This is a genomic window from Agromyces aurantiacus, from assembly GCF_016907355.1.
Taxonomy (GTDB): domain Bacteria; phylum Actinomycetota; class Actinomycetes; order Actinomycetales; family Microbacteriaceae; genus Agromyces; species Agromyces aurantiacus.
In genome coordinates, this window is sequence record NZ_JAFBBW010000001.1 from 1,185,353 (window position 1) to 1,401,066 (window position 215,714).

General features: G+C 72.5%; 235 protein-coding genes (2 of these 235 running past the window's edge). 120 read left to right on the plus strand and 115 right to left on the minus strand.

All coding sequences use genetic code 11. From position 1 onward, the window contains the following. Window positions 1-293, minus strand: the 5' portion of a protein-coding gene (locus JOD46_RS05575; RefSeq protein ID WP_239562594.1) for a cupin domain-containing protein. Its footprint begins 103 nt before the window's first position; 293 of the gene's 396 nt are visible here — the first part of the coding sequence; its start codon is at window positions 291-293; its stop codon lies off the left edge, out of view. A gap of 74 nt (window positions 294-367) precedes the next feature. Between JOD46_RS05575 and JOD46_RS05580 the strand changes: the two genes are divergently transcribed. After that, on the plus strand, window positions 368-1,357 hold the full coding sequence (locus tag JOD46_RS05580) for an ArsR/SmtB family transcription factor (protein WP_204392311.1): 990 nt from the start codon (window positions 368-370) through the stop codon (window positions 1,355-1,357). 7 nt (window positions 1,358-1,364) lie between these two features. Here JOD46_RS05580 and JOD46_RS05585 read toward each other — a convergent pair whose 3' ends face one another. Then, the gene (locus JOD46_RS05585; protein ID WP_204392313.1) at window positions 1,365-1,748 is read right to left on the minus strand and encodes a YciI family protein; all 384 of its coding nucleotides are present in this window, start codon (window positions 1,746-1,748) and stop codon (window positions 1,365-1,367) included. 123 nt (window positions 1,749-1,871) lie between these two features. Here JOD46_RS05585 and JOD46_RS05590 point away from each other — a divergent pair, with 123 nt between their 5' ends. Genes JOD46_RS05590 through JOD46_RS05605 form a run of 4 tightly spaced genes read left to right on the plus strand, consistent with a single transcriptional unit; the run spans window position 1,872 to window position 4,949 of the window. Continuing rightward, window positions 1,872-2,471, plus strand: coding sequence for a carboxymuconolactone decarboxylase family protein (locus JOD46_RS05590; protein ID WP_204392315.1), 600 nt, complete (start codon window positions 1,872-1,874; stop codon window positions 2,469-2,471). A gap of 10 nt (window positions 2,472-2,481) precedes the next feature. Continuing rightward, a complete protein-coding gene (locus JOD46_RS05595) occupies window positions 2,482-3,357 on the plus strand; it encodes an RNA polymerase sigma-70 factor (protein ID WP_204392317.1) in 876 nt (291 codons plus the stop codon). 51 nt (window positions 3,358-3,408) lie between these two features. After that, complete coding sequence (locus JOD46_RS05600) at window positions 3,409-3,888, plus strand: recombinase family protein (RefSeq protein WP_204392319.1); 480 nt, start codon at window positions 3,409-3,411, stop codon at window positions 3,886-3,888. Beyond that, the gene (locus tag JOD46_RS05605) at window positions 3,885-4,949 is read left to right on the plus strand and encodes a winged helix DNA-binding domain-containing protein (RefSeq protein WP_204392321.1); all 1,065 of its coding nucleotides are present in this window, start codon (window positions 3,885-3,887) and stop codon (window positions 4,947-4,949) included. Before JOD46_RS05600 ends, JOD46_RS05605 begins: the two co-directional genes overlap by 4 nt. Here the strand turns inward: JOD46_RS05605 and JOD46_RS05610 are convergent. Continuing rightward, window positions 4,946-6,931, minus strand: coding sequence for an acyl-CoA dehydrogenase family protein (locus JOD46_RS05610; protein WP_204392323.1), 1,986 nt, complete (start codon window positions 6,929-6,931; stop codon window positions 4,946-4,948). The genes JOD46_RS05605 and JOD46_RS05610 overlap by 4 nt on opposite strands. Before the next feature lie 98 nt (window positions 6,932-7,029). Here JOD46_RS05610 and JOD46_RS05615 point away from each other — a divergent pair, with 98 nt between their 5' ends. After that, window positions 7,030-7,830: an IclR family transcriptional regulator gene (locus JOD46_RS05615; RefSeq protein ID WP_204392325.1), complete on the plus strand. Its 801-nt coding sequence runs from the start codon at window positions 7,030-7,032 to the stop codon at window positions 7,828-7,830. Window positions 7,831-7,840: 10 nt separating this feature from the next. Here JOD46_RS05615 and JOD46_RS05620 read toward each other — a convergent pair whose 3' ends face one another. From JOD46_RS05620 to JOD46_RS05630, 3 genes are read right to left on the minus strand one after another with little or no spacing between them, the layout of a single operon-like run. Next, window positions 7,841-8,596 (minus strand): IclR family transcriptional regulator domain-containing protein, encoded by a 756-nt coding sequence (locus JOD46_RS05620; RefSeq protein ID WP_204392327.1) that lies wholly within the window; start codon window positions 8,594-8,596, stop codon window positions 7,841-7,843. Between the two features lie 36 nt (window positions 8,597-8,632). Next, complete coding sequence (gene alr / locus JOD46_RS05625) at window positions 8,633-9,766, minus strand: alanine racemase (RefSeq protein WP_204392329.1); 1,134 nt, start codon at window positions 9,764-9,766, stop codon at window positions 8,633-8,635. 4 nt (window positions 9,767-9,770) lie between these two features. Further along, complete coding sequence (locus JOD46_RS05630) at window positions 9,771-11,288, minus strand: amino acid permease (protein WP_204392331.1); 1,518 nt, start codon at window positions 11,286-11,288, stop codon at window positions 9,771-9,773. A 285-nt stretch (window positions 11,289-11,573) separates the two neighbouring features. Here JOD46_RS05630 and JOD46_RS05635 point away from each other — a divergent pair, with 285 nt between their 5' ends. Genes JOD46_RS05635 through JOD46_RS05645 form a run of 3 tightly spaced genes read left to right on the plus strand, consistent with a single transcriptional unit; the run spans window position 11,574 to window position 15,419 of the window. Then, window positions 11,574-12,635: a homoserine dehydrogenase gene (locus JOD46_RS05635; protein ID WP_204392333.1), complete on the plus strand. Its 1,062-nt coding sequence runs from the start codon at window positions 11,574-11,576 to the stop codon at window positions 12,633-12,635. Further along, on the plus strand, window positions 12,628-14,043 hold the full coding sequence (locus JOD46_RS05640; protein WP_204392335.1) for an aldehyde dehydrogenase family protein: 1,416 nt from the start codon (window positions 12,628-12,630) through the stop codon (window positions 14,041-14,043). The genes JOD46_RS05635 and JOD46_RS05640 overlap by 8 nt, the downstream gene beginning before the upstream one ends. Then, window positions 14,040-15,419 (plus strand): aspartate ammonia-lyase, encoded by a 1,380-nt coding sequence (locus JOD46_RS05645; RefSeq protein ID WP_204392337.1) that lies wholly within the window; start codon window positions 14,040-14,042, stop codon window positions 15,417-15,419. The genes JOD46_RS05640 and JOD46_RS05645 overlap by 4 nt, the downstream gene beginning before the upstream one ends. 19 nt (window positions 15,420-15,438) lie before the next feature. On the opposite strand, the gene JOD46_RS05650 is transcribed toward JOD46_RS05645, so the two are convergent. Further along, window positions 15,439-15,894, minus strand: coding sequence for an Lrp/AsnC family transcriptional regulator (locus JOD46_RS05650; protein ID WP_204392339.1), 456 nt, complete (start codon window positions 15,892-15,894; stop codon window positions 15,439-15,441). Between the two features lie 90 nt (window positions 15,895-15,984). Here JOD46_RS05650 and JOD46_RS05655 point away from each other — a divergent pair, with 90 nt between their 5' ends. Beyond that, complete coding sequence (locus JOD46_RS05655; protein ID WP_204392341.1) at window positions 15,985-17,253, plus strand: trans-sulfuration enzyme family protein; 1,269 nt, start codon at window positions 15,985-15,987, stop codon at window positions 17,251-17,253. A 16-nt stretch (window positions 17,254-17,269) separates the two neighbouring features. Here the strand turns inward: JOD46_RS05655 and JOD46_RS05660 are convergent, their stop codons facing one another. After that, entirely contained in the window at window positions 17,270-18,097 is an 828-nt protein-coding gene (locus JOD46_RS05660) for an NmrA family NAD(P)-binding protein (protein ID WP_239562596.1), read from the minus strand. Window positions 18,098-18,242: 145 nt separating this feature from the next. Between JOD46_RS05660 and JOD46_RS05665 the strand changes: the two genes are divergently transcribed. The 4 genes from JOD46_RS05665 (at window position 18,243) to JOD46_RS05680 (ending at window position 20,627) form a co-directional block, all read left to right on the plus strand. Beyond that, window positions 18,243-19,235, plus strand: coding sequence for an AraC family transcriptional regulator (locus JOD46_RS05665; protein WP_204392343.1), 993 nt, complete (start codon window positions 18,243-18,245; stop codon window positions 19,233-19,235). A 9-nt stretch (window positions 19,236-19,244) separates the two neighbouring features. Then, window positions 19,245-19,814 (plus strand): GNAT family N-acetyltransferase, encoded by a 570-nt coding sequence (locus JOD46_RS05670; protein ID WP_204392346.1) that lies wholly within the window; start codon window positions 19,245-19,247, stop codon window positions 19,812-19,814. A gap of 94 nt (window positions 19,815-19,908) precedes the next feature. Next, on the plus strand, window positions 19,909-20,331 hold the full coding sequence (locus JOD46_RS05675) for a hypothetical protein (protein WP_204392348.1): 423 nt from the start codon (window positions 19,909-19,911) through the stop codon (window positions 20,329-20,331). 38 nt (window positions 20,332-20,369) lie between these two features. Further along, entirely contained in the window at window positions 20,370-20,627 is a 258-nt protein-coding gene (locus JOD46_RS05680) for a zinc-ribbon domain-containing protein (RefSeq protein ID WP_204392350.1), read from the plus strand. 46 nt (window positions 20,628-20,673) lie between these two features. Here JOD46_RS05680 and JOD46_RS05685 read toward each other — a convergent pair whose 3' ends face one another. Further along, complete coding sequence (locus JOD46_RS05685; RefSeq protein WP_204392352.1) at window positions 20,674-21,126, minus strand: Lrp/AsnC family transcriptional regulator; 453 nt, start codon at window positions 21,124-21,126, stop codon at window positions 20,674-20,676. 102 nt (window positions 21,127-21,228) lie between these two features. Between JOD46_RS05685 and JOD46_RS05690 the strand changes: the two genes are divergently transcribed. The 3 genes from JOD46_RS05690 (at window position 21,229) to JOD46_RS05700 (ending at window position 23,585) form a co-directional block, all read left to right on the plus strand. Then, window positions 21,229-21,906 carry a LysE family translocator gene (locus JOD46_RS05690; protein ID WP_307834921.1) on the plus strand — a complete coding sequence of 226 codons (678 nt, stop codon included), beginning with the start codon at window positions 21,229-21,231 and terminating at the stop codon, window positions 21,904-21,906. A gap of 71 nt (window positions 21,907-21,977) precedes the next feature. Further along, complete coding sequence (locus JOD46_RS05695; protein ID WP_204392354.1) at window positions 21,978-23,081, plus strand: hypothetical protein; 1,104 nt, start codon at window positions 21,978-21,980, stop codon at window positions 23,079-23,081. 54 nt (window positions 23,082-23,135) lie between these two features. Next, complete coding sequence (locus JOD46_RS05700; protein ID WP_204392356.1) at window positions 23,136-23,585, plus strand: nuclear transport factor 2 family protein; 450 nt, start codon at window positions 23,136-23,138, stop codon at window positions 23,583-23,585. 30 nt (window positions 23,586-23,615) lie between these two features. Here the strand turns inward: JOD46_RS05700 and JOD46_RS05705 are convergent, their stop codons facing one another. Then, on the minus strand, window positions 23,616-24,026 hold the full coding sequence (locus tag JOD46_RS05705; RefSeq protein ID WP_204392358.1) for a hypothetical protein: 411 nt from the start codon (window positions 24,024-24,026) through the stop codon (window positions 23,616-23,618). A gap of 141 nt (window positions 24,027-24,167) precedes the next feature. Between JOD46_RS05705 and JOD46_RS05710 the strand changes: the two genes are divergently transcribed. Further along, window positions 24,168-24,989 carry an SDR family NAD(P)-dependent oxidoreductase gene (locus tag JOD46_RS05710; protein ID WP_239562598.1) on the plus strand — a complete coding sequence of 274 codons (822 nt, stop codon included), beginning with the start codon at window positions 24,168-24,170 and terminating at the stop codon, window positions 24,987-24,989. 64 nt (window positions 24,990-25,053) lie between these two features. On the opposite strand, the gene JOD46_RS05715 is transcribed toward JOD46_RS05710, so the two are convergent. From JOD46_RS05715 to JOD46_RS05725, 3 genes are read right to left on the minus strand one after another with little or no spacing between them, the layout of a single operon-like run. Beyond that, window positions 25,054-26,301, minus strand: coding sequence for an RNA polymerase sigma factor (locus JOD46_RS05715; RefSeq protein WP_204392360.1), 1,248 nt, complete (start codon window positions 26,299-26,301; stop codon window positions 25,054-25,056). Then, window positions 26,298-26,681 (minus strand): YciI family protein, encoded by a 384-nt coding sequence (locus JOD46_RS05720; protein WP_307834922.1) that lies wholly within the window; start codon window positions 26,679-26,681, stop codon window positions 26,298-26,300. The genes JOD46_RS05715 and JOD46_RS05720 overlap by 4 nt, the downstream gene beginning before the upstream one ends. 10 nt (window positions 26,682-26,691) lie before the next feature. Further along, window positions 26,692-27,267, minus strand: a complete 576-nt coding sequence (locus JOD46_RS05725; RefSeq protein WP_204392362.1) for a dihydrofolate reductase family protein — start codon at window positions 27,265-27,267, stop codon at window positions 26,692-26,694. A 384-nt stretch (window positions 27,268-27,651) separates the two neighbouring features. Between JOD46_RS05725 and JOD46_RS05730 the strand changes: the two genes are divergently transcribed. The 3 genes from JOD46_RS05730 (at window position 27,652) to JOD46_RS05740 (ending at window position 30,608) form a co-directional block, all read left to right on the plus strand. Continuing rightward, window positions 27,652-28,281 carry an MEDS domain-containing protein gene (locus tag JOD46_RS05730; protein ID WP_204392364.1) on the plus strand — a complete coding sequence of 210 codons (630 nt, stop codon included), beginning with the start codon at window positions 27,652-27,654 and terminating at the stop codon, window positions 28,279-28,281. A 53-nt stretch (window positions 28,282-28,334) separates the two neighbouring features. Beyond that, entirely contained in the window at window positions 28,335-29,213 is an 879-nt protein-coding gene (locus JOD46_RS05735) for a helix-turn-helix transcriptional regulator (protein WP_307834923.1), read from the plus strand. A gap of 174 nt (window positions 29,214-29,387) precedes the next feature. Beyond that, the gene (locus tag JOD46_RS05740) at window positions 29,388-30,608 is read left to right on the plus strand and encodes an epoxide hydrolase family protein (RefSeq protein WP_204392366.1); all 1,221 of its coding nucleotides are present in this window, start codon (window positions 29,388-29,390) and stop codon (window positions 30,606-30,608) included. A 48-nt stretch (window positions 30,609-30,656) separates the two neighbouring features. On the opposite strand, the gene JOD46_RS05745 is transcribed toward JOD46_RS05740, so the two are convergent. Beyond that, a complete protein-coding gene (locus JOD46_RS05745; protein ID WP_204392368.1) occupies window positions 30,657-30,803 on the minus strand; it encodes a hypothetical protein in 147 nt (48 codons plus the stop codon). Between JOD46_RS05745 and JOD46_RS05750 the strand changes: the two genes are divergently transcribed. Genes JOD46_RS05750 through JOD46_RS05760 form a run of 3 tightly spaced genes read left to right on the plus strand, consistent with a single transcriptional unit; the run spans window position 30,802 to window position 33,981 of the window. After that, the gene (locus JOD46_RS05750) at window positions 30,802-31,872 is read left to right on the plus strand and encodes a redoxin domain-containing protein (RefSeq protein WP_204392370.1); all 1,071 of its coding nucleotides are present in this window, start codon (window positions 30,802-30,804) and stop codon (window positions 31,870-31,872) included. The genes JOD46_RS05745 and JOD46_RS05750 overlap by 2 nt on opposite strands. 19 nt (window positions 31,873-31,891) lie before the next feature. Beyond that, window positions 31,892-33,622 carry a cation:proton antiporter gene (locus JOD46_RS05755; protein WP_204392372.1) on the plus strand — a complete coding sequence of 577 codons (1,731 nt, stop codon included), beginning with the start codon at window positions 31,892-31,894 and terminating at the stop codon, window positions 33,620-33,622. Next, window positions 33,619-33,981 carry a hypothetical protein gene (locus JOD46_RS05760; protein WP_204392374.1) on the plus strand — a complete coding sequence of 121 codons (363 nt, stop codon included), beginning with the start codon at window positions 33,619-33,621 and terminating at the stop codon, window positions 33,979-33,981. Before JOD46_RS05755 ends, JOD46_RS05760 begins: the two co-directional genes overlap by 4 nt. Window positions 33,982-33,998: 17 nt before the next feature. Here JOD46_RS05760 and JOD46_RS05765 read toward each other — a convergent pair whose 3' ends face one another. Both JOD46_RS05765 and JOD46_RS05770 read right to left on the minus strand, forming a co-directional pair. Beyond that, window positions 33,999-34,364: a sigma-70 family RNA polymerase sigma factor family protein gene (locus tag JOD46_RS05765; protein ID WP_204392376.1), complete on the minus strand. Its 366-nt coding sequence runs from the start codon at window positions 34,362-34,364 to the stop codon at window positions 33,999-34,001. Beyond that, window positions 34,354-35,232, minus strand: coding sequence for an RNA polymerase sigma-70 factor (locus JOD46_RS05770; protein WP_204392378.1), 879 nt, complete (start codon window positions 35,230-35,232; stop codon window positions 34,354-34,356). Before JOD46_RS05770 ends, JOD46_RS05765 begins: the two co-directional genes overlap by 11 nt. A 294-nt stretch (window positions 35,233-35,526) precedes the next feature. Between JOD46_RS05770 and JOD46_RS05775 the strand changes: the two genes are divergently transcribed. Beyond that, on the plus strand, window positions 35,527-35,889 hold the full coding sequence (locus JOD46_RS05775; RefSeq protein ID WP_204392380.1) for a GNAT family N-acetyltransferase: 363 nt from the start codon (window positions 35,527-35,529) through the stop codon (window positions 35,887-35,889). Window positions 35,890-35,905: 16 nt separating this feature from the next. Here JOD46_RS05775 and JOD46_RS05780 read toward each other — a convergent pair whose 3' ends face one another. Next, window positions 35,906-36,262, minus strand: coding sequence for an iron chaperone (locus JOD46_RS05780; protein ID WP_204392382.1), 357 nt, complete (start codon window positions 36,260-36,262; stop codon window positions 35,906-35,908). Window positions 36,263-36,327: 65 nt separating this feature from the next. Here JOD46_RS05780 and JOD46_RS05785 point away from each other — a divergent pair, with 65 nt between their 5' ends. Next, complete coding sequence (locus JOD46_RS05785; protein ID WP_204392383.1) at window positions 36,328-36,678, plus strand: metallopeptidase family protein; 351 nt, start codon at window positions 36,328-36,330, stop codon at window positions 36,676-36,678. A 79-nt stretch (window positions 36,679-36,757) separates the two neighbouring features. Continuing rightward, complete coding sequence (locus JOD46_RS05790) at window positions 36,758-37,645, plus strand: alpha/beta fold hydrolase (protein WP_204392385.1); 888 nt, start codon at window positions 36,758-36,760, stop codon at window positions 37,643-37,645. Window positions 37,646-37,660: 15 nt separating this feature from the next. On the opposite strand, the gene JOD46_RS05795 is transcribed toward JOD46_RS05790, so the two are convergent. The 11 genes from JOD46_RS05795 to JOD46_RS05845 all read right to left on the minus strand — a co-directional run bounded on the left by JOD46_RS05795 (window position 37,661) and on the right by JOD46_RS05845 (window position 43,762). After that, window positions 37,661-38,014, minus strand: a complete 354-nt coding sequence (locus JOD46_RS05795) for a Fe-S protein (RefSeq protein WP_204392388.1) — start codon at window positions 38,012-38,014, stop codon at window positions 37,661-37,663. 55 nt (window positions 38,015-38,069) lie between these two features. Further along, window positions 38,070-38,510 carry a VOC family protein gene (locus JOD46_RS05800; RefSeq protein ID WP_307834924.1) on the minus strand — a complete coding sequence of 147 codons (441 nt, stop codon included), beginning with the start codon at window positions 38,508-38,510 and terminating at the stop codon, window positions 38,070-38,072. Between the two features lie 22 nt (window positions 38,511-38,532). Then, a complete protein-coding gene (locus JOD46_RS05805; protein ID WP_204392390.1) occupies window positions 38,533-39,108 on the minus strand; it encodes a dienelactone hydrolase family protein in 576 nt (191 codons plus the stop codon). 145 nt (window positions 39,109-39,253) lie between these two features. Further along, a complete protein-coding gene (locus JOD46_RS05810; RefSeq protein WP_204392392.1) occupies window positions 39,254-40,018 on the minus strand; it encodes an ABC transporter permease in 765 nt (254 codons plus the stop codon). Next, window positions 40,015-40,815 (minus strand): ABC transporter ATP-binding protein, encoded by an 801-nt coding sequence (locus JOD46_RS05815; protein ID WP_204392394.1) that lies wholly within the window; start codon window positions 40,813-40,815, stop codon window positions 40,015-40,017. Before JOD46_RS05815 ends, JOD46_RS05810 begins: the two co-directional genes overlap by 4 nt. Next, window positions 40,812-41,180, minus strand: coding sequence for a DUF1048 domain-containing protein (locus tag JOD46_RS05820; RefSeq protein WP_204392396.1), 369 nt, complete (start codon window positions 41,178-41,180; stop codon window positions 40,812-40,814). Before JOD46_RS05820 ends, JOD46_RS05815 begins: the two co-directional genes overlap by 4 nt. A 30-nt stretch (window positions 41,181-41,210) precedes the next feature. After that, window positions 41,211-41,558, minus strand: coding sequence for a PadR family transcriptional regulator (locus JOD46_RS05825; protein WP_204392398.1), 348 nt, complete (start codon window positions 41,556-41,558; stop codon window positions 41,211-41,213). 194 nt (window positions 41,559-41,752) lie between these two features. After that, the gene (locus JOD46_RS05830; protein ID WP_204392400.1) at window positions 41,753-42,124 is read right to left on the minus strand and encodes a hypothetical protein; all 372 of its coding nucleotides are present in this window, start codon (window positions 42,122-42,124) and stop codon (window positions 41,753-41,755) included. 152 nt (window positions 42,125-42,276) lie between these two features. Continuing rightward, window positions 42,277-42,786: a hypothetical protein gene (locus JOD46_RS05835; protein ID WP_204392402.1), complete on the minus strand. Its 510-nt coding sequence runs from the start codon at window positions 42,784-42,786 to the stop codon at window positions 42,277-42,279. Window positions 42,787-42,983: 197 nt separating this feature from the next. Beyond that, window positions 42,984-43,418 carry a MerR family transcriptional regulator gene (locus tag JOD46_RS05840; protein ID WP_204392404.1) on the minus strand — a complete coding sequence of 145 codons (435 nt, stop codon included), beginning with the start codon at window positions 43,416-43,418 and terminating at the stop codon, window positions 42,984-42,986. Then, on the minus strand, window positions 43,415-43,762 hold the full coding sequence (locus tag JOD46_RS05845) for a hypothetical protein (protein ID WP_204392406.1): 348 nt from the start codon (window positions 43,760-43,762) through the stop codon (window positions 43,415-43,417). The genes JOD46_RS05840 and JOD46_RS05845 overlap by 4 nt, the downstream gene beginning before the upstream one ends. A gap of 112 nt (window positions 43,763-43,874) precedes the next feature. On the opposite strand from JOD46_RS05845, the gene JOD46_RS05850 reads away from it, so the two are divergent. Further along, window positions 43,875-44,936, plus strand: a complete 1,062-nt coding sequence (locus JOD46_RS05850; protein ID WP_204392408.1) for an aminoglycoside phosphotransferase family protein — start codon at window positions 43,875-43,877, stop codon at window positions 44,934-44,936. 48 nt (window positions 44,937-44,984) lie between these two features. On the opposite strand, the gene JOD46_RS05855 is transcribed toward JOD46_RS05850, so the two are convergent. Beyond that, window positions 44,985-45,818, minus strand: coding sequence for an alpha/beta fold hydrolase (locus JOD46_RS05855; protein WP_204392410.1), 834 nt, complete (start codon window positions 45,816-45,818; stop codon window positions 44,985-44,987). A gap of 145 nt (window positions 45,819-45,963) precedes the next feature. Here JOD46_RS05855 and JOD46_RS05860 point away from each other — a divergent pair, with 145 nt between their 5' ends. Further along, entirely contained in the window at window positions 45,964-46,503 is a 540-nt protein-coding gene (locus JOD46_RS05860; RefSeq protein ID WP_204392412.1) for a CGNR zinc finger domain-containing protein, read from the plus strand. Window positions 46,504-46,591: 88 nt separating this feature from the next. Here JOD46_RS05860 and JOD46_RS05865 read toward each other — a convergent pair whose 3' ends face one another. The 9 genes from JOD46_RS05865 to JOD46_RS05905 form a co-directional block, all read right to left on the minus strand. Then, window positions 46,592-46,957 carry a cupin domain-containing protein gene (locus JOD46_RS05865; protein ID WP_204392414.1) on the minus strand — a complete coding sequence of 122 codons (366 nt, stop codon included), beginning with the start codon at window positions 46,955-46,957 and terminating at the stop codon, window positions 46,592-46,594. Further along, on the minus strand, window positions 46,957-47,223 hold the full coding sequence (locus JOD46_RS05870) for a hypothetical protein (protein ID WP_204392416.1): 267 nt from the start codon (window positions 47,221-47,223) through the stop codon (window positions 46,957-46,959). The genes JOD46_RS05865 and JOD46_RS05870 overlap by 1 nt, the downstream gene beginning before the upstream one ends. A gap of 31 nt (window positions 47,224-47,254) precedes the next feature. Continuing rightward, complete coding sequence (locus JOD46_RS05875) at window positions 47,255-47,728, minus strand: hypothetical protein (RefSeq protein WP_204392418.1); 474 nt, start codon at window positions 47,726-47,728, stop codon at window positions 47,255-47,257. A gap of 72 nt (window positions 47,729-47,800) precedes the next feature. Next, window positions 47,801-50,077, minus strand: a complete 2,277-nt coding sequence (locus JOD46_RS05880; protein WP_204396340.1) for an exo-beta-d-1,3/1,6-glucosidase — start codon at window positions 50,075-50,077, stop codon at window positions 47,801-47,803. Between the two features lie 23 nt (window positions 50,078-50,100). Then, the gene (locus JOD46_RS05885) at window positions 50,101-51,156 is read right to left on the minus strand and encodes an ABC transporter permease (protein WP_204392420.1); all 1,056 of its coding nucleotides are present in this window, start codon (window positions 51,154-51,156) and stop codon (window positions 50,101-50,103) included. 3 nt (window positions 51,157-51,159) lie between these two features. After that, complete coding sequence (locus JOD46_RS05890) at window positions 51,160-52,296, minus strand: ABC transporter permease (protein WP_204392422.1); 1,137 nt, start codon at window positions 52,294-52,296, stop codon at window positions 51,160-51,162. Then, complete coding sequence (locus tag JOD46_RS05895) at window positions 52,293-53,114, minus strand: ABC transporter ATP-binding protein (RefSeq protein ID WP_204392424.1); 822 nt, start codon at window positions 53,112-53,114, stop codon at window positions 52,293-52,295. Before JOD46_RS05895 ends, JOD46_RS05890 begins: the two co-directional genes overlap by 4 nt. Further along, window positions 53,111-53,935: an ABC transporter ATP-binding protein gene (locus JOD46_RS05900; RefSeq protein WP_204392426.1), complete on the minus strand. Its 825-nt coding sequence runs from the start codon at window positions 53,933-53,935 to the stop codon at window positions 53,111-53,113. The genes JOD46_RS05895 and JOD46_RS05900 overlap by 4 nt, the downstream gene beginning before the upstream one ends. A 77-nt stretch (window positions 53,936-54,012) precedes the next feature. Further along, window positions 54,013-55,665 carry an ABC transporter substrate-binding protein gene (locus JOD46_RS05905; protein ID WP_204392428.1) on the minus strand — a complete coding sequence of 551 codons (1,653 nt, stop codon included), beginning with the start codon at window positions 55,663-55,665 and terminating at the stop codon, window positions 54,013-54,015. Window positions 55,666-55,843: 178 nt separating this feature from the next. On the opposite strand from JOD46_RS05905, the gene JOD46_RS05910 reads away from it, so the two are divergent. Next, window positions 55,844-56,488 (plus strand): TetR/AcrR family transcriptional regulator, encoded by a 645-nt coding sequence (locus tag JOD46_RS05910; protein ID WP_204392430.1) that lies wholly within the window; start codon window positions 55,844-55,846, stop codon window positions 56,486-56,488. Window positions 56,489-56,527: 39 nt separating this feature from the next. Here JOD46_RS05910 and JOD46_RS05915 read toward each other — a convergent pair whose 3' ends face one another. The 3 genes from JOD46_RS05915 to JOD46_RS05925 are packed head-to-tail and all read right to left on the minus strand — an operon-like array spanning window position 56,528 to window position 58,599. Next, window positions 56,528-57,115 carry a hypothetical protein gene (locus JOD46_RS05915; RefSeq protein WP_204392432.1) on the minus strand — a complete coding sequence of 196 codons (588 nt, stop codon included), beginning with the start codon at window positions 57,113-57,115 and terminating at the stop codon, window positions 56,528-56,530. A gap of 35 nt (window positions 57,116-57,150) precedes the next feature. Beyond that, window positions 57,151-57,825 (minus strand): hypothetical protein, encoded by a 675-nt coding sequence (locus JOD46_RS05920; protein WP_204392434.1) that lies wholly within the window; start codon window positions 57,823-57,825, stop codon window positions 57,151-57,153. A 24-nt stretch (window positions 57,826-57,849) separates the two neighbouring features. Further along, the gene (locus JOD46_RS05925; protein ID WP_204392435.1) at window positions 57,850-58,599 is read right to left on the minus strand and encodes a hypothetical protein; all 750 of its coding nucleotides are present in this window, start codon (window positions 58,597-58,599) and stop codon (window positions 57,850-57,852) included. A gap of 224 nt (window positions 58,600-58,823) precedes the next feature. Here JOD46_RS05925 and JOD46_RS05930 point away from each other — a divergent pair, with 224 nt between their 5' ends. Then, window positions 58,824-59,192 (plus strand): nuclear transport factor 2 family protein, encoded by a 369-nt coding sequence (locus JOD46_RS05930; protein WP_204392437.1) that lies wholly within the window; start codon window positions 58,824-58,826, stop codon window positions 59,190-59,192. On the opposite strand, the gene JOD46_RS05935 is transcribed toward JOD46_RS05930, so the two are convergent. After that, entirely contained in the window at window positions 59,184-59,588 is a 405-nt protein-coding gene (locus JOD46_RS05935; RefSeq protein WP_204392439.1) for a hypothetical protein, read from the minus strand. The genes JOD46_RS05930 and JOD46_RS05935 overlap by 9 nt on opposite strands. An 8-nt stretch (window positions 59,589-59,596) precedes the next feature. After that, window positions 59,597-60,052: an OsmC family protein gene (locus JOD46_RS05940; protein WP_204392442.1), complete on the minus strand. Its 456-nt coding sequence runs from the start codon at window positions 60,050-60,052 to the stop codon at window positions 59,597-59,599. Window positions 60,053-60,116: 64 nt separating this feature from the next. Here JOD46_RS05940 and JOD46_RS05945 point away from each other — a divergent pair, with 64 nt between their 5' ends. Then, window positions 60,117-60,806 carry an ArsR/SmtB family transcription factor gene (locus JOD46_RS05945; RefSeq protein WP_204392444.1) on the plus strand — a complete coding sequence of 230 codons (690 nt, stop codon included), beginning with the start codon at window positions 60,117-60,119 and terminating at the stop codon, window positions 60,804-60,806. A 60-nt stretch (window positions 60,807-60,866) separates the two neighbouring features. On the opposite strand, the gene JOD46_RS05950 is transcribed toward JOD46_RS05945, so the two are convergent. Then, window positions 60,867-62,552 (minus strand): ABC1 kinase family protein, encoded by a 1,686-nt coding sequence (locus JOD46_RS05950; RefSeq protein ID WP_204392446.1) that lies wholly within the window; start codon window positions 62,550-62,552, stop codon window positions 60,867-60,869. Between the two features lie 37 nt (window positions 62,553-62,589). After that, the gene (locus JOD46_RS05955; RefSeq protein ID WP_204392448.1) at window positions 62,590-63,183 is read right to left on the minus strand and encodes a PadR family transcriptional regulator; all 594 of its coding nucleotides are present in this window, start codon (window positions 63,181-63,183) and stop codon (window positions 62,590-62,592) included. A 123-nt stretch (window positions 63,184-63,306) separates the two neighbouring features. Here JOD46_RS05955 and JOD46_RS05960 point away from each other — a divergent pair, with 123 nt between their 5' ends. The 8 genes from JOD46_RS05960 (at window position 63,307) to JOD46_RS05995 (ending at window position 72,778) form a co-directional block, all read left to right on the plus strand. Further along, entirely contained in the window at window positions 63,307-64,308 is a 1,002-nt protein-coding gene (locus JOD46_RS05960) for an alpha/beta hydrolase (protein WP_204392450.1), read from the plus strand. 75 nt (window positions 64,309-64,383) lie between these two features. Further along, a complete protein-coding gene (locus JOD46_RS18890) occupies window positions 64,384-67,170 on the plus strand; it encodes a helix-turn-helix transcriptional regulator (RefSeq protein ID WP_307834925.1) in 2,787 nt (928 codons plus the stop codon). 123 nt (window positions 67,171-67,293) lie between these two features. Then, a complete protein-coding gene (locus JOD46_RS05970; protein ID WP_204392452.1) occupies window positions 67,294-68,118 on the plus strand; it encodes an alpha/beta fold hydrolase in 825 nt (274 codons plus the stop codon). 43 nt (window positions 68,119-68,161) lie between these two features. Next, entirely contained in the window at window positions 68,162-69,004 is an 843-nt protein-coding gene (locus tag JOD46_RS05975) for an alpha/beta hydrolase (RefSeq protein ID WP_204392454.1), read from the plus strand. Between the two features lie 11 nt (window positions 69,005-69,015). Further along, complete coding sequence (locus JOD46_RS05980) at window positions 69,016-69,357, plus strand: MBL fold metallo-hydrolase (RefSeq protein WP_204392456.1); 342 nt, start codon at window positions 69,016-69,018, stop codon at window positions 69,355-69,357. Window positions 69,358-69,369: 12 nt separating this feature from the next. Beyond that, a complete protein-coding gene (locus tag JOD46_RS05985) occupies window positions 69,370-70,647 on the plus strand; it encodes a sensor histidine kinase (protein WP_204392458.1) in 1,278 nt (425 codons plus the stop codon). Beyond that, window positions 70,644-71,315 carry a response regulator gene (locus tag JOD46_RS05990; protein WP_204392460.1) on the plus strand — a complete coding sequence of 224 codons (672 nt, stop codon included), beginning with the start codon at window positions 70,644-70,646 and terminating at the stop codon, window positions 71,313-71,315. The genes JOD46_RS05985 and JOD46_RS05990 overlap by 4 nt, the downstream gene beginning before the upstream one ends. Before the next feature lie 125 nt (window positions 71,316-71,440). After that, on the plus strand, window positions 71,441-72,778 hold the full coding sequence (locus JOD46_RS05995) for an acyltransferase family protein (protein ID WP_204392462.1): 1,338 nt from the start codon (window positions 71,441-71,443) through the stop codon (window positions 72,776-72,778). An 87-nt stretch (window positions 72,779-72,865) separates the two neighbouring features. On the opposite strand, the gene JOD46_RS06000 is transcribed toward JOD46_RS05995, so the two are convergent. Continuing rightward, window positions 72,866-73,699: an alpha/beta fold hydrolase gene (locus JOD46_RS06000; protein ID WP_204392464.1), complete on the minus strand. Its 834-nt coding sequence runs from the start codon at window positions 73,697-73,699 to the stop codon at window positions 72,866-72,868. A gap of 171 nt (window positions 73,700-73,870) precedes the next feature. Beyond that, the gene (locus JOD46_RS06005) at window positions 73,871-75,298 is read right to left on the minus strand and encodes an HNH endonuclease signature motif containing protein (RefSeq protein ID WP_204392466.1); all 1,428 of its coding nucleotides are present in this window, start codon (window positions 75,296-75,298) and stop codon (window positions 73,871-73,873) included. A 235-nt stretch (window positions 75,299-75,533) separates the two neighbouring features. Between JOD46_RS06005 and JOD46_RS06010 the strand changes: the two genes are divergently transcribed. Next, on the plus strand, window positions 75,534-76,820 hold the full coding sequence (locus tag JOD46_RS06010; protein ID WP_204392468.1) for a serine hydrolase domain-containing protein: 1,287 nt from the start codon (window positions 75,534-75,536) through the stop codon (window positions 76,818-76,820). Window positions 76,821-76,863: 43 nt separating this feature from the next. Here JOD46_RS06010 and JOD46_RS06015 read toward each other — a convergent pair whose 3' ends face one another. After that, window positions 76,864-77,871 (minus strand): EamA family transporter, encoded by a 1,008-nt coding sequence (locus tag JOD46_RS06015; protein ID WP_204392470.1) that lies wholly within the window; start codon window positions 77,869-77,871, stop codon window positions 76,864-76,866. A 72-nt stretch (window positions 77,872-77,943) separates the two neighbouring features. On the opposite strand from JOD46_RS06015, the gene JOD46_RS06020 reads away from it, so the two are divergent. Continuing rightward, the gene (locus JOD46_RS06020) at window positions 77,944-78,885 is read left to right on the plus strand and encodes a LysR family transcriptional regulator (protein ID WP_204392472.1); all 942 of its coding nucleotides are present in this window, start codon (window positions 77,944-77,946) and stop codon (window positions 78,883-78,885) included. A gap of 36 nt (window positions 78,886-78,921) precedes the next feature. Here the strand turns inward: JOD46_RS06020 and JOD46_RS06025 are convergent, their stop codons facing one another. The 4 genes from JOD46_RS06025 to JOD46_RS06040 all read right to left on the minus strand — a co-directional run bounded on the left by JOD46_RS06025 (window position 78,922) and on the right by JOD46_RS06040 (window position 81,277). Then, window positions 78,922-79,644 (minus strand): hypothetical protein, encoded by a 723-nt coding sequence (locus tag JOD46_RS06025; RefSeq protein ID WP_204392475.1) that lies wholly within the window; start codon window positions 79,642-79,644, stop codon window positions 78,922-78,924. Continuing rightward, window positions 79,641-80,375 carry a hypothetical protein gene (locus tag JOD46_RS06030; RefSeq protein ID WP_204392477.1) on the minus strand — a complete coding sequence of 245 codons (735 nt, stop codon included), beginning with the start codon at window positions 80,373-80,375 and terminating at the stop codon, window positions 79,641-79,643. The genes JOD46_RS06025 and JOD46_RS06030 overlap by 4 nt, the downstream gene beginning before the upstream one ends. Continuing rightward, entirely contained in the window at window positions 80,372-80,719 is a 348-nt protein-coding gene (locus tag JOD46_RS06035; protein ID WP_204392479.1) for a PadR family transcriptional regulator, read from the minus strand. Before JOD46_RS06035 ends, JOD46_RS06030 begins: the two co-directional genes overlap by 4 nt. A gap of 87 nt (window positions 80,720-80,806) precedes the next feature. Next, on the minus strand, window positions 80,807-81,277 hold the full coding sequence (locus tag JOD46_RS06040; protein WP_204392481.1) for an SRPBCC family protein: 471 nt from the start codon (window positions 81,275-81,277) through the stop codon (window positions 80,807-80,809). A gap of 70 nt (window positions 81,278-81,347) precedes the next feature. On the opposite strand from JOD46_RS06040, the gene JOD46_RS06045 reads away from it, so the two are divergent. The 8 genes from JOD46_RS06045 (at window position 81,348) to JOD46_RS06080 (ending at window position 87,792) form a co-directional block, all read left to right on the plus strand. Beyond that, the gene (locus tag JOD46_RS06045; RefSeq protein WP_204392483.1) at window positions 81,348-81,926 is read left to right on the plus strand and encodes a helix-turn-helix domain-containing protein; all 579 of its coding nucleotides are present in this window, start codon (window positions 81,348-81,350) and stop codon (window positions 81,924-81,926) included. Continuing rightward, a complete protein-coding gene (locus JOD46_RS06050; RefSeq protein WP_204392485.1) occupies window positions 81,926-82,510 on the plus strand; it encodes a DUF6036 family nucleotidyltransferase in 585 nt (194 codons plus the stop codon). Before JOD46_RS06045 ends, JOD46_RS06050 begins: the two co-directional genes overlap by 1 nt. An 88-nt stretch (window positions 82,511-82,598) precedes the next feature. Next, window positions 82,599-83,423: a helix-turn-helix transcriptional regulator gene (locus JOD46_RS06055; protein ID WP_204392487.1), complete on the plus strand. Its 825-nt coding sequence runs from the start codon at window positions 82,599-82,601 to the stop codon at window positions 83,421-83,423. A gap of 118 nt (window positions 83,424-83,541) precedes the next feature. Continuing rightward, entirely contained in the window at window positions 83,542-83,844 is a 303-nt protein-coding gene (locus JOD46_RS06060) for a hypothetical protein (RefSeq protein WP_204392489.1), read from the plus strand. A gap of 161 nt (window positions 83,845-84,005) precedes the next feature. After that, window positions 84,006-84,878 (plus strand): NAD(P)H-binding protein, encoded by an 873-nt coding sequence (locus JOD46_RS06065; RefSeq protein ID WP_204392491.1) that lies wholly within the window; start codon window positions 84,006-84,008, stop codon window positions 84,876-84,878. Between the two features lie 139 nt (window positions 84,879-85,017). After that, window positions 85,018-86,220: an MFS transporter gene (locus JOD46_RS06070; protein WP_204392493.1), complete on the plus strand. Its 1,203-nt coding sequence runs from the start codon at window positions 85,018-85,020 to the stop codon at window positions 86,218-86,220. Between the two features lie 89 nt (window positions 86,221-86,309). Further along, entirely contained in the window at window positions 86,310-86,783 is a 474-nt protein-coding gene (locus tag JOD46_RS06075; protein ID WP_239562600.1) for an SRPBCC domain-containing protein, read from the plus strand. A 31-nt stretch (window positions 86,784-86,814) separates the two neighbouring features. Next, window positions 86,815-87,792 (plus strand): NAD(P)/FAD-dependent oxidoreductase, encoded by a 978-nt coding sequence (locus JOD46_RS06080; protein WP_204392497.1) that lies wholly within the window; start codon window positions 86,815-86,817, stop codon window positions 87,790-87,792. Between the two features lie 169 nt (window positions 87,793-87,961). Here JOD46_RS06080 and JOD46_RS06085 read toward each other — a convergent pair whose 3' ends face one another. The 3 genes from JOD46_RS06085 to JOD46_RS06095 form a co-directional block, all read right to left on the minus strand. Continuing rightward, entirely contained in the window at window positions 87,962-89,401 is a 1,440-nt protein-coding gene (locus JOD46_RS06085; protein WP_204392499.1) for an HNH endonuclease signature motif containing protein, read from the minus strand. Between the two features lie 153 nt (window positions 89,402-89,554). Next, complete coding sequence (locus JOD46_RS06090) at window positions 89,555-90,361, minus strand: SDR family NAD(P)-dependent oxidoreductase (RefSeq protein WP_204392501.1); 807 nt, start codon at window positions 90,359-90,361, stop codon at window positions 89,555-89,557. 1 nt (window position 90,362) lies between these two features. Next, entirely contained in the window at window positions 90,363-91,160 is a 798-nt protein-coding gene (locus JOD46_RS06095) for an alpha/beta hydrolase (protein WP_204392503.1), read from the minus strand. A 139-nt stretch (window positions 91,161-91,299) separates the two neighbouring features. Between JOD46_RS06095 and JOD46_RS18785 the strand changes: the two genes are divergently transcribed. The 3 genes from JOD46_RS18785 (at window position 91,300) to JOD46_RS18500 (ending at window position 92,984) form a co-directional block, all read left to right on the plus strand. Beyond that, window positions 91,300-92,238: a LysR family transcriptional regulator gene (locus tag JOD46_RS18785; RefSeq protein WP_204392505.1), complete on the plus strand. Its 939-nt coding sequence runs from the start codon at window positions 91,300-91,302 to the stop codon at window positions 92,236-92,238. 147 nt (window positions 92,239-92,385) lie between these two features. Beyond that, window positions 92,386-92,589 (plus strand): DNA-binding protein, encoded by a 204-nt coding sequence (locus tag JOD46_RS06105; protein WP_204392507.1) that lies wholly within the window; start codon window positions 92,386-92,388, stop codon window positions 92,587-92,589. Then, on the plus strand, window positions 92,586-92,984 hold the full coding sequence (locus JOD46_RS18500) for a type II toxin-antitoxin system death-on-curing family toxin (protein ID WP_204392509.1): 399 nt from the start codon (window positions 92,586-92,588) through the stop codon (window positions 92,982-92,984). Before JOD46_RS06105 ends, JOD46_RS18500 begins: the two co-directional genes overlap by 4 nt. A gap of 36 nt (window positions 92,985-93,020) precedes the next feature. Here JOD46_RS18500 and JOD46_RS06115 read toward each other — a convergent pair whose 3' ends face one another. Genes JOD46_RS06115 through JOD46_RS06120 form a run of 3 tightly spaced genes read right to left on the minus strand, consistent with a single transcriptional unit; the run spans window position 93,021 to window position 94,526 of the window. Further along, complete coding sequence (locus tag JOD46_RS06115; RefSeq protein ID WP_307834927.1) at window positions 93,021-93,800, minus strand: HipA domain-containing protein; 780 nt, start codon at window positions 93,798-93,800, stop codon at window positions 93,021-93,023. Next, window positions 93,689-94,258 carry a HipA N-terminal domain-containing protein gene (locus tag JOD46_RS18895; protein WP_307834928.1) on the minus strand — a complete coding sequence of 190 codons (570 nt, stop codon included), beginning with the start codon at window positions 94,256-94,258 and terminating at the stop codon, window positions 93,689-93,691. The genes JOD46_RS06115 and JOD46_RS18895 overlap by 112 nt, the downstream gene beginning before the upstream one ends. After that, complete coding sequence (locus JOD46_RS06120; protein WP_307834929.1) at window positions 94,251-94,526, minus strand: helix-turn-helix domain-containing protein; 276 nt, start codon at window positions 94,524-94,526, stop codon at window positions 94,251-94,253. Before JOD46_RS06120 ends, JOD46_RS18895 begins: the two co-directional genes overlap by 8 nt. A gap of 175 nt (window positions 94,527-94,701) precedes the next feature. Between JOD46_RS06120 and JOD46_RS06125 the strand changes: the two genes are divergently transcribed. Beyond that, window positions 94,702-96,294 carry an ABC-F family ATP-binding cassette domain-containing protein gene (locus tag JOD46_RS06125; protein ID WP_204392511.1) on the plus strand — a complete coding sequence of 531 codons (1,593 nt, stop codon included), beginning with the start codon at window positions 94,702-94,704 and terminating at the stop codon, window positions 96,292-96,294. Between the two features lie 122 nt (window positions 96,295-96,416). Here JOD46_RS06125 and JOD46_RS06130 read toward each other — a convergent pair whose 3' ends face one another. From JOD46_RS06130 to JOD46_RS06140, 3 genes are all read right to left on the minus strand, one after another. After that, a complete protein-coding gene (locus JOD46_RS06130; protein WP_204392513.1) occupies window positions 96,417-96,968 on the minus strand; it encodes a hypothetical protein in 552 nt (183 codons plus the stop codon). Between the two features lie 861 nt (window positions 96,969-97,829). Continuing rightward, complete coding sequence (locus JOD46_RS06135; RefSeq protein ID WP_204392515.1) at window positions 97,830-98,432, minus strand: hypothetical protein; 603 nt, start codon at window positions 98,430-98,432, stop codon at window positions 97,830-97,832. Continuing rightward, window positions 98,432-99,472 carry a ParA family protein gene (locus JOD46_RS06140; protein WP_204392517.1) on the minus strand — a complete coding sequence of 347 codons (1,041 nt, stop codon included), beginning with the start codon at window positions 99,470-99,472 and terminating at the stop codon, window positions 98,432-98,434. The genes JOD46_RS06135 and JOD46_RS06140 overlap by 1 nt, the downstream gene beginning before the upstream one ends. A 299-nt stretch (window positions 99,473-99,771) precedes the next feature. Here JOD46_RS06140 and JOD46_RS06145 point away from each other — a divergent pair, with 299 nt between their 5' ends. Together JOD46_RS06145 and JOD46_RS06150 are read left to right on the plus strand one after the other, a co-directional pair. Continuing rightward, on the plus strand, window positions 99,772-100,587 hold the full coding sequence (locus JOD46_RS06145; RefSeq protein WP_204392519.1) for a hypothetical protein: 816 nt from the start codon (window positions 99,772-99,774) through the stop codon (window positions 100,585-100,587). Window positions 100,588-100,787: 200 nt separating this feature from the next. Further along, window positions 100,788-103,412 (plus strand): ATP-dependent Clp protease ATP-binding subunit, encoded by a 2,625-nt coding sequence (locus tag JOD46_RS06150; RefSeq protein ID WP_204392521.1) that lies wholly within the window; start codon window positions 100,788-100,790, stop codon window positions 103,410-103,412. Window positions 103,413-103,593: 181 nt separating this feature from the next. Here JOD46_RS06150 and JOD46_RS06155 read toward each other — a convergent pair whose 3' ends face one another. Together JOD46_RS06155 and JOD46_RS06160 are read right to left on the minus strand one after the other, a co-directional pair. Next, window positions 103,594-104,244, minus strand: a complete 651-nt coding sequence (locus JOD46_RS06155) for a DUF6518 family protein (protein WP_204392523.1) — start codon at window positions 104,242-104,244, stop codon at window positions 103,594-103,596. Window positions 104,245-104,381: 137 nt separating this feature from the next. Then, window positions 104,382-105,668 carry a matrixin family metalloprotease gene (locus JOD46_RS06160; protein WP_204392525.1) on the minus strand — a complete coding sequence of 429 codons (1,287 nt, stop codon included), beginning with the start codon at window positions 105,666-105,668 and terminating at the stop codon, window positions 104,382-104,384. Between the two features lie 521 nt (window positions 105,669-106,189). On the opposite strand from JOD46_RS06160, the gene JOD46_RS06165 reads away from it, so the two are divergent. Further along, window positions 106,190-107,041 carry a hypothetical protein gene (locus JOD46_RS06165; protein WP_204392527.1) on the plus strand — a complete coding sequence of 284 codons (852 nt, stop codon included), beginning with the start codon at window positions 106,190-106,192 and terminating at the stop codon, window positions 107,039-107,041. Window positions 107,042-107,046: 5 nt separating this feature from the next. Here the strand turns inward: JOD46_RS06165 and JOD46_RS06170 are convergent, their stop codons facing one another. From JOD46_RS06170 to JOD46_RS06200, 7 genes are all read right to left on the minus strand, one after another. Beyond that, on the minus strand, window positions 107,047-107,310 hold the full coding sequence (locus JOD46_RS06170) for a DUF4190 domain-containing protein (RefSeq protein ID WP_204392529.1): 264 nt from the start codon (window positions 107,308-107,310) through the stop codon (window positions 107,047-107,049). A gap of 67 nt (window positions 107,311-107,377) precedes the next feature. Next, window positions 107,378-107,755 carry a hypothetical protein gene (locus JOD46_RS06175; RefSeq protein ID WP_239562608.1) on the minus strand — a complete coding sequence of 126 codons (378 nt, stop codon included), beginning with the start codon at window positions 107,753-107,755 and terminating at the stop codon, window positions 107,378-107,380. Window positions 107,756-108,262: 507 nt separating this feature from the next. After that, entirely contained in the window at window positions 108,263-108,805 is a 543-nt protein-coding gene (locus tag JOD46_RS06180; protein WP_204392531.1) for a flavodoxin domain-containing protein, read from the minus strand. Window positions 108,806-108,878: 73 nt separating this feature from the next. Further along, window positions 108,879-109,565 carry a class I SAM-dependent methyltransferase gene (locus JOD46_RS06185; protein WP_204392533.1) on the minus strand — a complete coding sequence of 229 codons (687 nt, stop codon included), beginning with the start codon at window positions 109,563-109,565 and terminating at the stop codon, window positions 108,879-108,881. Between the two features lie 62 nt (window positions 109,566-109,627). Next, window positions 109,628-110,842 carry a glycosyltransferase gene (locus JOD46_RS06190; RefSeq protein ID WP_204392535.1) on the minus strand — a complete coding sequence of 405 codons (1,215 nt, stop codon included), beginning with the start codon at window positions 110,840-110,842 and terminating at the stop codon, window positions 109,628-109,630. Continuing rightward, window positions 110,839-111,447: a TetR/AcrR family transcriptional regulator gene (locus JOD46_RS06195; RefSeq protein WP_204392538.1), complete on the minus strand. Its 609-nt coding sequence runs from the start codon at window positions 111,445-111,447 to the stop codon at window positions 110,839-110,841. The genes JOD46_RS06190 and JOD46_RS06195 overlap by 4 nt, the downstream gene beginning before the upstream one ends. A 48-nt stretch (window positions 111,448-111,495) precedes the next feature. Beyond that, window positions 111,496-112,125, minus strand: coding sequence for a hypothetical protein (locus JOD46_RS06200; protein ID WP_204392540.1), 630 nt, complete (start codon window positions 112,123-112,125; stop codon window positions 111,496-111,498). Window positions 112,126-112,241: 116 nt separating this feature from the next. Here JOD46_RS06200 and JOD46_RS06205 point away from each other — a divergent pair, with 116 nt between their 5' ends. The 3 genes from JOD46_RS06205 to JOD46_RS06215 all read left to right on the plus strand — a co-directional run bounded on the left by JOD46_RS06205 (window position 112,242) and on the right by JOD46_RS06215 (window position 115,362). After that, window positions 112,242-112,865 (plus strand): TetR/AcrR family transcriptional regulator, encoded by a 624-nt coding sequence (locus JOD46_RS06205; protein WP_204392542.1) that lies wholly within the window; start codon window positions 112,242-112,244, stop codon window positions 112,863-112,865. A 605-nt stretch (window positions 112,866-113,470) separates the two neighbouring features. After that, window positions 113,471-114,160, plus strand: a complete 690-nt coding sequence (locus tag JOD46_RS06210) for a hypothetical protein (protein WP_204392544.1) — start codon at window positions 113,471-113,473, stop codon at window positions 114,158-114,160. A 572-nt stretch (window positions 114,161-114,732) separates the two neighbouring features. Then, window positions 114,733-115,362 (plus strand): VOC family protein, encoded by a 630-nt coding sequence (locus tag JOD46_RS06215; RefSeq protein ID WP_239562610.1) that lies wholly within the window; start codon window positions 114,733-114,735, stop codon window positions 115,360-115,362. Window positions 115,363-115,395: 33 nt separating this feature from the next. Here JOD46_RS06215 and JOD46_RS06220 read toward each other — a convergent pair whose 3' ends face one another. The 4 genes from JOD46_RS06220 to JOD46_RS06235 form a co-directional block, all read right to left on the minus strand. After that, window positions 115,396-116,112 (minus strand): response regulator transcription factor, encoded by a 717-nt coding sequence (locus JOD46_RS06220; RefSeq protein ID WP_204392546.1) that lies wholly within the window; start codon window positions 116,110-116,112, stop codon window positions 115,396-115,398. Then, window positions 116,109-117,467 (minus strand): sensor histidine kinase, encoded by a 1,359-nt coding sequence (locus JOD46_RS06225; protein WP_204392548.1) that lies wholly within the window; start codon window positions 117,465-117,467, stop codon window positions 116,109-116,111. The genes JOD46_RS06220 and JOD46_RS06225 overlap by 4 nt, the downstream gene beginning before the upstream one ends. A 4-nt stretch (window positions 117,468-117,471) precedes the next feature. Next, a complete protein-coding gene (locus JOD46_RS06230) occupies window positions 117,472-118,170 on the minus strand; it encodes a DUF2306 domain-containing protein (protein WP_204392549.1) in 699 nt (232 codons plus the stop codon). 106 nt (window positions 118,171-118,276) lie between these two features. Beyond that, window positions 118,277-118,672, minus strand: coding sequence for a YybH family protein (locus tag JOD46_RS06235; protein WP_204392551.1), 396 nt, complete (start codon window positions 118,670-118,672; stop codon window positions 118,277-118,279). 103 nt (window positions 118,673-118,775) lie between these two features. Here JOD46_RS06235 and JOD46_RS06240 point away from each other — a divergent pair, with 103 nt between their 5' ends. From JOD46_RS06240 to JOD46_RS06270, 7 genes are all read left to right on the plus strand, one after another. After that, window positions 118,776-119,630, plus strand: a complete 855-nt coding sequence (locus JOD46_RS06240) for a DNA-formamidopyrimidine glycosylase family protein (RefSeq protein ID WP_204392553.1) — start codon at window positions 118,776-118,778, stop codon at window positions 119,628-119,630. Window positions 119,631-119,654: 24 nt separating this feature from the next. After that, on the plus strand, window positions 119,655-120,074 hold the full coding sequence (locus JOD46_RS06245) for a hypothetical protein (protein WP_204392555.1): 420 nt from the start codon (window positions 119,655-119,657) through the stop codon (window positions 120,072-120,074). Between the two features lie 90 nt (window positions 120,075-120,164). After that, a complete protein-coding gene (locus tag JOD46_RS06250) occupies window positions 120,165-121,511 on the plus strand; it encodes a serine hydrolase domain-containing protein (protein WP_204392557.1) in 1,347 nt (448 codons plus the stop codon). A gap of 55 nt (window positions 121,512-121,566) precedes the next feature. Next, the gene (locus tag JOD46_RS06255) at window positions 121,567-122,190 is read left to right on the plus strand and encodes a GyrI-like domain-containing protein (protein WP_204392559.1); all 624 of its coding nucleotides are present in this window, start codon (window positions 121,567-121,569) and stop codon (window positions 122,188-122,190) included. Between the two features lie 47 nt (window positions 122,191-122,237). Next, window positions 122,238-122,729 (plus strand): GNAT family N-acetyltransferase, encoded by a 492-nt coding sequence (locus JOD46_RS06260; protein ID WP_307834930.1) that lies wholly within the window; start codon window positions 122,238-122,240, stop codon window positions 122,727-122,729. A 77-nt stretch (window positions 122,730-122,806) separates the two neighbouring features. Next, window positions 122,807-123,724 (plus strand): oxygenase MpaB family protein, encoded by a 918-nt coding sequence (locus tag JOD46_RS06265; protein WP_204392560.1) that lies wholly within the window; start codon window positions 122,807-122,809, stop codon window positions 123,722-123,724. A 68-nt stretch (window positions 123,725-123,792) separates the two neighbouring features. After that, window positions 123,793-124,638 (plus strand): bestrophin-like domain, encoded by an 846-nt coding sequence (locus tag JOD46_RS06270; protein WP_204392562.1) that lies wholly within the window; start codon window positions 123,793-123,795, stop codon window positions 124,636-124,638. 9 nt (window positions 124,639-124,647) lie between these two features. On the opposite strand, the gene JOD46_RS06275 is transcribed toward JOD46_RS06270, so the two are convergent. Beyond that, window positions 124,648-125,559 (minus strand): hypothetical protein, encoded by a 912-nt coding sequence (locus tag JOD46_RS06275; RefSeq protein ID WP_204392564.1) that lies wholly within the window; start codon window positions 125,557-125,559, stop codon window positions 124,648-124,650. 156 nt (window positions 125,560-125,715) lie between these two features. Then, complete coding sequence (locus tag JOD46_RS06280) at window positions 125,716-127,143, minus strand: MFS transporter (RefSeq protein WP_204392566.1); 1,428 nt, start codon at window positions 127,141-127,143, stop codon at window positions 125,716-125,718. Window positions 127,144-127,264: 121 nt separating this feature from the next. On the opposite strand from JOD46_RS06280, the gene JOD46_RS06285 reads away from it, so the two are divergent. Beyond that, window positions 127,265-127,834 (plus strand): TetR/AcrR family transcriptional regulator, encoded by a 570-nt coding sequence (locus JOD46_RS06285; RefSeq protein ID WP_204392568.1) that lies wholly within the window; start codon window positions 127,265-127,267, stop codon window positions 127,832-127,834. A gap of 69 nt (window positions 127,835-127,903) precedes the next feature. Here the strand turns inward: JOD46_RS06285 and JOD46_RS06290 are convergent, their stop codons facing one another. After that, window positions 127,904-128,788 (minus strand): LysR family transcriptional regulator, encoded by an 885-nt coding sequence (locus JOD46_RS06290; protein WP_239562614.1) that lies wholly within the window; start codon window positions 128,786-128,788, stop codon window positions 127,904-127,906. Between the two features lie 131 nt (window positions 128,789-128,919). On the opposite strand from JOD46_RS06290, the gene JOD46_RS06295 reads away from it, so the two are divergent. After that, window positions 128,920-129,795, plus strand: a complete 876-nt coding sequence (locus JOD46_RS06295) for an aldo/keto reductase (RefSeq protein ID WP_204392570.1) — start codon at window positions 128,920-128,922, stop codon at window positions 129,793-129,795. Beyond that, entirely contained in the window at window positions 129,792-130,724 is a 933-nt protein-coding gene (locus tag JOD46_RS06300) for an aldo/keto reductase (RefSeq protein ID WP_204392572.1), read from the plus strand. The genes JOD46_RS06295 and JOD46_RS06300 overlap by 4 nt, the downstream gene beginning before the upstream one ends. A gap of 65 nt (window positions 130,725-130,789) precedes the next feature. Here the strand turns inward: JOD46_RS06300 and JOD46_RS06305 are convergent, their stop codons facing one another. Then, the gene (locus JOD46_RS06305) at window positions 130,790-132,094 is read right to left on the minus strand and encodes a glycosyltransferase (RefSeq protein WP_204392574.1); all 1,305 of its coding nucleotides are present in this window, start codon (window positions 132,092-132,094) and stop codon (window positions 130,790-130,792) included. A 79-nt stretch (window positions 132,095-132,173) separates the two neighbouring features. Here JOD46_RS06305 and JOD46_RS06310 point away from each other — a divergent pair, with 79 nt between their 5' ends. The 6 genes from JOD46_RS06310 (at window position 132,174) to JOD46_RS06335 (ending at window position 139,317) form a co-directional block, all read left to right on the plus strand. Further along, window positions 132,174-132,821, plus strand: a complete 648-nt coding sequence (locus tag JOD46_RS06310) for a TetR/AcrR family transcriptional regulator (RefSeq protein WP_204392576.1) — start codon at window positions 132,174-132,176, stop codon at window positions 132,819-132,821. Window positions 132,822-132,924: 103 nt separating this feature from the next. Then, window positions 132,925-133,521: a hypothetical protein gene (locus JOD46_RS06315; protein ID WP_204392578.1), complete on the plus strand. Its 597-nt coding sequence runs from the start codon at window positions 132,925-132,927 to the stop codon at window positions 133,519-133,521. A 25-nt stretch (window positions 133,522-133,546) separates the two neighbouring features. Then, window positions 133,547-135,538 (plus strand): sensor histidine kinase, encoded by a 1,992-nt coding sequence (locus JOD46_RS06320; RefSeq protein ID WP_204392580.1) that lies wholly within the window; start codon window positions 133,547-133,549, stop codon window positions 135,536-135,538. Continuing rightward, window positions 135,535-137,646, plus strand: a complete 2,112-nt coding sequence (locus tag JOD46_RS06325) for a sensor histidine kinase (protein WP_204392581.1) — start codon at window positions 135,535-135,537, stop codon at window positions 137,644-137,646. The genes JOD46_RS06320 and JOD46_RS06325 overlap by 4 nt, the downstream gene beginning before the upstream one ends. 95 nt (window positions 137,647-137,741) lie before the next feature. Then, window positions 137,742-138,413: a response regulator transcription factor gene (locus tag JOD46_RS06330; protein ID WP_204392583.1), complete on the plus strand. Its 672-nt coding sequence runs from the start codon at window positions 137,742-137,744 to the stop codon at window positions 138,411-138,413. A 169-nt stretch (window positions 138,414-138,582) separates the two neighbouring features. Beyond that, window positions 138,583-139,317 carry a hypothetical protein gene (locus JOD46_RS06335; RefSeq protein ID WP_204392585.1) on the plus strand — a complete coding sequence of 245 codons (735 nt, stop codon included), beginning with the start codon at window positions 138,583-138,585 and terminating at the stop codon, window positions 139,315-139,317. Window positions 139,318-139,369: 52 nt separating this feature from the next. Here the strand turns inward: JOD46_RS06335 and JOD46_RS06340 are convergent, their stop codons facing one another. The 4 genes from JOD46_RS06340 to sigJ all read right to left on the minus strand — a co-directional run bounded on the left by JOD46_RS06340 (window position 139,370) and on the right by sigJ (window position 142,545). After that, the gene (locus JOD46_RS06340; protein WP_307834931.1) at window positions 139,370-140,329 is read right to left on the minus strand and encodes an NAD(P)/FAD-dependent oxidoreductase; all 960 of its coding nucleotides are present in this window, start codon (window positions 140,327-140,329) and stop codon (window positions 139,370-139,372) included. Beyond that, complete coding sequence (locus JOD46_RS06345; protein ID WP_204392587.1) at window positions 140,326-141,096, minus strand: VOC family protein; 771 nt, start codon at window positions 141,094-141,096, stop codon at window positions 140,326-140,328. The genes JOD46_RS06340 and JOD46_RS06345 overlap by 4 nt, the downstream gene beginning before the upstream one ends. 131 nt (window positions 141,097-141,227) lie before the next feature. Continuing rightward, the gene (locus JOD46_RS06350) at window positions 141,228-141,572 is read right to left on the minus strand and encodes a hypothetical protein (RefSeq protein ID WP_204392589.1); all 345 of its coding nucleotides are present in this window, start codon (window positions 141,570-141,572) and stop codon (window positions 141,228-141,230) included. Window positions 141,573-141,621: 49 nt separating this feature from the next. After that, on the minus strand, window positions 141,622-142,545 hold the full coding sequence (sigJ, locus tag JOD46_RS06355; protein ID WP_204392591.1) for an RNA polymerase sigma factor SigJ: 924 nt from the start codon (window positions 142,543-142,545) through the stop codon (window positions 141,622-141,624). A gap of 71 nt (window positions 142,546-142,616) precedes the next feature. On the opposite strand from sigJ, the gene JOD46_RS06360 reads away from it, so the two are divergent. Together JOD46_RS06360 and JOD46_RS06365 are read left to right on the plus strand one after the other, a co-directional pair. Next, the gene (locus JOD46_RS06360) at window positions 142,617-143,084 is read left to right on the plus strand and encodes a hypothetical protein (RefSeq protein ID WP_204392593.1); all 468 of its coding nucleotides are present in this window, start codon (window positions 142,617-142,619) and stop codon (window positions 143,082-143,084) included. Then, the gene (locus JOD46_RS06365) at window positions 143,081-143,845 is read left to right on the plus strand and encodes an SDR family oxidoreductase (RefSeq protein ID WP_204392595.1); all 765 of its coding nucleotides are present in this window, start codon (window positions 143,081-143,083) and stop codon (window positions 143,843-143,845) included. Before JOD46_RS06360 ends, JOD46_RS06365 begins: the two co-directional genes overlap by 4 nt. A 53-nt stretch (window positions 143,846-143,898) precedes the next feature. Here JOD46_RS06365 and JOD46_RS06370 read toward each other — a convergent pair whose 3' ends face one another. The 6 genes from JOD46_RS06370 to JOD46_RS18900 all read right to left on the minus strand — a co-directional run bounded on the left by JOD46_RS06370 (window position 143,899) and on the right by JOD46_RS18900 (window position 148,661). After that, window positions 143,899-144,780, minus strand: coding sequence for a 3-methyladenine DNA glycosylase (locus tag JOD46_RS06370; protein WP_307834932.1), 882 nt, complete (start codon window positions 144,778-144,780; stop codon window positions 143,899-143,901). 59 nt (window positions 144,781-144,839) lie between these two features. Further along, the gene (locus tag JOD46_RS06375) at window positions 144,840-145,277 is read right to left on the minus strand and encodes a GNAT family N-acetyltransferase (RefSeq protein WP_204392597.1); all 438 of its coding nucleotides are present in this window, start codon (window positions 145,275-145,277) and stop codon (window positions 144,840-144,842) included. A 154-nt stretch (window positions 145,278-145,431) separates the two neighbouring features. Next, window positions 145,432-146,454 (minus strand): 1-aminocyclopropane-1-carboxylate deaminase, encoded by a 1,023-nt coding sequence (locus JOD46_RS06380; protein ID WP_204392599.1) that lies wholly within the window; start codon window positions 146,452-146,454, stop codon window positions 145,432-145,434. Continuing rightward, complete coding sequence (locus JOD46_RS06385) at window positions 146,421-147,149, minus strand: GntR family transcriptional regulator (protein ID WP_204392601.1); 729 nt, start codon at window positions 147,147-147,149, stop codon at window positions 146,421-146,423. Before JOD46_RS06385 ends, JOD46_RS06380 begins: the two co-directional genes overlap by 34 nt. A gap of 107 nt (window positions 147,150-147,256) precedes the next feature. Continuing rightward, window positions 147,257-147,982 (minus strand): hemerythrin domain-containing protein, encoded by a 726-nt coding sequence (locus JOD46_RS06390; protein ID WP_204392603.1) that lies wholly within the window; start codon window positions 147,980-147,982, stop codon window positions 147,257-147,259. A 181-nt stretch (window positions 147,983-148,163) separates the two neighbouring features. Next, window positions 148,164-148,661, minus strand: coding sequence for a DUF3806 domain-containing protein (locus tag JOD46_RS18900; RefSeq protein ID WP_204392605.1), 498 nt, complete (start codon window positions 148,659-148,661; stop codon window positions 148,164-148,166). A gap of 128 nt (window positions 148,662-148,789) precedes the next feature. Between JOD46_RS18900 and JOD46_RS06400 the strand changes: the two genes are divergently transcribed. Continuing rightward, window positions 148,790-149,233: a VOC family protein gene (locus tag JOD46_RS06400; RefSeq protein WP_204392607.1), complete on the plus strand. Its 444-nt coding sequence runs from the start codon at window positions 148,790-148,792 to the stop codon at window positions 149,231-149,233. Window positions 149,234-149,272: 39 nt separating this feature from the next. On the opposite strand, the gene JOD46_RS06405 is transcribed toward JOD46_RS06400, so the two are convergent. After that, complete coding sequence (locus JOD46_RS06405; RefSeq protein WP_204392609.1) at window positions 149,273-150,052, minus strand: hypothetical protein; 780 nt, start codon at window positions 150,050-150,052, stop codon at window positions 149,273-149,275. Window positions 150,053-150,263: 211 nt separating this feature from the next. Between JOD46_RS06405 and JOD46_RS06410 the strand changes: the two genes are divergently transcribed. The 4 genes from JOD46_RS06410 (at window position 150,264) to JOD46_RS06425 (ending at window position 153,678) form a co-directional block, all read left to right on the plus strand. Continuing rightward, window positions 150,264-151,160 (plus strand): intradiol ring-cleavage dioxygenase, encoded by an 897-nt coding sequence (locus tag JOD46_RS06410; protein WP_204392611.1) that lies wholly within the window; start codon window positions 150,264-150,266, stop codon window positions 151,158-151,160. Between the two features lie 114 nt (window positions 151,161-151,274). After that, window positions 151,275-151,559 carry a hypothetical protein gene (locus JOD46_RS06415; RefSeq protein WP_204392613.1) on the plus strand — a complete coding sequence of 95 codons (285 nt, stop codon included), beginning with the start codon at window positions 151,275-151,277 and terminating at the stop codon, window positions 151,557-151,559. Window positions 151,560-151,676: 117 nt separating this feature from the next. Beyond that, window positions 151,677-153,230, plus strand: a complete 1,554-nt coding sequence (locus JOD46_RS06420) for an ATP-dependent DNA ligase (protein WP_204392615.1) — start codon at window positions 151,677-151,679, stop codon at window positions 153,228-153,230. Continuing rightward, window positions 153,220-153,678, plus strand: coding sequence for a VOC family protein (locus tag JOD46_RS06425; protein ID WP_204392616.1), 459 nt, complete (start codon window positions 153,220-153,222; stop codon window positions 153,676-153,678). Before JOD46_RS06420 ends, JOD46_RS06425 begins: the two co-directional genes overlap by 11 nt. A 111-nt stretch (window positions 153,679-153,789) precedes the next feature. Here the strand turns inward: JOD46_RS06425 and JOD46_RS06430 are convergent, their stop codons facing one another. The 4 genes from JOD46_RS06430 to JOD46_RS06445 all read right to left on the minus strand — a co-directional run bounded on the left by JOD46_RS06430 (window position 153,790) and on the right by JOD46_RS06445 (window position 158,587). After that, complete coding sequence (locus JOD46_RS06430) at window positions 153,790-154,398, minus strand: dihydrofolate reductase family protein (protein WP_204392618.1); 609 nt, start codon at window positions 154,396-154,398, stop codon at window positions 153,790-153,792. A 406-nt stretch (window positions 154,399-154,804) separates the two neighbouring features. Further along, window positions 154,805-155,533 (minus strand): hypothetical protein, encoded by a 729-nt coding sequence (locus tag JOD46_RS06435; RefSeq protein WP_204392620.1) that lies wholly within the window; start codon window positions 155,531-155,533, stop codon window positions 154,805-154,807. Window positions 155,534-155,838: 305 nt separating this feature from the next. Then, the gene (locus tag JOD46_RS06440) at window positions 155,839-156,498 is read right to left on the minus strand and encodes a response regulator transcription factor (protein ID WP_204392622.1); all 660 of its coding nucleotides are present in this window, start codon (window positions 156,496-156,498) and stop codon (window positions 155,839-155,841) included. Then, window positions 156,491-158,587 carry a sensor histidine kinase gene (locus JOD46_RS06445; RefSeq protein WP_204392624.1) on the minus strand — a complete coding sequence of 699 codons (2,097 nt, stop codon included), beginning with the start codon at window positions 158,585-158,587 and terminating at the stop codon, window positions 156,491-156,493. Before JOD46_RS06445 ends, JOD46_RS06440 begins: the two co-directional genes overlap by 8 nt. 162 nt (window positions 158,588-158,749) lie before the next feature. Between JOD46_RS06445 and JOD46_RS06450 the strand changes: the two genes are divergently transcribed. Continuing rightward, window positions 158,750-159,529 (plus strand): hypothetical protein, encoded by a 780-nt coding sequence (locus JOD46_RS06450; RefSeq protein WP_204392626.1) that lies wholly within the window; start codon window positions 158,750-158,752, stop codon window positions 159,527-159,529. Window positions 159,530-159,541: 12 nt separating this feature from the next. Here the strand turns inward: JOD46_RS06450 and JOD46_RS06455 are convergent, their stop codons facing one another. The 3 genes from JOD46_RS06455 to JOD46_RS06465 all read right to left on the minus strand — a co-directional run bounded on the left by JOD46_RS06455 (window position 159,542) and on the right by JOD46_RS06465 (window position 163,053). Further along, window positions 159,542-161,785 (minus strand): LuxR C-terminal-related transcriptional regulator, encoded by a 2,244-nt coding sequence (locus JOD46_RS06455; RefSeq protein WP_307834933.1) that lies wholly within the window; start codon window positions 161,783-161,785, stop codon window positions 159,542-159,544. A gap of 83 nt (window positions 161,786-161,868) precedes the next feature. Then, window positions 161,869-162,114 carry a hypothetical protein gene (locus JOD46_RS06460; protein ID WP_204392630.1) on the minus strand — a complete coding sequence of 82 codons (246 nt, stop codon included), beginning with the start codon at window positions 162,112-162,114 and terminating at the stop codon, window positions 161,869-161,871. A gap of 84 nt (window positions 162,115-162,198) precedes the next feature. Continuing rightward, on the minus strand, window positions 162,199-163,053 hold the full coding sequence (locus JOD46_RS06465; protein ID WP_204392632.1) for a class I SAM-dependent methyltransferase: 855 nt from the start codon (window positions 163,051-163,053) through the stop codon (window positions 162,199-162,201). Window positions 163,054-163,235: 182 nt separating this feature from the next. Between JOD46_RS06465 and JOD46_RS06470 the strand changes: the two genes are divergently transcribed. Together JOD46_RS06470 and JOD46_RS06475 are read left to right on the plus strand one after the other, a co-directional pair. Further along, the gene (locus tag JOD46_RS06470; RefSeq protein ID WP_204392634.1) at window positions 163,236-163,868 is read left to right on the plus strand and encodes a histidine phosphatase family protein; all 633 of its coding nucleotides are present in this window, start codon (window positions 163,236-163,238) and stop codon (window positions 163,866-163,868) included. Between the two features lie 56 nt (window positions 163,869-163,924). Then, window positions 163,925-164,476, plus strand: coding sequence for a hypothetical protein (locus JOD46_RS06475; RefSeq protein ID WP_204392635.1), 552 nt, complete (start codon window positions 163,925-163,927; stop codon window positions 164,474-164,476). A 25-nt stretch (window positions 164,477-164,501) separates the two neighbouring features. On the opposite strand, the gene JOD46_RS06480 is transcribed toward JOD46_RS06475, so the two are convergent. Both JOD46_RS06480 and JOD46_RS06485 read right to left on the minus strand, forming a co-directional pair. Then, a complete protein-coding gene (locus JOD46_RS06480) occupies window positions 164,502-165,746 on the minus strand; it encodes an endonuclease/exonuclease/phosphatase family protein (RefSeq protein ID WP_307834934.1) in 1,245 nt (414 codons plus the stop codon). A 96-nt stretch (window positions 165,747-165,842) separates the two neighbouring features. Then, entirely contained in the window at window positions 165,843-166,811 is a 969-nt protein-coding gene (locus tag JOD46_RS06485; protein WP_204392637.1) for a helix-turn-helix transcriptional regulator, read from the minus strand. A gap of 62 nt (window positions 166,812-166,873) precedes the next feature. On the opposite strand from JOD46_RS06485, the gene JOD46_RS06490 reads away from it, so the two are divergent. Then, a complete protein-coding gene (locus JOD46_RS06490; RefSeq protein WP_204392639.1) occupies window positions 166,874-168,025 on the plus strand; it encodes an epoxide hydrolase family protein in 1,152 nt (383 codons plus the stop codon). A gap of 46 nt (window positions 168,026-168,071) precedes the next feature. Here the strand turns inward: JOD46_RS06490 and JOD46_RS06495 are convergent, their stop codons facing one another. Further along, window positions 168,072-169,154 carry a phage tail sheath family protein gene (locus JOD46_RS06495; protein WP_204392641.1) on the minus strand — a complete coding sequence of 361 codons (1,083 nt, stop codon included), beginning with the start codon at window positions 169,152-169,154 and terminating at the stop codon, window positions 168,072-168,074. Window positions 169,155-169,166: 12 nt separating this feature from the next. Beyond that, a complete protein-coding gene (locus tag JOD46_RS06500) occupies window positions 169,167-170,411 on the minus strand; it encodes an ROK family protein (protein ID WP_204392642.1) in 1,245 nt (414 codons plus the stop codon). Between the two features lie 122 nt (window positions 170,412-170,533). Between JOD46_RS06500 and JOD46_RS06505 the strand changes: the two genes are divergently transcribed. Genes JOD46_RS06505 through JOD46_RS06530 form a run of 6 tightly spaced genes read left to right on the plus strand, consistent with a single transcriptional unit; the run spans window position 170,534 to window position 176,790 of the window. Continuing rightward, on the plus strand, window positions 170,534-171,835 hold the full coding sequence (locus JOD46_RS06505; RefSeq protein WP_307834935.1) for an ABC transporter substrate-binding protein: 1,302 nt from the start codon (window positions 170,534-170,536) through the stop codon (window positions 171,833-171,835). 25 nt (window positions 171,836-171,860) lie between these two features. Then, entirely contained in the window at window positions 171,861-172,826 is a 966-nt protein-coding gene (locus tag JOD46_RS06510) for a carbohydrate ABC transporter permease (protein ID WP_204392644.1), read from the plus strand. Beyond that, window positions 172,826-173,752 carry a carbohydrate ABC transporter permease gene (locus tag JOD46_RS06515; protein ID WP_204392646.1) on the plus strand — a complete coding sequence of 309 codons (927 nt, stop codon included), beginning with the start codon at window positions 172,826-172,828 and terminating at the stop codon, window positions 173,750-173,752. Before JOD46_RS06510 ends, JOD46_RS06515 begins: the two co-directional genes overlap by 1 nt. Beyond that, window positions 173,752-175,416 carry a glycoside hydrolase family 13 protein gene (locus JOD46_RS06520; protein WP_204392648.1) on the plus strand — a complete coding sequence of 555 codons (1,665 nt, stop codon included), beginning with the start codon at window positions 173,752-173,754 and terminating at the stop codon, window positions 175,414-175,416. The genes JOD46_RS06515 and JOD46_RS06520 overlap by 1 nt, the downstream gene beginning before the upstream one ends. 31 nt (window positions 175,417-175,447) lie before the next feature. Then, the gene (locus JOD46_RS06525) at window positions 175,448-176,053 is read left to right on the plus strand and encodes a class I SAM-dependent methyltransferase (RefSeq protein WP_204392650.1); all 606 of its coding nucleotides are present in this window, start codon (window positions 175,448-175,450) and stop codon (window positions 176,051-176,053) included. Beyond that, window positions 176,050-176,790 carry an NAD-dependent deacylase gene (locus JOD46_RS06530; RefSeq protein ID WP_307834936.1) on the plus strand — a complete coding sequence of 247 codons (741 nt, stop codon included), beginning with the start codon at window positions 176,050-176,052 and terminating at the stop codon, window positions 176,788-176,790. Before JOD46_RS06525 ends, JOD46_RS06530 begins: the two co-directional genes overlap by 4 nt. 55 nt (window positions 176,791-176,845) lie before the next feature. On the opposite strand, the gene JOD46_RS06535 is transcribed toward JOD46_RS06530, so the two are convergent. Further along, window positions 176,846-177,604, minus strand: a complete 759-nt coding sequence (locus tag JOD46_RS06535; protein ID WP_307834937.1) for an EI24 domain-containing protein — start codon at window positions 177,602-177,604, stop codon at window positions 176,846-176,848. A 151-nt stretch (window positions 177,605-177,755) separates the two neighbouring features. Between JOD46_RS06535 and JOD46_RS06540 the strand changes: the two genes are divergently transcribed. The 4 genes from JOD46_RS06540 to JOD46_RS06555 all read left to right on the plus strand — a co-directional run bounded on the left by JOD46_RS06540 (window position 177,756) and on the right by JOD46_RS06555 (window position 180,049). Then, window positions 177,756-178,697, plus strand: a complete 942-nt coding sequence (locus tag JOD46_RS06540) for a cytochrome b/b6 domain-containing protein (protein ID WP_204392652.1) — start codon at window positions 177,756-177,758, stop codon at window positions 178,695-178,697. A gap of 9 nt (window positions 178,698-178,706) precedes the next feature. Further along, entirely contained in the window at window positions 178,707-178,901 is a 195-nt protein-coding gene (locus JOD46_RS06545; protein ID WP_204392654.1) for a hypothetical protein, read from the plus strand. A gap of 26 nt (window positions 178,902-178,927) precedes the next feature. After that, a complete protein-coding gene (locus JOD46_RS06550) occupies window positions 178,928-179,575 on the plus strand; it encodes a TetR/AcrR family transcriptional regulator (RefSeq protein ID WP_204392656.1) in 648 nt (215 codons plus the stop codon). A gap of 78 nt (window positions 179,576-179,653) precedes the next feature. After that, window positions 179,654-180,049 carry a rhodanese-like domain-containing protein gene (locus JOD46_RS06555; RefSeq protein ID WP_204392658.1) on the plus strand — a complete coding sequence of 132 codons (396 nt, stop codon included), beginning with the start codon at window positions 179,654-179,656 and terminating at the stop codon, window positions 180,047-180,049. A 4-nt stretch (window positions 180,050-180,053) separates the two neighbouring features. Here the strand turns inward: JOD46_RS06555 and JOD46_RS06560 are convergent, their stop codons facing one another. From JOD46_RS06560 to speB, 5 genes are all read right to left on the minus strand, one after another. Next, window positions 180,054-181,115 carry a PHP domain-containing protein gene (locus JOD46_RS06560; RefSeq protein ID WP_204392660.1) on the minus strand — a complete coding sequence of 354 codons (1,062 nt, stop codon included), beginning with the start codon at window positions 181,113-181,115 and terminating at the stop codon, window positions 180,054-180,056. A 78-nt stretch (window positions 181,116-181,193) separates the two neighbouring features. Beyond that, complete coding sequence (locus JOD46_RS06565) at window positions 181,194-181,835, minus strand: cyclase family protein (RefSeq protein WP_307834938.1); 642 nt, start codon at window positions 181,833-181,835, stop codon at window positions 181,194-181,196. Continuing rightward, window positions 181,832-183,232, minus strand: a complete 1,401-nt coding sequence (locus JOD46_RS06570; protein ID WP_204392662.1) for a purine-cytosine permease family protein — start codon at window positions 183,230-183,232, stop codon at window positions 181,832-181,834. Before JOD46_RS06570 ends, JOD46_RS06565 begins: the two co-directional genes overlap by 4 nt. 30 nt (window positions 183,233-183,262) lie before the next feature. Beyond that, window positions 183,263-183,679, minus strand: coding sequence for a YybH family protein (locus tag JOD46_RS06575; RefSeq protein ID WP_204392664.1), 417 nt, complete (start codon window positions 183,677-183,679; stop codon window positions 183,263-183,265). Window positions 183,680-183,745: 66 nt separating this feature from the next. After that, the gene (speB, locus tag JOD46_RS06580; protein WP_204392666.1) at window positions 183,746-184,717 is read right to left on the minus strand and encodes an agmatinase; all 972 of its coding nucleotides are present in this window, start codon (window positions 184,715-184,717) and stop codon (window positions 183,746-183,748) included. A gap of 81 nt (window positions 184,718-184,798) precedes the next feature. Here speB and JOD46_RS06585 point away from each other — a divergent pair, with 81 nt between their 5' ends. The 4 genes from JOD46_RS06585 to JOD46_RS06600 are packed head-to-tail and all read left to right on the plus strand — an operon-like array spanning window position 184,799 to window position 187,815. Continuing rightward, the gene (locus tag JOD46_RS06585) at window positions 184,799-185,383 is read left to right on the plus strand and encodes a helix-turn-helix domain-containing protein (protein ID WP_204392668.1); all 585 of its coding nucleotides are present in this window, start codon (window positions 184,799-184,801) and stop codon (window positions 185,381-185,383) included. 55 nt (window positions 185,384-185,438) lie between these two features. Beyond that, a complete protein-coding gene (locus tag JOD46_RS06590; RefSeq protein ID WP_204392669.1) occupies window positions 185,439-186,668 on the plus strand; it encodes an AI-2E family transporter in 1,230 nt (409 codons plus the stop codon). Continuing rightward, a complete protein-coding gene (locus JOD46_RS06595) occupies window positions 186,668-187,009 on the plus strand; it encodes a hypothetical protein (protein ID WP_204392671.1) in 342 nt (113 codons plus the stop codon). Before JOD46_RS06590 ends, JOD46_RS06595 begins: the two co-directional genes overlap by 1 nt. A gap of 5 nt (window positions 187,010-187,014) precedes the next feature. Next, complete coding sequence (locus tag JOD46_RS06600; protein WP_204392673.1) at window positions 187,015-187,815, plus strand: nitroreductase family protein; 801 nt, start codon at window positions 187,015-187,017, stop codon at window positions 187,813-187,815. A gap of 8 nt (window positions 187,816-187,823) precedes the next feature. Here the strand turns inward: JOD46_RS06600 and JOD46_RS06605 are convergent, their stop codons facing one another. Beyond that, window positions 187,824-188,291: an NUDIX hydrolase gene (locus JOD46_RS06605; RefSeq protein ID WP_204392675.1), complete on the minus strand. Its 468-nt coding sequence runs from the start codon at window positions 188,289-188,291 to the stop codon at window positions 187,824-187,826. A 278-nt stretch (window positions 188,292-188,569) separates the two neighbouring features. Between JOD46_RS06605 and JOD46_RS06610 the strand changes: the two genes are divergently transcribed. Continuing rightward, window positions 188,570-189,214: an SDR family oxidoreductase gene (locus JOD46_RS06610; protein ID WP_204392677.1), complete on the plus strand. Its 645-nt coding sequence runs from the start codon at window positions 188,570-188,572 to the stop codon at window positions 189,212-189,214. Here JOD46_RS06610 and JOD46_RS06615 read toward each other — a convergent pair whose 3' ends face one another. Continuing rightward, window positions 189,215-190,189, minus strand: coding sequence for a phytanoyl-CoA dioxygenase family protein (locus tag JOD46_RS06615; protein WP_204392679.1), 975 nt, complete (start codon window positions 190,187-190,189; stop codon window positions 189,215-189,217). It lies immediately after the preceding gene. Between the two features lie 93 nt (window positions 190,190-190,282). Here JOD46_RS06615 and JOD46_RS06620 point away from each other — a divergent pair, with 93 nt between their 5' ends. Then, complete coding sequence (locus tag JOD46_RS06620; protein ID WP_204392681.1) at window positions 190,283-191,116, plus strand: helix-turn-helix domain-containing protein; 834 nt, start codon at window positions 190,283-190,285, stop codon at window positions 191,114-191,116. A 33-nt stretch (window positions 191,117-191,149) separates the two neighbouring features. Here the strand turns inward: JOD46_RS06620 and JOD46_RS06625 are convergent, their stop codons facing one another. Continuing rightward, window positions 191,150-192,172 carry a LacI family DNA-binding transcriptional regulator gene (locus JOD46_RS06625; protein WP_204392683.1) on the minus strand — a complete coding sequence of 341 codons (1,023 nt, stop codon included), beginning with the start codon at window positions 192,170-192,172 and terminating at the stop codon, window positions 191,150-191,152. Between the two features lie 120 nt (window positions 192,173-192,292). Here JOD46_RS06625 and JOD46_RS06630 point away from each other — a divergent pair, with 120 nt between their 5' ends. From JOD46_RS06630 to JOD46_RS06660, 7 genes are all read left to right on the plus strand, one after another. Beyond that, complete coding sequence (locus JOD46_RS06630) at window positions 192,293-194,383, plus strand: beta-galactosidase (RefSeq protein WP_204392685.1); 2,091 nt, start codon at window positions 192,293-192,295, stop codon at window positions 194,381-194,383. Next, window positions 194,380-195,330 carry a carbohydrate ABC transporter permease gene (locus JOD46_RS06635; protein ID WP_204392687.1) on the plus strand — a complete coding sequence of 317 codons (951 nt, stop codon included), beginning with the start codon at window positions 194,380-194,382 and terminating at the stop codon, window positions 195,328-195,330. The genes JOD46_RS06630 and JOD46_RS06635 overlap by 4 nt, the downstream gene beginning before the upstream one ends. Beyond that, window positions 195,327-196,265, plus strand: coding sequence for a carbohydrate ABC transporter permease (locus tag JOD46_RS06640; protein WP_204392689.1), 939 nt, complete (start codon window positions 195,327-195,329; stop codon window positions 196,263-196,265). The genes JOD46_RS06635 and JOD46_RS06640 overlap by 4 nt, the downstream gene beginning before the upstream one ends. A 52-nt stretch (window positions 196,266-196,317) precedes the next feature. After that, complete coding sequence (locus tag JOD46_RS06645) at window positions 196,318-197,652, plus strand: ABC transporter substrate-binding protein (protein ID WP_204392691.1); 1,335 nt, start codon at window positions 196,318-196,320, stop codon at window positions 197,650-197,652. Window positions 197,653-197,742: 90 nt separating this feature from the next. Beyond that, a complete protein-coding gene (locus JOD46_RS06650; RefSeq protein WP_204392693.1) occupies window positions 197,743-198,807 on the plus strand; it encodes a GNAT family N-acetyltransferase in 1,065 nt (354 codons plus the stop codon). 37 nt (window positions 198,808-198,844) lie between these two features. Then, window positions 198,845-199,606, plus strand: a complete 762-nt coding sequence (locus tag JOD46_RS06655) for a hypothetical protein (RefSeq protein WP_204392695.1) — start codon at window positions 198,845-198,847, stop codon at window positions 199,604-199,606. Window positions 199,607-199,727: 121 nt separating this feature from the next. After that, on the plus strand, window positions 199,728-200,024 hold the full coding sequence (locus JOD46_RS06660; RefSeq protein ID WP_204396367.1) for a DUF1540 domain-containing protein: 297 nt from the start codon (window positions 199,728-199,730) through the stop codon (window positions 200,022-200,024). 4 nt (window positions 200,025-200,028) lie between these two features. Here JOD46_RS06660 and JOD46_RS06665 read toward each other — a convergent pair whose 3' ends face one another. Beyond that, complete coding sequence (locus JOD46_RS06665; protein WP_204392697.1) at window positions 200,029-200,547, minus strand: GNAT family N-acetyltransferase; 519 nt, start codon at window positions 200,545-200,547, stop codon at window positions 200,029-200,031. 170 nt (window positions 200,548-200,717) lie between these two features. Here JOD46_RS06665 and JOD46_RS06670 point away from each other — a divergent pair, with 170 nt between their 5' ends. Beyond that, window positions 200,718-201,131, plus strand: a complete 414-nt coding sequence (locus tag JOD46_RS06670; RefSeq protein ID WP_204392698.1) for a helix-turn-helix domain-containing protein — start codon at window positions 200,718-200,720, stop codon at window positions 201,129-201,131. Window positions 201,132-201,206: 75 nt separating this feature from the next. Here the strand turns inward: JOD46_RS06670 and JOD46_RS06675 are convergent, their stop codons facing one another. Together JOD46_RS06675 and JOD46_RS06680 are read right to left on the minus strand one after the other, a co-directional pair. Continuing rightward, a complete protein-coding gene (locus tag JOD46_RS06675; RefSeq protein ID WP_204392700.1) occupies window positions 201,207-201,821 on the minus strand; it encodes a ClpP family protease in 615 nt (204 codons plus the stop codon). Further along, window positions 201,818-202,441, minus strand: a complete 624-nt coding sequence (locus JOD46_RS06680; RefSeq protein ID WP_204392702.1) for a ClpP family protease — start codon at window positions 202,439-202,441, stop codon at window positions 201,818-201,820. Before JOD46_RS06680 ends, JOD46_RS06675 begins: the two co-directional genes overlap by 4 nt. A gap of 160 nt (window positions 202,442-202,601) precedes the next feature. Between JOD46_RS06680 and JOD46_RS06685 the strand changes: the two genes are divergently transcribed. After that, entirely contained in the window at window positions 202,602-206,426 is a 3,825-nt protein-coding gene (locus JOD46_RS06685; protein ID WP_204392704.1) for an adenylate/guanylate cyclase domain-containing protein, read from the plus strand. A 16-nt stretch (window positions 206,427-206,442) separates the two neighbouring features. Here the strand turns inward: JOD46_RS06685 and JOD46_RS06690 are convergent, their stop codons facing one another. Together JOD46_RS06690 and JOD46_RS06695 are read right to left on the minus strand one after the other, a co-directional pair. Next, window positions 206,443-207,666 carry a hypothetical protein gene (locus tag JOD46_RS06690; protein ID WP_204392706.1) on the minus strand — a complete coding sequence of 408 codons (1,224 nt, stop codon included), beginning with the start codon at window positions 207,664-207,666 and terminating at the stop codon, window positions 206,443-206,445. Window positions 207,667-207,819: 153 nt separating this feature from the next. Continuing rightward, complete coding sequence (locus JOD46_RS06695; RefSeq protein WP_204392708.1) at window positions 207,820-208,341, minus strand: MarR family winged helix-turn-helix transcriptional regulator; 522 nt, start codon at window positions 208,339-208,341, stop codon at window positions 207,820-207,822. Between the two features lie 101 nt (window positions 208,342-208,442). Between JOD46_RS06695 and JOD46_RS06700 the strand changes: the two genes are divergently transcribed. From JOD46_RS06700 to JOD46_RS06720, 5 genes are all read left to right on the plus strand, one after another. Beyond that, window positions 208,443-209,018 carry an NADPH-dependent F420 reductase gene (locus JOD46_RS06700; RefSeq protein ID WP_204392710.1) on the plus strand — a complete coding sequence of 192 codons (576 nt, stop codon included), beginning with the start codon at window positions 208,443-208,445 and terminating at the stop codon, window positions 209,016-209,018. A 203-nt stretch (window positions 209,019-209,221) separates the two neighbouring features. Further along, window positions 209,222-209,596, plus strand: coding sequence for a hypothetical protein (locus tag JOD46_RS06705; RefSeq protein ID WP_204392712.1), 375 nt, complete (start codon window positions 209,222-209,224; stop codon window positions 209,594-209,596). Between the two features lie 78 nt (window positions 209,597-209,674). Then, window positions 209,675-211,243, plus strand: a complete 1,569-nt coding sequence (locus JOD46_RS06710; RefSeq protein WP_204392714.1) for a lipase maturation factor family protein — start codon at window positions 209,675-209,677, stop codon at window positions 211,241-211,243. A 152-nt stretch (window positions 211,244-211,395) separates the two neighbouring features. Beyond that, complete coding sequence (locus JOD46_RS06715) at window positions 211,396-211,770, plus strand: DUF7882 family protein (RefSeq protein ID WP_204392716.1); 375 nt, start codon at window positions 211,396-211,398, stop codon at window positions 211,768-211,770. 48 nt (window positions 211,771-211,818) lie between these two features. Further along, window positions 211,819-212,625 (plus strand): TerC family protein, encoded by an 807-nt coding sequence (locus JOD46_RS06720; RefSeq protein ID WP_204392718.1) that lies wholly within the window; start codon window positions 211,819-211,821, stop codon window positions 212,623-212,625. Between the two features lie 66 nt (window positions 212,626-212,691). On the opposite strand, the gene JOD46_RS06725 is transcribed toward JOD46_RS06720, so the two are convergent. Further along, entirely contained in the window at window positions 212,692-213,423 is a 732-nt protein-coding gene (locus JOD46_RS06725) for an MBL fold metallo-hydrolase (protein ID WP_239563379.1), read from the minus strand. Window positions 213,424-213,530: 107 nt separating this feature from the next. On the opposite strand from JOD46_RS06725, the gene JOD46_RS06730 reads away from it, so the two are divergent. The 3 genes from JOD46_RS06730 to JOD46_RS06740 all read left to right on the plus strand — a co-directional run. Beyond that, window positions 213,531-214,247, plus strand: coding sequence for an NUDIX hydrolase (locus tag JOD46_RS06730; RefSeq protein WP_204392722.1), 717 nt, complete (start codon window positions 213,531-213,533; stop codon window positions 214,245-214,247). A gap of 83 nt (window positions 214,248-214,330) precedes the next feature. Further along, complete coding sequence (locus JOD46_RS06735; protein ID WP_204392724.1) at window positions 214,331-214,894, plus strand: MarR family winged helix-turn-helix transcriptional regulator; 564 nt, start codon at window positions 214,331-214,333, stop codon at window positions 214,892-214,894. 291 nt (window positions 214,895-215,185) lie between these two features. Continuing rightward, window positions 215,186-215,714: the 5' end (the start) of a serine/threonine-protein kinase gene (locus tag JOD46_RS06740; protein WP_204392726.1), read on the plus strand. The gene runs 665 nt beyond the window's last position; 529 of the gene's 1,194 nt are visible here — the first part of the coding sequence; it begins with the start codon at window positions 215,186-215,188; its stop codon lies beyond the right edge, outside the window.

Consider the following 215,714-nt stretch of genomic DNA (forward strand, 5'->3'; position numbering starts at 1 on the left):
CCGGTGGGCACGGTCGCGGTGTCGCCGGTGCGGGCGACGATCCGGCGCTCGCCCATGGTGATCTCAGCGGTGCCCTCGAGCACGACCCAGGTCTCGGGGTACGGGTGCCAGTGCAGTCCGGGACCCTGGCCCGGGTCGTTGTCGACGAAGAAGTACGAGACGGCGGCGCCGTGCTCGCGCCCGACGAAGCGGCGGGTGCGGCCCGTGCCGATGCGCAGCGCCTCGGCCGGCACGACGCCGGCGTCGGGCGGCGCCTGCATGGTGGGGGCGAGGGTGATCTCGGCGGCGTTCATGGTGGTCTCCTCTGGGGTTCGGTGCGCGTGCAGCAAGCGTCGCGCGGCGAGCCGACGGCGGTTAGTGTTTCGATGTGGATCGAAACGTCGTCGACTTCAGGCTGGCCGCCGACGACATCTCCGCGATCCGATTCGGCGTCTCACCGGGCCACGAGCTCTGCCACGCGGTCCGCGTGCTGCAGCGTCCGGCGGAGCATCCGCTGCAGTGGGGCTGGCTCCGCAGCGTGCGCGACCGGGTGCCACGCGAGGCGTTCGAGCTCTTCGCCGTCCTCGTGCGCGAGCGCGGGTACTTCCCGGACTTCCTGACCACGACCCCCACGTGGGACCTCGAGCCGCGCGACGAGGCCGCTCGCCTGCGCGCCGTGCCCGACGAGCTCATGCGGGTGGATCTCGGCAAGGTGGTCGCGCGGTCCGAGGGCGCGCGGCGCGACGCGGTGCGCCGGATGCTCGACGACCTGCCGCGCACGCGCGCGATGATGGCCGACGCGTGGCTGGAGCTCTGGTCGGCCCTGCTCGAGCCGGTGTGGCCCCAGCTCGAGCGCATCCTCCGGGCCGACATCGCCGTCCGCGCCCGGCGCATCGCGACGGACGGCATCGCGAGCATGGTCGGCGGGCTGCACCGCACGGTCGGATGGCACGACGGCACGCTGCGGGTCGAGCTCGGGTTCCACTCCGAGGAGCTCGACTGCCGCGGCTCCGGCATCGTGCTCGTGCCCTCGGTGCTCGGCGGGCTCGGCTGCTCGGTGCTCACCGAGCCACCCGCGCAGCCGACGCTCTTCTACCCGGCCGACGGGGTCACCGAGCGATGGGCGGCGGATGTCGCGGCGCGCGACGTCGCGCTCGGCGCCCTCCTCGGCGGTGCTCGCGCGGGCATCCTGCTCGCGGCGCACGAGGCCCGCACCACGTCGCAGGTCGCCGCCGACGCGGGCCTCGCGATCTCGACCGCGTCGCATCACCTCACCGTGCTGCGCGATGCCGGGCTCATCGCGAGCCGGCGCGACGGCGCGCGGATGCTGCACCAGCGCACGCCGCTCGGGGAGGCCCTCGTCGGCACCACGGCGTGAGCAGCGCTCAGGCGTCGGGCATCGACCGGCGTTCGCCGACCGCGCGATCGGCCAGCGGGAACGCGATCGAACCGGCGGCGACCCACCACTCCATCACGTCGTACGCGAGCCGGCCGGCGATGACCGACGGGTCGCCGTCGGAGAGCCGCGCCGCCTCGGCGGGGCCGCACGCGAACACCGACATGCCGCGATAGGACTCGTCGCTCTGCTCGTCGAACGGGCCGTTCGCGACGAGCACCCCTTGGCGTCGCAGCTCGGCCCGGTAGGCGAGGTGCCGGAGCTGGAGCGCGTCGAGCTCCGCCTCGGGCAGGTCGGGCGCGTCGGGCGGGCGTCGCAGGACCACGACGGTCATCACGTCGAAGGCATCGGGGATATCGGGATTGCGCGGCATCCGCTCACGGTACGCCGATCCTCCGATACCGGCGGGCGGATGGCTGCGGGTCCGACCCGTCTGTCACACGCGCATGCGCGGCGGTGTCTGCATGTCGACACGTTCCGAGATCTTGGAGGAGCCATGACCACTGCACGCATCCCCGCCGCCGAACTCACCGGCCCCATCGGCGCACTCGCGAGGTTCGGCGCTCGCCGGATGCTCGGCCGCGTGCCCGACTCGGTCGGCGTGATGTGGCACAACCGCCGGGTGCTGATGGACCTGATGGGCATCGGCCGCAAGTCCGAGCGGTGGAGCGCGCTCGACGCGACCCTCTCGTCGTACGCCGCGATGGCCGCCGCCGCGGCCATCGGCTGCAGCTTCTGCCTCGACTTCCACTACTTCCTCGCGCACGACCACGGCCTCGACGAGGCGAAGGCGCGCGAGGTGCCGCGTTGGCGCGAGTCATCCGTCTTCACGCCGCTCGAGCGCCGGGTGATGGAGTACGCCGAGGCCATGTGCGAGACGCCCGTCGCGGTCACCGACGAGTTGTCCGACGCGCTGCTCGCCGAGCTCGGACCGGCCGCGCTGGTCGAATTGAGCGCGAAGGTCGGCCTGATGAACGCGACCGCGCGCGGCAACATCGCGCTCGGCATCCGGTCCGAGCACTTCGCGGATGCCTGCGGGCTCCCGCCGCTCGCGAGCCGGTCAACCGCGGCCGACGTCGTCGGCGGCGCGGCGTAGGGTGACCGTGATGACCACCGACCCGTTCGTCACCCACCGCAACCTGCTCTTCACGGTCGCGTACGAGCTGCTCGGCTCGGCGGCCGACGCCGAGGACGTGCTGCAGGAGTCGTGGCTCCGCTGGGCGTCCGCCGACCGTGCCGAGGTGCGCGACGCGCGTGCGTACCTCGTGCGCATCGTGACGCGGCAGTCGTTGAACCACCTGCGCACGCTGTCGCGCCGCCGCGAGGACTACGTCGGCGAGTGGCTGCCCGAGCCGGTGCTGACGAGCCCTGATGTCGCGGCCGACGTCGAGCTCGCCGAGAGCCTGTCGATGGCCACGCTCACCGTACTCGAGACGCTCGGCCCCGCCGAGCGTGCGGTGTTCGTGCTGCGCGAGGTGTTCGACGTGCCGTACGACGAGATCGCCGACGCGGTCGGCAAGTCGCCCGCGGCGGTGCGCCAGATCGCCCACCGGGCCAAGGAGCACGTCGCGGCCCGGCGGCCGCGCGTCCACGTCGCGCCGAGCGAGCAGGAGCAGGTGCTCGAGCGGTTCATCACGGCCTTCAACACCGGCGAGCTGCAGGGGCTCATGGACGTCCTCGCCCCCGACGTCGTGGCGATCGCCGACGGCGGCGGCAAGGTGCGCGGCGCCGCGCGGCGACCCATCGTCGGCGCGGGCAAGCTCGTCGCCTACCTGCGCGGCGGCCTCGAGAAGTGGGGGGTGCGTCCGGTCGCGAGGCTGGCCTGGGTCAACGGCGCGCCGGGCGTGCGGGTCGAGCTCGACGGCGAGGTCGCGGCCGTGCTGAGCGTGACGGTCGAGGACGGCCGCGTGACGCGCGTCTACTCGGTCGCGAACCCCGACAAGCTCGCCCGCATCGATGCCGAGGCGCCGCTCGAGCGCTGACGGCGGGGCGGCGACTCCGTCACAATGGAACCGATGCGAAGGGGTTCCGACATGGCCGACCACACGACCGATCCGACGACGGATGCCGCGGCGCCGGCGCATCCGGACGCCGCGGGCGTGGCGCACGGGCCCGGCCATCACGCCCTCGGCTGCCCCGAGTGCTTCGAGGAGCTCCAGCGCAACCACGACTGGTGGAAGGCGCGGCCCGAGCGCTCGCGCCTCGTCGGGCTCGTCGTGCTGCGCGACGACATGCCGCCGATCCTCGAGCAGCGCACCGACCTCACGAGGTTCGGCGTGCAGATCCTCGACTTCCGCTATCCCACGCCCGACGCGCCGGAGTCCTGGGAGCAGCGGCTCGCGCGCCTGTTCGAGACGCTCCGGGCGGGCGACGTGCTGGTGGTCGCGAACGAGCGCGCACTCGGCCGCACGGCCGACGAGGTGGCCCGCACCATCCGCGCCCTGCGTCGCCACGACCTCGTCGTGAAGGTGCTGAGCCACGGCGCCCCGCACCTGGAGGACGCCCGGGCGTGACCTCCGACCGGGACATCGCCCGCTGGCGGCTGCACTCGCAGCGGCTTGCGGACCCGGTCGACGGCGCCGACGCGGTGGTGTCGACGCTGCTGGGCGTGCAGGCCGAGAACCCGTCCCAGTCGGCGTGGGCGGTCGCGGCGCGGACCACGAACCCGACGCAGGAGGACCTCGCCGGTGCGCTCGCGAGCGGACGAGTGCTGCGCACGCACGTGTTGCGGCCGACGTGGCACTACGTGCGGGCCGAGGACTCGGCGTGGCTGCTCGAGCTCACGGCGCCGCGCGTGCTGCCCGTCATTCAGCAGCAGCTGCGGGCCCTGGCCGACCGGCTCACCCGCCTGACCGACGAGGTCCTGTCGATCCTCGCCGAGCGGCCCGATCGCACGCGCGGCGAGCTCGCGGGCGAGCTCGAGGCGCGGGGAAGCGGGCTCACGGGCCAGCAGCTGATGCTGCTGCTCGCCCGACTCGAACTGCGCGCCCTCATCTGCAGCGGGGTTCCGGCCGACGGGGAGCACACCTACGCCCTCTTCTCGGAGCGCGTCCGCGCACCGCGAAGGCTCGATCGCGACGAGGCGCTCGCCGAGCTGGCGCTGCGCTACTTCACCTCGCACGGCCCCGCCACCGAACGCGATCTCGCGTACTGGGCCACGCTCACCCTGACGGACGTCCGCCGGGGCATCGCGGGGGCGTGCGACCGGCTGAGCTCGTTCGAGCACGACGGCCGGGTCTTCCTGCATGCGCCCGGTGACGCCCAGGTCTCCGCCGCCCCATCCGGCCACCTGTTGCAGGTGCTCGACGAGATGTACCGCGGCTACCAGGACTCGCGTTCCGTCATCGATGCCGAGCGCCTGCTGCCGGATGGTCGTGAGACGGCGCTCGGCATGGCCCTCGTCGACGCCCAGCTCGTCGCCGGCATGCGGCGCACCGTCAGCCGGAATGTCGTCACGTTCGGGCTCGAGCCGCATCGCGCGCTGCGGACGGCGGAGCTGGCATCCCTCCGCGAGGCGGCCGACCGATACGGCGCGTTCCTCGGGCTGGAGTCGCGCGTGGAGGTCAGGGCCTAGGGCTCGTCGATCAGCCTGATCACCCGGCGGTGGACGTCTTCCATCGCGTCATCCGGGATCTCCTCCGTGATCCACGGGCCGGTGCCCTCGCTCGGATCGACGATGCCCTGCTCGAGCCAGGCGTAGCGGCCGTCGAGCACGCGCTCCGCGAGGCGTTCGTCGTCGGCGTCGGTGTTGCGCCACAGTTCGTCGAGCAGGCGCTCGGTGCGGTGCCGGGACTGTGCGGCGAAGGTGTCGGCGAGCTGGAAGGCCGACTTCGCGTGCTCCGGCGCGTCGGCGGCGATCATGGCGGCGCGCACGCACGACGCCGACACGGCGAACAGCTCGGCGCCGATGTCGACCACGCGCGCGAGGAATCCCTGCCGGTGCTCGAGGGCGCCCTGCCAGCGCGCCATGCCGTAGAACGTCTCGCGGGCCAGCTTGCGGCTCGTGCGCTCGACGTACCGCAGGTGGGGCGCGAGCGCGCCGAACTCGCCGTAGGCCGCGGGCAGGTCGCCCGCGCCGGCGACGAGCTGCGGCAGCCAGCGCGCGTAGAACCCGCTCGCCGATGCGGCGGCCCTGACCTTGGCGGCGAGATCGAGCTTCGGATCGATGAGGTCGCCGGCCGCGGTGAGGTGGGCGTCGACGGCCTCGCGGGCGATGAGCAGCCGCATGATCTCGGTCGAGCCCTCGAAGATCCGGTTGATCCGCATGTCGCGGAGCACCTGCTCGGCGGCGACGGCGCGCTCGCCTCGCGCGGCGAGCGACGCGGCGGTCTCGAATCCGCGTCCGCCGCGGATCTGCACGAGCTCGTCGGCGATGCGCCATCCCATCTCGGAGGCCCACATCTTCGCGAGGGCCGCCTCTATGCGGATGTCCTTGCGGTCCTCGTCGGCGAGCACGCCCGAGAGATCGACCACCGCCTCGAGCGCGAAGGTCGTCGCCGCGATGAACGCGACCTTGTGGGCGACCGCGGCGTGGCCGCCGATCGGATGGCCCCACTGCACGCGCGCCTGCGACCACTCCCGGGCGATCTTCAGGCTCCATTTCGCCGTGCCGGCGCAGATCGCGGGGATTGCGAGCCGGCCGGCGTTGAGCGTGGTCAGCGCGATCTTGAGCCCCTGGCCCTCCCGGCCGATGAGGTTCTCGCGCGGGACGCGGACCCCGCGGAGCGTGGTGAGCCCGTTCTCGATCCCGCGCAGCCCCATGAACGCGTTGCGGCGGTGCACCGTGATGCCCGGGTCGTCGGCCTCGACGACGAACGCCGAGATCCCGCCCGGGTGCCCATCGGACTTCGGCACACGCGCCATGACGACCAGCAGTTCGGCGACGGGCCCGTTGGTGGTCCACAGCTTCGTGCCGTCGAGGACGTACGCTGCGCCGTCCTCCGTCGGCACCGCGGTGGCCCGCAGGCGCGCGGGATCCGACCCGACCTCGGGCTCGGTCAGCAGGAAGGCGCTGATGGCGCCACGGGCGCACCGCGGCAGGTACCGGCGCTTCTGCGCGTCGGTGCCCGCGAGCTTGAGCGGCTCGGGGACGCCCACCGATTGGTGCGAGGAGAGCAGCGCGCCGAGGCTCGCGTTGACCGAGCCGATCAGCACGAGCGCACGGTTGTAGTGGTACTGCCCGAGCCCGAGGCCGCCGTACTCGACCGGGATCTTCATGCCGAACGCCCCGAGCTCGGCGAGCCCTTCGAACACCTCGTCGGGGATGCGCGCCTCGCGCTCGATGCGCGGGGCGTCGACGGTGCGCAGGAAGGACTCGAGGCCGGCCAGGAAGGCGTCGCCGCGTTCGACGCGACCGGGATCGGATCGGGGATGCGGATGGATGAGCGACAGGTCGAACCGCCCGAGGTACAGGCCCCGGGCGAAGCTCGGCTTCTGCCACTCCCGCTCGCGGGCGGCTTCGGCGACGGCCCGCGACTGCTGCGCGTCGACGTGCGGCGGCGCGGCGCCCCGACGGTCGGCGGACCGGGCGGACTCGTTGGACTCGGTGGCGCTCACGCGGACCTCCTCGTTGAGGCCCAATGTACGCCCGGGCCGGCGGCATCGGAACGGGCTTGCCGGCGTCCGCGAGGGCCGCCACTCGGTAGCGTGGACCCATGCACGGTGAGGTCGACGCGACGTCGAGCATGGGGCGCGGCTTCGACGTGCTCTCCGCGCTCGCGGCGCTCACGAGCGTTGCGCCGTTCAGCGCGACCGTCTCGGCCGTGGCGGCGCGGCTGCAGCGCGACCGGTCGCAGGTCTCGCGCACGCTGGCCTCCCTCGAAGCCCTCGGCCTGGTCGTGCGCGGCGACGACCGCGCCTACCGGCTCGGCTGGGACTGGTACGCCGCCGCGCAGGAGCTCACCGACCGGCGGCTCCGCGTCGACGGGATCGACGTGCTCGAGCGGCTCAGCTCCGCCGCCGACGAGGCCTGCTTCCTCGGCGCGCTCGCCGGCGACCGCACGGTCACGATCGTCGAGAGCGTGCCGCCGTCGTCGCGCATGATCGGCTCGTGGATCGGCCGCGCCTACCCCGCCTACTGCAGCGACGCGGGGCAGGCGGTGCTGTGGGACGCCGACGACGACGAGGTGCGGGCGGTGCTCGCGGGCACCCGGTTCGCATCGGCGGGGCCCAACGCGCCGACCTCGGCCGACGACTTCCTCGAGCGCCTGCACGCCGCGCGCGCGCGGGGGTTCGCGATCGTCGACGAGGAGGCCGAGCCGGGCCTCTACTCGGTCTCGGCGCCCGTCCACGACTTCCGTCGCGAGGTGGTCGCGGCCGTGCAGGTCGTGGGGGAGCGCGTCGCGCTCGCGCCGCGCACCGCGGAGCTCGGGGCGCTGTGCGTCGAGGCGGCGGACGAGCTCTCGCGACGACTCGGGGCGACCGTCGAGGCGGATCGGCCCGACGCCGGGGCCTGAGCGGGTCGCGTCAGTGCGCCTCGACGACCGCGGCGAGTCGCGCCGCGGCATGCGTCGTCGCCTCGACGAGCGTCTCGACGTGGTCGCGATCGCGCGATGAGCTGCTGACGCTGATCGCCGCAACGACGGCGTCGCGAGCGTCGCGGATCGGCAGCGCGAGCTCGAGCACGCCGTCGTCGTACTCGTCCTCGGCGCGGATGATCCCCGCGGCGCGGTCGCGGCGCATCAGCGCGTCGAGTTCGGTGACCGACCGGGCGCCGCCCGGGCCGCCGACGCCGACGAACTGGACGTCGGCGAGGAGTGCCTCGAGCTCGCCGGCGCCGTGGTCCCAGAGCAGCGCACGACCGGCACCCGTCGACCACACGGGGGTGATCATGCCGGAATGCACGGCCGCGTCGGCCGCTCCGGCGCCGGCCTCGAAGCGGAGCAGGATGGCCCGCACGCCGTCGCGACCCGTGATGCGCGCCGTCACCGGGAACCGCGCCGCGATCGATCGCAGCAGCGGCCGGGACGCCCGGAGCAGCGGCTCCTGCAGTGCGGCGGCGACGGAGAGGAAGCGGTCGCCCGCGCGGAAGACCTGGGCGTCGTCGCGTTCGAGGTACTCGAGGTCGCGCAGCTCACGGGTCAGGCGTGAGACGCGGCTCCGCTCGATGCCCGCGGTGTCGGCGAGCCGTGACGCCGTGTAGCCGGGCCGGCCGGAGCGTTCGCGCTCGACCGCGATCTCGACGAGCCGCAACCCCTGCGCGAGCGAGGACGGGATCTGCATGCGCTCGACTCCTCACCGGTCGGGGGACCGACTCCATTACAGCGCACGCGCCGCCGTGCGGACGGGAACGCGCGGGTGCAGCCGGCCCCACACCGAGTAGAGGTCGGCGGCGATGTGGCCGTTCGCGTGCTCGAGGTCGGCCGACGAGATGCGCTCGTCGCCCTGGGAACCGTAGAACACGACCTCGTCGCCGGGCTCGACGTGCCCCAGCGAGGTCGCGTCGACGGTGAGCGTGTTCATGGCGTGGCGGTCGACGATGGGCACCCGCCGGCCGCGGATGAGCACCGACGCCCGCCCGCCGAGCGAGCGCTGCACGCCGTCGGCGTAGCCGATGGGCACGGAGGCGAGCAGCGCGTCGCGCTCCAGGCGGTGCGTGCGCTCGTAGCCGACCGTCCGACCCGCCGGGTAGCGGTTCACCGCGGCCACGCGCGACTTGAGCGTGAACGCGGGGCGGAGCGCGGGATCGGGCGCGGCGGTGTCGCCGTAGAGGGCCGCGCCGATCCGCACGAGGTCGAAGCGCGACTCCGGAACGGTGAGCGCCGCGAACGAGGTCGCGCAGTGCCGGCGGACCGCGTCACGGCCCGCCGGCATCGCGCGGAGCGCCGCCGCGGCCTGCACCTGGAACGCCGCGGCGCCGTGCGCGACATCCGCCCGGTCCTCGCACGGGAAGTGCGAGCAGACGCCGACGATCTCGAGCTCGCGGCGGGCGAGCACGCGACCCATCTCGTCGGGGCCGCCGGGGGCGGCGAGCTCGATCCCGTCGCGCGTGATGCCGGTGGCGTTGATCGAGACGTGCGCCCGGATCCGGATGCCGCGCGCGGCGGCGACCCGCGCGACGACCTCCGCGTGGTCGGCGCCGCCGATCCACTCCTCGACGCCGTGGGCGATGCCCTCCTCGACCTCCTCGGCGAGCGCCGGGCGGATCCTGAGGATCCGCCCGGTGTAGCCGAGGAAGCGGGCGGCGACCGCCTCGTCGGTGCTCGTGATGCCGATGGTGCCGATGCCCCGGGCGATGACGAGCGGCAGCACGTGCTCGATGCCGTGGCCGTACGCGTCGGCCTTCACGACCGCGCACACGTCGGCGGTGTCGTCGATGCGGCGCAGCACGGTGTCGAGGTTGTGCTCGATCGCGTCGAGGTCGACCTCGACCCAGCCCGGGGCCGGCGTCATCGGATCACGCGCCCTTCGGAGCGGCCGATGCGCCGTCGTCGATCGCGTCGACGGGCGCCTCCTCGGAGACGGTCGCGGCGGGCTTCGCCCCGCGGCGACCGTGGCGCAGCCAGAAGTACAGGTAGCAGCCCGCGACGAACGGGATGCCGAAGTACAGCGCGGCGACCTGGTTGGGGTCGAACGCGATCGCGACGATCGAGATGCCGAGCAGCACGAACGCAACGATCGGCACGACCGGGTAGAGCGGGGTGCGGTACGCGAGCGTCGAGACATCGCCGCCCGCCCGCACGAACGCGCGCCGGTGGAAGAACTGCGCCGCGACGATCGACATCCAGACCGCGACGACGGCGAAGCCCGCGATCGAGACGAGCACGAGGTAGACGGTCGAGGGCGCGATCACGCTCGAGAGCAGCGACGCGAGGCCGATCACGATGCTGAGGCTGAGCGCGACGATCGGGATGCCGCGTCGCGTCAGGCGCGTGAAGGCGCGGGGCGCGTGGCCCTCCTCGGCGAGCGAGAACAGCATGCGCGCGCACGAGAACAGCCCGCTGTTGCCGGCCGAGAGCAGCGCCGTGATGATGACGAAGTTCATGATGTCGGGCGCGTACGGCACGCCGACGTACTCGAACACGGTCACGAACGGGCTGTCGGTGAGGCCGGTCTCCTCGTAGGGCACGATGGCGGCGATGACGGTGATCGAGCCGATGAAGAAGATGACGAGGCGCAGCACGGTCGAGCGGAGCGCCTTCGGGATGTTGCGCGCGGGGTCCTTGGTCTCGCCGGCCGCGACGCCGATCAGCTCGGAACCGCTGAACGCGTAGAAGACGACGAGCGCGGTCATGAGCACGCCGGCGATCCCGGTCGGGAACAGTCCGTCGGGCGTCATGAAGTTGCCGAACCCGATGGGGTCGTGGTCGTCCGGCGAGAGCGGCGTGAAGCCGAAGATCGCCGCGCCGCCGAGCACGATGAGGCCGATGATGGCGGCGACCTTGACGAGCGAGAACCAGAACTCGGCCTCGCCGAACACGCGCGCCGAGATGGCGTTGAGCGTGAAGAGGAGGGCCGCGAAGACCAGGCACCAGACCCACACGTCGACCGCGGGGAACCATCGCTGCATCAGGATGCCGGCGGCCGTGAACTCCGAGCCGAGCGCGACGACCCAGCAGAGCCAGTAGAGCCACGCCGTGGTGAAGCCGGTCGCGGGGTTGATCGCGCGCGCCGCGTAGATGTGGAACGCCCCGGAGACCGGGTAGGCGAGCGCGAGCTCGCCGAGGCAGGCCATCACGAGGTAGACGACGACCGCGCCGATGCCGTACGCGATGATCGCGCCGAGCGGCCCGGCCTGGTTGATGGTGTATCCCGAGCTCAGGAACAGGCCCGAGCCGATCACGCCGCCGAGCGCGATCATGATCAGGTGCCGCGCGTCCATCGAGCGCTGCAGTCGTCGGTAGGGCACTTGGGTCGCCGTCGTGTGCGGCAGTGCGTTGGGCACCTCGGTGGTGCGGCTTGCGGGTGCGGTCATGAGGACAGTCCTCCGTGTTCTGGTGAGGGGGCTCGTCATTGAGTGCATGCAATATCAGCATCAATGTATGACGATGATGCACGCTCCTCGGTTTCGTGGACGTTACATGTCTGCACTCGACGCCGCAAGTGCGATGACGCGATCGGATGGCCCGCCGAACCGGTCGAGGCGGAACGACCGTGCGACGGGCGGATCGTCCATCCACGTGGACGATTCGGCACCCGCCGCTGACACGGCCCGCTCGCAGGATGGTCCGCAACCGGCTTCGACCAAGGAGGAACCCACGTGGAACGACACGACCTCGCACTCATCGGCTTCGGCGGCGTCAACCGCGCGCTCGCCGAGCTCATCTCCGACCGCGGCTCTGCGCTGACCGACCAGCTCGGCTTCGAGCTGCGCGTCGTGGCGATCACCGACCTCCGGCTCGGCTCGCTCATGCAGGCCGACGGCATCGACCTCGCCCAGGTGCTCGCCCTCGGCCCCGGCGCGAGCTTCGCCAGCCTGCCCGGCGGCCACCCCGAGCCGCGCAACGAGGTCGTGATCCGCAACACGACGGCCGACACGGTCGTCGAGGCGACGTTCACCAACCCCGTCGACGGCGAGCCCGCCGTGTCGCACGTGCGCTGGGCCATCGAGTCGGGCCGCAACGTGACCACGACCAACAAGGGCCCGGTCGCCCTCGCCGGAACCGAGCTGCGGGCGCTCGCCGAGGCGCACGGCGTGCGCTTCGAGCACGAGGGCGCCGTGATGAGCGGCACGCCCGTGCTGCGGTTCGCCGAGCGGATGTTCGCGGGTCTCCGGGTCGAGGGCGTGCAGGGCATCCTCAACGGCACGAGCAACTACGTGCTGGGGCGGATGGAGGACGGGCTCGCGCTCGCCGACGCGGTCGCCGAGGCGCAGCAGCTGGGCTACGCCGAGGCCGACCCCACCGCCGACCTCGAGGGCTCCGACGTGCAGCTGAAGGTCGTGATCCTCGCCAACGAGGTGCTCGGCGGCTCGATTACCACGGCCGACGTGACGCGGCGCGGGCTCTCGACGGTCTCGGCAGGAGACATCGTCGACGCCGCGGCGCAGGGCCGGCGTTGGAAGCTCATCGGCTCGGCCCGGCGCGACGCCGACGGGTCGATCACGGCGAGCGTCGAGCCCGTCGCCCTGCCGCTCGAGCACCCGCTCGCCGGCATCTCGGGTCCGACCAACGCCGTCGCGTTCGACACCGACCTGCTCGGAACCGTGACCGTGTCGGGCCCCGGCGCCGGACGCATCGAGACGGCGTACGCGCTGCTGTCCGACCTCATCGCGATCGACGCCGGCCGGCGCGCGACGGTGGGCGAGGCCGCGCATGCCTGAGATCGTCATCGCCCCCGTGGCCACCGGCATGTCCCCGCGCTTCGCCCCCGTGTTCGACCCGTACGACGGCTCCGAGATCGGCCGCGTGCCGCAGCACGTGCCCGCCGACGTCGACCGGATCCTCGACCGCGCCCGGGTCGGCTTCGCCCTCTCGAGCGCGATGTCGCGGTTCCAGCGGCACACCGTGCTCGAGCGCGCCTCCGCGCTGCTCGCCGAGCGGGCCGACGCGGCGGCCGAGCTCATCGTGCGCGAGGCCGGCAAGACCGTGCGCCAGGCCCGCAAGGAGGTCCGCCGGGCGGTGACGACCCTCTCGCTCTCCGCCGAGGCCGCCCGATCGAACGCCGGCGAGGTGATCCCCTTCGACGCCTTCGAGGGCTCCGAGCGCCGGCGCGGCTGGTTCACGCGCGAGCCGCTCGGCATCATCCTCGCGATCACGCCGTACAACGACGCGCTGAACCTCGTCGCGCACAAGCTCGGGCCCGCGCTCGCCGCCGGCAACGCGGTGATCCTCAAGCCGTCGCAGGCGACGCCGCTCACGGCGCAGTTCCTCGTCGACGTGCTCGTCGACGCGGGTGCGCCCGACGAGATCATCACGGTCGTGCACGGCGACCGCCATCTCGCCCAGGCCCTCATCGCGGTGCGCGAGATCCGGATGGTGTCCTTCACCGGCGGCTTCGCGACGGGCGAGGCGATCGCGCGCGGCGCCGGGCTCAAGCGCCTCGCGATGGAGCTCGGCGGCAACGCGCCCGTGGTCGTGTTCGGCGACGCCGACGTTCCGGCCGCGGTCGAGGCGTGCGTCTCGGGCGCGTTCTGGGCGGCGGGGCAGAACTGCGTCGGCGTCCAGCGCGTGCTCGTGCAGCGTGAGATCTACGAGGAGTTCCGCGAGCGGTTCGCCGCAGCATCCGCCCTGCTGCAGGCCGGCGATCCCGCCGCTGAGACGACCGACGTGGGTCCGATGATCTCGACGGCCGCGGCCGAGCGGGCCGAGCGGCTCGTCGCCGACGCGGTCGCGGCGGGCGCGGTCGTGCTCGCGGGGGATCGCCGCGAGGGCTCGGTGTTCTGGCCCACCGTGCTCGAGTCGGTTCCGGTCTCGTGCGAGGTCTGGGCCGACGAGGCGTTCGCGCCGATCGTGATGCTGCAGCCGTTCGATGACGAGGACGAGGCCGTGGCCCTCGCGAACGACGTCGAGTACGGCCTGCACGCCGCGGTCTTCACGCGCGACCTGAACCGTGCGCTCCGGGTCGCGGAGTCGCTCGAGGCAGGCGGCGTGATGATCAACGACTCGTCCGACTACCGCGTCGACGGCATGCCGTTCGGCGGGGCGAAGTACGGCAGCATGGGCCGCGAGGGCGTCCGGTTCGCGTTCGAGGAGATGACCCAGCCCAAGGTCGTCTGCATCAGCACGTGAGCGGGGGCGTCCGGGTCCGGCTCGAGTCGGACTCGCTCGGCGCCGTCGAGGTGCCGGCCGAGGCGTACTGGGGCGTGCACACCTTCCGCGCCCGGGAGAACTTCCCGATCAGCGGCACGCCGATCTCGCGGCATCCGGCGCTGGTCCGGGCGATCGCGGTGGTGAAGCAGGCCGCGGCCCGCGCGAACCGAGGGCTCGGCCTGCTCACGGCTGGGCAGGCCGAGGCGATCGACGCCGCGTGCGAGCGGATCGCGCGCGGCGAACTGCACGAGCAGTTCTGCGTCGACGTCGTGCAGGGCGGCGCGGGCACGAGCACCAACATGAACGCCAACGAGGTGATCGCGAATGCGGCGCTCGAGCGGCTCGGCCACGAGCGTGGCCGCTACGACGTCATCCACCCGATCGACGACGTGAACCGCAGCCAGTCCACGAACGACGTGTACCCCACGGCGATCCGGTTGGCGGTCGTGGCGGCGCTGCGCGAGCTCATCCCCGAGCTCGCGCGCCTCGCCGACGCGTTCGCGGATCGCGGCACCGCGTTCGCCGGCATCCGCAAGGTCGGCCGCACGCAGCTGCAGGATGCCGTGCCCATGACCCTCGGCGACGAGTTCTCGGCGTTCGCCGTGGCCGTCCGCGAGGATGTCGCGCGCCTCGAGGAGGCGATCCCGCTGCTGCTCGAGTGCAGCCTCGGCGCGACCGCGGTCGGCACCGGCGTGACGGCGCCGCAGGGCTTCCGGGAGGCCGTCGTGGCCGAGCTGCGCGGCCTCACCGGGCTCGACGTCACGCCGGCGGCGCACCTGTTCGAGGCGACCTGGGACGCGGGCGGGTTCCTCCACGCGTCGGCGATGCTGCGCCGCACGGCCGTGAAGCTGTCGAAGATCTGCAACGACCTGCGGCTGCTCGCGAGCGGGCCGCAGGCGGGACTGTCCGAGATCCGGCTGCCGGCCCGGCAGGCGGGCTCGTCGATCATGCCCGGCAAGGTCAACCCCGTGATCCCCGAGGTCGTGAACCAGATCGCGTTCGCCGTGATCGGAGCGGATGTCACGGTCGCCGTCGCCGCCGAGGGCGGGCAGTTGCAGCTGAACGCGTTCGAGCCGATCATCGCCCAGTCGCTCCTGCAGTCGAGCGGATGGCTCACGCAGGGCGTGCGCGTGCTGCGCGAGCACTGCGTCGAGGGCATCGAGGCGAACGCGGCGCTGCTCGAGGAGCGCGTCGGGCGCTCGGTCGGCGCGGTGACCGCGCTCGTGCCGGTGATCGGCTACGACGCGGCGACGGCCGCCGCCCGGCATGCGCTCGCGAGCGGCGCGACGGTCGCGGAGTCGGTCGCGCTCGTGAGCGGGCTGAGCGTCGACGAGGCGGAGCGGCTGCTCGCGTGACGTGCCGTGGCCTCCGTCGTCAGGCGACCGTGCGATCGATCACGGTCGTCAGGGCGACGGAGGTCACGGTGTCGGCCACGCCGGGCAGGGCGGCGATGCGCTCCCAGATCTCGCCGACCCGGTCCATCGAGTCGGCCTGGAGGGTCACGAGCAGGTCGAACTGCCCCGCGAGGACGTCGCAGCGCACGACCTCGGGGATGGCCGCGAGCTCGGCGAGCACCTGGCCGCCGCGCATGCGGTCGGACCGGTAGACGAACACGATCGCGGAGACCGGGTGGGGCTCGCCCTCGGCTCGGCCCCGCACGACGGTGTAGCCCGCGATGACGCCGTCGCGTTCCATCCGCTCGATGCGCTGCCGGACCGCGTTCCGCGAGAGGTGCACGCGGGCGGCGAGGGTCACGAGCGGTGCGCGGGCATCCTCGGTCAACTGCGCGAGGATGCGTCGATCGATCTCGTCGAGCCGGGCTCCGACCATGGCGCCTCCTCCGTCGGGCGAGCGCAACGCCAGCAAGGCGTGCAATACTGACAATACAGGATGTCGATGATGCACACTGAAGGAGTTCCCATGCCGCACGCACGACCCGACCGCCGACGTCCGGACTCGCTCTCGGACCTCAGCATGGCGGTGCACGCGGGCAACGCGCCCGACCGCGGGCACGGGGCGCTGCGCGTGCCCATCGTCATGGCGAACTCCTACGAGCTGCCCGACGACCCGAGCGCGATCAGCTGGTCGGCGACGGCGCCGGGCCTCTACACGCGCAACACCGGCGTGAACCAGGCGGCGCTCGAGGCGAAGCTGGCCGTGCTCGAGGGCGGCGAGGATGCGGTCGCGCTCGCGAGCGGCGTCGCCGCGCTGCACGCCGTCTTCTTCACGCACGTGCGCGCGGGCGACCACGTCGTCGTGAGCGACGTCACCTACGAGGCCACCTGGCGGCTGTGGACCGAGCTGCTGCCCGGTCGGTACGGCATCGAGGCGACCTTCGTCGACGTGAGCGACCTCGATGCCGTCCGCGCGGCGATGCGGCCCGAGACCCGGCTGGTGTGCGTCGAGGCGATCGCGAACCCCACGACGAAGGTCGCGGACATCCCGGCCGTGGCCGCGATCGCCCACGAGCACGGCGCGATCGTCATGGTCGACTCGACGTTCACGCCGCCGCCGTTCTATCGGCCGCTCGCCGACGGCGCCGACCTCGTGGTGCACTCGCTGACCAAGTACATCAACGGGCACGGCGACGCGATGGGCGGCGCGGTCATCGGCCGCCGCGAGCTCATCGAGCCGATCAAGGCCGACGCGATGGTCGACGTCGGCGGCATCATCTCGCCGTTCAACGCCGCGCAGATCCAGCGCGGCTCGGTCACGCTGCCGCTGCGCCTGCGGCAGACGTTCGCCACTGCGGCGGTGCTGGCCGAGCACCTCGCCGCCGACCCGCGCGTCGAGTACGTCGCGTACCCGGGCCTGCCCTCGCACCCGCAGCACGACCTCGCGCGCCGCCTCTTCGGCGACCGCGGGTTCGGCGGCATGATCGCCTTCGCGGTCAGGGGCGGCCCCGACGCGCAGAACCGCTTCGTCGCCAACCTGCGGCTGATCACCTCGGCGTTCTCGCTCGGCCACGACGACTCGCTCATCGTGCACGTGGGCACAGAGGGCGGCCGGGTCGCCGCGTATCCCGAGGAGTTCCGCACGCACGGCCACCTGCGGCTCTCGGTCGGCATCGAGGACGTCGCCGACCTCGTCGCCGACCTCGCCGCCGCGCTCGACGCGACCTTCGGCGCCGTCGACGACGGGTCGGCCGCACACGCGACCGATCCCGCCGTCGTCGGCGCCGGGGTCTGAGCACGACGGCCCGCGATCACCGCGGCGCCGTCGCGGCGGCCTCCGCCCGCGCCGCCTCCGCGAAGACCGTGCGCGCGGCGCGCGGCGCCCGCCCGAGCGCGTCGAGCACTCCGGTCGTGGTGCGCACGTTGCGGCCGTCGAACACCTCGCGGCAGAGCTCGGCGAGCAGCGTGGCCGTCTCCGGCCCGGCCTCGGCGGCGACGGCCCCGTGGAACTCGTCGAACCCCATCGCCACGTACCGCACCTCGCGGCCGTACGCCTCGGTCAACAGCTGCGCGACCTCGGCCATCGTCAGCGACGCCGGCCCGGTCACCTCGTGCACGCGCCCCTCGTGGCCGGTGCCCGTGAGCGCCTCGACCACGACGTCGGCGAGGTCGTCGACGTCGACGAAGGGCTCGCGCACGTCGCCGGCGGGCAGGGCGAGCACGCCCGTGTCGACGGCGTCGCGCAGCATCCCCTCGGTGAAGTTCTGCAGGAACCAGCTCGCGCGCACGACCGTGGCCGGGAGGCCCGACGCGAAGAGCAGTTCCTCGCAGCGGCGAGCGGCGGCCTCGCCCCGCCCCGAGAGCAGCACCAGGTGCCGCACGCCCGCGTCGCGGGCCGTCTCGGCGAGACGGCGGATGGCGGCATCGGAGCCGGGTGCGGCCAGGTCGGGCACGTAGGCCGCGTACGCGCGGTCGACGCCCGCCAGCGCGTCGCGCCATCCGTCGGGTCGGTCCCAGTCGAATGTCGGCGACGTGCCCCGGGCGAGGCGCCGCACGTCGAGGCCGCGCTGCTCGAGTCGCTCGGCGACGCGACGGCCGGTCTTGCCGGTGGCGCCGATGACGGCGATGGTGGTGGTCATGTCCGTGGTCCTTTCGGGAGATCCGGATGGTGCGATCCCACCTTCGGCCCGGCGATCCGGACGGACAATCGCTTCCAGTCCGCATTCCGTTGCCGATCGTCCACGCCGCGGCGCGGCCGGATGCCCGGCATGACACCGTGGACGCATGGTCAATCCCCGCACGTCCGGCGCCCGGGATGACGACGCCGACGAGCTCGGCGACGGCCTGCACCTGCTTCGCTTCACCGGCGCGCTCTACTGCCGCGCCGAGCTCACGGCTCCCTGGGGCGTCGAGTTCCCGCGCCTCGACGGCTACATGACGCTGCCCGTGGTCCTCGCCGGGCGCTGCGTGCTCGAGGTCGGCGACGAGCGGTACCCGCTCGAGGAGGGCGGCGCGGCGTTGATCACACGCGGTGTTCCCCACCTCATGCGCAGCGGTCCGGATGTCGCGACGACGCCGCTCTTCGACATCCCCGCCATCCGGCTCGGCGACACCTACGAGCACATGCGCCACGGCGGCGGGGGCGAGCGCACGCTCGTCGCGTACGCCGCGATGCGGGTCGACGCGCCGCTGACCGCCCGCCTCGTCGCGGAGCTCCCCGACGTGATCCGGGTCGGCCCGGGCGGGGGCGACGAGCTCGGCGCGTTCACGACCGTGCTGCGGCTGCTCGCCCGCGAGGCCGAATCGACCGAGCCCGGCGCGGAGGCCGTCATGAGCCGGCTGGCCGACGTGCTCGCCATCCAGGTCGTGCGCCGCTGGCTGCGCGACGCCGAGGTGCAGGCCGGATGGCTCGCCGCCCTCCGCGACCCGCACGTCGGCCGCGCCATCCGCCGCATGCACGCCCGCCCCGACGAGGACTGGACGCTCGTGCGCCTCGCCCGCGTCGCGAACCTCTCGCGCTCGGCCTTCGCCGAACGGTTCGCCGCGCTCGTGGGCGAGCCGCCGATGCGCTACCTCGCCGCGTGGCGCCTCGACCAGGCGCGCGTCGAGCTCACCCGCACGACCGACCCGATCGCCGCGATCTCGGCTCGCGTCGGCTACACCTCGGAGTCCGCGTTCAGCCGCGCCTTCACGCGGCGCCACGGCGTTCCGCCGGGCGCGGTCCGCCGCGCCGCACCTCCGTCGGCCGCGGTCGGCCGCGTCGGCGCGCCGGGGTAGGTTGGCGAGGTGCCCGCCCCGCTCCACGTCGCCGATCCCATCCTCACCGACCGCCTCGACCTGCGGCGCCCGTCGGCCGCCGACCTCGACGACCTCCACGCCGTCAGCAGCGATCCGCGGCTCTGGCTGCACTACCCCGCCAAGCGACGCGTCGAGCCGTCCGAGACGGCGGAGGTCATCGAACGCTGGCGGCGCGAGTGGGAGGCCGACGGGCTCAGCACGTGGGCGGTCCGGGTCCGCGGGCACGACCGGGTGATCGGCTACGGCGGCTGCGGCAAGCTGGGCGGCGGCGTGGTCTGGAACCTCGGCTACCGGCTCGCGGCCGACCAGCACGGCCACGGCTACGCGACCGAGCTCGCCGCCGAGGCGATGCGGATGGCGCGGCTCGTCGACCCCGATGCCCCGATCGTCGCGTACCTGCTCGAGCACAACACCGCCTCGGCGAGGGTCGCGACCAAGCTCGGGATGGCGCTCGTGCACCGCGGGCCCGACGCGGGCAACCCCGACCCGGCCGCCATCCGGCTCGTCTACGCGGATCGACCGCTCGCGCCCGACGAGCTCGCCGCGGCGATGGCCTGAGCCGGGACGGTCAGCCCGGGCTGAACCCGCCGTCGCTCGTGAGCATGCACCTGGCCGACGACCCATCCGACCGCCGAACCGTACAGTTGGGGGAGTGGACGCCTGCACCGCCCTCGCCGAGTCGATCGACCGCCTGGCGGCGCGCGGGTACGCGAACCGGCGGTTCCTCCGCGAACTGGGCCGCGCGGCCGGCGTTCGGCGGGGCGCGCTCTGGGTCGTCGACGCGGCGCGCGGCGGCCGCAACCGCCTGCGGGGCCGCGGCTTCCACCCGGCCGTCGACGACGACACCGACGGCCAGGCACGCCATTTCGCCGGAACCGTCGCGGTCGCCGCGCGCGTCGGTGGACCGTTGACCCGCTGGCTCACGACCGTGGTGCTGCGCGACCCGCCCGACAGCCCCGACGGGCGGCTCTCCGACGAGGCGATCGAGTTCGCGCGGCTCGTGCGCTCGGGTGAGCTGGCGCAGGCGGATGCCGCGGCGTGGGTGCGCGACCGCCTCTGCCACGCCTCGGCGTGAGCGGCGCGGCGCTCAGGAACGCTCCGTAGCATCGGGTCGTGTTCTTCTTCGTCGGCGTGTTCCCGCGCGAGCGCGAGCTCGCCGTAGCGAGCCTGCGCTGCGATCACTGCCACGAGGAGGCGGCCCAGCACGTCGTCGAGAGCGGCAGCCGCCTCTGGGTGTTCTTCGTGCCGCTCTTCACGTTCGCGCGACGCTACGTGATGGTGTGCGCGAACTGCGGGTGGACCACCGAGGTGAGTCGCGAGTTCGCGACGCGGCTCGAGCGCGCCGCCACCCAGGAGCGGCCGCCGCGCTGACGCGCCGACGCGCTGACGCGCCGGCGCAGCCGGAGTCGGCCGCCCCTCAGAGCGGCAGCGGGCGGTCGTCGACCACGGTCTTCATCACGAGCGTCGACTGCACGCGGGCCACGCCGGGCAGCGCCGAGAGCTGCTCGTCCCAGAGCCGCTCGTAGGCGCGGAGGTCGGGCACCGCGACGCGCAGCAGGTAGTCGGGGTCGCCGAAGAGGCGCAGCGCCTGGATGACCTCGGGGATCTCGGCGACCGCCGCGTCGAACGCGGGCACGGTGTCGCGGTTGGCCTGCGCCATCGTGACGAACACGAGCGCGCCGAAGCCCAGGCCCACGGCGTCGGGGTCGATCACCGCGCGGTACCCGGTGATGGCCCCGGATGCCTCGAGCGCGCGCAGTCGCCGGTGCGTGGGCGACATGCTGAGCCGCACGCGCTCGGCGAGCTCGGTGAGGCTCAGCCGGCCGTCGTGCTGCAGTTCGGCAAGGATTCTCCGGTCGACGGCGTCCATGGGGTGGATTCTTCCACGGATGCCACGTGGGAAGGCCGAACTCGGCAGCGGCTTCCCGCGCGGCTCGCCTACCGTCGACGGGAGACGAGGAAGGAGACCGTGGTGGACGTCCAGTTGCTGCTCGCGTGCTCGGTGATGATGACGCTCATGGTGCTGCTGCCCGGGCCCGACTGGGCCTACCTCATCGCCGCCGGCCTGCGCGAGCGCACCATCCTGCCCTCGCTCGCGGGGATCCTCCTCGGCTATCTCGTGACGGTCGCCGCGGTCGCGATCGGCGTCGGCGCGCTCGTCGCGGCCGCGCCGGGGATCATCGTCGCGCTGACGCTCGCCGCGGCGGCCTACCTGACCTACCTCGGAGTGCGCGTGCTGCGCGCACCGCCCGCGCTTGCGGCGGTCGCGCCGGAGGCCGCGGCCACCGGGCGCGGTGCCGGTGCGGGCGGGGCGGACGGCGAGCCATCCGCCCGGCCCTGGCTGCGACTGCTGCAGGGCGCGGGCGTCAGCGGCCTCAACCCGAAGGGGCTCCTGGTGCTGGTCGTGCTGCTGCCCCAGTTCACGGATGCCGCGGGGGACTGGCCGATCCCGGTGCAACTGGCGGTGCTCGGCCTGATCTTCGTCGGCGCGTGCGCGCTGGTCTACTCGGCCGTCGGCTACGGCGCCCGGACGGTGCTGCGTCTCCGGCCGTCGGCGATGCAGCTCGTCTCCCGGATCTCGGGCGCGGCGATGGTCGTGCTGGCGGTCGTGCTCGTCGTCGAGCAGGCGGCGCATCTCTTCGGCGGGTGATCGCGACGCGGCGATCGAGGATCGGGGCGGTCCCTGATCCCGGGTCGCGCGCGGGGCGGTAGGTTCGTGCCGTGCGCGCGTCCACCGCCATCGCCGTCTCCGCCTCACTGGCCTCGCTCCTGCTCGGCCTGGCTGGGTGCGCGGCGCCCGAGCCGCCCGCGTCGCCCACCTCGACCGCGTCGTCGACGCCGACGCCGGGCCCCGCGGCATCCGACCCGCTCGACTGCGACGCACTCGTGCCCGCCGACCTCGTCGCCGCCACGCTCGAGGGGGCCGACGGGATGCCGGTCGAACCGGTCGCCGCAGTCGAGGACCACCGCGCCTTCGACGCCGTGCTGCTCGAGGGGGCGGGCGGGTTGCCGTGCTCGTGGCGCGTGGGCGACGGCATGCCGGAGTACAACGCGCCGAGCGACTGGGCGTACCTGCGCGTCGACGTGCTGCCCGGCGCCGCGAGCCAGTGGGTACCGGTCGCGCTCGGCGATGCCCCGTCGGACGAGACACGCGAGATCGCCGGCATCGAGGCGTCCGTCGCGGTCGGCGACCCGGGCTGGGCGATCTCGGCGCCCGTCGGCGACGCCTGGGTGGTCGTGAGCCTCAGCGCGGCCGCGCACACCTCGACGGGCGACCGGTTCGCCGGGCTCCAGGTCGACATGATGGATCGCCTCGCCGCCGTGGCCGAGGCGGCGTTCACGGCCTTGCAGCAGGCCACGCCCGACCAGCTCGACTGGCCCGCGCTCGAGCTGCGGCAGACCGACGCGGTCTGCAACGGCGGCCTCGACGAGCAGGGCGTGGTCGCGGCGATGCAGCTGCCGGCCGGAACGACAGTCGAGTACACCATGTCGGATCCGGCCGCCACGGCGCCGGAGTACTTCACGTCGGCGGTCGCGGCCGCCGCGCGGGCGTTCACGTGCGAGGCCTGGGCGAGCGACGGCACATGGCTCAGGATCACGGCGGCCCGCGGGCTCTCACCGCTGTTCGGGCGGTTCGGCGAGCCCGATGCGGATCTCGCGCTGAGCCAGCTCGAGCTCGCGGACACCCCGCCCGACACGAGCGCGCTGGTCAGCGGCACCGGGCGCGCATCGACCGTGCTGCTGAGCCTCGGCGGAACGCTCTACCGCATCGAGGGCGAGCACGCCCCCGACGTCGCGCAGGCGATCGTCGCGCAGACCTACTGAGCCGGCGCGATCGCGGGCGGTGACATCCCGCCGGTGGGGGAGGAAGCTGGACTCATGGGCGATGTCACGACCGACGTGCGCGGCAAGGCCGACCTCGTCATCGAGCGGCTCGCCGCCGCGCTGAACGATCATGACCTGGATCGGATGGTCGCGCTCATGCATCCCGACTACGACAGCCGGCAGCCCGCCCACCCGGTTCGGGCGTTCGTCGGCCGCGAGCAGGTCCGTGCGAACTGGGCGGCCATGTTCGCGGGCATCCCCGACTTCCGGGCCGAGGTCGTCCGCTCGGTGCATGACGGGCCGCTGAACTGGTCCGAGTGGGCCTGGCACGGGACTCGCACGGACGGAACGCCATTCGAGGTCCGCGGCGTGACCCTGTTCGAGGTCCGCGAGGGACTCATCGTCGCGGGCACCCTGTACGTCGAGGAGGTCGACGACGTCCCGGTCAAGATCGAGGACGCCGTCCAGGGGTTGTCCGGCGCTCGTCCCGCGTCGGCTCGCTGACGGGCGGGAGGCCGTCGCCTCCGTCCGTTCTCACGCGCTCCCGTCGCCGGGCCGGGCGCGGTCGACGAGCAGGCGGACGCCGAGTCGTGCGGCCATGAGCACGACGATCAGCAGCGTGACGGAGACGAAGCCGCCGAGCTGGACCGCATCGCCGAACAGCAGGTCGGTCAACCAGAGGATCACGAACTTGCTGCCTGCGCCGAGCACCACCAGCAGGGCGGCGTTGAGCGTCTTGCGTGCGGCCGTCGGCGACGACCGCACCCGGTCGAGGATGCGGGTCTTGAGCACGGCGATGACCTCGAGCGCGAGCTTGAACAGCAGGGCCGTCAGGAGCGAGAGCGCGAACGACTCGGTGATCACGCTCGGCAGGAACTGGACGAACAGGCCGAGCACGACGAGGTAGACGAAGACGTCGACGATGTCGACGGCACGCAGGCGCACGGGTCACTCCTCGATCGCGGGGTGCTCGAAGCGTACACGTGACGCGTGCTCGTCGGCGGCGGGTCGAGGGCCGCGGGTTGCCGATCGAATGCAACCTATGGGTTGCATTTCCCTGCCCTGATATGCAATCGTTGAGTTGCAATGACCAAGAGGGATGGAGGCGGCGCGATGCTGCTGGAGGACAAGGTGGCCGTGATCCACGGCGGCGGCGGATCGATCGGAAGCGCGGCAGCGCGGGTCTTCGCGAGGGAGGGCGCGCGGCTGTTCCTCGCCGGGCGGAGCCTGCCGCGACTCGAGGCGGCGGCGGCCGCCGCGAGCGCCCACGGAGCCGAGGTCTCGGTCGCCGTCGTCGACGCGATGGACCAGGACGCGGTCGACCGGCACGTCGCCGAGGTGACCGAGGCGGCGGGTCGCATCGATGTCGCGCTGAACGCCGTGGGCTTCGACCACGTGCAGGGGCGGGCGATCGGCGACACGTCGCTCGAGGAGTACCTGCATCCGGTGACCGGCTACCTGCAGACGAACTTCGTCACGGCGAAGGCGGTCTCGCGGCCCATGATCGCGCAGGGCAGCGGCGTGATCCTCACGATCTCGACCCCGGGCGCACGACTCACCGGCCGCGGGCTCATCGGCAACGCCGCCCAGTCGGCCGGCCTCGAGGGGTTCTCGCGGGCGCTCGCCGGCGAGCTGGGTCCGGCGGGCGTGCGCGTGGTCTGCGTGCGACCGCACGCGATGTCGGACGCGCTTGAGACCTCGTACACGAGCGAGATGTTCGGCCGCATCGCCGACGACAGCGGCACGCCGATGTGGCAGTGGCTCGACGGCCTGGTCGGCATGACCCTGCTCGGCCGGCTCCCCGTGCTCGACGAGGTCGCGGAGTACCTCGCGTTCGCGGCATCCGACCGCGCCGGTTCGATGACGGGCGCGATCGCCAACCTCTCGGCGGGCGCGCTCGTCGACTGAGCCGATGCGCGCGCCCGCCTCGGGGGAGCGGACGCGCGCATCGCGGGTCGCCGGTCGTCGGAGGCTAGGTCGATCGGACCTCGGCCCGCCGCGCCTCGAGGAACGCCCGCACCTCAGGATCGCGCGCGAGTTCGATCGCGCGGGAGTAGGCGAGCTCTGCCTCGCCCGTCCGTCCCGCGCGGCGGAGCAGGTCGGCGCGCGTCGCCCACCACGGCTGGAAGGACTCGCCGCCGGGCGGCAGTGCCGCAAGGCCCGCGGGCGCGCCATCCGTTCGCCCGACCACCGCCGCCGCGGCGACCCGTGCGCCGAGGCTCGGCGCGACCGAGAGCAGCGCGGAGTAGAGCGTGCGGAGCGCCGCCCAGTCGACCGCGCCGGTGCGCCGACGGTCGAGGTGCACCGCCTGGATGGCGGCTTCGAGCTCGAACCGTCCCGGCGCCGCCGGCCCGCGAAGGGCGGCGGCGCGGCGCAGGTGGGCCTCGCCCTCGTCGATGAGCTCCGCGTCCCAGGTCGCCGGCGACTGCTCCTCGAGCGGGACGTACGGGCCCGAGCGCGGGCGTGCGAGCGACAGGGTCACGAGCGCGGCGAGCGCCCACGCCTCGGGCTCGCGGTCGAGCAGCCGGGCGAGGGTCACGGCCAGATGGCGGGCCTCGCCCGCGAGCGAGTCGGCATCGTCGCGCCAGGTGATCGCCGAGCAGCCGTAGACCGCTTCGAGCACGGCGGGCAAGCGTTCGGGCAGGTCGCGCCGGTCGGGCACGACGAACGGGATGCGCGCGCGGGCGATGCGCCGCTTGGCGCGCGTGAGTCGCTGCGCCATGGTCGCCGTCGGCACCGCGTACGCCGCCGCGATGTGCGCGGCATCGAAGCCGAGCACGGCCTGCAGGATCAGCGGCGTGCGCGCGGCCGGATCGATCGCCGGGTGGGCGCACGTGAAGCACAGTTCGAGGCGCCGGTCGGGGATGCGGAGCGGGTCGATCGCCTCGAACGGATCCTCGGCCGCGCCATCCGCCTCGCCCAATGGCGTGCTCGTGCGCGCCGCGGCCGACTTCCACACGTCGCGCTGCCGGTTCCGAGCCACGGTGATCAGCCAGCCCTCCGGGTTGTCGGGGATGCCGCTCGACGGCCAGCGCTCGAGCGCGGCCGCGAAGGCGTCGGCCAGGGCGTCCTCGGCCAGCGCGAGGTCGCCCGTACGCGCGGCGAGCACGGCGACCAGGCGCGCGAAGGACTCGCGGGCGGCGTGCGCGGCGGCGGCGTGGGCGGCGTCGCGACCGCCGCCCGCGCCGGCGCCGGGAGGCGTCCGCGACGGTGGGGTCACCCGTTCGGCATCCACATTCCGTCGACGGCATGGACGCCGCCCGGCCGGACCTCGACGGCCCCGCCCCAGTCGAGCGCGGGTGCCTGCGACGCCCACGCGATCGCCGCGTCGAGGTCGGGCACGTCGATGAGGACCGTCCCGCCGAGTTGCTCCTTGGCGTCGATCAGCGGGCCGTCCTGCACCTGCAGCCGATCGCCGGCCCGGCGCAGCGTCGTGGTCGACTCGCTCGGCTGGAGGACCTCGGCGCCGAGCAGCACGCCGGCGTCGTGCAGGGTGGCGGTCCAGGCCGCCATCCGTCGCATGCCCTCGGCGATGGCCTCCTCGCCCAGCGTCTCGGGCGACTCCTCGGCGTAGTGCAGCAGCAGCGTGTAGCGCATCATGAACCCCCGCTCATCGCACAGCGTACTGGCCGATGACCACGCCGGTCGTGGTCGTGACGGCGTGCTCGAGGTCGAGCGCGACGCGGTCGCTCCCGAGCAGTCTCGTGCCGGAGCCGAGCACGAGCGGATGCTGCAACAGCACCATCTCGTCGACCAACCCCGCCGCGAGCAGCGCCCGCACCAGCTCGCCGCTGCCGAGGACGGTGATGCTCCCCTCGACGTCGCGTCGCAGCGCCGCGACCGTCTCGGCGGCCTCCCCGATGAGCGCGGTCGAATTCGGGTAGGCGAGCCGGAGACCGGATTGCCGTGACACCACATACTTGCGCGCCCCGACGAGCGCCTCGGTGAACGGATTCGGCCCGGCCGACGTCCAGAACCCCAGCACGTCCTCGTACGTGCGTCGCCCGAAGAGCATCGCGCCGGCGACGCCCATGCGCTCGCCGGCGAACCGAGCGGCGACGTCGTCCTGGTAGGGGATCGCCCACCCGCCGTGGGCGAAGCCGCCGCGATCGTCCTCGTCGGGTCGGCCGGGCGCCTGCATGACGCCGTCGAGCGTGACGCTCTCGAACACGGTGATGGTGGCCATCGTTCGCTCCGTTCCGCGGCCGCCCCGTGCGGCCCGTCACCTGATGAACGATCGAGCCCGGCCGAAATCGACATCGCGTCGCGCGGCGCCGCTGCGGTGACCGGTCGCTGGGGAGGAAGCGCTCGACATCGCGATCGCTGATGAGCGCTTCGTGCTCGCCGACGGTCACCCGAGATCGATCTCGAGCTGGAAGCGATCCGGGTGGAATGCGGACCTGGATGAAGTGCCTCAGTCGGCGTTCTGCCGCCCGTTGTCGCGCCGTTCGCCCTACGGTAAGCTCCGATTCCGGAACTCCAATGTGGCGTGTCGGCCGCGCCTCGGGCCCGCCGACTCAGGTCGTTCCGACCCTTGGAGTCGCCCCGCCCCGCACGGTCGGAGGACCACATGGAAGCCGACGATCAGAGGGCAGCGCCGGTCACGTTCGCGGGCGGCCTGCTCGACCCCTATCGGCACGTGTGTACGTTCTCGCGTTGGCCCGAAGAGGCGGACCCTGCGCTGGACCCGTTCCTGGTCGACGGACTGACCCACGGCGATCGACTGCTGTACCTCGTCGATGCAGCGGCGACCGCGGCACCCGTGAATCGCCTCAGACATCTCGGATACGACGCCGGCCTGCTGCTGAAACAGCGCCGGTGCGAAGTGCGGACGTGGACCGAAACGTACCTCAGGGGTGGCAGCTTCGACCAGGAGCGGGTGTTCGGCCTGCTCGACGGTCTGCTGCTCGACCCGACGTCGCCTCGCATTCGGCTCATGTGCGACATGGGCTGGGCGGTGAACCGTGAGGATGTCGCCGAGGAACTGATCGAGTTCGAGGCCCGCGCCAACTTCCTCCATGCGCGGCACGAACACGTGGTGATCTGCACGTACGACGCTGCGATGTTCGACGGCGCCTTCATCATCGATGTCCTCCGAACGCACCCCCTGGTCCTCTTGGGTGGGGTGCTGCACGAGAACCCGTTCTTCGTCGACCCGGCCGAGTTCCTGGAGGAGCGCGGCCGGCGGGCGGTCGGGTGACGTTGCCGGAGACGCACGCGGCACCCGATTCCGGGCAGAGAGAACCAGCGGCCGTGGATTCTCGACTGTGGCTGCGTGATCTCGCGGCTCTTCTCGCATTGCCTGCACTGTGGGTGGACCACGATCCGGCCGAGATCGCCGATGGCCTGCTGAGCGTGCTGTTGGGAATGCTCCGGGCCGATTCTGGATACGCACGCTTCGACGACTCGCCAGACCAGCACCCATTGGAGGCGTGGCGTCCGTCGGGGTCGGAACCTCCCGAGGAACTGCGGACGGCGCTGAACACGCAACGGACGGGAGCGTCCGGCATGACGACGACTGAACGTCCAGCGTCCGGGCTCGGCGTCATCAGGGTGGCGAGATTGCAGCTCACGTTGCCGTGGGGTGACGGAACGGTGTTGGTGAGCACCGGACGGGCCGACTTCCCGACGCCGATCGAGACGCATCAGCTGCGCGTCGCGGTCAGTCAGGCGGCCATCGCCATTCACACCGCGCGGCGTCTTGCACGCGAGCATGCGGCGCGTTCCAAGGCGGAACGCGCCCTGCTGCGCCAGACCGAGCTGCTTCGAGCGCTGTCAGACGACGTCAGGCCCTCACTCGCGTCGGCCGCCCAGCTGATCCACGATGCCGCACGGGTGATCGAGGAGGCCGACACGCGCAGTGCCCGGGATCCGCTTGCCGTCGATCTCCCCGCGGGAGACCCGGACCCGATTCGTGGAGCGGCACCGGCGGAGCCACGGCTTCCGTTGACCCGGCGAGAGGCAGAAGTGCTCGGTCTGCTGGCACAGGGTCTCAGCAACAAGGAGATCGCCGGCGTCATGTGGCTCAGCGATCGCACGGTCGAACGCCACATCACGAGCCTGTATCGCAAGATCGGGGTTGCGCGGCGCAGTGAAGCGACCGCGTTCGCGCTGCAGCACGGTATCGGCTGATCCTCCTCGGCCCTGCGTCTCGGCAGCGTCGAGATGGGGGATTCCCCGCACCCCGGGCCGGGATCGGTACCGGGATTGAGGAGTTCACCGGACGACGCACCTCCTTCACGGGGCGGATGGTGAAACCACCGGGCGCTGTTCGGCGCTCGTGGTCGATCCCCGAAGGAGAGCACGATGACCATCACAGAAGCGCGGACCGGCGCGGACGGGCAACCCGTCTCGCTCGAGATCCGGCCGTTCACCGTCGACGTTCCGCAGGCGGAGCTCGACGACCTCCGTCGTCGTGTCCGCCAGACGCGCTGGCCGGAGCGGGAAACCGTCGATGACGCGTCCCAGGGCGTGCAACTCGACGTCGTGAGGAACCTCGCAGCCCGCTGGCTCGACGGGTACGACTGGCGAGCGGTCGAGGCGCGCCTGAACGAGCTTCCCCAGTTCGTGACCGAGATCGACGGACTCGACATCCACTTCATCCACGTCCGATCGGGGCGGGAGGATGCGCTGCCGATGATCGTCACGCACGGCTGGCCGGGCTCGATCATCGAGCAGATGAAGATCGTCGGCCCGCTGACCGACCCGACCGCTCACGGCGCCGACGCCACCGACGCCTTTCATCTGGTGATTCCGTCATTGCCCGGGCACGGCTTCTCAGGCAAGCCCGATCAGACGGGATGGGATCCGATTCGCGTCGCTCGCGCGTGGATCGAGCTGATGCGCCGTCTCGGCTACGACCGCTACGTGGCCCAGGGTGGTGACTGGGGAAACGCGGTGACTGAGCAGATGGCGCTGCTCAGGCCAGCGGGTCTGATCGGCATCCACACGAACATGCCTGCCACCGTTCCGGATGCCATCCAATCCGCCCTCACGAACGGAGACCCGCCGCCGGCCGACCTCTCGGCGGAGGAGCGGGGCGCATGGGATCAGCTCGCGTTCTTCTATTCGCACGGGCTCGGATACGCACAGGAGATGGCCAACCGTCCGCAGACGCTGTACTCCCTCGCGGATTCACCCGTCGGTCTCGCGGCGTGGATGCTCGATCACGACGCTCGCAGCTACGACCTGATCGCACGCGTCTTCGCCGGCGCATCCGAGGGCCTGTCCGAGGACGATGTGCTCGACAACGTCAGCCTCTACTGGCTGACGAACACCGCGGTGTCATCCGCCCGGCTGTACTGGGAGAGCAAGCTCGCCTTCTTCGCACCGAAGGGGGTCACCCTGCCCGTCGCGGTCAGCGTCTTCCCGGACGAGATCTATGCGGCTCCCCGCAGCTGGGCCACGGAGGCCTACCCGAACCTGATCCACTTCAACCGTCTCGACCGGGGCGGACACTTCGCAGCCTGGGAACAGCCCGATCTGTTCTCGCGCGAGCTCCGTGCCGCGTTCCGGTCCCTGCGATAGCCGGGAAGCAGCACCCCCGTGGACGCCCACTCACCGTCGATTCCGCCGTCAGACGCTGAGCTGGGCCCGATTCACCCGGTCGACGTCGGCGAACTCGCCATCGGGTTCGCCGACGCCCGCCCGGGCGGCCCAGCGGTCGCGTTCCGGCACCGCCGGCCTCCCGACCGAGCACAGCGCATCAAGGAGACCCGTCATGTCTGAACTCACTGAGGAACTCGCCACCGGCGCGCAGGAGACCCCGTTCCGGCCGGCGCGGCTCCGGTCGCTCGCGCACCACCGCGCCGAGGAGAACGTCCTCCCGATCGAGGGGCGACTCGGCTCCTTCGACCGAGCCCGCGGCTGGCTGAACACCGAACCGTTGAATCGCGAAGCGCTCCGCGGTCGGGTCGTGCTCGTCGACTTCTGGACCTACACATGCGTCAACTGGCTCCGAACCCTGCCCTACCTGCGCGCCTGGCACGCGAAGTACGCCGACGCCGGGCTCACGATCGTGGGTGTGCACACCCCCGAGTTCCCATTCGAACGCGAGCTCCCGAACGTCACCGATCGCACCCGCGCGCTCGGTATCGACTACCCGGTCGCGATCGACGACCACTACGGGGTGTGGGAGGACTTCGCGAACCACTACTGGCCGGCGGTCTACCTCGCCGACGCCGACGGGCGGCTGCGGTTCCACCACTTCGGTGAAGGCGACTACGCGATGACCGAAATGGCCATCCAACACCTGCTCCTCGAAGCGGGCGCCACCGGCCTCGACCTCGATCTCGTCACCGTGGAACCGGAGGGCCTCGAGGTCGCCGCCGCATGGACGTCACTGGGATCGCCGGAGACCTACCTCGGCTCTGTGCGGAGCAGCGGATTCGTGTCCGACGACGTCGCAGCCTACGACCGAGCGCATCACTACCACACGCCCGAACGGCTCGTCCGGAACACCTGGGCGCTCTCCGGTGACTGGACCGTCACCCGGGACGCCGCAGTCCTCAACGCTCCCGACGGTGCGATCTCCTTCGCGTTCCACGCCCGCGACGTCAACCTCATCATCGGGCCCACGACGCCCGGCCAGTCGGTCCGCTTCCGAGTCACGCTCGATGGTCGGCCCGTCGGAGAGGCGCACGGAACCGATGTGGACGCCGACGGTCGCGGCACCGTTGCCCGGCAGGACACCCTGCAACTGATTCGTCAGCCGGGTCGGATCGAGGACCACACCGTCCGAGTCGAGTTCGTCTCCGGCGGCCTCGCGGCGTTCTGCTTCACGTTCGGCTGAGCGAGGGGCGGCCGACAGCATGACTCCTGTGACCGCGGTCGCATGGACAGTGGCGTTCGTGCTCGTCACCGTCACCGTGACCGGCTTCTCACGGCGTCTCGGATGGTCCGCACCCGTCCTCCTCGTCGTCATCGGCGGGCTCGCTTCGTATCTGCCCGGCGTCCCCCGGGTGGCACTCGAGCCGGAACTGGTCCTCTCCGGCGTCCTCCCACCGCTGTTGTTCGCGGAAGCCGTCCGCACCTCGTTGATCGACATCCGCAACCGTCGAGACAGCATCGTCGTCCTCTCGGTCGGCACCGTGCTCTTCACCGTCATCGTCGTCGGCTTCGCAACCTCCGCACTGTTGCCCGCAGTGGGGTTGGCGGCGGCGTTCGCCTTCGCGGCTGTGGTCGCGCCGAACGACACCATCGCGGTCTCCGCGATCGCCAGCCGCATCGGCCTGCCCCGTCGGGTGGTCACGGTCCTCGAAGGCGAAAGCCTCCTCAACGACGCAACTGCCCTCGCGGCCCTGCATGCCGCGATCCTCGCCCTCTCGGCGACGGTCACACCCGTGTCCATCGCCGGTGAGTTCGCGCTGGCCGTCGTGGCAGGAGTCGCCGTGGGCCTTGCCATCGGCGGGGCGATGTCGAAGGTGCGATCCCAGCTGCAGTCCGTCGTGCTCGACACGAGCCTCGCGCTCGTCACCCCCTACGTCGCGTTCATCGCTGCGCAATCGGTCCTCGGATCAGGAGTCCTGGCCGTCGTCGTCGCCGGGCTGTACCTCGGCTACCGGTCGCCAGGTGTCCAATCCGCGGCCGCGCGCATCGCCGAATCCGTCAACTGGCGCACCATCCAGTTCCTCCTCGAGAACGCCGTCTTCCTTTTCATCGGACTCAACCTGTCGACCATCGTCGCCGGCGCGATTCGCACCGGCCCGGGCCTGTGGCCGACGATCGGGATCAGCGCCGCGATCGTGGCAGCACTCGTCGCCGCTCGCTTCGTGTTCGTCCTCTCGACCGCACTGGTGTTCCGCGCCGGCCCGCGACGTCTTCGTGAGCAGAACGTGCAGTGGCGCAATGCGGTCGCCGTCGCCGCGGCGAACGTCCGCGGCGTGGTCACCCTCGCCGCGGTGTTCCTTCTCCCTCCAGACACGCCCTACCGGGACTTCCTGCAGTTCCTCGCCTTCGTCGTCGTGGTCGCCACCCTCCTCGGCGGGCTGGCCCTGCCCACTCTCGTTCGCCGGCTCCGCCTCCCGCCGCCGAACCGCGAGCAGGAACGAATGGAATGGCAGGGGCTGATGGTTGAAGCCCAGGCGGCCGGCCTCGCCGAGCTCAACGCGTCGGTGACCGACGCAGACGAGGAACGCGTCGTCTCGCAACTCCGCGCCGGCTCCACCCTGATCGCCGAATCGATCGAACGTCGCGCCATGGACCTCGAGTCGGAATCTCTGCTTGCCGCCTACTCGCGCCTGCGGGGCGCGATGATCCGAGCCGAACGCGACGCCGTCCTCACCGCACGCAACCAGGGTCGCTTCCCGGAACGAGCCGTCAAATCCGTACTTCGCGCCATCGACGCCGAAGAACTGGCCCTCCGTGCCAACGCGATGGGCCAAGACCCGCCGCATGCGGCCGAACCCGATCCACCCCACCATCAGACACCGCCGGACGACCTCGGCGCAGCGCCGATGAGCGGGCGTCGGCGACCGACTCACCGCTTCTCCCACACGCATTCGATCGTCGCCGCACCGCACCGGAACAGGAGCGCCTCATGAACCACGAAGCCGACCGCCTGCCGGAACGGAACCAGCGACGAGCATTCGGATCGCGGCGAGATCTCCGCGCCGTCAAGAGCTACGAGCGCGCGTTCTCGTCACGCACCGCATCCGCCCGCATCTCCGCATGCGAGATCAACCGGTTCGAGCGGCTCACCACAGCTCAGATGGACCTGATGTGGGCGCGGCACATGGCAGCACCCCGACCCGTGAACGCCGATCCGACGCGCCCACCAGGCGATGCCCCCGACCGGGCGTGGATGTTCTACACGCCACTCGACATCAGCGCGATCAACGCGGCCGGATTCCACGGACTGGATCCGTACTGCTGGTGGAGAAGCGCGTTCGGCGGCGCGTGACCCAGGATCCCGCAGCGTCAGTGCGAACCCGGCCGGTTCCAGCCCGTGAGCTTGTCCGGCGCCGTCGACAGCCAGAGCGCGGTGATCCCGCCGCGCCATCCGGTCTCGATGCCGAGCACCGCGACCACCTCGCCGTCGCGGCGAGTGGCGGCGATGCCGGGGCGGCCGTTGACGTGCACCGCGCGCAGCGAGGCATCCGGCAGCATCGCGAGCCGATTCACGAGCACGCGCGCCACGACCGCGCGGCCCCGCCGCTCACCGCCCGTCGCATCGCCGGAATCCACGAGCATCCGGATGTCCGGATCCAGCACGCTCGCGAGGGCCAGGTCGTCGTGCGAGTCGAGGGCGAGGAGCAGGCGGGCGGCGACGTCCTCACGCCGCACGATGCGTCACGGCGCCGAGCTTGTCCGGATTCATCATCCACAGCACCTGGTCGATGGCGGGTCCGGACGTGACGACGCTGACCACCGCGAACGCCGCGCCCTCCTTGCTGAGGACGACCGAAGGCTGGCCGTTCACGTCGGCCTCCGCGATCTCGATGCCCTCCCAGAAGTGGGTGTGGAAGGCGCGCACGAACTTCGCGACGCGCTCGCGGCCGACGACCGGGAACTTCGAGGCGCGCACGACGCCGCCGCCGTCGGAGTAGGAGACGACGTCCTCGGTGAACAGCCGCTCGAGCTCGTCGAGGTCGCCGGTCTTCGCCGCGGCCAGGAACGCGGTGAGCAGCCGCTGCTGCTCCTGCCGGGTCACCTCGCGGCGCCGCTCGCCGGCGAGGCGCTTGCGCGCCCGGCTCACGAGCTGGCGGGCGGCGACCTCCGAGACCTGCACGATCTCGCAGATCTGCGGGTACCCGTAGGCGAACGCCTCGCGCAGCACGTACGCGGCGCGTTCGGTCGGGGTGAGCCGCTCGAGCATCACGAGCACGGCGAAGCCGAGCGCCTCGGCGCGCTCCGCCCCGAGCGTCGGGTCGGTGCTCGTGTCGACGGGTTCGGGCAGCCACGGCCCGATGTAGGTCTCGCGCCGCGCGCGCGCCGACTGCAGCGCGTTGATCGAGAGCCGCGTCGTGACCGTGGCGAGGAACGCCGGCGGGTCGAGCACCGCGGCGCGGTCGGTGCCCTGCCAGCGGAGCCAGGCGTCCTGCACGACGTCCTCGGCCTCGGAGGCGCTGCCCAGCATCCGGTAGGCGATCCCGAAGAGCCTCGGGCGCACGCTCCGGAACACGTCGAGCGCCGCGTCGAGGGTGCCATCCATGTCGTTTCCCGTCGGTCGGCGAACAGGGCCGCGTCCGGCCCCTGCAGCTGAGACCACGCGGGCGTCGCGGATGTGACCGCGCAGCGTGGATTCGCCCGGACGCTCGGACCCTACTCCGGATGCCGCGCGCGTGCGAGACCGCTCGCGTGCGGGGTCATGGCTCGCTCCCTCTCCTGTCAGTGCTGACACGCGCTCCGACCGGGCCACCGGGTCGGATGTGACGCCAGCCGTCACGATCGGGGCTCGTGCCCGGTCGAAGCTGGTGACCGCATCGGGATGGAAGGGGAGTCGGAGATGGGCATCGGAGACGCACGCGCCCGCGAGGCATCCAGGAAGGAGGAGTTCGAGGACCTGCCGTCGGCGGACGCGGAGCAGGAGATCGCGGTGCGCCACGACGGGGACCGGATGGTCTACTCCGCGTGGCTCGGCGACCTCGAGGTGGCCGAGCTGCGCTACACCGAGACGGGCGGACGCGTGGTCGTGCGGAGGACGACGGTCGTGCCCGAGTTCCGCGGACGGGGCATCGCGACCGACCTGATCGCCGACGCGCTGGACGACCTTCGACGCCGCGTCGGCCGCGTCTCGGTGGAGTGCCCGCTGGTCGCGGCGTTCATGACCGCGAACCCGCAGTACGCCGACCTGCTCGATCCCGAGTGAGCCGCCCGGACGGCGGTCAGGTCCCGGTGCCGCCCCGCTGCGCGACGATCGCGCGCGCCATCCGGGAGACCAGGTCGATGGGCAGCGGATCCGCGTGCCGGAACGTCACCGAATCCTTCCCCGACCGGTACGGCGCGACCTCGGATTCGAGCGGCTCCGGCAGCGGCGGCACGGGGTAGACGCCGATGTGCTGCTTCCAGCCCGCGAAGTGGAGCGCGTAGCGGCCGCCGAGCATGACCGCGGCGATGCCGTACCGCATCTTCTCCTCGGGGTCGGGCACCTCCGCCCGGATCGCCGAGCGCACCTGTTCGAGTCGTGACGCGACGTCGTCGGGGAATGCGGCGATGTACTCGTCGACCGTCTGCGCTGCCATGGTCCGAATGGTGCCATCGCCGCTCGGCCTGCGCCAGAGGGCGAGTCGCCGCGCACAATGGGGAGATGGTCGCGATCTCGGATGACGACTTCGACCGGATGGTCGGAGAGGTGTTCGACGCGCTCCCCGACGAGATGGTCCGCGGGCTCGAGAACGTCGCGATCGTCGTCGAGGACCAGCCGCCGGGGGAGCGGCCACGGCTCTACGGGCAGTACCGCGGCCATCCGCTCACCAGGCGCGGCGTCTACGGCTTCGGCGAACTTCCCGACCGCATCACGCTCTACCGGAACACCATGGCGGAGCACAGCGCCGACCTCGCCGAGTTGCGGGCGCGCATGCGCATCACGCTCGTGCACGAGATCGGGCACTATTTCGGGCTCGACGACGCCCGGCTGCGCGAGCTCGGCTGGGCGTAGGGCGCACTCGTCCTCGGACGTTCCGTCGGTCCGTGCGCACCCCGTTGCGTTTCCCGCGCGGATCGCGAAGGCTGTGCCGATGGAACCATCCGAGGTGCCGGGCGGTCGGATGTCGCGAACCGCCGTGGCGGTGCTGCGAGTCCCACGGCCGGACGGTGCGGTGATCGCGGCCGAGGTGATCGGGTCGCCCCGACATCCGCTCGTCCTGCTCGTCGCCGGGGCCGGCTCATCCATGGACTGGTGGCGCCCGGAATTCTGCGAGCTGCTCGTGGACCGCGGACTGCGGGTCGCCCGCTACGACCCGCGCGGCATCGGGGAGACGACGCTCGCCCCGCCCGGGACGCGTCGCGACGGGCTGGGCGTGTCCGTGGGCGACGCGCTCGCGGTGCTGGACGCCGCGGGGGCCCGCGACGCGCACTGGGTCGGGTTCTCGGCGGGTGCCTGGGCCTGCCAGCTCGCCGCGCTCGACCATCCCGATCGCGTGCGAGCACTCACGCTCGTGTCGACGACGCCGACGGTGTTCGAGGCCGATGACGACCTGCCCGGCTCGGTCGACCGTCTGCGCCAGGCGTGTGCGAGCCCGCCCGCGGAGCCGGACTGGAACGACCCGGCGGCGGTGGTCGAGTACCACGTCGAGATCGACCGCGACTACGCCGGCGACGAATTCGACGAGGCGCACGATCGCGCGATGTGGACCAACACCGTGCGACGGTCGCCCGTCATGCCGGGACGCGAGGATGCGGTCGACGAGTACGAGGAGGTGCCGCGCTGGCGCGAGCGGCTCGCCGGGATCCGCGTGCCGACCACCGTCGTGCACGGCACCGCCGACCCGATGTTCCCGGTCGCCAACGGCGAGGCGCTCGCGCGCGACATCCCCGGCGCCGAGTTCGTGGCGGTGCCCGGAGGGGGCCACGAGTTCCCGCCGAGTGCATGGCCGTTCGTGGTGGCCGCGATCACCGGCCGGTGAACGCGCCCGCGCGGCTCAGCGCCAGAGGACCGCGATGCCCGCGTTGACGAGGGTGAGGATGCCGATCGGCCAGAAGATGGCCGGCGGCACCGAGCCGGTCTTGCGCTGACGCCCCAGGCCGATGCCGATGAGCGCGCCGATGACGATCAGGATCACGAGCTTCGTGCCGAGCTTGGCGTAGTTCAGGTCGTGGTCGATGCCCCAGGGCGCGGCGAGCGCGAGCCCCGCGACGGCGGCGATCGCGAGGCCCCAGTTCATGACGCGCGTGACGCCGCGCTTGCCGTTGGCGAGCTCGACGACCCAGGCGCCGAACAGCACGGCGAAGCCGACGAGGTGGACGAGCACGACGATGCCGCGAAGGGTCTCCATGCACGCAGGCTAGCGGGTGACGACGCGCCGCGCGGGCATCCGCGACGGTGAGTGCTCAGCCGACCCGCTCGGCCAGCGCCACGATGATGCCCGCCGGCCCCCGAAGGTAGCAGAGCCGGTAGACGTCCTCGTAGTTCGCGACCTCGCCCAGCAGCTCGGCGCCGTGAGGTCGCAGCCGCGCGAGGGTGTCGTCGAGGTCGTCGACGGCGAACATCACGCGGTGCAGCCCGAGCGTGTTCGGCGGCGGCGCGGCGGGTGATGGGGCGGATGCCCGGGGGTGCACGTACGTCGTCAGCTCGAGGCGCGCGTGGCCGTCGGGCGTGCGCATCATCGCGATCTCGCTCCGGACTCCCTCGAGCCCGACGGTCAGGTCGGCGAAGCGCCCTTCGATCTCGGCGCGGTCCTCGAGCTGCATGCCGAGCTCGGTGAAGAACGCGACTGCCGCGTCGAGGTCGTCGACGACGATCGCCACGTTGTCCATGCGCTGGATGGCCACGGGGATGCTCCGATCCGGGGACTCAGCCGACCCGGTCGAGGAAGTCGAGCACTCGGCGCATGAGCAGCGCGGTCGCGTCGGGGTCGTAGCTCGGCAGGGTCGAGTCGGCGAAGTAGTGCTGGTCGCCGGGGTAGAGGAAGAGCTCGGCGTCGTCGGCCGAGGCGACGAGCTCGCGGGCGGCGTCGACATCGCCCTCGTCCATGAAGATCGGGTCGGCGTCGGCGCCGTGGATCTGCGCCGGGACGCCCTCGGGCCACGAGCCGAACTCGTCGACGGGCAGGCAGGAGTAGAAGAAGAGGGCGCCCGTCGCGCCGGGGCGCGTCTGCGCGAGCCTCTGCGCGGGGACGACGCCCAGCGAGAACCCGGCGTAGACCAGCTCGTCGGGCAGCGACTCGGCCGCGCGCTCGCCGCGGGCCATGATCTCATCCCAGCCGACCTCGCGGGCGTACCCGACGCCCGCCTCGATCGAGTCGAACGTGCGCCCGTCGAACAGGTCGGGCGTGTGGACCGTGTGCCCCGCGGCGCGCACCTCCTCCGTGAAGGCGCGGATGCCGTCGGTGAGCCCGAGTGCGTGATGGAAGAGCAGTACGTCGGTCATCGCGCCATTGTGCACCCGGGCGCCGACATCCGCCGCCCGCCGCCCGCGCCCGCGCCCGCGCCCGCGAGAGTATGCCGAATGCACCGTTGCGGGGCTGCAACGGTGCATTCGGCATACTCTCGATCGCGACCGAGCGGCGGTGCGGTCAATTCATCCGTCGCCGGTAGACCGCGACCGCGATCGCGTACGCCACCACGAGGATCCCGACGCACCACGCGAGCGCGACCCAGATGTCGTTCCCGACGGGTTCGCCCGCGAACAGCGCGCGGATCGAGTCGACGATCGAGGTCACCGGCTGGTTCTCGGCGAACCACGCGACCGGCGCCGGCATCGTGTCGGTCGGCACGAACGCCGAGCTGATGAACGGCAGGAAGATGAGCGGGTACGAGAACGCGCTCGCGCCATCCACCGTCTTGGCCGACAGGCCCGCGATCACGGCGAGCCAGGTCAGCGCGAGCGTGAACAGGATCAGGATGCCGCCGACCGCGAGCCACGCGGCGACGCTCGCGCCCGTGCGGAAGCCCATGATCAGCGCGACGCCGATCACGACCGCGATCGACATGAGGTTCGCGACGACCGAGGTCAGCACGTGCCCCCACAGCACCGACGACCGGGCGATCGGCATCGACTGGAACCGCTCGAAGATGCCGCCCTGCAGGTCGAGGAACAGCCGGTACGCCGTGTAGGCGATGCCCGACGCGATCGTGATCAGCAGGATGCCCGGCAGCATGTAGTCGATGTACGCCTCGTTCGAGCCGACGTCGATCGCGCCGCCCAGCACGTAGACGAACAGCAGCATGAGCGCGACGGGCGTCACCGCGGTGGTGATGATGGTGTCGGGGCTGCGCAGGATGTGCCGGAGCGAGCGCCCGGTGAGCACGGCGGTGTCGCCGATGACATGGGTGGTCATGACTGGTCCTTTCCGGCCGGTTCCTCGCCGACCAGGGCGAGGAAGACCTCCTCGAGGGTGGGCTGCTTCTCGACGTACTCGACCTTCGCGGGCGGCAGCAGTCGCTGCAGCTCGGCGAGCGTGCCGTTCTGGATGATCGTGCCCTGGTGGAGGATCGCGATCCGGTCGGCGAGCTGCTCGGCCTCGTCGAGGTACTGGGTCGTCAGCAGCACGGTGGTGCCGCCATCCGCGAGTCGCCTGATGGTCTGCCAGACCTCCATGCGCGCCTGCGGGTCGAGCCCGGTCGTGGGCTCGTCGAGGAAGATGACCGGCGGGTTGCCGATGAGGCTCATCGCGATGTCGAGGCGTCGGCGCATGCCCCCCGAGTACGTGGCGACCTTGCGGCCGCCCGCCTCGGTCAGCGAGAAGCGCTCGAGCAGGTCGTCGGCGATCGCGCCCGGGTCCTTCCGGTGCCGGAGCCGGGCGACGAGCACGAGGTTCTCGCGCCCGGTGAGCACCTCGTCGACCGCGGCGAACTGCCCGGTGAGGCTGATCGCCTCGCGCACGTCGCCGGGCCGGGACGCGACGTCGAACCCGTCGACCGTCGCGGTGCCCGCGTCGGCCTTGAGCAGCGTGGAGAGGATCTTCACGAGCGTGGTCTTGCCGGCGCCGTTCGAGCCGAGCAGGGCGAAGATGCTGCCGCGGGCGACGTCGAAGTCGACGCCCGTGAGCACGTGCAGCTTGCCGTAGGACTTCTCGACGCCCTCGACCCGGATGGCCGGCGCGGCCGCGGGCGACGGCGCGGTGGCGCTGTTCATGGTTGCTCCTTCTTCTCGATGTCGCCGATCGCCTTGCTGAGGCGGGCGCGCTCCTTGTCGATCCAGCGGGTGCCGCCGTACGACTGGGTGAAGGTCTCGGCGAACTCCACGGGGTCGTCGCCGATGAGGTCGGTCACGGGCGTGCCGTCGACCGCGGCGCGCTCGAACAGGTCGGCGAAGTCGCCGAGCATCGTCACGAGCGTGTCGCCGTCGGTGATGCCGCCGTAGTACATGAAGTACCGGTCGAACGCCTTCGCGGCCTCGCGGTAGGGCTCGGGGAGCGCCTCGATGCGGGCCTTGTACTGGCGGTACTGCTTCTTCTGCTCGAGCGAGCCGGTGAGGGCCTCGATCCACTTCGCAGCCATGGGATGTCTCCTTGTTCGTGTTCGTTCGGTTCAGTTCGTGCCGGTGCCGGTGTCGTTGTCGCCGTGCAGGTGCTCGATGCGTTCGGCGAGGAAGCTCCAGGTCTTCCAGAACTCGTCGAGCTCGCCGCGGCCCCGTGCGTTGAGCGAGTACACCTTGCGCGGCGGACCCTTCTCTGAGGGCACCTTCTCGACGTCGACGAGGCCGCGCTGCTCGATCCGCACGAGGAGGGCGTAGATCGTGCCCTCGGCGATGTCGGTGAAGCCCTGCTCGCGCAGCCGCGCGGTGATCTCGTATCCGTAGGCCGGCTGCCCGGCCAGGATCGCGAGGACGATGCCCTCGAGGGTGCCCTTGAGCATCTCGGTCATCTGCTTGCCCATGACGCCCCTTCCGCTACTCTGTGTCGCTTGGTACTGGTACATAGTAAGCATGAGTACCGGTAGATAGCAAGACTGAATAGTGGATGTCGCGACCGCGCGCGACGCGCTCCGACGGGGAGTCCGGGATCGGTCGGGTCGGATTGGGGGCCGATCGGCAGGGGTCGAGCCGATCGGCAGGGGGAGCGGGCTCCTGCTCAGCTCAGGGCGACGACCAGGCTGAGTGCCGCGAGCACGGCGACGACCGGCGTCATGGTGGAGCGCTCGGGCCTGCTGCGCGAGATCGCGTTGAGCACGATGCCGAGCGTGAAGTAGCCGAAGACCACCCACATGCCGACCGTCGAGACGCCGTCGGGCACCACGTCGATGAGCCCGACGCGGTCGAGTGCGAGCAGCGCGATCACGGCGTAGATCACGATCGACACGAGGCTTCCGATCCGCAGCCTCGCGGGGAGCACGCGGTGCGCGCCGCCCCACGCGAACCGCCCGAGCGGGGCGCCCAGCGCCAGCGCGAGCTGGAACCCGGCGAGCAGGGCGAGGATCACGGTCAGCGCGATGGCGGCGGGCATGGCGCGAGCGTATCGCGGGCCTCGACGGTGCCGCTCGTCGCACCCGGCACCGTTCGTGGATCGCTCATGTCGACGCGGCCTCACTTGAGGCTGCGTTGACATGAGCAGATCGGGAACCGCCAGCGGACGCGCTGCCTCGGAGCAGGTGCCGACTATCCCTGCATGGGCGAGACATCCACGACGATCGTCCCGAAATGCGTCCCCTCCAAGAAGAAGGGCTCCGTGCCATCCCATGCGTCGAGCGAGATGCTCGCGAACGACGCGTGCGTGACGGCCAGCCAGATGATCACGAAGGCCACGATCCCGACGACGGCGCGGTCGAGGCGCCGAATCGCGTCCGCCTGGTCGACCGAGTGGCGGACCACGCGCGTGATCGTCACGAAGACGACGATCGCGATGACGGCGTAGGCGAAGCCGGCCGGCTCGAGGGTGACCGTGACGCACTCCGGCGCGACATCCGTCGGCCTGCCGGACGCGTCGAGGTACCCGCCGTCGCCGGTGAACCCGCCGGGGCAGCGCGACGTGCCGGCGCCCCCGAGCACGCTGTACGCGAGGCACAGGCCGAGCGCCCAGCCGAGCAGCCGTCGGACCCGCCACAGCACGTCGGCGCCGGGGAGCGCCGAGATCGGCGTGCGGGCCAGGCGGACGTCGGTGTCGGGCATGCAGGCCTCCGCGATCGTAGGGTTCCGCCCATGCTGGCAGCGCGCGGCGTCCCGGTACAAGAGCCAGTGCCCGAAGATGCGGCGATCACCCTCCGGTGCCCGCCAGGTCGCGGCCGGCAGGTGTGGCACGTCGTCGACCACGTCACCATCGCGATCGTCGCGGACGCATGAGACGTGCGACGCACACGGCGGGCCGATCAGGTCGCGCTCGTGGCGCGTACCGGGATCTCCGCGAACGGGACCGGGCAGTGGTCCTCGAGCGCGCACGCGGCGAGGTCGCTGCAGCCGGCATCCAGCACCTCGGTGAGGGTGCGCTCGATGTGCTCCAGCGCGGTGATCTTCTCGCGCACCTGGCGCAGCTTCGCCTCGGCGATCTCGTGCAGGCCCCGTCGGCGCCGGTGGGCGTGCGAGCCGACGTCGATGAGCGCCGAGATCTCGTCGAGGGTGAACCCCAGCGCCTGGGCGGCCTTGATGATGCGGAGGAGCGTCACCGCCTCCTCGTCGTAGAGGCGGTGCCCGCCGAGGCTGCGGTCGGGTTCGGGCAGGAGCCCGCGCCGCTCGTAGTAGCGCAGCGTCTGCAGGTTGACGCCCACCCGTTGGGCGACCTTGCCGGCGCGCAGCGTGCCCGTCATGGCGTCACCTCCGCACCGGATGCCGCGACCGCCGACGCGACGAGTGCGTCGAGCACCGGCACCTGGCCGGATGGCACCCCGACGTTCAGGCGCACCCGCCCGGCGGCCTCCCGCACGTCGAACGTGAAGAACGAGCAGCAGGATGCCTCGAGCGCGACGAGTTCGCGGACCCGCGCGGGGTTCGCCCGGTCGAGCACGAGTTCCGCGACGGCCGGCGCCGGGCGGCGCACTCGCGTCAGGTGATCGTGGAAGAGCGCGGCGAAGGCCGCCTCGCGCAGCGGACGCTCGACCGTTGGCAACGCGCACGACTCCGGGGCCCAGCTCACGGGAATCGATTCGGTCATGGCCCCACGGTAAACCCGTACGCGGGTACCGGTTGCAAGGGCGGCTCAGGGTCGGGCGACGAGGCTGCGGCGCCCGGGCGGGTGGTCGCATCGCGTGCCAGACTGACCGTCGATGACCCTCCACGCCGACGAGCTGCCGATCACCGCCGACCTCGCGGCATCCGTCGTTCGCCGGGAACGCCCCGACTGGGCCCACCTGCCGCTCGCGCCCGCCGGCGGCGGCACCGACAACGTCATGTTCCGGCTCGGCGACGAACTCCTCGTGCGGATGCCGCGCACCCCCGGCGGCGTCGGCTCGCTGCACAAGGAGCGCGAGTGGCTGCCGCGGCTCGCGCCCGCGCTGCCAGTGCGCATCCCCGAGCCGGTGCACGCGGGATCGCCGTCGCCGGACTACCCGCTCGACTGGGCGGTGTACCGGTGGATCGACGGCGCCCCTCCCGCATCCGACACGGTCGCCGACTGGGCGCGGTTCGGCGCCGACGTGGCCGAGTTCGTCCGCGACCTGCACGGCATCGACCTGATGGGGCAGGAGCGCGCCGGGGCGCTGAGCTGGTACCGCGGCGGCAGCCTGCGCGAGACCGAGTCCTGGGTGGGGCCGGCGTTCGCGGCATCCCGCCCGCTCGTGGGCGACGCGCTCGACCTCGATCGCCTCGAGGCGTGGTGGCGCGACGGGCTGGCGCTGCCCGACTCGCCCGCGGCGCACGTCTGGCTGCACGGCGACCTGCGGCCAGGCAACCTGCTCGCCCACGAGGGCCGGTTGCACGCGGTGATCGACTTCGGCGCGCTCTCGGTCGGCGCGCCCGACGCCGAACACGCCGCGATCTGGGACCTCCCGCCCGAGGCCCGCCGCGCGTACTGGCACGCGCTCGACCTCGACGAGCACACCTGGTTGCGCGCCCGCGCGTGGGCGATCGTGGTCGCCATCAGCGGCATCCCGTACTACTGGGAGACGTTCCCCGAGTTCGTCGCCGAGTGCCGGGCGCGGCTCGAGTCGATCCTCGCCCACGCTGACGCCGAAGCCGAGGCCGAGGCCCTCGCTCCGGCGAGCCCCGTGCCGCGCCCGCCCGGCGGGTCGGCCCACGAGAGTATGGCGAATGCACCGTCGGGGCCGCCGGAACGGTGCATTCGGCATACTCTCGCCGACCGCGCCGTGACGACGAGGGGCCCGGGATGACCCGGGCCCCTCGTGCGGGTGCGCCGCGACAAGCGGCCGGCGTCGGACCTACTTCTGCGCGAAGTCGACCAGCACCCGGGTGATCTCGTCGGCGTGCGTCCAGAGCATGCCGTGCGGGGCGCCCTCGATCTCGACGTACTCGGCCGACGGGAGGCGCTTGGCGAACTCGCGACCGGTCGCGTCGATCGGCAGGATCCGGTCGGCGGTCCCGTGCACGATGAGCGCGGGCACGTCGATCTTCTCGATGTCGGCGCGGAAGTCGGTCAGCCAGGACGGCACGACGGCGGAGGCGGCGAACCATCCGCTCGAGGCCGCGGTGTTCCAGCTGGCGCGCACCGCGGCCTCGCCGATGCGGGTGCCGAGGTTCTCGTCGAGGTTGTAGAAGTTCTGGTAGAACTCGTCGAACCACGCGTAGCGGTCGGCCTTCGCGGCCTGCTCGATGCCGGCGAAGACATCGGCGGGCACGCCCGTGGGGTTGTCGTCGGCCTGCAGCAGGTACGGCTCGAGCGAGGCGAGGAACGCGGCCTTGGCGACGCGCTCGCTGCCGTAGGTCCCGAGGTAGCGGCCCACCTCGCCGGTGCCCATCGAGAAGCCGACGAGGATCACGTCGCGCAGGTCGAGGGTGTCGAGCACGACCTTCAGGTCGGCGGCGAAGGTGTCGTAGTCGTAGCCGACCGTCGGCTTCGACGACTGCCCGAACCCGCGACGGTCGTAGGTGATGACGCGGTAGCCGGCCTCGAGCAGCGCGGCCGCCTGCTTCTCCCACGAGGCGCCGCTCAGCGGGTAGCCGTGGATGAGGACGACGGGCTGTCCGGCGCCGTGATCCTCGTAGTACAGGTCGATGCTCGCCGAGTTCTCGGTTCCGACGGTGATGAATGGCATGTGCGCCAGCTCCTTCGATTCAGTGACTAACCGGTTGGAATGCGTGTGCCGGTTAGTGCGTTGTCGAGTGCAACGCAGTAACTGCCGAACTATTCCGAGGGGGTTAGGATTCATGTCGACGATGGTGCGAGGCGGGAGTGGGCCGATGACGACGGATGCCGCGGGCGCGAACGCAGTCGATGGCGCGGACGCAAACGCCCCCTCGCTCCTGCTCGACCTCGCGAACTCCCGGCTCGTGTACGACGACCACGTCGAGGACGAGCTCGAGACCGACGCCGCGGCATCCGCCTGGCTCGTCGCGCACGGCGGCACGGGAGACGACGACGAGATCCGCGACGCCCGCGCGGTGCGGCCGATCCTGACCCGGTTCCTTCGCGGGCAGGCGTGGCTCGACGAGCTGTCGCCGTGGACCGACGCCATCACGCGCCGGCCCGCGTTCGACGGCGGCGGGGCGCAGTGGCGCGACGAGTTCGACCCGACCCGGCGCATCGGCGCCCGGGCCATGCTCGAGTGGGCCGGACTGCAGGGCGCCCAGGGGTCGCGGATCCGCCCGTGCGCGGCATCCGACTGCCAGCACTTCTTCATCGACACGAGCCGGGCGAACACCCGCCAGTGGCACTCGATGGAGACCTGCGGCAACCGCGCGAAGGCGCGACGGCACTACGCGCGCACGCACCGCCCGTGACGCGCGCGCGGACCGGCGTCCGAGGAGGATCCGAGGTGGGTCGCAGTCCCGTGCGGTCAGGTCCTCGCGCAGTTCGAATGGAACTCGCTCAGTCGAGCTCGCGGAGCTCCGTCGTCCGCTCGCTCGGCCTATCGCCGGTGTTGACGACGCCCTGCGGCTCGATGAGCAGGGCCGAGACCTCGCCATCCGCCTTCGGGCAGTGCGCGACGCCGCGGGGAACGACGTACACGTCGCCCGGCCCGAGCTCCACGTCGCCGTCCCGGAGCTGGATCACGAGCCGGCCCGAGACGACCATGAACAGCTCGTCGGTGTCGGGGTGCGAATGCCAGGTGAACTCGCCGAGCAGCTTCACGACCTTGACGTCGTAGTCGTTGACACTCGCGAGCCGTCGCGGCTGCCAATGCTCGGAGAACGAGTCGAGGGCGGCCTGCACGTTGCGAATCCGAGCGCTCATCAACCGATCCTCGCACGCGGCGGGCGGCCCGTACATCCGCCGATCGCGAGCCCCGCCGGCGACGCGAGCCCTCGCGGCGGGAAAGGCTGGTCAGGCGGGGTCGATCCGAACTCCGTCGCCGACTCCTCGACGGTGAGGTCCTCGATGATCCGGATGCCGCGTGCGGGCTCGGCCACCGCGCCGATGACCGTGCCGAAGCGCTCGCGATCGGTGCAGACGGCCGTCACGCACATGGATCGACCGGGCTCGGCGTGGAGTCGTGGCACGTCACCAGCGTCGGAGCCTGTTCCGGCCGTTTCACGCCCGCGTGTGCACCATCCGCCAGTTCACGGGCGCCCAGGTCGCGCCGCCGTCGAACGAGAAGTCCTGCTCCCACACCGGATGCGCGGTCGCGGTCTCGAGCCAGTGGAAGCGGGCGAGGAACGCCCGCCCGCCGGCCTCCGCCTCGCCGACGAACGTGCCGCGTCCGTCGACGAAGCGCCCCCGCACGGGATCGTCGAGCACGCCGGGCCGTGATGTCGACGCCCACCAGATCGCCCACTCGTCGGTCGCCGGGTCGAACAGCCGCAGGGAGTAGCCGACGAACCCCGTGCCGTCGGGGAGGGTGCCTCGCGTCTCGTCGGCGGTGCCCAGGCCGTCGAGGATGTGCTGCACGGTCACGCGCGTGCGGAACCGCAGCCGAGGACCGTCGGGCGGCCCGAGCGTGTCGGCGAGCCGGTCGTGGTCGACGTCCCAGGTCCCGATGAGGAAGTCGAAGTCGGAGGCGGGCATGTCGCGTCTCCCCTCTGGGTTCGCGCGGATTCGACGCCGCCGTGGGCGGCGCAACTCCGCGTGACCCGGACTCTACCGGCCGGGGACGACAGCGAACCGCGCCGCCAGCAGCGCCTCGTCGCGCGACGACGGGCCGACCAGCAGCTCGAACGTCCCCGGCTCGACCACGCGCACGCCGTCGGCGTCGACGAGCGTGCAGTCGGCGACGTCGAGCTCGAGTGACACGATCCGCGATTCGCCGGGCTCGAGGTCGACGAGGCGGTACGCCTTCAGCTCCCTGTCGGCCCAGCTCACCGACGTCACGTCGTCGCGGAGGTAGACCTGCACCACCTCGCGGGCCGGGCGGTCGCCCGTGTTCGTCACCCGCACCTCCGCCCGGACCGTCTCGTCGGGCGCGTACGCGTCGTCGAGCACGCGGAGCTCGTCGTACTCCACGGTGGTGTAGGTCAGCCCCTCGCCGAACGCGAACGCGGGGCTCTGCGTGAGGTCGGCGTACCGGGTGCCGTGCTGCCCGCGGATCTGGTTGTAGTAGGTGGGCTGCTGCCCGGCGTGACGTGCGAACGAGATCGGGAGGCGTCCGCTCGGCTCGACGAGGCCGAGCAGCAGCTCGGCGATCGCGCGGCCGCCCTCCATGCCCGGGTTCGCGGCCCAGACCAACGCCGACGCGCGCTCCACCGACGGCGGGAGCACGAGGGGCTTCGAGGCGAGCAGCACGACGACGAACGGAGTTCCCGACGCGGCGACCGCGTCGAGCAGCGCGACCTGGTCGCCGACGAGCTCCAGCGTCGCGGTCGAGCGGCCCTCGCCCACGAGCTCGATGCGGTCGCCGACGACGACGACCGCGAGGTCGCTGCGACGCGCCAGCGCGCCCGCCTCCGCGATGAGGTCGGCATCGGGATCGCACGGCACGACCACCTGCGGCCGCGGCTGGCCGTCAGGGAAGAACGCGCCCTCGGGGTCCTCCTCGAGGGTCAGGATGCGCGCACCCTCGGCGTGCTCGACCGTCCAGTCGATCGGCGTCGTGCGCCGCAGCCCGTCGAGCACGGTCGTGATCATGCCGCGCGGATGGCCGTCCGGGAGCCAGTCCGCCTGTCCCGAGGAGCCGGCCCAGTCGCCGAGCTGCGTCTGCGCGTCGTCGGCCAGCGGCCCGATCACGGCGACGCGGCGCGGCGTGCCGTCCGAGACCGCCCGGCCCGCGGCATCCGGAACCCGTCCGTCGAGGAGGGGGAGCACGCCGTCGTTGCGCAGGAGCACGAGCGAGCGCCGGGCCGCCTCGAGGTTGAGTGACGCGTGCGCGCTGCTGCCGACGATCGCCTCGATGCGCTCGGGGTCGGGCCGGCGGGGGTCCTCGAAGAGCCCGAACTCGAACTTCAGCAGCAGGATGCGCGAGACGGCGCGGTCGAGGTCGGATTCGGCGAGGAGGCCCCGATCGATCGCCTCGAGGGCGCCGCGGAAGAACCCGGGCGTCGTCATGACCATGTCGTTGCCGGCCTTCACCGCCGCCGCCGCGGCGTGGGCGTAGTCGGGTTGCACCTTCTGCTCCCACACCATGCGCCCGACGTTGTCCCAGTCGGTGATGAGCGTGCCCGTGTAGCCCCACTCGCCGCGGAGCACGTCGTTGAGGAGCCACTCGTTGACCGTGATCGGCACGCCGTCGGTGGTCTGGTAGCCGAGCATGAAGGTGCGGCACCCCTCCTTCGCGACCCGCTCGAACGGCGGCAGGAACCACGAGCGCAGCTTGCGGCGCGAGAGGTCGGCCTCGCTCGCGTCGCGGCCGCCCTGCGTCTCGGAGTAGCCGGCGAAGTGCTTGGCCGTTGCGAGGATCGCCGTGTCGTCGTCGAGTCCGCCGCCCTGGTAGCCGCGCACCATCGCCGAGGCGAGCTCGCCGATGAGGAACGGGTCCTCGCCGAAGGTCTCGTTCACGCGTCCCCAGCGCAGGTCGCGGGCGATGCACAGCACGGGCGAGAACGTCCAGTGCACCCCGGTGGCGGCGACCTCCTCGGCGGTCGCCCGGGCGACCCGCTCGAGCAGGTCGGGGTCCCACGACGCGGCCATGCCGAGCTGGGTGGGGAAGATCGTCGCGCCCTCGAAGAACGAGTGCCCGTGGATGCAGTCCTCCCCGACGAGGAGGGGGATGCGCAGCCGGGTCTGCGCGACCAGCTCGTGCGCGCGCGCGATGCGCTCGGGCGACGCGTGCAGGATGGATCCGACGTGCTGGTTCAGCACCTGGTCCTCGAGGTCCTCCCGGGCGTCGAGCTGCATCATCTGGCCCACCTTCTCCTCGACCGTCATGCGGCCGAGGAGGTCGGCGATGCGGTCGGCGACGGGGTGGGTCGAGTCGAGGTACATGGGGATGACGGTATCGGCCGTGGTCACTGGTTCTCCTCAGTCGTGGTCGCGGGTCGCACGGCGGTCACGGTGTCGTTGACGCTGAGGCCCTTCTTCTTCATGGCCCGGGCGCGCTCGCCGGCGGAGCGCAGGCGCGGGTTCACGTACTCGTCGATGCCGAAGTTGATCAGCGAGAGCGCGACGCCGATGGCCGCGATGCAGAGCCCGGGCGGCAGGTACCACCACCACTGGTTCTGCCGGAACGCGCCCTGCGCGCTCGCCCAGTTCAGGATCGTGCCCCAGTTGTACGTCGTCACCGGGATCACGCCGATGTACGACAGCGTCGTGAGCGCAAGGATCGCGGCGGTCACCGTGCCGACGAAGCTCGCGGCGATGAGCGCCATGAGGTTGGGGAGCATCTCGACCGTGATGATGCGGTGGAGCGGCTCGCCGTTGGCGCGGGCGGCCTGGATGAAGTCGCGGTTGCGCAGCGACATCGTCTGCGCGCGCAGCACGCGGGCGCCCCACGCCCATCCGATGAGGCCGAGCACGGCGGCGATCACCGCGAGCGGCGGGTCCTCGAACATCGACGCGACGATGATGATGAGCGGGAGGCCCGGGATCACGAGGAACACGTTCGTCAGGGCCGAGAGGCTCTCGCTGCGCCATCCGCGCAGGTAGCCCGAGAGCACCCCCACGACGATGGCGATGAGCGTGGCGATGAGCGCGGCGAGGAACCCGACGACGATCACGCCGCGGGTGCCGTGGATGACCTGGCTCAGCACGTCCTCGCCGATGTGGGTCGTGCCGAGCCAGTGCTCGGCCGACGGCGGCTGGAACCGCGCGGTGTTGTCGACGGCGGTCGGCGAGTACGGCGCGAGCACGTCGGCGAAGATCGCGACGAGCACGAAGAACCCGAGGATGGACAGGCCGGCGATCGACTTGCCGTTGCGGAACATGGCGAACGCGGAGCCGAGCCTGGATCGGAGCGTCGGCCGCGGTCCGGCGCCGCGGGCGAGCTCCTCGGCCGTGCGGATGGTCGCGGTCGCGGGGGCGCCGGCGGGGAGGTGCGTCGTCGGGTCGTTCACGATGGTGTCCATGGGTCAGGCCTCCGTCTGGCGGGTGCGCGGATCGAGGAAGCCGTAGGCGACGTCGGCCAGGAGGTTCGCCAGCAGGACCGAGAGCGTGATCACGAGGAAGACGCCCTGCATGAGCGCGTAGTCCTTCGCGTTCGTGGCATCCAGCAGCAGCTTGCCGACGCCCGGATAGCTGAAGACCATCTCCATCACGATCGTCCCGCCGACGATGAACCCGATCGAGAGCGCGAAGCTCTGGATCTGGGGGAGCACGGCGTTGCGCGCGGCGTACCCCCAGAGCACGCGCTGCTGCGGCATCCCCTTGGCCTCGGCGACCATGACGTAGTCCTCGTCGAGCACGGTGAGCATCATGTTGCGCATGCCGAGCATCCAGCCGCCGAGGGAGGCGATGATGATCGTCGCCGCGGGCAGCGTGCCGTGGTGGATCACCTGGCCGATGAACTCGGGCGAGAACTCCGGCGTGATCCCGACGCCGTAGGCCTTGCCGATCGGGAACCAGCCGAGGTTCACCGAGAAGAGCGCGATCGCGAGCAGGCCCAGCCAGAAGTAGGGGATGGTGCTGAGGAAGGTGGTGATCGGGATGAGCGCGTCGAGGCGGCTCCCGCGGCGCCATCCGACGATCGCCCCGCCGATGGTGCCGATCGCGAACGAGACGAGCGTCGCGAAGCCCACGAGGCCGATCGTCCACGGCAGTGCCTGCGCGATGACCTCGGTCACCGGGCGCAGGCCGTGCAGCAGCGAGACACCGAGGTCGCCGCGCAGCAGCAGTGCCCAGTAGTCGAGGTACTGCTGCCAGAGGGTCTTGTCGGTGTCGAGGCCGAGGAGCGAGCGCAGCGCATCGGCCGCCTCGGGACTGACGTTGCGGTTGCGCGCGAGATACTGCGTGACCGCGTCGCCCTTCATCATGCGGGGCAGGAAGAAGTTGATCGTGATCGCGGCCCAGAGGGTGAAGAGGTAGAACGCGGCTCGCCCGCCGAGGAAGCGCCACGGGATGCGCGCGCGGCCCCTCACCGCGGTCGTCGCGGTGGTGCCCGCCGCGACGGCGTCGGCCTCGGCCGCGAGCTCGCGGAGGTCGCCGCGGTCGTCGAGGTCGTCGCGGTCCTGGATGTCGTCGGCTGCGAGCCGGGGCTCGATGGCGGTCATTGCGCACCTCCGTGGATGCCGGATGCGGATGCGGATGTCGTGGCGAAGTGCTCGTCGGGATCGGGGGATGCCGCGCGGAGCGCCTGGGTGTACGGATGCTGCGGGCGGAGGATGACGTCGTCGGCGGACCCGCGTTCGACGACCCGTCCCTGGTTCAGCACGAGGATCTCGTCGCTGAAATGGCGCGCGGTCGCGAGGTCGTGTGTGATGTACAGCACGCCGAGGCCCTCCTCGCGCTGCAGGTCGGCGAGCAGGTTCAGCACGCCCATGCGGATCGAGACGTCGAGCATGGAGACCGGCTCGTCGGCCACGAGCAGCTTCGGCCGCGACGCGAGGGCGCGGGCGATCGCGACCCGCTGCCGCTGGCCGCCCGAGAGCTCGTGGGGGCGCCGATCGATCACGGCGTCGGGGTCGAGGCGCACCCGCTCGAGCAGGCGCCGCACCTCGTCGTCGACCTCCGCCTTCGGCACGACGTGGTCGAGCCGGAGCGGGCGCTCGAGGTGGTACCGGATCGAGTGGTACGGGTTCAGCGAGGCGAACGGATCCTGGAAGACCATCCGCAGCTTCTGGCGGTAGGCGCGCAGCCCGGCGCCGCGACGCGGGATCGGCTGTCCGTCGAGCCGCACCTCTCCGCTCGTGGGCGTCTCGAGCTGGGTCAGGATCTTCGCGATGGTCGACTTCCCGCTGCCGGACTGGCCGACCAGGCCGATCGTCCGGCCGGACTCGAGCGTGAAGCTCACCTCGTCGAGCGCCGTGATCCGCCCGGCGCCGCGCACCGAGTACACCTTGCTGACGCAATCGAACTCGAGGACGGTCATCGCCGCACCATCCCCTTCTGGGCGGTCAGTCGCGGGAAGGAGGACAGGAGGGTCTTCGTGTACTCGTCCTGCGGGTCGGTCCAGATCCGTTCCGCGGTGTCGAGCTCGACGATCTCGCCGTTCCGCATGATCGCGATGCGGTCGCTGATCTCGAGGAGCAGCGGGAGGTCGTGCGTGATGAAGATCACCGAGAAGCCGAACTCGTGACGCAGCGCCGAGATCTGCCGCAGGATCTCGCGCTGGACGAGCACGTCGAGGGCGGTGGTCGGTTCGTCCATCACCATCAGCTGGGGGCGCAGGGCGAGCGCCATCGCGATCATGACCCGCTGCCGCATCCCGCCGGAGAGTTCGTGCGGGTACGAGCGGGACCGCTGCGCGCCCACCTTGACGATCTCGAGGAGCTCGACGACGGCCGCGCGGCGCTGCGCCCGCGTGAGGGTGAGGCGGTGCACCTCGAACACGTCCTCCAGCTGCGAGCCGATGGTCGCGACCGGGTTGAGGGAGTTCATGGCCCCCTGGAACACCATCGAGATCTTGTCCCAGCGGAAGCGGCGCATCTCGTCGGCGTCGAGGCGATTGACATCGATGTCCTCGCCGGACGCGTCGTGGAAGACGACCGATCCGCTCGTGATCACGGCCGGCGCCTTCAGGAGGCGCTGCACGCCGTACGCGAGGGTGGTCTTGCCGCATCCGCTCTCGCCGGCGAGGCCGAGGATCTCGCCGCGCCGGACGTCGAGGCTGACGTTCCGGACGGCGCGGACGGGCGGATCGACGTCGTACACGACCGTGAAGTCGCGGACGGAGAGCAACGTGTCGCTCATCGGTGGGGTTCCCTTCGTGATGCGGACGATGGGCGGGGCGGGCGCACCACGCATGCGCTCGCCCCGCCCCGTTCGGGTCAGCCGGCCGGCTGCAGCTGCGTCAGGATCTGGACGATCCCGGGCTGGGTCGGGTCGGCCGACGCGTACTGGTCGTCCTCCGTCGGGAAGCCGACGTAGTTGCGCGTGTTGTACTCGCCCAGCAGCGGGTGCGAGCCGAGGGGGATGGCCGGGACGTTCTCGACGAACGCCTTCTGCATGACGGCGAGGGCCGCCTCGCGGTCGGCGTCGGATGACGCGTTGGCGTACGTGTTCAACGCCTCGGTCACGGCCGGGTCGTCGAAGCGGCCGAAGTTGAACGCGGCGCGGTCGTCGACGATCCACTTCGTGTCCATGGTCGAGGTGTAGAGCCCGTAGGCGTTGCCGGTGTCCTCGAGCCAGTGGATGATCGCCTGGAACGTGCCCTCCTGGCGGGCGGCGTCCCAGCCGCCCCAGTCGGGCTGGTCGACCTTGACCTCGATGCCGAGCGCCGAGTCGAGCTCCTCGGCGATGAGCGCCTGCTCGGTGTTCCAGTCGCTCCATCCGGCCGGCACGGAGATCGAGAACGAGACGGCCTGCCCGTCGGGGTCGATGAGCTTCTCGTCCTTCCAGGTGTAGCCCGCGTCCTCGAGGATCTGCTTCGCCTTCTCGACGTCGACCTCGTAGTCCTGGCCCTGGTACTCGGGCAGGATCTCGTCCTCGAGCAGGCTGCTGAGGCCGGTCGCGCTCCAGATCGCCGTGCTCGCTCCCTCTCGGGCGACGTCGACGTAGGCGTCGCGGTCGATGGTCCACGCCAGCGCCTGACGCAGGGCCGGGTCGTCGAACGGCTTCGTCTGGAGGTTCATGAAGAGCGTGCCGGCGCCCGCCGTGAGGGACACGAGGAAGTGGTTCTCCTCGTCGGCCGCCAGGTAGCTCGACTCGATCTGCGGGATGAAGGCCTGCGCCCAGTCGGCCTCGCCCGAGACGAGGGCGGTCGTGAGCGCGGCGTTGTCGCCGTACGAGACGTAGTTCAGCTGGGGCACGGCCAGCTCGCCGCCCCAGTAGTCGGGGTTCGCGGTCAGGGTGACCGACTCGGTCGACCAGGTGTCGAGCACGTACGGACCGGTGCCGACGGCGAGTCCCTCGTCGGTGAGCGGGTCGGTGTTCGGGTCGTCGATGTTCTCCCAGATGTGCTTGGGCACGATCGGGGTGTGCAGGACGCGTGCCTGCGAGACGTACTTCGAGTCGACGAACTTCAGCGTGATCGCGTCGCCGTCGACGGTCGCGCCCTCGTACTTCAGGCCGGCGGTGTCGGTGAGCGTACCGTTCAGGAACTGGTCGAAGGTGAACACGATGTCGTCGCCCGTGAACTCGGTGCCGTCGCTCCACTTCACGCCCGAGCGGGGCACGACGGTGAGCTCGGTGTAGTCGTCGTTCCATTCGACCGACTCGGCGAGCCACGGCGTGGTGCCGAGGTCGCCGGTCGGGTTCACGAGGGCGAGCGGCTCGAAGATGACCTTGGCGTAGCCGTACTTCGAGGCGGATGAGTCGCCGAGGTACGGGTTGTGGGATTCGGTGGTGATCGCGCCGTCCGGCTTGGCGATCGTGAGCGCCGCGCCGCTCGCGGCGGGTTCGGTGTCGTTGCCGGCGGCGCAGCCGGTGAGCACCAGCGTCGCGGCGATGCCGACGGCGCCGAGGGACGTTCTGAGCCTCATTGCTTCTCCTTCGTGTGGGGGCACGAGACGGCGCCCGCCCGAAGGGCGACGCCGTCGTCGAGTGAATGCGGAGTTAACTTACAATCAAGTAAGTAAGTAACGCAATGCGCGTTCTCACCCGCGCCGGCGGGGCTGCGTAGACTCTGATCCGGCAGGCGAGGAAGGGGGTTGCCGACCGATGACGGAATCGATCACGGGTCAGCGCCGGCAGCCACGATCGCGGCCGGAGACGCTCGCGCGACGGCGCGACATCCTCGACGCCGCCGTGGAGATCTTCGGCAGCAAGGGGTTCATGGGCGGCACCCTGCAGGAGATCGCCGACCAGGTCGGCATGACGCACGCCGGGATCCTCCACCACTTCGGATCGAAGGACCAGCTCCTGCTCGAGGTGCTCCGCCACCGCGACGAGACCGACGTCGCCGACCTCGAGGAGCAGCACATCCCCGACGGGCTGGAGCTCTTCCGGCACCTCGTCCGCACGGCGTTCGTCAACGCGCGCCGCGCCGGCATCGTCCAGGCGTACGTCGTGCTGTCGGCCGAGTCGGTCACCGACGACCACCCGGGGCGCGAGTACTTCCAGAAGCGCTACGAGACCCTGCGGGGCGAGGTCGCCCGCGCGTTCCGCGTCGTCTGCGCCGAGCGGGGGGTCACCGCACCCGAGACCGTCGACCTCGCCTCGGCGAGCATCCTCGCCGTCATGGACGGCCTGCAGGTGCAGTGGCTGCTCGAACCCGATGCGGTCGATCTCGCCCGTGCGTCGGAGTTCGCCATCGAGGCGATCGTCGACTCGGTGATCTCGCCGTCGCCGTCGCCGTTGACCTGAGCGCCGGCGTCGCCCTCAGCCGTCCCCGCTCGGCTCCGGTCAGGCCGGATCGATCCGCAGCACCGTCGCCGACTCGCCGACCGTGAGGTCCTCGATGATCCGGATGCCGCGTGCGAGCTCGTCGACCGCGCCGATGACGGTGCCGAAGCGCTCGCGATCGCCGCAGACCGCCGTCACGGTCACGAGGTGGGTGCCGAGGTCCCACGTGTACGTGGCGAACGGCGGACGACCGGCCGGCGGAAGCGGCATGACGAACCTCTCGCCGACGCCGAGGTAGGTGCCGCGGAACTCCTCCGTGTCGTGGTACTCGATCGGCATCGAGGCGCGCGCGATGCGCAGCTCCGGCGTCGCCGCCTGGACCTGCGCGACCACCACGAGCAGTTCCGGGTCCGGCTTCCAGACCCACGCGAGCACCCGGCCCTCGGCCTTCCGCATGAGGAACGGCACGGCCTGGCTCATCGCCCACGCGCTGAGACGGCTGCCCCGGCCGGGGGTCGCACCCTGGCCCATCGCCTGCGAGAGCAGCATCCCGATCGCGGCCTTGCGGTGCCGGCGACCGCGGAACCCGAGGGAGTCGGTGACCGCCACCCACATGGCTCGGTCGGCGTCGGCCTGGAGTCGGGGCATTGCTCCAGCCTACGAGCGCGGCGTCGCGCTGCGACTCAGACCGAGTACCCCGGATGCGTCGCGAACGCGCCGTCGATCACGACGTTCGCGCGCTGCCGGGCGAGCTCGCGGATCGCCGACGTGGTTCGCGCGCCCTGCGCGTAGTACCACCAGAGGTAGAGCGCCCCGTACATCCACGCGCCCTCGTAGCCCCACGACGAGTCGGCGCCGCTCTTGCCCTCGCCGAACGTCGACCCCTTGGGGAACTTCGCGTCGTGCGGCTTGCCGCCGATGTGGCGCGACTCGTGCAGCAGCGTCTCGGCGCGCCCCGGCGCGTTCTTCGTGTAGAAGCAGCCGAGGTAGAGCTCGACCACGCCGCCGCCGACGGATGCCGCGATCGCATCGCCGTCGCCGCACTTCGAGCGCAGGTCGCCGATGTGCTCGCGCACGTACCGCCTCGCCCAGTTGAGGCAGGCGCCGGCGTAGTCGTCGTTCAGGTAGTCCTGTGCCGAGTAGGTGAGTGCGTAGCATCCGTTGAAGGTCCGCGCGAGCGGCTGGTCGGTGTTGCAGCAGTCGTCCCATCCGAATCCGTCGTCCCAGTACTCCTTGTTGCCGGCGAAGCCGTAAGTGTCCCAGAAGTAGTCGACGTACACCTGGTCGCAGATGGAGGCGCCGTAGAAGTCGTCGCCCGACGCCGCCTTGTCGGGCACCGTGTACGTGCAGTGGACCATGATCGCTCCTCGTGGCTGTTCCGGTCACGCGCCGTGCGGGCGTGCCTCGTCGAAGGGGTTCGGGGGTTCGGCGGTCGGACGAGCCTCGCCCGGCTCGGGCCGCGGTTGGTCGATCTCGACGACCGGGGTGCGGCGGATCTCGATGATCCAGTCGTCGCCCCGCGAGCTCAGGATGTCGCGTCCCCTCGCGATCCCGTCCTCGTCGCCGCCGTCGACGAGACCGTGCCACGCGGCCCGGCGCATCGCGACGTACTCGTGCTCGAGCGCGGGGAGCAGCGCGTCGACCGCCTCGCGATCGCCGTCCCGGATCCGGCGCGAGAGCCCCTCGATCGCGGTCGTGCGCAGCACCACCTCCTCGGTCACCGTGCTGACGCCGTGCACCGTGTCGCGCGAGCGCTCCTCCGGCACCGGTGTCTGCACGAGGTGCCCGAAGAAGCGCGTCGTCTCGGGAAGGGCGAGGTCGGTGAGCAGCTGCACGAGCGCCCACTGCTCCTGGTAGGCGTTCTCCTCGAGCTGCTCGTACGTGGCCGCGATCACGTCGACCGCCTCGCCGCCGTACTCGCGCAGCTGTTCGAGCGCCGACCGGTACGCCTCCTCGGCGCCGGCGCCGCTCGCGGTCATCGCCGAGACCGCCCCGATGAGGCGCTGCCAGAGGCGACGATCGGCGCCGACGTCGGGGATGGTCCGGTAGGAGGCGACGCTGAACGTGTCCTCTTCACGCGACCTGTCTCGGCTCCTCCGGAGCTGCGGGCGATCGGAGTGTTCCTCGGCCATGATCCCTCCCCAGCGCACTGACTGGTCCGGGCCGTCCGATCGAGGTGGGCCCGTTGGAACCCCTCAGCGTCTCGACGGTCACGCTAGTCCTGAGTGCACGGGGCCGTGACCCGCGTTCCGGGGGTTTGCGTGCGTTTGGGCTCTTGACGGCGGCAGGGGACGGGCGCAGGCTGATCGCATCCGTCCCCCGCGACGACGCGGGGCTCAGGGGAGGGGACACCTGCATGGACGTCATGACCGAGGTATCGACCGAGAAGCTGGCTCGAGCGTTCTCGAGCCACCGGTTCGACGTGGTGCTCCCGCACCTCGCCGACGACGTGTGCTGGACGAACGTGGGCTCGCCGACGCTCCTCGGGCGCAAGGCGGTCAAGAAGGCCCTCGAACGCACCGCGGCCGAGCTGGCCGAGGTCACCACCGAGTTCCAGCGGTTCCGCAGCGTGCTCGGCGAGGACAGCGTGGTGGTCGACAGCCTGGCGCGGTACACGGATGCCTCGGGCGATGTGTCCGTCGTGGCATCCTGCGACCTCTACGACTTCGACGGCGAGGGGCGTATCACCGAGATCGTGACGTACACGATCGAGCTCTCACGCTGAGGCGCGCGCCCACGCCGCGGCGATGCGCGCGGCATCCACGTGGCGCTCGGGGTCGACGACGAGGATCAGCCGGTGGTCGTGGTCGCTGTACTGCACGCGGATGTCGATTCCGGCGTCGCCGAGCCGGCGGGTGAACGCCCCGAGCTGGCCGGGACGATCCTGGTCGAGCCGCAGCGCGACGACGGCGCTGACGGTGGCCGGCCCGAAGCCGGCGGCCTCCAGCGCCGCCACCGCGGCCTCGACGTCGTGGTCGCCGATCAGGAAGTGCGCGATCGCGACGCCGTCGAACCCGAACACGCCGCCGCCCTCGAGGCTGACGCCCGCGGCGCCGAGCGTCTCGCCGAAGTCGGCCAGCGCTCCGGGCCTCGGCTCGAGCGCTAGCGAGAGATCGCGCATGCCCGCGTTCACCGTTCGACCACCGTCGCGCCGACGGTGACCTCGGTGCGCAGCGAGTTCGCGATGTAGCACTGGTCGGCCGCCGTCACGACCGCCGCGAGCACCGCCTCCGCGTCGGTGCCCGGCGGAACGCCGATGACGGGCGAGAGGACGATGCGGTTCAGCCGGGCGGGCTCGTCGGAGAGGTCCATCGTGCCCGCCGCATCGTCCTCGTAGCTGCGGATGTCGATCCCGGCCCCGGCGGCGACGGCGAGGAAGGCGAGCAACTGGCACGAGCTGGCCGCGGCCACGAGCAGCTGCTCCGGATTGAGGAGTCCGCCGTCCCCGCGGAAGCGCGCGTCCGCGCTCAACCGCAGCGAGGTCTCGGCCGGTGCGGCCGAGACGATGTGGGCCCGGTCGTAGGCGCGGTACCCCGCGCCCGTCGACCCGGCCCAGGCGAGCCTGGTGACGTAGTCGTGTCTCATGGGACCGAACGTACGCAGAAACCTTTCGGTGCGAGCCGAAGGGTTCTCGGAGTAGCGTCGAGGCATGCCGCAGGACTTCACCCCGATCGGACGCGCGCTCTCGGCACCCGCCCGTTCGGACATCGTGAACCTGCTCATGGACGGCTCGTCGCGGCCCGCCGGCGAGCTGGCCTCGGCCGCCGGGGTCAGCGCCTCGACGGCGAGCGAGCACCTCGCGATCCTGGTGGACTCCGGCATCCTCGCGGTCGAGGCGAATGGCCGTCGGCGGATGTACCGCGTCGCCGACGCGCGCACCGCCGCGGCGCTCGAGCAGCTCGGCCTGCTCTGCCCACCGGCCGAGGACGTCGGCTACTACCGCACCCGCGACGCGCGACGGCTCGCCGATGCGCGGTTCTGCTACGACCACCTCGCGGGTCGCCTCGGGGTGGCGCTCACCGAGTCGATGAGCGAGCACGGATGGCTCGGCGCCGACCTGGCGCTCAGCCCGACCGGCGATGCGGCGCTCACCGAGCGGGGGATCGACGTCGCCGCGCTCCGAGCGGGCCGGCGACGACTCACCCGGCCCTGCGCGGACTGGACCGAACGCCGACCCCATCTCGCCGGGGCGGTCGGCGCGTCCGTCGCCGCGCACTTCCTGGCGATGAAGTGGATCGAGCGCGGGCATCCGCGTGCGGTCCGGGTCACACGCGCCGGGCGGGCGGCGCTGACGGACGTGTGGCTGGTGCCCGCCGACGCGGTGCCGATCGCGCTCTGAGTCGACGCGCGCTCCTCGTCGACGCGCGCTCCTCGACGTCGGCCCTCGGTGGAGGTGCGATCACCGCGGTCCGCGCGGCCCGAACACGCCCGCGAACACCGCGTGCAGCAGCGGCACGACCGACACCACCATCAGCGTGATGCCCCACCCCGGCTCATCCGCCCGCAGCTGGATGCCACCGAGGAACAGGCCGACGAAGACGACCGCGGAGACGATGCGGCCCGCGACGCGCTCGAGGCGCGCCATCCGCTGCTCGATGCGGGGGGAGTTCGCGACGAGCCGGCCGCCTTCGATGCGATCGATGACGCCGTCGAGCCGGCCCGGCAGGCGCCAGGCGGTGCCCGCGACCGAGACCGCCTCGCGGCCGACGGCCTGCACGATGTTGCCGCGCTCGCCGCGCAGGAGCTGCGCGGCGTACGGCTCGACGGCGTCCCAGATGTTGAAGGTCGGGTCGAGCGAGCTGCACAGGCCCGAGGTCAGCGACATCGAGCGGATGATGAGGAGGAAGTTCTCGGGCAGCTGGAACGGCAGCGTGCGCACGAGGTCGCCGAACTCGAGCGCGAAGCGGCGGAACTCGCGCTCGTCGACCTGCGCGAGCTCGGCGAAGCCCATGCCGCCGAAGCGGGCGAACAGCTCGGTCATCGCGCGCTCGAGCTCGGCGGTGTCGGCGGTCGGCAGCAGGACGCCGACCCCGCGGATGGCGTCGACCATCCGCTTGCCGTCGCGGGCGGCGACCGCGAGCAGCAGCTGCTGCAGGCCCCGACGCAGCGAGTCGGGCACCTCGCCCATCATGCCGAAGTCGATGAAGGTGAGCTGGTAGGCGCCGCCGGATGACGCGACCGGCGTCACGAAGATGTTGCCGGGGTGCGGGTCGGCGTGGAAGTAGCCGTCGCGGAAGAGCTGGTCGAACATGACCGCGGCGAACTGCTGCGCGACGGCCTTCGGGTCGATGCCGGCGGCCAGCAGCGCGTCGCGGTCGTTGACCTTGATCGCCGTGACGTCGGCCAGGGTGAGCACGCGGCGGGTGCTGCGCTCCCAGACGACCTCGGGCGCGGCGACGCGCGGGTCGGCGGCGAAGCTCGCGGCGAACCGCTCGGCGTTCTGCGCCTCGTGCAGGTAGTCGATCTCCTCGAGGCTCGTGGTCGCGAACTCCTCGACGAGCGCGGGCAGGTCGACGCGGCGAGCGACGAACCCCACGCGGCTGAGCCATCCCGCGACGCGGCGCAGCGCCGCGAGGTCGACCTCGACGATCTGCTCGATGCCCGGCCGCTGCACCTTGACGACGGCCTCGGCGTAGCCCATGTCGGCGGCGTCGATCGGCGCGAGGCGGGCGCGGTGCGCCTGGCCGAGGGATGCCGCGGCGAGCGGCTCCGGGTCGAACTCGGCGTAGGCGAGCTCGAGCGGCAGGCCGAGCTCGGCCTCGGCGAGGCGCCGGATCGCGTCGAACGGCACGGGTGGCACCTCGTCCTGCAGGCCGGCGAGTTCGCGCGTGATCTCGGGCGGCAGCACGTCGAGTCGTGACGACATGTACTGGCCGACCTTGATCATGAGGCCGCCGAGGTCGACCGCGAGGTCGTGGAAGCGCTGGGCGATGCGCGTGAGCCGCGCGGTGCGCCCGCGCGCCGCGACTCCGGCGAGGCCGAAGCGCGGCAGCACGAGCTCGTACCACCACGTCTGGACGATGTACCTGGCGGCGAAGCGAAGGATCCGCCGGTACCGGGCGCGCAGGTTCCCCACATCGGGCATCCTGCCTGCAGGATGCCGACGTGTCGAGGGCACTCGGTCAGTCCTGGGCGAGGATCGAGTAGAGGCGGCGACGCGCCTCGTCGAGCACCTCGACCGCTTCCTTCACCTGCTCGGGCGTGCCCGTGCGGCCGACCTGCGCCGCCGCCTGGGCGAGTTCCATGCCCGACTTCGCGAGCGGTCCGGCGCCGCCGAAGTCGCGGCGCCCGCCACCTCCGCTGCCGGTGGTGGTGCCGCCGGTCGGCCAAGGTGCGCGGTCGGCGGATGCCGTGGCCTCGGCGCGTCCCATCTCGGTCAGCGAGTAGGTCTTGCGGCCGTTGGATTCCTCGGCGCTCACGAGGCCCTCGTCGGCGAGCAGCTGGAGGGTGGGGTAGACCGAGCCTGCGCTCGGCTTCCAGGCGCCCCCGCTGCGCTCGGAGATCTCGCTGATGATCTGGTAGCCGTGCATGGGCTTCTCGGCGAGGAGCGCGAGCACCGCCGCGCGCACGTCGCCACGACCCATCCGCGGGGCGACTTTCTGCTCGAACATGCCGCGCAGCTGCTCCATGGCCTCCCAGAGGCCCTGTCCGGGGCCGCCCTTGCCGCCCCAGTTGCCGGCGCTGCCGCCGAAGCCGCCGCCATACGAATCGCTCATGATGACCTCCTTGGAACCGGGGCCCTGATCGGGTCTCGACGATATGTCAACGATATATCGCTCGGCGCGTCGGTGGCCGGGAGTCTGCTGAGAGCACTGACGTGCCGCAGAATCGGAACCACCATGACGAGCACCCGTGCCGACGACGTGCACCCCGCCCCCGCGCGCATGCGCATCGCAGACCTCCACCCCGAGCTCCGCCGTGCCTACCGGTGGTTCCCGCGCCCGCAGGTGCGGCACGGCTGGCAGCGCCGGATGGTGCAGGCGGCGCTCGCACTCATCCCGCCGCCCAGGCCCGCGGGCGGGGTGCGATTCGAGCGGGTCGAGTTCGACGCGCCCGGCACGGGCGTGCGCGTCTTCACGCCCACCGACGCGGCCGGATCGGCGGCGGGCGGGCGCGCGGCCCTGCTGTGGATGCACGGCGGCGGCCTCGTGATCGGCGCCGCCGCGGCCGACGACCGGTTCTGCGCCGAGCTCGCGGAGCGGCTCGGCATCGTGATCGTCTCCGTCGAGTACCGGCTCGCCCCGCAGCATCCGTTCCCGGCGCCGCTCGACGACGGCGTCGCGGCGTGGCGGTGGCTTCAGGATGCCGCGTCCGCGCGGGGCGTCGACCCGGCCCGCATCGCGGTCGGCGGCCAGAGCGCCGGCGGCGGACTCGCGGCCGCGCTCGCGCAGCGCCTGCTCGACGACGGCGGGCCGCAGCCCGTCGCGCAACTGCTGTACTGCCCGATGCTCGACGACCGCACCGCCGCGCGACGCGAACTCGACGCGGTGCGCCATTTCGCCTGGACCAACCGCGACAACCTGGTCGGCTGGTCGTCGTACCTGCAGGCGGCGCCGGGCGGTGACGCCGTGCCCGAGTTCGCCGTGCCCGCCCGGCGTGCCGACCTGGCCGGGCTGCCACCGGCGTGGATCGGCGTGGGCGACATCGACCTGTTCCACGACGAGGATCTCGCCTACGCCGCCGCGCTCGCCGACGCCGGTGTCGACTGCACGGTCGACGTGGTGCCGGGCGCGCCGCACGCGTTCGAGACCGTGGCTCGCGGTGCTGCGGTCGCGGAGGCCTACCACGCACGCGCGCGGGCCTGGCTGGGGGAGCGGCTCGCAACATCCGCCGAGGCCTGAGCGCGCGGCGCGAGCGCGACGTCGCTCGGCGGAGTCCACCCGGCGTCATGCCGCCCGGCCGACTGGCACTCGACGGTGGACGCCCGCGAGCGGGCGGGGTACCGTGACCCCATCGATCCCGCACCCCCCGCACCCCCCGCGATCCTCGGACGCACCGGCGAGCTCGATCGGCTCGGTGCACTGTTCGGCAATGCCCGCAACGGCGTCGGCACGGCGCTCTCGGTCGTGGGCGAGCCGGGGGTCGGCAAGACGGCGCTGCTCGACGCCGCCGTCGGCCGGGCTCGTGGCATCCGCGTGCTCCGCTCCGACGGGTACGAAGCCGAATCGGCGATGCCGTACGCCGCGGTGCAGCGCCTCGGCGCCCCGCTGGCCGAGCACCTCGGCGAGGTGCCCGCGCGGCAGGCGGCGGCGCTGCGGATCGCCGCGGGCGTCGACGACGGGCCTCCGCCCGACCGGTACCTCGTCGGGCTCGGCCTGCTGTCGCTGCTCGCGGCGGCCGGCGCGGTCGAGCCGATCGCGTGGGTCGTCGACGACGCCCACCTGGTCGACGCGGAGTCGCTCGAGGTGCTCGCGTTCGTCGCCCGCCGCCTGGCGGCGGAGCCGGTCGTCGTGCTGCTGGCGTCGCGTCCCGACCCGCGCGTGCAGCTCGTCACCGCCGGAGTCCCCGTGTTGGAACTCGGCGGACTCGATCAGCCTTCGGCGGTGCAGCTGCTGAACCGGTCGGTTCGCGGCGCCGTCGATCCGCTGCTCGCGACGCGCATCGCCGAGCAGACCGGCGGCAACCCGCTCGCCCTCATCGACCTGGGCCGTGCGTTCACGGCCGAGCAGCTCACCGACTCGACGCTGGCCCCGACGCCACTGCCGGTCGGCGAGCGACTCGAAGCGCACTACCTGGCGCAGGTCGACGCGATCGACCACGAGGCGCAGCGCTGGCTGCTCGTCGCCGCAGCCGAGTCGACGGGCGATCGCGAGCTCATCGCCGCGGCGTCCGATCGGCTGGGCCTGACGACGGATGCCTCGGGGCCGGCCGAGCGCGCCGGTCTCGTCTCGGTACGGCGAACGGTCGACTTCCGGCATCCGCTCGTTCGCTCGGCCGTCTACAACGGCATGCCCGCCGACGACCGGCGTCGGACCCACGAGGCGCTGGCGGCGGTCGCCGACGAGCGCGGACGCGCCGACCTCGCGGTCTGGCACAGTGCGGCCGCGGCGGTCGGTGCCGACGACGGACTGGCCGCCCGCATGGAGCGGATGGCCGACGCGGCCGGGGTGCGCGGCGCGTCGGTGTCGCGCGCGCAACTGCTCACGCGCGCCGCCGACCTGACCACGGACGGGACCGGGCACGACCGGCGGATCCTCGCGGCCGCCGAGGCGGCCGCGTCGGCCGGTGCCGTCGGGCTCGCGCTCGAACTGCTCGCGCGCCTCGATGAGGGCCGCCTCGATCCGGTCGGCCTCGGCCGCGTGCTGACGTTGCGCGCGCTGCTCGCCCTGTTCATCGCCGACCACGACGGCGTCGTCGGCGGCGCGGCCATGATGCTGCGCGCCGCGACGTTGTTCCACGATCGCGACCCGGAGCTCGAGCAGCGCGCGCTGCTGCGCGCGTTCGACTACACGCTGACGGCCGAGTGGGCGGCCGAAGGCGTGAGCCTGCCCGAACTGGGGCGCCGGCTCGCCGACGGGGCGACCGTGGCCGATGGGCCGAGGTCGGTGCAGCTTCGAGCCGTCGCCGCGCACATCCTGGAGCCGTACGACGTGGCGGTGCCGCTCATCCGCGAGGCGGTCGCGACGATCCGCGACGCCGACGACGCGCAACTGCTCGATGTCGGCTCGCTCGGCGTCGCGCTGACCATGGCGCTGTGGGAGGAGCGCCTGTGCATCGAGCTCCTCGAGCGCACGCTCCAGGTGGCGCGCGATGCCGGAGTGCTCCGGGTCGTGGACACCAACCTGTGGCTGCTGGGCCACCTCGAACTCGTGCGTGGCGACCCCGCGGCATCCGCCCGGTACATCGACCAGGTGCGCGAGCTGCGCCGCGCGATCGGCTACGACGCCGAGCAGGTGGTCAACGCCTCGGCCCTCGCCTGGGCGGGCGCCCCAGTCGAGCTGGTCGAGGCCGTCGCCGAGGGCGTGCTCGCGACCGGATTCGCGGGCGCCTGGACGATCGCGATGACCGGGCTCGGTATCAGGGAGATCGCCGACGGGCACTACCGGGATGCATTCGAGCGGTTCCGGCCGATGGTCGAGCGGAACTTCCTGCAGGTGACCTACCAGCAGCTCCCGGACTACATCGAAGCCGCGGTCCGCAGCGGCCATGCGGCGGCCGTCGTCGATGAGCTCGCTCGACTGCAGGGACTCGCCGCGGCGAGCGGGACGCCGTGGATCCGGGGCCAGGCGGCCAAGTCGACGGCGCTGATGGCGGACGACGCGGAGGCCGAAGCGAGCTACCTGCAGGCGATCGAGCACCTCGAGGCGGCGACCGCGCCCGCCGACCTCGGCCGCGCGCACCTCGTCTACGGCGAGTGGCTCCGGCGCATGAAGCGCCGCCGCGAGGCGCGCGAGCACCTGAAGGCCGCGCTCGCGATCTTCACCCGGGTCGAGGCGCCGGCCTTCGCGGCCCGCGCCCGACGCGAACTCGAGGCGACCGGCGAGCACGTGCCGCACCTCGTCGCGGGCGACGACGGCGTCGAGCCGCTCACGCCGCAGGAAGGCACGATCGCCGGCATGGCTGCGGAGGGGAAGACGAACGCCGAGATCGGCGCGACCCTCTTCATCAGCGTCAACACCGTCGACTACCACCTGCGCAAGGTGTTCCGGAAGTTCGGCGTGACCTCGCGCAAGCAGCTCGCCGAACGCCTCGGCGACCGCTGACACCCGGGCCGGGCGCCTCCGGCGGCGCTGTGCCGCGTCACGACTACGCACGCCACGTGGTTCGGCCGATCCCTGCGCGGCGGCACGATCGTGCCATCCGATCACGCCCGGAGGAGGCCCCGAATGCCCTACGTCACCACCGATGACGGCGCCCAGATCTTCTACACCGACTGGGGCGTCGACGGCTCACCCGTCATCCTGAGCCACGGGTGGCCGCTCAACTCCGACGCGTGGGCCGCGGCCGCGCGGTTCCTCGCCGAGCACGGGCATCGCGCCATCGCGCACGACCGGCGGGGCCACGGCCGGTCGACCCGCACCTGGGACGGCAACGAGATGGACACGTACGCCGACGACCTGGCGTGCCTCATCGACCACCTCGACCTGACCGACCTCACGCTCGTCGGCCACTCGACGGGCGGCGGCGAGCTCGTGCGCTACCTCGGCCGGCACGGCAGCGGGCGCGTGGCGAAGCTCGTGCTCGTCTCGGCGGTGCCGCCGCTCATGCTGCGCACCGACGACAACCCCGAGGGGCTGCCGATCGACGTGTTCGACGGCATCCGCGCGGGCGAGGCATCCGACCGGTCGCAGCTGTACCGCGACCTCGCCGACGGCCCGTTCTTCGGCAACAACCGCAACAACGACGTCTCGCCCGGCACGCGCGACGCGTTCTGGCTGCAGAGCATGGCCTGCGGCCACCGCGCGGCGTACGAGTGCATTGCGGCCTTCTCGGCGACCGACTTCCGCGACGACCTCGCGAAGGTCGACGTGCCGACCCTCGTGATCCACGGCGACGACGACCAGATCGTGCCGTTCGAGGTCGGCGGCAGGCGCTCGGCCGCCATGGTCGAGGGCGCCCGGCTGCTCGTGTACGAGAACGGCGCCCACGGCCTGCCCGACACCGAGCGGGATCGGCTGCACGCCGACCTGCTCGCCTTCATCGATTCCTGACCACGGATGCCGCGGCATCCGCCCCCATGAAAGGACCCCGATCATGACCGACCGGACCACCGACCCCGCCGCCCCCGACACGATCGTGCTGGTGCACGGCCTCTGGATGACCCCGCGCAGCTGGGAGGGATGGGGGGAGCACCTCGAGGCGAAGGGCTTCACCGTGCTGACGCCCGCGTACCCGGGGTTCGAGATCGAGGTCGAGGCGCTGCGCGAGCACCCCGACGTCATCGCGAAGCTCACGGTGCCCGAGACCGTCGACCACCTCGCGGGCGTCATCGAGGCGCTGCCGAGGCCGCCGATCATCATGGGCCACTCGTTCGGCGGCACGCTGACGCAGCTGCTGCTCGCGCGCGGTCTCGGGGCGGCGGCCGTCGTCATCGATTCGGCGCCGACCGAGGGCGTGCGCGTGACGCCGCTGTCGCAGGCCAAGTCGCTCTTCCCGGCGCTGAAGAACCCGGCGAACCGGCACAAGGCGGTCGGGTTCACGCCCGAGGAGTTCCACTACGCATTCGCGAACACGCTCTCGCGCGAGGAGTCCGACGCGGTCTGGCAGAAGTACGCGATCGCCGCCCCGGGCAACTGGGTGTGGGCGTACGGGCTGCTCGCGAACTTCCAGCCCGGCCACCAGGAGACCTGGGTCGACTACACGAAGGACCGGGCGCCGCTGCTGTTCATCGGCGGTGAGAAGGACCACATCATGCCCCCGGCCGTCAACAAGTCGAACGCGAAGCACTACGCGAAGTCGCCCGCGATCACCGAGTACGTCGAGTTCCCCGGGCGCTCGCACTGGATCTGCGCCGAGCCGGGCTGGCAGGAAGTGGCCGACCACGCGCTCGAGTGGGCGCTCGCGCACGCGCGGCCCGTCGCCGCGCTGCCCTCCTGATCGGCGCCGACATGCGCCTGAGCAGGATCGGCGGGCCGACCGTCCTCGCCGAGTTCGACGGATGGCGCGTGCTGGTCGACCCGACGTTCGACGCCCCCGGCCGGAGGTACTCCTTCGGCTGGGGGACGTCGTCGCGCACGACGCTCGGGCCGGCACTCGGCCCCGCACTCCGCCCCGTCGAGGTCGGCCCCGTCGACCTCGTGCTCGTCAGCCACGACCACCACGCCGACAACCTCGACGACGCTCGGCGGCAGCGCTCGAGGTCGACGCCGCGACCGTGCACGCTGGCTCGTCGACGGGCAGCCCGCCACCGTCTCGCACCGCAGAGGGATGTGCTGGGCCCGCGGGCGTGACAGAGTGAGCGCATGGCCCCACCCGCGTCCCCCCGCCCGGGTCGGGCGCTGGAGTGGGAGTGGCCGATCCCGCCGATCGTCTTCTGGTCGGCGAGCGGCCTGGCCGCGGTGGTGCTCTTCTCCGTCCAGGTCCCGATCCATGCGACGGCCTACGCCGTCCCCGTCGTCGCCGCGTTCGCGATCGGGCTCCTCCAGGCGGGCAGCCTGCCGATCGCGGTGTGGCATCCGTGGGCGGGCGTCGCGTCGTTCCTCGCCGGGCAGGTCGTCTTCGGCCTGGTCGGCGCGGCGGATCCCGGGCAGCCGTGGCCGGTCTCCGTGCCGCAGCTCCTCATGCTGTGCGCCCTGCTCATCGTGCTCGTGGTCCGCGGGGCGGATCGGGCCGCGATCGCGCTCTGGGTCGCGGCCGTCGTCGTGCCCCTCGGGCTCGCGTTCCTGCCCGACCGCGGCGCGACGCCCGACGGCTTGGTGGCGAACCTCGTGACGAGCGCCGCGGTGAGCGCCCTCGTGCTTGGCGTGGCCCTCGCCGTGACGGTCAGTCGCGCCCGGCTCTCGGCTGCGCTCGACGAGGAGCGCCGCACGAGCGCCGCCGAGCACGAGCGACGTCTCATCGCCGAGGAGCGCACGCGCATCGCGCGCGAGCTGCACGACGTCGTCGCCCACAGCATGTCGATCATCCAGGTGCAGGCGACGAGCGCGCCCTACCGGCTGACGGGGCTCGACGACGCGACGACGGCCGAGTTCGGCGAGATCGCGGCATCCGCTCGCGCGGCCATCGCCGACATGCGCGAGCTGCTCACCGTCCTCCGCGACCCGGCGGCCGAGGCCGAGACCGCGCCGCAGCCGACGCTCGCCCAGCTGCCCGAGCTCGTGGCGAGCGTCGAGCGCGCGGGGGTGCCGGTCGAGCTCGAGGTGTCGCCCGGCCTGCTCGACGGCGGGCTCGCCGCGAGCACGGCGTACCGGATGGTGCAGGAGTCGCTGAGCAACGTGCTGCGCCACGCGCCCGGGGCGCCAACCGTCGTGACCCTCCGCCGCGTCGACGGCGATCGCGCGTCGCTCGATCTCACGATCCGCAACGGGCCGCCGCCGGGCACGTCGCCGAGCACTCCGTCGGCACCGACCGCGGCACCGATCGCCGCCTCGTCGCTCGGCCCGGGCCACGGACTCATCGGCATGCGCGAGCGCGCCCGCCTCGTCGGTGGACGGATCGACAGCGGTCCCACGGCCGACGGCGGGTTCGAGGTGCACGCCGTCCTGCCACTGGTCGGGGGCCGTCCGGAGGAGGCGTCATGACGGTCACCGTGCTCGTCGTCGACGACCAGGCGATGGTGCGGGCGGGATTCGCCGCCGTGCTCGATGCGCACGACGACCTCCGGGTGGTCGGCCAGGCGGCGGATGGCGCCGAGGCGGTGCGTCTCGCGCGCGCGCTGCGCCCCGATGTCGTCGTCATGGACGTGCGCATGCCCGGCATGAACGGCATCGAGGCGACGCAGGCGCTGCAGACCCCGCCGCGGTCGAGCGACTACGTGCCGCGGGTGCTCATGCTCACCACGTTCGACATCGACGACTACGTGTTCGCGGCGCTGCGCGCCGGCGCGAGCGGGTTCCTGCTGAAGGACGCCGTGCCCGACGAGGTCGTGGCCGCCGTGCGCGTCATCGCAGCCGGCGATGCGCTGCTCGCGCCGAGCGTCACGCGCCGCCTCATCGAGGAGGTCGCGCGGCAGGCCCCGCCACCTCGGGTCGATGAACACCTGCTCGCCTCGCTCACCGCTCGGGAGCGCGAGGTGCTCGTCCTCATCGCGCGAGGCCGTTCCAACCAGGAGATCGCGGCCGCGTTGTTCATCGCCGAGCAGACGGTGAAGACGCACGTCGGCAAGATCCTGGCGAAGCTTGGCCTGCGCGATCGGGTGCACGCGGTGGTGTTCGCCTACGACGTGGGGCTCGTCCGGCCGGGAGGCTGAGGCATCCGCTCGTCGCCCCATACCGAGGTAGGGGGTCGGAACGGCACCGCCGGGTGATCCGCTGCCGGGTATCGCGTCCATAGCCTGCCGCCGGGCGGAGACGCCGCCCGGGAGGAGGCGCCGACATGCTGACCGCCGAACGACCTAGGCCCGTTGCGCCGAGCGACCTCGGTCGTCGACCGACCGCATCGGACCGCGACCCCGCGATCGACGCCGCACGCGCCGCCTGCCTCGTGGTCGTGTTCGTGCTGCACGCCATGATGGTCGGCGTGAGCGTCGGCGCCGACGGGCCGGTGCTCGAGAACGCGCTCGAGGGCTGGGCCGGGTTCGCCCCGGCGACCTGGGTGGTGCAGGTCATGCCCCTCTTCTTCGTCATCGGCGGCTACGCCGGGTGGACGCAGTGGCGCCGCGAACGCGCGAGGGGAGCGGATGCCGCGGCGTTCGCTCGCTCGCGCCTCCTCCGGCTCGTGCGTCCCGCGATCGCGCTCGTCGCCGTGATCACCTCGGTCCTCCTCGTGCTGGCCGCGGTCGGCCTGCCCGCCGACATGGTGGCCACCGCCGGATACCGCATCGGGCAGCCGCTCTGGTTCCTGACCGTCTACCTCGCCTGCTCGTCGCTCGTGCCGGCGATGGCGTGGTTGCACGCGCGGCATCCGTGGCTGACGCTGGGCGCGCTGTCGGTCGCCGCCCTCTCGGTCGATGCCGCCCGTTTCGCCTCGGGCGTCGACGCGGTCGGGTACGTCAACCTACTCGTCGTGTGGCTGCTCGTGCAGCAGCTCGGCTTCCTCCTCGCCGACGGCACGGTCGATCGGATGTCACGCCCCGCGCGCCTCGGAACCGCCGCGGTCGCGCTCGCCGTCCTCGCCGGCATGATCGCGGCCGGCCCGCACTCGGTCGACCTCTTCGCGAACCTCAATCCGCCCACGATCTGCCTTGCCGTGCTCGGCGTCGCGCAGCTCGCCGTGTTCTCGCTCATCCGCCCGGCGCTCCGCCGGTGGGCGCAGCGGCCGCGCCCGCAGCGGATCATCGCCCGATTCGGCGAGTGGGGGATGACGCTCTACCTCTGGCACCTTCCCGCCTTCGTGCTGCTCGCCGGCGTGCTGCTCGTGCTGCATCACGCCGCGGGCCTACCGCTGCCCGCGCCGCTCACGGCGGAGTGGTGGTGGACCCGACCGGTCTGGCTCGCCGCGGCCGCGCTCGTGACAGCGCTCGTCGTCCGCGGTGCCGCGCACTGGGAGCGACGACCGGCGGCGCCGAGACGGATGGTGGCGGGCGACCGGGCGGTCCGCGGGTTCGCCGTACCGGTCGCGGTCGCGGTGCCCGCGGCGATCGCCGGGGTCGGCGCGGTGCTCGTGCTGGGCTTCGGTGCGTGGCCGGGCCTGCTGTCGCTCGTGCTGCTCGCGGTGGCACTGCGCGGCTCGAGCACGCGCGCCGGGTCGCTGCGGCTCGCGAGCGCGGCGTGAGTCGGTGGCCGACCCGGGTCAGCGGCCGCGGCATCCGCCTCATGGATCGAGGACGGATGCCGCGGCAGGTGTCGCGCGCGACGGCCGTCACCCGGCGGCGTCGAGGATCACGTCCGTGACCTCGCCCGGGTGGCTCATCATCACGACGTGGGAGCTGTCGATCTCGACCGTCGTGGATCCGGCGCGCTCGGCCATGGCGCGCTCGGCCTCCGGCGGGATGGTGTGGTCCTGCGAGGCCACGACGAACCAGCTCGGGATCGCCTTCCACGCGGGGACGCCCGACGGCGTGAACAGGGCCTGCAGTGCGGCCGGGCGCTGCGACGCCGCCATCACCGCGGTCTGCTTCTTCGGCAGGTCGGCCGCGAACAGCTCTCGGAAGTAGGCGGGGTCGATGTAGCCGTCGGCATCGCCCTCGGGTGCGCCCGGATACGGCCTCACCACGATGTGGTCGGCGAGGTCGGTGTGCCCGCCGCCGAGCGCGTTCGCATCGACGAGCCGCTCGCCCTCGTCGAGCGCGTAGGCGGCGACGTAGACGAGCGCCTCGACGTTCGCCATCCCGGTCGCGGCGTTCGTGATGACCGCGCCGCCGTACGAGTGGCCGACGAGCACGATCGGGCCCTCGATGCTCTCGAGGATGGATCGCACATACGCGGCATCCGTGTGCAGCCCGCGCAGCGGGTTGGAGGCGGCGAGCACCGTGTAGCCCTGCTTCTGCAGCCGCTCGGTCACGTCGTTCCACCCCGACGCATCGGCGAAGGCGCCGTGGACGAGCACGATGGTGGGCTTCGGTTCGGACGGTGCGCGGGCGACATCCGCCGCCGCGGGGATCGCGACCGAGATCGCGGTCGCCGCAGCGGCGACCGTGGCGACCACCGCGACGCGGAACGCGCGTCGTCGGTTTCCGGGGTTCGTAGCGTGCATGAGGGGAACCTCTCCTCGCATTCGTGGACGGCGGGATGGCCCGGACGGGCGCGGCCGTCGACATCCACCCTCGCGTGAGTCGGCGGCGCACCGAACCACGTGCCGTGCGTAGTCACGCCGGACTGCTCTCGTCGATCCCCGCCGGCGACGCGCCGAGCGGGCGCGCGGGCATCACGCCGCCCGGTCTTCACGCAGTTCGAACCGCGCCCGGCCGCCGAGGCGGGGCGCCTGGGCGGGGTCGATGTGCGGTGGCGGGATGAACCAGATCTCGCGCGGTCCGGGCCGGATCTGCCAGCCGTCGCGGTGGATCATGTGGTGGCAGAAGGAGCACAGGAGGACTCCGTTGGCGAGGTCGGTCGGGCCGGCGTCGCGTTCCCACCAGTCGATGTGGTGGGCCTCGACGTAGCCGATGTTCTGCCCGCAGGAGGCGCAGCCGCCGTCGCGCTCGCCGAGGGCGAGCCGTTGCGCCTTCGTGAAGAGGCGCGCGGCTCGTCCGAGGTCGAGCGGCAGGCTCTCGCCGCCGAGGACGGCGGGCACGAGTTCGGCGTCGGCGGCCATGCGGCGGGCGGTTGCCGCTGAGATCGGCTGGTCGAGTCCGTCGATGCGCGCGTGCCCGAGCCCGCTAACGAGTGCGTCGAGGTCGATGCGCACGACCACGGTGGTTCTTGCGAGCGGTGTCGCTGACTGGGTGCAGCCGAGCGTGTGGCGGGCGAGCGCGGCGAGCGCGTCGGCCTGGATCTGCGGAATCGTACGGAGGTCGTCGATGACCGGGCGTGGTTCCCCGCCGCCCGCAGCTCCGCGCGGTTCGCGTCGGCGCAGCGCGTCGCCGACGAGTGCCTCGATCGCGGCCTTCACGGCAGCGGCGCTTTCGGGGTCGAGGCGGGCGTGCAGGTGCACCATGCCGCGAGCATCCTCGCGCATGGTCAGCGAGCGCTCCATCCGGAGCTCGTCTTCGCGGGGCTCGACGCCGTCGGGATCGAGCCGCGCCTCGGCCTCGCGCACCCCGCGCAGCAGCGTCTCGAGCGGTACCCGCTCGGCCAGCTCGACCAGCGCAGACTCGACGACCCGGGCACGGCCTGCGTCGGATCGCATCGAGGTCCGGTCGAGCATCGCGGTGATCGCCGATGCCGCCTCGACGCTGATGGCGGCCGACCCGAGCGCCTCCCCGACGTGAGGATGCGGGGACGGCAGTCGCTCTCCGGTGAAGCTCTGACGTTCGGCGGTCGCGGTACCGACTGCGATAAGCCTGCGTGCGTCTCCGAGCGAACCTCCGGTGGCCGCTGCGACGAGGCGGGCCGGGTTCTGGAACCCCTGCGCCTTCGCGAGCCCCGTGTCGCCGAATGCCGGCCCCGACCGCTTCGACACCTCGGCGGCGACCCTCGACAGCAGCGCATCGACATCGCGCCGCACGCGCGCGAGCGCCGCGGTGGCCTGCATGAGCCCGGTGTCGCTCAGCTGCTCGACCTCGACCTGCGCGCCCCCGCGCACGGCGCTCCACGCAGGCGACCCGCCGGCCCATGCCTCGCCCAGCGCTGCGACATCACGTCGCAGTGCCGCGAGCGCACCTGGCGGATGCTGCGGGTTCGGTGGCTGTTCCATGCTTCGATCCTGCACCTACCCACCGACATTCGATCGTGCCGAAAACCATTGCTGACCGGCATCTTTACCTGTGGCGAACTCAGCCATTCCGCAGCCTGTGGAGGACACGTCGCGGTGCCGCAGGCGAGCGACCTTCTGAATGGCGGCGCGCCACGCCGACACGATTTCCGGTGGTCCGACCCCCAGGCCGTCCCTAGAGTGGACCTCAGCCCGAGCCTCACGGAATGAGGTCGACATGCCGAGCATCCGCCGCACCGCCCTTCCGAGCCTCGCGCTCAGCGCGCTCGTCCTCGCCGGGTTCACCGGCTGCTCGGGCACCTCGGCGGACGCCCCATCGTCCGAGACGGCGCCCGCCGCGGCATCCGATGGTCGTCTCACCGTCGTCGAGGACGGCCTCGGGGCCGAACTCGGTGGCGAGCTCGAGGCTGCGGCGTCGGAGGCGTTCGCGGGCATCAGTGCGCCCGGCGCCGTGATGGCCGTGCGCACGCCCGAGGGCACGTGGGCTGCGACGGTGGGCTTCGAGGACTGGGATGAGACGACGCCGATGTCCGCCGACGTCAACCATCGGGTCGGCAGCGTGACCAAGACCTTCACCATCACGGTGCTCATGCAACTGGCCGACGAGGGGCTGCTCTCGCTCGACGACCCGATCGAGCAGTACGTGCCCGGCATGCCGAACGGCGACGCGACGCTCTTCGAGCTCGGTGCCATGCGCAGCGGCATCCCGTCGTACACGTTCAACCCGGAGTTCGAGCAGCGCCTGTTCGACGACCCGAACTCCGTCTGGACCCCCGAGGAGCTCGTCGGCCTCGTGCGGGGCGAGCCGCCGATGTTCGCGCCGGGCACCATGACCTTCTACTCCAACACCAACACCGTGCTGCTCGGCATGGTCATCGAGCAGGTCACGGGCCGGCCGATCGACGAGGTGCTGCAGGAGCGCATCTTCGAGCCGCTCGGGCTCGACCGCACGATCTTCCCGACGGATGCCTCGTTCCCCGACCCGCACGCCCACGGGTACACGCTCCAGGGCGTCGACGACGGCGTGCCCGTCGAGACGACCGACTGGAACCCGTCGTGGGGGTGGACGGCCGGCTCGATCATCTCCGACCTCGACGACATGCTCACCTGGAGCGAGGCGCTCGCGACGGGCGACGGCCTCCTGCCGGCCGACCTGCAGCAGCAGCGCATCGACTCGTTCGACTTCTCCATCCCCGTGTACACCGGCGAGGGCAGCAGTGCGCCGCAGAGCCCCGCTCGGGCCTACGGACTCGGCATGGGACTGGCGCTCGGCTGGTACGGCCACGACGGCACGATGCCCGGGTTCAACACCGTGCTGCAGCACCACCTCGAGTCGGGCACCACGGTCATCGTCCTGGCGAACAGCGACATCAAGTCGGGGGAGTGCCCGGACGGCACGGGAACCGTGCCCGACGGACGTGCGAGCGGACCGTGCTCCGACCCGGCGGTCTTCATCGGCAACGCGCTCGCCGCAGCGGTGGGGCATCCGCTCGTCGAGCAGTGACGGGCCGCTGCCGCCCGAGGTCACCAAGGGCGGCCGGCTCGCGTCACTTCGACCGCGGCACGGTCTCCTGCAGGCCGGATGCCTCGGATGCCTCGGATGCCCCGGATGCCTGGGCCTGGGATGCCTGTGCCTCGGATGTCTCGGATGTCGCGCCCGCCGCGCCCGCCACCCGCGCCGCCTTCCGCCGCGCCGGCGCGTTCGCCACGAACACCCCCGCGACGAGCACCGCCCCGCCGACCGTCTCCCACACGTTCGGCACCTGTCCGAGCAGCAGGGCCGCCGACGCCATCGCGACGACCGGCGCGAGCAGCACCCACGGCACGACCGACGCCGACCGGTTGCGGGCGAGCAGCCCGTTGAAGATCGCGTAGCCGACGAGGGTGCACAGGCCCGCGGTGTAGAGCGTCGAGAGCGCGGGGCGCCATCCGAATGCGGCGATGCCGGCGGCGATGGCGTCGGGTCCCTCGATGAGCGCCGACAGCCCGAGTGCGGGCAGCGGCACGACGAGCGACGACCACACCGTGAGCGAGAGCGCGCCGAACCGCCGAGCGGGCGCGACCGGCCCGGCCCGTCGTGCCACCACGTTGCCGATCGCCCACGAGAGCGCGGCGAGCAGGCACAGCACGACCGCGAGCGCGGGGGCGTCGCCGCCGCGACCGAACGCCACGATGCCGAGCCCCACCGTCCCGAGCAGCACGCCCGCGACCTGCAGGCGCGTGGGCCGCTCGCGCAGCGCGAGCGCGGCGACGAGGATGGTGAGCACGACCTGCGCCTGGAGCAGCAGTGCGGCGATGCCGGGCTGCAGTCCGAGCGCGATCGACGTGTAGAGCAGCGCGAACTGGCCGAGGCTCATGAAGAGGCCGACGCCGACGACGGTCTTCCAACTCGCGAGCGGCCGCGGCACGACGACGACGGCAAGGGCGACGACCGCGAACCGGATGGCGACGAAGAACAGCGGCGGGATGCCATCCATGCCCCAGTCGATGACGACGAAGTTGAAGCCCCACATCGTCGCCACCAGCGCGGCCAGCAGCATGTCGCGTCTCGTCATGGGTCAAGGGTGGCCCGCGGCATCCGGAATCACCAGCGACCATTTCTGCTCTTGAATCGGTAGCATCGCTGCATGATCGATCTCGAAGCGGTCGTCGCGCTCCGCGCGGTGGCGACGAACGGCAGTGTCGCTGCGGCGGCGGATGCGCTCGGGTTCACGCCGTCGGCGGTGTCGCAGCAGATCAAGCGCCTCGAGCGCGGCACGCGGGTCGCGCTGCTCGAACGGGCGGGTCGTGGTGTCGTGTTGACGGATGCCGGGCGCCAGCTGGTCACGTCGTCGGCGACGGTGCTCGCCGACCTCGAGCGCATCGAGGCCGACCTGCATTCCGCGGGCCGGGCGCCGGGGGCGGATGGCGCAGCCGCGCGCCGCATCACCGGCGAGGTGCGCATCGGCGCGTTCTCGACCGCGGTGCGGGGCCTGCTCGTCGACGTCCTGCCGCGGCTGCGGGAGGAGCATCCGGAGCTGCGGGTGCCGTTGCGCGAGAGCGAGCCGTGGGAGTCGATCGCGCTGGTCGCGTCGGGACAGCGCGATCTCGGCATCGTGCACCGGTGGGGCGGGGTCGCGCTCGCGATGCCCGATCACCTCGTCGAGACCCCCCTGTACACGGATGTCGCCGACGTGATCCTGCGACGCGAGCACCCGCTCGCCGGACGCACCGAGCTGACCCCGGCCGACCTCGCCGAGGAGGAGTGGATCGCGACGTTCGACTCGACGATCTGCCGCCAGTGGCTGCGGCGTCTCTTCGACGGGGTCTCGAACGCGCCGCGGATCGTGCACGAGTCGATGGAGTTCGAGAACCACCTGGAGCTCGTGCGCGCCGGCCTGGGAGTGGCGCTGGTGCCGCGGATGGGGCGCCCGCCGCTGCATCCCGATCTCGTCGCGGTGCCGACGGCGCGACCCGCATCGACCCGCGGGGTCTCGGCCGTGCACCGCCGCAGCCAGGCGGACTCGCCCGCGCTGCAGGCGGTCCTCGACGCGGTGCGGGCGTCGGTCGCCGGCCGCGACGCGGCCTGACGCGCTGTTCGACCGCGACCGCGACCCCGCCTGGTTCTAGTGGGCGCCGTCCATGCCGGTGGCGTGCACGGAAGCTCCGTGGCATCCGGCTTGCTGCCAGTCGTAGGCGTCGCCGAGCGGCTGGTCGTCGGCGCCGAACATGGCCTCGTGCCATTCGGGCGTGCGGGCGTCATTGAACGTGTCGAGCTCGTCGATCACGGCCATCGTGTCGCCGGTCTCCCACGTCTGCCACATGGGGATGAACGCCGCCTTGAATCCCTTCTCGGCCATGCACACGGCGTCCAGGTGGTCCTGCATCAGGCCCACCTCGACATCGAGCGCCCATTCCTCGATGAACTCGGCCGAGGGCCTCGGGATCAGGTCGAGGTCGGAGGTCTCGTCGTAGACGGTGTACCCGCGGATGGTGGCGATGCCGCCGGGTTCCGGTGCGACGGCGTCCTCGACCGGGTCGTCGGTCGCACCGGATGCCGGTGCGGGCGCCGCGCTCGCAAGGGGATCGTTCGTCGTGGGCGTGGGAACCGCTGCGGTGTCGGGCCGCGCGGGCGCCGAGACATCCGGAGTCACCGTGGACGCAGCAATCTCCTGGCCGTCTGCGTTGATCTCGGACATGGCCGCCGCGGTGAGCGCGGCACCGGTACCGATCGCCATGGCCGCTCCGACGGCGCCGACCACGAGTGCGATGCGGTGCCGCGGCGTCCGTCGCTCCTGTCGTCGTGCCTCGCGCGCTCGTTCGTCATCGAGCAGGTTCTGCAGGTTCATCGGGGTTCCTCTCCGGCGGGTAGGGATGCCGTGGACGCGGCCGGGATCCGGCGCGCTGGAGTCGCCCATTGGGCGGTGGCAGCGAGGCAGATGATGGCGACGCCGATGCCGATGACGTAGGCGGCCGGTTCGAGCCAGGGCACTCCGATGATCACGACGAGTGCGGTCGCGCTGAGGTGGTACAGCGCCTCGACGCTCTGCGCGAAGATCAGCACACCGGTGACCGCGAGCATCGCCGAACCCCAGTGCCGCGTGCGTCGCGGCCCGAGCAGGGCGGTTGCGACGAGGGCGACCGAGCCCAGGGCGATCGTGAACGCGACGGCGTTCGGCACGAAGGCGATGTCGTCGATCATCTGCGCACGCACCTGGCGGGCGGCGATGAACGCGCCGACGGCGACCTGCACGATGCCGATCATCACGACGGCAGCCGAGAGCAGCCCGTCCACGCGCGGCAGGCTCCACCGGATGCCCTCCCGACCGGAGAGTTGGGCGCGCCGCCAATCGAGGTCGGCCGGGATGCCGCGCAGCATCCTCGCTCGCATCGATCGTGCCGTGGCCCGCGGGCTGATGCCGGCCTCGGCCGCCCAGGTCGTGTGCTCGTGCAGGTCCGACAGGATCTCCTCCTGTCGCCTGCCAGCGACGGTCGGGTCGACGCCGCCCGTGTAGCGCAGTGTCCAGTGCAGCGTCGCCCGGGCGGCGCGTTCGACGACTCGCTCGTTCCGGCCGGTCATGCGAGCGCCTCGCCGGTCACGGTGCCGCGCTGCTCGGCTCGGACGGCCGCACGAAACGCCGCCTCGCCGGCCCCGGTCACCTGGTAGAGGCGGCGGCGCGGGCGGCCCTCGGCCTCGGCCGACTCGGGTGCCTCCCACTCCGATTCCAGCAACCCCGCGGCTTCCATGCGGTTCAGTGCGCGATACAGCGCGCCTTGCGACACCAACGCGGAGCCGTCGCGTTCGGCGAGCGTGCGGGCGAGCGCGAACCCGAAGAACGATCCCTCGCGCGGCTGGATGGTGAGGCCCGCATCGAGGATCGCGAGCTCGATCGGCAGGAGCACGCCTGGGCGTCGTCGTGGCATGGATGCGACTATACGCATCTATGTGCGTATTAATCCATAGCGTTCGGGAATTCGGAGCTTCGAGGGGCCTGAAGCGCGGTGGGGGAGCTACCCGATCTCCGCGGCGCCCGTCAGTCGGTCCTGCAAGATCGCCGCTCGCGACAACTGCACGCTGCGCGCCTGGCCCGCCGCGAAGCGCAGGAGTCCGAACGGAGCCCGCAGGTCGAGCTCGTCGACGACGTGCGAGCCGGCGCCGCTGGCGATGATGTCGAAGCGGTAGCCCATGCGCACCCAGCCGGGGCTGCGCACGTCGCCGCCGACGCTCAGACGGGTCGGATCGCCGTCATCGCGGCGCAGCGTCACGCGGATGCGGTTGTCGAGGTGACGGCCGAACGGCAGCGGGAAGCGCTCGACCGCGGTGTACCGCGTGATGCCAGCGTCATCCGCGTCGGCGATGTCGCGCACCTCGACGACCAGCGGCGACAGGCCGACGTAGTTGCGGGGCTCAGTGAGGTGGCCGGCGACGACGTCGGGCTCGGCGGCGAGGTCGAACTCGTGGCGGATGATACGGCGGGGCATGTGCGCTGCACCTCCTCTTGGCCTCTTGAACGAGGTATCATATTGTTTACCGAATCATAGAGGGTGAAAAATGACGGACATTGCCACGCTCGTCCGTTCGGCGCGTCGATCCCGCCGCTTCTCCCAGCGAGAGCTCGCGCGACGCGCCGGACTGTCGCAGAGTCGCGTCGCGATCGCCGAGAACGCACACGAGGATCCGCGATTCGATACCGCGAGCCGGCTCCTCGCCGGGGCGGGTCACCGGCTCTACGCGGCGGCGACCACGCGCGACGATGTCGCGACGATCGCCGCCGACATCAGGTACGCGCTCGCACGTGACGACCGGGGGCTGGCATTCCGGTTCTTCATTCAGATGAATGACCATCTGGTAGCGGAGCGTGGGCTGCTCCGCGGCATCCTCGCGATCACCGAGCCAGAGTCGACCGGTTCGAAGACGTGGGACGCCGCGATCGCAGCGCTGGTCGACTACCGGCTGAGCCAAGAGGGCGTGCCTGCTCCGACCTGGACCAGCGCGGCCACCCGGCACCTCGAGCGCGCGCGGCCCCTGGCCGTCGACCCCGCCGACCCGGTTCCACCGCGGGCGGAGGTCCCGGCCGAGTTCCTCGATCACGGTGTGTTGGTCTGGCGCGACTCCTTGGAGAGCGTGTGATGATCCTCCTCGACCGAGGCGACCTCATCGAAGGACTGCGCGAGCTCGTCGCAGAACTGCATGCTGCCGGCGACCCGGTCGGACTGCGCATCGTCGGCGGCGGTGCGCTCGCGTTGCGTCACTTCGAGCGGCGCACGACGGTCGACATCGACGCAGTGAAGGTGAGCCCAGGCGACGAGGCGGCCGTGATCGAGGCCGCCGAGCGCATCGCGCAGCGGCGCGGATGGCAGCCCGACTGGCTGAACTTCAAGGCCTCTCAGCTCGCGCCGTGGTGGGGGCGCGAGGTCCGGTGGGAGGCGATCCATCAGGACGATCTGGTGACGATCGAGGTCGCTCCTGCCGACGCGTTGCTGGCGATGAAGCTCAAGGCCAGCCGACCTGGTCGCGACACCGACGACATCCGGCAACTGCTCGCCGTCTGTGGCATCGACTCGGTCGAAGCCGCCGACGCGCTCTTCACCGAGTTCTTCCCCGGCGACTCGCTCACCGACCGCGCCTGGGGGATGGTCGAACGCATCCTCGCTGCCGGCCCGCTCGTACCGCCGATCGCACCGTCGCCGCCGAATCTCGATCCCGGGGTGTAGTGCGCGTTCCTCTGCCCGGATAACCCACCAGTACAGGCTGCCCCCGTGCCCCCGGCCGTCCGCCCGGCGCGCGAGTAGGATCCGCAGCATGGCTCCCGGCGACAACGAGCTCGGCGCATTCCTGCGCGCTCGCCGCGCCCGGGTGGATCCCGAGGACGTGGGGCTCGCGGGCGGCGTGTCGGGGCGACGGGTGGCGGGCCTTCGCCGCGAGGAGGTCGCGGTGCTCGCCGGCGTCAGCGCCGACTACTACGCCCGACTCGAGCAGGGTCGCGAACGCAATCCGTCGCCGCAGGTAGTGGAGGCGATCGGACGCGCGCTGCGGCTCGGGCCCGATGCACGCGGGCACCTGCTCCGACTGGCGGGCGTGAACCCGCGCATGGGCGCCGACCCGCGGCGCGAGCGCGTCCATCCGGCGCTCCTCGGCTTGCTCGAATCCTTCCCGAGCGCGGCGGCGTACGTGCTCGGGCCGGCGTTCGACGTGCTCGCCGCGAACGCCGTCGCCGACGCGTTGCTGTCCCCCTTCTTCCCGGAGCGCAACATGCCGCGGATCCTGTTCACCCACCCGGCGGCGCGCGACGTCTTCGCCGAGTGGCCGGCCGTGGCCCGGTCGACGGTTCGCGCCCTGCGATTGAACTCGGGCCTCTTCCCCGACGATCCCGCGATCGGCGCGCTCGTGGCCGAGCTCGACGGCGCCTCGGCCGAGTTCCGCGCGCTGTGGTCCGATCACGAGGTGGGCGGGCTCGATCGCGCCCTCAAGGTGTTCGTGCACCCCGTCGCCGGGCGCATCGAGCTGACCTACCAGACCTTCGACGTGCGGGATGCGCCCGGCCAGCAACTCCTCGTCGGCACGCCCGAGCCGGGCAGTCCGAGCGAGCAGGCGCTCGTCTTCCTCGCCGCCACGACGGGCGCCTGAATAGGCCCCAGACAGGGTGTCGCACACCTCGGCTGCGGCGGCCTTCCGCGATCGGCCGTGCGGGTCCATCGTTGATGGGGCCGCCGTGCGGGCGGCCATCGTGGAAGGAACGAACCCCATGCCCCAGATCCTCGAGATCACCACGCTCCGTCCGGCGCCCGGACTGACCGCGGCCGACTTCGTCGCCGCGAACGCCGACATCGACGAGTACCTCCAGCGGCAGCCCGGCTTCCAGTGGCGGCGCATCGTCGAGCGCGGCGACGGCATGGTGGTCGACATCGTCGCCTACGACAGCATCGAGCACGCGGAGCGCGGCGCCGAGGGCATCACCGGTGAGATGGCCGGGTCGCCCGTGCACGCCGCCATCGACCACAGCACCGTGGACTGGCAGTTCACCACGGTCGTCCACTCGATCGGCTGAGGTCCTGCCCGGCGTCGTCCGGGAATCGCCGGGGCGTCACGACGGTTGTCGCGAGTGCGAGCGCCGATCCACCCGCGACGACGGTCCAGACGGAGGCGTCGGCACGCCTGGGCGACATCCAGATCGGATGGCGCAGCAGCGCCCGCACGAAGGAGAACCCCATGTCCCAGCTCCCCGACTCCGCCGACCTGAAGCCCGTGCTGCTGATCGGCGGGACCGGCAAGGTCGGCAGCCGCCTCGCGCGGGCGCTGCTCGCGCGAGGTCAGCGCGTGCGCGTCGCGAGCCGCAGTGGCGGCGACGTCCGGTTCGACTGGCGGGATCCCGACACGTACGACGCCGCGCTCGCCGGGACGGGCGCCGTCTTCGTCGTCGGCCCGGGCTCGGCGACCGACTGGTCGCCGCTCCTGCGCGACCTGCTCGATCGGGCTGCCGCCGCGGGCGTCGAGCGCGCCGTGCTGCTCTCGGCGCGCGGCGTCGAGTTCCTGCCCGACGGCGCGGTCGACCGTGCCGAGCGCGCCCTGCAGGACGGGCCCGTGGCGTGGAGCATCGTGCGTCCGTCGCACTTCGCCCAGAACTTCACCGAGGCGATGTTCGTGCCGGTCGACGGCAGGGTGGTCGCACCGGTCGGCGATGGCGCCGAGCCGTTCGTCGACGTCGAGGATGTCGCGGAGGTCGCCGCGACGCTCCTCACCGAGCCGGCATTCGACGGCGAGATCGTCGAGGTCTCCGGACCCGAGGCGGTCGACTTCGCCGAGGCCGTGTCGCTGCTCGGCCGCGCCGCCAGGCGGGAGATCGCGTTCGCCGACGAGTCACCCGAGCAGCACGTCGAGCGCCTGCGCGCCGCGGGCACGCCCGAGGGCTACGTCACATGGCGGATGGCGATGCTCGGCGGCATCCGCTCCGGGGCTGACGCGTACGTCAGCGACGGCGTCCCGCGGGTGCTCGGTCGCCCCGCGACCTCGTTCGCGGCCTGGGCCGAGCGCGAGGCGGGCGTGCTCGCGCCCGACGGAGACCGCCCGGGCGCGGCGGGGTAGGTCGCGCCGGACCGGTGCTGCGGTGGCTGCGGTCTGCCCCACCACCGCGCGCCGGGTCATCGGGCGAATTGCAACTTCGGGGTTGCGTTCCCCTCGGCGGTTGTGCAACCTTTGGGTTGCCACAACCGAGGAGACCACCATGACACCAACCCCGACCCCCAACCCGCGACCCGTGCTCGCCGTCCTGTTCGCCGGCTCGTTCGTGATGGGCTGCGCCGAGATGCTCGTGGTCGGCCTGATCGACCTGATCGCCGCCGACCTCGCCGTCTCGGTTCCGGCGGCGGGCGCACTGCTCACCGCGAACGCGCTCGGCCTCGCGATCGGGGGACCGCTCCTCACGTTCCTGACGACCCGGTTCGACCGGCGCCGCGTGCTCCTCGCCGCGCTGGCGACGTTCGTCGTCGCCAACGCGCTGCCGGCGATGCTGGGCGCCGACTACGCGGTGTTCGTCGTCGCCCGGGTCGCCATCGGGGCGGTGCAGGGGCTGTTCATCGCGGCCGCGATGATGTCGGCGACGGCGGTCGTTCCGTCGGAACGCAGCGGTCGGGCGATGGCCGTGATCATCACGGGGTTCGCGATGTCGAGCGCGTTGGGCGTTCCCTTCGGGACGCTGCTGGGCCAGGCCGTGGGATGGCGCGGCGCATTCGTCGCGGTCGTCATCGCCGGTCTCTTCGTGCTCAGCCTCGCCACAATCGTGCTGCCCTCGGTGCCGACGCCGGCGGGCAGCGGAGCGCTCGGCCAGGCCCGGCACGCGTTCGCACCACGCGTGCTCGCCGTGCTCGCCGTGAGCACCCTCACCTTCGCCGCGATGCTGGCGGCCATCACGTACCTCGTGCCGTTCCTCGGCGAGGTGACGGATGTCGCGGGGCCCGCGGTGACCCCGTACCTGCTCGCCTACGGCGCCGCGACGGCCATCGGATCGTTCGCCGGCGGACGGTTCGCCGACGCGAACGCCGCCCGGGCCCTCATCGTCGGCGCGATCGGCGTGACCGTCTCACTCGTCGTGCTCCTGCTCTTCGGGTCGAGCCCGTGGCTCGTCGGCGCGGCCGTCTTCTCGATCGGGCTGTTCGGGATGGCGACGGGGCCGTCGATCCAGCACCGGGTGGTAGCGCTCGCGGGGCCGGGCGCCCCGCTCGCGTCGTCGCTCCCCGCCTCGGCGGTGAACGCCGGCATCGCGTTCGGCGCGTTCGCCGGCGGGGTGGCGATCGACACCGGTGGTGTCCAGCTCGCGGTGCTCGCGGCCTCCGTCATCGCCGTGGCCGCGGTCGCCGCCGCGTGGGCGACGAGCGCGCTGAAGCCGGCCGCCGCGACATCCGTCCCCGCCTCGCTCGCCGACCGATGAGCGCGCCCGCGGGCGCGCGTCGGCCGACGCATCCGCATCCTGCACCCGACCCACTGCACTCACCTCACGAAAGGAACACCATGGACCGCATGACCGACAACCCCGCCGCCGTGATCGACGACGGCGCGTTCACCGTGCGCCGGAGCGTGCACATCAACGCTCCCGTCGAGAAGGTGTGGGGCGCGGTCACCGACCCCGCGCACATCTCCGCCTGGTTCGGACAGGCCGCGTTCGAGGGGGCCGGCGCCGGTGCGCGCGGAACGCTCACCTTCGCGGGCGACCACGTCGTGCCCATCCGAATCGAGGCGATCGACGAGCCGCGCATGGTCTCCTACCGCTGGGCCAGCGGCGATGCGCCGCAGGACCGCGCGGCGGAGCTGGCGCCCGAGCACTCGACCGTGTTCACGATGACGCTCGAGCCGGTGCCCGACGGCACCCGGCTCACGCTCGTCGAGACCGGCTTCGAGCACCTGGCCGACCCGGCGGCGCACCTCGAGGACCACCGCGGCGGATGGAACGGCGAACTCGACAAGCTCGTCGCGCTGTTCGAGGACGGCTCGTGATGCGGGTCTTGGTTCCCGTGCTCGCCTGCCCATGACCCTGAACGCGAGCGGGGAGGGGGTGAAGGCCAGCACGGGATCCGTCCGGGAACGAGCCGACGTCGTCATCGTCGGCGGAGGGCCTGCGGGCCTCAGCGCCGCGGTGTCGCTCGGTCGTGCGCGTCGACGTGTGGTCGTGGTCGATGCGGGCAGGCCCAGGAATATGACCGCCGCGCACATGCACGGGGTGCTCGGTCACGACGGGCTGTCACCGCTCCGGCTGCTCGAGCTCGGCCGAGCCGAGGCGGCACGGTACGGCGTGCGGCTGGTTCGCGGCGAGGTCAGGGCAGCGCGCGTCGATCGCGGCGAGATCGAGGTGGATGCTGTGGGCGGAACGTTCCGCGCCCGTCGCCTCCTCGTCGCGACCGGACTCGACGACGAGCTGCCGAGCATCCCCGGGATGCGGGAGCAGTGGGGGAAGGGCGTCATCGTCTGCCCGTACTGCGACGGCTGGGAGCACCGGATGGACGTCATCGGCGTGATCGCGACCTCGCCTCGCAGCGTCGACCAGGCGCAGCTGCTCCGACAGTGGTCGGACCGCGTCGTCTACTTCTCGAACGTGGTCGGCACACCGTCGGCCGACGAGGTGGTGGCGCTCGCGCGGCGCGGCATCCGGGTCGAGCCGGGCCGGGTCACCGGCATCCACTCAGATGGCGACCGGGCGACCGCGGTGGCGGTCGACGGGCGCACGGTCGCCGTCGGCGTGGTCTTCACGGGGCCGACGCTGCGCCCGCGCGATGCCCTGCTGCGGTCGCTCGGCGCGGCGACCACGAATGGCACGACCGGATCGTGGGTCGATATCGACGACGATGGGCGCACCTCGGTGCCGGGAGTATGGGCGGTCGGGAACGTGGTCGATCCGCGCTCGAACGTCCCGGTCTCCCTGGGACTCGGCTCGCTCGTCGCCGGCGCGCTCAACGCGGACCTCGTGGCCGACGACATCGCCAGCGCGCTCGCGAACCCGGCGATCTGAATGGAGCCGGCCGGTCGCTCGGCCGTCCGTCTGCGTCAAGGCGCCGCTGTGGTGCACGAGGCGTGGGTCGACGGCGGGCGGCTCTTCGGTGCGCGGCCGCGGTGGTCGCCGCGGATGCCGGCGTCGTGCTCCCGCACCGACGCGAAGGGCCGAGATCATGCAGGCGAAGTCATGCCGCCGCGGCGTCGCGCAGCTCGAACCGCGCCCGGCCGCCGAGGCGGGGCGCCTGGGCGGGGTCGATGTGCGGTGGCGGGATGAACCAGATCTCTCGCGGTCCGGGCCGAATCTGCCAGCCGTCGCGGTGGATCATGTGGTGGCAGAAGCTGCAGAGCATCACCCCGTTGGAGAGGTCGGTCGGGCCGGCGTCGCGTTCCCACCAGTCGATGTGGTGCGCCTCGACGTAGCCGATGTTCTGCCCGCAGGAGGCGCAGCCGCCGTCGCGCTCGCCGAGTGCGAGCCGTTGCGCCTTCGTGAAGAGGCGCGCGGCTCGTCCGAGGTCGAGCGGCAGGCTCTCGCCGCCGAGGACGGCGGGAACGAGCTCGGCGTCGGCGGCCATGCGGCGGGCGGTCGCCGCTGAGATCGGCTGGTCGAGTCCGTCGATGCGCGCGTGCCCGAGCCCGCTGACGAGCGCGTCGAGGTCGATGCGCACGACCACGGTGGTCTTCGCGAGCGGTGGCGCCGTCTGGGTGCAGCCGAGCGTGTGGCGGGCCAGCGCGGCGAGCGCGTCGGCCTGGATCTGCGGAATCGATCGGTGATCGTCGACGACCGCCATGGGCTCGCCCGGCTGACGTCGTCGCAGCGCGTCGCTGACCAGCGCCTCGATCGCGGCCTTCACCGGTGCCGCGCTCTCGGGATCGAGCCGCGCGTGCAGATGCACCACACCGCGCCGGTCTTCGCGCATCGTCAGCGAGCGCTCCATTCGGAGTTCGTCTTCCCGCGGCTCCACCCCGTCGGGGTCGAGCCGCGCCTCGGCCTCGCGAACGCCGCGCATGAGGGTCTCGAGCGGCACGCGCGCGGCGAGGTCGACGAGGGCGCGCTCCACGACCTCGGCCCTATCGGCCTCGGCGCGCACCGACGCTCGCTCGAGCATGGTCGTGATCGCGCATGCCGCCTCGATGCTGATCGTCGCCGACTGCAGCGCGGCAGCCACCCGCGGGACCCGCGCCGGCGTCCGCTCACCGCTGAAGGTCTGCCGCTCGGCCGTGGCGACGCCGACGGCGATCAGTCGCTGCGCGTCGGCGCGCGACCCGCCGGTGGCCGCGGCGACGAGCCGCACCGGATTATGGAAGCCGTGCGCCTTCGCGAACCCGACCTCGCCGAACTCGGGCCCGGACCGCGCGGCGACCTCGGCAGCGACCCGCGCGAACGCCGCATCGACATCGCGCCGTACCCTCGCGAGCGCGTCGACGACCTGCATGAGCCCGGCATCGCTCATCTGCTCGGCCTCGACCTGCGCCGAACCGCGGATGGCGCCCCACGCCGGCATGGCGCCGACCCACGCCTCGCGAAGCGCCGCCACGTCGCGCTCGAGCGCGACCAGCGCGCCAGGCGCGCCCGACACCGATGACGCCGCCGGGGCGTCGGGTGCGAGTCGCGGGGGCTGTTCCATGACTCCATCCTGCAGGCACCCACTGACATCCGATCGCACGAGAAATCAGCGACGATCAGGGATTCTGCCTGTGGATGAATCGCCCGAACGGACGCCTGTGGAGGAGAAATGGCCTGGGCGCTCGGCCCGTCGGCCCCAGCTCCGGACGGGGTCTCAGAGCTCAGCCGTGAGCCCGCCGTCGATGACGAAGTCCGCTCCGGTGATATTGCCGGCCACGTGGTCGCTCGCGAGGAACGCGACGAGCGCGGCGACCTCCTCGGCCGTCGTGAACCGGCCCGTGACCATGGATGCCTCGGCACCCGCGACCACGTCGGCCCGCGACGTCCCCGCCCCCGCCCCGTCACCGGCCGCCGCCGAGAACGTCGCCGCCACGCCGCCATCACCGAGCCAGAGGTCGGTCGCCACCGGCCCCGGGCTCACGGTGTTGACCCGGATCCCGTCTCGACCGACCTCCTTCGACAGCGCCTTCGAGAAGTTCACGAGTGCGGCCTTCGCGGCGCTGTAGTCGATGACGGCGGGATCCGGCAGCTTCGCGTTGACCGACGCGACGGTCACGACGGCGCCGCGGCCGGCCGCCCGCATCGGCGCCAGGGCGGCTCGCGTCATCCGGATCGCCGTCAGCGCGTCGAGCTGGAATGTGCCCATCCATTCCTCGTCGCTGACGGACGCGAAGCCGCCCGTCCGCGGGCGCACCCCGCCCACGTTGTTCACGAGGATGCCGAGCGTCCCGAGCCCCGCCGCCCGCTCGACGAGCGTTGCAGCGACGGCCGGATCCGTGAGGTCCGCGGCCACCGGCACCACCGCCCCGCGCTCCGCGAGCTCCAGCAGCGCCGGCGTGAGCGTGCGGGAAGCGGCGACCACCCGTGCACCCTCGGTGACGAGCGTCGAGGTGACCGCGAGCCCGATGCCCCGGCCGGCACCCGTGACGATCGCGACGGCGCCGTCCAGCGCGAGATCCATGTCACAGCCCCTGGGCCTTGAGCCACGCGAGCACGGCGTCGGCGACTTCGCGCCATCCGCTGTCGATCGTGAGCGAGTGGCCGCGCCCCTCGAACTGCTGGAGCTCGTTGACCGTCATGGCATCCCGGTACTGCTTGAGCGTGGAGCGCGTGACGACATCGGGAACGGTGTGGTCGGCGGTGCCGGAGATGAGCAGCAGCGGACCACGCGGATGGCGCTTCGTGTCGACCGCGGCCGGCGAGTGCATCTGGAAGTTCGCCGCGGCGGCCTGGAACAGCGGCCGGGCGGGCGACGGGATGGTCCACCGGTCGTACAGCGCGTCCGATTCCTCCTCGCTGACGGCGTTGCCGAACCCGTACCGGAATTGCGGCTTCGTGAGCGACACCGACTTGTGCAGGTTGGCGGGGTTGCCGAGCGCGGGGAAGCCCGACCGCAGCTGTGCGAGCGGCAGCGGCAGCACGCCCTTGATCTGCGCAGGATCGATCGCGACGGCCCCGGCGCCGATGCCCTCGCCGAGCAGCTTCTCCGCGATCAGGCCGCCGAACGAGTGTCCGATCAGGATCGTCTCGTCACCGAGACGGCCCACGACCTCCGCGAAGTGGGCGGCGACTTCGTCGATGCCCAGGTCGGCGACGGCATCAGGATTCGCGCGCGCGCCCTCCACGGTCTCGGCCTCGTTCGGCCATCCGGGGGCGACGGGGTCGTACCCCGCTGCGCGGAACACCTCGACCCACGGCGCCCAGCTCGTGGCGTGCAGCCACAGGCCGTGGATGAAGACGACGGGACGGTTCTCGGCCATGATCAGGCTCCTTGTACTCGGGGGACAGGACCAGCACACACCCGCCGCATCCGTCTCGTCCAAGACCGATCGGACGCAGATCGATAACCGGTCTTGCATGGATCGCGGAGGACGGGCACGCTTCGGGGAGGAGGAGCGGATGGACCTCGATCTGCGATCGGTGCGCTACTTCGTCGCCGTGGCCGAGGAACTGCACTTCGGACGCGCCGCGGCGAAGCTGCACATCAGCCAGCCCGCGCTGTCGAAGCAGATCCGCCGCCTCGAGTCCGACCTCGGCTTCCGGCTCTTCGCACGCGACAGCCGCCACGTCGCGCTCACCGCCGAGGGCGTGCGATTCCTGCGCGATTCGCGGGTGCTGATCGCGCAGGCAGAGCGGATGACGCGTCCGGACGATCGCGGCATCCGCATCGCGCACATCTTCGATCTCGACGCGAGCCGGGTCGTGGCCGACGCCTTCGCGAAGCGGTTCCCGACGGTCCCGGTGATCGCGAGTTCGATGGACAGCCGTCGCCAGTTCGACGCGCTGCTGAACGGACAGCTGGATGTCGCGATCCTCCGCGTCACGCCCGCCATGACCGCCGATCACCCCAGCGGGTGGTCGCACCGCCTGCTGCGCCTCGAGCCGTTCTGGCTCGTCGGCCGGCCCGGGGACCCGGCGGCGGAGGCGGCTTCGCTCTGGGACCGCCCGCTGGAGGTCTTCGGGGATCCGACGGGGTCGGCCCTCTTCAACGTCCACGGCCAGTACCTCGCGGCCCTCGAGCACCGTCTCGGCACGTCGTTCCGCTGGCTCGGCAACCCGGGGACGTTCAAGCATTGCCTGGCACGGATGCGTCGGTCCACGGATGCGGCGTACCTCCTCGAGTTCGAGTCGTACGCGCTCCGCTACCGCCAGAAGGGCATGCCGATCCACCGCCCCGAAGAGCTGCAGCCCCTCTACCCGTGGTCGATCGCGTGGCGCGACGAGCCGCTCACCCCCGCGGTCGCCGGCTTCCTCGACGTGGCCGCCGAGCAGTCCGCCGAGCGGGAGTGGCTCTACCCGGAGGGGGTCGGCCCGGCCTGGCAGCCCGACGGGGCCTGACGGGCTCGAACATGCTCAGCCGGTTGAACGCAGCAGGGCGGCAGGGGATCTTCCCCATCCGCCGTGCCGTCTCGATCGGCGCCTCCCGCACTCTGGTATCACCCTGATACCAAACGGTACGATGGTGGTCGACGGAAGGACGGCGCCATGGCGATGACCCTGCGACTCGACGAGGCTCACGACCAGCTCCTCGAGGTCCTGGCTGCGAAGTTCGGGCGCTCGAAGACCGAGGTGGTGCAGATCGCGCTCGACGACCTCGCGGCTCGTGCCGACAAGTCCGCCCGCACGCGTGCGGCCTTCGATCGCGTCCGTTCCCGCGACGCCGAACTGCTCGAGCGTCTCGCCCGGTGAGCGCGGGACGCGAGGTCGAGTACCTCGACCCCGAGGACGTCGAGGCACTGCTCGACGACGAGGGATTCCACTTCAAGGACGGCGCCCGGGGCCGCAACCTCCTGCTCTCGGCTCTTGCCGCGCCGATGCCCGTGTTCGGCGAGGAGGTGCACCCGACGCTCGACGAGAAGGCCGCGGCGCTCCTGCTCGCGCTGATGCGCAACCATCCGCTCGCCGACGGGAACAAGCGGCTGGCTTGGTTCGCGACCGTCGCGTTCCTCGAGCTCAACGAACTCGACCTCGTGGTCGATGACGTGGCCGAGGCCGACAGGTTCCTCCGCGAGGTCGCAGCGGGTGCGGCCGATCTCGACGAGGTCGCCGCCTGGGTCCGCGCCCGCATCCGTCCGCTCGCGTGACGGTGCGGCCGCGATGGGCGGACGGGATGCCGCGCATTAGACCGCTGGCGACCCCACCGGTCGGCCCGCGAGGAGGTTCGCCACGAACCCGGCGAGGTCGCGCCGCAGCCCCGAGTACGCGGCGGGATGCGGCGTCTCCGCGTCGATCACGGCGGCGATCCGCTCGAGCGTCGGCCGCACCAGCCCGCCGGCCGCCGCCGACCACGACCCGAGCTGCGTCTCGAGGTCGTCGATGGTGAGATCGGCGTGCCGGTACACGCTGTTCACGGCGAACGCCATCCGCCCGTCGTTCGGTTGGTGCCGCAGCGGCACGGTGTCGTAGGCGGGCGCGAGGGTCGTCGGGGCGTCGAACGGATGCAGCAGCGCGAGGTTCTTGGCGTGCAGGTCGACGTTGCCGATCGCGACGGCGAGCACGACCATCCGGGCCAGCCGCTCGACCGAGTCCCGCCCGGCCTGCGCGCGCACCAGCGAGTGGAACCGGTCGAGCGACGCGTCACCACCCTGCTCCTGATACTTCTGCGTGCGCGGGATGCCGAGCGCCTGGCACAGGTCTTCCTGGTGCACCCGCCCGGTCGGGGCATCCGTGGCCCGGTCGTAGCGTTCGATGACGAGCGCACGGATGTCGCCGAACTCCTCGATCCACGTGTCGTACTCGATGAGGCCGAGCACGCGGGCGATGCGCGCGCCGTACTCCTCGTCGAAGATCATCGTCGGGTACCGCGCGACCTCGGGCTTGAGGATGTGGGTCGACGGGAAGCCGTCATGCACCCGGTGCCATCCGTCGTCGATGCGGGCGAGCACGACCTTCGGCTGCACGCCGTTGAGCGAGGTCTTGCCGGTGGCGCGGTCGTTGCCGAGGGGGAGTGCGGCGGGACTCTGCAGCAGGCGGCCGATGCCGGCGTCGTCGATCGGACTGGTGAACGGCGTGCGCGGCTCGCCGGGCGCGGCCGGGTCGTAGATCTGCAGTGCGCCGGCGACGTCGCGGCCGTAGTGGGCGAGCAGCCCAGCACGTCGTATTCGGGCAGGCGCGCCTGCGCCGCGAGGTCGGCGAGCAAGTCGCCCTCGGGGAGCAGCTCGGCGAAGAAGTTGCGTCGCCGCGCGACCTGCGAACGGTTCCCGAACGGCACCAACGGCACGGAGGTCGACAGCTGGGTGCTTCCCAGTCCGAACCGTTCGATGGCGCTGCCGGATGCCTCGAAGTCGAACCGTCGCCAGTCGGCACCGACGAGGCGGCCGACCTCATGGCCGTAGAGCTCGACGGTGAGCTCAGGCATTGCCGTCGCCACCGTCCGGGCCGGCCGGCTCGTCGAGCTCGGCGTAGAGCCGCACGCCGGTCGCCTCGAGCATCGCGAACAGCCGCTCGGTGAGCTTGCCGGGCTTCCCCGCTTCCATCTCGGAGACCCAGCGCTGCGTGAGCCCGAGCTCGGCGGCGAGCTCGCGCTGGCTCAGCCCGCGCGCGAGCCGGCCCTGCTGGAGCATGAGGCCGAGGGTCTCTGCGTTGGGCACACGACCGCGGTAGCTCATGAGCGGGCTCCGTTCCACTACGAATTCGTAGTCAAACTATACGACTACACTTTCGTAGTCAATGGGTCATGACTACGTTTTCGTATTGCCGCTCGGGAACTCCGCGGTCAACGTCCCTCCGCACCGTGAGGTCGCCCGCGGGTAGGGTTGGCCGAGTCCGGCCGCCGGCCCGCACCCCCCCCGAAGGACCCCCGTGAGCCTCATCCGCTTGAACGACGTCAGCATGCAGTTCGACGGGCGCCCGGTGCTCCGCGAGGCGTACCTGAGGCTGCGCCGCGGCGACCGGGTCGGGCTGATCGGCAAGAACGGCACGGGCAAGACGACGTTCCTCGAGCTGGTGCTCGGGCGGCGCGAGCCGTCGGGCGGCACCGTCGACGTGACGCTCGGCACGACGATCGGGTACTTCTCGCAGTTCTCCGAGCTGGACGGCGAGCAGAGCACGTACGCGACGCTGAGCGCCCACTTCACCGAGGTGCACGAGACGCAGGCGCGGCTCGACGAGATCGGCCACGCGCTGGCCGAGCCGATGACGGATGCCGTGATGAGCCGCCTGCTCGCGGAGCAGGGCGAGCTGTTCGAGCGGATGGACCGCATCGGCGGCTGGACGTACGAGAACACCATCGACACGGTGCTCACGAGCCTCGGCTTCGACGAGGAGCGGCGTCACCTGCCGGTCGACCGGTTGTCTGGCGGATGGCGCAACCGGGCCGCGCTCGCGCTGATCCTGGTGCAGGCGCCCGACGTGCTGCTGCTCGATGAGCCGACGAACTTCCTCGACCTCGACGGGGTGCGCTGGATCGAGAACTGGCTGCAGGGGTTCGCCGGCGCGCTGCTGGTTGTGTCGCACGACCGGCAGTTCCTCGACGGGGTGGTCGACCGGATCATCGAGATCGAGAATTACCGGCTGCAGGAGTACGAGGGCAACTACTCGGCGTACGTGCATGCGAAGCAGTCGCGGCTGAAGATGCTCGAGCGGCAGTTCGCGCACGAGGAGGAGCTGCTGGCGTACGAGCAGGCGGCATCCGCTGCCCGCCGTGAGGCGGCCCGGAACCCGTCGAACGCGGTCGCGCGCCGGCTGGCCGACATCAAGAAGCGGCAGGCGCCGCGCCCGATCGACCGGATCATCACGGGCATCTACGACGGCCTGCGGGTCTCGAACGACCTGCTGACCGTGACCGGCCTGGCGAAGGGCTTCAACGGTACGCCGCTGTTCGAGGGGCTCTCGTTCGACCTGCAGCGCGGCGACCGGGTCGCGGTGGTCGGCTCGAACGGGTCGGGCAAGTCGACGCTGCTGGACGTGCTGACCGGTGAGACCGAAGCGGATGCCGGGACGGTGCGTTGGGCGAAGGGCGTCAGGTTCGTCTCGTACAACCGGGTCTACGCCGAGCTGGACGTGGACGACACCGTCGGGCACTCGGTGAACGCGTACCCGGATTCGCTGGCGTTCACGGCGACGAAGAAGAGCGTGAACCGGTTCCTGTCGATGCTGCAGTTCTCGGAGGCCGACCTGCAGCAGAAGATCGGCACCCTCTCCGGCGGCCAGCGTGCCCGCGTCGCGATCGCCCAGTGCCTGCTCTCCGGCGCCGCCGTGATCGTGCTCGACGAACCCACCAACCACCTCGACATCACCTCCACCCAGGTGATGGAGCGCGCGCTCACGCACTTCCCGGGCGCGGTGATCGTGGTCTCGCACGACCGGTTCTTCGTCGACAAGCTCGCCGATCGGCTGCTCGTGTTCGACGGCGGGCCGCGGGTGCGAGAGACGGCGGCGACAGGGGCGCTCTGACAGCGCATACTCGATTAGGGCCGGTTCCGGATGCCGCGGGAAAACGGGATCCGAGCCGAAGCGAAAGCATGCGCCAGCAGGAGGATCCGCCGTTCGCGTGCTCCCAGGCGCAGGGACGCGCTCTAATGCCCGTTCTGGCCGTTGGCGATGTAGTGAACCTCATTGGGGTCTCTGATTCGCACGCCATTGGCGTAGGTCGCGCCGCCAGCTTCCGTCCAATGAACCTCGACATAGTCACCGACCCGAAGCCCTACCCCGAATCCGTGCATGGTCCCAGTGAACAGATCATCGCCGATGAGCCAGCTCTCTTTCTGAATCAGCTCTTCGCTATCACCATCCGGCTGATCCGATTCTTCCGCTCCAGCCTGTGGTGCCTTCTCAACGAACCGCATGCGAACAGCCCACGTGACCCTGACGGCGGGCTCGTGCCGACGGATTAGCCACCACATTCTTCCGGGTCCGGGATGAAGCTCAAGCGCCTGTGCCTCGAGCCGCGCGGCCTCGTTTGCGGCTCGCTTGAGCCGGTCAGCATTCCACGCGCGGTATGCGAGAACAAGCGTCACTACCACCGCGGCAACTGTCCCCAGAGCGGCAATGGCGTTGACGATCAGGCTCGGCCAGTCATACGCCTCGGTCGGGCGAACATGATGGTGATGAGGGTGAGCGAAGATCACGAGCCGAGGCTAGCTCAACCGATGCGCGCTCAATGGCGGTTTACGCACACCGGCCTGCCCGACCAGCCTTGGGCACCCGCCCCCGCGTGCATTCCCGGATGACCTCGAACGCGAGACCTTGGCAAGGTGTCACTCGACGTAGACGTACCGCCAGGTCTGTTGCCCGTTGGCATCGTGGCCATCGCCGGAGCCCAAATAGCGGACGGTAGTGTCAGCCACTTGGAATTCAGCGACCCGATTCAAACCACCTTCAGAGATGAGCGTTCGCTTTTCGCCGTCTAGCGGCCCACCATCCAGCCACACCCGGTACGGTTCACCTGCGTTTGGGAAGTCCATGGGCGGAAGCTTGCCGGATGCGGCCGAAGAACTCTAGTGAGCGGATAATGCCGCGGCCGAGACCGGAGACGGGGCCAGAACCCGCCGTCATCGCGTCAGGTGCCACGCAGCCCGTTCAGTTCCGGCTGAATTGCTTGAGCGGTTTATAGTCATCAAGGTCGAGGATGGCCCGGCGGATAGCGCCAAGGTCTTGGCTCGGTACGTCAACCGTCAACGTCAGCGTACCCTTCGCCATCGGCTTCAGAGCCGGACTTCATGACGTGCTCGGGCGTGCCGGTGGCGCCGACCTGCGCCGCCGCTTTGGCGACTCGAATGTCGGCCACGACGGGCGTGCCCGCGCACAGCAGGCGTAGGAGCCGGTGCCGCGCGGGGTCGCCGCGGCGCCGGGAGGTACGGGGATGCCGCGGCCTCGATGCCGGCCCGAACGCCGGATGGGGGCAGTTCGTGACTAGGACTGGACGGGTGGTAACTAAAATTCCAGGTGCTTCGGCACCGGGCGCACTGTTCAAGCGTCAGTTGCCGACCTCAGAGGATTGCGTCAATATCACGAACGATCGCGGTGACGGTGTCGATGGCACCCAGAGCATCCGTATCACTAAGCGGCGTCACCATACCAGGGGTAAGCGGGTCCGAGTCAGATTGATGGACGATTCGATTCCTTCGCGTAACAATCAAGCCAAGAGCGAGCTTTGTAGAACCCGCGTCGTTGCCGAAGACTGTGCTCCAAAGTTTCGGGATGCCAACGATAGACAGAGCGCTGCCAATGTCATCCGGCTTTTGGAAAGTCTCTAGTGCCAGGCATTGGGAGACATGTGTGCGAGCAGCCAGTTCTTGGTCGGCCAAACTGGCGGTCGCGAGAATCTGCCGAACCGCGTCAAAAGAAACGCCGACCTTGGTCGAAGTCGAAGTCGATGTGAGCCGTCCGAGCATCAGGTCCACCGCGCGATCTAGCACCACCCCATGGAAATAGTGATCCATGGCCGAGACAATCTGTACCAGTCCCGCACGATACATGTCCGACGCATCGACGCGGCCGACGGTCAACGTGCCAATCCGCTGACCTAAGGCGACCACATCGCGGGCACGTGACGCGTCAGTCTCAAAGTGGGAGAGTCGCGCGGTCGGCATCAGCTAGTTAGCACTTCGATTCGCTCGGCCAAGTCGGAAAACAGCTGGTGGAAGGAATCGATGCTCGCTTTTTGGGTGTCCCAGACGAAACCGCGACTCTCGGTATCTTCCTTCGTTAGCGCGAAGACCGGCTTTCGAGCCTGCTGGGAGTTGGTAACTAGGGAGTTGAAGTCCGGAATACTGATCAATCTCAGGGAACCATCCATACCTGCCTCCTTGTACTTAGCCTCAGGAAGCAGTAGGCCTGCAGTATCAAGGGCAGGCGCCAGAACGGTCTCCACCTCTTGGTCCAGTTCGTCGAAGTAGGCCCGAAACCCCTCGGTAGCCGTTCCGCTCTTCAGTCGGTACCGCTGGATTACCGTTCCGAGGAACTTCAGGTCGGGCTCCGGGAACGGGTAGTCAGCGCTGGTCAGCGCATCGAGACGCGCAGCATTCTCGGCCCACCGGCTCCACCGCGGAAGAACCCGGGCTAGGGACTCCAGCGCCATGACGGAGAACACGTCCGGGCTCGCTGGGACGATGAAGTAGTCTGCGGTGGCGACGAGGTTCTGGTTGATCGCCCCGAGACCCGGGCTCAGGTCGATAAGGACATAGTCCGCGCCATACTTTTCTGCGGTCTTGTCGAACAGAAAGCGGAAGCTCCCGGGAAGGTTCTTCAGAGCCTGCACGGATTCGGACAGCTGCTGAGCGATGCCGAGCGATACCTCATCCTCAGCCAGACCGACGTGGCCCGGAATTAGATAGAGGTTCTCGATTCCGTCCACCTCGACACAATCCACGGCTTCGAGCGGCTTCGGCCTCGAGGCGAACGCTGGCTCGAGTGCATCGCGCAGGTTACGTCCCGGGTTTTCCTGGTAGAAGACGTCTAGCGCGTCTTCCTTCTTGATGTCGAGAACCATGCCAGTCAAGTTGCACTGAGGATCGGCGTCGACCATCACCACCGTGTGGCCGCGTTCGGCAAGCATCCATCCGAGGTTGAAGGTGGTCGTTGTCTTACTAACGCCGCCCTTGTTGTTGAACATCGCAATCGTGATCGCCACGCTTCCGCCTTTCGGTCTCTCGGCTCACCATAGTGGAGCACGACGACCTTCAGTCATGGTGCTTGGGTTGTGGAAATCTGCCGCTGTCTTGCAGTCTCAACGGGACCAGCCGCTCCCCGCCGCCACCCTGTTCTCGAGGCTCTCGCGACCGCTCGGTGCTGTCCAATGAGGTCGCTGTCAATCCAAACCAAGAGCAACGCAGCGGAGCGCAGTCGTCCCGTCTTCTGCCTTCTACGCGCCGCCGAAGCCGACCGGCTCGCGCGCAACAACGGCGTCCGTGTCTACGAAAGAATGGCAGCATGGCATGGTTTCCTCCCAACGTCGATCCCGTTGAGCACTCGGCGCTCGTCCCGGGCATCCCGCCCTGGGTCGAGGTATCCGTCCTGCAGTGGGTGACGGACCGGATCGTCGACCGACGCAACGGCTCGATACGGCCCGATTTCCTAGCCGCTTGGGACGTTGCGATGAGGAATCACCCGCCCCACCAACCCCAGTTCGCCAATCACCGCCCGGAACACTTCTGGGAGCGTTTGGACGAGGCCGAGCGACTCGCGCTCCTTGACTTCCTGCTATTTGTCACGTCTGCCGATAATGGCGAACGACTCGAAGCGCTTCTGCGAGCAGGCGGCTCGGAGTGGCGCGTTGGTAGACGAACTGGCAATGCAGGGCTGGAGAGACGCGTCCCGCAGGGTGTCGTTGACGCGGCCGAGGCAGTCATGGCGACTTCTTCGACGGCGGGTGCCCTCCTGTCCGAGGCTTGGCACGCCGCCTTCGGCAGGAGCCCGAACCCCGAGGAGGCATACGAGAAGGCCATCAAGGCTGTCGAAGAGGCCGGAGCGAGTGTGGTCTCGCCCAGGAATGGGCGCGCGACGCTGGGCACGATGATTCGTGACATGGAAAGTCAAGGCAATTGGGTCCTTCCGCTCTCGACGTCGGAATCGACGGTGCCAGTGGCAATGGCGCGCGGGCTCTGGCAGGGGCAGGAGTCTCGCCACGGTGGGAACGGATACCGCACCCCGACGCCGGAGGAAGCGGAGGCTGCCGTGCTCCTAGCGGTGCCACTAGTGCAGTGGTTTTCATCAGGGGCGCTCCAGCGGCGACCAATCACTCCTTAGCGAAGCGCTCAAGCCTTCGAACTGCAGGCACGGAGAGCAGTTCGCGAGTGCCGAGTTTCGATATGGAGACTGGTACCCGACGCCGTTGGGGAGCAGACCCCATGGGCGTTAAGGCTCCGCCGATTGATGCAGGGAATACCGCCGTCTCGGCGACGTTGAACTTGAGCGTACCCAACTCAAGTTCCCCCAGGAGGACCTAGGTGCCCGACAACTTCAACGAGGCCGGCGCGAGCTCGTTCGACGAGTTCCTCGCCCGCTACCTCGCGGGTGAGCAGGCCAGGCAGGCGCGGTCGATCGACCTCAGCCGGTTCCTGACCTCGCGCACCCAGAGCATCCTGCAGCGCGCCGGACGCTTCGCGCTCGAGCGCGGGCAGACCGAGCTCGATGCACTGCACATTCTGCGCGTCATCGTCGAGGACGAGTCCGTCGCGCAGGCGATCACGCGCGTCGGCGCGAGCCCCGAGCGCATCATCACGGCGACCGAGGCGCGGCTGCCCGCGGCATCCGACACCGCCGACGTCAACTCGGCCATGATCACGCCGAGCGCGAGTCGCGCGCTGTTCCACGCGTACCAGGTCGCACGCTCGAGCGGGTCGACGTACATCGACCCCGAGCACGTGTTCTTCGCGCTCGTGCTGGGGCAGGATGCGCCTGCGGGGCAGGTGCTGCAGCGTGCGGGTGTGACCGCCGAGGCGCTGGCGCAGAGCATCGGCGCGGATGTCGCCACCGAGGCGTCCGTTGAGGGTGACGGGTCTCGATACGGCGCTGGCGCGCCTACTCGACCCACGGACGAGAGCGCCACCCCCATGCTCGACAAGTTCGCCATGGACCTCACCGAGCGCGCCATGAACGGCGAGCTCGACCTCGTGATCGGCCGCGCCGACGAGATCGAGCAGACCATCGAGATCCTCAGCCGCCGCACGAAGAACAACCCCGTGCTGATCGGCGAGGCCGGCGTCGGCAAGACCGCGATCGTCGAGGGCCTGGCCCGCGCGATCGTCGAGGAGAACGTGCCCGAGGCGCTGCTCGGCAAGCGGGTCGTCGCCCTCGACCTGCCCGGCATGCTCGCCGGCACGCGCTACCGCGGCGACTTCGAGGAGCGCCTCACCAAGACGATGGAGGAGATCGCCGAGCACCGGGGCGAGCTCATCGTGTTCATCGACGAGGTGCACACGGTCGTCGGCGCCGGTGGTGCCGGTGAGGGCGGCATGGACGCGGGCAACATCCTGAAGCCCCGCCTCGCCCGCGGCGAGCTGCACCTCGTGGGTGCGACCACGCTCAAGGAGTACCGCACCATCGAGAAGGACCCCGCGCTCGAGCGCCGGTTCCAGCCGGTTCGCGTGGGGGAGCCCTCGATCGAGGACTCCGTGCTCATCCTGCAGGGCCTGCGCCCCGCGTACGAGGAGCACCACGGCGTCACCTACACCGACGACGCCCTGCGCGCCGCCGTCGAGCTCAGCGCCCGGTACCTCACCGACCGCGTGCTGCCCGACAAGGCCATCGACCTCATCGACCAGGCCGGCGCGCGCCTGCGCCTCAAGCTGGGCGTGAAGGTGGACGTCTCCGCGCTGATCTCGCGGTTGGCCGACCTGGAGGCCGACAAGAACGCGGCCGTCCGCGCCGAGCACTACGAGGAGGCCTCGCGGATCCGCGACGAGATCTCGAAGGTGCAGGAGCGACTCGACGAGGCGACCGAGAAGGCGGCCGCGCAGGGCCGTGCCGTGGCATCCGCTTCGATGTCGGATGACACGACCGCTGCCTCGACGACCGTCGACGAGCCGCAGATCGCCGCCGTGATCTCGCGAGCCACCGGCATCCCGGTCAATCGGGTTACCGAGGGCGAGCGCGAGCGCCTCGCGAACCTCGAGGGCGAGCTGCACGCCCGGGTCATCGGGCAGGATGACGCGGTCACCGCTGTCGCCCGCTCGGTGCGCCGCAACCGCACCGGCATGGGCGACGCGCGCCGGCCCGTGGGGTCGTTCCTGTTCCTCGGGCCGACCGGCGTCGGCAAGACCGAGCTGGCGCGGGCGCTGGCGTCGTCGCTGTTCGACGACGAGGGCGCGATCATCCGCTTCGACATGAGCGAGTTCGGCGAGCGGCACACCGTGTCGCGACTGGTGGGCGCCCCTCCCGGATACGTCGGGTACGACGAGGCCGGCCAGCTCACCGAGCGCGTGCGGCGCAACCCGTACTCGATCGTGCTGTTCGACGAGATCGAGAAGGCGCACCCCGACGTGTTCAACCTGCTGCTGCAGGTGCTCGACGACGGGCGCCTCACCGACGGCCAGGGTCGCACGGTCGACTTCCGCAACACGGTGGTCATCATGACCTCGAACCTCGGTTCGGAGTTCCTCGCGTCGCGGTCGGGTGCGCTCGGCTTCGTGGCGTCGACGGATGGCTCGGGGTTCTCCTCTGCTGACGACGTGCGCAACCGCGTGATGGGCAAGGTGCGCGAGGCCATGCGGCCGGAGTTCCTGAACCGCATCGACGAGATCGTGCTGTTCCAGAAGCTGTCCTCGTCTGAGATCACGCAGATCGTGCGCCTCATGCTGGGTGCGACATCCGCTCGCCTCGCTGCTCGCGAGATCGGCTTCGAGGTGACGGATGCCGCGGTCGCGCTCCTCGCGGAGCGCGGCTACGAGCCCGAGTACGGTGCTCGCCCGCTGCGCCGGCTGATCCAGCGCGAGATCGACGACCGCATCGCCGACCTCCTCGTCACCGGCGCCCTCGGCGACGGCGAGGCGGTGCAGGTGGATGCCGCGGACGGCGAGTTCGTCGTGGCATCCGTGCCGAACGCGACGGTGTCGCTGGCCGACGCCGCCTGACCCCACCCACCCCGCACGCCCGCGTCTTCGCGCAGAAACGGTGCCTCCGCCTCCGGCGGAAGGCACCGTTTCTGCACGAGATCCGGGCACCACAGCGGGGTTCTTCGCAGGAGAGGTCGTCGCGGTGGGGCGGTCGGACGCATGCTCGGAGCGTGCACCCCGACGCCGCGGTCTCGAAGGATCACAGCACCGCGAACAGTGCGCCGAGCGCGAGGTACGCACCGACGAACGACGCGGCCGTCACCGCGGCGGCCGAGATGATCACCATCGTCGAGCGGATGTCGCGGAGCCGGCGCGCGGCGACGACGAAGACGAGCACGCCGCCGAGGACGATCGACGCCCACCAGAACACCGGGCTCGTCGTCGCAGCGACGACGGTCAGCCCGTAGACGCCCTCGCCGATCAGGACGCCGGCGAGCAGCCCACCACCGACGGCGGCCGCCATCCGCCCTCGGCGGAGCGCGAAGGCCGCCGCACCGATGACGGGGCCGGCGAGCACTCCGATGACCGCCCAGGTCGTCGGGTCGAAGGGGAAGCCGCGCAGCGTCGACACGACCGCGTAGCCCAAGGTCAGCGCGACGAACGAAACCACGCCCGCCGGAATGGCCTCGCGGAACGAACGTGCGGTGGAGAACACGAGCAGCGCGGTCGGCGCGGTCCACCCGGCCGTGGAGTTGGCGAGGGACGCGGCGTCCTCGGGCAGGAACGTCTGCCCGACCGAGGTCAGGCCGCCGAGTGCGAAGGCGATCGCGGCGACGAAGAGGATGCGCGCCGCGGACGGTGCGATCGGCACGCGGAACGAGGTCACGGGAACGAGCGCGGAGTCGGTCACCGTGCCATCCTCACCGCCACCGCGGGCTCCGCGGGTCGCGCCGAGGCGAAGTCATCCTCGAGGGGGACCCCGGTGCCGACGGTTGTTGCGGGTGCGGCCCATCCGACACCCGCAACAACAGTCCAAACCAGCGGCGTTCAGTTCGCCGTGATGAACGCCTGGGAGTACGCGTTGCCGTACTTCTTGGTGTCACCGTTCGTCGGCCAGGTGCGCCCGGTGCCGATCGAGTAGGCGTGCGCCGCCGTGAGCCGGCCCCACGTCCGCGCCTGGTAGGTGTCGTGGAATGTCGCCGTGCCGATGTTGGTGTACGCGCCCACGGTCGGGATCGGAGCCACGCCGTCGACCTCGCCGCGTCGAACGACGAGGTACATGATCGCGTCGACGTCGTGGCCGGCGCCCTGGTTCCACGCGATCGACCGCGCAGAGAGCCGCTTGATGCCATCCTGGCTGCCCCACGGCGCGGTCACGGTGTAGTCGACGATGGACTCGATGCTCGTCTCGTCGTCCTGTTCGCGGATCGGCGCGTTCAGCCCCGACCGATTCGCGAGGAACGTGCCACCGCCGACGACGTACCAACGGTTGCCGACGCGATCGAGCGGCCGTAGGTACCCGAACCAGAGGGCGTAGCCCTTGGCGTTGCGCGCCTGGTCCCAGGCGTACCCCGACATCAGCGCGACCGACTCGCCCTGCCGCTCGCCCCAGGCGGCGGCGGTCAGCGTCTGGAAGCCGGTGCTGTTCGTGTGGCCGACAGCGAAGCTCGACCCCACGATCGCATAGCCCGCGGTCGACTCCGGTGGTGGTGCGGCCGCGAACGGGTTGCCGTAGAGCTGCTCGAGCGCCTGCACATCGACGTTCTGCAGGCTCTGGTCGTGCAGGAAGTACAGCATCGAGCCGTTCAGCTCGGACACCGCCGACTGCATGATCGAGTTCGTGTCCTCGTTGTGCGCGAGGCCCAGCGCATGGCCGATCTCGTGCACCGCGACCGCGGCGAGGTTCTGCACCGTGGAGTTCTGGATCGCCTTGGTGATGAACCAGAGCACCGGGTTGACCATGGTGCCCGGCGCGTCATGCGCCTCCTTGTTCCAGTTGATCCCATCGCTGAACATGATCCGGCGCTGCGCCTGATTCAGGTCCTCACCGTAGGTCGTGATGGCGATCGCCTTCGGATTGGCCTTCACCCAGTCGGCCCCCGCGTAGTCGGCGAGATCGCCGAACGCCAGCGAGATGATCCAGTCGTCGCCGGATGTCTCATCGAAGTCGAAGTTCGAGACGGCCTCCCATCTCGCGAACGCCGTCGCGATGATCTGCGCGACGTCGCCCGGGCTCAGCGCCGGCTGCTTGCCGGGCGCGTTCATGATCCGAAATTTCACCGTCCCGCCAGACCTGCTGAGCGGGCTCAGCTGCTGGGTCTCGTCGTTGGACATGATGGTTCCCCGCTTCCACGGTCGTCGAACCGTCGGTGAGGGTGTGGTCCGACGTTCCCGAATCTCGTCGTGATCCCCTTGGGAGCCGAGGCGTCCCCCTCGCCACGGCTCGACCGGTCAGCGCCCACAAGGCGGCGTCCCGGCATCCGCACTCTAGCCCTGCCGCGATTGGGGCGACGCCCCCTCTTCGGGTGCACTGGCGAATGACCGGTGACGGCGCGTCGATCGGGACGATGAACGCGAACGGGCTGATCGTCACCGCTCCGATCAAGCCTGCGGAATCATCCAGCCGCAGCATCTGCACGTTGGAGGGGTCGACGAACCTCGGCACCGGATCGCCGGTGGCACAAGGGGCCCGGCTTCCGGCGCCCGCGGTCGACGCGAGGCGGTCGACGCGCTCGGCGCCGTCGTCGCCGCGGGGCGCGAATGAGGCCGCCTTCCGAGTGACCATCGTCCCGTCGGCGGGCCGGCCGAGCCCGGTACGCTGGCCCGACGGTTCGATCGAAGCTTGGGGGAGCGCGATGGACACCGAGGGCGGCCCGAACCCGCGCTCGCAGTCAGAGACGCAGTCGCGTCATCCGGCGGCGCCGCCGCCCGGGAAGCGCTGGTGGCTCGTCGGCTTGGGCGCGATCGCCACGGCGTTCCTCGCCGCGGTCGGCACCTGGCTGTTCTCGCTCGTGCGCCCCATCCTCGACGAGCCGTTCGAGCGCGCGCTCGAGGTGAACGTCGACGATTCCGAGCAGGAGTGCGACAGTTACTCGCTGCCTGCGGCGCTCCTCGACGACGTCCCGGCGACCGCCGTCGAGGGTGGAAGTCCAGCGCAGGTCGCGAGCTTCGATGGCCGATGGATCGTCGACCACGGCGGGCTTCCGACGGTGTCACAGACGATCGACGTGGATCGCACCCTCGAGCTCACCCTCCACGGGAGCGGCGATGAGACGGTGGTCGTCCACGGCATCGACGTGGTCGACTTCGAGCCGCTCGCGGTCGACGACGAGATGGCCGTGATCCACGAGTGCCGTCCGCGCGGTGGCGGCGACATGGGCGGCATGATGGATGTCTCGGCGCTCGCCGTCGACTTCGCCGGGCAGCCGCCCGTCCTCGAGCTGACGGATCCCGAGCTGCGCTTCCCCTATCAGGTGTCCAAGGACGACCCCGAGGGGTTCGACATCCTCATCGCCGACAATGGCACCGGCGACGAGGAAGCGTGCTTCTGCCGCTGGAACCTCGGCGTGTCGTGGAGCGCCGGCGAAGACACCGAGCAGACGGTGATCGAAGGCGACTCGATCGGGGTGGCGACCGGCATCCCGTTGGACGCCTGGCCGGACTACTGGTTCGTCGACGGCGAATGGACCACCGAGGTTCCCGGCTGAGCGCGTCAGCCGTTCGACGAGACGTACAGGCCGCCCCAGATCAGGAAGAACATCGCGGCGAGGCCGCCCAGCGCGACGGCGATCCATCCGATGATGACGGCGGCCAGGGCGAGGCCGTGGCCGCGCTCGCCGGTGCGCTTGATCTGCGACAGGGCGATGTGGCCGAAGATCAGGCCGAGGATCACCGTGAACCACACGGTGATGAAGGCGACGATCGCCCAGACGTTCCAGCGATCGGTCTGCGGGGTGGTGGCGGCGGGAGCGGTCATGGCGGGAGGTTAGCCCGCGCGGCGCGCGGACCTGCGGGACGAATGGCCCGGCGATCCGGCGCGGCCGCTACGCCCCCGCGGCCCGGAACACCTCGGTGCGGGCGACGACCCGGTCGCGCTCGGCGGCGAGCTCGAGCCGCCTCGGGTCGGCGAGGTAGGCCTCGAGGCTCGCCTCGCTCGGCACCGCATACAGGTGCACCTCGACGGGGTGGTCGGGTCCGCGGTCGATCCGCGCGCGATGGAGCACCTCGATGCCGTGCTCGGGCAGCAGGTCGAGCACGCGGTCCTCGTACACGGCCAGCTCGTCGGCGAGCCCGGGGCGTGCCCAGAGCAAGCTGCAGAGCGTGAACCCCGCAGGCGCCGCCGCGGCGACGGACGGCTCGGGCTCGCGCCCACGCTCGGGTCGTGGCTCGGGCTCGGACCGCGTGTGCTCGTCGTTCCTCATCGACCCCGTCCATCCGAATCGCTCGAAACGATTCTCGCAGCCGCCGCACAGGGCCGCCGCCGACACCCGGGTCTCACCGTCCCGCTCCCTCCCGCCCTGTTCGTGCAGAAACGGTGCCTTCGGCCGGAGCGAAAGCACCGTTTGCACACGAGAGCGACGGGCCAGACCCGTGGGGGCTCGCGAGTCCCCGGTTGGTGCGGGTGCACCCGCCGGAACCCGGGACTCGGGATCGAGTGCGGTGGTGCTGGGGTGCGCGGGGGCTCGCGAGTCCCGGGTTGGTGCGGGTGCACCCGCCGGAACCCGGGATTCGGGAGTGCGGTGGGTCGCGCGGGGTGGTGCCGGGTGCGTGCCGGATCGCGAGTCCCGGGTTGGTGCGGGTGGACCCGCCGGAACCCGGGATTTGGAGTGCGGTGGGTCGAGCGGGGTGACGCTGGCGTGCGTGGCGGCTCGCGAGTCCCGGGTTGGTGCGGGTGCACCCGCCGTAACCCGGGATTTCGGGGCGGCGGGTCAGCCCTGAGCGGATGGCGCGGCCGCCAGCGCGTCGGCGATCGAGCCCGCCCACGCGTCGACCGCGTCCCACTCGCGGAAGTCGCCCTCGGGCATGATGTCGCGCAGCGCCGGCATCCACACGATCATGCGGTCGGCGCCGCGGATCTTGTCGTGGTGGTACGCGCCGCGGAACACCTGCGTGCCGCGCGGATGCACGAGCTCCTCGTATTTCGCGAACTGCTTGGGCTCGGCGCCCTTCAGCACGTCGTTGCCGTCCTTGTCGACCTTCTCCGTGCCGAGCGGGCCGCTCGCGAACAGCCAGGTCGGCTTCGCCGCCAGCTCCTCGGCGTTGCGCTCGACGAACCTGCGCGCCGGCTTGCGCCAGTTGAACTCGTACGTCGCCGAGCCTACGACGTAGGCGTCGTATCCGGATGACTCGTCGAGTTCCTTGGCGTCCATGACGTCAACCTCGAGCCCGCGTTCGCCCAGGCGCTTCCCGATGCGCCGCGCGATGCCCTCGGTCGCGCCGTACTTGCTCGCGTAGGCGACCAGCACCCTCATCGCGATCCCCCTTCGTCGCGTCCCCCGGATGTCGCACGCTACGCCGGGGGCATGACGCCGTCAGAGTCCAAGGTCACTCCGGGAGCGCCGGGCCCGCCGGAGCGCGCCGCGCGAGCAGCGTCGAGTCGTGGATCTCCATCGTGCGGCCGTCGCGGACCACCGTGCGCGGCCGCTGATCGACGACGATCGGCTCGAGGTCGTCGGGCAGGCCCGGCACCAGCTCCTCGGCGAGCAACAACGCGTCGTGATGGCTCGTCGCGAGATGTGCGAAGGCCTCGGATGGCGCGTGGCCGACGACGAGCAAGTGCCCGCCCGGAGCGACGGCCGTCGCGAGACGGCGGACGACCTCGACCATGCCGTGGCCGGGCGGATGCAGGAAGTGCGTCGTCACCAGGTCGTACGTCCGCCCGTCGGCCGTGAAGGTGCGCGCGTCGACCTGCCACCAGTCGACGCGGTCGGCGACGCCCGCCCGCTCGGCGTTGCGCGCGGCGCGCGCGAGCCCGCTCGCCGAGAAGTCAGCGCCCGTCACGCGCCATCCGTGCTGGGCGAGCCAGATGACGTCGCCGCCCTCGCCGCATCCGACGTCGAGCGCCGTGCCGGGCGTCAGCCGGGATGCCTCGGCGACCAGCTGCACGTTCGGCTCGCCGCTCCACACCTGCTGCTCGCCCGAGTACCGCTCGTCCCACGCGGGCGGTTCGAACATCGACGCGTCCGCGCCATCCGTGCCGCCGTCTTCGTGCTCATGCTCGTGTCGACTCATCCGCGCCTCCTGCTGCCGAGGGTACGCGGCCCCACGCCGATCGGCGTGCCGGGGCCGGCGCCTCACGCGGGCTGCGGCACGAGCTCCTCGAGCGCGCGTACGGCCTCGCCGGCGCCGTCCTCGTGTGCCATCCGCTCGGCCGCCTCGCCGACGGCGGCGGAGCAGCGCGGCGCTGCCGCGATCGCCTCGCCGAGGCGTGTCGCGGTGAGCCGGCGCTGGGGGATCGCGGCCGGCGCGAGCCCCGCCTCGAGCAGCCGGGCCCCCCAGAACGGCTGGTCGGCGATGAACGGCACGACGATCGAGACCGTGCCCGCCGCGGTCGCGGCCTGCACCGTGCCGATGCCGCCGTGGTGGATCGCGGCGACCGCGTGCGGCAGCACTGCCCCGTGATCGACCGAGCGGGTGACGAGCAGGTCGTCGCCGCGCAGCTCGTCGGGGATCGCGATGCCGCCGAGACCGGTCGCGACGAGCAGCCGCAGCCGGTGCGACCGTGCCGCGTCGACGAGCGCGCGCCCACGCGCGACGGGATCGCCCGCGGCCATGGATCCGAACCCGGCGTAGAGGAACGGCCCACCCCGCACGAAGGCCTCGACGCCCGGGTCGAGCGCGGGCCCCGCGCCATCCGTCGCCCCTGACCGCCATGCCCCGGTGAGCCGCACCGACGCGGGCCAGTCGGCGGGCCGGGGGAGGATCGCCGGGCTGATTGGCATGAGCGTCGCCGCGGGCGCGGATGAACGGCGCGGCCGCGGCACGCCGAGCACGGCTGCCGCTTCGTCGAGCTCGCGACGGAACATCCCGGCCGCCGCCGACGCCGCCCGGTACGTCAGCGGGTTCAGCGGCCCGAGGCTGCGCGTGACGGTGCCGGCCGCCGGGAACTCGCGCGTCGGCGTCATCGCGGGCACCATCTCGACGAGCACGTGCGGGATGCCGAGCGCGTCGGCCGCGATCGGCGCCGACAGCACCTTCGGATGCCACGCGATCACGTCGGGCCGGTACTCGCGCGCCGCCTCGGCCGCGCCGACGAGCACGCCGCGCATGACCGGCCGCACCACCTCGCGCAGGTTCCGCATCGCCGCGATCGGCGACACCCCCTGCGACTCGATCATCGCCGTGAAGTCGACGCCGAGGCTGCGCACGTCGAGCCCCGTGAGGTCGACGCCCGAGCGGTCGGGCACGGCCAGGCGAACCTCGTGACCGGATGTCGCGGCGCGACGCGCGAGCGCCGTGAACGGCTCCACGTCGCCGCGCGATCCGGCGCTGACCAGCAGGATCCTCATCGCGCCTCCTCCGATGCGAGCCCGACCGCCGCGAGCAGGCGGTCGTCGGTCGTGAGCCCGTGCGTGTAGAGCTCGGCGAGCGGCACGGCGATCCGCCCGAGCGCCCGGTCGGCGCCGCCCGCCCACGAGGTGAGCGGGCCGATCATGAGGAACGGCGCGACGCCGAGCATGACGAGCGTCGCGGCCTGCGCCTCGGGATCGCGCGACGGGCGGAGCCATCCGCTCGCCGAACCGTCGTCGATCATCGCGCGCGCGACCTCGAGCAGCCGCGCGAACAGCGCGGCGGATGCCTCGCCGCCGTCACCGAGCATGCGTGCGAGGTACGGCCCGTAGGTGCCGAGCACCTCGCCGAGCACGTCGGCCGCGCCGGTCGCGCCGTCCCGCTTGTCGGCGATGAACCGCGCGACGCGCGCGTCGCACTCCTCACGCAGGGCGAGCTTCGTGCCGAAGTGATGGGTGACGAGCGCCGTGCTCACGCCGGCGTTCGACGCGATCTCGCGCAGGCTCGCGCCCTCGTATCCGCGCGCGGCGAAGCGGTCGAACGCGCTCGCGAGGATCCGCGCTCGGGCGGTGAGGTCGCCGTCGGCGACCAGGGCTGTACGCATGTACAGGATTCTGGCAGAGCGTACAGTCTCTGTCCATCGCGTGGTTCCTCAGACGAGCAGCGCGGCCGCGAGGCATCCGATGCCGACGGTGAGGTCGATGCCGATGCACCACAGCGCGAGCGAACGGCTCACGACCGCGTCGCGTCGAACGTGCACGACGTCCCACGCGGCGTGGGCCGCGAGCGCGAGGCCCGCGATCGCGAGGCCGAGCCGCGGGTCGACGAGCACCGCGAGGGTGCCCGCGACGAGGTAGACGAGTGCCACGGCCGTCTGGCGGAACGCCTCGTCGCGGCGCCGGGCGAAGGCGATCGCGGCCAGGATCGCGCCGGTGACGACGAGCGCGAGCAGGCGCGGCACGTCGACCAGTTCGGCGAGCACCACGATGACGGTGCTGATTCCCACCCACGCCCACGCCATCCAGCGGATGCCCGTCGCGGTCGCCGCGAGGTAGCAGACGACCGCGACGCCGGCCGCGGTGAGCGGCAGCGAGAGGTCGATGCCGGCGCTCTCGCCGAGCGTGAAGAGGGCGACGAGTCCCGACGCGATGCCGATCGCCACGAACAGCACGATGGCGAAAGACGAACGAGCGGATGGCGCGGCGACGCGCTCGCCGTGGAGCGCGAGTTCCTCGTGGGGCCGCAGGGGGCTCGCGTCGAGGTGTTCGGGTCCGGAGGTCATGATGGTGCTCCAATCGTGAACGTATATTCATGAACGGTAGTTCACGGATGTTGCCCGCGTCAACGCTTTCGTGAACCTTTGTTCATGCGAGAATCGAATCGACCCGAGGAGACCGTATGACGCCGCCCCGCCCGCCCGCCGACCTCGACGCCCTCCGCGAGGGCCTGCTCGAGCACGCCCGGCGCATCGTCGCGCGCGACGGCGTAGCCGGGCTCACGATGCGCGCGCTCGCGACCGAAGCGGGATCCGCCGTCGGCCTCTCCTACAAGGCGTTCGCGTCGCGCGACGACCTGCTCGCCCAGCTCGCCGGCCGCGCGATCGACGAGCTCTCCGCCCAGCTCGACGAGTGGGCGGCGACGCCCGGCGGCCGCGTCGAGGACCGCCTGCGCGAATTCGCCGAACTCGTGTTGTCCTCCGACGCGCCGTCGATCGTCGCACAGCTGCCCGGCGGCACGGGCGCCGAGGGTCCGCTGCGCGAGGCGTTCGACCGCGGCAGCGCCCGCGAATGGGACCGCCTGCTCGCCGACTTCCTCGCCGAGCGCCGCGCTGCGGGCGAACTCGCGCCCGACGTCGACCCCGAGGCGTACGCCTTCCTCATCGCAGGGGCGCTGCACAACCTCATCGCCTCCGGCGGCGCGTGGCGCCGCCCCGATCGCGCGGTCATCGAGCGCCACCTCGCGGCCGTCGCCGGCCACCTCGCGGCCGACCGCTCGGCGGTCGGCGACACCGCGCGCGGCTGAGCCATCCGCCCGGGGTCTGCCTTCGCGCCGTCCCCACCTCGGCGCCGCCCCATCCACGCACGCTCGTTCCCGGCCCCGCCCTCTCCACGCACGCCCGTTGCCGGACCGCCCCCGTTCCCGGCCCCCGCCACGTTCCCGCCCCCGTCCCGTTCCCGGCCCCGCTCTCATCCCGAGTCCCGCGTTTCCGCGGGTGCACCCGCACGAACCCGGGATTCGGATCCACTCGCAGCGCACACAGCCCCCCGAGTCCCGCCTTGATGCGGGTGCACCCGCACGAACCCGGGATTCGGATCCACTCGCCGCGTGCGAACGTGTGCGGCTGAGTGGCGCGTGCGGCGCAGGGCCTCGCGAGTCCCGGGATATTGCGGGTCGACCCGCACGAACCCGGGACTCGAGACAACGCATGGGTGGGCGCGGCGACGCGCCACTGGGCGCCGGCCTGGGCGCTGCGCGCCGCGGCGCCGAAAGGGCTATGCGCGAGCCACCGCAGGAGCGCCGTCATGGCGCGATCCGGGGTTCGTCTGCTACACAGGGCATGTGTCGCGCCCGTTCGCGGGCACGGTGTCGACGTCGATACCGCGACCGGAAAGCGAGGGCCCCCTGCCATGCGATCACGAGCACGCACCATCCGACTCGGCGCCATCGCCGCCGCACTCGGCCTGGCCCTCGCGGGTCTGGCCGCGGCCGCGCCCGCCTCGGCCGCCACGTACACGTGCGCGTCGTTCAGCGGTCTCACCGTGACCGCCGATACCGTCAGCCGCAGTCCGGTCTCGCTCAATGCAGGCGACGTGATCCGCGCCACGGTCTCGCCCGCGCGCGACGGCGACGTCATCATCCTCAGCGCCGCGGCCGGAACGAGCATCAACTTCGTCGAGGCGCCCGCCACGACGGGCCTGTCGTGGAAGGCGCCGGTCACCGGCAGCTACGGCCTCGGCTGGTCGCTCGAGGCATCCGGCACCCGCCCGTCGAGCCTCACGTGGAGCTTCACATGCACGCCCGCCTCGGGCTCGACCGCGACGGTCTCCGACTCCGACCGCGACGGCGTCGCGAACTCGAGCGACGCGTGCGCGTCGACCACGCTGCCCGACTCGACCAAGAAGCCCGTCGCGGGCCGGTACGCCGCCAAGTCGACGGGCCGGTTCCTCGACGGCACCGGCGCGTACTCGGGCTACACCGTGGTCGACACCGGCGGATGCTCCGCGCTCCAGATCGCGAAGGCGCTGAACCTCGGCCGCACCGACCTGCAGTCGGGCATCACGCTCACGACGCTGAAGAACTGGGCCGCCACGCACTGAGCCGGGCGGGGGGTCGCGCGCTGAGCTGGGTCGCGCGCGGCGCGTCGGCGTCCGATGTCGCGAGTCCCGCCTTGCTGCGGGTATGCCCGGCGGAACCCGGGATTCGCGGCGCGGGTTGGGTGCGCCGGCGACGGATGCCGCGAGTCCCGACTTGCTGCGGGTCGACCCGCACGAAGCCGGGATTCGGGTCGGCGGTCGGGCGCGGGGTCGGGCGGGGGTTGGGTGCGCCGGCGACGGAAGCCGCGAGTCCCGATTTGCTGCGGGTGGACCCGCACGAAGCCGGGATTCGGGTAGGCGGTCGGGCGCGGGGGTCGGGTGCGGGTCGGGCGCGCCGGCGACGGATGCCACGAGTCCCGACTTGCGGCGGGTGGACCCGCAGGAACCCGGGATTCGGGTCGGGGGTGGGGTGCTGGAGGTTCGCGAGTCCCGACTTGCTGCGGGTGGACCCGCAGGAACCCGGGATTCGGGGCGGCGGTCGGGTGGGGGTGGGCGCGGCGGGGGTCGAGTGCGGCCGGCGCATCGGTCAGGAATCGAGAAGCGGGCCGTGCGGGGCCGGACATAGCGTCGCGGGTATGAACACCACCGACACCATCACCATCTCGTCCATCGACGCCATCACCCTCGACGCCCCCGACCCCGAGGCCGCCGCGCGGTTCTACGCCGACGCGTTCGGGCTCGGCTCCGAGGTGCGCGTGCGCGCCGCGGATGCCGCGACGAGCGGGTTCCGCGGATACACCGTGTCGCTCATCGTCGCCCAGCCGGCTGACGTCCGCGCGTTGTTCGACTCGGCTGTCGCGGCAGGCGCGACCGTGCTGAAGCCCGTCGAGAAGTCGTTGTGGGGCGTGGGCTGCGTCATCCAGGCACCCGACGGGGCGATCTGGAAGATCGCGACCTCAGCCAAGAAGGACTCGGGCCCCGCGACGCGCACCATCCAGCAGATCGTGCTGCTGCTCGGCGCCGACGACGTCGCCGCGAGCAAGCGGTTCTACGTCGACCGGGGTCTCGCGGTCGGCAAGAGCTTCGGCAGCTACGTCGACTTCGCGATGCCGGGCAGCCGCATCGGGCTCGGGCTCTACAAGCGCCGCGCGCTCGCGAAGGACGCCGGCGTCGCGCCCGAGGGCTCGGGCTCGCACGCCATCCGCATCGTCGGGGGAGCGTCGTTCACCGACCCCGACGGGTTCGCCTGGGCCGCATCCGAGTGACCTCCGCGTCCCGCTGAGGGTGCACGGCCGCCGTCAGCGGGACGCCCGGTCGCGCTCGTGCGACCAGATCGCCAGTTCGACGCGGTTCCGGGCGCCGAGCTTGGCCATGAGGCTCGCGATGTGGGTCTTCACCGTGCCGAGCGAGATGTACAGCTCGCGCCCGATCTCGGCGTTGCCGAGGCCGCGCGCGACCAACGCGAGCACCTCTTCCTCGCGATCGCTGAGTGGCGAGGACGGCGACAGGGTCGACATGGGCGAGACGGCGGAGCCGCCCTCCACGGAAGCACCCCCGGCGCCACCGGCCCCGCCGGCCCCGCCAGCCGCCCCCGCGAACGCCTCGATCAGCCGCACGGTCACGTTCGGCGCGATGAGCGCGTCGCCGCGAGCCGCCGCGTGCACGGCCTCGCGCAGCAGCGCCGCGCCGGCGTCCTTCAGCAGGAACCCGCGCGCACCCGATCGCAGCGCGGTGTAGACGTACTCGTCGAGGTCGAAGGTCGTGATCACGACCACGGGGATCGGGTCGGCGACGCCCGGCCCGGCCAGCTCGCGCGTCGCCTCGAGCCCGTCCATCACGGGCATCCGGATGTCGAGCAGGCACACGTCGGGCCGGATGTCGCGTGCGAGGGCCACGGCCTCGGCGCCATCGCGCGCCTCGCCGACGACCTCGATGTCGGGTTGCGCGTCGAGGATCATGCGCAGGCCGGTGCGCACGAGGTCCTGGTCGTCGGCGATCAGCACGCGCACGTTCATGCGGTCCATCCTGCCCGCGGCAGCTCCGCGGTCACGGCCCAGCCGCCGCCGGGCGCCGGCCCGGCCGAGCAGGTGCCGCCCAGCAGCGCGGCGCGCTCGGCCATGCCGGTGAGTCCGAAGCCCGGTGCGGCGGATGTCGCGGCCGCGCCGTCGTCGCGCACGTCGAGTCGCACGCCGTCGGCGTCGACCCGCACGCCGACGTCCACGCGCGTCGCTCCCTTCGCGTGCCGCCGCGCGTTCGTGATGGCCTCCTGCGCGATGCGGAACACCGCCGCGCCGACCGCGGGCGGCACGTCGTCGCCGTCGCCGTCCACCGTGACGCGCACTTCGGGGCCGCGCAGCCCGGAGCCGCGCGCGGCGTGGGCCGACGCGACGCCGGAGCCGGAGCCGGAGCTGGACCCGAAGCCGGACCCGGACCCGAAGCCGGACCCGGACCCGAAACCGGGCCCGAAACCGGGCCCGGCTCCGGAACCGGACCCGGACCCGGCCCCGGCCCCGGAGCCCGACCCGGACCCGGACCCGGACCCGGCCCCGGAGCCCGACCCGGCCCCGGCCCCGGAGCCGTCGACGGCCGGTCGCGCGAGCCGCCGCACATCGTCGAGCCCGGGCGCGGGAGCGAGCTCCGCGACATCCGCTCGCCGCAGCACGCGCACCATCGAGCGCATCTCGTCGAGCGTGCGCGACGCCTCGCCCTCGATGACGCGCAGCACCTCGACTGCGGCGCCCGGGTCGTTCGCGGCGACCGCCGTGCCGGCCTGCGCCTGGATCGCGATCGCCGAGACGTGGTGCGCCACGGTGTCGTGCAGGTCGCGTGCGAGCTGCTCGCGCTCGAGCAGCCGCACGCCCTCGAGCTCGCGCTCGTGCGCGCCGGCCCGCCAGCGGAACGCGATGCCCAGCGTGCAGGTCGTGAGCACCACGGCGAGCCCGCCGATCGCCTCGCCGACCGTCTGCCCGCCGACGGGCAGCGACAACAGGATGCCCGCGGCGAGAATCACCGCAGCGCCGAGCATCGCGCGGCCGGAGCCCCAGCGCATGACCGCGTAGACGAGGATCAGCATGTACGCGCTCGTGAACAGCTGCGGGTCGCCGCCGGGTACGAGTCCCACCACGGTCCCGGTGCCGAAGGCGAGCGCGAGCATCGTGAACGGGCGCGCGCGGCGCCAGAGCAGCGTCGGCACGAGCGCGACCAGCACCGACGCCCAGAGCCAGCGCCACGGCACATCCGTGCGCAGCACCGCCTCGAGCACGACGAGCGCGGGGAGCACCGCGACGAGCAGCCAGTCGCGCCACACCCGGCGGGGCGGCGGCGGGGACGCGGCCGGCGCGTCCCACAGCGCCCGGACGGGGCTCGTCATGCCCTCATGATAGGCGGGCACCGGTCACCGCCGTCGGCGCGGGCGGGGCGGGGTGGCGGCGGATGTCGCGACGCGACCACCCGCGGATCACGAGCTCCGCGACCGCGAGGTTGATCACCCAGCCCGCGCCCATGAGCACGGCGTGGACCGCCTCGCCCGGCGCGCCGAACGCGAGCGTCCACGGCGCGAACGTGAGCACCTGCGTGCCCGCGCCCATGGCGATCGCGTAGGCGCGCGTCATCCATGCGCGGTGCGTGCGTACGTCGCCGCTCCGGATCGCGACGAACGCGATCACGATCCCCGCCGCCATCGCGGTGCCGAACCCGAGGCGCATGACCATGAGCGCGAGGCCGCTCGGGGCGGGCAGGTCGTACGCGACCGCCATCCAGAGCCCCGACAGTGCCGACGCGAGGCCCGCGGGAGCCGCGACGCGCCCTGACATCCGGTGCCAGCGCCGCCGCCGGAGCGATGGCGCGAACTGGAGCGCGCCGAGCACCGCGAACAGCAGCGATCCGACGATGTGCACCACGATGGGCACCGGCGAGTCGAAGAAGCGCGAATTCTCGGCCGTCACGGTCGCGCCCGTCGTGAGCTGGGTCAGGCGCGACGCGCCCGCGATCATGGGCACGACGCTGAGCAGGATGAGCCCCGCGGGCACGAGCCATTCGGGGCGGCCCCGGCGAGGGGCGGAGGTCTGGGTCATGTCCCGATGCTCGCGGGTGCGGCCGGGCCGCGGCATCGGCCGACCGGCCGGACCGCCTCGGCCGATCGGCTGAAACCCGACAGGAGCCGAGCGTGCCGGGCCCGGGTCAGCTGATCGTGTCGGCGTGGCGGTGCACGACCCGCCACTCGCCGTCGTCACGCCGGTAGACCTGCGTGGACCGGATCGTGACAGAGCGGGGCGCCCCGTTGACGGAGGTCGTCACCCGCTCGTACCCGACCGTGTAGGCCATGTCTCCCACGACGTCGAACGAGATGAGGTCGAGCGCGTACGCGGTGCAGTGCGAGAAGCTCATCGCGAGTTCGTCGAACGCCTCGACGAGCGCCGGCCGGCCGACGGCGTTGCGCCACGCGCCGAACACGCTGACCGGGTCGGCCTGCGCCCAGACGGCACGACGCGGGCCGTCATCGCCGTCGAACATCGCGCGCTCGGCCGCGACCAGCGGACCGTGCACCCATTCCAGGAACTCCTCGCGCTCGTTCATGGGATCAGGATCCTCCCGCCCCGTGTCGAGCACAATCGTTCGCGGCGACTGCGCCGGCGGCAACCGGTTCCCTCGCGTCGGCGGGTCGTGCGATGCTGGCCGCATGCCCGAGTCGCCCGAGGTCCAGGCGCTCGTCGAGGAGCTCGGCGCGCAGCTGACGGGCCGCACGATCACCGACGTCGACGTCATCGAGTTCCGCGTCACCAAGACGCGCGCCCTACCGCTGAGCACGCTGGTCGGCGCGCAGGTCACGGGTGCCGTCCGCCACGGCAAGCTCGTCGACCTCGGGTTCGGCCCGACGCACCTCGTGGTCTCGCTCGGCCGGCACGGCTGGGCGAGATGGGCGGATGGCGCGGCCGCGCCATCCGGCACCGACGACGCCGAACCCCCGCCGCCCGCCCTCGCCGCGATCACCTTCGACGACGGGCGCACGCTCGAGTTCACCGACGCAGGCAACTTCGTGTCGCTCGGTGCCTGGGTCGTCGACGATCCGTTCGAGGTGCCGGCGGTCGCCAAGCTCGGACCCGACCCCGCCGCGCCCGGGTTCAGCCGCGCCGACTTCGACGCCGCGATGCTCGGTCGCCGCAAGCAGGTCAAGGCCGTGCTGCAGGAGCAGGAGTCGCTCGCCGGCGTCGGCAACGCCTACTCCGATGAGATCCTGCACGCGGCGAAGGTCTCGCCGGTCGTGCACGCCGCAGCGCTCGCCGCCGACGAGCGCGACCGGCTCTTCGACGAGACGGTCGGCACGATCGCCTCCGCGATCGACGCGCGCCGCGGCATCCCGATCGACCGGCTCAAGGCCGACAAGGTCGCGGCCATGCGCGTGCACGGGCGGGCCGGCGAGCCGTGCCCGCGCTGCGGCGACACGATCCGCGACTTCACGTTCGGCAGCACCATCGCGCAGTACTGCCCGACCTGCCAGACCGATGGCGCGGTGCTGCCGCTCAAGGAGGCGTAACGCCCGCCGTGCGATGATCGCCGCATGACGGATGACGCGGAGCCCGCCAAGCCTGTGACCGTGGTCGTCGACGTGGCCAACGTGATGGGCTCGCGCCCCGACGGCTGGTGGCGCGATCGCGAGGGCGCGGCCACGCGGCTGCTCGCGGGAATGTCGGCCCTCGTCGGTCGCGACGTCGACGATCCCGACGGGCAGCCGATGCGCATCGCGCGGATCGTCGCCGTGCTCGAGGGGCAGGCGAGGACCGCCTCAGATCCGGGCGGCCTCGAGATCGTGCGGGCGCTCGGCGAGGGCGACGACGCGATCGCCGACGCGGCCCGCGTGCTCGTCGGCGCGGGCACCGCGGTCGTCGTCGTGACCGGCGACCGCGGGCTGCGGGCGCGCCTGCCCGCCGACGCGCGGGCCGCCGGCCAGGGCTGGCTCAACGCGCTGCTCGGCCGCTGAGCGAGCGTCGGCCGCGACTCCGGCCGCGACCCACCGCCGCGGCCGCGCCCCGGGGGCCGCGACGACGGTCGCCGCTGCTAGCATCCGCTGGTGCGCATCCTCCGCCGCGTCGTCGTCGCCGCAGCCGTCCTCGTCCTGCTCGTCATCGCCGCCTTCACCGGCGTCTATCTCTGGCAGCAGCCGATCCTGCTGACGGGCACCGGCTACGCCGCGCACAACGCATGCGCGGTGAACGAGGTCGCCGGCCGTGACGACCCCGAGCGCGACCTGCCGCCGAACCCGCTCGTGCCCTACCTCCGCATCGACGGCGAGGGCGATCCGACCACCGGATCGATCCTCGGTGCGCTCGCGCGCCAGCGCGCCTGGCACACCGACGGCTTCGGCTGCACGCTCGCGGCCGAGCGGCCCGAGCTCGGCGACGCGACCGCGATCGACGCGGGCGCGAACCCGTTCACCGACGCGCCCGCGCCCGATGCCACCGCGAACCCCGACCTCGAGGCCGCGCTCGACCAGGCCTTCGGCAGCGACCTCGACGCCGCCGACGCGAAGGCACTCGGCACCCGGGGCGTGGTCGTCGTGAAGGACGGTGAGCTCGTGGCCGAGCGGTACGCCGACGGGTTCGACGCCGAGACGCCCCAGCTCGGCTGGTCGATGTCGAAGAGCGTCGCGAACCTGCTCACGGGCGTGCTCGTGAAGCAGGGCGTCGTCGCCCTCGACGACGATCACCTGCGCCCGGAGTGGACGGACAGGCGCGCCGACATCACCGTCGAGCAGCTGCTGCGCCAGACCAGCGGCCTCGAGTGGGACGAGACGTACGACCTCGGCACGCCGATCACGCGCATGCTCTACCTCGAGCCCGACATGGCCGACTACGTCGCGAGCCTGCCGCTCGCGCACGAGCCCGGCACGGTGCAGCAGTACTCGAGCGGCAACACCACGCTGCTGTGCGACATCCTCGCCGAACGCACCGGCCTCGGCGCCGACCTGCCGCGGCGCGAGCTGCTCGCGCCGCTCGGCCTCACGACCGCGATCCTCGAACCGGATGCCTCGGGCACGCCGGTCTGCTCGTCCTACCTCTGGGCCAGCCCGCGCGATTGGGCCGCGATCGGGCAGTTCGCGCTGCAGGACGGCGAATGGAACGGCGAGCAGCTCCTGCCCGACGGCTGGATGGCCGAGAGCCTCAGCGCCACCGACGTCGACGAGACCGACGACCCCGGCAACGGCATGAGCTGGCGCACGAACGTGCTGCCGAGCGGCGAGCTCCGTTGGCCCGAGCTGCCCGAGGACACCTACTACGCGGCCGGGCACGACGGGCAGAAGGTGCTCGTCGTCCCGTCGGAGCAGCTCGTCGTCGTGCGCATGGGCTTCACGCCCGAGGCCGACGAGGATCCCTCGGTCGTGCAGCTCGTCGCCGACGCGATCGCCGCGCTCGACTAGCGTGCGCGCCCGATTCCGGCCGGAGTCCGGCCGCGAACCGGCGTAGCCTGCCGCCATGACCGGCGAGAAGTACGACGTCAAGCGCGCGCATCGCGAGCTCTACGCGCCATCCGCCCGCGACTTCTCCCTGGTCGACGTGCCGCCCATGCGCTACCTCGCGGTCGACGGGCACGGCGACCCGAACACGGCGCCCACCTACGCGCAGGCGGTCGAGGCGCTCTTCGCGGTCGCGTACGCGCTGAAGTTCCGCAGCAGGCGCGAGCTCGGGCGGGATGTCACGGTCGCCCCGCTCGAGGGCCTCTGGCGGGCCGATGACCCCGCCGCGTTCACCGCACGCGAGAAGGGCGCGTGGGACTGGACGATGTTGATCGCCCAGCCCGAGTGGATCGACGACGCACTCGTCGCCGAGGCCGTCGCCGCCGTTCGCGCGAAGGGCGACCGACCCGCGCTCGGGCTCGTGCGCCTCCGCGAGCTGCACGAGGGGCCGTCGGTGCAGATCCTGCACGTCGGGTCGTACGACGACGAGGCCCCGACGCTCGCGCGACTCCATGACGAGTGGATGCCGCAGCACGGCCTCACCTTCGCCGGCGACCATCACGAGATCTACCTGAGCGATGCGCGGCGCACGGCGCCGGAGAAGCTGCGCACCGTCCTCCGCCAGCCGGTCCGGCCGGTGTGACGACCTCGGCCGTCTCACCGCCGGCGCGACTCGGCGAGAATAATCGAGTGACGTCCCCGACCCCCGCCCCCATCGCCATCGAACGCGGCGACCTCGCCGATCCCCGCGTCATCCGCCTGCTCGAGGACCACCTCGACGACATGTTCGCGACCTCGCCCGCCGAGAGCGTGCACGCGCTCGACGTCTCGGGGCTGTCGGTGCCCGAGGTGACGTTCTGGACCATCGCCGACGGCGACGAGCTGCTCGGCTGCGTGGCGCTGAAGCAGCTCGATGCCGAGCACGGCGAACTGAAGTCGATGCGAACGGATGCCGCGTCCCGCGGCCGTGGGCTCGGTGCGAGGCTGCTCGAGCACGTGCTCGCCGAGGCGGCCCGCCGCGGCTATCGGCGCGTGAGCCTCGAGACGGGCTCGCAGGAGTTCTTCCGGCCCGCGCGCACGCTCTACGCCAAGTACGGGTTCGTCGAGTGCGAGCCCTTCGGCGACTACGCGCTCGACCCGAACAGCGTGTTCATGACGCTGGAGCTGCCCGCGGCCGGCTGACGGGCGCAGCGGCGGCCCCGGTGGTTCGCGGCGGATCGTCAGCCGCCGCACATCCCGGCCGGGTTAGTTTCGGAGGCATGGCGTCCTCGACCACGAGTGCTGGCCCGCGCTCGACCCCGCGCGTGAAGTTCCGCGTGCACGGTCGCTCGACGCAGCCCGACGCCGAGCTGCCCGCCTGGACCCGCAAGCTCGCCGAGGGCGACGACGCCGGGTTCTTCGGGCCGGGCAGTGCCGTGTGGGCGGTCAACGGTGCGCTGCCCACGCTCGTCGCGGGCATCCGCGCGCTGCTCCTGCAGACCCTGCACCCGGGTGCGATGGCGGGAGTGCACGACCACTCGCGATATCGCGAGGATCCGCTCGGGCGGCTCGACGGCACCATCCGCTGGGTCGCGACGACCACGTTCGGCGATCGACGGCAGGCGACCGAGGCGAGCGCGTTCGTCAGTCGCCTGCACGAGCGCGTGCGCGGCACCTACACGGATGCCTCGGGCGAGACCCGCGCGTACGCCGCCAACGATCCCGAGCTGCTGCGATGGGTGCACGACGCCTTCACCGAGGCGTTCATCGGTGCGCACCTCGTCTGGGGCCGCACGATCCCGGGCGGACCCGATGCCTACGTGCGCGAGTGGGCGCAGGCGGGTCGCCTCATGGGCGTCGAGGATCCGCCGACGAGCGTCGACGCGCTGCGCGCCGAGCTGGCCGGCTTCCTCGAGGGGGCGAAGGTCGACGAGCGCGTGGCCGGGGCGGTCCGCTTCATCCGCCGACCCGGCCTGCCGGGACTGACCGGACGGCTCTACCCCGTGCTCTTCGGCGGCGCCGTCGCCTCGCTCGACCCCGAGCAGCGCCGGCTGCTCGGGCTGCGCCGGCCGTGGTGGCCCGCGATCACGCTCACGCGCGTCCTGCTCCGGACGGGCGAGCGCGTGCTCGGCCCGATGTCGCCGAGCGAGCGGCACGCGCGCCTGCGGATCGCCCGGCTCGAGGCTGCCGCGGGCTGAGGGGCGCCGCACGGGGTCCCGCGACCGGCCGAGCGAGGGATGGCGCGCGATCGCGCCCGTTGCCTAGTGTGAGCCGCACGGCCGATGAACGCGCGGCCGCGGCATCCGGGGGGACGGTCGACGTGAACTGGTTCTACGAGGCGAGCGTGTGGGTCACCCTGCCGCTGTTCCTGATCGTGTTCGTCGTGGCATCCTGCGGCATCGTGGTCGGACTGCGTCCGGTCGTGGCGCGCCTGGCCGACGACCGGGGCGAATGGGATCGCGCGCTGGGCCACGTGATCGGCACCTTCGGGGTGTTCTTCGGGATCCTGCTCGCCCTGGTCGCGGTGTCGGTCTACGAGAACCTCGCCCACACCCGCCAGGTCGCGATCGAGGAGGCCAGTCGCGTCGGCGCGCTCTACCGCGCGAGCTCCGGGCTGCCCGGCGGCGACGGCGACCGCATGCACGAGGCCCTCGGCGACTACCTGCGGGCCGTCATCGACGGCGACTTCCCGGCGCAGCAGCGCCAGGTGCTGCCGACCGCGAGCGACCCGCAGGTCGACGAGATGGACGCGCTGCTGGAATCGGTCGAGGTCGGCACGCTCGGCGAGCAGGCCGAGTACAAGCAGGTGCTCGAGTCGTACGACGCGTTCATCGAAGCGCGCCGTGCACGGATCGACGCGACCGCGCTGGCCCTGCCGCCCATGCTCTGGGCGGTGATCTGGGTCGGCGCCGCCATCAACGCGGTGCTCATCGCGTTCATCGCCGTTCGGGGCCTGCGCCTGCACCTGCTCATGGCGGGACTGCTCGCGGTCTTCATCGGCCTGGTGATCTTCGTCACGGCCGACATGGACCATCCCTACGCCGGCGCGATCTCGATCGACGCGGGCGCGTTCGAGCGCGTGCTCGAACAGGTGGTGGATGAATCGGGGTGAGCCCCGCGATCAGGGCCGGCCGACCTCGCCCTCCCAGTACCCCGGTCCGTCGGTGTCGAGTGAAGTGATCTGCCAGCCCAGCGGGGCCGGCGCCTCGTCGGCGCCGTCGAGCAGCGCGGGGTCGGCGAGGCGCGCGGCGATCGCCTCGGCCTCGGCGGTCGAGACGCGCGCGATGTAGAGCTTGGGCCAGTCGGGCCCCTCGAGCAGCACCTCGGCGTGCGGGTGCTCGGCGGCGATCGCGATGACCGCCTCGATCAGGTTCCGCGAGATCAGCCCCTCGAGGTGCGTGAACCGGAGCATCGGCTGCTCGGAGCGCAGCGCGAACGACCCGCCCTGCGCGAACAGCGGCGTCGCCATGAGCGCGTCGAACCGGTCGGCGACGCGATCGGGCTCGAGCAGCGCCGCGTAGGGCCAGCCGTCGATGAAGGCGAGCCCCACCACGCCGGGCACGGCGGCCGCGTCGAGCAGGCCGGCGACCGTCGCGCGCGCGGTCGCGGCATCCGTCTCGGGGGTGACCTCGAACGACCACCACGGCTCGACGATGCCGTCGATCCCGCCGCCCGTGCCCGGCTCTGGCTCCGGCGCCACCGCGGTCAGCGTGATCGGATCGGCCCAGTCGAGGTCGGCCGCGATCGCGGGCACCTGCTCGGCGGTCGCGAGCACGTCGTCCTCCTCGGCGTCGGCCGCGATCGTCACGGTCGTGTAGCGGGGATTCTCGTCGCGCGGTTCCATGCCGCCGATCTCGACCGAGTCCACGCCGGGCAGGGCCGCGAGTTCGGTCTTGAGCGCCGTCTCGGGATCGGCGGGCGTCGCGGCGGGCGTGCCGGGCCCGGCGCACGCGCCGAGCGCAGCGGTCAGCAGGGCGGCGACGGTGGCGGAGCGGGCGAGGCGGATGGCGCGGGTCGATGCGGGAGGGCGCATGCATCGAGCATGAACGATGTCGGCGCCCGGGTCGAATCGCGCCGGCTCGACGCCCGGATGGGTCGGTGACGACACTCGATGCGGGTGTGCGATCGCGCACACCCGCATCGAGTGTCTCCACGATCCCGCACGGGCGGACCCGGCCGCGCCGCAGGATCAGGCGGCCTCGGCGAACTCCTCGAGCGGCGACTCGACGACGCGGATGGCACGCGCGCCGCGCCGGTCGGGTCGGCTTCGGCCGAGGAACGGCACGAGCCCGCCGACGACCGCGAGCACCGCGCCGATGACGAACGCCGCGACGTACCCGGACTCGGCCGGGAGACCGGCCGCGCCCACGCTCCCGCCGATGGCCGCCGCGAAGACGGTGGTGCCGACCGCGCCGCCGATCGTGCGGATGTTCGCGTTCATGCCCGTGGCGATGCCCACCTGGTCTGCGGGAACGCTCCGCACGATGAGGTTCGGGGTCGACGACGTGACGAGCCCGGTCCCGAGGCCGAGCACGGCGGCCGACCCCGCGAGCAGCAGGATGTCGCCGTGCAGCAGCGCGATCGACAGCGAGGCGGCCGCCGAGAGGAACGCCCCGATGGTCAGCTGGGCCGAGAACGGCAGGACCCGGCTGAGCGGGCCGGCGACGAAGCCGACCGAGGCCATGGTCACGAGCATGGGCAGCATCATCAGTCCGGCGGCACTCGCGTCGATCCCGAGCCCGTATCCGCTCGAGGCCGGGGTCTCGGCGAGCCGGGGCAGGTAGGCCCACACGCCGAACATGGCCGCGCCGGTGAGCAGGGCGGTCGTGTTGGTGGTCCAGACCGCAGGACGGCGCATGACGCGCATGTCGACGAGCGGGCTGCGCGAGCGCAGTTCGACCGAGAGCCAGGCCGCCATGAGTGCGGCGGAGGTCGCGAACAGCCCGATCACGAGCGGTGAGCCCCATCCCCACTGGTTGCCCGAGCTGAGCGGGAGGAGGAGTGCGACGAGCCATCCGGAGAGCAGCACCGCGGCCAGCACATTGATGCGTCCGGTCGAACGCGCGGCCGAACGGGCGAGGCCGGCCGCGCCGATCGCGAGGCTCGCGATGGCGAGCGCGAGCGGCAGGGCGAACAGGCCGCGCCATCCGATGGCAGCGGCGACCGGACCCGCGATGACGGTGCCGAGACCGCTGCCGACGGCCATGATCGCCGAGAGGCCGCCGATGGCGCCGGCGAGGCGCTGCGGAGTGAATGCGTCCCGCACGAGCCCGAAGCCGAGCGGGAAGACCGCGCCGCCGAGGCCCTGCAGCACGCGGGCGACGAGCATGACGGTGAGGTTCGGTGCGAATGCCGCGAGCACCGAGCCGACGGCGACCGCTCCGAGCGCGAGGAGGTACATGCGGCGCCGGCCGACGAGGTCGCCCGCACGGCCCAGGAGCGGCGTGGCCACGGCGGCCGAGATGAGCCAGGCGGTCAGCATCCAGGTCTGGCCGATGGCATCGGCGCCGAGGTCGGCGCCGATGACCGAGAGCACGGGGATGATCAGCGACTGGAGGCTCGAGACGGCGGTGAAGCTCGTGGCGACCGCGATGAAGGTGAGGCGGGTGGGTGGCAATGGAACGCCTTCCATTCAGGTGCCCGGCAGGCCGCCGGGCGTATACTGGAGGGAGTCTCCGATCGGAGGCTGCCTCCGGTTAGGATAGCGGAGGCACCCTCCACTTCGCAAGTGAGGTGTGATGACCGACCCCGCGCTCAGCGCCCTGCTCGTCGCCCGGCGCCCGACGCGCGCCGACGCGCGCCGCAACTTCGACGCGCTCGTCGAGGCCGCCCGCGAGGCGTTCGCCGAGCACGGCGTCGACGCGTCGCTCGAGGACATCGCGCGACGAGCGGGCGTCGGCATCGGCACGCTCTACCGCAACTTCCCGACGCGCGACGCGCTCGTCGAGGCGGTCTATCTCGACGAGGTCGCCGGCGTCGCGGCGTTCGCCGACGGTCTGGGCGACCAGTCGCCGTTCGACGCGCTCGCCGCGTGGCTCCGCCGTTTCGCCGACTATGCCAGCCGCAAGCGCGTGCTGCTGGACGGCCTGAACCGCGACTCCGAACTCCTGCAGACGTGCCGCGTCGTCATGTACCAGGCGGGTGAGCCGCTGCTCCGGCGTGCGCAGGAGGCCGGCGAGGTGCGGGGCGACGTCGGCATCGATGATGTCGTGCGGCTCGTCGCGGGCGTCGCAGGGGTCGCGTTCCCGACGGCCGAGCAGCGCGAGCGCGTGGTCGCCCTCGCGCTCGACGGGCTTCGCGCGCGGTAGGTCCGGCGAAGGGGCTCCTCGGCGGCGTCGAGCGGAGCCGGGCGCGCTCGCGCCATCCGTGCTCGACCGCTAGGCGCTGGGCGCGAGCTCGGCGTCGAGCAGCTCGAGGAGCAGCGACGCCGAGGCGGCCGACGACTCGCCCGTGACGACCGAGACGACCCACTGCGGCGCGGTCGCGGGCAGGGGACGGACCACGAGCCCAGCCGCCTGCGGCTTCGCGGCGATGTGCTGCGGCACCAGGGCCACGCCGAGCCCGCGCTGCACGAGGTCGAGCAGCGTGTGCACGTCGTCGACCGTGCAGCGCACGCGACGGATGAGGCCGTGCGCGGCGCTCATCTCGTCGTTCAGCGAGCGCACGGCCCATGACGGCTGGAAGTCGACGAAGTCGGTCTCGCGCAGGTCGGCCCAGTCGATCGTGTCGACGGCGGCGAGCGGATGCTGCGGCGGGGCCAGCAGCACGACCGGGCGCCGGCCGAGCTCGGTCCGCGTCATCCGTGCGGGCATCTCGGTGCCGGCGACGAAGGCGAGGTCGATGGCGCCGTCGCGGACGCCCGTGATGAGGTCGTGCGAGCCGGCCTGCGTGAAGTCGAGGTCGACGAGCGGGTACCGGCGGTGGATGCGCTCGAGCAGCGCCGAGACGTCGACGAAGCCGAGGCACTGCTCGGCCCCGACGCGCAGGCTGCCCGAGAGCTCGTGCGTCGCCCGGAGCACCGCGTCGCGCGCGGCGCCGGCCTGCGCGAGCATGGTGCGGGCGTGGGGGAGGAGGGCGAGGCCGGCCTCGGTGGGCTCGACCCGGCGCGTGGTGCGGTTGAACAGCGTCGTGCCGAGCTCGTCCTCGAGGCTGCGGATGGCGGCCGAGAGGCCCGACTGCGAGACGCCGCAGATCGCGGCCGCGCGCGTGAACTGCTGCTCGTCGGCGAGCGTGACGAGGTACTCCATCTGCCGCAGGTCCATCCATGCAGTCTACTTCTGAATGGCATGACTGAAAGTCGTTGGACTTCTCAATCTCGTCTGCCTAGGGTCGAATGCGCACGCCGCGCCGGCATCCCGCCGACGCGAGCACACCCTCGAACGAGAGGAATCCCGTGCAGCAGCGAACCATCGGATCCCGCACCATCGGCGCCATCGGACTCGGCGGCATGCCCATGTCGATCGAGGGCCGCCCCGACGAGGCGCGCTCGATCGCGACGATCCACGCGGCGCTCGACGCCGGCGTCACCCTCATCGACACGGCCGACGCCTACCACCTCCACGCCGACGAGGTCGGCCACAACGAGGAGCTCATCGCCCGCGCCATCCGGTCGTACGGCGGCGACACCTCGGACGTGCTCGTCGCGACCAAGGGCGGCCACCTCCGCCCGGGCGACGGCTCGTGGACGCAGGACGGCCGCCCCGAGTACCTGAAGGAGGCGGCGAAGGCCTCGGCGAAGCGCCTCGGCGTCGAGGCGATCGGCCTCTACCAGTTCCACCGGCCCGACCCGCGCGTGCCGTACGCCGACTCGATCGGCGCCATCCGCGACCTGCTCGACGAGGGCGTCATCGAGCTCGCCGGCATCTCGAACGCGAACGTCGCGCAGATCGACGAGGCCAACGAGATCCTCGGCGGCCGGCTCGTGTCGGTGCAGAACCAGTTCTCGCCGGCGTTTCGATCGAGCCTCGACGAGCTCGAGCACTGCGCGAAGCTCGGCATCGCGTTCCTGCCGTGGTCGCCCCTCGGCGGCATCGCCCGAGCGGCGGCGGTCGGCGAGCGGCACGGCGCGTTCCAGCGCGTCGCCGACGCGCGCGGCGTGAGCCCCCAGCAGGTCGCCCTCGCGTGGGAGCTCGCGCTCGCCCCCGTCGTGATCCCGATCCCGGGGGCGTCGCGGCCCGAGAGCATCCTCGACTCGGTGCGCGCGGCCGAGCTCGAGCTCACCGCGGCCGAGCTCGACGAGCTCTCGGGCGCCGAGGAGCTCGCGGCATGAGGCGCGTCGCCCTCGGTACGTCAGGCCTCGACGCCCCGAACGTCGTGCTCGGGGTCATGCGCATCCAGGAGATGTCGGATGACGCGGTGCGCGAGCTCGTGCGCACGGCCCGCGACGCGGGGATCGACTTCTTCGACCACGCCGACATCTACGGCGACCCGCTGCACGGCTGCGAGCGCCGCTTCGCCGAGGCGCTGCGGCTGACGCCCTCGGAGCGCGACGAGATCACGATCCAGACCAAGTGCGGCATCGTGACGGAGCCCTGGGGCTTCGACTTCTCGTACGAGCACATCATCGAGTCGGTCGAGGGGTCGCTCCGCGCGCTCGACACCGACCGCATCGACGTCCTCCTGCTGCACCGGCCCGACGCGCTCGTCGAGCCCGACGAGGTCGCGCGGGCGTTCGACGAGCTCGCGGCATCCGGCAAGGTGCTGAAGTTCGGGGTCTCGAATCACACGCCGGGCCAGATCGAGCTGCTGAAGAAGTCCGTGTCGCAGCCGATCGTGGCGAACCAGGTGCAGCTCTCGATCACGCACTCGCCGATCGTGGCGCAGGGCCTCGCCGCCAACATGCAGGGCGTCGAGCAGTCGGCGAGCCTCGACCTCGGCATCGTCGACTACTGCCGCCTGCACGACATCACGATCCAGGCGTGGTCGCCGTTCCAGGCCGGGTTCTTCACGGGCGTGTTCCTCGACTCGCCCGAGTACCCCGAGCTCAATGCAGCCATCGACCGGCTCGCGGCGAAGTACGACGTGCCGCCGATCGCGATCGCGACCGCGTGGATCACGCGTCACCCCGCCGGCATGCAGGTCGTGCTCGGCACGACCACGCCCGAGCGCGTGGCCGGTGCGGCGCAGGGCTCCGACATCCCGCTGACGCGGTCGGAGTGGTACGAGCTGGTGCGGGCGGCAGGGTACCTCGTGCCCTGAGCCCGCTCCGACGACGGCGATCGGATGCCGCGGCGCATGTCCGCGGCATCCGGCGCCGTCGGGGTTCAGCGGCGTTCCTTCGATGCGGTGCGGCGGACCCCGGCGCCGTCGACGACCGCGGCGAGCTGCGGCAGGCCGCCGCTGCGCGACATCCGCTCGGCCATCGCGTGCGCCGCGCGGCGGTAGCGGTCGTCGCGCAGTACGGCGCGCACCGCGGTCCGGAGTGCCGTGGGCTTCGGCGACACCGCCGTGAAACGGCGGCCGACGCCCGACCACGCGATCCGCGCGCCGACCTCGGGCTTGTCCTCGACGCCGCCGCTCGCCACGATCGGCACGCCGTAGCGCAGGGCGTACTGCACGCCGCCGTACCCGGCGTTGGTGACGTAGACCGCCGTCTTGGGCAGCAGTTCGTCGTAGGGCAGGAACTCGGCGGCCCGCGCGTTCGCGGGGAGCGGCGGCAGCGTGTCGAGCGGGCGCCCGCCGGTGGCGACGACCACGAGCACGTCCTCGCCGGCCAGGGCCTCGAGGGTCGGGCCGACGAGCTGCGCGAAGTCCTTGTTCGCGATGGTGCCCTGCGTGACGTGCACCACCGGCCGCGAGCCGTCGAGGTCGTCCCACCAGTCGGGAAGCGGCGCCACGGAACCCGAGGCCGAGATCGGGCCGACGAAGTGAAGCGTGCCGGGCGCGTCGGAGCGCGGGTACTCGAACTCGGGCACGGTGAACTGCACGACCGCGTCGGCCCGAGCGGCCCAGTCCAGGAGCGGGCCGGGGATCGCCGTGCCGTGGAGCTCCCAGTGCATCTCGTCGGCCACGCGCTGCGCCGGGGCGAAGATGCGTCCGGCCAGGCCCGTGAGCACGGCGTTGCGGGCGCAGCCGAGCGGTCCGGCCAGGGGTGGGATGCCGAGGCCGAACGGCGCGGTGTCGCGGCTCGCGAGCGAGAGCGGCAGTACGCCGCACATGACGACGGCCGGGCGCGCGGCCCGCGCGTGCCCGAGAACCATCGACGCGCCGGTGAACGCGGGGTCGACGAGCAGCGCGTCGGCCGGCTCGGCGGCGTGCGCGGCCATCACGGCGTCGTGCTGCGCCCTCGACGGGCGCGTGAAGAGCTCGATGATGTCGAAGGCGAGCGACTTCGGTCCGCTCAGCTCGGCGCGCTCGGGGAACCGCACGTTCAGGTCGATGCGGTCGTCGTAGTCGGCGATGGCGGGGAGCGGGAGGTGCTCGGCGCCCGTGGCGCGCACCGCCTCGGCGAAGCGCGAGCCGGTGAGGAACCGCACGCGGTCGCCGCGTTCGACGAAGTGGCGCGCCACGGCGAGCAGCGGCGTCACGTGCCCGTGGATCGGGACGGTCGCGATGAGGATGGAGGACATGGGGCGTCGGCCTTTCGGTGGTATGCGGTACAATCGAATTACACGACGCAGTATTCACTACTATGAGACCGGAGTCAATATGTCCTCGACCGAGACCGCCACTCGCTCGTACCGCTCCGAGCTGCGGGAACGACAGGCGGCCGAGACCCGACTGCGGATCATCGCCGCCGCCGCCGAGCTGTTCAGCGAGCTCGGCTACGCCGGCACGACGCTCGCGAAGGTCGCGAAGCGTGCGCACGTCTCCGTCGAGACCGTGCAGAAGAGCGGCCCGAAGTCCGCGCTCATCCGTGCCGCGGTCGAGGTCACGTCATTCGGCGTCGAAGGCGATCGGGACGTGCGCGAGCTGGAGGCCGGCAAGGCCTTCCTCACCCTCACCGACCCCGAGCAGTTCCCGCCCCTCGCGGCGGCTACCATGCGAGCCGTCAACTCGGGCTCGGCCGGGCCGTGGATGGCGCTCGCCGGAGCCGCGCACAGCGATCCGGAACTGCGGGCCGCCCACGTCGAGTTCCTGCGCGCCATCCGTCGGCAGAACGAACGCGTGCTCGGCCTCTTCCGCGATCGGGGCTGGCTGCGCGACGACCTCCCGTTCGACGAGATCGTCGACCGGTGGACGGTGCTCTCCTCCGTCGACACCTACCATCGCCTCACCGCGTACGAGGGCCGCACGCTCGACGAGTACACGGCCTGGCTCGAGCGCATGGTCGCGGACACGATGATGGCGCGCTGAGCGCGGCGGATCCGCCGGCCCCGGACGAACTCGGGACGCTCGCCCCTGTGCGACGGGACGCTGGGCCGTGGAGGCTCGAGACGACCCGACCCGAGGAGATGCCGTGAGCCGCCCCCCGCACCCGACGACCGACCGCCCCCGCTCCGCGCCGCGTCAGTCGATGCCGGCCGCGATCGCCTCGCTCTGCGGACTCGCCGTCGCGCTCGCCGGCTGCGCGGTCACCGCGAGCGCCGGGCCAAGCGGCGGCGGCGTCCTCCCGGCGACGGCAACGCCGACCTCGCCGCCCCCGACCGACACCCCGCTGCCCGACCCGCCCGGCGGCGACGCCGCGCGCGAACTCGACCCGCGCTGCGCGGCGCAGTTCCCCGACACCGCGACGATCCTCGACGAAACCGACCTCGCCCTCAGGCCGCCGGACTGGCCGGCCGTTCCCGGCTGGGCCGTCCTCTGCGCGACGGAATTCGAGAACGCGACCACGCAGGTCGCCTGGTACGCGACGGACCCGGGCATCAGCCGAGCCGAGGTGTACCGGACGTACGAGCACGGCATGCTCGAGGCGGGCGGGATCGCCGGGCGCGCCGAGATCGCGGAGGGCGAGATCTCGACCGGGGTCTTCCCGCCCGACCACTCCTTCTGGATCCTCGCCACGCGCGACCGCTACCGGATCACGTGGTCGCTCGACGGGCAGTACGCCGATTGAGCGGCCCGCCCGGGATACTGAACACGTGACGAGCCCGACCCCGGCCGTCGACGACGAGCCCCGCGAGGCGCCGTCGGCGCGGCCGGCCGGCCGGATGGCCGGAACGCGCGCACGCCCCGCGACGCGCTGGGGCGGCGCGCTCGTCGTCGCGCTCGCATGGGCGCCGGCCACCGCGGCGGCCGCCGTGCTGAGCGCGGGCGACCCGGACTGGGCGCGTCCGCTGCGCGTGATCGTGACCGCCCTCGTCTGGGCGCCCGTCGCGGTCATGGCGTGGGCGAGCGGATGGCGCGCCGTCGCCGTCATCCTCGGTGCGCTCGCGGTCAACAGCGGATGGCTCGCCCTGCTCGTCGCGCTCCGCGGGACGGCGGCCGTGGATGCCGAGCCGCTCGCCGACGCGCTGCACGCGGTGCTCGTGTGGCCGCGCGTGCCCGAGGTGGCCGCGCTCGCGGTGCTGCCCTGGCTGCTCGTCCGACGGAGGAGCCGTGGCCGTCGCGCGGGCCTGCTCGCGGGCATCGCGACCGTGCTGCTCGACGCGGGGTTCGCGACCGCCGTCGCGGTCTCCGGCCGGCCGCTCGGGCCGCTCGTGCTCGTGACGCTCGTCGCCTCGATCGTGCTCTTCGCTGCGGGCGCGGTCGCGCTCGCCGTGGAATGGCACCGCGACACCGGGCCGCGCCGCGCGGCGCTGTCGTGGCTCGGGCTGGGCGGCGCCCTGCTGACCCTCTCGTACCTGCCGATCGCGATCGCGATGCCGGCGGCCGTCACGGCGCTCGGGCACGCCGCGTTCGTGTTCGCGAGCGGCATCCTGCCCACCGCGATCCTCGCGATCGTGCTCGGCGACCGCCCCGACCACGCGAGCCGCCGCCGGTTCGCCGGAGTGGTGCGCGTGCAGGGGGTCGTCGTCGCGGTGGCCCTCTTCCTCGTCGCGTTCGAGACCGCCGCGCTCGCCGGTGCCGACCGCACCGTGGCGGGCGCGTTCGCCGCGGGAACGCTCGCGCTCGCCTTCGCCCCCGTCGACCGGATGCTGCGGCGACGCACCGATGCGCTCGTCGGCGCCGCCGACGTCGACGCCCGATCGCTCCTGAACCGGCTCGGCGAGCACCTGACCGAGGCGCCCGACCCCGCGGCAGGCCTCGGCACGCTCGCCGAGGCGCTGCGCGCCACCTGGTCGCTCGACTCCGTCGCGATCAGGCCCACGTCGGGTGGCGCGGGGGCCACCGCGGGCCACCGGGGCGAAGTGGGCGTCACGGTCGCGCTGCATGCCGGCGGGCGCGAGGTGGGCCACGTGGAGGCGACCGGTCCGGACGGCGCGGCGCTGCGCCGCTCGGTCGCCCCCGCGCTCGAGGAGATCTCGGGCCTCATCGCCGTCGCCGTGCTGCTCGCCGACCGCAACGACGAGGTCGCCGAGACGCGCCGGCGCGTGCTCGGCGTGCGACAGGAGGAGCGTCGCCTGCTGCACCGCGAGCTCGCCGACGAGCTCGCGCCGGCCATCGCGGGGCTCGGGTACGGCATCGCCGCCGCCCGACGCCTGGTGCGCACGGCGCCGCCGGCCGCCGCGGACGCGGTCGCCGTGCTGCGTGTCGACGTCGCGGCGCGCGCCGAGGACGTGCGGCGCCTCGCGCGCACGCTCCTGCCGACCGCGCTCGACGAGGGCGACCTCGACGGCGCGCTGCGCGAGCTCGCGCAGCGCACCGGCGGCGACGAGCGCGTGCGCGTGCGCTCGACCGGCGGCGACGTGCTCGAGGCGCGGATCCAGCTCGCCGTGTACCTGCTCGCCGCCGAGGCGGTGCTGGCTCACCGCCGGCCGCACGAGCTCGGCCGCATCGAGCTCGACGTGGGGATCGGCGAGCACGAGGTGCGGCTCGGCGTGCGTCTCACCGGCGGCGACCCCGCCGACGCTGAGCGCCTGCGCCTGCTCGTCGAGCGGCGAGCCACCGAGCTCGGCGCGACCGTGCACGCCGCGGACTCCGGCACGGGCGACGGCGCCGGGGCGCGCGTCGAGGTGGTGATGGCGCGATGACGCGCGGTGCGCACGTGCGGCGCGTCGCCGCGGCATCCGTCTGGGCCGTCTCCTGGGCGTTCGCGATCGCGTCGCTCGCGATCGCGTGGCGCTTCGACCTGCCCGCCGAACCGCTGCCCGGCGTCTTCCTCTCGCCGGCGCCCGTCGACATGCGGTCGCGGTTCGACGACATCGGCGTGGCCGTCGCGCTCGTGTACGGGCCGGTCAGCGCCCTCATCCTCGCCCGGCGCCCGCATCCCGTGGCGGTCATCCTCGCGGTGCACGCGATCGGCTCGGGCCTCGCGGCGTTCGGCGTGCAGTACGGCCTGCTCGGCGCCGAGGTGCCGGGGTTGCCGGCGTGGGGGCTCTTCGCGTTCGCCGCCGGCTGGGGGTTCGTGCCCGGCACGTTCATGACCGCCGCGCTCCCGCTGCTCGTGCGGCGCGACCGCGCGCCGGCCTGGCAGCTCGCGGTCGTCGTGCTGACCGCGGTGATCGCGGGCTCGGCGTTCGTGCTGAGCCTCACGCAGCAGAGCGTGCCCGAGCCGCACAACCCGTTCGCGATCGATGTGGCCGCCTACCAGGCCGTCGCACCCGAGATCTACACGCTCCTCTCGTTCGCGGCGGTCGCGATCTCGGTGCTCTCGTGCGGGGTGCTCGCGGTCCGCTGGGGCCGGGCCTCATCGCGCGCTCGGTCGGGCGTGGCGTGGCTCACCCTCGGCCACGTGTTCCTCACGCTCAGCTACCTCGTGCTCGTGCTGCCCGACGGACTCGAGCTGCCGCCGGGGGCCATCGCCTTCGGCATGGTCGCGCCCGTGCTCGGCCAGGTGCTCTACCCGGCCGCGATCCTCGTCACCGTGCTCGGCCAGCGGCTCTGGGGCGTCGAGCTCGTCGTCAGCCGGCTCGTGCTCTGGGCGCTGCTCACCGCGAGCGGTGTGCTGCTCTACCTCGGCCTCGTCGCAGTGCTGCCGGCCGTCCTCACCGGCGGGCTCGACGGCGGCCTGGTGCTGCTCGCACCGGTCCTCATCGCGATCGCCGCCCAGCCGCTGCGCGACTGGCTGCAGCGCCGCATCGACGCGCTCGTCTACGGCGAGGGCGCCGACCCGGCCGTGCTGCTCGCCCGCCTCGGCGACCGGATCGGCGAACTCGAGCCCGGCGCCGCCGGCCTCGCGCAGGTGTGCGAGGCGCTCCGCCGCGCGCTGCGGCTCGGCGAGGTCGCGATCGCGTCGGCGACGACGCCCGCGCTCACCGCGGCGGCCGGCTCGGCGACGGGCGAACGCGTCGCGCTCACCCTCGTCGCGGGCGGCCGGCGCATCGGCGAGCTCGCCGCGCGGCCGCGCGACGGCCAGCGCTTCGACGGGCGCACGCGGCGTCTGCTCGGCGACCTCACCGGGCCGGTCGCCGCGACGCTCCAGCTCGTCGAGTCGCAGCTCGTGCTCGAGGAGGCGCGCCGCGAGCTCGTCGTGCGCCGCGGGGCCGAGCGTCGCGCCATCCGACGCGAACTGCATGACGGCATCGGCCCCTCGCTCGCCGGCGTCGGCTTCGGCCTCGCCGCCGCCGAGAACCTGCTCGCGAACGGTCCCGGCGCCGCGCGCGACGACGCCCAGCGCGACGACGCCCAGCGCGCCGAGGCGCTGCTCGCCGAGCTCGGCGACGAGCTCACGCGGCGGGTGCGCGACGTCCGCTCGCTCGCCGACGCCGTCTCGCCGTCGCCGCTCGAGGGCGCCCTGCTCGCCGACGCGCTCGCCGACCTCGCGCGCCGGTTCGAGACAGCGGGCCGACGCATCCGCGTGCACGTCGAGGGGTCGCGCCCGCTGCCGCGCGCGCTCGAGGACGCGGTCTACCTCGTCGCGGCCGAGGCGCTGGCCAATGCGGCGAGGCACGCCGGCGCCCACCTCGTCGACCTCGACGTCGCCGTCGACGACGGCGCGGTCGTGCTGCGCGTCGCCGACGACGGCCGCGGCATCGACCCGGGCGCCACCCGCGGGATCGGACTGCGCTCCATACGCGAGCGCGCGCACGAGCTCGGCGGCGCCCTCGCGATCGACACGGGCCGGTCCGGCACCGTCGTGACGGCGCGGCTGCCGCTCGAAGCCGCCGCTGCCGCGCCGATCGAGGACGCGCGCCGATGACGGCCGGGACGCCGGGACCGGCAGGCTCGGACCATCCGGCCGACCATCGCCCGGATGCCACACTGGATCGCGGGACGCCCACGAACGGAGCAGCGATGGACGCGCAGCGCACGATCACCGTCGCGGTGGTCGACGACCACCCGCTCTTCCGGCGCGGCATCATCTCGCTGCTCGAGACCCTCGACCACGTCGAGGTCGCGGGCGACGCCGCGACCGTCGACGAGGCGCTCGACCTCGTCGATGCGCGACGGCCCGACGTCGTGCTCATGGACCTCGACCTCGGCACCGGGTCGGGCATCGACGCGACCCGGTCGATCACCCGGCGCCATCCCGAGATCGCGGTGCTCGTGCTCACGATGCTCGGCGACGACCACTCGCTCTTCGCCGCGATGCGCGCGGGCGCACGCGGCTACCTGCTCAAGGTCGCCTCGCCGCGCGAGGTCGAGCGCGCCATCCACGCCGTCGCCGACGGCGAGGTGCTCTTCGGTGCGGATGTCGCGGCGCGCGCCGTCGCGGTGCTCGGCGGCACGGCGCCCGAGTCGGCGTCGCGCCCGTTCCCCGAGCTCACCGAACGTGAGACCGAGGTGCTCGAGCTCGTCGCGCGCGGCCTTGACAACGGCTCGATCGCGCGCACGCTCGTGCTCACGAGCAAGACCGTGCGCAACTACGTGTATGGGATCCTCACCAAGCTCGGAGCGCCCGATCGCAGCGCGCTCATCGTGATGGCGCGCGATGCCGGGTTCGGAGCCTCGACGACCACGTCCTGAGCGGCGGCGCGGCGGCGCCGGGCACGTCGCGTCCCGGTCGCGCGTCCCACCCGGGTCGAGGACATCCGCACCTGTGCCCCGGGCCGTCGGGCCGTCGAGCCTGAGACGGTGCCGCGACCGCGGCACGCGCCGCCCCGCGCGGCGCTCGCTGAACGAAACGAGTCCCCGCATGTCCTCCTCACCCATCGACGCCGCCCTCACGGCCGGCCCGGCGGCCGACGCCGTCGCCCGTCCCGCCCGCTTCCGCGGCTGGCCGCTCTGGGGCGCCCTCGCGGGCGTCGCGGGCTTCATCGGCACCGTGCTGACCGATCTCCGGCCCGAGGGCGAGCTCGCCGCCGTCGAGCAGGGCGAGCGGTACACGGTCACCGCTGCCGACATGGTCCAGCTCGACCCCACGCTCGCCCGGTACGGCTACGTCGCCGGCGTCGTGGCGATCGTCGCACTGCTCGTCTTCCAGGCGGCGTGGCGCCGCCACGTCGAGACCGCCTTCACCCGGTCGACCGCCGCGCGCGCGGTCAGCGGCGGCCTGATCGCGACGATCGCCGGCCTGATCCTCGGCTACGGGTGGCGCGGCGGGCTCGCGAACTACCTGGGGCCGGAGTCGGACAGCTACGACCCGAACGGCCGCTTCGTGTACTACATGCTCACCGACTTCGGCGCCTACATGCCCTGGCTGGGGGTCGTCGCCGCGGCCGGCGGTCTCGCCTGGATGGCGTTCGTCGAGCGCAACGTCTCACGGGTCCTCGGCGCCGTCTCCGCGCTCGCGGCGGTCCTCACGCTCGGCGCCGTCATCGTGAGCGGTGTCCCCGGCCTGCCGGGCGGCACCATGCCGCTCTGGCTCGCGATCGCGGGCGTCTGGCTCGCGGTCGGTCGCAGCCGCATCACGCGGTCGCCGCTCGCCTGAGCCCGACCCCACGAGCGGCGGCGCGACGAGCGGCGGCGCGTCGTGCCACCGCTCAGCCGGCGGCGGCCACCGCCGCGCGGATGTCCTCGTCGATGAGGTCGGCGTTGATCGCGGTGCCGGCCGCGTTGCCCGCCGCCATCGACATCGGCACGGTCGCCCGGGCGGTGATCACGTTGCCCGCGGCCCAGAGCCCGCGCACGCTCGTGCGTCCGTCCTCGTCGGCGATCACCCACTCGACGCCGTCGCTGCGCATGCGCCGGGCGCCGAGCTGCCGCAGCACGGCGTCGTTCGGCTCGGGGCGCGGTGCGACGAAGATCGCGTCGACCTCGCGTTCGGTGCCATCGTCGTAGCGGATGGCGCGGAGCGCGCCGCCGTCGCCGGAGACGACCTCGGCCACCGCGCGCTCCTCGAGCTCGATGCCGCGCGCCTCCAGCGCGGTCCGCGCCGCCGGCGGGAGCGCGATGCCCGCGACGTGGAAGACGACCTCGGGCGAGAGCTGCCGGAGCAGCTGCGCTTGGTGCGCGTTCGCCGCCGTGGTCGGGACCACGGCGATGCGACGGTCGCGCACCTCCCAGCCGTCGCAGTAGGGGCAGGACACCACGCCCGAGCCCCACTGCGCGGCGAGCCCGGGCACGTCGGGCAGCCGGTCGGCGAGGCCCGTGGCCACGAGCAGGCGCCGGGCGGTGTGCCGCTCGCCCGACTCGAGCTCGACCTCGAACGCGGGCTCGTCGGCATCGAGGACCGCCGCGGAGGCGACCGACGCGGACTCGATCGCGACGCCGTCGTAGCGCGTGAGCTCGGCGCGGCCCGCGGCGAGCAGGTCGAGGGGCGACGTGTGGTCGCGGCCGAGCACGCCGTGCATGTGGCCCGCGACGCGATTGCGCGGCTCGCCGCCGTCGACGACGAGCACGCGCCGACGCGAGCGGCCGAGCATGAGCGCGGCACTCAGGCCCGCGCTGCCGCCGCCCACGATGACGACGTCCCACTCGGAGCCGGGCACGCCGGCGCTCACGCCGACGGCTCCGACGCCACGACGAAGTACGCCCCGGTCGGGTCGCTCAGGCCGGCTCGGCGGCCGGACGGGAGGTCCCACGGCGGGACCACGAGCGTCGCGCCCGCGGCGACCGCGCGCTCGACCGCCCGCTCGACATCCTCGACGCCGAACGCGACGCTCCACGAGGGCGGCAAGTCGGGCCCGAGCAGCTCCTTCGCATCGAGGATCCCCGCGTAGGTGCGGTGCGCATGGATGTAGGCGCCGTAGCGGGGCTCGCCCTCGCCGCGGTCGATGCTCCAGTGGAACGCGTGCGCGTAGAACCGCTCGGCGGCATCGAAGTCGCTCGCCGCGAGTTCGAACCAGGTCGCCGTGTCGAGCTCGCCGAACGCGTCGAAGCCGGCGAGGCCGCCCGGCTGCCAGTAGCCGACGACCGCGCCCGTGGCGTCGATCGCGAGACCCATGACGCCCATCTCGGGGATGTCGATCGGCTCGAAGAGCACCGTGCCGCCGGCCTCCGCGACGCGCTCGCTCGTGGCGGCGGCGTTGTAGGTCAGCAGGTACACGGTCCAGTGCGGCGGAGCCGGGTCGGACTCCTGCCGGAGCGCGGCCCCCGCGACCCGCTCGTCGCCGTGCCGGAACGTGACGTAGCCGCCGTACCGTTCGTCGCCGCGCTCGGCCGTCCAGCCGAAGAGCGACTCGTAGAACGCGACCGTGCGGTCGAGGTCGGTGGTGGACACGTCGACCCAGGCCGGCGCACCGGCGACGAGGTCATCGGATCCGGGCATGTGCGCCTCCTGTCGGGTGCGGCCGGCGTCGGCGGCCATCGGGAACGGATGTCGCCGAGCGCGATGCTAACACCGCTGCACGCGGCTCGGCAGGACCCCGACCCGGGCGCGCGCGACCCGCGGGCGCGCGGTCAGGCCGGCCCCGCGGCATCCGCACCCGGGGTGATCGCATCGACGAAGGCGAACGCCTCGTCGGCGACCTCGCGCCATCGATCGGCGCCCGCATCGAGCGGCACCACGGCCCACTCGGCCATCGGCCGACCCCGCATGACCATGTTCTCGAGGCCCAGCTCGCCGATGCGGTCGCGATCGAGCTTGACCACGAGATCGCCGAGGTGCGAGGTGAACGCGAAGTACTTGCCGCGGATCGACAACCCGTCGGAGCCGAACATGCGGCCGAACCCCACGCCCTCGCGCTCGAGGAAGCTCGGCGCGATCTCGTCGAGCAGCACGCGGCCGCGTTCCCGATCGTCCATGTGCCGACGCTACGACCGGGGTCCGACATCGGGCAAGCGGCCCGCGCGCTCACGCGTTCCAGAGCCGCAGCTTCTCGGGGTTCCGCATGATCCAGAACCGCGTGATGCGGCCGTCGCGGACCTCCATCACGAACACGCCGTCGACCACGCCGGCCTCGGCGAACGCGATCGTGAGCCCGTCGGCCGTCTCGTGCAGCGATGCCTCGAGCGCGGGGCCGCGCTTGTCGCGGATGCCGAGCAGCATGCGCCCGACGTGCTCGGCGCCGACCACGGGGCGCCTCGCGGCCCACGCGAGCCCGCCGCCGTCGGAGACGAGCACCACCTCGGGGTCGAGCACGCGGAGCAGTGCGTTCACGTCGCCGGCGCCGGCCGCGTCGATGAACGCGCGCACCACCTCGTCGTGCTCCTCGCGCGTCGCGCTGCCCGCGCGACGCTCGCGCACCTTGCGACGCGCGGAGGTCGCCAGCTGCCGGCACGCGTCGGGTGAGCGCCCGACGACCTCGGCGATCTCGGCGAACGACACCGCGAAGACGTCGTGCAGCACGAACGCGACGCGCTCGGCCGGGGTCAGCGACTCGAGCACGATGAGCAGCGCAGTCGACACCGACTCGTCGAGCGCGACCCGGTCGAGCGGGTCGCTCGCCGCCGGCACCGCGAACATGCCGGCGCCGTCCGGCAGCGGTTCGGGCAGCCAGTCGCCGACGTAGTGCTCGCGGCGCGCACGCGCCGACCCGAGCTGGTCGAGGCACACGCGGCCCGCCGCCCGCACGAGCCACGCGCCGGGGTTCGCGATCGCGTCGCGCTCGGCGGGCGACATCCGGTACCAGCGCGCGTAGGTCTCCTGCACGGCGTCCTCGGCGTCGGCGATCGTGCCGAGCATGCGGTAGGCGAGGCCCGTGAGCGTCCTCCGTTCGGCCTCGAGCGCGACCGCCTCGGCCGTGGTACCCGCCCGTGTGCCTTCGCCCGCCGTCATGGTTCCACCCTCGCACCGATCGGATCTCGCCGACCACCTCACATTCCGGCGGGCTGCGTCGTCGGATGGGTGTGAACACGAACTGGAGACGCACCATCCTGTGGGCCCTGAACGCGCTCGGCGCGTACGTCGGCGCGTGGGCGCTCGTCGCGCCGCGCAGCTTCACCGACGCCTTCCCGGCACCCGGCCTGTTCGGCGCCTGGGTCGGCGCCGACGGGCCGTACAACGAGCACCTCGTGCGCGACGTCGGCGCGCTCTACCTCGGCCTCGTCGCCGCGGGCGTCGTCGCGGCGCTCATGCGGCGGGCGGATGCCTCGGTCGCGGTCGGCGCGGCCTGGCTGGTCTTCTCGATACCGCACCTGGTCTACCACCTCGGCCACCTGCACGGGCTGGCGCCGATCGACGCGATCGCGCAGCCGATCGCGCTCGCGAGCACGCTCGTGCTGGCCGTGCCGCTGTGCCTGCCGCCGCGGCGCGCGGTCGCGGCATCCGAGCCCGCCCTCACCACCGACCGAACCGAACGAGAGGACCACCGATGAGGATCGCCATCGCCGGAGGAACCGGCACCGTCGGACGCCACGCCGTCGACGCCGCGCGCGAGCGCGGGCACGAGGTCGTCGTGCTGACCCGATCGAACGGCGTCGACCTGCGCTCGGGCGACGGGCTCGCCGCGGCGCTGGCCGGGGTCGACGCCGTGATCGACACGAGCAACACCACGTCGCTGTCGGCGACGCGCTCGGCCGAGTTCTTCACCACCGCCACCCGCAACCTGCTCGCCGCGGAGCGCGCCGCCGGCGTGGCGCACCACGTGTGCCTCTCGATCGTCGGCATCGACCGCGCCCCGTACGGCTACTACGCGGGCAAGCTCGCGCAGGAACGCGCCGTCGAGACCGGCGAGGTGCCGTGGACGATCCTGCGGGCCATGCAGTTCCACGAGTTCGCCGCGCAGATGCTCGACGCCCTCACGATCGCGGGCGTCCACCTCGCGCCGCGGATCCGCACGCAGCCCGTCGCCGCGCGCGAGGTCGGCGAGCGACTCGTCGCGCTCGCCGAGGCGACGCCCACGGGTCACGCGCCCGAGCTCGCCGGCCCGCGCGAGGAGCGGCTCGACGACATGGTGCGCCGGCTCGCCCGCGCGACCGGCGTGCGCGGCCCGGTCGTCGCGGTGACGTTGCCCGGGCGGCAGTGGGCCGCGATGCGGCGCGGCGACACCCTGCCCGGGCCGGGCGCGACGATCGCGCGGCAGACGTTCGACGAGTGGCTGCAGCAGCAGCCGCGCGCGGCCGAGCCCGCGCGCTGAACGGCGGATGCCGCGACGGGGCCGTGCCGGCGGCGTGCCGGCGCGGCATCCGCTCAGCCGCCGAGCGAGGCCTCGAGGATCCGCGCGCGCAGCGCGGTGCCGCGCTCGGCGAAGCCGCGCTGCCGCCGCACGTACTCGGCCTTGCCCTCGGGCGTCTCGATGCGCACGGGCTCGCCGCCCCAGGGCGCCATGTCGTACGGCGAGGCCTGCATGTCGAGGTACCGGATGTCGCGGGCCAGCTCGAACGCGTCGAGCAGCAGCTCGCCCGGCACGAGCGGGCCGAGCTTGACCGCCCACTTGTACACGTCCATGCCGGCGTGCAGGCATCCCGGCTGCTCGAGCTCGGGCTGGCTCTCGCGGGTCGGCGCGAACCGGTTGCGGGGGACCGCGTCGGGCGTGAAGAAGCGGAACGCGTCGATGTGCGTGCACCGCAGCTCGTGCGCCTCGACGACGTCGTCGGTCGCCTCCTGGCCGAGTCGCAGCGGCACCGGATGGCGGTGCTCGCGCTGCCGGTACACCATCGCCCACTCGTGCAGGCCGAAGCAGCCGAACTGCCCGGGTCGGGCGGCGGTCAGGCGCAGCATCCGCTCGACGAGGTCGAGCATCGCGCCCTTCTCGCGCCGCATCGCCTCGACGTCGACGGTGAGCGAACCGGAGGTCGCGCCCGCCGCGTACCACCGCCACTCCGCGCGCGGCGTGCCCGCGGCATCCGCCAGCTCGACGCCCGCACCCGGGTGCCAGCGCCGCAGCACCGCCGGCGAGTACGAGTAGTAGGTGAAGAGGAAGTCCTCGATGGGGTGCGGCTCGCCGCGCGCGCGGCGCGCGCGGTGCCCGGCGGTCAGGGTGTCGGCCCGCTCGGCATGCGCGGCCTCGCGGGCGCGCCACTCCTCGGCCGCGAGCACGCGGGCGGCAGGGGCGAGCACGGAGGAGTCCACCCGTCGATGGTAGGTCGCCGATGCGGCGCGCGTGCCGGGTCCGCGGCCCGGCGAGGCCGTCACCCGGTCGGCTCGACCGCGTTCACGCCGCGCACCATCCACTGCTCGGGGTTCGACAGCGGCTCGAACCCGAAGCGCGCGTAGAGGCCGTGCGCGTCGCCCGTCGCGAGCGCGATGCGCTTGAGGCCGAGCGGCTCGAGGTCGGCGACGACGAAGCCGATGAGGTCGACGCCGACGCCGCGACCGCGCGCGCCGGGGTCGACGATCACGTCGCACAGCCACGCGAACGTCACGCCGTCGGTCACGACGCGCGCGTACGCGAGCTGCTCGCCCGTCGTCTCGTCGTACGCGCCATAGTTGCGCGACGCGTCGATCGCGGCGTCCTGCACCGCGCGCGGCCTCCCGAGCGCCCAGTACGCGTGCTCGGAGATCCAGCGGTGCACGCGAGCGCGGTCGAGCTCGGCGGGGTCTGACGAGAAGCGGATGCCACGGGCCATCCGTCCATCCTCGCAGCCCGCGCCCGGCGCCCGCGCCGGCCCGGCCCCCGCGCTGGCCGCGGCGCCCGTTCGCCCAGGTGACGCGAACCGTTCTCCACGAACGCTCGGGCAGCGGTTCGCGTCATCTCGCCGAGCGCGAGGGCGGCCGGACGGGTCAGTGGTAGCGGCCGGAGTAGGCGTTGAGGGCGGGCTGGCCGCCGAGGTGGGCGTAGAGCACGTTCGAGTCGCGCGGGATCTCGCCGCTCGACACCAGGTCGATGAGGCCCGCCATGGACTTGCCCTCGTAGACCGGGTCGAGGATGACGCCCTCGAGGCGGCCCGTGAGTCGCATCGCCTCGTCGGTCGAGGCGACCGGGATGCCGTAGAGGTCGCCCGCCCAGCCTTCGAGGACCGTGATCTCGTCGTCGCGGAGGTCGCGGCCGAGGTCGATGAGCGACGCCGTGTTGCGGGCGATGCGAGCGACCTGGTCGCGGGTCTCGTCGATCTTCGCCGACGCGTCGATGCCGATCACGCGGCGCGGGCGCCCGCCGAAGTTGTGCTCGAGGTCGGCGAAGCCCGCGATCATGCCCGCGTGGGTCGACCCGGTGACCGAGCACACCACGATCGTGTCGAAGAAGACGCCGAGCTCGGCCTCCTGTGCGGCGACCTCGTGCGCCCAGTTCGCGAAGCCGAGCCCGCCGAGCGGGTGGTCGGACGCGCCGGCGGGGATCGGGTACGGCGTGCCGCCGGCGGCCTCGACATCCGCGATCGCCTGCTTCCACGACTCGCGGAAGCCGATGCTGAAGCCGGCGGGCGACAGGCGCACGTCGGCGCCCATGAGCCGCGAGAGCAGGATGTTGCCCACGCGGTCGTTGACCGAGTCGGGCCAGTCGACCCAGTGCTCCTGCACGAGCACGGCCTTCATGCCGAGGTGCGCCGCGACCGCGGCGACCTGGCGCGTGTGGTTCGACTGCACGCCGCCGATCGAGACGAGCGTGTCGGCGCCCTTCGCGAGCGCATCGGGCACGAGGTACTCGAGCTTGCGGGTCTTGTTGCCGCCGAACGCGAGGCCGGAGTTCACGTCTTCGCGCTTCATCCAGACGCGCGCGCCGCCGAGGTGCGTGCTCATTCGGTCGACCGGATGGATCGGGCTCGGCCCGAACGTCAGCCGGTGACGGGGGAAGTCGGCGAGGGCCATGGTGCTCCTTCGATCGGTGCGGTGGGGGAGTGGTCCTCGTCGTCGAGGTGGAGCAACCGGCCGAGGGTCGACCAGTTCTCGTTCGTGGCGCGGGCCGCGTCATCCGCTCGCCCCTCGGCGCAGAGCGCGACGATTCGCTCGTGGTCGGCGACCGAGCCCCGGCCCGCGAGCGAGGCGAACCGCGCGCGCTCGAGGCGGCGCAGGAGCGGGGTGACCTGCTCGAGCAGCCCCGGCAGCAGCGGGTTGGCGCTCGCACGCACGGCGACCGCGTGGAACGCGTCGTCGGCCGCGATCGCGGCGTCGACGTCGTCGGCGCGCAGCGCCGCGGCGAAGCGCGCGTTGGCCTCGCGCATCGCGTCGAGGTCGGCCCCGGTGAGCTGGGGCACCGCCTCGCGCACGGCGAGCTCATGCAGCGACGCGGCGATGCGCTGGGCGGCGAGGGCGGAGCGCGTGTCGAGCGGCGCGACCACGGTCTGCTTCGCGCGGCGCGTCTGCACGAGTCCCGCGGTCTCGAGCCGGGCGATGGCCTCGCGGATCGGGGTGCGGCTGACGCCGAGCCACGCCTCGAGCTCGGGGTCGCGCAGGCGCTCGCCGGGCGCCAGCTCGCCCGAGACGATCGCGTCGCGCAGGTGCGTGTACGCGTAGTCGCGCAGCGACGTGGGGCGTTCGGCTCGGGCGCGAGCGGACAGCGGCATGCAATATATTGCAGCGGACGGCGCGGGGCGTGTCAAGCGCGATGGAGGCCGGCGAGGGGGCGGCAGGGGGAGCGCTGGCGGTTGCGCGACGGGCGACGGGCGACGGGCTAGAGCGTTCGCGGGATCTCGCGACCCGGGAACAGCGTGGAGTACTGCTCGCGGTACAGCCGCTTGCCGACCAAGCGATACGCCAGGCGGATCGGCAGCGGGATGTCCATGAGGAACGCCTTCTGGTCCTCGGGCGGGTTGGTGGCGAGGATCATGCCGAGGTAGGCGAGCACCACCTTCTTCTCGAACGCGTCGACCCCGTGGCTCGCGAGCTTCTCGAACTCCTCCTGCGTGAGCACCTTCTCGACCGCCGGCGTGACCTCGGTGACCTCGCGCCGCAGGTGCTCCTTCAGCATGGCCGAGAGCCGCTCGTAGCCGGCGGCGAGCTGCTCGCCGAGCTCGGCGTCGGCGCTGTCGCGCCACTGCTCCCGGATGGGTGCGAGCTCGTCGAGGACCCCCTTGACCTGCTCGTGCTGCGCCAGCATCTGCGCGATGTGGACGGCGCAGCCGGGAGCGCGTTCGCCCAGCTGCGGGTACATGTACAGGTCCTCGCCCTCGTGGTGCACGTGCAGCAGCTTGTCGAAGTTGCCGAGCACCTCGCCGACGTAGCGCGAACGCTCCGTGTCGCCGTCGGCGGCGGAGCGCGCGAGCCCGGGGGCCTCGTCGTACGCCCACAGGAAGACCCGGTGGACGCGGCGCATCGCCGGCGTCGCCGGGCACAGCACGGGCCCGTCGGGAACGGGCGCGGCGGTCTCGCCCGGGTGCATGGTGAAGAAATCGGACATCGGACATCCTCCAGGCGGTCCGCGCTCGCGTCGATGCGGGCGGTCCCGTCGAGCGCGAAGATATCGGCGCCCCGAGCGCCCGGCAAGAGCCCCGTTCGGGTGCACACCGGCGCGCGCCGACGGGCCCCGCCGGGATGACGGCGCGCGACGGCGCGACGGAAACGGCGGCGGCGTGCGCGGGTCAGCGCCGCGCCGACGCCTCGCCCGATCGCGCGCGGCGACCGCGGCGCGGGCCCGACAGCGCGGCCACGAGCTGCGACGACGTCGCGGCGAGGAACGCGCCCGAGGGCTCCTCGGCCGACCAGCGGGAGGCGACGAAGCTCACCGGGCGCATGAGCACGTCGCTGCGGCCACGGAACAGCGCGAGGTCGAGCCCGCCCTCGTCCTCGACGAGCCCCCACGCGAGCGCCGTGCGATGCGTCAGGAACTCGCCGAACGCGGCGCCGAGCGCGTTGACCATCACCGCGGGGTCGTCGCGCTCGGGCGGGTTCACGCGTCGCCAGGCGCCCGCCCACTGCTCGTAGCACCGGCGCAGCGCGTCCGCGTCGTCGACGTCGAAGCCCGCGTCGGCCACAAGCGCCACATGTGCGTCGAGCCAATCCCGCTCCGCCTCGCCGATCGGCGTGACGTGCGCCGGGGTGCGCACGGTCGGCATCGCACGTCGGGAGAAGAGGGCCACCGGATGATTCTCCCCTGCCGACGCGGGTGAGGGGTTCACGATGTCGGCGCCGCGGCGTAGCGTGTGCGGCATCCGAGCGCGGCGCGGCTGAGGGGGCGCGCCGCGTCGACCCGATCAAAGGAGACATCATGGCCAACCTCGTCGTGCACTTCGAGATCCACGCGACCGAGCCGCAGCGGCTCATCGACTTCTACTCCGAGCTGCTCGGCTGGAGTTTCACGCAGTACGGCGACACGCCGTACTGGACCATCGACACCGGAGAGGGCGCCATCGGCAACGTCGCCGCCCGCCCCGGGATGGGCATCAACGGCGGACTCACGCAGCGGCAGGGCCCGCGCCCAGAGGTCGGCGCGCCGGTGAACGGCTGCAACATCGTCGTCGGGATCGACGGCAGCGTCGACGAGCTCATGCGCCGCGGCATCGAGCTCGGCGCCACCGAGGCCATGGCCGCCGAGGATATGCAGGGCATCGGCCGCGGCGGCTACCTGTTCGACCCCGACGGCAACCTGTTCGGGATGCTCTCGCCCGTCCTGTCCGACGGCACCACCGCGATGGGTCCGGACGCGACGTAGCGGCGGACGGGAGGAGCGTCCGCCGGGAGCCGATGCGGATCAGGGGATCACGAGATCGCCCGTGGTCGTGCCGCTCGGGAGCTTCTCGGCCTGGACCGCGATCGACTCGATCAGGTGCTCGGCGACCGCGTCGGGCGTCTCCGCGGTGAGGCTGATCTGGCCGACGAGGACGACCTCGCCGTCGTCGTGGAGCGCAGCGAACTCGACGAGCCGCGAATCCTCGAAGGAGGCGCAATCCTCCCACCTCGTCGTCTCGAGCGTCCAGCCCGCCTTCTCCCATCCGGGGTCGGGCCGGGGAACGCATCCGTCGACCGTCCAATCCCGCACGATGTAGCCACGCAGCCAATCGCGCCGCTCAGGCTCCGACATGGACGTCGCGTCGACCGCGCGCGCCGACGCGACGGAGGCACCCGCGTACGCGCCGTCGACCCCGAACGGCGTGACCGACTCGATCTGGAAGCCGACCCTCATCGCCGCGCCGGGGTGCTCGTCGACGTCCCAGCGGGCGTCCCGCGCGCCCCACTCCTCCGGCACATCCAGCGCGATCGCGCCGGAGGTGTGCTGCACCGTCTGGTACTCGATCGGCGCGACCGTCGACGTCGGCGTCGCCCCGGCGGCATCGCTCCGCCCGAACAGCGCATCGATGCGCTCGGGAGTGATCACCGCGCTCGCGGTGGCACCGAGCACGGCGACGCCCACCGCCCCGCCGACCGCGTACCACGTGCGGCTCCGCCGTCGACGCGCCACCCGTGTCGCGGTCTCGGGCGCCTCCGACGGCGGCGGGCCCTCGGGCGCTGCCGCTCGTCGATCCTCGCTCATCGCAACCCCCGATCGGGTCGATGACTGGACAGTATCGCCCGTGCTCACGGCGGTCACGTCACCAGAACTGGGGTACGGCCTCGCCCCGTCATCGCGACGGTGCTCCCGGATGACGCTGCGCCCACCCACAGGCGGCGCACCGGCGCGCCATGGCGCGCGCACAGGCGCGCCGACGACGGTGGGTCCACGACGAACGACGGAGGACCCCGCCATGACGACCCCGCCCCCCACGATCGACCCGCGGTGGGTCGACGAGCACGGCCACGAGATCGACGAGGACCACCGCGGCCTCACCTACGACATCCGCACGCTCATCGACCGCCGTCGCGCGCTCGGCATCTTCGGCGGGATCGGGCTCACCTCGCTGCTGGCCGCCTGCGGCGTCGACGACTCCGACGCGTCGAGTTCGAGCGCTGGCGCGAGTCCGAGCACGTCGTCGAGCGCGAGCGCGACGCCGTCGGCGAGCGCCGCGGCATCCGGGCCCGTCGACGAAGTGCCCGACGAGACCGCCGGGCCGTACCCGGGCGACGGATCCAACGGCGTGAACGTGCTCGACGATTCGGGCATCGTGCGCCGCGACATCCGCTCGAGCTTCGGATCGTCGAGCACCGTCGCCGAGGGCGTGCCGCTCACGATCCGGCTGACCGTGCGGGATGCCGCGACCGGCGGCGCGCTCGCGGGCGCCGGGGTGTATCTCTGGCACTGCGACCGCGACGGCGGCTACTCGCTCTACAGCGCGGGCCTCGAGCACGAGAACTACCTGCGCGGCGTGCAGGAGACGGACGCGCTCGGCACCGTCACCTTCACCTCGATCTATCCGGCGTGCTACACGGGGCGCTGGCCGCACATCCACTTCGAGGTGTACTCGGATGTCGCGAACGCCGTCGCGTCGGGCCCGATCGTGAAGACCTCGCAGATCGCCCTGCCCGAGGAGGTCAACGCGCTCGTCTACGCGACGAGCGGATACGAGCAGAGCGTGCGCAACGCCGCACAGGTGAGCCTGGCGTCCGACAACGTGTTCCGCGACGACGGGGGCATCCACCAGCTCGCGACGATGTCGGGCTCGGTCGCGTCGGGGTTCACCGCGGCGCTCGCGATCGGCGTCTGAGGGCGGGTCGGGCGATCGCGCTCGGCAGGTGGCAGGCCCGCGCCAATCCGCGGTCGGCGCCGTGACGAATCCCTCGTGGCGGCCGCTCGGCCGCCGATCGAGCAGGAGGTTCTCATGCGTACTCGCTCTCTCGCCATCGCCGGGGTGCTCGGCCTGACCGCCACCCTTGCACTGGCCACCCCCGCGGTCGCCGCGGAATCCGCGGACGGCAGCAACTGCTGGGGCGTCGTCTCCGCCCAGGCGGCACGCTCCGACGGCGGGCTCGGCTCGCACTCGAGCTCGTTCGACGAGCCCCGCCTCGGCATCGGCAACGTCGCCCGGCTCTTCGGGGTCGACGGCCCCGGAGGCCTGGGCTCGCTGCTGGCGTCGCTCGACGGCAACGACGCGACGTCCTGCTGAGCGTCGCGGCACACGGGCGGGGTGCGCCTCGGCGGCGCGCCCTGCTCGCGTGCGCCGATCGGCGACCCGCGTCCGCGCGCCCGGAGCCGTGTCGGCGGCGGGTGCCAGACTGGGCGCGTGCTGCTCGATGAGCTCGTCGCCACCGCCGAGCGGGTCGCCTCCACGCGGTCGCGGCTCGCGAAGGTCGACGCGCTCGCGACCCTGCTCGGCGGCCTCGCGCCCGACGAGATCCTGCCGGCCGTGGGGTTCCTGACCGCGAAGCCGCGGCAGGGGCGCGTCGGGGTCGGATGGCGCGGGCTGGCCGGGGCGATGGGCGAGCCTGCGTCCGACGCGACGCTGACGCTGCTCGACGTCGACGAGGCGCTCGATCAGCTCGCGACGGCGTCGGGCGCGGGGTCCTCCGCCGAGCGCGCGCGCGTCCTGCGTGAACTCGGCTCGCGTGCGACCGCCCGCGAGCAGGACTTCGTGAGCCGCGTCATCCTCGGCGAGCTCCGCACGGGCGCCCTCGAGGGCGTGCTCACCGACGCGATCGCGCGGGCCGCCGACCGCCCCGGCGACATGGTGCGCCGGGCCGCGATGCTCTCGGGAGACCTCGGGGAGACCGCGCGCATCGCGCTCACGGGCGCGCCCGGCGACCTCGAGGCCGTCGGGCTCGTGGTGGGGCGGCCGGTCCTGCCGATGCTCGCCGGCACCGCGCCATCCGCCGGCGCCGCGCTCGAACAGGTCGGAGAGGCGTCGGTCGAGTACAAGCTCGACGGCGCACGCATCCAGGTGCACCGTTCGGGCGACGAGGTGCGCGTCTTCACGCGCAACCTCGCCGAGATCACGCACCGGGTGCCCGAGGTGGTCGAGGTGGTCCGCGGCATGCCCGCGCGCGACCTGATCCTCGACGGCGAGACCCTCTCGCTCGACGAGAGCGGCGCACCGCGCCCGTTCCAAGAGACGATGTCGCGGTTCGGGGCCGAGGCCGCGCGCGAGGTGCTGCTGCACCCGTGGTTCTTCGACGTGCTGCACGTCGACGGCGTCGACCTGCTCGACGAGCCGCTCGCCGAGCGGATGCAGGCGCTCGAGCGCGTCGCGGGGCCGCACCGCATCCCGGGCGAGGTCACCACCGACCCCGAGGTGGCCGAGCGGGTGGCGCGCGAGGCGCTCGCCGCGGGCCACGAGGGCGTGGTCGTCAAGGGCGTCGAGGCGCCGTACGCGGCGGGCCGCCGGGGCGCGAGCTGGCTCAAGGTCAAGCCGGTGCACACCTACGACCTCGTGGTGCTCGCGGCCGAGTGGGGCTCGGGGCGACGCTCGGGATGGCTCTCGAACCTGCACCTCGGCGCGCTCGACCCGGTCGGCGAGTTCGGCGAACCGGGTGGCTTCGTCATGGTCGGCAAGACGTTCAAGGGCCTCACCGACGAGCTGCTCCGCTGGCAGACCGAGCACTTCCCCACGATCGAGACCCGCCGCAGCGCGCACGCCGTCTGGCTCGAGCCGGTGACGGTCGTCGAGATCGCGATCGACGGCGTGCAGCGCTCGAGCCGGTACCCGGGCGGTATCGCGCTGCGCTTCGCGCGCGTCAAGCGCTACCGCGACGACAAGCGGCCCGACGAGGCCGACACGATCCAGACGCTGCGCGGGCTCCTCCGCGGCGGCGAGGCGGAGGGAGCGACTGATGACGGATGACACGACCGTGCCGGGTGGCGGCGGAGGCGGCGGAGGCCGTGGAGGCACGGGTCGCGGCCGGGTGCGGCAGCTGCGGCTCGTCGTCGAGGCCGAGGACTTCGAGGCCGCGCTCGCGTTCTATCGCGACGTGCTCGGCATGCCCGAGCAGGAGGCCTACAGCGCCGAGGGCGGCGCCGAGGTGCGCATCCTCGACGCCGGGCGCGCGACGCTCGAGCTCTCGAATCCGGCGCAAGTGCGCTTCATCGACTCGGTCGAGACCGACGGAGGCCGCAGCGACCGCCTCCGCGTCGCGCTCGAGGTCGACGACACGGCCGGGGTGACCGGCGAGCTGGTCGATGCGGGCGCCGAGCTCGAGGCGTCGCCGCGCGAGACCCCGTGGCGCTCGATCAACGCGCGGCTCCGAGGCCCAGCGGGGCTGCAGCTCACGCTCTTCCAGGAGCTCGACTGAGCACCAGCGGTCGCCGGCGCCACATCGTCGGGGATCGCCGTATCACCGGGGTGGATTCCCCGATCCGGTCCGGAGCCATGGCGATCTCCGAGGATGCGGCGGGGCCGCGCGCTACTCGGGCCCCATCTGGAGGCCCGTGACCGGCACGCCCGCGCGCTCGTAGAACAGCCCGACGGCGCCGCCGGGGAACCCGACGGGCGGCTCGGTGAGCCGGAACGCGGCCGGCAGCCCGCCGTCGAACAGTCGCTTGCCGCGGCCGAACGCGATGGGGTACACGTACAGGTTGAGACGGTCGACCAGGTCGGCATCGAGCAGCGACCCAGCGAGGGCGCCGCTGCCGATGACGTGGACCTCCTCGAAGCGGTCCTTGATCGCCGGGACCTCGGCCGCGACATCCGTCACGACCGTCGTGCCCGACCAGGCCGGGTCGGTCAGCGTGCGCGACGCGACGAACTTCGGGACCGCCTCGAACTTCGCCCCGATGGAGGTGTCGACGTGCTTCGGCCAGTAGTCGGCGAAGATCTCGTAGGTCCGGCGGCCGAGCAGCAGCGCGTCGAGCCGGTCGATGCCGGCTCCGATGCGCGCGCCCGACTCGTCGTCGAGGTAGGGCGCCTGCCATCCGCCGTACTCGAAGCCCCCGGAGGGATCTTCCTCCGGACCGCCCGGCGCCTGATAGACGCCGTCGAGCGTGATGAACAGGTCGACTGCGAGGATTCCCATGGTGGTGCGCTCCCTCCGCTCGAGCGCCACGTTAGCGAGGGCCGGCAGGAGGGTCGAGGGGTTGCGGCGACGCTTTGCATCGCCGGCGACGATCGCGGGCAGCGGCCGCGGCGCCACTCCACGCGGAGAAGACGACCGTGAAGACCTCCGTGTCGCGCGCTCGTGAAGCCCGGGCAGTGCGACCGAGTGCAGGCGGGGGTGTTCGCGTACGAGAGTGGGCTCGGTCCGCGAGCCGCTGCGGCGAGCTGAGCCCGCTGGCGCGACCCGCCCGGCCCGCGTGCCGCACGACCCGCCCGGCCCGCGTGCCGCACGATCCGGCTGGTACGCGCGCAAGCATGCCGGGCTCCGCGCCCGACGCGACGGGCCCGCGGTGCGCGTGCACCGCGGGCCCGTGACCCCGTCGAGGTCAGCGCGCGGCGACCAGCCGCACGCCCGCGACGAGGATCGGCAGGTAGCAGACCAGGCCGAGCGCGATCCCGATCGGGCCGAGGCCGAAGCCCGTGACGATCCACGGCAGGAAGCCGAGCAGTGCGATCCACCACGAGATCGCCTTGGCGCGCGCGAGCGCGAGCGAGAGCAGTCCGATGCCGAGCAGGCCGCCGACGATGCCGGAGTACTGCCAGATCGCGACCGTCCCTTCCTTGGCGGTCTCGTCGAGGAGCATCGCCTGCTCCATCGTGAGCGTGTTGCCGGCGCTGATGATGAACCAGTCCGAGAGCAGCAGGCCCGACATCTGGATGGCGCCGAACGCGAGGATCGCGGCCGCGATCGGCAGGAACACGCGGCCGCGCGGCCCGCGCAGCAGCCCGAGCGTGGCGAACGCGCCGAGCGCGAGCGCGACCCAGCCGTAGTGCAGCAGGTTCGCCGACCAGAGGCTCAGCGCGGGGTCGTTCGCGAGCGACTCGATGTAGCCCTCGCCGCCGGGCGAGGTCTGCGGGGGCGAGGTGAGCATGCCGCCCGTGAAGAGCAGCGGGGCGGCGATGAGGGCGGCGCCGCCGAGGCGCTGCAGGCGCGTCGGGCGGACGGGGCCGAGGTCGGCCGCGGCGGCGCGGCCCCGTCCTGCGGGGTGGTCGGCAGGAGTCGCGGCGGCGGGCGCCGCATCCTCGGTCGTAGTGGCGGAAGCGAAGAGGTCCATGGTCGTGTGCCTTTCCGGGCGGTGTCTGGGTGGGTGATCCCAGATTCCCGGCCGCGCGACCCGGGCCGGCAGGGTGCGGCGTCCCGCGGATGTCCCGACCCGCGCCCGGGACATCCGGCCCTGCCCCCCGCCGCCCGCCGTCGGGGCGGCGAGGGTATGCCGAACGACGCGACCGCGCGCTGTCGACCGAGGTTCGGCATACCCTCGCGGTCGGGAGCCGGGCGGAGCGACCCCCCGCAGTGGGAGGGCGTGGCCGCGCGGCCGTGTGCGGCTCGTCGGCCGGCGGGAGGACGGACGCGGAGCGTTCAGGCGCGGCCGAGGCCCGCGTCGCGGGCGCGCACGATCGCCTCGGCGCGGTCGGCGACCTGCAGCTTCGCGAAGATGTTCGACACGTTGTTGCGCACGGTCTTCGGCGAGAGGAACAGCGCCTGCGCGATCTGCGGGTTCGACCGCCCGGCGGCGAGCAGGTCGAGGATCTCGCGCTCGCGCGCGGTCAGCTGCGGGAACACCTCGGCCGCGGGCGCCGACGCGGGTCCGGCCGCGAAGAACTCGGCCACGCGCCGTGCGATCGCCGCGCCGAACACGAGCTCGCCGCGTTCGACCGCGCGGATGGCGGTGAGGATCTCGTGCTGGCTCGCGCCCTTCACGAGGTAGCCGCGGGCGCCGGCTCGCATGGCCGCGAACACGGTCTCGTCGTCCTCCGACATGGTCAGCACGACGACGGCCAAGTGCGGATGGCGCTCCACGGCCTCGCGCGTCGCGGCGATGCCGTCGAGCCGGGGCATCTGGACGTCCATCACGACGACGTCGGGTTCGGCGGCATCGATGGCCTCGAGCGCGGCCTCGCCGTCGGCGGCGGTGGCGACGACCTCGACGCCGTCCATCGACTCCAGCAGCATCGAGAGCCCGTCGCGGTACACGGGGTGGTCGTCGACGAGCACGACGCGGATCGGTTCGTCAGGCATCGGCGTTGGCCTCCACGGGGGTGTCGGGACGGGTCTCGGGTGCGGCGTCCGGGCGGCGCACGGCACTGTCATGCGCGAGCGGAAGGGCGGCACGGATGACGGTACCGCCCCCGTCGGCGTCCTCGATCTCGAGCACGCCGCCGAGTTCCTGCGCGCGCTCGCGGAGGGACCGGAGCCCCACGCCGCCGACGGCGTCGGCCGGGATGCCGGTGCCGTCGTCGTGCACCTCGAGGCGCAGCATCCGCTCGTCGTGGCCGAGGTGCACGGACGCGTGCGCGGCACTCGAGTGCCGGCGCACGTTGGCGAGCGCCTCCGACGCGATGCGGTACGCGGCGACCTCGACCGCGGGCGGAAGGCCGGGCGGAACCTCGCCCGAGACCTCGACCGCGAGCCCGCCGCCCGCGAGGCGGGCGGCCTGCTGCTCGAGCGCGCGCACGAGGCCGAGGTCGTCGAGCGCGGGCGGGCGCAGGTCGTGCACGATGCGGCGGATCTCGCCGATCACCTCGGACTGGTCCTCGATCGCGGCGTCGAGCAGCGCGAGCGAGCGATCGGGGTCGCGCGTCGCGAGGTTGCGGGCGGTCTCGAGGCGCAGCTTCGTTCCGCCGAGCAGCGGGCCGAGCCCGTCGTGCAGCTCGCGACGCAGCCGCGAGCGCTCCTCCTCGCGCGCCAGCACGAGCCGCTCGCGGATGGCCTGGAGCTCGCGGCGCAGCTCGCCCTCGAGGATCGCGGCGGCGGCCAGGCGTACGAGGTCGCCGAGCAGGCGCTGGTCGCGCGTGGAGACCACCGGCCGACGGCCCGGCTCCATGAGGATGCGGCCGATCACGACGCCCCCGCGGTCGATCGGCAGCTCGACGGGGCCCGGCGCCGGCGCGCCCGTCGCGGCGGCGAGGGGCTCGCCGTCGGGGCGGTCGAGTTCGACCCGCACGTACCGCGACCCGAACGCCTCGGCGACCGCCGCGGCCAGCGCGCCCAGCTGCTCGTCGGTGCCGCCCGCCGCCTCGAGCCGCTCGCCGAGCGAGGACACCACGCCGTACGGGTCGCCGCGTCGTCCGCTCACGAGCCGGCTCGCGAGCGCGAACAGGCGCCCGCGCAGCGGCGCGTAGGCGACCGTGACGGCGACGACGGCGAGGAGCATCGCCGCGCGGTCGTCGATCGCGCTGCCCACGACGAGCACCACGAGCACGTCGACCGCGATGATCGCGCCGATCAGCACCGCGTACACGAGCGTCCACGACAGGAGTCGGTCGATCGCGTACAGCCGGTAGCGCGTGACCGCGATCACGACCGAGGCGCTGATGAGCCCGATCGTCAGCGCCAGCAGGAGGTCGACGACCCCCGTCGGCACGAGCGGGAAGATCGCGAGCGCACCGATGAACACGACGCCCGACCAGACGAGCCAGCGCAGCTGCGCGCGCTCCTCGGGCCCCGCGTCCACGCGCCGGCTCACGCACACCACGAGCGAGAGCACGAGGCTCGCCGCGAGGCAGGCGGGGGCGAGCGCGAGGATCGCCGCCCACGCGGCGTCCGGCAGCGGCAGCGTCGGCTGCACCGGGTCGAACGCCTCGAGCAGCGCCGCGCGGCCCGGGTCGTCGGCGACGAGTGCGGCGTCGGGCGCGAACAGGAACGCGAACGGCATCACGAGACCCAGGACGATCGCGACCACCGAGGCCGCGCGCCATCCGCCCGGCCGCAGCCGCCCGTCGGGGAAGAGCAGGAGCAGCAGCTGGATCGGCAGGATCAGCACCGAGCCGAGCCGCCCGAAGAACCACATCGCCGGGACCGCCCACCACGCGCCGCGATCGGTGTACCAGGCGAGGTTCACGGCGGCCGACGCGAGCCCGTCGAGCACCCACAGCGTGCCGAAGCCGGCCAGTACCACGGCGATCGGATGCCACGGCAGCCGCCAGAGCAGCAGGCAGCCCGGCACGAGCATCGCGACGCCGGGCAGCACGCCCGACCACCCCGACGAGAGCGGCGGCTGCGGGTGCGACGGCAGCACGACGAGGTCGATCGCGATCGCCAGGACGGCGGCGACCGCCGACACGCACAGCGCGACGACCGTCGCGATGCGACTGGAGGCGAGCGTCATCCGCTCATCGTCGCAGCCGCGGTGTCCCGGTGTCACGGGACACGGGTCCCGAGTCCGGCCGAGGGGTTCACGCGGCCGGACGTGCGGCGTAGAGTCGCGACGTCGGGAAGGGCCCTCATGCACGCTCGGCGTCGGAATCGATCCGCGGTCGCCCGCCTCGCCGTGGGAGCGACCGCGGCGGCGGGGCTCGCGCTCGCGCTCGCCGGATGCACCGGTGGAGGCCCCGGTGCTCCGTCCTCAGGCGCGTCCTCGAGGCTGCCGCAGGGCGGCGAACCCGTCGAGCTCGACCCGGCCGACTTCACGGCCGACATCGACCACCCGTACTGGCCCATGACGCCCGGGACGCAGTGGGAGTACCGCGAGCTCGATGCCGACGGCACCGACTTCCGCGTCGTCGTGACCGCGACCACGGCGACCCGGAGGATCGCGAACGGCGTGACCGCCCGGGTGGTGCGCGACACCGTCTACTCCGGCGACGAGGTCGTCGAGGACACGTTCGACTGGTACGCGCAGGACGCCGACGGCACCGTCTGGTACCTCGGCGAGGACACCGCGGAGTTCGAGGACGGCGAGATCGCCTCGACCGAGGGATCGTTCGAGGCCGGCGTCGACGGCGCGCAGCCGGGCGTCCTGCTGCCCGCCGACCCGCAGCCCGGGCAGGTCTACCGCCAGGAGTACCTGAAGGGCGAGGCCGAGGACGCCGGCGAGGTGCTCCGGCTCGGCGAGCGGGCCGAGGCGCCGTACGGCGCGTCCGACGACGTGCTGGTCACGCGCGACACCGACGCGCTCGAACCCGACGTGGTCGAGTACAAGTTCTACGCGCGCGACCTCGGGCCGCTGCTCGCGGTCGACATCGCGGGCGGCGCGGGACGCGAGGAGCTCATCGCGGTGCGCACCGTGCCCGACGGCACCGGAACCGGCCCGCTCGGCGAGCCCGGGTGACCGCCTGCCGGCTCACGCCCCCGCGGCCTCGGCGCCGCTGAGCGCATCGAGCCGCCCGAGGGCGAGCCGCGTGCCCATCTCGTCGCCCTGGGCACGGCGCGCCTCGACGAGCCGGGTGAGCGCCGCCATCTGGTGCGTCCGGTCACCCGCCGAGTCGGCGAACGACAGGGCCTCCTCGAGCAGCGCCACCGCCGCGGCGCCCTCGGCTCGATCGGCCCCCAGAAGCAGGCAGCGCGTGAGGCAGCGCGCGTCGCCGAGGCGGCGGAACTCGCCGGTCAGCTCCTCGAGCGGCGCCGCGGCATCCGGCACGCCGAGCGTCTGCTGCACGAGGGTGGCGTGTGCGAGCTCGTGGGCGTTGCCGGCGCGGGTCGCATAGTCGACGCATTCCGCAGCCCAGCGTGCGGCGCGTTCGGCGTCGGCGCCGGTCCGCGCCGCGACCGACGCCATCATGAACCGGGCGTTGTTGACGTGCATGGCGTCGCCCGCGATCGCATATGCGCGCATGGCCGCGTCGAACTCGGCCATCGCCGCCGCGGGGTCGTCGAGCGAGGCCCCGCGCAGCGCGACACCGCGCATCTGGTGCGCCGCGCCGAGCTGCCAGGGGTCGCCGAGCTCGCGCGCCAGGCGCTCGGCGACGGCGAGGTGCTCGAGCGCCTCCGGGCCGCGGTCGAGGTATGCGGCGGCCAGCCCGGCGAGGTGGTGGGCGGCCAGTCGAGACGCGTCGTCGTCGGCGATCTCGAGCGCGCGCTCGGCGAGCTCGTCGACGAGCGGCATGTCGAGGTAGGCGATGCTGTTGCCGAGCAGCATCAGCTCGCGCGCGTCGGCCTCGGCGCGCACGCGCCCGTCGCGCGCGGCCATCGAGATCGAGCGCACGCTGTCGACGTCGGAGCCGTACTGCTCGACGCCGACCGCGAGCGAGGTGGCGAGCGATCGAGCGGTCGGATGCCGCGCCGCGAGCGCCCAGCGCAGGGCCGCGTTGACGTCCGGGCAGAGCCTGGCCGACAGGCGCACGGCCTCGCGGCTGTCGTCGGTGCGCGCGTGCGCGATGAACTCGGCCGCGACGCGTTCGTGGTACTCGGCGTGCCGCTCGAGCACCTCGCGGATCGTCGCGGCGTCGGTGCGGGCGCGGACGAACTCGCGCATCACCGCGAGCAGCCGGAACCGCCGCGGGGTGCCGCCCAGCGGCACGACCATCGAGTGGTCGAGCAGCCGCAGCAGCACGCCCTCGGCGCCCTCGTGGGTGACCGCGGTCGCGAGGTCGACGTCGAACGCGCGGGGGAGGGCCGCCAGCCGGCACAGCACCTCCCGCTCATCGGCCTCGAGCAGGTCCCAGGTCCACTCGAACGTCGTCTCGAGCGTGCGGTGCCGGCCGCGCGGCGCGGCGCGGTCGAGGGCCGCGAAGTCGCGTTCGAGCCGTGCGGCGAGTTCCTCGAGCCCGAGGTGGCGCGAGACGGATGCCGCGAGCTCGATGCCGAGCGGCAGGCCGTCCAGGCGCGCGCAGACGCGGGCCGCGAGCTCGCGCTCGCCAGCGGTCGGAGGTACGCCGTGCGCGCTCAGCCGGTCCAGGAACATCGTCACCGCGGGCGCGTCGGCCCCCTCGACCGCGAGCGGCTCGAGCGCGAAGACGTGCTCGGCGTCGTCGCCGAACGGCGTGCGCGACGTGCCGAGGATCCGCAGGTCGTGCGCGTCGCGCAGGATGCGGCGGGCCGCGGCCTGCACGGCCGGGCCCACCCGGTCGATGTTGTCGAGCACGAGCAGGTACGGATGCGACGCCAGCGCGTAGGCCACGGAGGCCGTGACGTCGGCGCCGGTGACCGCCTCGAGGTCGAGCGCCCGCGCGATGCGCGGCACGACGTCGTCGGGGTCGGCGTGCTCGAGCTCGACCACGATCGGCGAGCGGTCGCCGTGGCGGCGTGCGGCGAACTCGAGCGCGAGGCGGGTCTTGCCGACCCCGCCCGGGCCGGTCAGGGTGACGCAGCGGTGCGCGTCGACCAGGGCGGCGAGCGCGGCGAGCTCGGTCTCGCGGCCGACGAACCGGGTGTCCGGCAGGCGCACGGATGCCTCGCGGCGCTCGCCCGCGGCGGCGATGAGCTCCGCTCGGCTGTCCGCCCCGAGCTTCCGGCGCAGGCTCGCGATGTGGCTCTCGACGGTGCGCACCGAGATGAACAGCTCCGAAGCGATCTCGGGGTTGCTCAAGCGCCGCTCGACGGCGGCCAGGATCGCGCTCTCGCGCGGGGTCAGCGTCTGCCCCGGCACGGCGCCGATTCTAGGACCGAATCGGGCGCGCCGCACCGGGGCGGGCACCGAGGCCGCCGTGCGGGGCGCGCGGGCCGGCGCGCTCATGCCGCGCCGGGCCCGATCGCGGGTCGCGACGGCGACAGCGGACGCAACCGGCGGGGGAGCAGCTGACGGATGCCGCGGCGCGTGCGCGCGCCATCCGTCGCCCCCTCGCCGGCTTCGGCGGCCTCCGCGGCCGCCTCGGCGATGCGTTCGTCGGCCTGGCGGCGTCGTTCGAGCTCGTGCCGCAGCCGGCGTTCGCCCGACCGGTGCAGCTCGAAGACCCAGTAGTCGTCGCTGAGGTGCATGGCGGTGCTCCTTCGGGGTGGTTCACGGGGTGTCGAAGGGGGAAAAGTGGCCGCCGGGCAGGGCTCAGCGGGGATCGGCGGCGATCAGCGCCGCCGGGCGGTGACGAGGAGGTACTCCCACGCCATGCCGCGGTCCGAGCCGTCCAGCCCGGCCTCGCGACCGAGCGCGGCGAGCGCGTCGTCGAGGGCGCGCACCTGCTCCGGGTCCTCGGCGATGCGGGCGTACACCGCGATCGTCGGGCCGTAGTGCGACTTGAAGTAGTCGCGGAACTCCTCGCCGGTGCGGAAGCGGGTGATCGCGACCGTCCGCCGGACGGCGTTGAATTCGTCGACCCGGTCGCCGAGCAGTTCGCGCACGTGCAGCTCGTCGCCCCACAGGGGCGGCGGCTGCGAGCCGGGAGGCGGCGGGGCGTTGAAGGGCTTCATCGTCGCGAACATGCGGCCGATCACGCCCTCGGGCGTCCAGCTCAGGGTGCCGATGCGTCCGCCGGGCTTCGCGACGCGGACGAGCTCATCGGCTGCGGCCTGGTGGTGCGGTGCGAACATGACGCCGACGCACGAGAGCACGGCGTCGAACGTCGCGTCGGCGAACGGCAGCTGCTCGGCGTCGGCCTCGCGCCATTCGAGCTCCGCGCCGGCCTCGGTCGCGGCGCGACGACCGGCCTCGAACAGCTCGGGGGCGAGGTCGCTCGCGACGACGGTCGCGCCGCGCAGCGCGGCGGGGATCGCGGCGTTGCCGCTGCCGGCCGCGACGTCGAGCACGCGGTCGCCGGGCCGCACGCCGACGGCGTCGACGAGTTGCGCGCCGAGCTCCCAGATGAGGTCGGAGGCGAGCGTCGGGTAGTCGCCCGAGGCCCACATCGCGCGGTGCTTCGCCTTGAGCGCGCGGTCCGCCTCGGCGGCGTCCGCGGTCGAGGCCGGGGTGATGGTGTCGGTCATGACGGGTGCTCCTTCGGGTGCACGGGGTTGGATGACACCCAGCGTGCGCTCGCCGGCCTCCCGAGGCATCCGTGCCGCACACGGAGATCTCCTCAGGGTTGCCGCTGAGTCCGTCGACCCTCCGACCAGTCGGGAGCCGCCTGCGGCATTCCGTCCAGCCGGCGCCGCCTAGGCTGGAACCCATGCGCCTCGCCCTCATCCGCCACGGACAGACCGACTGGAACCTGCGTGGCCTGATGCAGGGGCGCACCGACATCCCCCTCAACCTGACCGGCCGTCAGCAGGCCAGGGCGGCGGCGACCGGCATCGACCGCGCCCGCTGGGACCTCGTCGTCAGCTCGACCCTCGGCCGCGCGCGCGAGACCGCCGCGATCCTCGCGGCCGAACTCGACCTGCCCGTCGCGGGCGCCTACGACGACCTCGTCGAGCAGGACTTCGGCGTCGCCGAGGGTTCGAGCGTCGCCGAGATCGACGTGCGCTGGCCCGGCCGCGCGTTCGAGGGCAAGGAGCCCGACGACGCCGTAGGCCCGCGCGGGGTGCGCGCCCTCGAGCGCATCGCCGTCGAGCACGCGGGCGCCCGGGTCCTCGCGGTCGCGCACGGCACGCTCATCCGGCACGTGCTCGGCGAGCTCAGCGGGCACGACCCGCGCAGCTACCCGAGGCTCGACAACCTCGCCGTCTCCGAGCTCGAGCGGGCGGGTGCCGCGTGGCTGGTGCGCACGGTCGGCGGCGTGCCGTACGCCGACGTGCTGCCGTCGCTGGTCGCGGTCGGCGCGGATGACGCGGATGGCGCCGCCACCCACGTCGCGGCCTGACGCCACCCCGCGTCGCCCCCTCCCGAACCCGCCCCGACCGGACGTACAATCCGGAAATGGAGGCACCGGGAAGCACCACCCTGGTCGTCGTGGGCGATGAGACGACGACCGCGATCGGCTCGCTCGCGGGGCTGGCGAACGTCGATAGCGCCAGCTTCGCCGAGATGACGGACGCCACCGACGCCGAGGTCGTCACGTGGTCGTCCACCTCGCACGCGCCGTACGTCGTGCACGATCGCGACCCCCTCGGCCACGTCGCCTCGGCGTGGGTCGAGTTCTACGACGAGCGGTCCACGCTCGGCGTGCTCCAGCTGGAGATCGAGCAGGTGCTCGACCAGGTCGCGCAGCACCGGATCCGCGTGCCCGACTACTACGTCGTGCTCGAGCCCGAGTCGCTGCGCGGCACCTGGCTGCACTGGTGGCTCGGCGTGCTCGCCGCGGCGTCGCCGAGCCGCGTCATCCCGTGGGCGCCGGGCGATTCGTCGCTCGCCGCGCTCATCCGGCACCTGCCGACCGCGCGGGCCTGGCCCGAGGTGCGCGAGTGGTTGCCGACCGTCGTGAAGGCTGTGCCCGATCGGGTGGGGCCGGGCCTGCCCGGCGCGGCCTGAGCCTGCGGCGCCGGGGGCGCGCCGGTCAGCCGTGCACGCGGAGGTCCACCCAGACGAGCCGGTGGTCGCTCGAGGGGAACGGGTAGACACCCGTCAGGGCCGAGAGCGGGTCGGCCTGCACCGGCCAGAACACGCCGGCGTCGAGCACGCGCAGGTCGCGCGACGGCAGCACGTAGTCGGCGCGCAGGTTCCCCGGCGCGGTGTCGGCGAAGTCGGCGGTGTCGTACGCCGGGTCGCCCTCGTGCGCCAGGTTCGCGCCGCCCTGCAGCGCGGACGCCTCCACCGCGCCCTCCGACGTCGGCAGTGGGTCGGTGATCCGGGGATGGCCGAGGAGCTGCAGGATGGCGTCCTCGGTCGAGTCGCCGTCGAGGGGATCGGCGTTCTGGTCGCCGAGGATCACGAACGACGAGCCGGGCTTCAACCCGCCGGTCGACCCTGCGTCGTCGGTGATGTAGCGCGATGCCGTGCCGGACGTGACGTAGTCGGCCCAGAAGCGGATCTCATCGTGGTTCCGTGTGCCGTTGCGGTCCTCGGGGCCGTCGAACGTCGGCGGTGTCGGGTGCGAAGCGAGCACGTGCACGGTCCGGCCGTCGACATCGACCGGCACGTCCCAGTGCGACTTGCTGGAGAGCCGGACCACGTCGAGCTCCTCCTGCGAGTACCAGTCGGCTGGTTCATCGGTGTTCGGGTCGTCCGGCAGGAGGGCGCCCGGCATGTCCTTCCAGAGGAAGTGCTGGAACGTGCGGACGTCGTCCTCGACGATGGGGTGCTTGGAGAGCACGGCCATCCCGTACTGCCCCTCGAAGAGGCCGAAGCCGAAGGCGTCGTCACCCCCGCCGATCACGCCGTTGTTGTTGAGGTCGAATCCGCTCGCCACGCCGGTGTTCGACGGCGCGACGAACGCGTAGGGGTACTCGACCGGATCGGCCCCGCCCTGCGAGACCTCGAGGTAGTTCGTCCGGAACAGGTCGACCGCGAGGCCGTCGGGCACGTAGTCGAACTCGTTGAGCAGCACGATGTCGGGGTTCGTCCGCTGGATGATCTGGGCCACCGTCCTCGCCTGCGCGTTCGCACCGGTCGACAGGTCGGCGACGAGCTGGCCCGGTGCGTTGCGGTTGAGCGAGAGGTTGTAGGTCGCGACGCGCAGCGTCTCGGTGCCCGCGTCGTCGGGCGGTGCCGCCGATGCCGGGGCTGCGCTGAGCGCGGCGCCGGCGAGGGCGGCGGCGGCCGTCGTGGTGATCAGGATCCGAATCGGTCGTCTCGTGGACACTGCGTGCTCCTTCGTGGGAGGTCCGGTCGGCTCCACGCTAGGCCGGGCCGGTGACGGGCGGAAGAACCGCGCACGAACGAGCGGGGATGCTTCGCCTCACCGGTCGGGCGTCGAGCCGCCGGCCGCCCGCGCGTACCGCTCCGAGAGCGTGCGAAGCAACGGCACGAGCTCGCGCGGGGACTCCACCGTGAAGTCCATGCCGAGCATGCCGATGTACGCGCCGATCGTGTCGAGGGAGTCGGCGCCGGTGACGAGCACCGACTCGTCGTCGGAGACCGCCTCGACGACGCCCACCGCGGGGTTGATGCGAGCGAGCACCGTCTCGGCGGGTGCCGCGACGCGGAGTCGGGCGTGCACGTTCCATCCGCTCATCGCGATCGAGCGCATCGCGAAGGCGGTGTAGTCGCCGCCGGGGAGCGGCGTGGGCGCGAACCGGCGCCGGGTCGGCATCCGGGGCCCGATCCAGTCGACGCGGAACACGCCCCATTCGCCCGACCGCGGGTCCCGGCCGACGAGGTACCACCGGCGCTCCCAGCTCAGCAGTCGGTAGGGCTCGACGAGCCGGGGCGTGCCGCGATCGTCGAACCGGAACCATTCGGCGTCGCGGATCGCGGCGGCGATCGCGGCGAGCACGGCCGGGTCGACCTCGGGATCGGGGGCGTCGGTGCCGGTGTTCTCGGGGGCTCGATCGACGACCGCGCCGATGGCGGCGACCATCGGCCGCAAGCGCGACGGCAGCACCTGGTCGAGCTTCGCGAGGGCCCGCGCGCTCGACTCGGCGATGCCGGCGATGCCCGTGGCCTCGCGCAACCCGATCGCCACGGCGACCGCCTCCTCGTCGTCGAGCAGGAGCGGCGGCAGCTTGCCGCCCGCGCCGAGGCGGTAGCCGCCGGCCGCGCCGCGCGTCGCGTCGACCGGGTAGCCGAGCTCGCGCAGCCGGTCGACGTCGTTGCGGATGGTGCGGACCGAGACGCCGAGGCGCTCGGCGAGCTGTGTTCCCGTCCAGTCGGCCCGGGACTGCAGGAGGGAGAGCATCGCGAGCATGCGTGCGGCGGTGTCGGACATGACTCGATCATCTCGATCTATTAGGAATCGAACGTGCCTGATTCGACCGTAGCGTCGGAGACATGACGAACACCACCACCGACGCCGCTCCCGACATCCGCCCGTTCCGCGTCGAGGTCGCGCAGGCGGACCTCGACGACCTCATGGACCGCCTCGCACGCACCCGCCTTCCGCAGGCGGCCCCGACCGACGACTGGTCGTACGGCACCCCCAACGGCTACCTGCGCGACGCGATCGACCGGTGGCGCACCACGTGGGACTGGCGCGCCGAGGAGGCGCGCATCAACGCCGTGCCGCACTTCACGACGACGGTCGACGGGCAGCCGATCCACTTCATCCACGTGCGCTCGCCGCACGAGGGCGCCACTCCGCTGCTGCTCGCGCACACGTACCCCGGGTCGTCCATCGACTACCTCGACCTGATCGCGTCGCTGGTGGATCCGGTCGCGCACGGCGGGCGCGCCGAGGACGCCTTCGACGTCGTGATCCCGGATGCGCCCGGCTTCGGCTTCTCGAACCCGGTGACGGACGCCGGATGGACGACCGCCCGCGTTGCCCGCGCCTACGACGCGCTCATGCGCCGGCTCGGCTACGCCGAGTACGGCATCCACGGCTCCGACAACGGCGCCATGGTCGCCCGCGAGCTCGGCCTGCTGAACCCCGAGGGCTTCCTCGGCCTGCACGTGCTGCAGCTGTTCTCGTTCCCGTCGGGCGACCCCGCGGAGTTCGAGTGCCTCGAGCCGCAGGACTACGCCGCACTCGAGCACATGCAGTGGTTCCAGTCGGTCGGCGGCTACAACACGATGAACGCGAGCCGCCCGCAGACGGTCTCCGTCGGCCTCAGCGACTCGCCCGCGGCGCTCCTCGCCTACAGCGAGCTGTTCAACTCCTTCGGCAACGGCACCTCGCTCGTGCCGCTCGACACCATCCTCACCGAGGTCGGCGTGAACTGGTTCGCGAACGCGTCGGCCGGCATGAGCCGCGCCTACCTCGAGAACGCCCGCGCCGAGGCCGAGGCGCAGGTCAACGCCGCGCCGACCGGCGTCGCGGTCTTCGCCGACGACTTCCAGACGATCCGGGTCTTCGCCGAGCGGGACAACTCGAACATCGTGCACTGGAGCCGGTTCGAGCGCGGAGGCCACTTCGCCGCGCTCGAGGTGCCCGATGAGGTCGTCGGCGACATCCGCGCCTTCTTCGCGGCCCTGCGCGGCTGAGGCGCGGGTCGAGCGGATGTCGTGAGCGCGCGCTCGCTGCATCCGCTCATGCCGTGGGCAGCGCCCGCGCCCGCACCCGCAGCACGACGAACTCGCCGGGCCGGAGCGGCGCGAAGCCCACCAGCACGGTGAACTCACCACCCTCGAGCTGCCGTTGCGTCGCCGTGTCGCGGTCGCACCGCACGACGTACGCGTCGCGCGGCGTGGTTCCGGGGAAGGCCCCCGCGCGGAAGAGGTCGTGCAGGAACGCGCCGACCGACTCGCGCACCTCGCGCCATAGCGGTTCGTCGTTCGGCTCGAAGCGGGTCCATCGGAGGCCGCGATCGATGCTCTCCTCGAGGAACAGGGCGGTGCGGCGCACCGGGACGTACCTCCACTCGCTCGCCGAGGCGTCGGCCCCGGCCAGCGTGCGTGCGCCCCAGACGACCGGGCCGTGCCCGGGGAAGCGGCGGAGCGCGTTGACGCCGAGGGCGGCGAGCCGACGGGTCTCGTCGTCGCGCAGCGCGAATGCGAGGTCGTCGACGCCGACGAGCGCGGCCTCGAGCCCCGCGGGCGACGCCCAGACGCCTCGGCTCGCGTCCGTCCGAGCCAGGACCCCGGCGACCGCGCCGGTCGCTGCGGTGAGCCGACCGTCGGCGGCGCGGCGCAGCCGGGGTGCGTACACGGCGGCATTCGGGCTCGCGGTGCCCACCGCCTGCGCTGCGCCGCCCGCCATCGCGGCCTCGATCGCGGCGGCGTTCGTCCACGACGAGGGCGGGTCCACGAGCAGCATCGTCCGCCGGCGCTCACCGAACGCCGCCGCCGCGGCGACGACCGCGTTCGCGTCGTCCCGGTCGACGCTCTCCGCTGGCAGCACGACGAGGTTCACGAGGTCGACCCGGTCGAGCGCCTCGAGCCCGGTGCCCACGCCGTGGAGGCCGGCGTCCTCGACGCGCACGACGATCGCCGTGCTGCCGCCATTGGCGAAGAAGTCGTCGATCGCCCCTCGGAGCGTGCCCGAATCGGCGCCGAACGCCGCCTCGAACTCCGCGAGGCTCTCGACCAGGGTCGGCTCGAGGAGCGGCCCGGTCTCCGCGAACCCGATGAACGCCGCCACCGCGGTTCCGACGCCCTCGATCGGACGGGTCATGCGCCCGTCTCCTCAGGCCGCGCCGCGCTCCCGCGGCACGAGGTCGAGCGCGCGCTCGCGGACGAGCGCCAGCGCGTGGGCGAGCGCGCCGATCGTCACGCAGTCCTCGCCGAGCTCGGAGCGACGCAGTTCGGGCGCGGTCGGGTCGTCGCTGCGGGCGAGCACGGCGGCGGCCCGGTCGACCATCATGGGCAGGCGCTCGGCCGCGGCGCCGCCGACGATGACCCGATCGACATCGAGCAGGTCGCCCAGCACGAGGCAGATGCGCGCGAGACGGGCGGCGAGGCGGTCGAGGAGGTCGCCCGCGACCGGGTCGCCGGCGAGCGCCGCCCGTCCGACGTCGGACTCGTCGAGCGTGTCGGGGTCGAGGCGCCCGAGCGCGCTTCCCTCGGGCAACCCGGAACGGATCGCCTCGACGGCCCAGCGTCGCGCGAGCAGGGCCAGGCCGTCGGCCGAGCCGACGCCGTCGACGTGGTCGAGGAAGCGCAGTTCGCCGGCGCCGCCGCGTCGGCCGCGAACGAGCCGGCCGTCGATCATGAGCCCGGCGCCCATGCCCTCGCCGACGATGAGCGCGATGAAGGAGTCGACGTCTCGTCCGCCGCCGTCGGGCGCCGACCGCTCGGCGATCGCGGCGAGGTTCGCGTCGTTCTCGACCGCGACGATCTCGGCGTCGCCGTCGAAGAGCTCGGCGTAGCCCGGGTTGGTCAGGCTCCAGAACCAGTTCTCGGCGGGCGAGGCGCCGCGTCGATCGACCGGCGCGGGCACCGCGACCGTGATCGCGAGCACCGCCTCGGGGGCGATGGCGGCGTCGGCCAGGGCGCCCTCCATCGCCGCGCGCGCGAGCGCGCGCCGCTGGGCGGCGTCGGCGAGGCGCTCGATGTCGCCCGGGCTCGGCGCGGGGATGACGACCCGGTGCCGGCCCAGGGGGGTGCCGCGCAGGTCGGCGACCGTGGCCGACACGTGGTCGTACCCGGCATCGATGCCCACGATGTACGCGGCGCGCTCGTTGAGCGCGTAGCGGCGCGCGGGGCGCCCCTTCGTGTAGGCGCCGGCGGCGCGGGCGTCGTCGAGCTCCTCGAGCCATCCGTCGGCGAGCAGTTCCTCGCAGACGCCGATCACCGTCGACCGGGTGAGGCCGGTCGCCGCCATCGCGTCGGTCGCGGTGAACGCGCCGACGGTCCAGGCGTACTCGAGCACGCTCCGCGCGTTCGCCTGCCGCAGCACCTGCGGCGAGGTCGCCGATCCGATCCGATCCATTGCTTGACACCTCCGCCTCTCCCCGTCATTATTTACGACAAGAAGTAAATCTACATCCTAAATTTACTTGGTCAGAGTCGACACGCGCCGAGCGGGTCGACGATCGATTCGGAGGAGACGACGTGCTGCACCGCGCATCCCGCCCCACTGATCGCCGTCGGCGTCGGCCGGCGCGCCGCTCGCGCCTCGCGCTGCTGGCCGCGGGCGTCCTCGGCGCCGTGCTCGCGCTGTCGGGCTGCGCCGGCGCTGCCGGAGGCGGTCCCGCCCAGATCACGTTCCACATGTCCAAGCCCGAGGCGATCCCGTTCTTCCGCGACCTCGTCGAGCGGTACAACAGCGAGCAGTCCGACGTCCACGTCACGCTCGACACCGCGTCGAACCTCTCGGCCGCGTTCCTCCGGGGCAACCCGCCCGACGTCGGGCTGCTGAACTACAACTACGAGATGGCGCGGTTCATGGAGCGCGGCGCGCTCTCCGACCTCTCCGACCTGCCCGAGGCCGCGCGGATCCGACCCGAGGTGCAGGAACTCGTCGACCAGTACGCGACCTATCCGGGGCGCACGAGCGTGCTGCCGTACTCGGTCGCGGCCGAATCCGTCATCTACAACGTGAAGATGTTCGAGGAGAACGGCATCGCAGTGCCGACGACCTGGGACGAGTTGATCGCCGCGTGCGACAGGCTCGAGGCCGCCGGCATCACGCCCATCTACAGCACGTTCAAGGACCCCTGGACGCTCGGCCAGGGCCTGTTCGACTACACCGTCGGCGGCTCGGTCGACGTCGCGGACTTCCTCGACCGCATGGACGAGCTCGGGACCGAGGTCGGTCCGACCTCGGACACGTCGTTCGAACGGACGATCCTCCGGCCGGCCGAGCAGATGAAGCAGCTCGCCGACTACTCGAACGACGACGCACCCAGCCGCGGCTACGGCGACGGCAACGTCGCCTTCGCGAACGGCGAGGCCGCCATGTACATGCAGGGGCCGTGGGCGTTCGGCGAGATCGCGAAGACCAACCCCGACCTCGAGCTCGCGACGTTCCCACTGCCGGCCACGAACGACCCCGACGACCTCAAGGTGCGGGTCAACCTCGACCTCGCGCTCTGGGTGCCCGAGGCGAGCACCAAGAAGGCGGCCGCACGCGAGTTCGTCTCGTACCTCATGCAGAAGGACGTGATGGACCAGTACAACGCGGCGTTCCTGGGCTTCGGCACCACGACGGATGCCGCGCCCGCGACCGACGAGCGGATCCTGCCCATGCAGGAGTACTACGACGACGGCGCCTTCTACCAGGGGCTCTCCCGCTCGATCCCGCTCACCATCCCGATCGACAACTACATCCAGACCATGGCGACCGGCGGGGACATCCCCGCGACGCTCGCCACCATCGACGCCGACTGGGCGCGGCTCGCGCTGCGCGGCTGACCCCGGTGACGAGAGGACGAACGCCATGACCACACCGATCACCCGCGCCGCGGCATCCGCCGGGTCGCTCGTCGACGACGCCGAGCACGGCCGCGTCGACCACCTCGCGGGGGCCGCCCACGACCGGAGGGGCCGACCGAGGATCGACCCGATCTACTACTGGTTCCTGCTGCCGACGCTCGCGCTCTTCACGCTCGCCATCACGGTGCCCGCCCTCCTCGGCATCTTCTACTCCTTCACCGACTTCATCGGCTTCGGCGAGTGGCAGTTCATCGGGCTCACGAACTACATCGCCGCGCTCTCCGACCCGGCGATCCTGTCGAGCTACGCCTTCACGTTCGGCTTCGCGATCGTGACGGTCGTGCTCGTGAACGCGATCGCGTTCCTCCTCGCCGTCGGCCTGACCTCGCGCATCAAGCTCAAGACCGGGCTCCGCGCGATCTTCGTCATCCCCATGGTGATCTCGGGGATCGTCATCGCCTACGTCTTCAACTTCCTCTTCTCCAACTCCCTCCCCGCGCTCGGCGCCGGCCTCGGCATCCCGTGGCTGTCGGAGTCGATCCTCGCGAACCCCGACCTCGCCTGGGTGGCGATCGTGATCGTGGCGGCCTGGCAGTCGATCCCGGCGACCCTGCTCATCTACATCGCCGGACTGCTCTCGATCCCGGGCGACGTGTACGAGGCGGCCGACCTCGACGGGGCCACGGCCTGGACCAAGCTCCGCTCGGTCACCCTGCCGCTCGTGGCCGGGTACGTCGTCATCAACACGATCATCGGCTTCAAGAACTACCTGAACGTGTACGACGTCATCATCGGCCTCACGAACGGCGGCCCGGGCACCGCGACCCGCAGCATCGCCATGACGATCTTCACCGGTTTCACCGGCGGCGACTACGCCTACCAGATGGCCAACGCGACGATCTTCTTCGTCATCGCCGTGGCCATCTCGGTCCTCCAACTCCGGCTCACCCGCGGAAAGGCGGCGATCTGATGACCCAGACGGCAGCGAAGCGGCTTCCCGCTCCGACACTCACCACCACGCGCCCACGCGACGAGGTCGTGGCGACGACCCGCCGTCGCCGCGGGCGAGTCGGCCGCGAACGCACGAACTGGACCACCACGGTGATCCTCGCGCTGTGCGCGCTGACCGTGCTCCTGCCGCTCTACGTGACGATCACGATGTCGCTGAAGTCGACCTCGCAGGCGGTCGACGGCAACGCGTTCTCGCTGCCCAACCCGATCGACGTCTCGGGATTCGCCGCGGCGTGGCAGCTCACGAACTTCCCCGTCGCGTTCACGATCTCGCTGCTCGTGACGGCCGGCACCGTGGTCGGCACCGTGCTGCTCGCCTCGCTCGCGTCGTACGCGATCGTGCGCAACTGGGACCACCGCCTGTTCCGCTGGTCGTTCTTCTACCTGCTCGCGGCGATGTTCCTGCCGTTCCCGGTGGTCGCGCTCCCGCAGATCCAGCTCACGGGCCTGGCCGGCCTCGCCAATCCGGTCGGCGTCACGATCCTGCACATCATGTTCCAGCTCTCGTTCAGCATCCTGCTGTTCACGGCGTTCCTGCGATCCATCCCGCTCGAGCTCGAGGAGAGCGCGCGGATCGACGGCGCGACGACCTGGCAGACGTTCCGGCAGCTGATCTTCCCGCTGCTCGCCCCGATGAGCGCGACGGTCGCGATCTTCGCCTTCCTGGCCTCGTGGAACGACTTCATGATGCCGTCGCTGATCATCGCCGACTCGGCGCAGCAGACGCTGCCGGTCGTGCAGTCGATCTTCCAGACCCAGTTCAGCAACAACTACAACGTGTCGTTCGCGTCGTACCTCATGGCCATGGCGCCCGCGATCGTCGTCTACCTCTTCACCCAGCGCTGGGTGATGGAGGGCGTGACCCAGGGGGCGGTGAAGGGCTGATGACCGACGTGCTCTCCCGCCCCGAGCTCGAGCGACTCCGCGCCGACGCCGACTGGTGGCGCCAGGCGGCCGTGTACCAGGTCTACCCCCGGAGCTTCGCCGACGCCGACGGCGACGGCATCGGCGACCTGCGCGGCCTGCGCTCGCGCGTGCCGTACCTGCGCCGCCTCGGCATCGACGCGGTGTGGCTCAGCCCGTTCTACCCGTCGGCGCTCGCCGACGGCGGGTACGACGTCGACGACTACCGCGACGTCGACCCGCGGCTCGGCACGCTCGCCGACTTCGACGCCCTCGTCGCGGCGCTCCACGAGGCCGGCATCCGCGTGATCATCGACATCGTCCCGAACCACACCTCCGACCGGCACGCGTGGTTCCGCGAGGCGCTCGCCTCGCCGCGCGGGTCGGCGGCGCGCGACCGGTACGTCTTCCGCGACGGACTCGGGTCCGATGGCGCGCTGCCGCCCGCCGACTGGACGAGCATCTTCGGCGGACCCGCATGGGAGCCCGTCGGCGACGGCCAGTGGTACCTCCACGTCTTCGCGCGCGAGCAGCCCGACCTCAACTGGGACCACCCCGACGTGCGGGCGGATTTCCTCACGACGCTCCGCTTCTGGTCCGACCGCGGCGTCGACGGGTTCCGCATCGACGTCGCGCACGGCCTCGCCAAGCGCCTCGACGACGAGCTTCCCGACCAGGCCACGCTCGACGCGCTGCCGCGCGACGGCGCCCATCCGCTGTGGGACCGCGACGAGGTGCACGAGATCTACGCCGAGTGGCGACGCGTGTTCGACGAGTACGACCCGCCGCGCACGGCGGTCGCCGAGGCCTGGGTCGACGCGCACCGGCGGCCCCGGTACGCGAGCATCGAGGGGCTCGGCCAGGCGTTCAACTTCGACCTGCTCGAGGCGCCGTACGACGCGCACGCGTTCCGGCGCGTCGTCGACGCGAACCTCGCGCTCGCCGCGGCATCCGGCTCGTCGACCACCTGGGTGCTCTCGAATCACGACGTGGTCCGGCACGCGACCCGCTACGGCCTGCCCGACCCGGCCGTGCCGGGCGAGCGGCACGGCGCGGAATGGCTGCGGTCGGGTGGAACGGACCCCGTTCTCGACCGGGCGCGCGGCCTGCGGCGTGCCCGGGCCGCGAGCCTGTTCCTGCTCGGCCTGCCCGGCTCGGCCTACCTCTACCAGGGCGAGGAGCTCGGCCTGCACGAGGTCGCCGACATCCCGCACGAGCGGCGGCAGGATCCCGCGTACGTCCGCAACCCCGGCGTCGACATCGGGCGTGACGGATGCCGCGTGCCGCTGCCGTGGAGTGCGCGCGGCGCCTCGTTCGGGTTCGGCCCGGGCGGTGCGCACCTGCCGCAGCCGTCGTGGTTCGCCGAGCTCGCGGCCGACGAACAGGCCGACGACCCGACGTCGACGCTCTGGATGTACCGCCGCGCGCTGCGGCTGCGCGGCGACCTCCAGACGTCGGAGGAGCTCGAATGGGTGGAGTCGCCGCGCGCCGACGTGGTGCACTTCCGCCGCCCGCAGGGCTGGGAGGTCGTCATGAACTTCGGGACCGAGCCGGCGGACCTGCCCGAGGGCACGGCGCTCGTCGCGAGCGGCCCGCTCGAGGACGGCCGCCTGCCCGGCGAGACGACCGTGTGGCTCCGCGCTTGACGGGCGCGTCCCCACGTGGTCGCATGACGGCATGGACCCCGCGCGACCGGCGCTGATCACCGACGACGAGCTCGACGACCTCGAGCGCGAGGCCGTCGGGCGGCTGCGCGGGCGCGTGCTCGAGATCGGCGCGGGCGAGGGCGAGAACTTCGGCGCGCTGCACCACGACGTGGACTGGGTCGGTCTCGAGCCCGACGCCGAACGCCGCCGCGAGCTCGCGACGCGGGCCCGTGAGTGGGGCCGCCGGGCCGAGCCGCTCGACGCGGTCGCCGAGGCGATCCCGCTGCCCGACGCCTCGGTCGACGCGGTCGTGGGCACGTACGTGCTCTGCTCGGTGCGCGACCAGGCCGAGGCGCTCGCCGAGGTGCGCCGCGTGCTGCGGCCGGGCGGCCGGGTCGTGTTCGTCGACCACGTGGTCGCGCCGCCGCGCACGCTCAAGCGCGCCGTGCAGCGCGCCGTCACGCCGTTCACGGCGCGGTTCTGCCACGGATGCCACTGGGACCGCGACACGGGCGCGGCGCTCGCCGCGGCGGGGTTCGCGGGCGATGACGTGCGCCTCGTGCGCGTGCCGTCGGCGCCGTTCGGCCCGACGCGCGTGCTGCTCTTCAGCGGGCACCTCCCGGAGCGCGCCGCGTGAGCATCGGCGCAGGAGCGGGCGCGGCCGACGGCGCGACACGGGCGCCGCGCGTCGTCGTGCTCACGGGCGCGGGCATCTCCGCCGAGAGCGGCGTTGCGACGTTCCGCGACGCGGGCGGCCTGTGGGAGGGTCACCGCGTCGAGGACGTCGCGACGCCCGAGGCGTTCGAGCGCGATCCCGGAACCGTGCAGCGCTTCTACGACGCGCGGCGGCGCGCCGTCGCCTCCGTCGCGCCGAACCCCGCGCACGCCGCGCTCGCGCGACTCGAGGCGGGGCTCGGCGACGACCTGCTGCTCGTCACGCAGAACATCGACGACCTGCACGAGCGCGCCGGATCCGGACGGGTGCGGCACATGCACGGCGAGATCTTCCGCGCGCGCTGCCTCGCGTGCGGGGCTCGCGTCGAGGCCCGGGGCGACCTCGTCGACGCGCCGCCGTGCCCCGAGTGCGGCGAGCGCACGCTGCGCCCCGACGTGGTCTGGTTCGGCGAGATGCCCTACGGGCTCGACGAGATCGACCTCGCCCTCGTACGGTGCGAGCGGTTCGTGGCGATCGGCACGTCCGGTGCCGTGCACCCGGCGGCGGGATTCGTGCTGACCGCGGCCGCGTTCGGCGCCGCGACGCTCGAGCTGAACCTGGCCGAGAGCGAGATCACGCCGTACTTCGACGAGAGCCGGCTCGGACTCGCGAGCGAGCTCGTGCCGCGGTGGGTCGACGAGATGCTCGCGGGAGACTGAGACGCGGATGCCGCGGGGGGAACCGCCCGGCCCCGCGACATCCGCTGCTCACCACCTACTTCCGGCCGTCGGCCCCGATCGGATGCAGCGTGTCGAGCGCGGATCGCGCGAGCATCGTCGCGCCCGCCACCGCGGCGGGCATCGTCGCGACCGCGCCGAGCGGCACGAGGAAGCAGAGCTGGGTCGCGACACCGAAGCCGAGGAACCGCCAGCGGTTCGCGCGCAGGAGGCCGCGACGCACCTCGGGGTCGAGGTGGCGTGCGTCGAATGCGCGCGCGGCCAGCTCGCGGGCCAGCAGGCGCCCGGTGAGCACCGCGCCGAGCACGGCCGCGAGCACGCCGCCGACGACCGGGACGAACCCCACCACCGCGACGATCACGGCCGAGACGACGCCCTGCAGGACGAGCACGAGCGCGCCGCCCACGCCGCTCCAGAAGCTCGGGCCCTCGGATGGCACGGGGCCGCCGAGGTCGGCCTCGACGGCCTTCCAGATGCGCTCATAGAAGGGGTCGCCGACGATGAGCGTCAGTGCGGTGAACGCCACGAAGGCGAGCACGGCGGCGCCGGCGAACACCACGACCGTGACGAGCGCGCGGAACGCCGATCGCCAGAACTCCTGCCATCCGTCGGCGAACGGGGTCGCCCAGTCGACCAGGCCCGGGAGTCCGATGCCGAGCGCGACGAGCCCCCACACCAGCCCGGCGAACACGATCGCCGCAGGCACGAGGCCGAGGAGCATCACGCCGGGATCGCGGCGCCAGAACCCGAACCCGCGCAGCAGCATCCGCGCTCCCGCGGCGAGTTCCTTCAGCACCGGCCCAGCATAGGCCGGTCGCGAGACGGAACGTCATGGCGCCACGCGCTCCCAGCCGTCGGCGCTATCGTCGTTGTGCCCCGTCGCCCCGCCCGACCTCGGCAGGCGGCGTCCGACCGATGCGCCGACACCGATGAGGAACCGACCGGAGATGACCGTGACCCCGACGAAGCCCTCGCGCGCCGCCGAATGGTGGAGGGTGCAGCGCCGTCGCGTGCTGTGGGGCGTCGCGATCGCCGTCGTCGCGCTCGTCGTCGCGGTCGTGGTCGCACGCCTGCTGCGCGGGCTGCCGGCCGTCGAGGCGTTCGTCGCCGAGTATCCCGGGGTCGTGCCGCCGCCCGAGGGCACCCCGGTCGGCATCCCCGCGTGGCTCGGCTGGCAGCACTTCCTCAACGCGTTCTTCCTCGCCCTGCTCGTCAAGACCGGGCTCGAGCTGCGCAGCAAGCGCCGCCCGCCGGGGTTCTGGACGCGCGACAACACGCGCTGGCCGCGCACGACGCGAGCGCCGCGGCGCCTCGGCATCTGGCTGTGGTTCCACCTGTGGCTCGACGCGTTCTGGGTGCTCACGGGCGTGAGCTACGTCGTGCTGCTGTTCGCGACCGGCCAGTGGCTGCGCATCGTGCCGACCGACTGGGCCGTCGTGCCCAACGCGATCTCGGCCGCGCTGCAGTACGCCTCGCTCGACTGGCCCACCGAGGACTCCTGGGTCGTGTACAACTCGCTCCAGCAGCTCGCGTACTTCACGGTGGTGTTCATCGCCGCGCCGCTCGCCCTGCTCACGGGGCTGCGGCTCTCGTCGGCGTGGCCCGTCGAGGGCCGGCTGGCGTCGCCGTCGAGCGAACGGCTGGCCCGCGCCATCCACTACCCGGTCATGCTGTTCTTCCTCGCGTTCACGTTCGTGCACGTCGTGCTCGTGTTCACGACCGGGGCGCTGCGCAAGCTCAACCAGATGTACACCGCGCGCGACGCCGATGACTGGCTCGGCTTCGCGGTGTTCGCGCTCTCGGTCGCGGTGATGGCCGCCGCCTGGGTGCTCGCGAGGCCGCCCCTGCTCAAGCGCATCGCGGCGAAGTCGGGCCGCGTCCAGGGCTAGGCTCGGAGGATGGGCCGCACCCTCTGGATCGTCCTCGGCGTCATCGCCTCGGTGGTGATCGCTTGGGTCCTCGTCGACCTCGTCTTCAGCGTGCTGTTCTTCGTCGTGAAGCTCGCGATCGTCGCGGTCGTCGCGGTCGCGGTGTTCTTCGCACTCCGGGCCTGGGTCGGCCGGGCCGGCGAACGGCGCAGCCTCGAGCGCTGACCGCCCGCGCCGCTAGGCTCGGCCGCATGGCGGACGGAGCGGAGCGCCGCACGACGGCGACGAAGCGGCGCGGCCCGAAGCGCGCCGCCGGCGAACCCGCCGGACCCGACCAGGTGCGCCGCGCGCTGCTCGACGCGGCCGCGGAGCTCTTCGTGCGCGACGGCGTGCACCGGGTGTCGCTGCGCGAGGTCGCCGCTGGGGCGAACGTGCACCCGAACCTCATCCGTCGCTACATCGGGACCCGCGACGACCTGGTGATGGCGGTGTTCGACGACCTGTCGTCGCAGCTCGCCGAACTGGTCCTGAGGAATCCGCTCGCGGGGCAGGGGCATGGCCCGGCGACGGTGATGGGCCGGTGGGTCCGCATGCTCGACCAGTTGGTGCTCGAGGGCCGGCCCGTGGTCGGCCGCGCGGGGTTCAACCCGGTGCTCGCGCTCGCACAGACCCTCCGGGAGGGCTACGGCCTCGACGACCGGGCGGCGCGCGTGCGGGCTGCGCAGGTCGGCGCACTGGCACTGGGTTGGCGGGTCTTCGAGGAGTACCTGCTGGAGGCGGGCGGCCTCGGCGACCTCCCCGTCGAGGTGCTGCGCGCCGAGCTCGCGGACACGAACCGACGGATCGGCGCGACGCCGTGGCGGCCGCCTTCCGAGGCGGCGGATGACGCGCTTCCCTGAGGATCGCTCGCATCGAGCGCCGGCAATGTGTACGCTCCAATACATTCGAATGGGCCCGGCCCGGCTGAGGAGAACGACATGGTCAGGACCGTCGCGGAGATGCTCGGGCAGGCGCACGCGTCCGTCGGCGTGGAATCGCCGGCGTCTGCGGCCGACGCCCTCGCCGACGGTTCGGCCGTCCTGGTCGACGTGCGGCAGAGCGACGAGTTCGCCGCGTGCCGCATCGCCGGCTCCATCCAGGTGGCCCGCGGCCTGCTCGAGTTCGCCGCCGACCCCGCGAGTGGACATCATCGGACCGAACTGCAACCGGAGGCGCGCATCATCGTCGTGTCCACCTCGGGGGCGCGCGGCGCCCTCGCCGCGGCGACGCTGCAGTCCATGGGCTTCGTCGACGTCGCCGTGCTCGAGGGCGGGCTCACGGCATGGATGGCCGAGGGCCGGCCGGTCGCGACGCCGGAGCACTCCGCCGCCTGAGGCCTCAGCGGGGGCGCTTCTTCGCCGCCGCCCAGTCGACCAGCCGGTCGGCCTCCCAGGTCGTGACGATCCGCTCGGGCGGGATCCCGGCCGCCTCAGCGCGCGCCGCACCGAGCGCGAGGAACCCGAAGTGACCCGGGGCGTGCCCATCGGTGTCGATCGCGAACCGGCACCCGTGGCCGAGCGCGAGCGCGATGAGGTCGTCGGGCGGGTCCTGCCGCTCGGGTCGCGAGTTGATCTCGACCGCGACGTCGTGCTCGGCGCACGCCGCGAACACCGCGTCGGCGTCGAACGCCGACTGGGGGCGTGTTCCGCGCGAGCCCTGCACGAGCCGGCCCGTGCAGTGCCCGAGCACGTTCGTGCGCGGGTCGCGGATGGCGCGCAGCATCCGCGGCGTCATCTCCTCGGACGGCGAGCGCAGCTTCGAGTGCACGCTCGCGACCACCACGTCGAGCCGGTCGAGCAGGTCGGGGCGCTGGTCGAGCGTGCCGTCCTCGAGGATGTCGACCTCGATGCCGGTGAGGATCCGCACGCCGAGGTCGCCGCGGTCGCGTGCGTCCGGGTCGTCGGCGCCCTCGCCGTGCCCCGCGTTCAGCGCGGCCACGATCTCGAGCTGCGACTCGAGCCGCTCGGGCGAGAGCCCGTTCGCCACGCGCAGGCTCGGCGAGTGGTCGGTGAGCGCGAAGTAGGAGAGGCCCGCGGATGCCGCGGCACGCGCCATCGCCGCGATGCTCGTCGTGCCGTCCGACCACTCGGAATGCGCGTGGAGGTCGCCGCGCAGGAGCGCGCGCAACCCGGAGCGCGTCTCCGCGCCGGCCTTCTCGCGGAGGTCGGCGAGGTAGGCCGGCGTGCCGCCCGCGAGCGCCTCGGTGATCACGGCGAGACTCGAGTCGCCGATGCCGGGCGTGCGCTTCAGCCGGCCGTCGGCGGCCCGGGCGCGAAGCTCCTCGGCCGGCAGCGGCCCGATCGCGGCGGCGGCACGGCGGAACGCCTTCGCCTTGAACGGCGAGGCGAGCTGCACCTCGAGCAGCGTCGCGATCTCCTCGAGGGCCTGCACCGGGTCCATCGACCCAGTCTGCCGTGGGAGGGGCCGGTGGTCGAGTGCTGGGGAGCGGCCGCGCGCGGCGACTCGACCACCGGCGGCTCAGGCGTCGAAGGCGACCGCGCGCACGGGCGCGCCGTCGCCGGCGATCCGAAGCGGGAAGAACCCGACGCGCACGCGATCGGGCAGTCCGTCGAGGTTCGCGACGTTCTCGACGATGAGCCCGTCGGCGCCGAGCACGACCTCGTGCACCGGGAACGAGGTCGTGCCTGCGGCATCCGTCGGGTCCGGGCTCAGCGTGTCGACCGCGAGCACGCGCATCCCGCGCTCGACCAGGAGCCGCGCGGCATCCCGACCCAGCGCCGGATGCCGCAGCGCGCGCTCGGTGCCGAAGTGGCGTGCCCACCCGGTGTCGACCACCACGATCGACGGCACTCGTGCGGGCAGGTCGCCGAGGTCGTCGAGCCCGATGAGCGCGCCGTCCTCGAGGCCCTCGACGTGGATGACGAGCGCGTCGCCGACGAGCTCGTCGAGCTCGACCGCGTCCATCGTGCGGCCGCCCGCCACCGTGTGCGCGGGCGCGTCGACGTGCGTGCCGGTGTGCGAGCCGAGCTCGAGCGCGGTGACCGCGGCGCCATCGCGCTCGAGCTCGAGCGCCGGCGCGAGGTGCACCCCGGGGTCGCCGGGGTACACCATCATGCCGTCGGCGACGGGGTGGCTGAGGTCGCGCATCACGCCGGTCACGCGCCCGTGCCGGCGCCGCTGCCCGTGCCGAGGGGCACCCGGCTGAGGTGACGGCTCGGCTCGGCCGGGTGCGCCGCACGCTCGCGCAGCGAGAGCAGCAGGTACAGCACGAACGTGACCGCGAATCCCGGGATCGTCGCGCCGATGGGCGTCGGCCACACGTACGTCCACAGGTAGACGCCGACCGCGCCGACCGCCCACGAGGCGATCGCCGCCCAGTTCACGCCCGCGAGGTACCAGTACCGGCCGCCGCGCGGTTGCAGGATGTCGGGCGTGTAGGCGCCGCGCTTGACGAGGTAGTAGTCGGCGATCATGATCGCGAACACCGGGGCGAAGAGCGCGCCGATCAGCACCAGGAACGTCGTGAACTGGTTCAGCAGGCCGAAGAAGGTCGCGCCGATGATCGAGACGAGTCCGAGGATGAGCGCGGTCGGCAGGAACTTCACGCGCGCACCCGGGATCGCGTTCACGACCGAGGTGACCATACCGTAGACGACCATGGTGTTCGTCGCCATGACCGAGACGAAGATCACGATCGCGAACGGCCAGCCGAACGGCTCCACGATCGTCACCGGGTCGAACGGGATCGCCTCGCCGCCCGAGAGGATCACGTACGAGATCGCGGTCGCGCCGAGGGCCATCGAGATGATCGTCGAGAGGCTGTAGCCGACGCCCGAGCCGATGATGCCGGCCTTGCTCGACCTCGCGAACCGGTTGAAGTCGGCCGAGAGCACGGTCCACGAGATCGCGGTCGCGATGACCACGTCGAGCACGAGGATCGGCGTGTAGCCGATGGACTCGTCGACGGGGATCGCCGCGTACTCGGCCGGCGTGAACGTGGTGAACGCCGTGACGAAGATGACGGCCATGATCGCGAGCATGAGCGCGGCGAGCCAGGGCTCGATGCGCGCGATGCCCTCGTGCCCGAGGATCGCGAGGATCACGACGATCGTCTGGCACACGACCGCCCAGACGACGGGCATCGAGACGCCCGTGACCGACGCCACGAGGAAGTCGAGCGCGATGCCGGCGAGCATCGCCTGCACCCAGCTCCATCCCATGAGGATCACGACGTTCGCGCTCACCGGCAGCAGGCTGCCGCGCGTGCCGAACGGGCCGCGGGTCAGGGCCATGGTGGGCAGGCCGGTGCGCGTGCCGATGTTGCCGACGGTGACGAGCACCACGGCGCCGATGAGGGTGCCGACGACGATGAGCAGGATCGCGAGGCCGTAGTCGACGCCCGGCACGAACAGCGTGCCCGTGAGCAGGGTCGTGACGACGAGGTTGGCGGCGAGCCAGATCATGCCGATGCGCAGCAGCGAGAACTCGCCGGCGACGGGGCCGGCGTCATCCGAGTTGCGTTCGAGTCGTTGCTCGAGGCGGGTGTAGAGCGACATTGCTGTTCTCCTCGGTGAAGGGTGGGGGTGTCAGGCGGCGTCGGCCGCGGGCATGGGGGAGAGGTGCTCGTGCACGGCGATGAGGCCGCGGGTCGCGTCGGTGCGGAACACGATGGTCTCGCGCTCGCGATAGGAGTCGGGGCCGTCCGGAGTCTCGACGGCGGTCTCGACCGAGTGGCTGAAGATGGCGCCGCCGGGGAAGGGCTGCACGCGCCGGTCGCTCGACGTGCACGAGACGACGCGCCATCCGCTCGCAACCCAGTCGGCCCAGAGCCGCTCGTACGCGGCCCGGTCGTCGAGGCGCTCGGGCTCGGTGTGGAACACGAACATCGCGTCGGGCGCGAAGGTCGCGAAGTAGCGGGGGCCGTCGGTCGCGGCGAAGGCGTCGACGATGGCGGATGCAGCGGCCTCGACCTCCTCGACGCCGGGGGTGCGGTGGTCGGACATCTCGTGGGCTCCTTCGCCTGAGGTGGGTGGGGTGGGGGTGGAGGGGGTCTCGATACGGGCTGCGCCCTACTCGACCACCGGGGTGGATCGCGGGGCCATCGCGCTGAGCAGCTCGTACGCGACGTGGCTCGCGGCGACCGCGGTCAGCTGGGCGTGGTCGTAGGCGGGCGCGACCTCGACGAGGTCGGCGCCGACGATGTTCCGGTCGGCGAGCGCGCGGAGCATCCGGAGCAGCTCGCGGCTCGTGAGACCTCCGGCCTCGGGCGTGCCGGTGCCGGGCGCGTGCGCGGGGTCGAGCACGTCGATGTCGATGGAGATGTACAGGGGTGCGTCGCCGATGCGCGCGCGCAGCCGGTCGATCGCGCTCGCGACGCCGTGCTCCTCGAGGTACTCGCTCGTGATGATCGAGAAGCCCAGCCGCTCGTCGTCCTCGAGGTCGCTCTTGGCGTAGAGCGGGCCGCGGATGCCGACGTGCATGCTCGCGGTGAGGTCGATGAGGCCCTCCTCGCTCGCGCGGCGGAACGGCGTGCCGTGCGTGGTGGGCGCGCCGAAGTAGGTGTCCCACGTGTCGAGGTGGGCATCGAAGTGCAGCACCGCCACGGGGCCGTGCTGGGCGTGCACCGCGCGCAGCAGGGGCAGCGCGATCGTGTGGTCGCCGCCGATCGCGAGGATCCGGCCCGCGCTCGCCTGCAGCTCGCGGGCGCCGGCCTCGACCTGGCGCACGGCCTCGGCGATGTCGAAGGGGTTCACGGCGATGTCGCCGGCGTCGGCGACCTGCTGCGCGCCGAACGGGAAGACGTCCTGTGCGGGGTTGTAGGGGCGCAGCAGGCGCGACGCCTCGCGCACGTGCGCCGGGCCGAAGCGGGCGCCGGGGCGGTAGCTCACGCCCGAGTCGAACGGCACGCCGACGATCGCGACATCCGCTCGGCCGACCTCGTCGAGGCGCGGCAGGCGGGCGAAGGTGGCGATGCCCGCGAACCGCGGCACGACGCTCGCGTCGACGGGTCCGCGTGGGGCGTTGTCGGCAGTGGGTTGCATGGTACGAAACTTCCAGTACTATTGGGGAAACTTGTCCCACACGGTACGCCGATCGACGCGGCTTCGTCAAGAAGGGATCCGATGCGCCCGATCCACCCGTCCGCCGACGCCGGCGGGCCGTTCATCGGAGCCAAGCTCCGCAGCACCCGGATGGCGCAGGGCCTGACCCTCGCCCAGGTCGCCGAGTCCACGGGGCTCAGCAAGGGGTTCCTCAGCCGGCTCGAACGCGACGAGACCTCGCCGAGCGTCGCGACGCTCGTGCAGCTCTGCCAGGTCCTCTCGCTCCCGGTCGGCGCGCTCTTCGCCGAGCCCGAGATCCAGAAGGTCTCGCGGGCGGAGGCGCCGCGCATCAACCTCGGCGGCGTCCACGTCGAGGAGCACCTCATGTCGCCGCGCGGCGAGGAGCGTGTGCAACTGCTGCGCTCCTCCCTCGAGGCCGGCGCGCACGGCGGGCACGAGCTGTACACCGTCAACTGCGATGTCGAGGTGCTGCACGTGATCTCGGGTGCCGTGACCGTGCGCTTCGCCGACCGCGCCATCCGCCTCGACGCGGGCGACGCGCTGACCTTCCCGGGCCGTGAGCCGCACACGTGGGCGGCCGAGGACGACGCGCCGGCCGAGGTGTGCTGGGTGCTCGTGCCCGCGCCCTGGAGCGGCTCGGCCTGAGGCGCACCGCGTCAAGGCCTGTGCAACCGCGCACATGCGGGCCTATCGTCGTGCCATGGTCTTCCGACGCCGGACCCCGCAGGACACGGTCGCCACGCAGGCGAGCGGCATCGCCGACGACCCGGCGGCGCGCGGCACGGGCGGGCCGATCTGGAACGATCGCCTGGGGCGCTGGTCCATCCGGAGCCTCCAGCTGATCATCGTGGCGATCCTCGCGGCCATCGCCGTGTGGGCGCTGCTGCAGGTCACCGTCATCGTGATCCCCGTGCTCGTCGCCGTGATCCTCGCCGCCGCGGCGAGCCCGCTGATCGGATGGCTGCGGCGCCACGGACTCCCGCCGATGCTCGCCGCATGGGTGACCCTGCTCAGCGGCATCATCGTGCTGGGCGCCATCATCACGGCCATCGTCTTCGCCGTCCGGAGCCAGTGGCAGGAGCTCGTGGACTCCGCGACCCAGGGATTCGACGACCTGCTGGGTTGGGTCCAGCGGCTGCCGTTCCCGATCGAGCAGCAGCAGCTCGACGATGCCCGCAACGCCATCGTCGACTTCGTGACGAGCGCCGAGTTCGGCCAGACGGCCCTCACCGGGGTGTCGCGCGTCACCGAGTTCGTCACGGGCCTCGTGCTCATGCTCGTGGTCCTGTTCTTCTTCCTGAAGGACGGCGACCGCATCTGGGAGTTCTTCCTCCGCCCGTACCGCGGCGCCCGGCTCGAGCGCGGCCGGCGCATCGGCGTGACCGGCGTGAAGGTCCTCGGCGGATACATCCGCGGCACGGCCATCGTGGCGTTCGTCGACGCGTTCTTCATCGGCCTCGGGCTCGTCATCCTCCAGGTGCCGCTCGCGCTGCCGCTCGCCGTGATCGTGTTCCTCACGTCGTTCATCCCGATCGTGGGCGCGACCATCGCCGGCATCCTGGCGGCCCTCGTCGCCCTCGTGGCCAACGGGCCCGTCGTCGCGCTCATCGTCGTCGCGATCGTCATCGTGGTCAACCAGCTCGAGGGCGACCTGCTCCAGCCGGTGGTCATGGCCCAGTCGCTCAAGCTCCACCCGCTCGTCATCCTGATCGCGCTGACCGCCGGCAGCCTCCTCGCCGGGGTCGCCGGGGCGGTGCTCGCCGTGCCGCTCACGGCCGTCGGCTGGGCGATCATCAAGGTCTGGGACCACCCCGATCCGTCCCTCGACGAGCGCAAGTCGTACCGGCTCAGGCGGCGTCGGCACTCGGATGCGACCTCCGACGGTCCGGCCGTGCCCGCCGACTCGGCCGGCGGAACGCCCGTCGCCTGATGCGGGCGGCCCCCGCGCTGTTCGCCGCGGCCGCGGCGAGCTACACGGTCAACTGCGCACTCGGCGCGTCGGTCGCGCTCCGGCTGGTCGACACGCGCGACGTCCGCTGGGTGCACCACGCCGTCTACATCGCGACGTGCGCGCTCGCGGGCGCCGCGGCATCGAGCGCGCTGTGGGGTCGCCCCCGAGGTGCGGCGCGTTCGGCCGCCCTCGCGCTGGCGCCCGCCGCCGTGCCGCTCGCGGTGATCCCGTACGCGGGCACGCGCACGACGCGGCATCCGCTCATCGCCCTGGCGGCCGCGCCGTCCTTCGCGCTCGCCGTCATCCGCTCCAGGAGGTAGGACGCATGGAACTGCTCGAGGCCATCCGCCGACGCAAGACCACCAACGGGCCGTTCCTGCCCGATCCCGTCTCGGAGGCGCACCAGCGCACGCTCATCGAGGCCGCCGGGCGCGCGCCCTCCCAGTTGAACAGCCAGCCCTGGCGGTTCGTGCTCATCGAGGAGCGCGCGACCATCGAGGCCATCGCGCGCATCTCGGGCGAGAGCATGACCGAGGCCATGTCGAACGGGACGTTCTTCGAGCGGTACAAGCCGTACTTCCGGTTCAGCCAGGCCGAGATGGAGGAGCAGCGGTCGGGCATGCTCTTCGACCGGCTGCCCGCCGCGCTGCGTCCGTTCACCGCGCAGGTGTTCACCACGCGCGGCCAGAAGCTCATGAACACCTTCGGCGTGCCGAAGACCCTCGGCGAGGAGAACCGCAAGCTCGTCGCCGGCTCGCCCCTGCTCATGGGCGTCATGCTCGACCGCGCGGAGTACCGCCCCGGTCAGCTCTCGTCGTTCTACTCGGTGTTCAGCATGGGCGCCGCGATGGAGAACGTGTGGCTCACGACCGTCGAGCTCGGCATGGGCATCCAGTTCATCTCGTTCCCCATGGAGGTGCCCGGGCGCTGGGAGGAGATCGTGCGGCTGCTGCGCGTGCCCGACGAGCTCGAGCTCATGGCCGTGTACCGGCTCGGCTACGTACCCGTCGAGCAGCGCCGTCCGGCGATCGACTGGGTCAGCCACGAGCGAAAGCTGCCGTCGCAGGTCGTGTTCCGCGAGACCTGCGAGACCCCGCAGGCCGGATGGGACGAGCCGCTGCGCTGATCGCGGCGTCAGGATGGAGCGGCGAGGTGCCGCTCGAGCGCGTCGAGCACGCCGAGCTGGCCCTTCACGAGGAGCGTGCGCGCGTCCGCGGCATCCGCCCACCGCACCTCGTCGACCTCGGGGAACTCGGCCGTACGGCCCGAGCGCGGCGGCCACTCGAGCTCGAAGGTGCCCGGCTCGAAGCCGTCGAGCTCGAATCCCGGCGCCTCGCCCGCGAAGACGTGCAGGAGCTTGCCCGACGCGTACCGCACCGTGCCGAGGTCGGCGTAGTCGATGTCGGGCGCGGGCAGGCCGAGCTCCTCCGCGAACTCGCGCAGGGCCGCCTCGCGCGGCGGCTCGCCCGGCTCCATCTCGCCCTTCGGGATCGACCACGCGTGCTCGCGCTTGCGCGCCCAGAACGGGCCGCCCATGTGCGCGACGAGCACCTGGAGGGGCGCGCGCCGGTAGAGCAGCACGCCCGCGCTGGTCACCGGCACGGTCGGGTCCGGGACGGCCCGTCGGCCGCCGCGGCGATGCCGACCGTCACGGGCGGGGCGACCTCGCGAACACCCACAGGCACACGGCCAGGCCGAGGCCGCCGATCGCCATGATCGCCGCAATGGCCCCCCAGAGCACGGTTTCGATCGACATGCGCACCTCCGTGTGTCAGCTGGCCTCATTCTGCCCGCGGAGCGGCCCGGCGCGCCAGCGCGCCGCGCGGGGTTGCCCCGACGCCGTCCGTCGCTAACGTGGGAGCAGGCGGAAGGGGACGGCGATGGCGAAGGTGCTCATCATCGGGGGTCACGGGCGGGTCGCGCTGCAGGTCGAGCGGCTGCTCGCGGAGCGCGGCGACGAGGTCGATGCGGTCATCCGGAATCCCGACCATGCGGCCGACGTCGCGGCCGCCGGCGCGAATCCGGTCGTCGCCGACGTCGAGACGCTCGAGACCGACGCGCTCGCCGAGCTCATCGCCGGGCACGACGCCGTCGTGTGGTCGGCCGGCGCGGGCGGCGGCGACCCTGCGCGCACCCGATCGGTCGACCACGATGCGGCCGTGCGGTCGATGGACGCGGCGCGGCGCGCCGGCGTGCGCCGGTACGTCATGGTGTCGTACTTCGGCTCACGGGTCGACCACCGGGTGCCGGCCGACAGCGCGTTCCGGCACTACGCCGACGCGAAGGCCGACGCCGACGAGCACCTGCGGGCGTCGGGCCTCGAGTACACGATCCTCGGTCCGTCGACGCTCTCCGACGGGCCGGGCGTCGGCGCGATCGACTCGAGCGGCGAGGAGAGCCGCGACGTCGACCGGGCGGATGTCGCAGCGGTCGTGGTCGCGGCCCTCGACGAGCCGAGCACGGTCGGGCGCACCATCCGGTTCAACCGCGGCGAGACGCCGATCGCCGAGGCCCTCCGCGCCTGATCACGAGGTGAACGGCACGCTCCCGGCGCTGCAGTACGAGCCGGGCGAGTGCACGAGGTGCGCGATGCGCAGCTCCGCCTCGTCGTCGTCGGAGACGGCCGGCGCGAGCGCCGGGTCGATGTTCCACGCGAACGGCTCGGCCTCGGGGTTCGCGCGTGCGTGCTCGCGGAGCGCGACGGGCAGCAGGCGCAGGCGCCGGTCGATCCACTCGGCGTCCCACGGCCCCTCGGCGAGGATCTGCTCGGCGGCACGGAACTCGTAGTAGATGGTCCGGCGGAGCCGATTGCCCGTGACGGCCTCCGAGCCGTGGACCACCATCACGTCGTGCACGAGCACGTCGCCCGGCTCGAGCTCGACCTGGATGACGCCGGGCGCGTCCCAGCCGAACTCCTCCTGCAGCTGGCACACGTCGACCGGGGCGAGGTGCGAGCCGGGAGCGACGCGCAGGGCGCCTTCGCCCGCGCGCGATGCGTCGAGGTAGACGTCGACGTTCAAGATGCGGTGGGTGCGCGGGTGCACGGCGTCCTGGTGCCAGTCGATCGCCGCGCCGTCGCCCTCGTCCTTGAACACGAGCGACTCGTAGGTGGGCACGAAGTCCGGCCCGGCGAGGCTCTCGGCGATGCCGAGCACCGCGGGACTGCCGAGCAGCTCGAGCGAGGCGGCGCGGCCCTTGCCGTGCAGGTAGTCGACGCGGAACATGCGGCGCTCGCCGCCGCGGGCCGCCCACTGGTAGTCGGCGGCTGCGGGGTCGTCCTCGGCGAGGGCGCGTCCGTCGGCGATCCAGCCCTCGGCCGCGTCCTGCAACCGCGCGAGCAGGTCCGCGGGGATCCGGCCCCGCAGCACGAGGTAGCCGTGATCGTCGAAGAAGCGCACCTGCTCGGGCGTGAGGTGGTGCGGTGCGTTCGCGGGCGCGGCTGCGGGTGCGGGTGCCGGCGCGGATGTCGCGGCGAGCGCGGACGGTTCGGCGATGGTCATGGCGGTCGGTCCTTCCGTTCGGTGGGTCGCGTCCTACGCTAGGCCGGAGGATCGCGCAGGACTTCCCACTCGGTATGCGACAATTCCGGGATCATGAGCAGCACTGAGGCAGCGCCCCGGCACGGCGTCGGTTCCTTCGGTCTGTCCTGCTGGCGCGGCGCACCCGCCGCGATGACCGTCGCGCATCGGCACGACGACCTCGAGTTCAACCTGTCGCCCGACCCGCTCGAGTACCTCGTCGACGGGCGCACGGTGCGCATCCCGCCCCGCACGCTCGCCCTGTTCTGGGCGGCGCGCCCGCACCGGCTCGTGACCGACGCGTCGCGCGGCCACGTCTCGTGGCTGACGGTGCCGCTCGGGACCGCGCTCGGCTGGTCGCTGGCGGGCGGGCTCGTCCCGCGGCTGCTCACCGGGGCGGTCCTCATGATCCCGGAGCGGCCGGGCCTCGGCCTCGACGGGCTCGTCGGCGTCTGGGCGGCCGAGCTCGCGGCGGGCGGCGAGGCCCGACGAGCGGCCACCGCCGAGATCGAGGGGTTCGCGCGACGCGCCGCGCTCGCCGCCGAGGCGGGCGCCGACGGCGCCGCCTCCGTCGCCGCCGGCGCGACTCGGCCCGATGTCGCGTCGATGGCGGCGTGGATCTCGGAGCACGCGGCCGAGGACCTCCGCATCGACGACGTGGCGCGGCACGCGCACCTCGCCCCGCAGTACGCGATGACCGTGTTCCGGCGCGCACTCGGCATCACGATCGGGGAGTACCTCGCGCAGTGCCGCGTCGCGCGCGCCCAGCACCTGCTGCTGACGACCGACCTGCCGGTGCCCGACGTGGGCCACGCGGCGGGGTTCCGGTCGCAGAGCCAGTTCTACGCGCGCTTCCGCGAACGCTGCGGCGAGCCGCCGGCGGCCTATCGTCGTCGCCTGCGTCCCTGAACGGCGCGGACGCCTCGTCGAGCCCGCTGCGGCTCAGGCGGACTCGCGCCAGACGACCTCGCAGTCGAGGCTCGTCTCGGCGGGCGCCTCCTCGCCGCGGAGGCGCGCGAGCACGAGGCGCGCGGCCTCGGCGCCCAGGCCCGCGGCCGGCTGGCGCACCGTCGAGAGCGGCGGAGTCGTGCGGCGGGCCCACGCGCTGTCGTCGAAGCCGACGACGCCGACGTCCTCGGGCACGCGGCGCCCGGCCGCCTTCAGCGCCTCGATCGCGCCGGCGGCGACCGCATCGGATGCCGCGAACACGCCGTCGAGGTCGGGCGCACGCTCGAGCAGCCGGCGCATCCCGTCGCGGCCCGACGAGTAGGCGTACAGCGGCACGGGTTCGACCAGGGTCTCGTCGAACCGCTCGCCGAGCGCCTCCCGGAACCCGGCGAGCCGGTCGGCACCCGAGTCGCGGTCGAGCGCGGCGGCGATCATGCCGATGCGGCGCCGGCCGGTCGCCGCGAGGCGCTCGGTGATCGCCCGCGCCGCGCCGCGGTTGTCGATGACGACGAACGAGGCGGTGCTCGCCGCGCCGGGCGGGTGACCGACATAGGCGGCGGGCACGTGCAGGCGCTCGACGACGCGCGTGATGGGGTCGTCGGCTCGGGCCGAGACGATGATGACGCCGTCGACGAGGCCGCCGGAGAGGTAGCGCGCGACCCGGTCGGTGTCGCGCTCGGAGTCGACGATGAGCACGGCCATCTGGTGGTCGGCCTCGGAGAGCCGGGAGTTCGCGCCGAGGAGGATCTCGCCGATGTTCGGGTCCTCGACGAACAGCGAGTGGGGCTCGTGCACGATGAAGCCGACCGCCTGGGTGCGCTGCATGACGAGGTTGCGCGCCGCGGTGTTGGGCACGTAGCCGACCTTGGCGATGGCCGCCTCGATGGCGTCGCGGGCGGAGGCGGAGACGTAGCGCTCGCCGTTGACGTAGCGGCTCACGGTGCCGCGGGAGACGCCCGCCTCGACCGCGACGTCGTGCACCGTGGCACGCTTCGGGCGGGCGGATCGGGTGGCCATGCGACTCACTGTATCGGCACGGGGTGTTGACAGGACGAGGACGCGCTGCCATTCTGTGTACGTTCACAGAAATCGCCCGAGGCATCCGCTCAGGCGAAACTGTGCACGTTCACAGAATCAATGACGATCACCGGGAGCACCGTGGACCACCCCGCGACGACGCTGGCGCCGATCCCGCCGCAGCAGGCCGAGCCTGCCCCCGCCGCGGGTCGCCCCCGATTCGAGCACCAGGGGATCGCGTTCGGGTGCGACTACAACCCCGAGCAGTGGGATCCCGCCGTCTGGCGCGAGGACGTCGCGCTCATGCGCGAGGCGGGCGTCGACCTCGTCGCGATCAACATCTTCGGCTGGGCCGCGCTCCAGGGCCCCGACGGCCGATACGACTTCTCCGCGCTCGACGAGGTCGTCGAGCTGCTCCACGGCGCCGGCATCCGCATCAACCTCGGGACGGCCACCGCGTCGCCCCCGCCGTGGCTGACGGCGCGCCACCCCGAGATCCTCCCCGTCATGGAGGACGGCACGACCCGGTACCCCGGCGGGCGCCAGGCGTGGTGCCCGAGCTCGCCGGTGTTCCGCCGGTACGCGCTCGCGCTCGTCGAGGCCGTGGCCGAGCGGTACGGCGAGCACCCCGCGGTCGAGCTCTGGCACGTCTCCAACGAGCTCGGCTGCCACAACGCGCTCTGCCACTGCGACGAGAGCACGCGGGCGTTCCGACGGTGGCTCCGCGAGCGCCACGGCACGATCGACGAGCTCAACCGGGCGTGGGGCACGAGCTTCTGGAGCCAGCGCTACACCGACTGGGACGAGATCCTCACCCCGAAGCTCACGATCTCGAGCCGGAACCCCGGCCAGGTCCTCGACTTCCAGCGGTTCTCCTCCGACGAGCTCCTCGGCTACTACCGGGCCGAGGCCGAGGCGATCCGCCGGCACAGCGCGCTGCCGATCACGACGAACTTCATGGTCACCGCGCACATCCGCAACCTCGACTACTGGACCTGGGCGCCCGAGATGGACGTCGTCGCGAACGACCACTACCTCGACCACCGCCTGGGCGAGCCCCGCACCGAGCTCGCGTTCGCCGCCGACCTCACGCGCGGCCTCGCGGGCGGCGGACCCTGGCTGCTCATGGAGCACTCGACCGGCTCGGTCAACTGGCAGCCCGTGAACCTCGCCAAGGAACCGGGCCAGCTGCTGCGCAACTCGCTCACCCACGTCGCGCGCGGGGCCGACGCCGTGTGCTTCTTCCAGTGGCGGGCCTCGCTGCAGGGCTCGGAGAAGTTCCACTCCGCGCTCGTGCCGCACGCGGGCACCGACTCGGCGCTCTGGCGCGAGGTCGGCGAGCTCGGCCGCATCGTCGGCGCCCTCGACGAGGTCGCGGGCAGCCGCGTCCACGCCGACGTCGCCCTGCTGTTCTCGTGGGAGTCCTGGTGGGCGTCCGACGCCGAGACCCGCCCGACGCACGCGATCGAGTACCTCGACCAGGTGCACGCGCTCTACGGCGCGCTCCACGACCTCGGCGTGAGCGTCGACGTCGTGCGGCCCGGCGCCGACCTCACCGGCTACCGGCTCGTGGTCGTGCCGGGCCTCTACCTCGTGCGCGACGCCGACGCCGCCGCGCTCGACGCGGCCGTGGCATCCGGCGCCCACGCCCTCGTCACGTTCTACAGCGGCATCGTCGACGAGCACGACCGCGTGCGGCCCGGCGGATACCCGGGGGCCTGGCGCGACCTGCTCGGCATCCGGGTCGAGGAGTTCGCCCCCGTGCTCCCGGGCACCGGGCTCGCCCTCGAGTCCGGCGCCCGCGCCTCGCTGTGGGCCGACCGGCTCGAGGCGACGGATGCCGCGGTGCTCGACCGCTTCGCCGACGGGCCCGCCGCCGGCGGCCCCGCGGTCACGCGGCGGCAGGGCGTCGACGGTGCGGGGGACGCGTGGTACCTCGGCACGCTGCTCGAGCGCGAGGGCCTGCGCGACCTCGTCGCGAGGGCCGTCGACGGCGCGGGCGCGACCCGCGAGCCGGGCGCCTCGGCCGAGGTCGAGGTCACGCGTCGCACCGACGGCGAGCGCACCTGGCGCTTCGTCGTGAACCACGGCTCCGCCGACGTCGAGGTCGACGCGCGCGGCGCCGAACTCGTGACCGGTTCCGCGGTCGACGGGCGCCTCACGGTGCCCGCCGGCGCGGTCCGGGTGATCAGAGAGGAGGGCGCGGCATGACCGCATCCGCGACCACACCCACGGCCGCACGGGTCGCCGTGCAGGAGGACCGGGGCCGAAGGGGCACGACGCGACGCCGTCGCGTGCAGCACCCCTGGGCGATCGTGGCCTTCGTCGCCCCCTTCGCCGTGATGTTCGTGCTGTTCTACCTCGTGCCGATCGCCGTCGCGATCTGGCAGTCGATGCTCGTCGTCGAGCGCGAGGGCACGTACGGCGCCGCGACCGAGGTGTTCGGCGGCTTCCAGCAGTACGCGCTCGTGTTCCAGAACGAGGCGTTCTGGACCTCGGTCGTGCGCGTGCTGGTGTTCGGCATCGTGCAGGTGCCCGTGATGCTCGGGCTCGCGCTGCTGTTCGCGCTGCTGCTCGACTCGCCCCTCATCCGCGGCAAGAAGTTCTTCCGACTGGCGTTCTTCGCACCGTACGCGGTGCCGGGCGTGATCGCGGCCATCATGTGGGGCTTCCTGTACTCGCCGAACCTCTCGCCGTTCGAGGCGCTCACGAGCCAGGTCAACCTGCTCTCGGCCGACTTCGTGCTGTGGGCGATCGCGAACGTCGTGACCTGGGTCTTCGTCGGCTACAACATGCTGATCATCTACTCCACCCTCCTCGCGATCCCGCAGGAGATCTACGAGGCGGCGCGCATCGACGGGGCCGGACAGGCGCGCATCGCCTGGTCGATCAAGATCCCGCTCGTGCGGCCGGCGCTCGTGCTCACCGCGGTGCTCTCGATCATCGGCACGCTCCAGCTCCTGGCCGAGCCGCAGACGTTCCGCTCGTTCAGCTCCGCGGTGACGAGCACCTACACGCCGAACATGACGATCTACGCCACGAGCTCCATCCCGAACGTGTCGCTCGCGGCCGCGTTCTCGGTCGTGCTCGCGCTGGCCACGTTCATCCTCTCGTTCACGTTCCTGCGACTCACCCGACGGAAGGGAGCGGGCGAATGAGCACCGCGATCGGCTCGGACGCGACCTCGGCCTCCCCGGCCGTCAACCCGAAGGGCGAGGCCCGCAGCGGCGGAGCGCCCGCGAGCGGGCGCGGCCCGCGCGAGAGCCTCCTCTCGCGCGGCGGCGCGATGCTCGTCATGGCGATCTTCACGCTGTACTTCCTCGTGCCGATCTGGTGGCTGCTCGTGGCCTCCAGCAAGGACCGCGGGCAGCTGTTCAGCACGAACCCGCTCTGGTTCGCCGACTTCAAGCTGTTCGAGAACATCGCCAACCTGTTCGCCTACCGCGACGGCGTGTACCTCAAGTGGCTGCTGAACAGCCTGCTCTACGCGGGGCTGGGCGCCGTCGTGGCGACGCTGCTCGCCTCGATGTGCGGGTACGCGCTCGCGAAGTACCGTTTCCCCGGTCGGGAGACGATCTTCAACGTCGTGCTCGGCGGCGTGCTCGTGCCCGCGACCGCGCTCGCACTGCCCCTGTTCCTGCTGTTCAGCCGCGTGCAGCTGACCGACACGTTCTGGGCCGTCTTCCTGCCGAGCGTCGTGAGCCCCTTCGGCGTGTACCTCTCGCGCGTGTTCGCCGAGGCATCCGTGCCCGACGAACTGCTCGAGGCGAGCCGGCTGGATGGCGCGGGCGAGCTGCGCACGTTCTTCACCGTCTCGATCCGGCTCATGTTCCCGGCGCTCGTCACGGTGTTCCTGTTCCAGTTCGTGACCATCTGGAACAACTTCTTCCTGCCGCTCATCATGCTGCGCAGCGAGGAGCTGTTCCCCGTCACCTACGGGCTCTACGCCTGGAACTCGACCATCAACCAGTTCCCCGAGCTGCGCACCTTCGTGCTCGTCGGCTCGCTGCTCTCGATCATCCCGCTGATCATCACGTTCCTGCTGCTTCAGCGCTACTGGCGCACGGGCCTCGGCTCCGGCTCGCTGAAGTAGACACCCCGCCCGGGGGCATCCGGGTCGAACCACCACCGAGAAGAGGAAACCCATGCGTCACACGAAACGAGCGGTCACCGCAGCCCTGCTCACCTCAGCAGCGCTCGCCCTCACGGGCTGCGCCGCGGGTTCGGACACGTCCGGCGGCGACGCCGCGGCGGCGTCGTGCGAGCCGGCCGGCGAGGACGTCACGCTCACCTTCACCAGCTGGATCCCCGGCATCGAGGATGCGGTCGCGATGTGGAACGAGGAGAACCCGGACATCCAGGTCGAGGTGCAGACCGGGCCGTCGGGCAACGCCGGCACGTACCAGAACTTCTTCAACCAGCTCGAGGCGGGCAACGCGCCCGACCTCGGCCAGATCGAGTACGACGCGCTGCCGAACTTCCGCGTGCAGGACGGCCTCGAGAACCTCGCCGCGTGCGAGGACGTCGTCGCGGCGAAGGACCAGTTCCTCGACTGGACGTGGGGCCAGGTCTCGCTCGGCACCGAGGACGAGGTCTACGGCGTGCCCCAGGACCAGGGCCCCATGGCGCTGTTCTACCGCAGCGACCTGTTCGAGCAGAACGGCATCGCGGTCCCGACCACGTGGGACGAGTACCGCGACGCGGCCGTGAAGATCCGCGAGAAGGGCGGCTACATCACCAACTTCTCGCAGACCGACATCAACCAGTTCGCCGGCTTCGTCTGGCAGGCCGGCGGCGAGTGGTTCGCCAATGACGGCGAGGAGTGGAACGTCGAGCTCACGAGCGACGCGTCGATGAAGGTCGCCGAGTACTGGCAGGACCTCATCGAGAACGACCTCGTCTCGACCTACCCCGCGTGGACCGACGAGTGGAACAACGCCTACAACTCGGGTGAGGTCTGGAGCTGGAACTCGGCCGTCTGGGGCGCCAACTCCATCTCGTCGGGCGCGCCCGACACCGCCGGCAAGTGGTCGGTCGCCCTCGCCCCGCAGTGGGAGTCGGGCGGCAACGCCGCGGGCAACTGGGGCGGCTCCTCGATCGCGGTCTTCAAGGGCACCGATCACCTCTACGAGGCGGCGAAGTTCGCGCTGTGGCTGAACACCTCCGAGGAGGCGCTCACGTCGCTCAACCAGACCGCCGCGATCTACCCCGCGACCGAGGCCGGCCTCGAGCTGCCGACCCTGACGGAGGGCGTCGAGTTCTACGGCGGCCAGCCGATCTACGACGTGTTCGCCGACGCCGCCGCGCAGGTCAACCCCGACTTCGTGTGGGGTCCGACGATGACGCAGACGTACGCCGACGTCTCCGACGGCTTCAAGGCCGCCGCGTCCGGTAGCGGCACGCTCATGGACGCGCTCGAGAAGGGCCAGCAGTCGACCATCGACGCGCTCAAGGCCCAGTCCATCCCGGTCGCCGAGTAACCGGCGACGCCAACGCCCGTGCCGCGGGCGTCGACCTCGACGTCGACGCCCGCGGCACGGCCATGCCACGATCGTGGGATGGAGCCAGCCATGCCGCCGACGGAGCCGGCCGGAACGCCGACGCTCGCCGAGCGACTGGGCGCGATCGACCCGCCCGCCGCCGACCCCCATCCGGATGTCGCGACGTGGCGACCGGCCACGCTCGACGACCTCGACGACCTGGTCGACCTCCACGCCGCGAGCGCCCGCGTCGACCACCCGCACTGGACGCAGCACCGCGACGAGCTCGCCGAGCAGCTCCGGCTGCCGCACGTCGACGCCGTGCGCGACACGCTCGTCGGCGTCGGGCGGGACGGCCGGCTGGTCGCGCACGGCGCCGTGATCTGCCCGCCCGGCCGCGAGACGATGGTGCGCGTCTTCCTCTTCGGGGTCGTGCACCCCGACGTGCGGCGACGGGGCGTCGGCGGCGCGCTGCTCGACTGGCAGCTCGCCCGTGCGCGCGAGCAGCTCGCGGCGACCGGGTCGCGCCTGCCCGGCTGGATCATGGCGTACGTCGAGCAGGGCGTGACGGATGCCGCGTCGCTGCTCGAGCGCGCCGGGCTCGTGCCCACGCGCCACTTCTCCACGCTCGAGCGCGACCTCGCCGCACCGGTCGCCGCCGCCCGGCCGCTGCCCGCGGGCGTGCGGATCCAGCCCTGGTCCGAGCGGTGGTCGGAGTCCGCGCGCCTCGCCCGCAACGCCGCGTTCGCCGACCACTGGGGGAGCCAGTCGACCGACGCCGAGAGCTGGCGCCTGATGACGGCCGAGACGGCGTTCGCGCCGAGCCTGTCGTTCCTCGCGGTCGCGCCCGACGCCGAGGCCGACGGCGGCGAGCGCGTCGTCGCGTTCGTGGTCGCGCTGCGCAACGAGGAGGACTGGGAGGGTCAGGGCTTCACCTCCGCCTACGTGCGGCTCGTGGGCGTGGTGCGCGAGCACCGCGGGCAGGGCCTCGCACAGGCGCTGCTCGCGCGGCACCTCGTCGCGGCGGCCGAGGCCGGGCTCGAGCGGTCGACGCTCGACGTCGACGCGGAGAACCCGACCGGGGCGCTGCGCCTCTACGCGGGCATGGGCTACGAGGTCGCGCACCGGCACACGAGCCACGTGCTGGTCTGCTGACCCTGCGCGCGATGCGCCGCGTGCGGGATGATGGGGCATGACCCTGCCGCTTCCCGGGACGCCGCCCGAGCCCGACGGGCACGCCGGCGAGACCTACGGCGCCGTGCTCGTGCGCGCATCGGATGCCGATCGGGCCGCCGTGATCGACGCGCTCCGCGCCATCCGCTTCTCGGGCTGGGTCGCCGCGCCCGACGACGGTTGGCTGCCGGTGATCGGGGAGCCCGGCGACGGCACCGTGGCCGCCGGGCGGCGGGGCGTGCTCGAGGTGGCCGCGGCGCTCGCCGAGCGGTTCGCGACGACCGCGTTCGCCGTGCGCGTCCGCGCCGACCGCCAGCTCGTCCTGGCCGCGTGGACGTCGGGCACCGAGCTCGGCCGGTACTCGAGCGATCCCTCGCGCGATCCCGGCGCCGACGACGAGGTGCTCGCCGAGCCCCACGGCGCGGAGCACGCCGATGCGTTCGCCATCGCGGTCGGCCGTCCCGAGGCCGCCGAGAAGCTCGCCGAGCTGCTCGGCGAGGAACTCGACCCCGACAGCGTGTTCGAGTCGGAGCGCCTCGCGGGCGTGCTCGACCTGCTCGGGATGCCGCGCTGGATCGTCGCGGCCGCGGCGCTGCCCCGCGACATCCCCACCGGACCGCGCGCCCGCGACCTGGTCCGGCTCGGTGCCGGCTCGCCGGGCGCGGTCGGGCGACTGCGCGGCCGTGCCGCCGCCATGGCGCGACGACGGATGCCGCCGCCGCCCGCGATCGCCGACCCGCCGCGCGCCGGCGATCTCGGCATCGACCCGTGGCTGCTGTGAGCCGCGTGGCGGTCGCCCGTCGCCGCGACGCGCGGGCGCGGGGGCTGGTCGCCGATCGCCCGCGGGAGTAGCATCGCCCGCACCTGCCGGTCCGACACCCTCTCTGGAGGTCACCGTGAGCATGACCCTCGACGAACTGCCCGCCGTCGCCGAATGCTCGGTGACCGGGTGCTCGTACAACGACCACTCGCACTGCCACGCCGCGGCCGTGACCATCGCGGGCACGGTCGGCGACGCCGAGTGCGCGACCTTCATCCCGCTCGGCACGAAGGGCGGCCTCGACAAGGTGATCAGCCACGTCGGCGCCTGCCAGCGCTCGGAATGCGTGCACAACGACGCGCTCGAGTGCAGCGCCGCAGCCGTGCGCGTCGGCCCGGGCGCGGTCGACGCCGACTGCCTCACCTACGAGCCGCGCTGACGCGTCAGCGCGTCATCCGCACCTCTCGCACCTGCCACCGGTCGTCCCACTTCTCGATGCCGTCGAGCGCGAAGCCGTTGCGCCGGTAGAACGCGTGCGCCCGCGGATTGTCGGCGAGCGCCCAGAGGTAGGCCGGACGATCGCCCAGGACCTCGTCGAGGAGCGCCTGCCCGACCCCCGCCCCGTGGTACTCGTCGAGCACGTAGAGGCCCTCGAGCTCCAGGTCGCGAGGTGCGTCGGCGTCGCGGCCGGCGCTCGCGACCGCCCAGCCGACCACGCGGTCGCCGTCGACCGCCACGACCAGGTCCACGGCGTGGAAACCCGCAGGCGGAGCGAGGGCGCCCTCGGAGATCGCCGCGTACGTGACCCACGCCTGGATGCGGTCGCGCATCGTCCACGCCTCGACGAGCTCGCGGGCGACCCGGCCGGGCTCGACGTAGGTGGACTGGTGGCTGCGCCAGTGCACGTCGGCGATGCCGGGCGCGTCGGCGATGCGCGCCGGGCGGATGATCGGGCCGGTCATGCCGCGACGCTACCGCAGCGTCGTGACGCGGGTCGCCGGAAATCGACCTTCCCGAGCCCGTTCGCGTCGATTCCCGGCGACTCGACCGCACGGCGGCCGGCATGCACAGCGCGTTCTGCTGTGAGCGGATCGACCTGTCGGTCGCAGCGGGCGCTGCGTAGCCTCGGGACATGGGCAGGGTCGTCGAGTTCCCGAATCCGCCGGTGCATCCGGGCGCGCCGAAGTCGTCCCGAGCGGCGAAGCCGCTGTGGCGCCACGCACTGGGCGACGTGCTCCGCGGGGAACGCCTCGAGCAGGAGCGCATCCTGACCGAGGTCGCGCAGACCGCGGGCGTGTCGCCGCAGTACCTCTCCGAGGTCGAGCGGGGCCGAAAGGAGGCGTCGAGCGAGGTGCTCGGCGCGGTCTCCGACGCGCTCGGGCTCGAGCTGGCCGAGGTCGTCGGGCGCGTGGCCGAGCGGCTGGCCGTGCGGACGGCGGAACGCGACATCCGCACCACCGCCGGCACGCACCCGCGCCTCGAGCAGCCGACCGCGCTCGCCGCCCCGGCCGACTCCCTCACCGGCGCCTTCCTCCTGGCCGCCTGACCGCGGCGCGTCCGGCGGCGCCCGAGATGACGCGAACGGCGGTCCGCCGGCGCGGAACAAGCCGTTCGCGTCATCTCACCGCGCCAGTGCGGCCCCGGCCGGGACCGGCGCGGTGAGCACCTGGTCGGCGAGGCCGTAGTCGACGGCAGCTTGCGCGGGCAGGATGAGGTCGCGGTCGGTGTCGGCCCGGATCGCCTCCGCCGAGCGGCCCGTGTCGGCCGCGAGCGCGGACTCGAGCTCGGCGCGCACCCGCAGGACCTCGTCGGCGTGCAGGATCAGGTCGGGCACCGTGCCGCGTCCCTGCGTCGAGGGCTGGTGGAGGGTCACGGTGCTGTGCGGCAGCATCGAGCGCTGACCGCGGGCCCCGCCCGCGAGGAGGACCGCCGCCGGGCCGCCGGCGCGGCCGACGCACGTCGTCGCGACATCCGGCCGGATGTGCCGCATGGTGTCGTAGACCGCGAGCGCGGCGCTCGGCGAGCCGCCGGGGGAGTTGACGTACAGGCTGATCGGCACGTCGTTCGACTCCGAGGCCAGGTGCAGGAACTGCGCGATGAGCACGTTGGCCACGCCGTCGTCGATCTCGGTGCCGAGGTAGACGATGCGCTCCGAGAGCAGCCGGCTGTACACGTCGAGCGAGCGCTCGACGCCGCCCCGCCGCTCGACGACGTAGGGGATCGCGTAGGAGCTCATGCCGGCACCCCCAGTCCCGCGAGCGCGCGCGGCTCGAGCGGGAAGAGCTCGTCGAACCGGTCGGCGACGTGGTCGATGAAGCCGTAGTCGACGGCCTGCTCGGCGGTGTACCAGCGGTCGCGCAGCGAGTCCTGCCGGATGCGCTCGACGGGCTGTCCGGTGCGCTCGGCGATGAGGCCGAGCACGGTGTCGCGCGTGTGGCGCAGGTCGTCGGCCTGCAGCTCGATGTCGACGGCCGAGCCGCCGATGCCGGCGGAGCCCTGGTGCAGCAGGATCCGCGCGTGCGGCAGCGCGGTGCGCTTGCCCGCCGTGCCCATCGTCAACAGGAACTGCCCGGCGCTCGCCGCCATGCCGACGGCGACGGTCGCGACATCGTTGGGGATGGCGCGCATCACGTCCATGATCGCGAGCATGGCGGGCACCGACCCGCCGGGGGAGTTGATCCAGAGGCGGATGTCGCGGCGCGGGTCGTCGGCGGCGAGGGTGACCAGCTGCGCGCAGATGCGGTTGCCGCCGGCCTGGTCGAGCTCGTCGCCGAGCACGACGATGCGCTCGTGGTGCAGCCGGCGGATCAGCTCGTGGTCGATCGGCTGGACGGGTGGGGTCTCGTGGTCGCTCATGGGTCCACCCTGCGCCGCCGACGGGCGTCGTGGGGCGGACGCCGCTCTGGGCAGAGCTGCCGTGAGCGGAGACGCCGTGCCGGGTCGTGCGGTGCCGCAACCCCGCCGCGGGGTTACATTGGCTGCACGGGAGGTCCCCCCGCGCGAAGGAGGCATCGTGATGACGACCTCCGATGCGGTCGCCTCCGACGCCGAGCCGACCGAGGTGCTCCAGCCCTACCTGCCGAGGCTGGTGCGCTACTGGGACGAGGAGAACCCGGGGCGCCTGCACCGCCGCGTCGAGGGCACGATGGCCCTGGTCGACATCTCGGGCTTCACGCGGATGTCGGAGCGGCTGGCGCGGCACGGCCACGTCGGCGCCGAGGAGGTCACGGAGGTCGTCGACGACACCTTCGACCGGCTGCTCCCGGCCGCGTACGCCCTGGGCGCGAACCTCCTGAAGTTCGGCGGCGACGCCCAGCTGCTCCTCTTCACCGGCGACGACCACCACGTCCGCGCGGCCGCCGCGGCCTTCGACATGCGCGCCGAGCTTCGGCGCATCGGGGTCTTCCCGACGAGCGCGGGCAAGGTGGCCCTGCGCATGTCGATCGGCGTCCACAGCGGCGCGTTCGACTTCTTCCTGGTCGGCCGATCCCATCGCGAGCTCGTCGTGGCGGGCCCCGCGGCCACCCGCACCGTGCAGATGGAGACCGCGGCCTCCGCCGCGCAGATCCTGCTCAGCGCGGACACCGCGCGCCTCCTTGCCGGCTCGTGCGTGGGCGCCGCCAGCGGCCCGGGCCGCCTGCTCGTCCGGCGGCCCGAGGCCGAGCCGTCCGGATTCCGCGCGGCCCGGAGCCCGTCCGTGGACCTCGAGCAGTTCATCCCCCGTGGGCTCCGGGAGACCCTGCTGAGCGGCGAGATCGAACCCGAGCATCGACCCGCGACGATCGCGTTCCTGCACTACCTCGGGTTCGACCGCCTGGTGGAGGCCGACCCGGCGCACGCCGCCTCGGTCCTCGACGACCTGATGGCGACCGTTCAGCAGTGCGCCGACCGGCACGGCGTCACCTTCCTCGCCACCGACATCGCGGCCGACGGCGGCAAGATGATCCTCACGTCCGGGGTGCCCGATACCGCGGGCAACAACGAGGAGCAGATGCTGCTGGCGGTGCGCGACATCCGCGCCGAGGCGCCCGCCGAGGCGCCCCTGCAGGTCGGGATCAACACGGGCTACGTCTTCACGGGCGCCGTCGGGCCCGGCTACCGTCGCACGTACACGATCATGGGCGACGCGGTGAACCTCGCCGCCCGCATCATGGCCGCAGCCCCGGCAGGGGAGATCTACGCCACGCCCGAGGTGCTCGACGCCTCGCGCACGACGTTCGAGGTCACGGCACCGGAGCCGTTCGCGGTGAAGGGCAAGCAGGAGCCCGTCCACGTCCTCTCCGTCGGCGAGCCCGCCGGCAGCCGACGCCAGGAGCAGGCCTCCGCCGCGCCGCTCATCGGGCGCGACGAGGAGCTGGCCGTCCTGCTCGACGCGTGGGCCCGCGCCCAGGCGTATCACGGCGGCGTGGTCGAGGTCGTCGCCGACGTCGGCATGGGCAAGTCGCGGCTCCTGCACGAGATGCTCGCGTCGGCCCGTCCCGAGCGCGTGGTCGCCACCGAGTGCCGGCTGTACCAGACGGCGACGCCGTACTTCCCGTTCCGTGCCCTCCTGCGGGCGGCGTGGGGACTGGACGACCCCGACCCCGCGGCGACCGAGGCCGCGCTCGCCGACCTCGTGCGGTCGCGGGCGCCCGACCTCGAGCCCTGGCTCGCGCTCATCGGCATCCCGCTCGGCCTCACGCTGCCCGAGTCGCCCGAGGTCGCCGAACTGGACGACCAGTTCCGGGCCGCGCGCACGCGCTCGGCCGTGTCGGCGCTCCTGCGGGCCGCCGCCGACCGGCCGACGCTCTTCGTGATCGAGGAGTGCCAGTGGATGGACGACGCGTCCCGCGACCTGCTCACCTCGCTCACGTCGGGAATCGAGTCGACCCCGTGGCTGGTCGTCCTCAGCCGACAGCCGGGCGACTCGGGCTTCATCGCGCCCGAGGCCCCGTTCGTGGAACGCATCGAACTCCGCGCCCTCGACGCCGACCACGCCCGCGACCTGCTCCAGCGCTCCACCACCGGCACGCCGCTGCTCCCGAGCCAGGTCGACCTGCTGGCCGCGCGGGCCGAGGGCAACCCGCTCTTCCTGTTGGAGATGCTCCACGCGCTGCGCGGGGGCGCCGCCGTCGACTACCTCCCGCAATCCGTGGAGGGCTTGATCGCGGCCCGGATCGACACGCTCCCGCCCCCGGACCGCAACCTCCTGCGGCGGCTCGCGGTGCTCGGCGCGGGGTTCCGGCGAGAGCACGCGCCCGCCGTGCTCGGGCCCTCGGCCGACGATGCCGGTCGCATGACCGCCACGCTCAGCCGGCTCCGGGACTTCCTCTCGGTCGACGACAGCGGCTGGGTGCGCTTCCAGCACAGCCTCATCCGCGATGTCGCCTACGAGGGCCTGCCGTACAAGCTGCGCCGGCAGCTGCACGCGCAGGTGGGCGACGCGATCGCGGCGACGGCGTCGGGCGGCCGCGCCGGACAGGTCGAGCTCCTCTCCGTCCACTACTCGGAGGCGGGCCGATGGCCCGAGGCGTGGGAGTCCTCCCGGCGGGCGGGCGACCGCGCCAAGGAGATCTACGCCAACCTCGAGGCGGCGACGTTCTACCGCCGCGCGCTGATCGCCTCCCGCAACGTGCCCGGCCTGCCGCCGATCGCGGTCGCCGACGTCGCCGAGGCGCTCGGCGACGTGCTCGAGCTCGCCGGCCTCTTCGAGCAGTCCGTCGACGCCTTCCGGCAGGCGGGGCGCCTGGTCAGGGACGACCCGATCCGCTCCGCCGACGTGCTGCTCAAGCGCGCCAGGGCGCGGGCGCGCACCGGGTCGTACGCGCCCGCGTATCGCGACCTCACGGTCGGCCGTCGTCTCGTCGGCGACCTCGACAGTCCGGAGGCGCTTCGCGCGACCGCCCGGCTGAACGCCCTGAACGCGCAGATCCGCCAGCTGCAGGAGCACATGCCAGCGGCGGTGCGGCTGGCGGAGCAGGCGATGGTGGAAGCGGAGGCCTCGGGCGAACGCGAGGCGCTGGCCCGGTCCTACCAGGTGCTCGATGCGGCCTACGTGATGCTGGGCCAGTCGGCGAAGGCGGTGTACGGCGAGCGCGCCCTCGCCATCTACGAGGAGCTCGGCGACCTGCCGGGCACGGCGGTCGTGACGAACAACCTGGGCGGACAGGCGTACTGGCAGGGGCGGTGGGAGGACGCGGTGGGGTTCTACGCCCGTGCCCGCGACGCGTTCCTGCGTGCCGGGAACGAGGCCGAGGCGGCGACCTGCGGTGCCAACATCGGCGAGGTGCTGGTCAGCCAGGGGCGGTTCGCCGAGGCCGAGCAGGTGCTCGTCCCGTCGGTCCGCGTCCTGCGCGCGCACGGCCTCGTCGATGCCGCGATCTTCGCGGAGATCCAGCTCGCGCGGCTGAGGCTGCTCCGGGGCGATGACGGGGCGATGCAGAGCCTGGTCGCGCTGCGGGCCGAGGCGGCGCGCACCGGCCAGGTGCAGTCGGCGATCGAGGCGGGGATCCTCGTCGCGCACGCGCTGGTCCTCGCCGGGAGGCCGCAGGACGCGCTCGACACGCTGGTCGAGACCGAGCGCGGCGCGGGCGGGGAGGCCGAGCTCTACGGCAGCACGATCGCGCGGACGCGCGCGCTCGCGCTCGCCGCAGTCGGCCGCGTCGACGAGGCTCGGGACACCGTGGAGGCCGGACTCGCTCAGGCGCGCGAGCAGGGCCTCGCCTTCGAGGTCGCGCAGCTCCGGCTCATCGAGGCCGAACTCATGCCGGACGGCGCCGCGGCCCGCGCGATCCGGGACGAGGCCGAGACGGTGCTCCGTCAGCTCGGGGTGGTCGGCGCCACGCCGAGCACCCCGGCCTGATCCGCCTGCGCACCGGTCAGCGCATCTTCGGGTCCCCGACGCCGACGATGTTCCACGTCGTGCGCGTCTGCGTCGCCGACGCGATCGCGGTGCCCTCGGACACGATGCACCACGTGTCGCCGCTCGGGATCACCGACGTGTCGATCGAGCCCGGTGCGTCGGGCGTCGCGAACGGATCGCCCGTGCACCAGGGCATGAACGTGAAGTCGAGGGGGCCGTCATCGTCCTGGTCGTACTCGAGTTGGCTCGTGAAGGGATTGCCCGAATCCTGCGGGGCGAACGCGACGGTGCCCCGGTAGGCCGCGGCCTGCGGTGCATCGGGGTTGTCGACCGGCACGAAGCTCAGCGTCTCGGCGGCGATGTCGACGTCGAGGCTGTAGGGCTTGAGCACGCAGTCGGATCCGTCGGTGTTCTGCACGCGCGTGAAGCTGCCGTACACGCTGCCCTGATCGATCGTCGCGGTGTCGTTGGTGGCGCTGCAGCCGAGCTCGCCGTCGTACTCGCTGAGCGTGAAGACGGTGTCGTGCGCGGGGTCGTCGCCGAAGTCGGAGCTGCCCTCGAGCGAGACCTCGCCGCTGAGCGGCCGGAAGGCGACCTCGTCGAACGCCGCATCGGGCTCGATGGTCACGGCGCAGTTGTCGTTGGGGCCGGCGTCCGGACCAGAGTCCGAGGCGTTGCGGCAGTTGACGATGGGCTCCGCCGCGGTGGCCGTCGCCGCGTACGGCACGCTCGTCGTGCCGTCGATGCCCTCCCCGGCGACGATGCCGCCGCCGGCCCGCACCTGGAACGTGTCGACCTCGGTGCCGTTGTGCGACACGACGATGTCGGCCCGCACGGCGCCCTTGAACTCGAGGTCGAGCGTCGCCGACACCGCATCGGGCACGCCCACGAGGCTGACCGCGAGGTCCTCGGTCGCGTCGATCCGCGAGCACGGCACGCCCTGCGAGCCGACCGACTTGACGCCGATCGAGCCGTCCTTCAGGCCCGGACCCTGGTCGCTGCCGGTGATGGCGGCGAGGGGGCCGTTCACCGAGATGCGGCAGTTCTTCGGCGCGGCGATGGTCTGGGTGATCGGATCGCCGCCGTTGCTGTACACGAAGCGCGTGCCGTCGCTGCCGAGGTGCAGGCGGAGGGTGTCCTCGCCCGCCCCGGCCGCGCTCAGCGCCGTCATCGATCCCACGCCCAGGAGCACTGCCGCCACGAGCACCACCGGCTTGGCGAGCGTTCGAACCACGTTCATCCTGACCTCCTCGGGACAGGTGATCCAGGCGCGGCCGAATGCCGTCCCGCAGGTCACGATGGCTTCATGCTAATCACGCAGCGGATGCGGCGATGACCCACTTAAGAGGGGTTCGCTCGGTGGCCGGCTCGCGCGACGGCGGCGCGTCCGGCCTCAGCCGGCGCGAGCGATCGCGGGACCCTCGCTGAACTGGCAGGACGTCGCGGAGAGCCGCTCGTCGGGGTCGAGTCGCGTGAGGACCGCGCCGGCGATGGCGTAGAGCTGTTCGAGCTGCTCGGGCGTCAGGGCGTCGAGCACCGTGCGCCGGACCGTCTCGACGTGCCCCGGCGCGGCGTCGGCGATGAGCCGCATGCCGGATTCGGTGACGGTGGCGTTGGTCGCACGGCGGTCCTCCGGGCACGGGAAGCGTCGGATCAGCCCGCGCTCCTCGAGCCGGCGCGCCACGTGCGAGAGCCGGGGGAGCGTCGCGTTGGTGCGCGACGCGAGCTCGGTCATGCGCATCGTCCGCTCGGGTGCGGCGGCGAGGGCCATCAGCGCGGCGTACTCGAAGTGGGTGAGCTGCGCGTCGCGCAGCAACTGGGCGTCGAGGGCGCCGGGGAGCAGCTCGGTGAGTGCGACGAGTCGCACCCAGGCCGCCGACTCCTCGGTGCTCAGCCAGCGGGTGTCCTCGGTCATGTCGTCCATTCTCGCACACTTGGTTGACGCAACAACTGATTGGGAGTACCGTGTTGGTTGTCGCTACAAGTAATCGCGTCGGATGGCGCGGGAAGGACATCATGACGACCGTCAGCATCATCGGAAACGGCAACATGGGCACCGCCATCGGCGGCATCGTCGCGGCGGGCGGCAACACCGTCGAGTTCGTCGGCCGCGACGGCGCGGAGCCGATCACGGGCGACATCGTGATCCTGGCGGTGCCGTACCCCGCGCTCGCCGGCATCCTCGACGAGCGCCGCGAGCAGCTCGCGGGCAAGGTCGTCGTCGACATCACCAACCCGCTCGACTTCGAGACCTTCGACTCGCTCGTCGTCCCGGCCGACGGCTCGGCCGCGGCCGAGCTCGCCGCGAAGCTGCCCGAGTCGCGCGTGCTCAAGGCGTTCAACACCAACTTCGCCGCGACCCTCGCCGCGAGGACCGTCGGCGACGCGCACCCCACGACCGTCCTCGTCGCCGGCGACGACGAGCTCGCCAAGCAGTCGCTGATCGACGTCGTGCGGGCCGGCGGCGTGAACGCGGTCGACGCCGGATCGCTCGCGCGCGCCCGCGAGCTCGAGTCGGTCGGCTTCCTCCAGCTCACGCTCGCCGTGCAGGAGAAGGTCGGCTGGAACGCGGGCGTCGCGCTCGTCGCCTGAGTCGCGGCCTCGACCCGTGGAAACGATGCGCCCCGGAGCCGCCCGGCCCGGGGCGCATCGCCGTACCCGCCGCATCGCCGTACCCGCCGCATCGCCGCGCTCGGCGCGCCGCCCGAGGTGTCAACCCGTTGACCCCTCGGGCACGGCGGCGCAACGTGGAACGCGTCGGAACCACCGACGACGAGCAGAGGAGGCACGAGCTGATGGGTGACCCGCTGAACCCGTGGGAGGACCAGGATCGTCTCCCACCCGCGGGCGATCTCAACGAGGACACGCCGGACCTGACCGGCACGATCAACACGATGGGCGGCGGAAGCATGATCGACTCCGGAGGAACGATGGGCGGCACGACCGGCGGCAGCCACGGCGACGCGATGCTCGACCCCGACACGGCCGACCGCGAGGCGGCCGACGCCGAGCAGGCCGCGGCGGGCGGTGTCGGCGACACCGGGTCCGCCCCCGCCCCGGGCGGCTCCGCCGACACCGATCCCGGCCCCGACGCGAACGACCTCGAGGCCGACAACGCGGTGGAGCAGGAGACCATCGAGACGCTCGACCCCGCGAATCCGCCGGCCTGACGGGTTCGCTGCAGCGCGGGCGTGGGCGCGGGCCGTTCGGCCCGCGCCCGCCGGCGTCCCCGGGGCTAGCGTGACGACGTGGGCTGGGCCGACTGGTTCTCCTGGTTCGACGCGCGCGACGCCGACCTCGCGCGGGAGGTGCTGCAGCGCGGCATCGCGGCCCTGTTCCTCGTCGCGTTCCTGTCGACCCTGAACCAGTTCCGCGCCCTGCTGGGCGAGCACGGGCTGCTCCCCGTCCCGGAGCTGCTCGAGGCGGTGCGCGGTGCCGAGGAACGCGCGCGCGTCCGCGCGGAGCGCGCCGGCGAGAAGGTCGGGCTGCTCCGGCGCACCCGCCGTCGCGGATACCTCGGCCCGACGATCTTCCGGCGCTGGGGCTACCGCGACGCGAGGCTGGTCGGCCTCTGCGTCGCGGGCCTGATCCTCGCGGCATCCGTCGTCGTCGGCCTGCCGCAGCTCGGCCCGCCCTGGCTGCCGATGCTGGTGTTCCTGACCCTGTGGGCGTCGTACCTCTCGATCGTGAGCGTGGGCCAGACGTTCTACGGCTTCGGCTGGGAGATGCTGCTCTGCGAGGCGGGGTTCCTCGTCGCCTTCCTCGGGTCGCGCGAGGTGCCGCCGCCGCTGCCGATCGTCGTGCTCGTGTGGTGGCTCGTGTTCCGGCTCGAATTCGGCGCGGGCATGATCAAGATCCGCGGCGGTCGCGAATGGCGCGATCTCACCGCGCTGTACTACCACCACGAGACGCAGCCCATGCCGGGCCCGCTCAGCCGGCAGGCGCACCTGCTGCCGAGGTGGTTCCACCGGCTCGAGGTGGTCGGCAACCATGTCGCGCAACTCGTCGTGCCGTTCCTGCTCTTCGCGCCGCAGCCCGTGCGCACCGTCGCGGCCGCGGTGATCATCGCGACGCAGCTCTGGCTCGTGGTCACCGGCAACTTCGCGTGGCTGAACTGGATCACGATCGTGCTCGCCTTCGGCGCGGTCGGCGACGCCGCGGTGCAGTGGGCGTTGCCGTGGCTGCCGCTCGACGCGCTCGAGGCGCCGGCGGATGTCGCGAGCCCGCCGTGGTGGATCGTGCTCGTCCTCGTCGTCACCGCGCTCCTCCTGTGGCTCAGCCGGCATCCGCTCCTGAACCTCGTCTCGAGACGGCAGCTCATGAACGCGTCATTCGACCGGTTCATGCTCGTGAACGCCTACGGCGCGTTCGGCACGGTCACGAAGGAGCGCGTCGAGGTGATCGTCGAAGGCACCGCAGACGACCCTCGCGATCCCGCGGCGGAATGGCGCGAGTACGGGTTCAAGGGCAAGCCGGGCGACCCGCGTCGCGTCCCGCGGCAGTTCGCGCCGTACCACCTCCGCCTGGACTGGCTCATGTGGTTCCTGCCCCTCGGCCGCATCCACGAGGAGTGGTTCGTGCGCTTCCTCGAGAAGCTCCTCGAAGCGGATGCCGCCACGCTGAGGCTGCTCGCGGACGATCCGTTCTCGGGCGCGCGGCCGGCCGCCGTGCGGGCCCGCACGGAGCTGTTCACGTTCGCCACGCGCGAGGAGAAGCGTCGCACGGGCCGGGTGTGGATGCGCCATCCGCTCGGCGTCGCCATCCCGCCGCTCGCGCTGTCGCGAGGGCCCGGACCCGAGGCCGACGACCTCGCCTGAGCGGGCTCTCGGCGCGGGGGATCGTGCCCTCCGAACGGGGGTTTGCGGCATCCGCGGGTGTACGCTATCAGCGAGCGGCATCCACCGATCCCCGCCGGACCGCACGGGTCCGACCTTCGCACCGAGAGACCGACGTCGCAGAGGGAGCACTCGTGGGCCTCATCCGAATCGACCGTGTCGCCGCCATCGAGCTCGACGACGGTCTGCTCGATCACGTGTTCGCCGTCATCATCGCGAAGCTGCGCCGGCACGAACCGGTGCTCCTGCAGTGGGTCGACCCGGAGGGCCACTCGCAGCAGGTGTTCGTCAACCCCTCGTGCGCCCTCATCGCGCAGTTCGGCACCGAGGAGCGGGCGCCCCTGGACCACGCCGAGCTCGAGCGTCTGATGATCGCCGCGAACAGCACCGGGGGCATCTGCCTCACGAGCGCGGCGCACCCGGGAATGCCGGGGGAGATCCCGTCGGCCCACGCGCCGTCGCTCGCCGGTCCGCATGCCGCGATCCCGCACGGCGCCCGCGTGAACTGAACCTTCGGACGATCCGGCCCCGTCCATGCCTCGGGGAGAATGGACGGCATGGACTTCTCACTCGAGTTCACGCCCGACCTCTTGGCCGTGTTCCTGACCCTGTTCGTGCTCGAGGTCGTGCTCGGCGTCGACAACGTCATCTTCATCTCGATCCTCGCGGCGAAGCTGCCCGTCGAGCAGCAGGCGCGGGCGCGCAACCTCGGCCTCACGCTCGCGATGCTCATGCGCGTCGGCCTGGTGTTCGCGGCCGGATGGATCATCACGCTCAAGGCCGACCTCTTCACGCTCTGGGGCATGGGCTTCTCCGGGCGCGACCTGATCCTCATCGCCGGCGGCGTGTTCCTCGTCTACAAGGCCGTGAGCGAGATCCACCACAAGCTCGAGGGCGCCGAGGAGCACACCACCGGCGCCGGCACGGCGACGTTCGGCGCCGTGCTCGCGCAGATCCTCGCGCTCGACATCGTGTTCTCGCTCGACTCGGTGATCACCGCCGTCGGCATGACCGAGAACATGATCGTGATCATCACGGTCGTCGTGCTGTCGTTCGCGATCATGCTCTTCGCGGCGCGATACATCTTCTCGTTCGTCAACCGGCACCCCACGGTCAAGATGCTCGCGCTGTCGTTCCTCCTGCTCATCGGCGTGTTCCTCGTCGCCGACGGCTTCGGCGTCAAGATCGACAAGGCGCTCATCTACATGCCCATGGCGTTCGCCATCTTCGTCGAGCTGCTGAACCTCGCCGCCGCGCGGCGGAAGGCCAAGCGCGCCGCCGAGAAGCCCGTCGAGCCCGTGCACCTGCACCAGCAGTACGTCGACGACACGGGCACCGTGAAGGAGGCGCAGCCGGTCGACTGACGGGCAGCGGGGCGGGCGGATGCCGCGGCATCCGCCCGTTCATCCCTTTCCGGGCCCGCCCGCCGTTCAGCGGGTGCGCAGGTACTCGAGCTGCGCGCGCACGGATGCCTCGGCCGCGCCGCGCACCGATGGGTCGACGTCGGCGTACACGTCGTCGGTGACGGCCTCGGCGCTCGCGTCGGCGCCGAGGCGCGCCAGCGCCTCGCGGATCTGGTCGAGGCGCTCCGCGCGGTGCGCGAGGTACGCGTCGCAGATCGCCGCGAGGTCGGGGAGCACGGGCCCGTGGCCCGGCAGGACCGTGACGCCGCCGCCCGCGCCGAGCGCGCGCAGGCGGTGAAGCGCATCGAGGTACGGGCCGAGGGCGCCGTCGGGGTGGGCGATGATCGTCGTGCCGCGGCCCAGCACGGTGTCGCCCGTGAAGACGGCGAGCGGGCCGCCGCCGCGCGCTGCGGCATCCGGATCGACGAGCGCGAAGCACGCGGAGTCGGACGTGTGGCCGGGCGTCGCGAGGACCTCGAGCTCGACGCCGGCCGCCCGGATCCGCTCGCCGTCGGCGAGCGGGGCGGCGTCGCGGCACCACACGGGGTCGATCGCCCGCACGGGGGCGCCCGTGAGGGAGGCGAACGCGTCGACCGCATCGGTGTGGTCGGGGTGGCGGTGCGTGACGAGCACGAGCGCGACGCCGCCCTCGGCAAGACGCGCGAGGTGCGCCGCATCTGCGGGGCCCGGGTCGATCACCACCGAACCCGGGGCACCGGACCTGCGCAGCACCCAGGAGTCGGTGCCGTCGAGCGTCATCGGCCCCGGGTTCGGGGCGCGCACGAGCGTCACCCCATCGGGCAGCTGCGGAGCGTCGGCGGTCTCGGCCACGTCGGCAGTGTACCGACCCGGCATAGGCTGGCGGCATGGATCGCGACGCCGCCCCTGCTCCCGCGCCCGCCGTGCCCGACGTCGGCTCCGCGGCCACGGTCGTGCTGCTGCGCGACGGTGACGGGGGAGTCGAGGTGCTCCTGGGCGAGCGTCCCCGCGACCGGGGATCGTTCGCCGGCGCATGGGTGTTCCCCGGCGGGGTCGTCGACGATGAGGACGGTGCCGGCGACTCCATCCATTCGCAGGCCGCCGCGCGGCGGGCCGCGGTGCGCGAGACGCGCGAGGAGGTCGGCCTCGAGGTCGACGCTGGCGATCTCATCGAGTTCGCCGTGTGGAGCCCGCCCGAGGGCGTGCCCAAGCGGCTGCGCACGCGGTTCTTCGCGGCGCGCGCGCCGCGTGGGGAGCCGGCGCCCGCACCCGACGAACTCATCGCGGTCGACTGGATGCGACCCGGTGACGCACTCGCGCGGCACGCTGCCGGGGTGCTGACGCTGTACCCGCCGACGTGGGTCACGCTGCACGGGCTCACCGGCGCCGGGTCCGTCGACGAGGCGCTCGACGCGCTGCGGCGCGGGGAGGTCGCGGCGTACGTGGGCCGGTTCAGCGAGGACCGGACGACGCTCTACTGGCAGGAGGACGACGAGTTCGCCTCGGCCGGTGCGGGGGCGGTCGCGTCCGGCGCGGCTCGTGAGGCGCGCCGCCATCGCCTGCGGATGGCCGGACTGCCGTGGGAGTACGAGCGGTCGTTCTGACCGGGCGCAGATCGTTCGGCCAACCGTGGTTCGGTGAAATATCCCTAGATGATCTAGTAACGAGGTCGTGTAGTATCGGGCAGATGACTGGCGAGCGATCATCGGGGTACTGGTATTCCACCGATCGCACGCGACGGGGGGTCGCGGTGCTCAATGCGCTCCGCGACTACCGCGCCGCGGAAGCCGCGATGCGCCGCCGCACGCGCTCGGCGATGCGCATGGGCGAGACCGACCTCCTTGCGATCCGCTTCCTGCTCAAGCGCGAGGGCGAGGGGCGGGCGGTGAGCCCCAAGGACCTCGCGGCGCATCTGGGCATCTCGTCGGCCTCGACGACCGTGCTCATCGACCGGCTCGTCCGCAGCGGCCACGTCGAGCGTCGTCCGCACCCGACCGACCGCCGGGCTCTGGTGATCGCGCCGACGATCGCGAGCGACGACGAGGTCCGCGCGACGCTCGGCGAGATGCACCGCCGGATGATCGACGTCGCCGAGTCGCTCGAGGCCGAGGAGGCCGCCACCGTCCTGGGCTTCCTCGAGCAGATGCGCGACGCCGTCGACAGCGTGAGCGACGAGGGGCACGCGGCCGGGTCCGGTGCCGGCGCCGGGGCGCGGGTCTCGGCCATCGAATCGGCGCGCTCGGTCTCCTGAGTCCTCCGTCGCTGCTCGGCTGCACCGGGAGGGGCGACCAGCATGCGCTGCGACGGATGTCAAGCCCTCCGTGCCTCCTTGCTCCGGGTATCCGCATTCGGAAGACTGCTCGACGTGCCACGATTCGCGACTTGCTAGTTAGATAAACTAGCGAAGCGACGCACTCCCTACAGCACCTGTGCGCGTGGACACGGTCACCCCCGGCCGAAGAGAAGAGGCGCCATGCGCGAGTCGTCGACCCCCGAAGGTCATCCCTTTCCGAAGGGCCTGCCCGGTGTCGCTGGGGTGGGCGTGAGCACGGATCCCACGTTGCGACCCGACGCGGCACGGCGGACCGGCCCCACGGGCGATCCGGCCGTTCGCACCGACCCCGCGCTTCGGACCGATCCGAGCGCGATGCCGGTCGTTCCCGCCCCGGCCGAGCCCGCACCGGCTCGTCAGGAGGCGGCCGGTGCCGAGGCGCCCGCGGGCGCCTACGAGGCCGAGCAGGCCGATCCGCCGCCGCGCTACGAGTTCCTCGAGCACATCGGCTCGGGCGGCATGGCCGACGTGTACCGCGCCCGCGACAACGAGCTCGGGCGGCACGTGGCCGTCAAGCTCTTCCGCGACGCCGACGAGACCGTGGCCGACCGCCAGCGCCGCGAGCGCGAGATCAACCTGCTGAGCGGGCTCACGCACATCGGACTCGTGCCCGTCTACGACGCCGGCCGACTGGTGCACGCGGGCGTCGAACGACGGTACCTCGTGATGGAGCTCGTGGAGGGCCTCTCGCTCGCGCACCGCATCCAGTCCGGGCCCCTCAAGCCGCGACAGGTCGCCG

What these genes read in the sequence shown, in the direction of transcription:
- JOD46_RS06015 (WP_204392470.1), bottom strand. Translation starts at nt 77,871, where the DNA reads ATGACGAGACGCGACATGCTGCTGGCCGCGCTGGTGGCGACGATGTGG.
- JOD46_RS05895 (WP_204392424.1), bottom strand. Translation starts at nt 53,114, where the DNA reads ATGACCGTCCTCGAGTTCGATTGCGTCAGCAAGGTGTACTCGGTGCGC.
- JOD46_RS06585 (WP_204392668.1), top strand. Translation starts at nt 184,799, where the DNA reads ATGCGCCCGATCCACCCGTCCGCCGACGCCGGCGGGCCGTTCATCGGA.
- JOD46_RS06425 (WP_204392616.1), top strand. Translation starts at nt 153,220, where the DNA reads ATGACGGATGACACGACCGTGCCGGGTGGCGGCGGAGGCGGCGGAGGC.
- JOD46_RS05980 (WP_204392456.1), top strand. Translation starts at nt 69,016, where the DNA reads ATGCGCCTGAGCAGGATCGGCGGGCCGACCGTCCTCGCCGAGTTCGAC.
- JOD46_RS06390 (WP_204392603.1), bottom strand. Translation starts at nt 147,982, where the DNA reads ATGTCCGATTTCTTCACCATGCACCCGGGCGAGACCGCCGCGCCCGTT.
- JOD46_RS05905 (WP_204392428.1), bottom strand. Translation starts at nt 55,665, where the DNA reads ATGAGGCTCAGAACGTCCCTCGGCGCCGTCGGCATCGCCGCGACGCTG.
- JOD46_RS06435 (WP_204392620.1), bottom strand. Translation starts at nt 155,533, where the DNA reads ATGGACCTCTTCGCTTCCGCCACTACGACCGAGGATGCGGCGCCCGCC.
- JOD46_RS06510 (WP_204392644.1), top strand. Translation starts at nt 171,861, where the DNA reads ATGACCACACCGATCACCCGCGCCGCGGCATCCGCCGGGTCGCTCGTC.
- JOD46_RS06050 (WP_204392485.1), top strand. Translation starts at nt 81,926, where the DNA reads ATGATCCTCCTCGACCGAGGCGACCTCATCGAAGGACTGCGCGAGCTC.
- JOD46_RS06460 (WP_204392630.1), bottom strand. Translation starts at nt 162,114, where the DNA reads ATGCACCTCAGCGACGACTACTGGGTCTTCGAGCTGCACCGGTCGGGC.
- JOD46_RS05585 (WP_204392313.1), bottom strand. Translation starts at nt 1,748, where the DNA reads ATGCCGCGCAATCCCGATATCCCCGATGCCTTCGACGTGATGACCGTC.
- JOD46_RS06570 (WP_204392662.1), bottom strand. Translation starts at nt 183,232, where the DNA reads ATGTCGCTCTACACCCGCCTCGAGCAACGACTCGAACGCAACTCGGAT.
- JOD46_RS06170 (WP_204392529.1), bottom strand. Translation starts at nt 107,310, where the DNA reads ATGACCGCTCCCGCCGCCACCACCCCGCAGACCGATCGCTGGAACGTC.
- JOD46_RS05845 (WP_204392406.1), bottom strand. Translation starts at nt 43,762, where the DNA reads ATGACCGAATCGATTCCCGTGAGCTGGGCCCCGGAGTCGTGCGCGTTG.
- JOD46_RS06545 (WP_204392654.1), top strand. Translation starts at nt 178,707, where the DNA reads ATGGGCCGCACCCTCTGGATCGTCCTCGGCGTCATCGCCTCGGTGGTG.
- JOD46_RS05900 (WP_204392426.1), bottom strand. Translation starts at nt 53,935, where the DNA reads ATGAGCGACACGTTGCTCTCCGTCCGCGACTTCACGGTCGTGTACGAC.
- JOD46_RS05960 (WP_204392450.1), top strand. Translation starts at nt 63,307, where the DNA reads ATGACGAGCACCCGTGCCGACGACGTGCACCCCGCCCCCGCGCGCATG.
- JOD46_RS06190 (WP_204392535.1), bottom strand. Translation starts at nt 110,842, where the DNA reads ATGAGGATCCTGCTGGTCAGCGCCGGATCGCGCGGCGACGTGGAGCCG.
- JOD46_RS06670 (WP_204392698.1), top strand. Translation starts at nt 200,718, where the DNA reads ATGGGCAGGGTCGTCGAGTTCCCGAATCCGCCGGTGCATCCGGGCGCG.
- JOD46_RS06365 (WP_204392595.1), top strand. Translation starts at nt 143,081, where the DNA reads ATGAGGATCGCCATCGCCGGAGGAACCGGCACCGTCGGACGCCACGCC.
- JOD46_RS05595 (WP_204392317.1), top strand. Translation starts at nt 2,482, where the DNA reads ATGACCACCGACCCGTTCGTCACCCACCGCAACCTGCTCTTCACGGTC.
- JOD46_RS05830 (WP_204392400.1), bottom strand. Translation starts at nt 42,124, where the DNA reads ATGCCCGCCGCCATCGCGCTGACCGTGATCCTCGCCCTGCTCGCCGGG.
- JOD46_RS06070 (WP_204392493.1), top strand. Translation starts at nt 85,018, where the DNA reads ATGACACCAACCCCGACCCCCAACCCGCGACCCGTGCTCGCCGTCCTG.
- JOD46_RS06030 (WP_204392477.1), bottom strand. Translation starts at nt 80,375, where the DNA reads ATGACCGGCCGGAACGAGCGAGTCGTCGAACGCGCCGCCCGGGCGACG.
- JOD46_RS06045 (WP_204392483.1), top strand. Translation starts at nt 81,348, where the DNA reads ATGACGGACATTGCCACGCTCGTCCGTTCGGCGCGTCGATCCCGCCGC.
- JOD46_RS05835 (WP_204392402.1), bottom strand. Translation starts at nt 42,786, where the DNA reads ATGCCCGACACCGACGTCCGCCTGGCCCGCACGCCGATCTCGGCGCTC.
- JOD46_RS06240 (WP_204392553.1), top strand. Translation starts at nt 118,776, where the DNA reads ATGCCCGAGTCGCCCGAGGTCCAGGCGCTCGTCGAGGAGCTCGGCGCG.
- JOD46_RS06325 (WP_204392581.1), top strand. Translation starts at nt 135,535, where the DNA reads ATGACGCGCGGTGCGCACGTGCGGCGCGTCGCCGCGGCATCCGTCTGG.
- JOD46_RS06175 (WP_239562608.1), bottom strand. Translation starts at nt 107,755, where the DNA reads ATGAGGAACGACGAGCACACGCGGTCCGAGCCCGAGCCACGACCCGAG.
- JOD46_RS06560 (WP_204392660.1), bottom strand. Translation starts at nt 181,115, where the DNA reads ATGGACCCGGTGCAGGCCCTCGAGGAGATCGCGACGCTGCTCGAGGTG.
- JOD46_RS06680 (WP_204392702.1), bottom strand. Translation starts at nt 202,441, where the DNA reads ATGAGCGACCACGAGACCCCACCCGTCCAGCCGATCGACCACGAGCTG.
- JOD46_RS06405 (WP_204392609.1), bottom strand. Translation starts at nt 150,052, where the DNA reads ATGAGCGAGGATCGACGAGCGGCAGCGCCCGAGGGCCCGCCGCCGTCG.
- JOD46_RS06135 (WP_204392515.1), bottom strand. Translation starts at nt 98,432, where the DNA reads ATGCCGACCGCGCGACTCTCCCACTTTGAGACTGACGCGTCACGTGCC.
- JOD46_RS06520 (WP_204392648.1), top strand. Translation starts at nt 173,752, where the DNA reads ATGACCGACGTGCTCTCCCGCCCCGAGCTCGAGCGACTCCGCGCCGAC.
- JOD46_RS05890 (WP_204392422.1), bottom strand. Translation starts at nt 52,296, where the DNA reads ATGACCGCCATCGAGCCCCGGCTCGCAGCCGACGACATCCAGGACCGC.
- JOD46_RS06035 (WP_204392479.1), bottom strand. Translation starts at nt 80,719, where the DNA reads ATGCCACGACGACGCCCAGGCGTGCTCCTGCCGATCGAGCTCGCGATC.
- JOD46_RS05685 (WP_204392352.1), bottom strand. Translation starts at nt 21,126, where the DNA reads ATGGACGCCGTCGACCGGAGAATCCTTGCCGAACTGCAGCACGACGGC.
- sigJ (WP_204392591.1), bottom strand. Translation starts at nt 142,545, where the DNA reads ATGACGGCGGGCGAAGGCACACGGGCGGGTACCACGGCCGAGGCGGTC.
- JOD46_RS06695 (WP_204392708.1), bottom strand. Translation starts at nt 208,341, where the DNA reads ATGACCGAGGACACCCGCTGGCTGAGCACCGAGGAGTCGGCGGCCTGG.
- JOD46_RS06705 (WP_204392712.1), top strand. Translation starts at nt 209,222, where the DNA reads ATGGGTGACCCGCTGAACCCGTGGGAGGACCAGGATCGTCTCCCACCC.
- JOD46_RS05785 (WP_204392383.1), top strand. Translation starts at nt 36,328, where the DNA reads ATGGTCGCGATCTCGGATGACGACTTCGACCGGATGGTCGGAGAGGTG.
- JOD46_RS05660 (WP_239562596.1), bottom strand. Translation starts at nt 18,097, where the DNA reads ATGACCACCACCATCGCCGTCATCGGCGCCACCGGCAAGACCGGCCGT.
- JOD46_RS05975 (WP_204392454.1), top strand. Translation starts at nt 68,162, where the DNA reads ATGACCGACCGGACCACCGACCCCGCCGCCCCCGACACGATCGTGCTG.
- JOD46_RS05655 (WP_204392341.1), top strand. Translation starts at nt 15,985, where the DNA reads ATGCCGCACGCACGACCCGACCGCCGACGTCCGGACTCGCTCTCGGAC.
- JOD46_RS05750 (WP_204392370.1), top strand. Translation starts at nt 30,802, where the DNA reads ATGTCTGAACTCACTGAGGAACTCGCCACCGGCGCGCAGGAGACCCCG.
- JOD46_RS06685 (WP_204392704.1), top strand. Translation starts at nt 202,602, where the DNA reads ATGACGACCTCCGATGCGGTCGCCTCCGACGCCGAGCCGACCGAGGTG.
- JOD46_RS06245 (WP_204392555.1), top strand. Translation starts at nt 119,655, where the DNA reads ATGACGGATGACGCGGAGCCCGCCAAGCCTGTGACCGTGGTCGTCGAC.
- JOD46_RS06235 (WP_204392551.1), bottom strand. Translation starts at nt 118,672, where the DNA reads ATGAACGAGCGCGAGGAGTTCCTGGAATGGGTGCACGGTCCGCTGGTC.
- JOD46_RS05910 (WP_204392430.1), top strand. Translation starts at nt 55,844, where the DNA reads ATGACGGAATCGATCACGGGTCAGCGCCGGCAGCCACGATCGCGGCCG.
- JOD46_RS06090 (WP_204392501.1), bottom strand. Translation starts at nt 90,361, where the DNA reads ATGGATCTCGCGCTGGACGGCGCCGTCGCGATCGTCACGGGTGCCGGC.
- JOD46_RS06470 (WP_204392634.1), top strand. Translation starts at nt 163,236, where the DNA reads ATGCGCCTCGCCCTCATCCGCCACGGACAGACCGACTGGAACCTGCGT.
- JOD46_RS05970 (WP_204392452.1), top strand. Translation starts at nt 67,294, where the DNA reads ATGCCCTACGTCACCACCGATGACGGCGCCCAGATCTTCTACACCGAC.
- JOD46_RS06060 (WP_204392489.1), top strand. Translation starts at nt 83,542, where the DNA reads ATGCCCCAGATCCTCGAGATCACCACGCTCCGTCCGGCGCCCGGACTG.
- JOD46_RS06305 (WP_204392574.1), bottom strand. Translation starts at nt 132,094, where the DNA reads ATGTCCTCCATCCTCATCGCGACCGTCCCGATCCACGGGCACGTGACG.
- JOD46_RS06730 (WP_204392722.1), top strand. Translation starts at nt 213,531, where the DNA reads ATGGATCGCGACGCCGCCCCTGCTCCCGCGCCCGCCGTGCCCGACGTC.
- JOD46_RS18785 (WP_204392505.1), top strand. Translation starts at nt 91,300, where the DNA reads ATGGACCTCGATCTGCGATCGGTGCGCTACTTCGTCGCCGTGGCCGAG.
- JOD46_RS06210 (WP_204392544.1), top strand. Translation starts at nt 113,471, where the DNA reads ATGCGATCACGAGCACGCACCATCCGACTCGGCGCCATCGCCGCCGCA.
- JOD46_RS06445 (WP_204392624.1), bottom strand. Translation starts at nt 158,587, where the DNA reads ATGACGCTCGCCTCCAGTCGCATCGCGACGGTCGTCGCGCTGTGCGTG.
- JOD46_RS06500 (WP_204392642.1), bottom strand. Translation starts at nt 170,411, where the DNA reads ATGGATCGGATCGGATCGGCGACCTCGCCGCAGGTGCTGCGGCAGGCG.
- speB (WP_204392666.1), bottom strand. Translation starts at nt 184,717, where the DNA reads ATGCAACCCACTGCCGACAACGCCCCACGCGGACCCGTCGACGCGAGC.
- JOD46_RS05740 (WP_204392366.1), top strand. Translation starts at nt 29,388, where the DNA reads ATGACCATCACAGAAGCGCGGACCGGCGCGGACGGGCAACCCGTCTCG.
- JOD46_RS05985 (WP_204392458.1), top strand. Translation starts at nt 69,370, where the DNA reads ATGGCCCCACCCGCGTCCCCCCGCCCGGGTCGGGCGCTGGAGTGGGAG.
- JOD46_RS06700 (WP_204392710.1), top strand. Translation starts at nt 208,443, where the DNA reads ATGACGACCGTCAGCATCATCGGAAACGGCAACATGGGCACCGCCATC.
- JOD46_RS06550 (WP_204392656.1), top strand. Translation starts at nt 178,928, where the DNA reads ATGGCGGACGGAGCGGAGCGCCGCACGACGGCGACGAAGCGGCGCGGC.
- JOD46_RS06415 (WP_204392613.1), top strand. Translation starts at nt 151,275, where the DNA reads ATGCGTACTCGCTCTCTCGCCATCGCCGGGGTGCTCGGCCTGACCGCC.
- JOD46_RS06300 (WP_204392572.1), top strand. Translation starts at nt 129,792, where the DNA reads ATGAGGCGCGTCGCCCTCGGTACGTCAGGCCTCGACGCCCCGAACGTC.
- JOD46_RS06160 (WP_204392525.1), bottom strand. Translation starts at nt 105,668, where the DNA reads ATGTCCAACGACGAGACCCAGCAGCTGAGCCCGCTCAGCAGGTCTGGC.
- JOD46_RS06645 (WP_204392691.1), top strand. Translation starts at nt 196,318, where the DNA reads ATGCGTCACACGAAACGAGCGGTCACCGCAGCCCTGCTCACCTCAGCA.
- JOD46_RS05745 (WP_204392368.1), bottom strand. Translation starts at nt 30,803, where the DNA reads ATGACGGGTCTCCTTGATGCGCTGTGCTCGGTCGGGAGGCCGGCGGTG.
- JOD46_RS05755 (WP_204392372.1), top strand. Translation starts at nt 31,892, where the DNA reads ATGACTCCTGTGACCGCGGTCGCATGGACAGTGGCGTTCGTGCTCGTC.
- alr (WP_204392329.1), bottom strand. Translation starts at nt 9,766, where the DNA reads ATGACGCCGGCCCCGGGCTGGGTCGAGGTCGACCTCGACGCGATCGAG.
- JOD46_RS05615 (WP_204392325.1), top strand. Translation starts at nt 7,030, where the DNA reads ATGCACGGTGAGGTCGACGCGACGTCGAGCATGGGGCGCGGCTTCGAC.
- JOD46_RS05760 (WP_204392374.1), top strand. Translation starts at nt 33,619, where the DNA reads ATGAACCACGAAGCCGACCGCCTGCCGGAACGGAACCAGCGACGAGCA.
- JOD46_RS05935 (WP_204392439.1), bottom strand. Translation starts at nt 59,588, where the DNA reads ATGCGCGATCTCTCGCTAGCGCTCGAGCCGAGGCCCGGAGCGCTGGCC.
- JOD46_RS06595 (WP_204392671.1), top strand. Translation starts at nt 186,668, where the DNA reads ATGCGGGCGGCCCCCGCGCTGTTCGCCGCGGCCGCGGCGAGCTACACG.
- JOD46_RS06145 (WP_204392519.1), top strand. Translation starts at nt 99,772, where the DNA reads ATGGCATGGTTTCCTCCCAACGTCGATCCCGTTGAGCACTCGGCGCTC.
- JOD46_RS06275 (WP_204392564.1), bottom strand. Translation starts at nt 125,559, where the DNA reads ATGCGCCCTCCCGCATCGACCCGCGCCATCCGCCTCGCCCGCTCCGCC.
- JOD46_RS05790 (WP_204392385.1), top strand. Translation starts at nt 36,758, where the DNA reads ATGGAACCATCCGAGGTGCCGGGCGGTCGGATGTCGCGAACCGCCGTG.
- JOD46_RS06180 (WP_204392531.1), bottom strand. Translation starts at nt 108,805, where the DNA reads ATGAGGGTGCTGGTCGCCTACGCGAGCAAGTACGGCGCGACCGAGGGC.
- JOD46_RS05710 (WP_239562598.1), top strand. Translation starts at nt 24,168, where the DNA reads ATGACCAAGAGGGATGGAGGCGGCGCGATGCTGCTGGAGGACAAGGTG.
- JOD46_RS05640 (WP_204392335.1), top strand. Translation starts at nt 12,628, where the DNA reads ATGCCTGAGATCGTCATCGCCCCCGTGGCCACCGGCATGTCCCCGCGC.
- JOD46_RS05620 (WP_204392327.1), bottom strand. Translation starts at nt 8,596, where the DNA reads ATGCAGATCCCGTCCTCGCTCGCGCAGGGGTTGCGGCTCGTCGAGATC.
- JOD46_RS06465 (WP_204392632.1), bottom strand. Translation starts at nt 163,053, where the DNA reads ATGACCGACACCATCACCCCGGCCTCGACCGCGGACGCCGCCGAGGCG.
- JOD46_RS05810 (WP_204392392.1), bottom strand. Translation starts at nt 40,018, where the DNA reads ATGACCACCCATGTCATCGGCGACACCGCCGTGCTCACCGGGCGCTCG.
- JOD46_RS05850 (WP_204392408.1), top strand. Translation starts at nt 43,875, where the DNA reads ATGACCCTCCACGCCGACGAGCTGCCGATCACCGCCGACCTCGCGGCA.
- JOD46_RS06200 (WP_204392540.1), bottom strand. Translation starts at nt 112,125, where the DNA reads ATGACCTCCGGACCCGAACACCTCGACGCGAGCCCCCTGCGGCCCCAC.
- JOD46_RS06220 (WP_204392546.1), bottom strand. Translation starts at nt 116,112, where the DNA reads ATGAACGTGCGCGTGCTGATCGCCGACGACCAGGACCTCGTGCGCACC.
- JOD46_RS05950 (WP_204392446.1), bottom strand. Translation starts at nt 62,552, where the DNA reads ATGCCCGATGTGGGGAACCTGCGCGCCCGGTACCGGCGGATCCTTCGC.
- JOD46_RS06080 (WP_204392497.1), top strand. Translation starts at nt 86,815, where the DNA reads ATGACCCTGAACGCGAGCGGGGAGGGGGTGAAGGCCAGCACGGGATCC.
- JOD46_RS06635 (WP_204392687.1), top strand. Translation starts at nt 194,380, where the DNA reads ATGACCGCATCCGCGACCACACCCACGGCCGCACGGGTCGCCGTGCAG.
- JOD46_RS05875 (WP_204392418.1), bottom strand. Translation starts at nt 47,728, where the DNA reads ATGCCCGCCTCCGACTTCGACTTCCTCATCGGGACCTGGGACGTCGAC.
- JOD46_RS06095 (WP_204392503.1), bottom strand. Translation starts at nt 91,160, where the DNA reads ATGGCCGAGAACCGTCCCGTCGTCTTCATCCACGGCCTGTGGCTGCAC.
- JOD46_RS06555 (WP_204392658.1), top strand. Translation starts at nt 179,654, where the DNA reads ATGGTCAGGACCGTCGCGGAGATGCTCGGGCAGGCGCACGCGTCCGTC.
- JOD46_RS06675 (WP_204392700.1), bottom strand. Translation starts at nt 201,821, where the DNA reads ATGAGCTCCTACGCGATCCCCTACGTCGTCGAGCGGCGGGGCGGCGTC.
- JOD46_RS06230 (WP_204392549.1), bottom strand. Translation starts at nt 118,170, where the DNA reads ATGACCCAGACCTCCGCCCCTCGCCGGGGCCGCCCCGAATGGCTCGTG.
- JOD46_RS05865 (WP_204392414.1), bottom strand. Translation starts at nt 46,957, where the DNA reads ATGAGCGCTCGGATTCGCAACGTGCAGGCCGCCCTCGACTCGTTCTCC.
- JOD46_RS06600 (WP_204392673.1), top strand. Translation starts at nt 187,015, where the DNA reads ATGGAACTGCTCGAGGCCATCCGCCGACGCAAGACCACCAACGGGCCG.
- JOD46_RS06650 (WP_204392693.1), top strand. Translation starts at nt 197,743, where the DNA reads ATGCCGCCGACGGAGCCGGCCGGAACGCCGACGCTCGCCGAGCGACTG.
- JOD46_RS05730 (WP_204392364.1), top strand. Translation starts at nt 27,652, where the DNA reads ATGGAAGCCGACGATCAGAGGGCAGCGCCGGTCACGTTCGCGGGCGGC.
- JOD46_RS06665 (WP_204392697.1), bottom strand. Translation starts at nt 200,547, where the DNA reads ATGACCGGCCCGATCATCCGCCCGGCGCGCATCGCCGACGCGCCCGGC.
- JOD46_RS06615 (WP_204392679.1), bottom strand. Translation starts at nt 190,189, where the DNA reads ATGACCATCGCCGAACCGTCCGCGCTCGCCGCGACATCCGCGCCGGCA.
- JOD46_RS06205 (WP_204392542.1), top strand. Translation starts at nt 112,242, where the DNA reads ATGACGCCGCCCCGCCCGCCCGCCGACCTCGACGCCCTCCGCGAGGGC.
- JOD46_RS06630 (WP_204392685.1), top strand. Translation starts at nt 192,293, where the DNA reads ATGACGATCACCGGGAGCACCGTGGACCACCCCGCGACGACGCTGGCG.
- JOD46_RS06375 (WP_204392597.1), bottom strand. Translation starts at nt 145,277, where the DNA reads ATGGCCCGTGGCATCCGCTTCTCGTCAGACCCCGCCGAGCTCGACCGC.
- JOD46_RS05840 (WP_204392404.1), bottom strand. Translation starts at nt 43,418, where the DNA reads ATGACGGGCACGCTGCGCGCCGGCAAGGTCGCCCAACGGGTGGGCGTC.
- JOD46_RS06335 (WP_204392585.1), top strand. Translation starts at nt 138,583, where the DNA reads ATGTCCTCCTCACCCATCGACGCCGCCCTCACGGCCGGCCCGGCGGCC.
- JOD46_RS18895 (WP_307834928.1), bottom strand. Translation starts at nt 94,258, where the DNA reads ATGCCTGAGCTCACCGTCGAGCTCTACGGCCATGAGGTCGGCCGCCTC.
- JOD46_RS06020 (WP_204392472.1), top strand. Translation starts at nt 77,944, where the DNA reads ATGATCGATCTCGAAGCGGTCGTCGCGCTCCGCGCGGTGGCGACGAAC.
- JOD46_RS06400 (WP_204392607.1), top strand. Translation starts at nt 148,790, where the DNA reads ATGGCCAACCTCGTCGTGCACTTCGAGATCCACGCGACCGAGCCGCAG.
- JOD46_RS05600 (WP_204392319.1), top strand. Translation starts at nt 3,409, where the DNA reads ATGGCCGACCACACGACCGATCCGACGACGGATGCCGCGGCGCCGGCG.
- JOD46_RS06195 (WP_204392538.1), bottom strand. Translation starts at nt 111,447, where the DNA reads ATGCGTACAGCCCTGGTCGCCGACGGCGACCTCACCGCCCGAGCGCGG.
- JOD46_RS05700 (WP_204392356.1), top strand. Translation starts at nt 23,136, where the DNA reads ATGGGCGATGTCACGACCGACGTGCGCGGCAAGGCCGACCTCGTCATC.
- JOD46_RS06055 (WP_204392487.1), top strand. Translation starts at nt 82,599, where the DNA reads ATGGCTCCCGGCGACAACGAGCTCGGCGCATTCCTGCGCGCTCGCCGC.
- JOD46_RS05945 (WP_204392444.1), top strand. Translation starts at nt 60,117, where the DNA reads ATGCCGCAGGACTTCACCCCGATCGGACGCGCGCTCTCGGCACCCGCC.
- JOD46_RS05995 (WP_204392462.1), top strand. Translation starts at nt 71,441, where the DNA reads ATGCTGACCGCCGAACGACCTAGGCCCGTTGCGCCGAGCGACCTCGGT.
- JOD46_RS05795 (WP_204392388.1), bottom strand. Translation starts at nt 38,014, where the DNA reads ATGGAGACCCTTCGCGGCATCGTCGTGCTCGTCCACCTCGTCGGCTTC.
- JOD46_RS05920 (WP_204392434.1), bottom strand. Translation starts at nt 57,825, where the DNA reads ATGGTCCACTGCACGTACACGGTGCCCGACAAGGCGGCGTCGGGCGAC.
- JOD46_RS06065 (WP_204392491.1), top strand. Translation starts at nt 84,006, where the DNA reads ATGTCCCAGCTCCCCGACTCCGCCGACCTGAAGCCCGTGCTGCTGATC.
- JOD46_RS05775 (WP_204392380.1), top strand. Translation starts at nt 35,527, where the DNA reads ATGGGCATCGGAGACGCACGCGCCCGCGAGGCATCCAGGAAGGAGGAG.
- JOD46_RS06690 (WP_204392706.1), bottom strand. Translation starts at nt 207,666, where the DNA reads ATGAACGTGGTTCGAACGCTCGCCAAGCCGGTGGTGCTCGTGGCGGCA.
- JOD46_RS05665 (WP_204392343.1), top strand. Translation starts at nt 18,243, where the DNA reads ATGGTCAATCCCCGCACGTCCGGCGCCCGGGATGACGACGCCGACGAG.
- JOD46_RS06255 (WP_204392559.1), top strand. Translation starts at nt 121,567, where the DNA reads ATGACCGGCGAGAAGTACGACGTCAAGCGCGCGCATCGCGAGCTCTAC.
- JOD46_RS06515 (WP_204392646.1), top strand. Translation starts at nt 172,826, where the DNA reads ATGACCCAGACGGCAGCGAAGCGGCTTCCCGCTCCGACACTCACCACC.
- JOD46_RS05725 (WP_204392362.1), bottom strand. Translation starts at nt 27,267, where the DNA reads ATGGCCACCATCACCGTGTTCGAGAGCGTCACGCTCGACGGCGTCATG.
- JOD46_RS06040 (WP_204392481.1), bottom strand. Translation starts at nt 81,277, where the DNA reads ATGCCCCGCCGTATCATCCGCCACGAGTTCGACCTCGCCGCCGAGCCC.
- JOD46_RS05915 (WP_204392432.1), bottom strand. Translation starts at nt 57,115, where the DNA reads ATGCCCCGACTCCAGGCCGACGCCGACCGAGCCATGTGGGTGGCGGTC.
- JOD46_RS06165 (WP_204392527.1), top strand. Translation starts at nt 106,190, where the DNA reads ATGGACACCGAGGGCGGCCCGAACCCGCGCTCGCAGTCAGAGACGCAG.
- JOD46_RS06725 (WP_239563379.1), bottom strand. Translation starts at nt 213,423, where the DNA reads ATGACGCTCGACGGCACCGACTCCTGGGTGCTGCGCAGGTCCGGTGCC.
- JOD46_RS06105 (WP_204392507.1), top strand. Translation starts at nt 92,386, where the DNA reads ATGGCGATGACCCTGCGACTCGACGAGGCTCACGACCAGCTCCTCGAG.
- JOD46_RS05720 (WP_307834922.1), bottom strand. Translation starts at nt 26,681, where the DNA reads ATGATGCGCTACACGCTGCTGCTGCACTACGCCGAGGAGTCGCCCGAG.
- JOD46_RS06610 (WP_204392677.1), top strand. Translation starts at nt 188,570, where the DNA reads ATGGCGAAGGTGCTCATCATCGGGGGTCACGGGCGGGTCGCGCTGCAG.
- JOD46_RS06540 (WP_204392652.1), top strand. Translation starts at nt 177,756, where the DNA reads ATGACCGTGACCCCGACGAAGCCCTCGCGCGCCGCCGAATGGTGGAGG.
- JOD46_RS06085 (WP_204392499.1), bottom strand. Translation starts at nt 89,401, where the DNA reads ATGGAACAGCCCCCGCGACTCGCACCCGACGCCCCGGCGGCGTCATCG.
- JOD46_RS05770 (WP_204392378.1), bottom strand. Translation starts at nt 35,232, where the DNA reads ATGGATGGCACCCTCGACGCGGCGCTCGACGTGTTCCGGAGCGTGCGC.
- JOD46_RS06385 (WP_204392601.1), bottom strand. Translation starts at nt 147,149, where the DNA reads ATGCCGCTGTCCGCTCGCGCCCGAGCCGAACGCCCCACGTCGCTGCGC.
- JOD46_RS06590 (WP_204392669.1), top strand. Translation starts at nt 185,439, where the DNA reads ATGGTCTTCCGACGCCGGACCCCGCAGGACACGGTCGCCACGCAGGCG.
- JOD46_RS06440 (WP_204392622.1), bottom strand. Translation starts at nt 156,498, where the DNA reads ATGCCTGACGAACCGATCCGCGTCGTGCTCGTCGACGACCACCCCGTG.
- JOD46_RS05925 (WP_204392435.1), bottom strand. Translation starts at nt 58,599, where the DNA reads ATGGCCGAGGAACACTCCGATCGCCCGCAGCTCCGGAGGAGCCGAGAC.
- JOD46_RS06430 (WP_204392618.1), bottom strand. Translation starts at nt 154,398, where the DNA reads ATGGGAATCCTCGCAGTCGACCTGTTCATCACGCTCGACGGCGTCTAT.
- JOD46_RS06640 (WP_204392689.1), top strand. Translation starts at nt 195,327, where the DNA reads ATGAGCACCGCGATCGGCTCGGACGCGACCTCGGCCTCCCCGGCCGTC.
- JOD46_RS05940 (WP_204392442.1), bottom strand. Translation starts at nt 60,052, where the DNA reads ATGAGACACGACTACGTCACCAGGCTCGCCTGGGCCGGGTCGACGGGC.
- JOD46_RS06225 (WP_204392548.1), bottom strand. Translation starts at nt 117,467, where the DNA reads ATGACGAGCCCCGTCCGGGCGCTGTGGGACGCGCCGGCCGCGTCCCCG.
- JOD46_RS06525 (WP_204392650.1), top strand. Translation starts at nt 175,448, where the DNA reads ATGGACCCCGCGCGACCGGCGCTGATCACCGACGACGAGCTCGACGAC.
- JOD46_RS05815 (WP_204392394.1), bottom strand. Translation starts at nt 40,815, where the DNA reads ATGAACAGCGCCACCGCGCCGTCGCCCGCGGCCGCGCCGGCCATCCGG.
- JOD46_RS06075 (WP_239562600.1), top strand. Translation starts at nt 86,310, where the DNA reads ATGACCGACAACCCCGCCGCCGTGATCGACGACGGCGCGTTCACCGTG.
- JOD46_RS06575 (WP_204392664.1), bottom strand. Translation starts at nt 183,679, where the DNA reads ATGTCCGACCACCGCACCCCCGGCGTCGAGGAGGTCGAGGCCGCTGCA.
- JOD46_RS05855 (WP_204392410.1), bottom strand. Translation starts at nt 45,818, where the DNA reads ATGCCATTCATCACCGTCGGAACCGAGAACTCGGCGAGCATCGACCTG.
- JOD46_RS06010 (WP_204392468.1), top strand. Translation starts at nt 75,534, where the DNA reads ATGCCGAGCATCCGCCGCACCGCCCTTCCGAGCCTCGCGCTCAGCGCG.
- JOD46_RS06265 (WP_204392560.1), top strand. Translation starts at nt 122,807, where the DNA reads ATGGCGTCCTCGACCACGAGTGCTGGCCCGCGCTCGACCCCGCGCGTG.
- JOD46_RS06490 (WP_204392639.1), top strand. Translation starts at nt 166,874, where the DNA reads ATGACGAACACCACCACCGACGCCGCTCCCGACATCCGCCCGTTCCGC.
- JOD46_RS06410 (WP_204392611.1), top strand. Translation starts at nt 150,264, where the DNA reads ATGACGACCCCGCCCCCCACGATCGACCCGCGGTGGGTCGACGAGCAC.
- JOD46_RS06215 (WP_239562610.1), top strand. Translation starts at nt 114,733, where the DNA reads ATGAACACCACCGACACCATCACCATCTCGTCCATCGACGCCATCACC.
- JOD46_RS05885 (WP_204392420.1), bottom strand. Translation starts at nt 51,156, where the DNA reads ATGGACACCATCGTGAACGACCCGACGACGCACCTCCCCGCCGGCGCC.
- JOD46_RS05880 (WP_204396340.1), bottom strand. Translation starts at nt 50,077, where the DNA reads ATGTACCTCGACTCGACCCACCCCGTCGCCGACCGCATCGCCGACCTC.
- JOD46_RS05590 (WP_204392315.1), top strand. Translation starts at nt 1,872, where the DNA reads ATGACCACTGCACGCATCCCCGCCGCCGAACTCACCGGCCCCATCGGC.
- JOD46_RS06660 (WP_204396367.1), top strand. Translation starts at nt 199,728, where the DNA reads ATGACCCTCGACGAACTGCCCGCCGTCGCCGAATGCTCGGTGACCGGG.
- JOD46_RS05930 (WP_204392437.1), top strand. Translation starts at nt 58,824, where the DNA reads ATGGACGTCATGACCGAGGTATCGACCGAGAAGCTGGCTCGAGCGTTC.
- JOD46_RS05650 (WP_204392339.1), bottom strand. Translation starts at nt 15,894, where the DNA reads ATGGTCGGAGCCCGGCTCGACGAGATCGATCGACGCATCCTCGCGCAG.
- JOD46_RS06350 (WP_204392589.1), bottom strand. Translation starts at nt 141,572, where the DNA reads ATGGACGATCGGGAACGCGGCCGCGTGCTGCTCGACGAGATCGCGCCG.
- JOD46_RS06345 (WP_204392587.1), bottom strand. Translation starts at nt 141,096, where the DNA reads ATGCCCGGATCCGATGACCTCGTCGCCGGTGCGCCGGCCTGGGTCGAC.
- JOD46_RS06025 (WP_204392475.1), bottom strand. Translation starts at nt 79,644, where the DNA reads ATGAACCTGCAGAACCTGCTCGATGACGAACGAGCGCGCGAGGCACGA.
- JOD46_RS06000 (WP_204392464.1), bottom strand. Translation starts at nt 73,699, where the DNA reads ATGCACGCTACGAACCCCGGAAACCGACGACGCGCGTTCCGCGTCGCG.
- JOD46_RS05825 (WP_204392398.1), bottom strand. Translation starts at nt 41,558, where the DNA reads ATGGGCAAGCAGATGACCGAGATGCTCAAGGGCACCCTCGAGGGCATC.
- JOD46_RS06185 (WP_204392533.1), bottom strand. Translation starts at nt 109,565, where the DNA reads ATGAGTCGACACGAGCATGAGCACGAAGACGGCGGCACGGATGGCGCG.
- JOD46_RS06655 (WP_204392695.1), top strand. Translation starts at nt 198,845, where the DNA reads ATGACCCTGCCGCTTCCCGGGACGCCGCCCGAGCCCGACGGGCACGCC.
- JOD46_RS06625 (WP_204392683.1), bottom strand. Translation starts at nt 192,172, where the DNA reads ATGGCCACCCGATCCGCCCGCCCGAAGCGTGCCACGGTGCACGACGTC.
- JOD46_RS06620 (WP_204392681.1), top strand. Translation starts at nt 190,283, where the DNA reads ATGAGCAGCACTGAGGCAGCGCCCCGGCACGGCGTCGGTTCCTTCGGT.
- JOD46_RS05780 (WP_204392382.1), bottom strand. Translation starts at nt 36,262, where the DNA reads ATGGCAGCGCAGACGGTCGACGAGTACATCGCCGCATTCCCCGACGAC.
- JOD46_RS06485 (WP_204392637.1), bottom strand. Translation starts at nt 166,811, where the DNA reads ATGTCCGACACCGCCGCACGCATGCTCGCGATGCTCTCCCTCCTGCAG.
- JOD46_RS06720 (WP_204392718.1), top strand. Translation starts at nt 211,819, where the DNA reads ATGGACTTCTCACTCGAGTTCACGCCCGACCTCTTGGCCGTGTTCCTG.
- JOD46_RS06495 (WP_204392641.1), bottom strand. Translation starts at nt 169,154, where the DNA reads ATGACCCGTCCGATCGAGGGCGTCGGAACCGCGGTGGCGGCGTTCATC.
- JOD46_RS06735 (WP_204392724.1), top strand. Translation starts at nt 214,331, where the DNA reads ATGACTGGCGAGCGATCATCGGGGTACTGGTATTCCACCGATCGCACG.
- JOD46_RS06330 (WP_204392583.1), top strand. Translation starts at nt 137,742, where the DNA reads ATGGACGCGCAGCGCACGATCACCGTCGCGGTGGTCGACGACCACCCG.
- JOD46_RS05630 (WP_204392331.1), bottom strand. Translation starts at nt 11,288, where the DNA reads ATGACCGCACCCGCAAGCCGCACCACCGAGGTGCCCAACGCACTGCCG.
- JOD46_RS06380 (WP_204392599.1), bottom strand. Translation starts at nt 146,454, where the DNA reads ATGGCCCTCGCCGACTTCCCCCGTCACCGGCTGACGTTCGGGCCGAGC.
- JOD46_RS05820 (WP_204392396.1), bottom strand. Translation starts at nt 41,180, where the DNA reads ATGGCTGCGAAGTGGATCGAGGCCCTCACCGGCTCGCTCGAGCAGAAG.
- JOD46_RS06290 (WP_239562614.1), bottom strand. Translation starts at nt 128,788, where the DNA reads ATGGACCTGCGGCAGATGGAGTACCTCGTCACGCTCGCCGACGAGCAG.
- JOD46_RS05860 (WP_204392412.1), top strand. Translation starts at nt 45,964, where the DNA reads ATGACGACGGATGCCGCGGGCGCGAACGCAGTCGATGGCGCGGACGCA.
- JOD46_RS06005 (WP_204392466.1), bottom strand. Translation starts at nt 75,298, where the DNA reads ATGGAACAGCCACCGAACCCGCAGCATCCGCCAGGTGCGCTCGCGGCA.
- JOD46_RS06310 (WP_204392576.1), top strand. Translation starts at nt 132,174, where the DNA reads ATGTCCTCGACCGAGACCGCCACTCGCTCGTACCGCTCCGAGCTGCGG.
- JOD46_RS05955 (WP_204392448.1), bottom strand. Translation starts at nt 63,183, where the DNA reads ATGAGCGATTCGTATGGCGGCGGCTTCGGCGGCAGCGCCGGCAACTGG.
- JOD46_RS05990 (WP_204392460.1), top strand. Translation starts at nt 70,644, where the DNA reads ATGACGGTCACCGTGCTCGTCGTCGACGACCAGGCGATGGTGCGGGCG.
- JOD46_RS06285 (WP_204392568.1), top strand. Translation starts at nt 127,265, where the DNA reads ATGACCGACCCCGCGCTCAGCGCCCTGCTCGTCGCCCGGCGCCCGACG.
- JOD46_RS05805 (WP_204392390.1), bottom strand. Translation starts at nt 39,108, where the DNA reads ATGACCGACGTACTGCTCTTCCATCACGCACTCGGGCTCACCGACGGC.
- JOD46_RS06475 (WP_204392635.1), top strand. Translation starts at nt 163,925, where the DNA reads ATGGAGGCACCGGGAAGCACCACCCTGGTCGTCGTGGGCGATGAGACG.